The 182,277-nt window shown below is 57.8% G+C and carries 172 protein-coding genes and 1 pseudogene; 100 read left to right on the plus strand and 73 right to left on the minus strand.

The features are described 5' to 3' along the window. Window positions 1-104 precede the first annotated feature (104 nt). Window positions 105-413: a hypothetical protein gene (locus C6Y32_RS12550; RefSeq protein ID WP_105205616.1), complete on the minus strand. Its 309-nt coding sequence runs from the start codon at window positions 411-413 to the stop codon at window positions 105-107. Continuing rightward, on the minus strand, window positions 410-1,162 hold the full coding sequence (locus tag C6Y32_RS12555; protein WP_105205617.1) for a pseudouridine synthase: 753 nt from the start codon (window positions 1,160-1,162) through the stop codon (window positions 410-412). Before C6Y32_RS12555 ends, C6Y32_RS12550 begins: the two co-directional genes overlap by 4 nt. Window positions 1,163-1,648: 486 nt before the next feature. Here C6Y32_RS12555 and mgtE point away from each other — a divergent pair, with 486 nt between their 5' ends. After that, window positions 1,649-2,995: a magnesium transporter gene (gene mgtE / locus C6Y32_RS12560; RefSeq protein WP_105205618.1), complete on the plus strand. Its 1,347-nt coding sequence runs from the start codon at window positions 1,649-1,651 to the stop codon at window positions 2,993-2,995. Between the two features lie 412 nt (window positions 2,996-3,407). After that, window positions 3,408-3,782: a hypothetical protein gene (locus tag C6Y32_RS12565; protein WP_105205619.1), complete on the plus strand. Its 375-nt coding sequence runs from the start codon at window positions 3,408-3,410 to the stop codon at window positions 3,780-3,782. A 54-nt stretch (window positions 3,783-3,836) separates the two neighbouring features. Here the strand turns inward: C6Y32_RS12565 and C6Y32_RS12570 are convergent, their stop codons facing one another. The 5 genes from C6Y32_RS12570 to C6Y32_RS12590 all read right to left on the minus strand — a co-directional run bounded on the left by C6Y32_RS12570 (window position 3,837) and on the right by C6Y32_RS12590 (window position 7,992). Next, window positions 3,837-5,021, minus strand: a complete 1,185-nt coding sequence (locus tag C6Y32_RS12570; protein WP_129589450.1) for a D-alanyl-D-alanine carboxypeptidase family protein — start codon at window positions 5,019-5,021, stop codon at window positions 3,837-3,839. An 84-nt stretch (window positions 5,022-5,105) separates the two neighbouring features. Further along, entirely contained in the window at window positions 5,106-6,287 is a 1,182-nt protein-coding gene (locus tag C6Y32_RS12575; RefSeq protein WP_105205621.1) for a MalY/PatB family protein, read from the minus strand. Window positions 6,288-6,306: 19 nt separating this feature from the next. After that, window positions 6,307-6,675, minus strand: coding sequence for a cyclophilin-like fold protein (locus C6Y32_RS12580; protein WP_129589451.1), 369 nt, complete (start codon window positions 6,673-6,675; stop codon window positions 6,307-6,309). 206 nt (window positions 6,676-6,881) lie between these two features. Next, on the minus strand, window positions 6,882-7,748 hold the full coding sequence (locus C6Y32_RS12585; RefSeq protein ID WP_105205623.1) for a DUF3737 family protein: 867 nt from the start codon (window positions 7,746-7,748) through the stop codon (window positions 6,882-6,884). An 85-nt stretch (window positions 7,749-7,833) separates the two neighbouring features. Next, window positions 7,834-7,992 (minus strand): hypothetical protein, encoded by a 159-nt coding sequence (locus tag C6Y32_RS12590; protein ID WP_243562745.1) that lies wholly within the window; start codon window positions 7,990-7,992, stop codon window positions 7,834-7,836. Window positions 7,993-8,305: 313 nt separating this feature from the next. Here C6Y32_RS12590 and C6Y32_RS12595 point away from each other — a divergent pair, with 313 nt between their 5' ends. After that, entirely contained in the window at window positions 8,306-9,211 is a 906-nt protein-coding gene (locus C6Y32_RS12595) for a LysR family transcriptional regulator (protein WP_105205768.1), read from the plus strand. Window positions 9,212-9,305: 94 nt separating this feature from the next. On the opposite strand, the gene C6Y32_RS12600 is transcribed toward C6Y32_RS12595, so the two are convergent. The 10 genes from C6Y32_RS12600 to C6Y32_RS12645 all read right to left on the minus strand — a co-directional run bounded on the left by C6Y32_RS12600 (window position 9,306) and on the right by C6Y32_RS12645 (window position 18,153). Then, window positions 9,306-10,472 (minus strand): iron-containing alcohol dehydrogenase, encoded by a 1,167-nt coding sequence (locus C6Y32_RS12600; protein WP_105205625.1) that lies wholly within the window; start codon window positions 10,470-10,472, stop codon window positions 9,306-9,308. An 89-nt stretch (window positions 10,473-10,561) separates the two neighbouring features. Then, a complete protein-coding gene (locus C6Y32_RS12605; protein WP_243562747.1) occupies window positions 10,562-11,677 on the minus strand; it encodes an aldo/keto reductase in 1,116 nt (371 codons plus the stop codon). A gap of 530 nt (window positions 11,678-12,207) precedes the next feature. Beyond that, complete coding sequence (locus C6Y32_RS12610) at window positions 12,208-12,927, minus strand: hypothetical protein (protein ID WP_129589452.1); 720 nt, start codon at window positions 12,925-12,927, stop codon at window positions 12,208-12,210. Beyond that, on the minus strand, window positions 12,924-13,337 hold the full coding sequence (locus C6Y32_RS12615; protein WP_105205628.1) for a cupin domain-containing protein: 414 nt from the start codon (window positions 13,335-13,337) through the stop codon (window positions 12,924-12,926). Before C6Y32_RS12615 ends, C6Y32_RS12610 begins: the two co-directional genes overlap by 4 nt. 200 nt (window positions 13,338-13,537) lie before the next feature. Further along, window positions 13,538-14,233 carry a carboxymuconolactone decarboxylase family protein gene (locus C6Y32_RS12620; RefSeq protein ID WP_243562749.1) on the minus strand — a complete coding sequence of 232 codons (696 nt, stop codon included), beginning with the start codon at window positions 14,231-14,233 and terminating at the stop codon, window positions 13,538-13,540. A 16-nt stretch (window positions 14,234-14,249) separates the two neighbouring features. After that, entirely contained in the window at window positions 14,250-15,287 is a 1,038-nt protein-coding gene (locus C6Y32_RS12625) for an aldo/keto reductase (protein ID WP_105205629.1), read from the minus strand. A gap of 16 nt (window positions 15,288-15,303) precedes the next feature. Beyond that, window positions 15,304-15,939 carry a flavodoxin gene (locus tag C6Y32_RS12630; protein ID WP_105205630.1) on the minus strand — a complete coding sequence of 212 codons (636 nt, stop codon included), beginning with the start codon at window positions 15,937-15,939 and terminating at the stop codon, window positions 15,304-15,306. 15 nt (window positions 15,940-15,954) lie between these two features. After that, a complete protein-coding gene (locus tag C6Y32_RS12635) occupies window positions 15,955-16,437 on the minus strand; it encodes a flavodoxin (protein WP_105205631.1) in 483 nt (160 codons plus the stop codon). Window positions 16,438-16,730: 293 nt separating this feature from the next. Next, window positions 16,731-17,102, minus strand: a complete 372-nt coding sequence (locus tag C6Y32_RS12640) for a MerR family transcriptional regulator (RefSeq protein ID WP_370738825.1) — start codon at window positions 17,100-17,102, stop codon at window positions 16,731-16,733. Window positions 17,103-17,265: 163 nt separating this feature from the next. After that, a complete protein-coding gene (locus C6Y32_RS12645) occupies window positions 17,266-18,153 on the minus strand; it encodes a LysR family transcriptional regulator (protein WP_105205633.1) in 888 nt (295 codons plus the stop codon). Between the two features lie 317 nt (window positions 18,154-18,470). Between C6Y32_RS12645 and C6Y32_RS12650 the strand changes: the two genes are divergently transcribed. The 5 genes from C6Y32_RS12650 (at window position 18,471) to C6Y32_RS12685 (ending at window position 26,530) form a co-directional block, all read left to right on the plus strand. Then, entirely contained in the window at window positions 18,471-19,049 is a 579-nt protein-coding gene (locus C6Y32_RS12650) for a helix-turn-helix domain-containing protein (RefSeq protein ID WP_105205634.1), read from the plus strand. Continuing rightward, window positions 19,043-19,756 (plus strand): ABC transporter ATP-binding protein, encoded by a 714-nt coding sequence (locus tag C6Y32_RS12655; protein WP_105205635.1) that lies wholly within the window; start codon window positions 19,043-19,045, stop codon window positions 19,754-19,756. The genes C6Y32_RS12650 and C6Y32_RS12655 overlap by 7 nt, the downstream gene beginning before the upstream one ends. Further along, window positions 19,749-21,359, plus strand: coding sequence for a hypothetical protein (locus C6Y32_RS12660; RefSeq protein WP_105205636.1), 1,611 nt, complete (start codon window positions 19,749-19,751; stop codon window positions 21,357-21,359). The genes C6Y32_RS12655 and C6Y32_RS12660 overlap by 8 nt, the downstream gene beginning before the upstream one ends. Before the next feature lie 244 nt (window positions 21,360-21,603). After that, window positions 21,604-22,863 carry an Ltp family lipoprotein gene (locus C6Y32_RS15680; RefSeq protein ID WP_164998278.1) on the plus strand — a complete coding sequence of 420 codons (1,260 nt, stop codon included), beginning with the start codon at window positions 21,604-21,606 and terminating at the stop codon, window positions 22,861-22,863. A gap of 799 nt (window positions 22,864-23,662) precedes the next feature. Continuing rightward, window positions 23,663-26,530 (plus strand): cadherin repeat domain-containing protein, encoded by a 2,868-nt coding sequence (locus C6Y32_RS12685; RefSeq protein ID WP_105205638.1) that lies wholly within the window; start codon window positions 23,663-23,665, stop codon window positions 26,528-26,530. Between the two features lie 323 nt (window positions 26,531-26,853). On the opposite strand, the gene C6Y32_RS12690 is transcribed toward C6Y32_RS12685, so the two are convergent. Then, window positions 26,854-29,385 (minus strand): excinuclease ABC subunit UvrA, encoded by a 2,532-nt coding sequence (locus tag C6Y32_RS12690; RefSeq protein ID WP_105205639.1) that lies wholly within the window; start codon window positions 29,383-29,385, stop codon window positions 26,854-26,856. 310 nt (window positions 29,386-29,695) lie between these two features. On the opposite strand from C6Y32_RS12690, the gene C6Y32_RS12695 reads away from it, so the two are divergent. Next, window positions 29,696-30,031 carry a transporter gene (locus C6Y32_RS12695; protein WP_105205640.1) on the plus strand — a complete coding sequence of 112 codons (336 nt, stop codon included), beginning with the start codon at window positions 29,696-29,698 and terminating at the stop codon, window positions 30,029-30,031. 372 nt (window positions 30,032-30,403) lie between these two features. Further along, window positions 30,404-30,637 carry a helix-turn-helix domain-containing protein gene (locus C6Y32_RS12700; protein WP_105205641.1) on the plus strand — a complete coding sequence of 78 codons (234 nt, stop codon included), beginning with the start codon at window positions 30,404-30,406 and terminating at the stop codon, window positions 30,635-30,637. 168 nt (window positions 30,638-30,805) lie between these two features. On the opposite strand, the gene C6Y32_RS12705 is transcribed toward C6Y32_RS12700, so the two are convergent. The 7 genes from C6Y32_RS12705 to C6Y32_RS12745 form a co-directional block, all read right to left on the minus strand. After that, window positions 30,806-31,231, minus strand: coding sequence for a hypothetical protein (locus C6Y32_RS12705; protein ID WP_129589453.1), 426 nt, complete (start codon window positions 31,229-31,231; stop codon window positions 30,806-30,808). A gap of 430 nt (window positions 31,232-31,661) precedes the next feature. Beyond that, complete coding sequence (locus tag C6Y32_RS12710) at window positions 31,662-32,828, minus strand: hypothetical protein (protein ID WP_129589454.1); 1,167 nt, start codon at window positions 32,826-32,828, stop codon at window positions 31,662-31,664. Between the two features lie 610 nt (window positions 32,829-33,438). Beyond that, window positions 33,439-34,350 (minus strand): LytR/AlgR family response regulator transcription factor, encoded by a 912-nt coding sequence (locus tag C6Y32_RS12715; RefSeq protein ID WP_105205644.1) that lies wholly within the window; start codon window positions 34,348-34,350, stop codon window positions 33,439-33,441. Between the two features lie 854 nt (window positions 34,351-35,204). Further along, complete coding sequence (locus tag C6Y32_RS12725; protein WP_105205646.1) at window positions 35,205-35,396, minus strand: RpiB/LacA/LacB family sugar-phosphate isomerase; 192 nt, start codon at window positions 35,394-35,396, stop codon at window positions 35,205-35,207. Window positions 35,397-35,497: 101 nt separating this feature from the next. Continuing rightward, window positions 35,498-35,680, minus strand: a complete 183-nt coding sequence (locus C6Y32_RS12730; RefSeq protein ID WP_129589455.1) for an RpiB/LacA/LacB family sugar-phosphate isomerase — start codon at window positions 35,678-35,680, stop codon at window positions 35,498-35,500. A 108-nt stretch (window positions 35,681-35,788) separates the two neighbouring features. Further along, a complete protein-coding gene (locus C6Y32_RS12735) occupies window positions 35,789-35,974 on the minus strand; it encodes an RpiB/LacA/LacB family sugar-phosphate isomerase (protein ID WP_105205648.1) in 186 nt (61 codons plus the stop codon). A gap of 469 nt (window positions 35,975-36,443) precedes the next feature. Further along, window positions 36,444-37,118 carry a DUF2786 domain-containing protein gene (locus C6Y32_RS12745; RefSeq protein WP_105205650.1) on the minus strand — a complete coding sequence of 225 codons (675 nt, stop codon included), beginning with the start codon at window positions 37,116-37,118 and terminating at the stop codon, window positions 36,444-36,446. A gap of 248 nt (window positions 37,119-37,366) precedes the next feature. Here C6Y32_RS12745 and C6Y32_RS12750 point away from each other — a divergent pair, with 248 nt between their 5' ends. Continuing rightward, window positions 37,367-38,092, plus strand: coding sequence for a DUF3592 domain-containing protein (locus C6Y32_RS12750; protein ID WP_105205651.1), 726 nt, complete (start codon window positions 37,367-37,369; stop codon window positions 38,090-38,092). A gap of 644 nt (window positions 38,093-38,736) precedes the next feature. On the opposite strand, the gene ytfJ is transcribed toward C6Y32_RS12750, so the two are convergent. From ytfJ to C6Y32_RS12775, 5 genes are read right to left on the minus strand one after another with little or no spacing between them, the layout of a single operon-like run. Beyond that, window positions 38,737-39,177: a GerW family sporulation protein gene (gene ytfJ / locus C6Y32_RS12755; protein ID WP_105205652.1), complete on the minus strand. Its 441-nt coding sequence runs from the start codon at window positions 39,175-39,177 to the stop codon at window positions 38,737-38,739. Between the two features lie 15 nt (window positions 39,178-39,192). Beyond that, a complete protein-coding gene (locus C6Y32_RS12760; RefSeq protein WP_105205653.1) occupies window positions 39,193-39,849 on the minus strand; it encodes a DUF2953 domain-containing protein in 657 nt (218 codons plus the stop codon). A gap of 54 nt (window positions 39,850-39,903) precedes the next feature. Beyond that, window positions 39,904-40,470, minus strand: a complete 567-nt coding sequence (gene scpB / locus C6Y32_RS12765) for an SMC-Scp complex subunit ScpB (protein ID WP_105205654.1) — start codon at window positions 40,468-40,470, stop codon at window positions 39,904-39,906. Window positions 40,471-40,473: 3 nt separating this feature from the next. Continuing rightward, window positions 40,474-41,202 (minus strand): segregation and condensation protein A, encoded by a 729-nt coding sequence (locus C6Y32_RS12770; RefSeq protein WP_105205655.1) that lies wholly within the window; start codon window positions 41,200-41,202, stop codon window positions 40,474-40,476. After that, window positions 41,199-41,855, minus strand: coding sequence for a site-2 protease family protein (locus C6Y32_RS12775; protein ID WP_105205656.1), 657 nt, complete (start codon window positions 41,853-41,855; stop codon window positions 41,199-41,201). Before C6Y32_RS12775 ends, C6Y32_RS12770 begins: the two co-directional genes overlap by 4 nt. Before the next feature lie 218 nt (window positions 41,856-42,073). On the opposite strand from C6Y32_RS12775, the gene C6Y32_RS12780 reads away from it, so the two are divergent. The 3 genes from C6Y32_RS12780 to C6Y32_RS12790 all read left to right on the plus strand — a co-directional run bounded on the left by C6Y32_RS12780 (window position 42,074) and on the right by C6Y32_RS12790 (window position 44,103). Next, the gene (locus tag C6Y32_RS12780) at window positions 42,074-42,613 is read left to right on the plus strand and encodes a GNAT family N-acetyltransferase (RefSeq protein ID WP_105205657.1); all 540 of its coding nucleotides are present in this window, start codon (window positions 42,074-42,076) and stop codon (window positions 42,611-42,613) included. A gap of 137 nt (window positions 42,614-42,750) precedes the next feature. Further along, window positions 42,751-42,939, plus strand: a complete 189-nt coding sequence (gene rpmB, locus C6Y32_RS12785; RefSeq protein ID WP_105205658.1) for a 50S ribosomal protein L28 — start codon at window positions 42,751-42,753, stop codon at window positions 42,937-42,939. Between the two features lie 264 nt (window positions 42,940-43,203). Further along, window positions 43,204-44,103, plus strand: coding sequence for a diacylglycerol/lipid kinase family protein (locus tag C6Y32_RS12790; RefSeq protein WP_105205659.1), 900 nt, complete (start codon window positions 43,204-43,206; stop codon window positions 44,101-44,103). 136 nt (window positions 44,104-44,239) lie between these two features. Here C6Y32_RS12790 and C6Y32_RS12795 read toward each other — a convergent pair whose 3' ends face one another. The 16 genes from C6Y32_RS12795 to C6Y32_RS12870 all read right to left on the minus strand — a co-directional run bounded on the left by C6Y32_RS12795 (window position 44,240) and on the right by C6Y32_RS12870 (window position 58,661). After that, window positions 44,240-45,187 (minus strand): AraC family transcriptional regulator, encoded by a 948-nt coding sequence (locus C6Y32_RS12795; RefSeq protein ID WP_243562752.1) that lies wholly within the window; start codon window positions 45,185-45,187, stop codon window positions 44,240-44,242. Between the two features lie 818 nt (window positions 45,188-46,005). After that, window positions 46,006-46,404 carry a pyridoxamine 5'-phosphate oxidase family protein gene (locus C6Y32_RS12800; RefSeq protein ID WP_186487488.1) on the minus strand — a complete coding sequence of 133 codons (399 nt, stop codon included), beginning with the start codon at window positions 46,402-46,404 and terminating at the stop codon, window positions 46,006-46,008. Window positions 46,405-46,499: 95 nt separating this feature from the next. Continuing rightward, window positions 46,500-46,880 carry a sulfite exporter TauE/SafE family protein gene (locus C6Y32_RS12805; RefSeq protein WP_105205660.1) on the minus strand — a complete coding sequence of 127 codons (381 nt, stop codon included), beginning with the start codon at window positions 46,878-46,880 and terminating at the stop codon, window positions 46,500-46,502. Beyond that, on the minus strand, window positions 46,877-47,254 hold the full coding sequence (locus C6Y32_RS12810) for a sulfite exporter TauE/SafE family protein (RefSeq protein ID WP_105205661.1): 378 nt from the start codon (window positions 47,252-47,254) through the stop codon (window positions 46,877-46,879). Before C6Y32_RS12810 ends, C6Y32_RS12805 begins: the two co-directional genes overlap by 4 nt. Before the next feature lie 143 nt (window positions 47,255-47,397). Next, complete coding sequence (locus C6Y32_RS12815; RefSeq protein WP_105205773.1) at window positions 47,398-48,045, minus strand: HD domain-containing protein; 648 nt, start codon at window positions 48,043-48,045, stop codon at window positions 47,398-47,400. Window positions 48,046-48,047: 2 nt separating this feature from the next. Then, window positions 48,048-49,055, minus strand: coding sequence for an NAD(P)H-dependent glycerol-3-phosphate dehydrogenase (locus C6Y32_RS12820; RefSeq protein WP_105205662.1), 1,008 nt, complete (start codon window positions 49,053-49,055; stop codon window positions 48,048-48,050). Window positions 49,056-49,064: 9 nt separating this feature from the next. Continuing rightward, complete coding sequence (plsY, locus tag C6Y32_RS12825; protein WP_243562754.1) at window positions 49,065-49,748, minus strand: glycerol-3-phosphate 1-O-acyltransferase PlsY; 684 nt, start codon at window positions 49,746-49,748, stop codon at window positions 49,065-49,067. 21 nt (window positions 49,749-49,769) lie between these two features. Then, a complete protein-coding gene (gene der / locus C6Y32_RS12830; protein WP_105205663.1) occupies window positions 49,770-51,089 on the minus strand; it encodes a ribosome biogenesis GTPase Der in 1,320 nt (439 codons plus the stop codon). Continuing rightward, window positions 51,090-52,394 (minus strand): DUF512 domain-containing protein, encoded by a 1,305-nt coding sequence (locus C6Y32_RS12835; protein WP_105205664.1) that lies wholly within the window; start codon window positions 52,392-52,394, stop codon window positions 51,090-51,092. A gap of 168 nt (window positions 52,395-52,562) precedes the next feature. Beyond that, on the minus strand, window positions 52,563-52,745 hold the full coding sequence (gene rpmF / locus C6Y32_RS12840; RefSeq protein WP_105205665.1) for a 50S ribosomal protein L32: 183 nt from the start codon (window positions 52,743-52,745) through the stop codon (window positions 52,563-52,565). A 36-nt stretch (window positions 52,746-52,781) separates the two neighbouring features. Beyond that, entirely contained in the window at window positions 52,782-53,273 is a 492-nt protein-coding gene (locus C6Y32_RS12845) for a YceD family protein (RefSeq protein WP_105205666.1), read from the minus strand. A 141-nt stretch (window positions 53,274-53,414) separates the two neighbouring features. Further along, window positions 53,415-54,314 carry a diaminopimelate dehydrogenase gene (locus C6Y32_RS12850; RefSeq protein ID WP_306418982.1) on the minus strand — a complete coding sequence of 300 codons (900 nt, stop codon included), beginning with the start codon at window positions 54,312-54,314 and terminating at the stop codon, window positions 53,415-53,417. A 302-nt stretch (window positions 54,315-54,616) separates the two neighbouring features. Further along, on the minus strand, window positions 54,617-55,030 hold the full coding sequence (locus C6Y32_RS12855) for a hypothetical protein (protein WP_105205667.1): 414 nt from the start codon (window positions 55,028-55,030) through the stop codon (window positions 54,617-54,619). 53 nt (window positions 55,031-55,083) lie between these two features. Further along, the gene (locus tag C6Y32_RS12860) at window positions 55,084-56,424 is read right to left on the minus strand and encodes a glucose-6-phosphate isomerase (protein ID WP_105205668.1); all 1,341 of its coding nucleotides are present in this window, start codon (window positions 56,422-56,424) and stop codon (window positions 55,084-55,086) included. 100 nt (window positions 56,425-56,524) lie between these two features. Then, window positions 56,525-57,748 carry a D-alanyl-D-alanine carboxypeptidase family protein gene (locus C6Y32_RS12865; RefSeq protein ID WP_243562757.1) on the minus strand — a complete coding sequence of 408 codons (1,224 nt, stop codon included), beginning with the start codon at window positions 57,746-57,748 and terminating at the stop codon, window positions 56,525-56,527. Window positions 57,749-58,418: 670 nt separating this feature from the next. Then, on the minus strand, window positions 58,419-58,661 hold the full coding sequence (locus C6Y32_RS12870; protein ID WP_105205669.1) for an HPr family phosphocarrier protein: 243 nt from the start codon (window positions 58,659-58,661) through the stop codon (window positions 58,419-58,421). Window positions 58,662-58,989: 328 nt separating this feature from the next. On the opposite strand from C6Y32_RS12870, the gene mtaB reads away from it, so the two are divergent. Beyond that, the gene (gene mtaB / locus C6Y32_RS12875; protein ID WP_105205777.1) at window positions 58,990-60,330 is read left to right on the plus strand and encodes a tRNA (N(6)-L-threonylcarbamoyladenosine(37)-C(2))-methylthiotransferase MtaB; all 1,341 of its coding nucleotides are present in this window, start codon (window positions 58,990-58,992) and stop codon (window positions 60,328-60,330) included. Between the two features lie 84 nt (window positions 60,331-60,414). Here mtaB and C6Y32_RS12880 read toward each other — a convergent pair whose 3' ends face one another. Then, a complete protein-coding gene (locus C6Y32_RS12880) occupies window positions 60,415-61,068 on the minus strand; it encodes a hypothetical protein (RefSeq protein ID WP_105205670.1) in 654 nt (217 codons plus the stop codon). A 237-nt stretch (window positions 61,069-61,305) separates the two neighbouring features. Between C6Y32_RS12880 and C6Y32_RS12885 the strand changes: the two genes are divergently transcribed. Both C6Y32_RS12885 and C6Y32_RS12890 read left to right on the plus strand, forming a co-directional pair. Then, the gene (locus C6Y32_RS12885) at window positions 61,306-62,046 is read left to right on the plus strand and encodes a TVP38/TMEM64 family protein (protein ID WP_105205671.1); all 741 of its coding nucleotides are present in this window, start codon (window positions 61,306-61,308) and stop codon (window positions 62,044-62,046) included. A gap of 212 nt (window positions 62,047-62,258) precedes the next feature. After that, complete coding sequence (locus C6Y32_RS12890) at window positions 62,259-63,749, plus strand: phosphate--AMP phosphotransferase (protein ID WP_243562759.1); 1,491 nt, start codon at window positions 62,259-62,261, stop codon at window positions 63,747-63,749. Between the two features lie 183 nt (window positions 63,750-63,932). Here C6Y32_RS12890 and C6Y32_RS12895 read toward each other — a convergent pair whose 3' ends face one another. The 8 genes from C6Y32_RS12895 to C6Y32_RS12935 all read right to left on the minus strand — a co-directional run bounded on the left by C6Y32_RS12895 (window position 63,933) and on the right by C6Y32_RS12935 (window position 73,324). Beyond that, entirely contained in the window at window positions 63,933-65,297 is a 1,365-nt protein-coding gene (locus C6Y32_RS12895; protein ID WP_129589456.1) for an MATE family efflux transporter, read from the minus strand. A gap of 73 nt (window positions 65,298-65,370) precedes the next feature. Next, a complete protein-coding gene (locus C6Y32_RS12900) occupies window positions 65,371-65,601 on the minus strand; it encodes a DUF3006 domain-containing protein (RefSeq protein WP_105205674.1) in 231 nt (76 codons plus the stop codon). 143 nt (window positions 65,602-65,744) lie between these two features. Continuing rightward, the gene (locus C6Y32_RS12905) at window positions 65,745-65,927 is read right to left on the minus strand and encodes a hypothetical protein (protein WP_105205675.1); all 183 of its coding nucleotides are present in this window, start codon (window positions 65,925-65,927) and stop codon (window positions 65,745-65,747) included. Window positions 65,928-65,975: 48 nt separating this feature from the next. Continuing rightward, entirely contained in the window at window positions 65,976-66,935 is a 960-nt protein-coding gene (locus C6Y32_RS12910; RefSeq protein WP_105205676.1) for a ComEC/Rec2 family competence protein, read from the minus strand. Then, window positions 66,875-68,866 (minus strand): YgiQ family radical SAM protein, encoded by a 1,992-nt coding sequence (locus C6Y32_RS12915; protein WP_105205677.1) that lies wholly within the window; start codon window positions 68,864-68,866, stop codon window positions 66,875-66,877. Before C6Y32_RS12915 ends, C6Y32_RS12910 begins: the two co-directional genes overlap by 61 nt. A gap of 85 nt (window positions 68,867-68,951) precedes the next feature. Further along, a complete protein-coding gene (locus C6Y32_RS12920; RefSeq protein ID WP_164998279.1) occupies window positions 68,952-71,453 on the minus strand; it encodes an FtsK/SpoIIIE family DNA translocase in 2,502 nt (833 codons plus the stop codon). A 138-nt stretch (window positions 71,454-71,591) separates the two neighbouring features. After that, the gene (locus C6Y32_RS12925) at window positions 71,592-71,804 is read right to left on the minus strand and encodes a YlzJ-like family protein (protein ID WP_105205678.1); all 213 of its coding nucleotides are present in this window, start codon (window positions 71,802-71,804) and stop codon (window positions 71,592-71,594) included. A gap of 773 nt (window positions 71,805-72,577) precedes the next feature. Then, complete coding sequence (locus C6Y32_RS12935) at window positions 72,578-73,324, minus strand: ClpP family protease (protein WP_105205680.1); 747 nt, start codon at window positions 73,322-73,324, stop codon at window positions 72,578-72,580. A 319-nt stretch (window positions 73,325-73,643) separates the two neighbouring features. Between C6Y32_RS12935 and C6Y32_RS12940 the strand changes: the two genes are divergently transcribed. The 4 genes from C6Y32_RS12940 (at window position 73,644) to C6Y32_RS12955 (ending at window position 78,288) form a co-directional block, all read left to right on the plus strand. Beyond that, entirely contained in the window at window positions 73,644-75,584 is a 1,941-nt protein-coding gene (locus C6Y32_RS12940; RefSeq protein ID WP_105205681.1) for an aconitate hydratase, read from the plus strand. 5 nt (window positions 75,585-75,589) lie between these two features. After that, window positions 75,590-76,756 carry an isocitrate/isopropylmalate family dehydrogenase gene (locus C6Y32_RS12945; protein WP_105205682.1) on the plus strand — a complete coding sequence of 389 codons (1,167 nt, stop codon included), beginning with the start codon at window positions 75,590-75,592 and terminating at the stop codon, window positions 76,754-76,756. A gap of 321 nt (window positions 76,757-77,077) precedes the next feature. Then, on the plus strand, window positions 77,078-77,728 hold the full coding sequence (locus C6Y32_RS12950) for a redox-sensing transcriptional repressor Rex (RefSeq protein ID WP_370738827.1): 651 nt from the start codon (window positions 77,078-77,080) through the stop codon (window positions 77,726-77,728). A gap of 83 nt (window positions 77,729-77,811) precedes the next feature. Then, the gene (locus C6Y32_RS12955) at window positions 77,812-78,288 is read left to right on the plus strand and encodes a pyridoxamine 5'-phosphate oxidase family protein (RefSeq protein WP_105205684.1); all 477 of its coding nucleotides are present in this window, start codon (window positions 77,812-77,814) and stop codon (window positions 78,286-78,288) included. Window positions 78,289-78,398: 110 nt separating this feature from the next. Here C6Y32_RS12955 and C6Y32_RS12960 read toward each other — a convergent pair whose 3' ends face one another. Further along, window positions 78,399-79,118: a purine-nucleoside phosphorylase gene (locus C6Y32_RS12960; RefSeq protein ID WP_105205685.1), complete on the minus strand. Its 720-nt coding sequence runs from the start codon at window positions 79,116-79,118 to the stop codon at window positions 78,399-78,401. A 368-nt stretch (window positions 79,119-79,486) separates the two neighbouring features. Here C6Y32_RS12960 and C6Y32_RS12965 point away from each other — a divergent pair, with 368 nt between their 5' ends. The 4 genes from C6Y32_RS12965 to C6Y32_RS12980 all read left to right on the plus strand — a co-directional run bounded on the left by C6Y32_RS12965 (window position 79,487) and on the right by C6Y32_RS12980 (window position 82,897). Continuing rightward, on the plus strand, window positions 79,487-80,872 hold the full coding sequence (locus C6Y32_RS12965; protein ID WP_164998280.1) for a lipopolysaccharide biosynthesis protein: 1,386 nt from the start codon (window positions 79,487-79,489) through the stop codon (window positions 80,870-80,872). 164 nt (window positions 80,873-81,036) lie between these two features. Then, complete coding sequence (locus tag C6Y32_RS12970) at window positions 81,037-81,528, plus strand: RNA polymerase sigma factor (protein WP_105205687.1); 492 nt, start codon at window positions 81,037-81,039, stop codon at window positions 81,526-81,528. Then, a complete protein-coding gene (locus C6Y32_RS12975; RefSeq protein WP_105205688.1) occupies window positions 81,525-82,079 on the plus strand; it encodes a zf-HC2 domain-containing protein in 555 nt (184 codons plus the stop codon). Before C6Y32_RS12970 ends, C6Y32_RS12975 begins: the two co-directional genes overlap by 4 nt. Next, window positions 82,076-82,897: a YfjL-like protein gene (locus tag C6Y32_RS12980; RefSeq protein ID WP_105205689.1), complete on the plus strand. Its 822-nt coding sequence runs from the start codon at window positions 82,076-82,078 to the stop codon at window positions 82,895-82,897. Before C6Y32_RS12975 ends, C6Y32_RS12980 begins: the two co-directional genes overlap by 4 nt. Window positions 82,898-83,299: 402 nt before the next feature. On the opposite strand, the gene C6Y32_RS12985 is transcribed toward C6Y32_RS12980, so the two are convergent. Beyond that, window positions 83,300-84,490 carry a CynX/NimT family MFS transporter gene (locus C6Y32_RS12985; protein WP_105205690.1) on the minus strand — a complete coding sequence of 397 codons (1,191 nt, stop codon included), beginning with the start codon at window positions 84,488-84,490 and terminating at the stop codon, window positions 83,300-83,302. A 287-nt stretch (window positions 84,491-84,777) separates the two neighbouring features. On the opposite strand from C6Y32_RS12985, the gene C6Y32_RS12990 reads away from it, so the two are divergent. The 4 genes from C6Y32_RS12990 to C6Y32_RS13005 all read left to right on the plus strand — a co-directional run bounded on the left by C6Y32_RS12990 (window position 84,778) and on the right by C6Y32_RS13005 (window position 90,162). Then, entirely contained in the window at window positions 84,778-86,007 is a 1,230-nt protein-coding gene (locus tag C6Y32_RS12990) for a nucleoside hydrolase (protein WP_105205691.1), read from the plus strand. A 359-nt stretch (window positions 86,008-86,366) separates the two neighbouring features. After that, window positions 86,367-87,491: a nucleoside hydrolase gene (locus C6Y32_RS12995; protein WP_164998281.1), complete on the plus strand. Its 1,125-nt coding sequence runs from the start codon at window positions 86,367-86,369 to the stop codon at window positions 87,489-87,491. A gap of 323 nt (window positions 87,492-87,814) precedes the next feature. Further along, on the plus strand, window positions 87,815-88,966 hold the full coding sequence (locus tag C6Y32_RS13000) for a nucleoside hydrolase (protein WP_105205693.1): 1,152 nt from the start codon (window positions 87,815-87,817) through the stop codon (window positions 88,964-88,966). Window positions 88,967-89,007: 41 nt separating this feature from the next. After that, window positions 89,008-90,162 (plus strand): hypothetical protein, encoded by a 1,155-nt coding sequence (locus C6Y32_RS13005; protein WP_105205694.1) that lies wholly within the window; start codon window positions 89,008-89,010, stop codon window positions 90,160-90,162. Window positions 90,163-90,476: 314 nt separating this feature from the next. On the opposite strand, the gene C6Y32_RS13010 is transcribed toward C6Y32_RS13005, so the two are convergent. The 6 genes from C6Y32_RS13010 to C6Y32_RS13035 form a co-directional block, all read right to left on the minus strand. After that, window positions 90,477-90,947, minus strand: coding sequence for a VOC family protein (locus C6Y32_RS13010; RefSeq protein WP_105205695.1), 471 nt, complete (start codon window positions 90,945-90,947; stop codon window positions 90,477-90,479). Between the two features lie 846 nt (window positions 90,948-91,793). Continuing rightward, complete coding sequence (locus C6Y32_RS13015) at window positions 91,794-93,083, minus strand: hypothetical protein (RefSeq protein ID WP_105205696.1); 1,290 nt, start codon at window positions 93,081-93,083, stop codon at window positions 91,794-91,796. Window positions 93,084-93,096: 13 nt separating this feature from the next. Continuing rightward, window positions 93,097-94,110 carry a nucleoside hydrolase gene (locus tag C6Y32_RS13020; protein WP_105205697.1) on the minus strand — a complete coding sequence of 338 codons (1,014 nt, stop codon included), beginning with the start codon at window positions 94,108-94,110 and terminating at the stop codon, window positions 93,097-93,099. 59 nt (window positions 94,111-94,169) lie between these two features. Beyond that, on the minus strand, window positions 94,170-96,782 hold the full coding sequence (locus C6Y32_RS13025; protein WP_105205698.1) for a transglutaminase-like domain-containing protein: 2,613 nt from the start codon (window positions 96,780-96,782) through the stop codon (window positions 94,170-94,172). Between the two features lie 43 nt (window positions 96,783-96,825). Further along, window positions 96,826-98,013 (minus strand): DUF58 domain-containing protein, encoded by a 1,188-nt coding sequence (locus tag C6Y32_RS13030; protein ID WP_105205699.1) that lies wholly within the window; start codon window positions 98,011-98,013, stop codon window positions 96,826-96,828. A 53-nt stretch (window positions 98,014-98,066) separates the two neighbouring features. Then, the gene (locus C6Y32_RS13035) at window positions 98,067-99,023 is read right to left on the minus strand and encodes an AAA family ATPase (RefSeq protein WP_105205700.1); all 957 of its coding nucleotides are present in this window, start codon (window positions 99,021-99,023) and stop codon (window positions 98,067-98,069) included. Between the two features lie 370 nt (window positions 99,024-99,393). Here C6Y32_RS13035 and C6Y32_RS13040 point away from each other — a divergent pair, with 370 nt between their 5' ends. After that, a complete protein-coding gene (locus C6Y32_RS13040; protein WP_164998282.1) occupies window positions 99,394-100,413 on the plus strand; it encodes a nucleoside hydrolase in 1,020 nt (339 codons plus the stop codon). 101 nt (window positions 100,414-100,514) lie between these two features. On the opposite strand, the gene putP is transcribed toward C6Y32_RS13040, so the two are convergent. The 9 genes from putP to C6Y32_RS13085 form a co-directional block, all read right to left on the minus strand. Beyond that, entirely contained in the window at window positions 100,515-102,014 is a 1,500-nt protein-coding gene (putP, locus tag C6Y32_RS13045; RefSeq protein ID WP_105205702.1) for a sodium/proline symporter PutP, read from the minus strand. A 324-nt stretch (window positions 102,015-102,338) separates the two neighbouring features. Next, on the minus strand, window positions 102,339-103,802 hold the full coding sequence (locus tag C6Y32_RS13050) for a potassium/proton antiporter (RefSeq protein ID WP_105205703.1): 1,464 nt from the start codon (window positions 103,800-103,802) through the stop codon (window positions 102,339-102,341). Between the two features lie 433 nt (window positions 103,803-104,235). Further along, the gene (gene sigG / locus C6Y32_RS13055; protein ID WP_105205704.1) at window positions 104,236-105,009 is read right to left on the minus strand and encodes an RNA polymerase sporulation sigma factor SigG; all 774 of its coding nucleotides are present in this window, start codon (window positions 105,007-105,009) and stop codon (window positions 104,236-104,238) included. 1,765 nt (window positions 105,010-106,774) lie between these two features. Beyond that, a complete protein-coding gene (locus tag C6Y32_RS13060) occupies window positions 106,775-107,029 on the minus strand; it encodes a helix-turn-helix domain-containing protein (protein WP_105205705.1) in 255 nt (84 codons plus the stop codon). A 490-nt stretch (window positions 107,030-107,519) separates the two neighbouring features. Beyond that, window positions 107,520-107,984: a threonine/serine exporter family protein gene (locus C6Y32_RS13065; RefSeq protein ID WP_105205706.1), complete on the minus strand. Its 465-nt coding sequence runs from the start codon at window positions 107,982-107,984 to the stop codon at window positions 107,520-107,522. Further along, on the minus strand, window positions 107,985-108,779 hold the full coding sequence (locus tag C6Y32_RS13070; protein WP_105205707.1) for a threonine/serine exporter family protein: 795 nt from the start codon (window positions 108,777-108,779) through the stop codon (window positions 107,985-107,987). Window positions 108,780-108,807: 28 nt separating this feature from the next. Further along, entirely contained in the window at window positions 108,808-110,601 is a 1,794-nt protein-coding gene (locus tag C6Y32_RS13075; protein ID WP_164998283.1) for a glycerophosphodiester phosphodiesterase family protein, read from the minus strand. A gap of 252 nt (window positions 110,602-110,853) precedes the next feature. Continuing rightward, a complete protein-coding gene (sigE, locus tag C6Y32_RS13080) occupies window positions 110,854-111,546 on the minus strand; it encodes an RNA polymerase sporulation sigma factor SigE (protein WP_105205709.1) in 693 nt (230 codons plus the stop codon). A gap of 160 nt (window positions 111,547-111,706) precedes the next feature. Next, the gene (locus tag C6Y32_RS13085) at window positions 111,707-112,543 is read right to left on the minus strand and encodes a sigma-E processing peptidase SpoIIGA (RefSeq protein ID WP_164998284.1); all 837 of its coding nucleotides are present in this window, start codon (window positions 112,541-112,543) and stop codon (window positions 111,707-111,709) included. A 413-nt stretch (window positions 112,544-112,956) separates the two neighbouring features. Between C6Y32_RS13085 and C6Y32_RS13090 the strand changes: the two genes are divergently transcribed. From C6Y32_RS13090 to C6Y32_RS13330, 50 genes are all read left to right on the plus strand, one after another. Then, the gene (locus tag C6Y32_RS13090) at window positions 112,957-113,823 is read left to right on the plus strand and encodes a nucleoside hydrolase (protein ID WP_105205711.1); all 867 of its coding nucleotides are present in this window, start codon (window positions 112,957-112,959) and stop codon (window positions 113,821-113,823) included. Window positions 113,824-113,900: 77 nt separating this feature from the next. Continuing rightward, window positions 113,901-114,674: a ParA family protein gene (locus C6Y32_RS13095; RefSeq protein ID WP_105205712.1), complete on the plus strand. Its 774-nt coding sequence runs from the start codon at window positions 113,901-113,903 to the stop codon at window positions 114,672-114,674. Next, window positions 114,667-115,695 carry a ParB N-terminal domain-containing protein gene (locus C6Y32_RS13100; RefSeq protein ID WP_105205713.1) on the plus strand — a complete coding sequence of 343 codons (1,029 nt, stop codon included), beginning with the start codon at window positions 114,667-114,669 and terminating at the stop codon, window positions 115,693-115,695. Before C6Y32_RS13095 ends, C6Y32_RS13100 begins: the two co-directional genes overlap by 8 nt. A gap of 825 nt (window positions 115,696-116,520) precedes the next feature. Next, complete coding sequence (locus C6Y32_RS13105; protein ID WP_243562774.1) at window positions 116,521-116,844, plus strand: TnpV protein; 324 nt, start codon at window positions 116,521-116,523, stop codon at window positions 116,842-116,844. After that, window positions 116,841-124,127, plus strand: coding sequence for a GNAT family N-acetyltransferase (locus C6Y32_RS13110; RefSeq protein ID WP_105205780.1), 7,287 nt, complete (start codon window positions 116,841-116,843; stop codon window positions 124,125-124,127). Before C6Y32_RS13105 ends, C6Y32_RS13110 begins: the two co-directional genes overlap by 4 nt. A gap of 20 nt (window positions 124,128-124,147) precedes the next feature. Continuing rightward, window positions 124,148-125,242, plus strand: coding sequence for a hypothetical protein (locus tag C6Y32_RS13115; protein WP_105205714.1), 1,095 nt, complete (start codon window positions 124,148-124,150; stop codon window positions 125,240-125,242). A 155-nt stretch (window positions 125,243-125,397) separates the two neighbouring features. After that, a complete protein-coding gene (locus C6Y32_RS13120) occupies window positions 125,398-126,291 on the plus strand; it encodes a hypothetical protein (RefSeq protein WP_105205715.1) in 894 nt (297 codons plus the stop codon). Further along, window positions 126,278-126,865 carry a hypothetical protein gene (locus C6Y32_RS13125; protein ID WP_243562763.1) on the plus strand — a complete coding sequence of 196 codons (588 nt, stop codon included), beginning with the start codon at window positions 126,278-126,280 and terminating at the stop codon, window positions 126,863-126,865. The genes C6Y32_RS13120 and C6Y32_RS13125 overlap by 14 nt, the downstream gene beginning before the upstream one ends. 26 nt (window positions 126,866-126,891) lie before the next feature. Further along, window positions 126,892-127,962 carry a DUF3991 domain-containing protein gene (locus C6Y32_RS13130; RefSeq protein WP_105205716.1) on the plus strand — a complete coding sequence of 357 codons (1,071 nt, stop codon included), beginning with the start codon at window positions 126,892-126,894 and terminating at the stop codon, window positions 127,960-127,962. Window positions 127,963-127,964: 2 nt separating this feature from the next. Beyond that, entirely contained in the window at window positions 127,965-128,867 is a 903-nt protein-coding gene (locus C6Y32_RS13135) for a hypothetical protein (RefSeq protein WP_105205717.1), read from the plus strand. A gap of 333 nt (window positions 128,868-129,200) precedes the next feature. Beyond that, a complete protein-coding gene (locus tag C6Y32_RS13140; protein WP_105205718.1) occupies window positions 129,201-130,502 on the plus strand; it encodes an RNA-binding domain-containing protein in 1,302 nt (433 codons plus the stop codon). A 57-nt stretch (window positions 130,503-130,559) separates the two neighbouring features. Then, window positions 130,560-131,042 (plus strand): ribbon-helix-helix protein, CopG family, encoded by a 483-nt coding sequence (locus tag C6Y32_RS13145; protein WP_105205719.1) that lies wholly within the window; start codon window positions 130,560-130,562, stop codon window positions 131,040-131,042. Beyond that, window positions 131,023-132,258 carry a MobP3 family relaxase gene (gene mobP3, locus C6Y32_RS13150; RefSeq protein WP_105205720.1) on the plus strand — a complete coding sequence of 412 codons (1,236 nt, stop codon included), beginning with the start codon at window positions 131,023-131,025 and terminating at the stop codon, window positions 132,256-132,258. The genes C6Y32_RS13145 and mobP3 overlap by 20 nt, the downstream gene beginning before the upstream one ends. A 121-nt stretch (window positions 132,259-132,379) precedes the next feature. After that, window positions 132,380-133,591 (plus strand): ATP-binding protein, encoded by a 1,212-nt coding sequence (locus tag C6Y32_RS13155; protein ID WP_105205721.1) that lies wholly within the window; start codon window positions 132,380-132,382, stop codon window positions 133,589-133,591. A 568-nt stretch (window positions 133,592-134,159) separates the two neighbouring features. Further along, complete coding sequence (locus tag C6Y32_RS13160) at window positions 134,160-134,843, plus strand: hypothetical protein (protein ID WP_105205722.1); 684 nt, start codon at window positions 134,160-134,162, stop codon at window positions 134,841-134,843. A 6-nt stretch (window positions 134,844-134,849) separates the two neighbouring features. Beyond that, on the plus strand, window positions 134,850-135,134 hold the full coding sequence (locus C6Y32_RS13165; RefSeq protein WP_164998285.1) for a hypothetical protein: 285 nt from the start codon (window positions 134,850-134,852) through the stop codon (window positions 135,132-135,134). Continuing rightward, a complete protein-coding gene (locus C6Y32_RS13170) occupies window positions 135,127-135,495 on the plus strand; it encodes a hypothetical protein (protein WP_105205724.1) in 369 nt (122 codons plus the stop codon). Before C6Y32_RS13165 ends, C6Y32_RS13170 begins: the two co-directional genes overlap by 8 nt. 9 nt (window positions 135,496-135,504) lie before the next feature. Beyond that, the gene (locus C6Y32_RS13175; RefSeq protein ID WP_105205725.1) at window positions 135,505-136,119 is read left to right on the plus strand and encodes a hypothetical protein; all 615 of its coding nucleotides are present in this window, start codon (window positions 135,505-135,507) and stop codon (window positions 136,117-136,119) included. Beyond that, the gene (locus C6Y32_RS13180; protein ID WP_129589457.1) at window positions 136,085-136,864 is read left to right on the plus strand and encodes a DUF7768 domain-containing protein; all 780 of its coding nucleotides are present in this window, start codon (window positions 136,085-136,087) and stop codon (window positions 136,862-136,864) included. The genes C6Y32_RS13175 and C6Y32_RS13180 overlap by 35 nt, the downstream gene beginning before the upstream one ends. Then, window positions 136,861-137,307, plus strand: coding sequence for a TRAG family protein (locus tag C6Y32_RS13185; protein WP_105205727.1), 447 nt, complete (start codon window positions 136,861-136,863; stop codon window positions 137,305-137,307). The genes C6Y32_RS13180 and C6Y32_RS13185 overlap by 4 nt, the downstream gene beginning before the upstream one ends. Before the next feature lie 9 nt (window positions 137,308-137,316). Then, entirely contained in the window at window positions 137,317-138,873 is a 1,557-nt protein-coding gene (locus C6Y32_RS13190) for a VirD4-like conjugal transfer protein, CD1115 family (RefSeq protein WP_105205728.1), read from the plus strand. A gap of 16 nt (window positions 138,874-138,889) precedes the next feature. Continuing rightward, window positions 138,890-139,252, plus strand: a complete 363-nt coding sequence (locus C6Y32_RS13195; RefSeq protein WP_105205729.1) for an Mbov_0395 family pilin-like conjugal transfer protein — start codon at window positions 138,890-138,892, stop codon at window positions 139,250-139,252. A gap of 77 nt (window positions 139,253-139,329) precedes the next feature. Beyond that, window positions 139,330-139,593: a DUF6133 family protein gene (locus C6Y32_RS13200; RefSeq protein ID WP_105205730.1), complete on the plus strand. Its 264-nt coding sequence runs from the start codon at window positions 139,330-139,332 to the stop codon at window positions 139,591-139,593. A 60-nt stretch (window positions 139,594-139,653) separates the two neighbouring features. Further along, a complete protein-coding gene (locus tag C6Y32_RS13205; protein ID WP_105205731.1) occupies window positions 139,654-139,938 on the plus strand; it encodes a SpoVG family protein in 285 nt (94 codons plus the stop codon). Between the two features lie 70 nt (window positions 139,939-140,008). After that, on the plus strand, window positions 140,009-140,845 hold the full coding sequence (locus C6Y32_RS13210; protein WP_105205732.1) for a conjugal transfer protein TrbL family protein: 837 nt from the start codon (window positions 140,009-140,011) through the stop codon (window positions 140,843-140,845). 20 nt (window positions 140,846-140,865) lie between these two features. Beyond that, a complete protein-coding gene (locus C6Y32_RS13215; RefSeq protein WP_475600682.1) occupies window positions 140,866-141,066 on the plus strand; it encodes a mercury transporter in 201 nt (66 codons plus the stop codon). Window positions 141,067-141,075: 9 nt separating this feature from the next. Further along, window positions 141,076-141,399 carry a hypothetical protein gene (locus C6Y32_RS13220; RefSeq protein WP_087359732.1) on the plus strand — a complete coding sequence of 108 codons (324 nt, stop codon included), beginning with the start codon at window positions 141,076-141,078 and terminating at the stop codon, window positions 141,397-141,399. Next, window positions 141,399-141,881, plus strand: coding sequence for a DUF3849 domain-containing protein (locus C6Y32_RS13225; RefSeq protein ID WP_105205734.1), 483 nt, complete (start codon window positions 141,399-141,401; stop codon window positions 141,879-141,881). The genes C6Y32_RS13220 and C6Y32_RS13225 overlap by 1 nt, the downstream gene beginning before the upstream one ends. Before the next feature lie 409 nt (window positions 141,882-142,290). Beyond that, on the plus strand, window positions 142,291-142,884 hold the full coding sequence (locus tag C6Y32_RS13230; RefSeq protein WP_243238604.1) for a DUF3848 domain-containing protein: 594 nt from the start codon (window positions 142,291-142,293) through the stop codon (window positions 142,882-142,884). Further along, complete coding sequence (locus C6Y32_RS13235) at window positions 142,881-143,327, plus strand: prepilin peptidase (protein ID WP_105205736.1); 447 nt, start codon at window positions 142,881-142,883, stop codon at window positions 143,325-143,327. The genes C6Y32_RS13230 and C6Y32_RS13235 overlap by 4 nt, the downstream gene beginning before the upstream one ends. An 18-nt stretch (window positions 143,328-143,345) precedes the next feature. Further along, on the plus strand, window positions 143,346-144,203 hold the full coding sequence (gene cpaB, locus C6Y32_RS13240; protein WP_105205737.1) for a Flp pilus assembly protein CpaB: 858 nt from the start codon (window positions 143,346-143,348) through the stop codon (window positions 144,201-144,203). Further along, window positions 144,193-144,948 carry an AAA family ATPase gene (locus C6Y32_RS13245; RefSeq protein WP_105205738.1) on the plus strand — a complete coding sequence of 252 codons (756 nt, stop codon included), beginning with the start codon at window positions 144,193-144,195 and terminating at the stop codon, window positions 144,946-144,948. Before cpaB ends, C6Y32_RS13245 begins: the two co-directional genes overlap by 11 nt. After that, on the plus strand, window positions 144,938-146,314 hold the full coding sequence (locus C6Y32_RS13250) for an ATPase, T2SS/T4P/T4SS family (RefSeq protein ID WP_105205739.1): 1,377 nt from the start codon (window positions 144,938-144,940) through the stop codon (window positions 146,312-146,314). Before C6Y32_RS13245 ends, C6Y32_RS13250 begins: the two co-directional genes overlap by 11 nt. Beyond that, a complete protein-coding gene (locus C6Y32_RS13255) occupies window positions 146,311-147,240 on the plus strand; it encodes a type II secretion system F family protein (protein WP_105205740.1) in 930 nt (309 codons plus the stop codon). Before C6Y32_RS13250 ends, C6Y32_RS13255 begins: the two co-directional genes overlap by 4 nt. Before the next feature lie 137 nt (window positions 147,241-147,377). Beyond that, window positions 147,378-147,833 carry an XF1762 family protein gene (locus tag C6Y32_RS15880; RefSeq protein ID WP_205125109.1) on the plus strand — a complete coding sequence of 152 codons (456 nt, stop codon included), beginning with the start codon at window positions 147,378-147,380 and terminating at the stop codon, window positions 147,831-147,833. A 6-nt stretch (window positions 147,834-147,839) separates the two neighbouring features. After that, a complete protein-coding gene (locus tag C6Y32_RS13265; RefSeq protein WP_105205741.1) occupies window positions 147,840-148,712 on the plus strand; it encodes a secretion protein F in 873 nt (290 codons plus the stop codon). Then, complete coding sequence (locus C6Y32_RS13270; RefSeq protein ID WP_105205742.1) at window positions 148,712-149,125, plus strand: DUF4320 family protein; 414 nt, start codon at window positions 148,712-148,714, stop codon at window positions 149,123-149,125. Before C6Y32_RS13265 ends, C6Y32_RS13270 begins: the two co-directional genes overlap by 1 nt. Continuing rightward, window positions 149,122-149,667, plus strand: a complete 546-nt coding sequence (locus tag C6Y32_RS13275) for a hypothetical protein (RefSeq protein WP_105205743.1) — start codon at window positions 149,122-149,124, stop codon at window positions 149,665-149,667. The genes C6Y32_RS13270 and C6Y32_RS13275 overlap by 4 nt, the downstream gene beginning before the upstream one ends. Window positions 149,668-149,820: 153 nt before the next feature. Continuing rightward, complete coding sequence (locus C6Y32_RS13280) at window positions 149,821-150,366, plus strand: DUF6550 family protein (protein WP_154250072.1); 546 nt, start codon at window positions 149,821-149,823, stop codon at window positions 150,364-150,366. Between the two features lie 80 nt (window positions 150,367-150,446). Continuing rightward, window positions 150,447-152,147 (plus strand): DUF8193 domain-containing protein, encoded by a 1,701-nt coding sequence (locus tag C6Y32_RS13285; RefSeq protein ID WP_105205784.1) that lies wholly within the window; start codon window positions 150,447-150,449, stop codon window positions 152,145-152,147. A gap of 17 nt (window positions 152,148-152,164) precedes the next feature. Further along, window positions 152,165-152,575 (plus strand): DUF3846 domain-containing protein, encoded by a 411-nt coding sequence (locus C6Y32_RS13290; RefSeq protein ID WP_243562765.1) that lies wholly within the window; start codon window positions 152,165-152,167, stop codon window positions 152,573-152,575. After that, window positions 152,572-152,946: a hypothetical protein gene (locus C6Y32_RS13295; protein ID WP_105205744.1), complete on the plus strand. Its 375-nt coding sequence runs from the start codon at window positions 152,572-152,574 to the stop codon at window positions 152,944-152,946. The genes C6Y32_RS13290 and C6Y32_RS13295 overlap by 4 nt, the downstream gene beginning before the upstream one ends. A 29-nt stretch (window positions 152,947-152,975) precedes the next feature. Beyond that, the gene (locus tag C6Y32_RS13300) at window positions 152,976-153,674 is read left to right on the plus strand and encodes a hypothetical protein (RefSeq protein ID WP_243562767.1); all 699 of its coding nucleotides are present in this window, start codon (window positions 152,976-152,978) and stop codon (window positions 153,672-153,674) included. 2 nt (window positions 153,675-153,676) lie between these two features. Beyond that, on the plus strand, window positions 153,677-154,621 hold the full coding sequence (locus C6Y32_RS13305) for a phosphoadenosine phosphosulfate reductase family protein (protein WP_105205745.1): 945 nt from the start codon (window positions 153,677-153,679) through the stop codon (window positions 154,619-154,621). Window positions 154,622-154,636: 15 nt separating this feature from the next. Beyond that, a complete protein-coding gene (locus tag C6Y32_RS13310; protein WP_105205746.1) occupies window positions 154,637-156,463 on the plus strand; it encodes a VirB4 family type IV secretion system protein in 1,827 nt (608 codons plus the stop codon). 65 nt (window positions 156,464-156,528) lie between these two features. Beyond that, a complete protein-coding gene (locus C6Y32_RS13315; RefSeq protein ID WP_105205747.1) occupies window positions 156,529-157,008 on the plus strand; it encodes a hypothetical protein in 480 nt (159 codons plus the stop codon). Between the two features lie 14 nt (window positions 157,009-157,022). Then, window positions 157,023-157,850 (plus strand): C39 family peptidase, encoded by an 828-nt coding sequence (locus C6Y32_RS13320; RefSeq protein ID WP_105205748.1) that lies wholly within the window; start codon window positions 157,023-157,025, stop codon window positions 157,848-157,850. 11 nt (window positions 157,851-157,861) lie between these two features. Further along, window positions 157,862-158,011 (plus strand): hypothetical protein, encoded by a 150-nt coding sequence (locus C6Y32_RS15455; RefSeq protein ID WP_164998286.1) that lies wholly within the window; start codon window positions 157,862-157,864, stop codon window positions 158,009-158,011. Next, complete coding sequence (locus C6Y32_RS13325; RefSeq protein ID WP_105205749.1) at window positions 157,989-159,023, plus strand: hypothetical protein; 1,035 nt, start codon at window positions 157,989-157,991, stop codon at window positions 159,021-159,023. Before C6Y32_RS15455 ends, C6Y32_RS13325 begins: the two co-directional genes overlap by 23 nt. A 32-nt stretch (window positions 159,024-159,055) precedes the next feature. After that, window positions 159,056-159,568, plus strand: a complete 513-nt coding sequence (locus C6Y32_RS13330; protein ID WP_105205750.1) for a helix-turn-helix domain-containing protein — start codon at window positions 159,056-159,058, stop codon at window positions 159,566-159,568. Between the two features lie 97 nt (window positions 159,569-159,665). On the opposite strand, the gene C6Y32_RS13335 is transcribed toward C6Y32_RS13330, so the two are convergent. Beyond that, complete coding sequence (locus tag C6Y32_RS13335; protein WP_105205751.1) at window positions 159,666-159,974, minus strand: helix-turn-helix transcriptional regulator; 309 nt, start codon at window positions 159,972-159,974, stop codon at window positions 159,666-159,668. A 164-nt stretch (window positions 159,975-160,138) separates the two neighbouring features. Here C6Y32_RS13335 and C6Y32_RS13340 point away from each other — a divergent pair, with 164 nt between their 5' ends. The 20 genes and pseudogenes from C6Y32_RS13340 to C6Y32_RS13435 all read left to right on the plus strand — a co-directional run. Further along, window positions 160,139-160,675: an SLOG family protein gene (locus C6Y32_RS13340; RefSeq protein ID WP_105205752.1), complete on the plus strand. Its 537-nt coding sequence runs from the start codon at window positions 160,139-160,141 to the stop codon at window positions 160,673-160,675. A gap of 161 nt (window positions 160,676-160,836) precedes the next feature. Next, window positions 160,837-161,805, plus strand: coding sequence for a helix-turn-helix domain-containing protein (locus tag C6Y32_RS13345; protein WP_105205753.1), 969 nt, complete (start codon window positions 160,837-160,839; stop codon window positions 161,803-161,805). A gap of 174 nt (window positions 161,806-161,979) precedes the next feature. Beyond that, window positions 161,980-162,921 (plus strand): ABC transporter permease, encoded by a 942-nt coding sequence (locus C6Y32_RS13350; protein WP_105205787.1) that lies wholly within the window; start codon window positions 161,980-161,982, stop codon window positions 162,919-162,921. After that, window positions 162,918-163,736 carry an ABC transporter permease gene (locus C6Y32_RS13355; RefSeq protein WP_105205754.1) on the plus strand — a complete coding sequence of 273 codons (819 nt, stop codon included), beginning with the start codon at window positions 162,918-162,920 and terminating at the stop codon, window positions 163,734-163,736. The genes C6Y32_RS13350 and C6Y32_RS13355 overlap by 4 nt, the downstream gene beginning before the upstream one ends. Further along, complete coding sequence (locus tag C6Y32_RS13360) at window positions 163,726-164,496, plus strand: ABC transporter ATP-binding protein (RefSeq protein ID WP_105205755.1); 771 nt, start codon at window positions 163,726-163,728, stop codon at window positions 164,494-164,496. The genes C6Y32_RS13355 and C6Y32_RS13360 overlap by 11 nt, the downstream gene beginning before the upstream one ends. A gap of 105 nt (window positions 164,497-164,601) precedes the next feature. After that, window positions 164,602-165,270 (plus strand): annotated as a pseudogene (locus C6Y32_RS13365) (ABC transporter ATP-binding protein); the annotation flags it as partial. A gap of 50 nt (window positions 165,271-165,320) precedes the next feature. Next, window positions 165,321-166,979 (plus strand): nickel ABC transporter substrate-binding protein, encoded by a 1,659-nt coding sequence (locus C6Y32_RS13370; RefSeq protein ID WP_105205757.1) that lies wholly within the window; start codon window positions 165,321-165,323, stop codon window positions 166,977-166,979. A gap of 145 nt (window positions 166,980-167,124) precedes the next feature. Continuing rightward, window positions 167,125-168,900, plus strand: coding sequence for an ABC transporter ATP-binding protein (locus tag C6Y32_RS13375; RefSeq protein ID WP_105205788.1), 1,776 nt, complete (start codon window positions 167,125-167,127; stop codon window positions 168,898-168,900). 10 nt (window positions 168,901-168,910) lie between these two features. Next, window positions 168,911-170,650: an ABC transporter ATP-binding protein gene (locus tag C6Y32_RS13380; protein ID WP_105205758.1), complete on the plus strand. Its 1,740-nt coding sequence runs from the start codon at window positions 168,911-168,913 to the stop codon at window positions 170,648-170,650. An 18-nt stretch (window positions 170,651-170,668) separates the two neighbouring features. Next, the gene (locus C6Y32_RS13385) at window positions 170,669-171,076 is read left to right on the plus strand and encodes a metal-dependent transcriptional regulator (RefSeq protein ID WP_105205759.1); all 408 of its coding nucleotides are present in this window, start codon (window positions 170,669-170,671) and stop codon (window positions 171,074-171,076) included. A 131-nt stretch (window positions 171,077-171,207) separates the two neighbouring features. Next, window positions 171,208-171,504, plus strand: coding sequence for a winged helix-turn-helix domain-containing protein (locus C6Y32_RS15785; protein ID WP_276508720.1), 297 nt, complete (start codon window positions 171,208-171,210; stop codon window positions 171,502-171,504). A gap of 419 nt (window positions 171,505-171,923) precedes the next feature. Beyond that, complete coding sequence (locus C6Y32_RS15690) at window positions 171,924-172,742, plus strand: hypothetical protein (protein WP_243133898.1); 819 nt, start codon at window positions 171,924-171,926, stop codon at window positions 172,740-172,742. Window positions 172,743-173,276: 534 nt separating this feature from the next. After that, window positions 173,277-173,636: a type II toxin-antitoxin system PemK/MazF family toxin gene (locus C6Y32_RS13400; RefSeq protein WP_105205761.1), complete on the plus strand. Its 360-nt coding sequence runs from the start codon at window positions 173,277-173,279 to the stop codon at window positions 173,634-173,636. A 50-nt stretch (window positions 173,637-173,686) separates the two neighbouring features. Further along, window positions 173,687-173,950, plus strand: coding sequence for a DUF6870 family protein (locus tag C6Y32_RS13405; RefSeq protein WP_105205762.1), 264 nt, complete (start codon window positions 173,687-173,689; stop codon window positions 173,948-173,950). A gap of 131 nt (window positions 173,951-174,081) precedes the next feature. Further along, window positions 174,082-175,749: a recombinase family protein gene (locus C6Y32_RS13410; RefSeq protein WP_105205763.1), complete on the plus strand. Its 1,668-nt coding sequence runs from the start codon at window positions 174,082-174,084 to the stop codon at window positions 175,747-175,749. Beyond that, window positions 175,750-177,453 (plus strand): recombinase family protein, encoded by a 1,704-nt coding sequence (locus C6Y32_RS13415; protein ID WP_105205764.1) that lies wholly within the window; start codon window positions 175,750-175,752, stop codon window positions 177,451-177,453. 4 nt (window positions 177,454-177,457) lie between these two features. Then, window positions 177,458-179,095, plus strand: a complete 1,638-nt coding sequence (locus C6Y32_RS13420; protein WP_105205765.1) for a recombinase family protein — start codon at window positions 177,458-177,460, stop codon at window positions 179,093-179,095. After that, window positions 179,082-179,423, plus strand: coding sequence for a recombinase family protein (locus C6Y32_RS13425; RefSeq protein WP_105205766.1), 342 nt, complete (start codon window positions 179,082-179,084; stop codon window positions 179,421-179,423). Before C6Y32_RS13420 ends, C6Y32_RS13425 begins: the two co-directional genes overlap by 14 nt. A 55-nt stretch (window positions 179,424-179,478) precedes the next feature. Further along, a complete protein-coding gene (locus C6Y32_RS15460; RefSeq protein ID WP_164998287.1) occupies window positions 179,479-179,646 on the plus strand; it encodes a hypothetical protein in 168 nt (55 codons plus the stop codon). Window positions 179,647-181,999: 2,353 nt separating this feature from the next. Then, window positions 182,000-182,277, plus strand: a 278-nt coding sequence (locus tag C6Y32_RS13435; RefSeq protein WP_243562770.1) for a transposase, incomplete at its 3' end; no start/stop codon positions are given.

The raw sequence follows: 182,277 nt of genomic DNA on the forward strand, positions 1-182,277 counted from the left end.
AAAAAAATACGCACCTATTGTGGGAAAATTATTAAGATGTGTCGCACTTAAATTATATTATTTTAGCAAAAAATGTCAAGGTACTAAGTGCTATGTTTTATCAACTATTTGATGTGACATAGCCTTACCATAAACAGCCCGGGAACACTGTAGGCTCCCCCTGCTGCCGGCGGGTAGCCCAGCACCGCTATCGTCTGCCGGCAACACTCGTCTCCGGGGCGGTAAAAGCTGATATCCCGGTCCAGGCAGTGGGCCAGGCAGGCCCGCAGGACCCCGTCGATCACGGGCAGATCCTGATATTCTAGTGCATCCAGCACCACGGTGTCGCCCTGTATGGCAAAATGGCAGCTGGCCAGTTGGCCGCTCTGATCGCGGGCCACAAAACAGTCGCCTTGTCGGCTGATGGTGATCACCGCTCCTCGCCCCTCTCCTGGGCCAGGCCCGCCGCGTTTCGCAGAGCAGCGACCTCCTGCTTGGTCAGATCGCGGTACTTGGCCGGGCCCAACATGCCCAGCTTTACCGGGCCGTAGGCGGTGCGCTTTAGGCGGGCCACTTCCAGCTCCAGCGACTCGCACATGCGGCGGATCTGCCGGTTGCGCCCCTCGCGGATAACGAATTCCAGCACACAGCGGCCGGGAGACTTATCCAGCACCCGCACGATGGCCGGCGCCGTCTTGCGGCCATCCAGGTAAATGCCTTCCGCCAGCTTGGCCAGCTGCTCGTCGCTGGGCTCGGGCCGCACCGTTACCCGGTAGGTCTTGCTCACCTTTTTGCTGGGGTGCATCATCAGGTTGGCAAACTCACCGTCGTTGGTACACAAAAGCAGGCCCTCCGAATTTTTGTCGAGTCTGCCGATGGGGAACAGCCGCTGGTCCTCGCCGGCCAGCAGTTGCGCCACACAGCGGCGGTCGAATTCGTCTTTCATGGTGGTGACGAACCCGCGGGGCTTGTGCAGCATGATATAGCGCTGCTCCACCCTGAGCCCCCCCACCCGCTCGCCGTCTAAGGTGACCAGGTCGCGGGCCGTATCGATCTTGTCGCCCAGGCTGGCCGGGTGGCCGTTCACCTTGACCCGGCCCTTGCGGATATACTCCTCCGCGTGGCGGCGGGAACACACGCCCCAAAGGGACATGGCCTTTTGCAGTCGGGTATCTCTTGCCATCGTCTCACTCCTATAAATCTGGCTGTCTCGCGCAGCCGTATCCTCTCCGGTCTCTCCCCTGCCGGCGGTGGCGGGGGGCCGGTCGTTTTCACACTCAAACAAGCGCCGCCATCAAACAGCACACCGGCTGCGGCGGCAGGTATTCTCCACACAGCAGTCGTCTTTTAATCATAACACTAAAAAGAGCAAAGGTCCACACCCGTTTTGCGCCGGTACACAGCCGGGTATTTTCGGTGTAAATTGCCGTTTTAGGGTTGCGCCCGGCAACGGGCAGGTGGTACTATTAAGAAAAAGCCGAGCTGTGCTCAAACGGCGGATATCTGCCGCTCAGGGCGGGCTCCTGCCCACAGAGAGATACGGGGCCATCGCGCCCGGGCAGGGGCTCGTTTTTCTGCGTTTGGCGCCGGGCCGTGGGGCTCCGTGTAGGCCTCTGTGTATGGGGCGCCGGCGCCAGTGCCATACTCAGCTTGTAAAGGGGTTGTTACCATGGGGAAACATTTGGACAGCGGTGAGCTCTTAGATCTGCTCTTACACGCGCCCGATGATCTGCTGCAAGAAAAGCTGGAGTACGTGCACCCGGCCGATATCCTGCAGCTCATCCACGACGAGGAGGCCGACCCCCGAGAACTGCTGAGCCGCCTGAGCGAGGAGCAGATCGCCGATATCATCGACGAAGAGGAGGAGGAGGACAAGTACGAGCTGCTCAAGCTGTTCCCCTCCATCCGACAGGAGCAGATCGTCGACGAGATGTCCTCCGACGAGCTGGCCGACCTCATTGGCTCTATCGAGAATGAGGGGGAGGCCAAAGCCCTGCTGGATAAGATGTCGCAGGAGAACCGGGAAGACGTGGGGCAGCTGCTCTCGTACGACCCCGATACTGCCGGCGGTATCATGGCCACCGAATTTATCACCATCTACGACAACAAGACCGTGCAAAGCACCTTAAAATATTTGCGCGAGATCGCCGATGAGGTGGAAAACGCCTATTCGCTGTACGTGACCGACCGCCAGGACCACCTGCGGGGCACGCTCGATTTAAAAGATATCGTCACCTCCTCGCTGGAGACGCCCATCATGGAGGTGATGAACCCCCACGTGCTGAGCGTGCCGGTAGAGATGGATCAGGAGGAAGTGATCGCTCTATTTGACAAGTACAGTGCCGTCGAGCTGCCCGTCGTCAACGGCGACAACCAGATCGTGGGCATCATCACCGTCGACGACGCCATGGACGTCATGCGCGAAGAGGCCACCGAGGATATCCACTATATGGGCGGTGTGGCCGGCGAAGAAAAGGTGGACGGCAGCTTGGGCGAGTCGCTCAAGAGCCGGCTGCCATGGCTGCTGGTCAATCTGCTCACCGCCTTTTTGGCCTCCAGCGTGGTGGGCCTGTTTCAAGAGACCATCGGCAAAGTGGTACTGCTGGCCACCATCATGCCCATCGTCACCGGCATGGGCGGCAATGCCGGCACCCAGTCGATGACCCTCATCGTGCGGGGCATCGCCCTGGGCGAGCTCGACCGCGACAACGCGCTGCGGGTCTTCGCCAAAGAATGCGGCGTCGGGGTATTCACCGGTCTGGTCATCGGGGTCATCGTGGCGGTAGCCAGCGCGCTGGTGGGTGGCAACCCGGTGCTGGGTCTGGTCACCGGCTGCGCCATGCTCCTCAACATGGCGGTAGCTACCGCCACCGGCTATGCCGTACCGGTAGTGCTCAAAAAATTGCACGTCGATCCGGCGCTGGCCTCGGCGGTGTTCGTCACCACTGCCACCGACGTGATGGGCTTTTTCTTCTTTCTGGGGTTGGCCACCCTGTTTTTGCCGCTGCTTCTATAGGTCCCGTACCGCCTGCAGGTCGGACCCGCTCAAGATCAAAATAGCCCCTACCGGTCATCTTCCCACCGACCGGTAGGGGCTGTTTTTCATTTTATAATGTGAGTTTTTCGATAAACTTTATTCCTGTTCTTCAGGCGCTTGCCCTGTAGTATTTGTACTCTCTGCGGTATGCTCATCCCATAGAACTTGGAGATGATCGATATAAAAAATATGTCCGTCTATTTTCTTGTCTGCTCTTGGCGCTGGCCCGTCTGGCAGGTTGTGGCACCACTTCTGCAGGTAAAGACCGGGGGCCGGCGAAACATCTTCGTCTGGCAGCGGCAGCAAGGTCCAACTGCTCCCCACTACCCGTACCGCGTTTGTCAGCGACCTATGAAAGTTGTTTGCGGATAAAAACCTTGAGTTACAGGCGATGAGCGAGGAACTGCCTCAGGACAACGGCCAGGAACTGACTGACCGCTATGCGGTGCGCGACCCGGCCCACCCCACCAGGTCCTGGGGCGGCCTTAACTGCACGTATCAAAAAAGCGGGCAGCTGCTGTCTGTAACGGTAGACGGCAAACTGGCTGCCCTCACCGACAGCACCGGCTGGTACACCCCTAGACTGCATCGTCTACCCCATCGACAAAAAAACGATTACCAGCAGGTATTCGACGCGCTGGATATCCCCGCGATCACCGCTGGCGGCGACCAGGGCCCCACCCAAAACAGCGGTGTTCACTACCTTTTTATGTGCCTTGACACCGACGACTGGATCTTCTCTATGCCCCCCAGCACCGCCAGCTAAAAAACAGAAGAAGAGCCTGCGACCGCTGTCGGTCGCAGGCTCTTCTTCTGTCTGTCAGTCCTTTACGAACCATCCCTTGATCCAGTCAAAAATGCCGCCCGTCTTTTTCTTGTCGCCGGTTTTTTTGCCCTTTTCGGGCACTTCTTCGGTGGCGGTCACCGGCAGGCGGTACTCGCCGCCGTCAGGGCTGCGGTAAACCACCTCCCCCACCACCTGCCCCGCGGTGATCGGGGCGTAGATAAAGCCGGGCAGCTGTACGGTCTTTTGCAGGCTGCTGCCCTCTTTGAGCAGCAAAAAGTCCAGGTCGCTCTGCACGGTGATCTGCACGCTGTCTTTGCTGCCGCCCACCACCGGCAGACTGCTCTTTTCCTCCGGTGGCAGCTGCTGGGTACTGCCGGTGGCAAAGGCGTAATCGTACAGTGCGGTGTGGGTCTTCCAGTCCTCGCCGCAGTTGAGGGTCACACAGATGAGCGTGCTGCCCTCACGGGTGACCGCCGACACCAGGCAGCGGCCGGCCTTTTTGGTAAAGCCGGTCTTTATGCCGCAGGCGCCGTCCAGCTCCCGCAGCAACCGGTTCGAATTTTTCAGGTGCCAGGTGTCTCCGTTTACGGTGATCGCCGCGGTAGATGAGGCGCAGATAGCGGCAAAATCAGGGTTTTGCAGCGCCGCTTTGGCCAGCAGCGCCATATCGTAGGCGGTGGAGTAGTGGTCGTCATCCGGCAGCCCGGCCGGGTTGGTAAAATGGGTGTTGCGCATGCCCAGCTGGGCGGCCCTCTGGTTCATCATGTCCACAAAGCCGTCTCCGCCCACGATGTGCGCCACGCTGCGGGCAGCATCGTTGCCGCTCTTGAGCATCATCCCGGTGATCAGGTCGCGCAGCGTCAGCTGATCGCCCTCCCGCACGCCCAGGCTGCTCCCCTCTACCGTCACATCCTCTTTGCGCATGGTATACACCGTATCCAGCGAGCCGTTCTCCACCGCCAGCAGCGCCGTCATGATCTTGGTCGTGCTGGCCATGGGCAGCTGCTGGTGCATATTGCCCTCTAAAAACACCTGCCCGGTCTGGGCGCTCATCAGCACAAAGGCCTGGGCCTCCACCGCCGGCGGCGCATCGGGGTCGGCGGTCTGCTCGGCCGCCCACGCTGCTGGCACCCACAGCACCGCGGCCGCCAGCAGCGCTCCCAACCAGCGCCGCAGGGGGTGCCTATGTGCTTTTTTCTCTGTTCGCTGACCTCTCAAAACGCATCACCTCTGCCGCTTTTAGTGTATGCGCGCCGTCCCGGCAACATGCCGGCGCACACAGACGAACCGCGGCTCCGGCACTCAGAACTGTTCGCTCCACCATGTCTCATAGGCCAAAACACCCCGTTTTAGACGCTGCAGCCCCGCGTATAGCTGGGCCCTGGGGCAGGCGATATTCATGCGCAAAAACTGTTCACTGCCGCCGCCGAACTGCGCCCCGCCCGACAGGTAGAGCCCTGTCTTTTGCCGCAGATGATCGGCCAAGTCCGCCCCGCTGCCCCGCACCTGCCGGCAGTCCAGCCACAGCAGGTAGGTCGCCGTCGACGGCACCACCTGTACCTGGGGCAGCTCTTTTTTTAAATAGGCGGCAGCCGCCTGTTTATTCTGGTACAGGTAGCTGCGCAGCGCTTCCAGCCAGGGGCCGCCACTGGTGTAGGCAGCCACCGCGGCGGTGATGGCAAAGGTGTTGGGTTCTGCTATCTCATCGGTGCCCAGCGCCCGCTCTACCCGGTGCCGCAAAGCCCCGCTAGGCACCAGTACGGCCGACGTCTGCAGGCCGGCCAGGTTAAAGGTCTTGGTCGGCGCGACGCAGGTGATGCTGTTTTGCCGGCAGTCATTCGACACGGCGGCAAACGGCGTATAGTTCTGTCCCGGGTCGGTCAGGTCGCAGTGGATCTCGTCCGCGAGTACCAACACATGGTGGCGCCGGCACAGTGCGCCGATCTCCTCCAACTCAGTGCGGTCCCATATCTTGCCGATTGGGTTGTGGGGGTTGCACAACAGCATCATCGTGGTCTGCGGGTCCGCCAGCTTTTGCTGCAGGTCGGCAAAATCGATGTGGTAGCGCCCGCCGTCGTACACCAGCCGGTTCTCCACTACCTGGCGGCCGTTATTGCGGATGCAGTTATAAAAGATGTTAAAGACCGGCGTCTGCACCAGCACCTTCTCTCCCGGGGTCGTCAATTTGCGGATCGCGCTGGATATCGCCGGCACCACACCGGTACAGTAAAGTATCCACTCGCGGGGGATCTGCAGCCCGTGGCGCTGTGCCCACCAGCTGCTTATCGCCCGGTACCAGTCCCCCGGCACCTCTGTGTAACCAAATATCCCGTGGGCGGCCCTCTGTGTGATCGCGCGCTGTATCTCCGGTGCCACCAAAAAGTCCATATCCGCCACCCACATGGGCAGCTCTTCACCGCCCACCGCCCATTTTAAAGAGTTGGTGCCGCGGCGGTCCACCACGGTGTCAAAATCATACTGCACGGCGTTTCACCTCCAGTTTTTATACCCGCTCTATCACTGCGGTAGAGCCCTCTGGCAGTGCTGCCAGCTGCTGCAGCCCGCTCTCCACCCGGCCCATGTAATAAAGCCCCTGGGCATAGGGCTGATCCCCGTAAAAAAACACCAGGTTGCCCCAGGGCCCATAGCAGGCCACATCCCCCACCGCCGGGTCGTAGCCCGCCTCTCCCCGGCCCGCCAGATCTTGGGGCAGGTAGGCGATCTTCTCGGCGCCGGCAAAATCCTCTATGGCCACCTCTGCCGGCAGCTGTGTCAGCAGGCTCTGGGTGGCGGCATTCTCTTCCAGCACAGCTTCGGCCGTGCCGCCGGCAAAAGTCAGCCGGATGCGGGTACCCACAATTGCCGGTGGCACCGTCTCCCCGCTCGCAGTACCGGCCGCCGCCTCTCTGTCCCGGCTCTGCGCCGGGGGAGACGATACCCGTGTAGCGGTCTCTTTTCTACCGGTGCTCGCCCCGCTGCAGCCAAATAGTACGATACAAAAAAGCAGTGGCAGCCACATTTTTCGCCGTGATCCTGGTCGTCTTTTCACTTTTTAGTCCCTCCCCGGTACAGAGTCTCTCAACTGGCTGTGCGTATATTTCCCCGGCAGACGATGCGGATCTTGTCGGGGTCTACCTGGTCTGGCTGCACGATCAATTCGCCGATATAGTCGGCGCAGATGGTGCCACCGGCCGGATTGAGCACGCTGTCGATCCCGCCCTCGATCTGGGCGTCGACTGTGGAGTACTCAAAAGCCAGCGTGGTGTTTAGCAGACGGCAGTCGCGCAGGGTCAGGTGATCGATGTAGCAAAAGCCCTGTAGGCTCTCGATGGTACAGCCGATCAGTGTCAGGTCTTTGGCATTCCACCCCAGGTACTCCCCACTGATAAACGAGTCGTATACCGTGACGTTCTCGCTGTTCCAAAAGGCATCTTTTGACAGGAGCTTGGCGCCGTGGATCTGCACATCCGCCGCGCCGTCAAAGGGGTAATCGCCCACCAGCGTGAGATCGCGGATGTCCATATGTCTGCTGTTCATGGCAAAGTAATCGCCGCGGGCCTGCACCTTACGCATCTGCACGTCCCGGCAGTTCCACAGCGTCTCGGCCGCTGCCAGCATCGAGACATTTTTTAAGGTGATGCCGCGGCTGCGGCGGAACGTTTTGGGAGCCTGGATCACAGTGTCCTCCACCGCGATATCGCTGGTGTACCAGATACCGGCACGGGCTGTCTCCAACAGCGTGCAGTCGTGCATCGCGATATGCCTGCTGTACCAGAGCGGGTACTTCCATTTAAACGAGCTGCCCGTCAGCTCGATGTTGCGGCTCTCTTTCAGGGGCGACTCCCCCGCGGCAAAAGTGGTGTTGGCGATGTGCAGGTCCTGCCCCTGAAAGAGGGCCCGCTCGCCGGTAAGGTACTGCTGTCTGATCTCCTGTGTTTCGCTCATCTCGTCTGCTCCCTTCACACTGTGCCGGGGACCCGGCCCCTGTGGCCAGCCCCCGGCTCATCTTTGCATGTATGCACCCGGTCCTTTACCGCGGGGGACACCCCTCCTTTTTTATCTGGTACACCAGATAATCCAGGCAGTCGATGCGGCGCTGTTCCCGGTGCAGCACATCCATCAGCTCCCGCCGGTGCCGGTCCAAAAGCTGCAGCAGGTACTCGGTCTCGCCCCGCTCCCGGCACTGCAAAAAACACCTGATCAGCGCTGGCTCGCAGCCCGCGTCGCGCAAGTTCTGTATAAGCGTCTGCTGAATATCACCGGTCTTTATCGTCGATCACCTCGCTGTCTATCCTGTTTTATGGCTCTATTATAAGGGAGAGGAGCAGTTCATATCAAATACCTATATTAAATATATAACTATGTTTTTAAGCTATATATTTTTAGCTTTTTTTGCCACTATTTCGCCTTTATAAAACATATGCAAAAAACATAGATATCTCTATAATATACTTGACTGCTATATACAGCTGCTCTATACTGTACAAAAAGGAGTGTTTTTGGTGGAAATCAGAGTGTTACAGTACTTTTTGGCCGTGGCCAGAGAGGAGACCATTTCCGGCGCCGCCGAGTCGCTGCACCTCTCGCAGCCCACGCTCTCCCGGCAGTTAAAAGACCTGGAAGAAGAGCTGGGCAAGCAGCTCATGATCCGCGGCAGCCGCCAGATCACGCTCACCGAGGAGGGCATGCTTTTGCGCAAGCGGGCGCAGGAGATCATCGACTTGGTGCAAAAGACCGAGAGCGAGATCACCTTTTCCAGCGAGTCGGTCACCGGCGACGTGTTTATCGGCGCCGGCGAGACCGACTCGCTGCGCACCGTCGTCGGGGCGGCGCAGGGCCTGCGGCAAGACTATCCGAACATCCGCTTTCACATCGTCAGCGGCGACGCCGCCGACGTGCTCGAGCAGCTGGACAAAGGCCTTATCGACTTTGGCGTTCTGCTCGAGCCGGTAGATATCTCGAAGTACGACTATCTGCAGCTGCCGGCCAGAGACCGGTGGGGCGTGCTGATGCGGCGCGACGCACCGCTGGCCCAAAAAGACTGCATCGCCCCCCAAGACCTGTGGGGCAAGCCGCTCATCATCTCCCGCCAGACCACCGGCGGCAGCCCGCTGGAAAAATGGATGAAGGTGGATATGGGGCGCTGGAACATCGCCGCCACCTACAATCTGCTCTATAACGGCTCGCTCATGGTCGACGAGGGGCTGGGCTACGCGCTCTGTCTGGACAAGTTGGTCAACACCACCGGCAACAGCGATCTCTGCTTTCGGCCGCTCAGCCCCGCGGTGGAGATCGGGCTGGATATCGTGTGGAAAAAGTACCAGATCTTTTCCAAAGCGGCCGAGCGGTTCCTTCACCACCTGCGCCACTGTCTGGGGGCCGATGCCGCGCCGCGGCGGTATAAATAAAGCCCACTTAAAATGAGCTGGGGGAGCGGGATGTGTACACATCCCGCTCCCCCAGCTGCTCTATCTTGCGGCCGTCAGCGGCTGGCGCCGCCCGCTACATGCTCTCTTTTAAAATGGCCACTACCTCGTCGCGGTCCAGCACCTTGTAGCCGCCGTCCATTATAAAGGTGCCGTCGGCGATGCCGTCGAGCATCTCCTCGGTGACGCCCAATTCAGTGATATCCATCACCAGACCCAGCTGGCGCATATAGGCCTCCATCCGCTCCAGCCCCTCGGCCGCCACCTGCTCCTCGCTCTTTGCCTGGGGGTCTACTCCCCATACCTGCACCGCGTAGCGGTAGAACTTGGGCAGGCCATACGGCAGGATGTGGCGGTAGTAAGCCATAGAGACCGCCGACAGCGTCATGCCGTGGGTGGCGTCGGTATAGGCGCCGATAGACTGGCCGATCATGTGCACCATCCAATCGGTGCTTTTTCCCTTCGCGATCAGGGTGTTGAGCGCCCAGGTGGCGATCCACATGATGTTGCTGCGGGCCTCGTAATTTTGCGGGTCCTCGGCGGCGATGCGGGAGCTGTGGATCAGCGACCGCAGCAGCCCCTCGGCGATATAGTCGCTGGTGTTGTCGTCGGTACCCGAGAAGTACTGCTCTAAAATGTGCGACATGATGTCGAAAAAGCCGGCTACCATCTGGTGGCGGGGCAGCGTGTAGGTGAACACCGGGTCGAGGATCGAGAACTTGGGGAACACGTCGTCGCCAAACACATGGCCGATCTTCAGCTTGCTGTCGGGGTTGGTGATGACCGCGCCGCCGTTCATCTCTGAGCCGGTGCCCACCATGGTCAGCACACAGCCCACCGGCACGATCTCGTTGTCCACATCCTCCATGCGCAGGTAGTATTTTTCCCAGGGGTCCTCGCTGCAGTAGGCCGATACCGACACCGCCTTGGCGTAGTCGCAGACCGAGCCGCCGCCGACTGCCAGGATCAAGTCGATGTGATTTTGGCGCACCTTTTCACAGCCCTCATACAGCTTTTGTACCGTGGGGTTGGGCATGACGCCCGCGTCCTCGACTACCCGCTTGCCGCTCGCTTTCAGCGCCGCCAACACCTGATCGTATATGCCGTTTTTCTTGATCGACCCGCCGCCGTACACCAGCAGCACGTTCTCGCCGTACTGCGCCAGCTCCTCCGGCAGGTATTTTAAAGAGCCCTCGCCAAAATACAGTCTCGTGGGGTTTGCGTAGCAAAAATTTCCCAACATATCTATCTGCTCCTTTTTCTATCAAGTGGGCTGTGTGCCCGTTTATCGCTTGCTTGCCGGCCGGCGGCAGACGGTGCGCGGCCGCCGCGTCACTGCGTGGACACCGGGTCAAAATAGGCTGCGATCTCGCGCATGCGGCGCTCCTGCTCAACGTGAAACGGGCAGCGCTTTTCGCAGTGGCCGCACTGCAGGCAGTCTTTGGCCCCGCGCGAGAGTTTTTGGTAGTGGCCGGCAGCCATTTCGTCGCCGGCTTGCGCCAAGTCGTAATATTTATTGATGAGCCCCACGTCCAGCCCCGCCGGGCAGGGCTGACAGTGGTTGCAGTACACACAGATCCCATCGGCATTTTGCGGTGTGAAGGCGCTGATGGCCGCGTAGTCGCGCTCCTGGGGGCCGGTCTGCAAATAGGCGAGCACCTCTTCGAGGTCCCTGCTGCCGCGCACCCCCGGCAGCACCGTGAGCACCGCCGGCCGGTCCAGTGCGTACTGGATGCACTGCGTTTTGGTAAGCGCCGCTTTAAACGGCGAGGTCTTAGCGTCTAAGAGCTGGCCGCCGCCAAACGGCTTCATCACCGAAATGCCCACCCCGGCTCTCTCACATTCGCGGTACAGCTGCCCGCGGTCGGCCATGCTGCCGATACCGTAGGTGCCGGTGGAATAGTCGTAGGCCGGGTTGATGCTGAACATGACCATATCGATGAGCCCCGTATCCAAAAAGCGGCGCAAAATGGCCGGGTCGTGAGAGGACAGCCCCAGGTGGCGCACGACACCGCTCTGCCTGAGCGACTTCATATACGCCCACAGGCCCCCCTGCATCACCTGTTCAAAGTCCTCCATCTCGTCGATGCAGTGCACAAAGCCCATGTCTGCATAGTCGGTGTGCAGCGTGCGCAGCTGCTCGCCAAAGGTGCGCTCGATCTTTTCCAGGTCCCGCGTCCAGCCGTACTTGCCGCCGTCGTACAGCGCGCCAAAATGCATCTGCAGATACACCTTTTCCCGCCGGCCGGCCAGGGCTCTCGCATAGCAGGCGTACGGCTTGCCCGACGAGGCGGCCATATCAAAGTAGTTGATGCCGCTCTCGACGGCCAGCTCGACGGTGCGCTGGATCTCCGCCTCATCGCTCAGGTGGATCGAGCCCATACCCAGGCCGATCACACTGATCTGCTCACCGCCGTGGGGCAGCTTGCGGTACTGCATCGTTGCCATATCATTCTGTCCTTTCAAACATCAAACATTACGCTTCAAACACTACATATTACACACTGAATACGGACCGCTAAACAGTATACAGCACACTGTGCCGCTGCCCGATCGGCCCCAAGCAGGCCCGGCCGGACCCGGCGCCGACCGCTATTGGTCCCCAGATCCCCATCGGGGGTGCCACTTATACGCCTTTTAGGCAAAGCCTGTGGCGCCTCCACACCCCTCTGCCCCACCTTACACCCTGGAGTGCACTCCAAGTCAAGAGCCTTGTTCACAGATATTTTTGGAAACCGTCTATCGGGCAGAGGTAGCGCTGTACGGTGCGGTGGTGGGCCATCACCGCGCGGTCCGCTGTCACCAGGATACCCGCTGACGCGTGTTATAGCAAATACTTATTTTTTATAACATTCCATACACCAAAAGCATAGGTGTATTGGGCGCGGCGGCCGCCGCGACTGCCAAAGAGCCGGTGGGCTTTTGCCCATACCGGCTCCTCTGCCATACCGGCCCCGAGCCGATGTGGCCGGGCCGCGTCATCTTTCTGCTCCAGTTTGCACGGCGCTGTGTTCAGGGCGCGGCGGTCGCAGCGACTTGGCGGCGTAGTGGCCAATAAAGACCCACAGCCCCAACAGCGCCAAATAGTCCAGGTAAAAGAGCGCCGCCGGCTCGCCGTAGTCGTAAAATACAAATTCGGTCTGCAAAAACAGATACGCCAGCAGGTCCCGCTTTATCACCACCCAGATACCGTACCCCGCTGCCAGCAGAGCCAGCACAAACCAGGCGCCCGCGCGGTCGAGCCGGGCGGCCCGGGCCGGGCGGCGCCGGCGCACCGCCGCAAGCACCGTGTGCCACTGCACGCCCAGGTGCAGCCCCATCAGCAGAAAGCCCCAGTAAGCGCCCAGGATGTGCAGCCGCCGCGCCAGGGGCAGACCGCCACCCGCCGGCCAGAGAGCCGCTGCCGGCCAAGTCATTCGTGCCCCGCTGTACCCGAGCGCCAGCACAGCCGCCAGCAGGAGCACCTGAAGCGCCACCTGCACGGTGCGCAGCGGCGTGTGCCGCCGGCCGCGATACCGGCCCCGGCTAAAAAGGTGGTGGGCGGCAGAGAGTGCCGTCAACCCGGCGCCGATCCACGCGTGCACAGGTGCCGCCAAATAGGGGCGGCCCATCAGCGCCAGCAGGCCCAGCACCATCGCCGCATCTACAGCCAGACGCCTGTCGGCGCGGGCCTTTCTACCGGCAGGTGATCTGTTCACAGGCTGTTATACTGGCTGTCGTCGACCTGCTCCAGCCACTCGTTGGCGGTCTCTTTTCCCGGTACCTCGATCGAGAGATGGGCAAACCAGCTGTCTTTGGCGGCGCCGTGCCAGTGTTTTACCCCCGCGGGTATCACCACCACGTCGCCCGGGCGCAGCGCCCGGGCCGGCTGGCCCCACGCCTGGTACCAGCCGCGGCCGTCGGTACACAGCAGGACCTGCCCGCCGCCGCTCTCGGCGCGGTGGATGTGCCAGTTGTTGCGGCAGCCGGGGGCAAACGTCACGTTGGCGATCGGCAGCGCCCCCTCGGTCAGCCGGTTGAGGTAGCTCTGCCCCACAAAGTACGGGGCGTAGGCGGTGTTGGGCTCCCCCAGTAAAAACAGGGGCTCTATGGGTCGTCTGTCACACATCGGTATCTCCTCCTTGTGGCCGGGCGGGCACGGTGGCGCCCGCCCAGCTGTCTTGTTGTCTTGCCGTCTTGCCGTCTGGGGCCGCCCGATCCCTTCGGGCGGCTATTTTTTTGTTTGCCGGCGGCGGTAGCTGGATATTCGCACGCCCGCACGCCGCCGGACCGGCGCCTTATCTTGCCGCGTCCGGCGCGGCGGAGCCTTTACGCCCCCTGTGCCGCCGCGGCGCGATCTACACAGGCCAGCGCATTGAGGCTGCGGGGATAGCCGATATAGGGCAGGCACTGCAGCACCACCCGGCGCAGGAATACCAGGTCGTTGCCCAGCCGTACATTGCCCTCGATGTGTGCGGCCAGCTGGGGCTCACAGCCGCCCTGTGCCGCTAAAAACACAAAGGTGATCATCTCCCGCTGGGCCAGGTCCAACCCCGTGCGGGTGTAGTAGTCGCCAAAACAGTTGGCCGCCAGCCAGCGGTTGACGGTGCTCTTCTGCCAGAGATCCGCCATGTGCGGCCCAAATATCTGCACCTGGGCGGCCGCCCCTCTGGGCAGCCGGTCCTGCAGGGTAGTGGTGGCCTGCCCGGGCAGCGGCAGCGCCACTCCGCGCTGTATCAGCACCTGGTTGGTGGCGGTCAAAAAAGGCCAAACGCGGCCCAGGCCCAGGTAATCTACCGCCTGATATACGATCTCTTTTACCGCCACCGGCGAAAGTCCCGCCTCCAGAGCCCGGGGCAGCATCTCCCGGTAGAGCTCTGTTCCCTGACAGCCCAGCAGGGCGGCCAGGATCGCCATATAGCGGGTGTCGGCGGCCAGTTCTGCGCCCGGCTCCTCCACCACCTCCGCCCCGGCAAAGTGCTCCACACGCTCCATAAATTCAGGGTCTGTATCGTGTAGGTTCACGCTGTGTCTCTCCTCTCTAAATGTGCTGTACCCCGGTCGACCACACCTGTTTTTGACCGGCGGTCTCGGGGGTGTTCTGGGCCATGACCCTCACCAGTGGGTGCGGCTGGTATAGCTCTTCTAAATAGGCAATCTCTGCTTTTGTCAAAGTGATCTCGGTCGCCTGTACGGCCCCCTGCAGGTGCTGGGGCTTTGTCGTGCCCACCACCGGCGCCGCCACTTTTGTGAGCAGCCAGGCCAGCGCTATCTCGGGCATGCCCACCCCGCGCTGCCGGGCCAGTTTTTCTACCCGGTCGATGATCGGCTGGTCCATCTGGCGCGCCGCCCGGTACTTCAGCGCCGCGTAATCGTCCTGCCTGGCGCGGCGTGAACTGCCGTCTCCCCGCCGGGCCAGACGGCCGCCTGCCAGCGGGCTGTAGGGGGTCAGGGCGATGTTTTCGGCCCGACAGCACGGTACCATCTCGCGCTCCTCCTCTCTAAAGATCAGATTGTAGTGCCCCTGCACCGCCACAAACGGCGTAAGGCCCTGATCTGCCGCCAGCGCAACCGCTTTTTCCAGCTGCCAGGCAAAGCAGTTGGAGATGCCGATATAGCGCGCCTTGCCCGACCGCACGGCCCGGTCCAGCCCGCGCATGATCTCCGGCAGCGGGGTCTGATAGTCCCACATGTGGCAGATATACAGGTCCACATAGTCTGTGCCCAGGTTTTGCAGGCTCTTATCGAGCATGCGCGCCACGTGCTGTTCACCGCTGATGCCGGCGGCGATCTCCTCTTTTGTGCGGGGCAAAAATTTGGTGGCTACCACCACCTCGTCGCGCCGGGCAAAGTCTCTCAGGGCCCGGCCCAGATACTGTTCGCTGGTGCCGCTCTGGTAGGCGATCGCGGTGTCGAAAAAGTTGATACCCATCTCCAGCCCGCGGCGGATGATCTGGCGGGCATGCGTCTCGTCTACCGTCCAGCGGTGCTGGCCGCTGGACGCATCGCCAAAGCCCATACAGCCCATACAGATGCGCGATACCTCCAGCTCGGTGGTCCCCAGTTTTGTGTACTGCATATATGTTCCCCGCTCTCTATCTGTAGAGGTCCAGCTCGCTCAGCCAGCTGTTCACGGCGCCGGTGGCGTCGGCGGCTGCCGCACTGCCCACGTGCAGACCCTGTTTTACATCTGCCCCGGCCGCCAACTGCTCGATCGTCTCCACCGTCCCCGAGAGCCCGCTGCCGCCGCTGGTGCAAAACGGCACCACCGTCTTACCGGAAAAGTCGCCGCCCTCAAAAAAGGTGTACAGGATCATCGGCATATCTCCCCACCAGATGGGGTACCCCACATAGATCACGTCGTAACTGCCGAGGTCGGGCAGCGGCGTGGCTATGGCCGGGCGGGCGCCGTTCTGCTGCTCGCTGCTCGCTATCTCCAGCAGCGCGTCGTAGTCGTCGGTGTAGGGCTTTTGCGGCCGCAGGGCCCAGAGCTCGGCCCCCGTCTGTTCCCCGATCGCTCTGGCCACCGCCTCGGTGTTGCCCGACTGCGAAAAGTACACCACCAGCGACTTTTTGCCGGCAGCCGGGTCGACCGGCTGCTTTGCCGGCTGGCTCACCTCTGCCTCCGGGGCGTGCGATGCCGCCCGCTCCCGGCTCTCCTGCTGCCCGCACCCGCTCAGCGCCAGCAGCGCCGCCAGCCCCAACAGAGCTGCAAGTACTCTTTTTACCATCTCTCAGGCCTCCCTCTACTGCTCTTTATCCAGTTGCTGCAGCCAGGCGGCGATATCTGCCGCCGCCTGTTTTCCGCCCCCTTCATAGGCGGTGTACATGTCGAACACGGTAGCTCCTCTGCAGGCCCGGGCTATGTCGCGGTCGGCGCGGCCCTTACCGCCGCCCCCGTGGGTGCTAAAAGGCATCACCGTTTTGCCGTGCAGGTCGGCCTGCTGCAAAAAAGTAGCTACCGGCGGGGCCATAGTCCCCCACCAGATGGGAGTCCCCACAAATATCACCTCATACGCCGCCACTGCGGCGCCGGTCGGCACGATCGGCGGGTGCTCTTTACGGCGTATCTCCTCTTTGGCCTGGGCCACCACCGCACTGTAATCCCGCGGATAGTCCTCCTGCGGGCATATCTCCAGCAGGTCGGCCCCCGTCTGGGCGGCGATCTTCTCCGCCATCTCGCGGGTGCGGCCCGACCAGCTGTAGTAGACGATCAAACTCTTACGCATGTTTGCGCTCCTTTCTCCACTGTGTGCACTGTATACGGCTCCGGCAGCTCCTTATCGGGGTGCAGGTGGCCGCAGCGCGGGTGATCTGCCCGGGGCGGTCGCCCGCGCCACCACCCGCCGCCCAGGGCTCCGGTCTGGTGCACGTATGTGTATAGCCGGGCCCGCCAAAATGCAGCCCTGCCCGGCGGCCCCCGCGCGCCCAACTGGTGGGCGGGCAGCTATCTGCCGCGGTGGGGGTGTGCGGGGCAACGAGCCGGTGCGGCCCCCACCCCGCTATTTGTGTGCGGCTCTCATCACCTGGAAAGATCTTCTTTTTGCATCTTGTAGCGCAGGTGGTCCAGCTGGTCCAGCTGTCTCTCGCGATGGTGAATGGCCTTTAAAATGCAGTCCCTCTTGTGCTTTAGCAGCTGCAGCCGTTTTGCCGTCGTGTCGGTACCTGACAAAATGAGCTGCATGTAGGTCTTTACTTCTTCACCGGTAAAGCCGGCGTCGTGCAGCGTCATGATCATGCTCAGCCGCTCTAAGTCGCGGTCGTCGTACTGCCACGCCCCCATCACCTTTTTCACCGTGTCGCACAGCCCCCACCGCTCGTACTCCCGCAGCAGCTCCAGGGGGATGTGGTATTTCTCGCTCGCCTCTTTTATGGTCATATCAGTCGCTCTCACCTCCCGTGCTCCCGCCCGGCCCGGCATCCGTCGGCGGTCGGGGGCACACAGCGGTGGCCGGTGGCCGGTGGGGCCCGCCGCCAGTGCCAACCGGCACAAAAAAAGCAGGTGCTCCCGCGGGAACACCTACATTGTATGGCCGATATCAAGAAATGTCCAATACTTATAAATTATCATCAGAAATGCCTGATAAGCATAACTTTACATGCCGCAAAAAGGCGTCGAAGGTGGGGGAGAGCGCCTGATTTTTCTTCCACACCAAAACCGTGCCCGACTCCCAGCGCGGCCACAGCGGCACGAACCGCAGCCCCTCATAATGGCAGTCCAGCTCCAGGCACAGCGCCACCCCCATCCCCTGCTGCACCATCATGGCTACATTGTACAGCAGGTTGTAGGTGGTCGTGATCTCCACCTGCTGCTGCAGCTCCCCCAGCCAGCTGGCCAGCGCGTTTTGCACCAGCGCCCGCTGTGAGACCATCAGCCGCTGGTCGGCCAGATCTGCCGGCGCTATCTGCTCTTTTTGCCCCAGGGGGGAGTCGGCCGGGGCCAAAATGCCCCACACCTCTTTTTGGGGCAGGCGAACGAATTCGTACTTGCCGATATCCACCGGGTCCGAGAGCAGCCCGATATCCAGCGTCCCGCGCTCGATGCGGTCTTTGATGTTGTCGGCGTTGCCGCTGTACAGGTCAAAGCGCACCAGCGGGTACTGCCGGCGAAACGAGGCCAGCAGCGTGGCCAGCAGCGAAAAACTGTGAAACTCCCCGCTGCCGATGGAGATCTCACCGCTCAGCTGCTCATCCCGGCGCAGCTCCCGCCGGGTCTTTTCGGCCAGCGACACCAGCTCCTGCGCCCGGCGCCTGAGCAGCATCCCCTCGTCGGTCAACACGATGTGGTGGCTGCTGCGGGTAAAGAGCCGCACCCCCAGCTCCTGCTCCAGCTGCATCAGCTGCCGCGACAAGGTGGGTTGGGTCACGTGCAAAAGCTGCGCCGCCCGGGTGATGTTCTCCTCCCGGGCCACCATCAAAAAGTAACCGAGCACCCGCAGTTCCATCTATCTATCGCCCCTTTCTGCCCTCAGAATAGCACATCACCTGCCCATATTCAACATATCTATAAGCGAGATATGCCTCAAAAACATTTTTCTTTCTGTGCGGTCCCGGCCGGCACCTCTTGCCTATCCCACCCGGCAAAATGGCGGCCGCAGCCGCGTCTGCCCGGCCCGCTGCGGCCACAGCGCCGCCTTCGGCTCTCTTTACAAAACTTTTATATAGATCGGGCCGATTTTCCTATTGACTATTCTCATAATTGAGAATATTATCATAATTGAGAACAATATCTGTCGAGAGCTCACACAAAAGGAGGTGCCGTATGTTCTCTGATCAAATAGAGGTGCTGCTCAACCCGGTGCGCATGCGTATCATCCAGTACCTGGCGCTGCACCCCAGCGCCACCAGCGCCCAGATCGCCACCTACGTAGAAAACGTGTCCAAGGCCAGCCTGTACCGGCACATCAAAAAGCTGGTCGACTCCGGTCTCATCCAGGTGGCATCTACCCGGCGGGTGCGCGGCGTGCAGGAGCGCTTTTACGCATTGGCCCCACCGCAGCAGATAAACGGCGGCATGCCCAGCGGCGACCAGCTGCACCGCGCCTACGAGCAGTTTTTGCTGGCGCTGCTGGGCGACGGCGCCCACTACTTCTCCCGCGCCGATATCGACCCGCTGCACGACGGGATCTCTTTTTCCACCTCCACGCTCATGCTCTCCCCCGAAGAGATGTCTGAGCTGGGGCAAAAAATCAATACCGCCGTGCTCGACTACCTGCAAAACGCACCGGGGCCAAACCGCCGCCCCATCCGCCTGAGTATGATCACCATCCCCACGGCTCAGGGGCCCAGCGAGAGCGACGCCCCAGCCGGCCACGACAGCAAGGAGACACCGACATGCTGAAGATCACCCACCTGAGCAAGACCTACAAAGGCGGCAAAAAGGCCGTCGACGACCTCACGCTCACCGTCGAAAGCGGCGAGATATTCGGTTTTATCGGCCACAACGGCGCCGGCAAGACCACCACCATCAAGTCGGTGGTCGGCATCCTCGATTTCGATCGCGGCAGCATCGAGATCGACGGCCACTCGGTCAAAGACGACCCCATGGCCTGCAAATCGATCACCGCCTACATCCCCGACAACCCCGATCTCTACGACCACCTCACCGGCATCCAGTACCTGGGTTTCGTCGGCGACGTGTTCGGTGTAGAGGGGCAGCTGCGCCGGCAGCGCATCGCCCAGTACGGCGACGCTTTCGAGCTCACCGCCAACCTGGGCGACCCCGTCTCCTCTTACTCCCACGGCATGAAGCAGAAGCTGGCCCTCATCTCGGCGCTGCTGCACGCGCCCAAGCTGCTGGTGCTCGACGAGCCGTTCGTCGGCCTCGACCCCAAGGCCTCCCACACCCTCAAGCAGATCATGGCCGAGCTGTGCGCCCAGGGCAGCGCGATCTTTTTCTCCACCCACGTGCTGGAGGTAGCCGAAAAGCTCTGCGACCGCATCGGCATCATCAAAGAGGGCCGGCTGGTCGTCAGCGGGCCCACACACGAAGTGATCGGCCAGAGCAGTCTTGAAGACGTATTTTTGGAGTTGATCGACCATGAATAAACTGATTTTACTGGGCAGAGTGTACGCGCTGGAATCGCTGGGTCTGGGCAAATTGTTCCACGCCAAAGACCCCAGAGAAAAGAGAAAGTCGCTGCTCATGGCGGTGGGCTTCGTCCTCATCGCCGTCATGCTGGTGGGTATCTCCACCACCTACTCGGTGGCCATGGGCCAGATGGCCGCCATGCTGGGCCGCCCCGAACTGGTGCTCACCGTCATGGCCGTCGCCGCCTCGCTGCTCTCGCTTATCACAGTCATCTATAAGGCCGGCAGCGTGCTGTTCTCCTTTCGAGACTACGACCTGCAAATGGCTCTCCCCATCCCCCAGAGCACCGTCGTCGCCAGCCGGGTGCTCATCCTCTACAGCGGCAGTCTGCTCTTTTCCTGTCTGCTGCTGGTCCCGGCGGCGGTAGTCTACGGCCTGCAGGCCGGCCCCTCTATGTGGTACTGGCTGGCCCTGATCCCCGCACTGCTGGCCCTGCCTCTGTTGCCGCTCATCCTGGGTCTCATCATCGGCGGGGCGGTGGCGCTGCTCTCTGCGCGCCTGGGCCACAGCAAGATCATCTCGGTGCTGCTCTACGGGCTGGTGGTCGTCGGCGTGCTGCTGGGCTCTACCGCTCTCAGCTTCCAGGCCACCGAGATGCAGGTCACCGAGCTGGCCCAAATAGGCGGGCAAGTCGCCTCCCAGCTAGAGGCCGTGTACCCCCCTGCCCGGCTGTTCACGCAGGGGGTAGCCGGCGGCAGCGCGGCCAGCTGGGCGCTGCTCATGGCCCTGTGCGTGTTGCCCTTTTTGCTCTTCTGTGCGCTGGTGGGTCGCTTTTACCGGCAGCTGCACGCGGTGTTCTCCACCACCACAGCCAGGGGCAAGTACCGGCTGGGCCAGCTGCACCAGTCCTCGGCGCTCACGGCGCTCTATCAAAAAGAGTGGCGCCGTTTCACCTCCTCCACCCTCTATATCTTTAACACCGGCATGGGTGCGCTCATGCTGGTGGTGGCTGCCGGCGCGCTGCTCTTTATGCCCCGCGCCCAGCTCGAGGGCTTTCTGGGCATCCCCGGCCTGGGCGGCATGCTCACCGGCCTCTGCCCGCTGGTGATGGCCGCCATCGGCGGGATGGGCAGTGTCAGCTGCTGTTCCATCTCGCTGGAGGGCGACCATCTCTGGATCTTAAAGTCGCTGCCGGTCAGCACCTCGCAGATCTTTATCAGCAAGGTGCTGGTCAACCTCACCGTCCTCGTCCCCGCCTGTCTGCTCGGCTCCACCATGGCCGGTATCGCCCTGCGCCCCTCGCCCGTCGAGTGGATCTTTTTCTACCTGACGCCGCTGGTCTTCGCCGTGTTTACCGCTGTTGCCGGGCTGGTGGTCAATCTCCTGTTTCCCAAGCTGGATTGGCAGAGCGAAGTCACCGTCATCAAACAGTCCGCCGCCTCCTTTACCGGGGTATTTGCCACGCCGCTGTTGGCGGCCGCTTTTATCGGGCTCGGCTTTCTGCTGCACCTGCCCATGGCGCTCGTAGCCATCGCCGCCACCGCTGCCGCCGCGCTCCTGTGCCTGGCGCTGTGGCTGTGGCTCGGCACCAAAGGCGCCCGCATCTTCGCACAGCTGTAAAAAGAGAGGTCTTCTCGGTCGAGAAGGCCTCTCTTTCTTGCTCCGGCCGCCCACCCGCGCCCGAAATGTGCGGCCTGTACACGTCCCGCTATCCCCGGCAGGTCCCCTGTTTTCTCCAGTCGGGTCTGGCTCCGAATTTTGGCACAGTACATAAAATATTTGTCGAAATCTCTTCTTCTCTATCGCATTGTTTTGTGGTATCCTGTCTTTAATCCATGAGTGATTGGATTTTGGAGGGATCTATATGAAAAAAGTGATCGCCGCTGCTCTCGCGCTGGTGCTGTGTCTGCAACTGGCCGGTTGCAGCACGCCCCAAAAAGAGAGCGGTACCAAAAAAGAGACATCGTCTTCCTCTGCGGTCAAGACGACGAGCGTCACCCTGCAGGCACTGACCTACAGGGTGCCGTCCACGTGGAGAAAGGTAAAAGCCGAGAGCGGGTATTACCACTATCCCACCGATGACAACAAAGCGGGATTTCTATTCGTCAGCTACAACGAGATCGACTTCTCCTCGGTAAGCAGCACAGAGGACCTCCACGAGGTCTACAGCACCTTTTTTAAAGGTGTGCAGGGGGACTCGAAAGACTTTAAGCTGGGCAAAAAGGAATTTATAAAGTTGGCGGGAATAGAGGCTTTTAAGGCCAGCTACAGCGACCGGGTCGACACATACGGCATGTATAACATGGAGCTATACGTGCTTGCCGACGTGCCCAATAACGCCCTGTACTACGTGACCTTCACCATGCGCGACAAATTGCAAAAGGAGATCGGCGCCCAAATAGACACCGTCGTCGGCAGCCTCCGCCTCGATAAAAAGGCCACAAAGGCCGGCGGCTCCAGTTCCGGCAGCAGTACCACCGGCAGCGATGGCCAAACCGGCAGCACCTCTTCGTCTGCCGCCGGTTCCGGTTCTGCCGCCGGCAGCGCCGGAGGACAAATCGCAGGCGGACAGAATGCCGGTGGCTCCGGTCAAGCCGGCGCCGGCACCAACACCAGCCCCAATACCAGCTCTAACTCTGGCACCAACACCGGCCCCAGCGGCGGCGAGGCCCAGAGCAACGAGCCGTCCGGCGTCACGGCGGGGCAAGCCAACGCTCTATCCAGGGCTCGCGCGTATCTGGGTGTGTCCGCCTTTTCCCACGATGGGCTCGTCAGGCAGCTGGAGTACGAGCAGTTCTCGCACGAAGAGGCGGTGTACGGGGCTGACAACTGCGGCGCCGACTGGAACGCTCAGGCCCTGAAAAAGGCGGGATCTTATCTGAACACCTCGGCTTTCTCCTATCAGGGGCTCATCAGGCAGCTGGAATATGAGCAGTTCACCAGCGAACAGGCCGCTTACGGGGCCAACAACTGCGGCGCCGATTGGAACGAGCAGGCGGCGAAAAAGGCCCAGACCTATATGAATTTCAGCTCTTTCTCCCGTCAGGGTCTCATCGACCAGCTGAAGTACGAGGGTTTTACCGACGAACAGGCCGCTTACGGCGCCAGTGCCGTGGGGCTGTAAAAACACATCTGTATAAAAAGGACGGGCTCGCAGTTCAGCGGGCCCGTCCCTTTTTCTCGGGTTTGCCAGCCACCAGCAAGCAGTCTCTCGCGCTCTACTGCTGCCCGGCACCTGCCCCGGCCGGGATGCGCATGGCGGTTCCTGCGTGCGATGGCCCCCGATAGCGCGACCTCTGATCATGGCCCTGTTTCTGGCCACCCGCACAGAGCGTTTCGGCCAGGTCTATCCCGCTTACAGTGCTCCTCACCGGGCCGCGTTCTCTCTCTGCCGCTTTTAAAAAAGAGAAGTATACCTGTCCGGCAGAACACCTGCCGCCGCTGCCGGTGTCCAATAGAGGGCCTGCCCGCTCACATCTTTTTCCCGGCAGACCAGGCCAGACCGGGCTATCTTGCCGCCCAGCGCGCTCCTCTCTGCCAGCCGGGCGGAATTCGCCAAAGCCGCTTGCTCTGCAGCCTCCACCGCGATCTTTTCTTTTGCCGCCGCTCCCCGCCCCAACATGCTCCCCACATATAAAATGCCTGCTGTGGCAGCCCTGCTTGCTATAGGCGCCGTCTCAGTTTGCCTTTATCTATATACCCGCTTGCCGGCTCTCCCCCGTATACCTGCGGGCCCCAGCGCCGCCACACAGGGGTACCGCTGTCTCTTCGCTCCCCCCACAATTCATTTTTAAATGATCAAACGATATCTTTTTAAAAAAGCTCCGTTTTTTAAAGACAATTTGCTATAATGGTAAAAGCAGTCTAAAAGTTTTGGATGCTGGGCGGGCGACCGCGCCAGTAAAACAGAGGAGAGTCGTAACATGAACCGTTCTGCCAATCGCAAGCAGGCCAGATGTCTTGTTTTTCTGGTCGTGGGGGCGCTTTTGCTGGGGTGTTTTCCCCCGTCAGTCAAAGCCGCCGACAGCCAGATGACCACGCTCGACATCTCCAGGGGCAATATCGTCATCGCCGCCGACAGCATCAGCGGCTACGCCCCGTCGGGGGAGGCGGTCACCCAGCCCGATGCTGCCGGCTACCACATCGTGCAGAGCTCTTACGGCACTACCGCCCATACCATCCTCATCAAAAAAGGGGCCGACACCCATATTCTGGCCGACAGCCTGCATATACAGATGGATTATAACAATTATGGCGCGCTCTCCCCCCTGTTTATCGAGCCGGGCGCCTCGCTGCAGCTGACTCTCAAGGGGGAAAACGCATTTTACGGACCGGCCTACAACGCGGGGATCGGCGTCCCGCAGGATACCGACGGCACCATGGCCGAGCTGACGATCGACGGTGACGGCTCCGCCACCTGCTACTCTGCCAAGCGCGGGGCCGGCATCGGCGGCGGCCAGCGGTGCGGCTATACCGAGGCGGCGGGCAAGATCGTCATCAACAGCGGCACCATCACGGCGATCGGCGGGCAGGACGGGAACGGCTACGGCGGCGGCATCGGCAACGCCGAGATCCCCGACAACGCCCCCAATGACTGTGTGATCGTGATAAACGGCGGATCGGTGACCGCCAACGCCGTACAGGCCTCCAGCGGCATCGGCGGCGGCAGATCGTCCAGGGCCTGCAAAGCCGACGTGACCATCAACGGTGGCGTAGTCAGCGCGCAGGGCGCCGGCGATCACGGTATCCGCGCCAACTCCATAGAGATAAACGGCGGCAACGTGATCGCCCTGGATGGCGTCTCTGACGATAACTGGCAGTCCTTCTCCACCCCGCCGCGAAACAGCGACGGCGAGCAGGTAAAGATCGCCTCGGTAAAACTCGGCCCGATCGACTACGGCGCCAGCTGCCAGCTGCAGTCCGGCTCTTTTACCAGCACCGTTATAAGCAGCAGCTACGGCCGGGTCAACGCGCTCATTCCGCCATCTGAAAGCACCGTCCACATCACCACCGCCAAACAAAATGTCTACCGCGTAGACTGGTCCGCTCTATCGCCCTCGACCCAGATCTCATATCGCCCCTATGCCTTTCCGGTGCTGACCATCGTACCAGACAGCGGTCAGAGCTTTTTCTACGGCGACCCGGCTGCCCCCACTTACAAGCTGTACAGCGACAGCTCGGTGGTGGCTGACGACCTGGTCACTCTGGACGGCGCGCTCCGTTATGATGCAGAGCACCTCTCTCCCCTGCCCAGCCAGGCGAGCATTTTGCCGGGCTCTATTCGCCGCGTAGCCGGCGACTACTGTATCGAGTTCGACAGCTCGGTCACCTGCCGGATCGAAAAGCGAAAGATCGCTGTATCCGCCGCCGACCTGACCACCCACTACCTGCAGTATAGCCGCTACCAACTGCCGTTTGTGTTTCACCTGGAAGCGGGCAGTCTGTTGGCGGGAGATACGCTGGAAGACGCCTTCTCCTTTTCGGCCAAGGATCTCGACTATTTTCCCCCTGTGGGCAGGTACGAAAACACCCAATTTTCTTTTTACAGCGACTATTATGATGTAGAGCTCGCCGGCCCCGGCCCGGCGCTCACCGTCTTAGAAAACAGCTCGCTGCTGCAGGTCGGCGAAACGCTCCGCTTCGGGACCGACGCCGCCGGGGCCCCCATAGAATGGGTGGTCTCCCGGGTGGACGAAAACGGCGCGTATCTCTACTCCAAATGGGTCTACGACGATCTCCCCTACGACCAGATCTCCGCCCAGAGATACAGTTACCTGCAGACCGCTTTTCCCTCTCTGGATGCCTGTGACTTCGTCTCCGGTGGCGAGTTGGTCGACAGCCGGTATATAGACGCCTATGCCCCCTCTATCAAAGAGGACTACCGGGCCACCGCCAGCGACCAAACGCCAAAAGCCTACTGGCTCTTTTCTCCCCCAGACGATATCCACACCGACGGCCCCTATTACGTAGATACCAACGGCAGCATCCGGCAGGCGACAGACAGCGCCTTTACCGCCGGCGTAAGGCTTTCCCTGAAAATAGATACCAACTCCCACACCGTCCCCGGCATCACCCTATCCGATCTGCTGGCTGCCCCGGCCACCTACGGGGATATCGGCCCGGGCGACGCCGTCGGCCAGGTGACCGATAACGCCGTACTCACCGGGCACCATACCACCTCTTTCTCGCTGACAGACGGCGAAGGCGCGACCTCGCTGTTCTCCCTGGACCAAAACGGCACCATTTACGCCGAGCAGCGGCTGGCGGCTGGCAGCTACCGCCTCACCGTACAGGCAGTGGATGACACCGGGTATGTAAGCCGGCAGGAGACCGCGTTCACCGTCAAGAAAAAAGAGATCGCGATCACCCCGGCAAGTGACCTCACCATCCAGGTCGGCGACAGCGCCCCGGCCCTCCCCTATACCTATAGCGAGGCCGATCTGCTGCCGGGAGACGTTTTCACCGGAGAACTGGCAGTCGGCGGCGATCTCTCGGAGCCGCGTCAGTATCCCATCACCCTGGGCAGCCTGAGCGCCGGTGACAACTATCGCCTGCTCCTAAACGGGCCCGCCTACCTCACCGTCCGCGAAAAGACTTCACCGCCCGACGGCCCCGACACCGATACGCCCGACGATACCCCTGCTCCCCCCGACGAGCACAGCGGCGGGCAGCCTGAAACGGGCGCCCCCACCGGCGATACCAGCACCAACGGCAGTATCCGGGCAGCGCTGGTGCTTGCCGCGGCGGGCGCCGCGCTCCTCCTCAGTCAAAAGCGCCGCCAAAAAAGTTAAGCGCTCAGTTTCATTCCAGTAAAAAAAGAAAAGAGAGCGGGCTCACCGTACAGATCACTGGTGAGCCCGCTCTCTTTTGACTGCCGGCCAGAGGGCCGCCCACATCTGTCTCGTCAGGGGTCCACCAGACAGACCCAGCCCAGTCCCGCTCCCCTCATTTCTCCGCTCCCGCCGCCCCGCTGTATAGAGACCGCACAGTTCCCCGCTCTGCAGTGGCAGCAACCACTGGCGGCCAACAGCAAGAGAGCGCTCCCCGCACAGGGAGCGCTCTCTTGTTTCTTGCGTCTATCTGTCAAAATACCGGCTCAGCAGACAGGTGCGCGTCAGCTGTCCCGGTCGGCCTCCAGCCAGCTCTGACCGGCTTTTTTCAGGTATTCACCGGTGACGCTCTCCCCGTTCTCGGCGATCTCAGACGGGGTGCCCACCGCCACGATGCGGCCGCCTTCCTCGCCGCCACCAGGCCCCATATCGACGATGTAGTCGGCGTTGCGGATCACGTCTAGGTCATGCTCGATCACAATGACCGTGGCGCCGTTATCGATCAGAGTCCGAAATACAGCGAGCAGCGTCTGCACGTCCAGCGGGTGCAGGCCGATGGTCGGCTCGTCAAACACGAAGATGGTGTCCGACTGCCCCCTGCCCATCTCGCTGGCCAATTTTAGCCGCTGTGCCTCCCCGCCCGACAGGCTGGGCGTCGCCTCGCCCAGGGTCAAATAGCCCAGCCCCAGGCTCTGCAGCACCTGCAGCCGCCGCTGCACCACCTTCAGGTCCGCGCAGGCGCCCAGCGCCGTGCTGATATCCATGGCCATCAGGTCGGGCAGCGCATACTGCTCCCCGGCCCCGTTTTGGTAGCGCACCTGCCCGGCGTCTTTGGCATACCGCGAGCCGCGGCAGTCCGGGCAGGGGATGTCCACATCGGGCAAAAACTGCACGTCCAGGCTGATGACGCCGGTCCCGTCGCAGACCGGGCAGCGCAGCTTACCGGTGTTGTAAGAAAAGTCGCCCGCCCTGTAGCCGCGGTCTTTGGCGGCCGGCGTCTTGGCGTATATCTTGCGCAGCTCGTCGTGCACATTGGCATAGGTGGCCACCGTAGAGCGGACGTTGATGCCGATCGGCGTGGCGTCGATCAGCTTGATCCGCCCGATCCCCTCTGCGCCGATCTCCCGCACGTGCTCCGGCAGTGCATCCCCCGCGATCGCCGCCTCCAGCCCCGGTATCAGGCTCTCTAAGATCAGCGTCGTCTTGCCCGAGCCCGACACGCCGGTCACCACCGTCAGTTTTCCTTTCGGTATATCCACAGAAAGCGGCTTGACCGTGTGGATGGCCGATGTCGCCAGGTGTATCCTGCCGCCGGCAAATACGTCTCCCCCGCTGCCCGGCGTCTGCACCTGCGCGCTGCCCGACAAAAACGGCCCGATCAGCGAGCTGCCGTCGCGCGCCAGCTCTGCTACCGTCCCCTGCGCCACAACGCGGCCACCGTCCGCCCCGGCCTGCGGGCCCATCTCAATGAGCCAGTCCACCTCCGACAGGATCTGTGTGTCGTGGTCCACCAGCAAGACCGAGTTGCCGTCGGCGATCAGGTCGCGCATGACCGCGGTCAGCCCCACGATGTTCGAGGGGTGCAGCCCGATGGAGGGCTCGTCCAGCACATACAAAACACCGGTGGTGCGGTTGCGCACCGCACGGGCCAGCTGCATCCGCTGGCGCTCGCCGGTAGACAGCGTGGCCGCCGAGCGGTCGAGGGTCAAATAGCCGAGCCCCAGCTCCATCAGCCTCCTGGCCACCACCGCAAACGACTCGCAGATGCTCTGTGCCATCGGGCGCATCTGCTCCGGCAGAGAGCCCGGCACCTTTTTTACCCACTCCACCAGCTCGGTCAAAGTCATCCGGCAGGCCTCGTCCAGGCCGATCCCGCACAGCTTTGGCGCTCTCGCCGCCGCCGACAGCCGCGTGCCGCCGCAGTCGGGGCACACACCTTCTTTTAAAAACTTCTCCACCCGCTTCATGCCTTTTTCGTCCTTGACTTTGGCCAAGGCGTTCTCCACCGTGTACACTGCATTAAAGTAGGTAAAGTCCAGCTCGCCGCCGGGCCGGTCGTTTTTGGGCTGGTAGTAAATGTGCTTTTTCACCGCCGGGCCGTTATAGACAATGTCCCGCTCCTGCTCTGTCAGCTCGCAAAACGGCACGTCGGTGCGCACGCCCATCTCCCGACAAACGTCGGTCATCAGCGACCACATCAGCGATTTCCAGGGCGCCACCGCCCCTTCGTCGATGGTGAGCGTCTCGTCGGGGACCAGCGTCGCCCGGTCCACGGTGCGAACGATCCCCGTCCCGCTGCAGGTGCGGCAGGCCCCTTGGCTGTTAAAGGCCAGCTCCTCGGCCCCGGGCGGGAAAAAGTGCACCCCGCACACCGGGCAGGTCATCTCTTTGCCCGCGGCTACCGCCAGCGTAGGTGGCTGGTAGTGCCCGTTGGGGCAGCGGTGGCTGGCCAGCCGCGAAAACATCAGCCGCAAACTGTTTAACAGCTCGGTCCCGGTCCCAAACGTGCTGCGGATGCCCGGCACGCCCGGCCGCTGGTGCAGCGCCAGCGAGGCGGGCACGTACAGCACCTCATCCACATCTGCGTGCGCCGCCTGGGTCATGCGCCGGCGGGTGTAGGTCGAGAGCGCATCCAGGTAGCGCCGCGAGCCCTCGGCATAGAGCACCCCCAGCGCCAGCGACGATTTGCCCGAACCCGACACGCCGGTGATGCCGACGATCTTATGCAGCGGAATATCCACATCGATATTTTTCAGGTTGTGTACCCGCGCGCCCCGGATCTGTATTTTTTGCGGTATCTCAGTTCTCTCTCTCATAAAAAGTACCTCGTCTTAGATCTCACGTTCATCCTCTATTATACCACACCGCCAAAAGATGAAAATACCGACCTGCCCGCCGCGGCAAAATAAACCGCTCCCCGCCGCGCGCCCCTGGCGGCAAAAGGCTATCTGCCGCCCCAGGTACACCTCTTTTACCGTCCCGCCACAAGTCTCTTTTCCCTTTACCTTCCGCCAAAGCGTGGTATACTGTATGTTGTATACGATACACGGTACATTGGCCCTGGTCGATATCTTCGCCCCGCTGTTTCACCGGCCCCAGCGGCGCCCATCCAAAGGAGCAAGAGAGATGCAAAGTCTTTTTTACCTGTGCGCCGCACTGTCTGTCGGCGTCATCTGCGGAACAGTGGCCGGCGGTGTCACCCGCGGCACCCGGCAAAAAAAGTATACCGACGAGCAGGTCAAACGGGGGCTGCGCTTCTGGAAGATGGGCTCCCGGATACTGACCTATATCACCTTTGTCTTTCTGGCGCTGGGCTTTATCTGGTGCGTCTATTTTCTGGTCCTCGGCGCGGTCTCCCCCAGCCACACCGAGTACGCCGACAACATGTCCGAGCTGATCGTATCGGTGTTGACCGTAGTCTCTATCGCCTTTGCCTTCTACGAGTTCATTCGCCGCAAATAGCGCGCCCAGTAGCCCATTCCCGCCGCCCCGGCAAGAGGAATATGTACAGCAAAATAAGCACCGCACAGCGCAATACTGCTGTGCGGTGCTTTTTTGTTGCCTGCAGCTGTCTGCTGTCTCCCGATACGCCTGTTTTGCAGTCTTTCACCGGCCCGGTAAAGGTGCTTTTGCCCCCGCTTCTACGCAGTTGAGCACCCCCGCGCACCGCTGTGTGCCCGCTCGTCTCTTTTTTTGCTAAAAACGAAAAGTTTGTCATCAGAACTGAGACCTCTCTCAGATTTGACGGCTTTACCGTAAGTACGTAATGAGCGCTGAGGACCTCATTACTTCTGATCGATCAGAATCAGTAAGCCTCCGAGAGGAGGTGAAAACATGAAAAGTCACGAGAGCTTTGGTAAGCTGGTGCGCGCCTATCGCAAGAGCCATCACCTGAGCCAACAGGATATGGCCGAGCTCTGTAACGTCTCGATATGCTACTACCAGCGCATCGAGCACGGAAAAGCCAATCTCGGTCTTGATCTGGCCATCTATATCGCCGCCGCACTCGACATCAGTCTCGACGAGCTAAAGCAAAACGTACATGTACTGCCGCTCCTCTTCGTCTAGGGCGGTCCCCAAAAACGGCCGTGAACAGAGGGTGTCGCCAGCGGGCGGTGCCCTCTGTTCTCTCTGTGCCTTTAAGCGGCTCTGCGCCGCTTTTAACCCCCGCCCGCCCCTTTGGCCCGCCGGTCCATCATGCCCCTACCGCCTGTGCCCTGCGGGCGCGATATCCCGCTAGTTAGCCGTCCGGTAGCGCTTGTGGGGCACGTTTGCGCGGTCCTCTTTAAAGCCCACCAGCAATTCGTGGCCGCTGCGCCTCTGCATCTCCTCTATCAGCTGTGCCGTGGTCTGTACGGCAGTATCTTCCCCCGGTGCCCCCGCTGCAAAATCGCGCAGGAGAGGTCGGTTGCCAAAACTGACATACTGCTCCACCGTGTAGGCACTGCGGGTACCGGCCAATATCCACCTGGCAAACTCATCCGGCTCAAAAGGTCGGTTTTTACTCTTGTAGTGCGTGCCTTCCTCCAGCGCCTTCAGGGCGTACTGCTGCGCCAGTTCCTGCATCTCCTCCCGCGTGTACGCCAGTTTCAGCGGGTCGGTCTGCAAAACGGCCCAAAAGTGTTTGGGAACGGGGTTTCCCGCCTTTCCCCGGGTCAGCAAAGTCGATGAGCTCACATTCACACAAGGAATAAAAATGCCTTGTTCGAGCCAAAAAAAAACGGCGCGCGTAGTAGATGCGATAAGTCAACGCCAAGTCCCCCTATCATAAAGTCTACCCATATGGTACCAGCCGATCCCGATTTTTACAAAATGTATACCTTTTCGATTTAGTACCCCTTCATTTTAACCGCAAAAGCGGCGAAAAGTGTCTAAATATAGAGCACGATAGATGCGATAAAACGCTTTTTCTGTCAGTTTTTACCGCGCTGCATCGTATCCTGTCGCTCTCGCCTGTGCCGCCGTCAAAACTCGGCATAAAAACAGGGCGGAGCCATCGCCCCGCCCGCTACATGCAGCCGCATATCCGCACCCGCTCACCGCCGGCCATACCCCCATAAAAAAGGGGCCCGCCCACGGCAGGCCCCCTTGATCAGATCTGGTCAAAAATGAGCTCGCAGCCCTCGGGCGCCATCTTAAAAAGATCCTCCGCCCGGTAAGAGGCCAGCACCGTCTCGTGCCGTCCATCAAAAATGACCATCATATCTTTGGCCCCGTCTGTCCACTCGCAAATGTGCAAACTGGCCCCGGTCCTCTCAAGTGTTTGAGCTATCTCGTAAAGCCCGTTCCCATGCCCGGCCCCCCGCGTCGTGTTGCCGGGCCGGCCCAGTTCAAACAGCACCGCCGGCAAAAAGGGTTCGCCGGTGTCGCCGACGGTAATGCTGTAGTCGCCGCCCAGGTATCCCAGTATCAGCGAGATATCTCTCACGGGCCGGTCTTTAACTGCCCGGCAGGCGTTTCTCATCAAATTTCCGATCAGCGAGAGCAGCGCCCGCTCCGGTATGATGTGCTCCCGTACCAAAACATCTATCGGTTCGCGCACATTCACCGTCAACATTCCTTTTACGCTGTCCACCAAATCGAAAAAGTGTTCCACTTGAAAGTCGAGCGCCAGCAGCCCCGTGTCGATAGACTCTCTGTTTTGCTGCATGTCGTTCTTCCTCGTTTCTTCGCCCTGCTCCTCGGTCAGACGGGCGATCTCCTCGATCCAGGCCCGCCGTTCCTCCGGTGCTATCGAGCCCAGCTCGATTCCTCTGGCCATCGTCTTGGCCATACCGCGCAGGGCCGGGATCACCGCCGCGTCGCGGTGCATCTTTCGCGCCAGGTCCTCACTTTTCCTCTGCGCGTCGCGCAGTTCCTCCCTCACCACCTTCGCCCTGTATTTATCTTTGGTCCAGCTAATGATCGTTGCGATCATCAATATGACCAGCAGGAAGAACAGAAAATAGTCTTTTGGACTTATCGAGGTCTCCATCCCGGTGCGCAGCGTTCCCAGCGACAGGTACGACAAAACAGCAATCATCGAGGCCAGCACAGCCACCACATGAAAGTGGTATGAGAGCAGTTCTCTCATGATGCGAAACAGTTTTACGCGCACCGCCAGCCAATATGTAGCAAGCTCGGCCGCCGTCGATAGGAGCACCACCAGGTCCATTTTCAAGTGGAGTGTCGCACCAATAGCTGCAACGAGCAGCGCACAGATAAATCGAATAGCTACGACTGCCACCACCGAGACCACTGCGTGCGTATATGGGGCCATCCTAAATAATTTTCTATACCGCGTGGCCGAAAAATAAGCTCCGCCAAGTACGGATAAAAGCACATAGACGATGACCGATGGAAGAGAGAAGTGATCTTTCCCATATGCCACCACGATAGCGAGCACAGAAAAAGCACCCATCTCAAAAACGTTTTTAAGTCTGAGCCGCATAGCACAGCTGTCTTCACAGAGATTGAGAAGTATCCAGTACAGCCCCGCACCAAACGCTATTAAGTCCAAAACATCAGTAAATGCTTTCACAGTCAAATCCTCTTTGTCGATGATTGACTATATTATAACATATAAAAGAAAAGGAGGGGTAACCCCTCCCTTACGCTCTAACCGTATGTTTAGATGCGGCCAATGATCTCGCACACCATGTGCATCCATCTCTGCAACCAGCTCATCTCTTCGCCCCCTTCCGGTGATCCTCACTTGTCTTCCTGCAAGTTAAAATTACCTTTGGGGGCCGCGTAGCCCTCCGCATTGCCGGTGCGCGGTCAGCCGTTTCTCTGCTCAGCAGTGCTCACTGTGTGCAATTTTTACACAGCCATTAAAAAAAGCCGGCCCTCAAACGAGGGCCGGCTCTCGGCATCTCTCTATCTCAAACTCAAAACAGTCCCAGGTCTCTGCCTAGGCGCTTGGCAAACAAAATAATAAAAGACCGCACCGGGTTCTCCTCCATGCTCAACAGCTCTACCGAAGCATATTTTTCCAGCGCCTCGGTGTGGTCTTTGGCCCCGCCCAAGGCCTGCTCCAACACTCTCTGCATACCGCCCACAAAGCTGGTGTACACCACCTGTTCCCGCCGCCGCACCTGTGTGATAATATCCGATACGTACCGCTCGGGATTGTGCGCGCAGGCGGGTTCGTTTTTCATCTTTACCACCAGTGCCGTTATGGTATCCCGCAGTCTATGCGTCCCCACCTTGGTCACCGGGCAGCCGATCTCGATCAGTCTTTCCTCCACCACGCCGGCTATCTCTGCCGCTGGGTCCGCCGGCTGCTTTTCCAAGTCGGCGCTGGCCGGCACGGTCTCCTCGGCCACCGGTCCTGCGGTGGCGAGCTCGCGCTCGCGCCGGTTGCGCCGCTCGCGGTCCTGCAGCTTGTACGGGGCAAACCGCAACAGCTGTACAGCCACCAGCGGCGGGCCATAATCCGCCCTGCTCTTTTCCAGTACGTAATCGATGCCGATACCCCGCGCGTATTTTACCGCCGCCGAATCGGAACGGTTGTTGGTGGTCACCAAAATAATGGGGCGGTCTGCCGGCGCCAGATGTTGCAGGTGCTCCAAAATATCCATACCGTCGCCTTCTCTCAGCTCCAGGTCCAGTACCAGCGCGTCAATAAAGGTGTGCGCCCGCAAATAGGTGATGGCCTCTGTTGCATTGTCCACCACCGCCACGATCTCAAACTGCTTTTGGGCGGCCAGATACCGGCGCAGCTCATCGGCCTCCAGCGCGTTGTCCTCAACGATCATCACCCGCAGCACCAGGTTTGTCGGCTTTCTCAATACGGCCACAATAACCCACACCTTTCGTACGCCTGTTATCTGTCATATATTATAAAATTTACGCAACTATCTTACAATACTACCGCGCACGATTTGTGGCTTTGTACCCAGGGATCGCCGGTAAACTTGTAAACTATCTCCTCCATATCCCACTTGGTCATAAAGTATATCGTCTGATCGCGTTCTATCCCACGCAGCACCCCGGTTGGCCTCCCGCTCCGGCCCGATACTGCCCCACACAGATACCCGTGACCGGTATTTGCCCCGTCCCCCAAAAAAGCCTGTTGCCCCGCCGGGCTCCGCCCCCTCCCGCTCTCTTTTGGGGGCTACCCTGCCGGTTCTACCCGCTGGCTGCCCCCATTTTCTCCGCCTGTTCATGGCCCCACTTTGACCGATCCCCCATCAAAAAAAGGGCCGCCACTGCAGCAGCGCCCCTTGTCAAAATTCTGATAGCCCCCGGCAAAAAACACTTGCCGCCGGTGCTCTGGCTGGAAGTCTCCCGCTCTGTGCGCCGCTGGCTGTGTCACCTGCTCCCAGTCACAGCCATTTTTCACCGCGCACGCATGCACGTCCTCCCGTGCCAGAGGAGACTGTAAAAGGCTCGGTCCACCCGCACCAGTACCCCTGCCAGCGTCTGCCCAGCCGCGTCGCCAAGGTCTTTTAACTCCTCGGTGCCTGGCTGTTTGCGCGCGGCGTCAAATAGCCCTCAAAACGCGCCCAGCGCGCCCTGAAAGCCGATCCCCGCCGCCCAGCCAAACCTTGGCCCCAGTGGGCACGAGATCGTGTTGCCACCATGGATGCGCCAAAACAAAAAAGTGTCCGCCCGGTCGGCCGCACACCCATACATAACGCCCGGCAAACTGTCACAGGCATCCTATCCTCCCGCCCGACAGGCACCCCGTCACCACAAACTCAGTCACCCGACTGCAAAACAGAACGCTCACGCCGTGCGCCAGCTGCGTCTGCGTATACAAAAAGGCGGCGCTTTCGCCCTCGAAAACGCCCAGCTCGGTGACCGCCCCCTGCCCGGCCACCGCCTTTTTTGCACACTGCAAACTGCAAACTGTATACTGTACACCTCATACCGTACACAGTACCAGCCATGCGCAGCACCTTTTCTCTAGCCCTGAGCACCCCTGTATAACGGCTGTCTTTATTATATCCCCCCGCCCGACAGGCACCCCGTCACCACAAACTCAGTCACCCGACTGCAAAACAGAACGCTCACGCCGTGCGCCAGCTGCGTCTGCGCATACAAAAAGGCGGCGCTTTCGCCCTCGAGAACGCCCAGTTCGGTGACCGACCCCTGCCCGGCCACCGCCTTCTTTGCACACCGCACACTGCAAACTGCAAACTGTATACTGTACACCTCATACCGCACACAGTACCAGCCATGCGCAGCACCTTTTCTCAGGCTGTGAGCACTTCTATACAACGGCTGTTTTTATCATGTCCTCCCGCCCGACAAGCACCCCGTCATCACAAACTCAATCACCCGGCTGCAAAGCAGCACGCTCACGCCGTACGCCAGCTGCATCTGTACATACGAAAAGGCGGCGCTTTCGCCCTCGAGCACGCCCAGACCGGTGACCGCGCCCCCCTGCCCGGCCACCGCCTTCTTTGCACACTGCACACTGCAAACTGTATACTGTACACCTCATACTGTACACAGTACCAGCCATGCGCAGCACCTTTTCTCTGGCCGTGAGCACCCCTGTATAACAGTTGTCTTTATCCTATCCCACCGCCCACCGAGCACCCCGTCATCACAAACTCAATCACCCGGCTGCAAAGCAGCACGCTCACGCCGTACGCCAGCTGCGTCTGCCATACAAAAAGGCGGTGCTTTCTCCCTCGAGCACGCCCAGACCGGTGACCGCCCCCCCCCTGCCCGGCCACCGCCTTCTTTGCACACTGCAAACTGTATACTGTACACTTCACACCGCACACAGTACCAGCCATGCGCAGCACCTTTTCTCTTGCCCTGAGCACCCCTGTATAACGGTTGTCTTTATCATGTCCCCCGCCACGGCCGCGGCGCCCACCGGCACCCCAGCTCCCATCAGCGCCCGCCCAGATACAGGCGTCGCTATGCCCGTCGACTATTCTCCCAGCAGTTTTTTGGTCCGGTACTTCTTTCCCTTACGGTAGCCCTCCTGGTATTTCTCCTGGTCGGCGGTGCGAAATTCAGTCCGTTTCCACTTCAGGTGCAGGCTCAAATACGCCTTGTTCACCTCGTCCGAGGGAACCACCATCAGCTCCCACTTGTTTTCCTGTACCTGGGCGGCCAGCGCCTTGTCGATGCCGTCTAAAAAGCCCAAAACAAAGCTGTCCCGCTCGATCTTGGCCCGCGCCTTCGAGTAGTGGCCGCTCGCCCGCCGCTCCTTATCCCGCTTGCGCATCTCCCCCAAATACTTGTTTAAGATCTTGAGCACGTCGTTGTACACCGCCGCCGAAATCCTGGCGTCTACCCGCTCCCCCAAAAAGGTGATGGCTCTCTTTCCGTCCGATTTTCTGCGGCTCACAAAGCCCTTGGTGCGAAAATTCTCGCTGATGATCTGGCCCAGCTGCTGGTGATAGTAGCAGATATTGCCCGACCAATAGGCGTATTCCCGCACGATGTCGCCGTCGTCCTCCTCGCCCGGCACCATGTCCAGGTGGTACTTGGCCATCAGCTCCTGCGCCTTGAGCAGCGCTCTCTCCGCCTCTTCAGGGGAGGGGTTGTTCCCCGCCAAACGCAAGAGCTTTAGCACTCTCTTTTCAATTTTGCTCTGCATAGTCCGGCTCCTCCCCTCATACCAAAAACAGTATACCACATTCTGTCCCCGCCCCACGCAAAAAAAGGCGGGCTTTCTCCTTTTTCGCTCCTCCGCCGGTCGGGCGCGGCCCTTTTCACCTGCCCGGCTCAGCTCTTTACCGCCGCGCCCCGCTTTTCCCGCGCAATATTTTGGTCTGCGCCCAAATATGGTATAATCCAAATAGGTACGCCGCTCACCGTACCCATCTCCCAAAAAGTGGTGGTAACATGTTCAAAAAAATAAGAATCGGCTTGCCGCTGCGGGCCATCCTCGCCATCGGCCTGATCCTGCTCTCGGTACTGAGCGGAGTCTTTCTCTTTATCCTGGGGATAAAAGAGACCGTCTCCACCCACCGCCAGGCGCAAAATTATCAAACTGTCACCGGCTATCTCTACAGCTACATACCGGAAACCGGCAGCGAGCCCCACTCCGCACACCGGCAGCGCAACGCCACCTCCTATTATCTGGTCTACCGCTACACGGTAAACGGGCAGGACTACACCGTCGCCACCGACTACAGCACCGGCGCTCTGCCCGAGGTCGGCAGCCAAAAGCAGATCCGCTACGACCCCAGCGACCCACAAAACGCCCTGATCGTGGGCCCCGATCGCGGTGGCATCCTGCTGTTTGCCGGCGCCATGTTCGCCGGTATCCCGCTTGCGTTGGCGCTGGCCGTCTTTATCGTCTTAAAGAGCAAAAAAGAAAAGAGCTCCATCGATGTCGTCGGGGCCACCTTTGGCCTGCTCTTTGTCCTGTTCAGTTACGGGATGATGTACATGGCCAGCGGAACATATACCCCGCTGGGCATCTGGCGTTTTTACACCCGTTCCTTTTCCCCCATGCTGCTCATACTGCCGCTGCTCACCGCCGCCGGTCTCTTTGTGCTGGTAAAAAGTCTCTTCTTCGCCGCGCCCCGCCGGGGCCGCTCCAAAAAGCGTGCGGCGCGCCGGTAACGTGGCCGCTGTTTTGCTCTCATCGGCCGCTCTGCAGCAGCGCTTCGCCCCAGGCGGAGCGCTTTCTCTTTATACCGTGCTCCCACATCAGACCACATCGGCGCACCCAGCGGCAACGCACCGCCCAACTGCCTTATCCCCCGCCCGGGCGCACTGCCGGCGGCCAAGACCACACAGCGGTCGTTTTAGCCCCGCACAGCCATCCATAGCCGCCGCGCTCGTCTTTTATCGGCACCGCGGCAGCCACCGACCGCCGACACAGCGCCCGGTCCACGCCGGCGCTCCCCGGCCCCTACGATACCCCTGTCGCCAGCAAATGCCACGTGCTGCCGCCGAATATCCACCGCCTTACTGCCTACTGTCCCACCTCTCCACTGCTCCACTGCACAGAGCGCCCAGTCGTCACTTGTTCGCACCGCCAGCCGATGCCGCTCATTTCCCCCACGCCCCGGTTTTTACACGTTTATACACCGTGCATTGCAGAACAAACACTGCAAACTGTATTCCACATCCCACATTCCACACTCTATATTCTGTACTCTATCTACTGCATATCACAGACCACACACCGCACACCAAAAGCGGGCCTGTACACCTCCCCATCAGGGGGTGCAGGCCCGCTCTCACCGTAACTGTATAGCGCCTCAGCTCTCCTGCTGGGGCTCCTGCTGAGGCTTGTCCGCTGCCGGTCGTGCCGGCGGCGGTGCCTTCTTGTCTTTTTTGCCGTCCACCAGGCTGGTCACCTTGTCCACCACATCCGGCACCATGCTCACCAGCCGATCGGCAGTGGTGTCCGACTTTTTGGTGAACTCCATCAGCCGCACATCGCCCTTGTTGACCACTAAAAAGCCGATGGGCGAGACCGACAGACCGCCGCCGCTGCCGCCGCCGAACATGTCTTTTTGCACCTTGGTGGGCAGGTCGCTGCCGCCCGAGGCAAAGCCGATCGACACCTTCGACACCGGTATGATCACACAGTCCTCCCCCATGCGGATGGGGTCGCCGATGACCGTGTTGCCGTCGATCATCTCGCGTATTTTGTTCATGGCCGAATCGATCAGCCCCTGAATGGGATGTTCACTCATGATTTTTGCCCCTTTCTATCTCTGTGCCGGTCTGCTGTCCGGCTCGCGTTTTATCTCCGGCGCCGCCTGTCGGCGCTGTCTCATATTTTTGAGCAGCCGCACCGCCACAACAGCGGCGGTCACTAGCAGTATAACAGGAAGTGCCCACAGGCGAAAGCCCAGTTTGAAAAAAAAGCCCTCTTCCGCAAAGTCCGGCTCCAGCTCCACCCGGCGGTAACGGGTGTCAAACACCGACGACACGAGCCCCAGCACCGGCCACAAAACAGCGTTTATCTGCCCGTACAGCACCGCCGTCCGGTCCGGCTCCTCAGCCCCTACCCGGGCATACAGCTCCACTCTGCGCAGGTGGATATGCCGGGTCAAAAAGCGCAGCCCGTGCAGCGTCGAGCCCAGCATGTCCAAAATAAAGCCCAGGTCCATCTTTTTTTTGCCGCCGTCCCCGCCGCGGCCGCCCTTCTTCCCGGCAGCGGCCGCCAGCTCGTCCTCCTCGAGCTCCTCGGCCTCTTTGGCCTCCTTGCCCGGGTAGAGGGGAAAGCGCAAAAACAGGTAGTGCAGCTCTACCTGCTGGCTGTCCGGGTCGGCCTGCACCCGCACCTGCAGAGGGATGAGCAGCGCCGCTACCAGCAGTATGAGCAGGCCCAGCAGCACATAACCCAAAATGCGAAAAAACATGCAGCCACTCCCCTCTCTGCTGGCGGTGCACCGCCTGGCGCCGTGCGTTTTTTTCTAGCTCTCGGTCTCCGGCTCTGCCGTCTCTGCCCCGTCGCCGTCCTCCGGCGGCAAAAAGTCGCGCACCGGCGGCAGCTGCTCGATCGACGACAGCCCAAAACAGCGCAAAAAGTTCTCGGTGGTCTTATAGGCGATGGGCCGCCCCGGCAGGTCCAGTCGGCTGTGCTCCTCCACCAGCCCCTTATCGCACAGGTTCGATACGATAGAGGACGAGTCGATGCCCCGCACCTGCTCAATAAACGAGCGGGTCACCGGCTGGTTGTAGGCGATGATGGCCAGCACCTCCATGGCCGCCTGCGACAGCGGCGTGTTGCGCCGCACCTCCAGCGCCTGGCGCACCTGCGGGGCAAACTGGTTTTTGGTGGCCAGCTGGTAACTGTCCTGCAATTTTAAAAGCACCGTGCCCCGGCCCGGCTTTTCGCACTCGTCGGCGATCATGGTCAGCACTCTCTGGATGGTGGGCAGCTCAATATCCAGCACCTCGGCCAGCCGCTTGGCCGCCACCGGTTCCCCGCTGGCAAACAGTATGGCCTCCACCGCGCCTTTTGCAAAATCTATGTCCATCGCCTATCCCCTCTCGGCCCGGCGGCCGGTCTTTTTCAGGGTGATCTCCCCCTCGTCGTCCAGCCTTATACGGCCGCCCTTTATCAGCTCCAGCAGCGCCAAAAAGGTGGCCACGTTCTCGGTCTTTTCGTACTTCTTCGAAAACAGCGCCTCATAGCGCAGCTTGGCCCCCACCTTCAGCCGCCGCAGCACGAACAAAATGCGCGACGAGACCGACACCACCCGCTTGGCCACAATGCCCGAAAAACTCTTTTTGGGCGGGGCCTGCCGCACCAGCAGCTTTCCCTTCAGCGCCGCCAAGGCCAACAGCAGCTGCTCGGTGTCGTGGCGGCGGGTGTAGGGCAGCACCCCCGGCGGGGCCGGCTGCGGCGCGCGCACAAACAGATCGCTTTCCCCGCCGCGGTCCCTCAGGTGGGCCGCTATCCGCCGGCACAGCTGGTACTCGATCAGCTGGCCCTGCAGCTCGGTCTTCAGCTGCTCCTTCTCCTCCTCGCGGCGGGGCAGCAGCATCACCGTCTTCATGTACACCAGCCGCGAAGCCATCTCTAAAAAGTCGCCGGTCAGGTCCATATCGATGCGCTGGGCGTCGTTCATATAGGCCATATACTGGTCTACCAGCTCGATGATATTGATGTCGTACAGGTCCAGTTTGTGTTTCGAGATCAGGTGCAAAAGCAGGTCCAGCGGCCCCTCAAACGCATTTTGCGGCAGTAAAAAGGTCAGCTCGCTCATAGCAGCCGCACCAATATATCCACATAGCCGGTCAAAAAGTCGAGCCCCCCGTAAAGCAGCCGCGACAGAAACGACAGCGGTGTGCTCAAAATGCCGGTGAACAGCAAAAAGAACACGGCCAGCATGATATAGCGCTCGTATTGCATGATGCGGTAATAGGTCTGCTGGGGCAGCACCAGCTGCAGGATCTTCGAGCCGTCCAGCGGCGGGATGGGCAGCAGGTTAAACACCGCCAGCGAGATATTCAGCAGGATCACCATCTGCAAAATGGCAAAAATGCCCCACACCGCCTGGGAGGAGCCGTAGCTCAAAAACAGCCCGGCGCCCAACTTGTAAAAGATCATAAAAATGTAGGCCAGCAAAATGTTCGAGGCCGGTCCGGCCAGGGCCGACAGGGCTGTGCCCACCCGCGGGTTCTTATAGCGGTAGGGGTTTATGGGCACCGGCTTGGCCCAGCCCACCCCGGCCACCAGAATGCACAGGCTGCCCATCAGGTCCAGGTGGGCAAAAGGGTTTAAAGTCAGCCGCCCCATGTTTTTGGCCGTGGGGTCGCCCAATTTGTCCGAGGCCCAGGCGTGGGCCGCCTCGTGCACCGGCAAAGCGGTAAACAGCACGATGACCTTGGTGAATAGACCGATGATAAAACTTGACATAAGCAGGTATTCTCCTATACGATAAGGGCGGCGGCGCCCCCTGTTATAGCGCGCTCTCAGTCGCAGTATGGGTCAAAATCGGCCCGCCAAACCGCGCGGGCCACACTTACTATAGAGTATAGCAATTTGGCGCCAAAAACACAATACCGCCCGCCGCCGGCCAGGTCACCCGCCGCCGGCCGCACGGGCGGTCCAGTATCAGAAAAAGGTGACTGTATATGCAGATACGCCCCCTGCTGCCGGGCGACGACCCGGCGGCGGTAAGCCGTGTGTACGAACAGAGCTGGCAAACAGCCTACCGCGGCATCATCCCCAGCGCCTATCTCGACGCCATCCCCTCCGGCAACTGGTGCCGGGCAGTCACCGCCACCGACCGGCACACGCTGGTGCTCGTCAGCGACGGGCAGATCGTCGGCACCAGCGCCTACTGCGCCGCCCGCAGCGAGCAGATGGCCGGCTGGGGTGAAGTCATCAGCCTCTACCTGCTGCCGGGCTACTGCCGCCGGGGCCTGGGTACCGGCCTGCTCAGGGCGGCGGTGGCGGGCCTGGCGCAGCTGGGCTTTGCCGATGTCTACCTGTGGGTGCTGGCACAAAACCAGCCGGCGCGCCGTTTTTACCAAAAATTTGGTTTTGCCGACAGCGGCGCCTGGCAGCAGCAGTGCATCGGCGGCCGCTCACTGCGCGAGCTGATCTACACCTGTCACCTTCCCCCCAACAGCGCCAAACAGCCAAATGCAGGCCCCGCTGCCGGGCCCTGAGCACCGCCCTCCAGCAGCCGCGATACCGGCCTCAGCGCCAAAAAGTGGGAAAAGATCAAAAAAAGGTTGCTTTTCCCTCCGCAATCTGATAGAATACATACGTTGACTAAAAATTTGTATTAAGGAGGTGCAGATAAATGGCTAAATGTGATATCTGTGGGAAAGGTGTAACGTTCGGCATCAAGGTGTCCCACTCCCACAAACGTGCAAACCGCGCCTGGAAGCCCAACGTGCGCAAAGTAAAGGCGGTCGTTGACGGTACCCCTTGCCGGGTTAACGCCTGCACCCGTTGCCTGCGTTCCGGCAAAGTGACCCGCGCTATCTAAGCTGAAAAACGCTAAAAAAGGCCGAACATTTTGGTTCGGCCTTTTTTTGTTGCCCGCAATTTCCCGCCCCCAAGCCTCTCCCCCCCTCAACACTCTCAGCCCATCTTGCCTCTCTCGGCCCATCGGCCCGCCCCCCGCCGGGGCCGATCTGTCGACAGGGGTATAAAAATAGGGCAAAATGTGCTATAATAGGGCTGTATTTACTGCTGTTTCACCACGTGTCCACCGGCAAATTCTCTCCGGTCTTACAGGTGTCTAATAGATATGAAGAAAAAATTGCTCCTCATGCTCAACCCCCACGCGGGCAAAGCCGAAGTGAAAAATAAACTTCTCGATATCGTAGATCTGTTTGTCAAAGCGGGCTACGACGTCACCGTGCGCCCCACCCAGCGCCGGCTCGAGATCCCCGATATCCTGCGCGACGAGGCGGCGCAGTTCGATCTGGTGGTCTGCTGCGGCGGCGACGGCACCCTCAACGAGACGATCTCCGGCCTCATGCAAAATGGGCAAAAGCGCACCATCGGCTACATCCCCACCGGCACCGTGAACGACTTTGCCACCAGCCTGCACCTCTCTAAAAACATGCTGGTCGCCGCCGAGACCATCATCAAAGGCTTTCCTTTCTCCTGCGATGTGGGCCAGTTCGGCGACCGCTACTTTTCTTATGTGGCCGCCTTTGGCGCCTTTACCGAGGTCTCGTACCAGACCCCGCAGGAATTTAAAAACTTTCTCGGCCGCACCGCCTATATCCTGGAGGGGGTCAAGCGTCTGGCCAACCTTGCCTCCTACCACGTTCGTTTCGACTACGATGACGAGGTCATCGAGGACGACTTTCTGCTGGGCCTCATCACCAACTCCTACTCGGTGGGCGGCTTTCGCTTCATTTCACAAGACCGTATCTCCATGTGCGACGGCAAGATGGAGGTGCTGCTGGTCAAGACTCCGCACACGCTGTCCGAGCGCTTTGCCATCGTCAACGCTCTGCTGCACCAGCGCATCGACCCCGAAGTGATGTATTTCTTTAACGCCAGCAAGGTCAAGGTCCACACCCTGCACGAGATCGCCTGGACCCTCGACGGCGAGTACGGCGGCTCCTGGACCGATGTCGAGGTCGCCAGCGTCAAACAGGCTGTCGACATTCTGGTCGATACCAAAGTCAAATAGCGCCAAATAACGTTACCGCAGCCAAACAGCCGTTTTCGGCCCCCTATCTTGCTAAAATAGGGCCGAAAACGGCTGTTTTTACAATTTATTCACATTTTCCAGTCGCTGGACGCGCCGCTTTTCTCACCGCTGCGCGCTACACTGCCGGCCGGCTGTCCAGCGCCCGTACCGGCAGCGCCTCTATGCAGCCCCGCTCGCCGGTGGGCGACAGCTGGATGCGCGGGCCCGCTGCCGGCGCCCACTGGTAGCCCATCGGCGCCGGGTCAAAGCGCTCGATATAGGCCCACAGCACCTGTACCGCCTCGCAAAACTCGTCGTCTAAAAACGGCTCGCCGCGAAAGACCAGGTAATCGCAGGCTGGCAGATCGATCAGGCTAAAGCCCTCCGGCACTGGCCCGGCATAGTTGGCCGGCAATTCTACCGCCTGCACATAGCGCGAGGTCCCGGGCTCTATCAGGTGGTCGGGCAGCCACATGCCGGCCGGCTCGTACAGCGCCTCTTTCACACTGCACAGCACCGGCCACATGTCGCAGCCCACCTCCTGGCAATAGGTCATGTAATCCTCGGCCTGCTTGCCCCGGTACAGCATCAGCTTGCGCGCCGGGTGGGTGCTGGTGCTCACAAACACAGCACTGGGAAACTGTTTGGTATCCATACTGTTCTCACTCCTTTTTAACATGCGAAAGGCGTGGTACACGCTGTCGGGCATAAACAGCTTGACCGGTGGCGCCGTGCGGCTGTATGTTGCCGGCGGCATGCCAAAGGTGCGGCAAAAGGCGCGGGTAAACCCCTCGTGCGTCTCAAAGTGGCTCTGCAGCGCCACCTCCAACACGCGGTCCTCCCCGTCGCGCAGCTTTAGCGCCGCCCCCGTCAGCCGCAACAGCCGAATATACTGGGCCGGGCTGTTGCCGGTCAGTTCCCGAAACACCTTGGCAGCGTGCCAGTTCGAGTACCCCGCCACATGGGCCAGTTGGGCCAGAGTAATATTTTGGTGCAGGTGCTCGGCAATATACTGCTGCATGCGCGCCACTGCGCGGGCTGTCTGCTCGTCGTGCACGGCCATCACCTTCCTTGCTCTCATCATACCAGTCCCGGCTCTGTGCTGTCTTGACCGTTTTTGTGCAAGTGCCGTCCCCTGCTCAATCGCAGCGCCGATCCCCAAGCCACCGGTGTGTGGCTCCCCTGCCGTGGGCACCTTGTCGCGGGCCCATCATCGGCAGCGCGCCAGGTCCAGCTATATCAGGCAGCTTGTCTTCCTGGTCATCCTCTGCCACCACACGGCAAAATGCACCATCCCCAACGCTCTCTAAATATGCCAGAAGCAGGCCAAAAACATCGCTGCCGTTGTCCCTGCCCGCGTCCCGTATTTTTGTCTACAATGGTCTTTTACCGCCCTACCTTTTGCCTACACGCGCCCGGCGATCGCCAAAAGGTCCTTCTGCAGCAACAGATATCCGCAAAAGTCCCAGACCTGCTGCCCCTGCTCCACCGGCAGCCCCACCACAGCTCCTGTCCGCTTATCTCACTAAAATTTGTCGCACCCGCGCAAACTGCCCCTCTGTCCCACCACTTTGCACCGGGCTATCTGTGCGGCGCTGCATCGCTGTGTGGCGCGGTGTAGCGCTTGCATAACGCTGAATGGCACTGGGCGGCCGTCGCCCCTCTGCCCCTCTGCCCCCTGACGCGAGCTTGAGCAGCGCGGCCGCAGCGCTCCGCCGATGAACAGAGCTTTCGCGCACCCGCCAGCACCTCGCCCAGCTCCGTCTTAACTCCGTTGGGAGCAGTTTTGCGCCTTTTATCCTCACTATCTAAAGCGTTCACATCTGCACTCGGCCGACCCAGCCGGCACGCACCACATAAAAGAGGGGCAGCAGTGCTGCCCCTCTTGATCATCATCCCGTCTTACAGCATGTCTTTGGGTGCGTCCTCTTCGTGGTACAGCTTGGCGGTGAGACCGTCCAGATAAAACACCACAAATTCTTTGCCCTCGGGCGAGCCATAGATCTCCGGCAGGCTCTCGTCCGCCTCAAACATGGCCTTTTTGGCGCCCATGTCGTCAGAGAACACCGCTTTGCCGCACAGGCGCAGCCAGTCGCCGTTTTCCTGCAGCGCGCAGATCTCCACTTTGGGGTAGGCTACCAGCTGGTCGTATACCGGCTTGTTGTTGCCGGTGCAAAACCAGATCTTGTCCTCGTAGGCCATAACCGAGCCAAAGGGCCGTACTCTGGCCTGGTCGCCGTCGCAGGTGGCCAGGTAAAAGGCGCCGCAATCCCTCATGATCTTCACTACATCTTGTAACATAAAAATACCTCCCAGTAAAATCGTTTTGGGTATACGTTTATGTTACCGTTTACCGGCGCGCATTGCAAGCACCGACCTGCACAAAAGCACACGGTCTATTCTGTGTCCTTTTCCTTGGGCGGCGTTTTCGAAAACAGCTCTTTTATTCCCAGTATCAGCACCAGCACGGCAAAGGCTTTTCCCACCCATCTGGGGCTCAGCATACCGGCGATCCACACCCCCAAAAAGGCGCCGGCGATGCCAAAAGGCGCGCATTTTAGGGCAAACTTATAATCGATCATCTTGTTTTTCACGTGGATAAAGATGGATACCGCCGCGATGGGTAAAAAGAAGATGAGGTTTATGCCGCCGGCCTGCTTTTGGCCCATATCCAAAAACAGCGTCAGATAGAGGATCAAGATCCCACCGCCACCCAGGCCCAGCGCGCTCACAAAACCCGCTATCACACTGGCGACTACCGCGATCACCCAGCTCATCGCAGCAGCAGCCTTATGGCCGCATACACCATAAAGCCCCCAAAGATGCGCCGCAGCCACTGGCCGGGTATCTTTTTCATGTACAGCGCCCCGGCAATGGCCCCCGCAAAGCCGCCCGGCAAATAGACGAGCGCCTGAGAAAACTGTACCGTCCCGTTGATCATGTAGAGGATCGCGCTCACCAGCGAGATGGGCAGGATCACCGCCAGCGAGGTGGCGTGGGCCTTTTTCAGCTCGATGCCACTATACTTGAGCAGCGGTACCGCCGCGATACCGCCGCCGGCACCAAACAGGCCGTTGAGCACGCCGCACACCGCGCCGATGAGCGGCGGTATCCATTTTTTCTGGGCCGTCTGTCCGGTCTGTTCGCTCACTGGCGGTCCCTCCCTCACACTTACTCGTTTACAGAGTTAGTGTGGCGGTTTAACCTCTATTTATACGCGCTTGGCCGGCAGCACCCATTTTCGTCTTTAAATAAAAAACGCCCACACCGCCTCATATGCAGCGTGAGCGCCTTTTACCGGCGTGGGTCCTCTTTTTTTGCCGCGTCATAAAACTGCCGGCACATCTGTTTTAAACGGGGTGCATCGTCTAAAAGTTGTCGCAACGCCTCTAGGTCGCGGGTATTTTTACCGGTTCGCAGCCACATCTTCACGTAGCCGCCGGGCCCGTACTTGCCGCGCAAATGCTCCCATGCGCGGGCGTACTGGCCGCCAAAATTCAGTTGCGGGCAGTGGTCCAGCCCGTACAAAACGGTGCGCCGCACCACCGTCTCAGGGTCCAGGGTGCGGTCGGCCTCGCTGACGATCTCCCCGTAGATCGACCGCGGCCGCTCCTTGGCCGAGGCCCGGTGGTCCTCCACCGCCTGGGCCATCGTCTCTATCTGCGGCGGTGAAAACCACTGCCGCAGCCGGCAGTCAGCCCGCAGTGCCGCGGCCGAGGTCAGGTGGTGGTCCGCCCGCCCCTGCGGGATGCCGATATCGTGGTAGGCGGCGATCGCATACACCATATCGATATCGAGCGCATACTGCCCACTCAGCTCCCGGGCGATCTCCAAGCTGTTTTCGATCACCGCCTCAATGTGGCGCAGGTCGTGGGCCGCATCGCAGTCACGGTAGCGGGGCAGCACCCGCTCTTCCAGATAGCGGTGCAGCGACGGTGCCACCGTCAATGGAACCACACCTGCTCGGTCTCGTCTTTTTTGGGGCGGGTCATCAGGTTGGCAATAGCCTTTTTACAGTCCTCCCCCTCGTACAGCACCCGGTACATCTGCTCGGTGATAGGCATCTCCACCCCCATCTTCTGCGACAGGTGGTAGGCCACCAGCGTCGAGCGGTAGCCCTCTACCGTCATGCCGATCTCCTGTACCGCCTGCTCGGCGGGGGTACCGGCCCCGATGAGCAGGCCGCAGCGCCGATTGCGCGAATGCATGCTGGTACAGGTGACGATCAGATCCCCCACCCCGGTCAGCCCGGCAAAAGTATCGATGCGCCCGCCCATCTTTACCCCCAGCCGGGCGATCTCCGACAGCCCGCGGGTCATCAGCGCCGCCTTGGTGTTGTCGCCCAGGCCCATACCGTCGCTGATACCGGCCGCCAACGCGATCACGTTTTTCAGCGCGCCGCCCAGCTCCACGCCCACCAGGTCGTCGTTTAAGTAGATGCGCAGGTTGGGGCCCATCAGCAGCTCCTGTACATACTCCGCCGCCTGGCCGCTTTTCGAGGCCGCCACCAGGCTGGTGGGCACGCCACGGGCCACCTCCTCCGCGTGGGAGGGGCCGGAGAGCACCACCACCGGGTTTTGGGGCAGCTCCTGCTCTATCACCTGCGACAGCCGCAAAAAGCTCTCGTCCTCTACTCCCTTAGCCACGCTGGCGATGGTGCAGTGAGGGGCTATATGCCCGGCCACCCGCTGCGCGGTCTGCCGTATCGCATGGGAGGGGACAGCAAACAGCAAAAGATCCGCCTTCTCTGCTACGGCGATGTCGGTACCCAGCTCTATCTCGGGCTGTATGGCTATGCCCGGCAACAGTTTTTTGTGCTCCCGGTCGGCTCTCAGCGTCTCGATCTCCGGCGCAAAGGGGCTCCACACGCTCACCTGGTGGCCACAGCTGCAGGCGGTAACCGCCAGCGCCACGCCAAAACCGCCAGAACCCAAAATCACGATATGTGCCATCTCAATTCCTCACGATCTCTTCTGCTCGTCGGCAGGTTCTCTTTTCTTTTTCTTGCCAAAGCCCAGCTCCTCACCGCGGATGAGCCGGCCGATGTTGGAGCGGTGCATAAAGATGATGATGGCGGCAAAGATCACCGCGCACACCGTCAGCGGCACCGGGTCGCGGCCAAACGCCAGCGACACGAAATATGTAACCACCGGGTAGCAGATAGCCATCACCACCGACCCCAGCGATACGATCTTCGAGGTAAAGGTCACTGCGGCAAAGATCAGCGCCGTAATGGCCACCGACACCGGGTCGATGAGCACCGCCGCCCCGGCCGAGGTGAGCACTCCTTTGCCCCCTTTAAAGTGAAAATAGATGGGAAAGATATGCCCCAGTATCGCGCAGTAGGCCGCCAGATAGGCGCCGTACATGGGCTCTGCGTGTAATATGTGCGCAAACACCAGCCGACCCACCACCACCGACAGCATGCCTTTGCCCAGGTCACCCACTGCGGTGAACACCGCCGCCTTTTTGCCGGCGGTGCGCAGCACGTTGGTCATGCCGGCATTGTGGCTGCCGTACTTGCGCACATCATCTTTTAAAAACAGTTTGCCCACCAGCACCGCAAAGGAGATGCTGCCCAACAAATACGAAAACAGCATCACCCCGGCAATACCCAGGCAATTTTTCAGCTCAAACACCGCCATACACCCCTTTTCCTGTCAGTCTTACTCGCCCCGCTGGCGGACCGAGAGCCGCACCGGGGTGCCCTCCAGGTCGTAGGCGTCACGTATCTGGTTCTCTAAATACCGCTGGTACGAAAAATGGAACAGCTCCGCGTCGTTGACAAAGCACACGAAGTGGGGCGGGTTCGACGAGGCCTGGGTCATATAGTAGATCTTCAGCCTCTTGCCTTTATCGGTGGGCGGCTGTACCCGGGCGGTGGCACTGGCCAAAATATCGTTGAGCACGCCGGTGCTGATGCGGCGGGAGTTGTTGGCATACACCTTTACGATCGTCTCATACAGCTTATCCACCCGCTGTCCGGTCTTGGCCGAGATAAATAAGATCGGCGCGTAGGACATGAACGAGAAATCCTGTTCCAGCTTTTTGCGGAAACTCTGCATGGTATGGGTGTCCTTTTCGATCAGGTCCCACTTGTTCACCGCGATGAGACAGGCCTTGCCCTGTTCGTGGGCGTAGCCGGCCACCTTTGAGTCCTGTTCGGTAAAGCCCTGGGTGGCGTCGATCATCACCACCGCCACGTCGGCCCGGTCCACCGCCATAAAGGCCCGCAGCACACTGTACTTCTCCACCGACTCATCCACCTTGCTGCGGCGGCGGATACCGGCGGTATCGATAAATACGAACTGGCCGTACTGGTTTTCCACCCGTGAGTCCACAGCGTCGCGGGTGGTGCCGGCAATGTCCGATACGATCATGCGGTCCTCGCCCAAAATGCGGTTGACCAGCGAGGACTTGCCGGCGTTGGGCTTGCCGATGACCGCCACCTTGATGGCCTCGTCCTCCTCGTCCTCCTCGGCGCTGCCGGGCAGCTGATCCACCACTGCGTCCAGCAGATCGCCGGTGCCGTGGCCGTGGACCGAGGAGACGGCGATGGGGTCGCCCAGCCCCAGATTGTAAAACTCGTACAGCTCTGCCGGCACCTCACCCACCGAGTCGCACTTGTTCACACACAGCACCACCGGCCGGCCCGATTTGTGCAGCATGGCCGCCACCTCCTGGTCGGTGGCGGTGACGCCGTCGCGCAGGTCGGTGACCAAAACGATCACGTCGGCGCTGCTGATAGCCAGCTGGGCCTGCCGGCGGATATGCGACAAAATAATATCGTCCGACTGGGGCTCGATACCGCCGGTATCCACCAGCATAAAGGTGCGCCCGCCCCAATTGCAGTCGCTGTAAATGCGGTCGCGGGTCACACCGGGGGTATCCTCCACGATGGACAGCCGCCGCCCGATGAGTTTATTAAACAGGGTAGATTTGCCCACATTGGGGCGTCCCACTACCGCCACTACTGGTTTTGCCATCTAGTTACCTCCCAAAACGGCCTCTATAAAGTCGTATCCGTCGTTTTCCACCAGTCGCAGCGAAACGCCCAGCCGCTGCTCCAGCTCTTCTCTGGTGCAGTCGTCTAAAAACTTGTCCTGCTCGTGGCGCAGCATACAGCTGGGCACCAACATGCGCTGCGAGAGCAGCTTACCCTGCACCTGGTCGATGATATCGGTGGCGGTGACGAGCCCCGTCACGGTGATGTTGCCGCCAAAAAAGTTGTTCTCGATCACGTGTACCCGGCACGCCAGGTCCGGGTAGTGTTTTCTGAGTTCCTCCACCATCCAGTGGATATAGGCGCTGGGCGCCTGCCCGGTGACCAGGTCGCAGGGCACCGGCTGCCGGTCCTTTTGCAGCCGGGCCAGCTCCTCTTTAAACTCGCTCAGCAGCAGCGCCGTCATACCCACGCCGTTTTCCAGCTGCTCAAAGTCTCCGTAGTAGTCGGTCCCCGGCAGTTCGCGGCCCGACAGCACAAAAAATTCATCGGCCGGGTAGATCAGGCGGGTGCCGTGGGCAGCCAAAAAGCCGTCGGTAAACTGGTGGATGGTATCCAGCGCCTGTGCGGCAGTCTCCCGGTCAAACGGCTGCAGCGAAAAGAGGTCCTGCCGGTAGCCGGTCAGCCCCACCGGCACCACCGCCACACTGGACACGCTGGGCCACAGCGCCGACAGGTCGGTCATGGTGCGGGTGAGCTCTTCCCCGTCGTTTAGCCCCGGGCACAAAACGATCTGGCAGTTGATGTGGATGTCCGCCGCCGCCAGCTGGCGGATGTAATCGAGCTTCTGCCCGGCAAAACGATTGCCCATCATGCGGCAGCGCAGCTGGGGGTTGGTGGTGTGCACCGAGATGTTGATGGGGCTGATGTGCATCTTGATGATGCGGTCGATCTCTTTTTGCTTCAGGTTGGTCAGCGTCACGTAGTTGCCAAACAAAAACGAGAGCCGCTCGTCGTCGTCCTTAAAGTACAGGCTCTCCCGCATCCCCTGGGGCATCTGGTCCACAAAGCAGAAAATACAGTTGTTGGTACAGCTGTGCTGCTTGTCCATCAAATAGGTCTCGAATTCCAGTCCCAGGTCCTCGTCTTCGTCCTTTTCCACCAGCGCCTCTAACGGGCCGTCCGCCTGCTCAAAAAGCAGTGTCAGGCTGGTCTCGCGGGCGTAGAACTGGTAGTCCAGCACATCCCCGATCTCGTTGTCGTCTATCTTTAGCAGTCTGTCGCCGGGCACGATACCCAGCTCCTGGGCCAACGAGCCCTCTATCACCTGTTTTACCGTCACTGCCATGTCTACATTTCTCCAGTTGTACCACAAGCGGTCCCACCGCTGTATATTGAAGTTATTATATCATAAAAGCCCGCACAATATAACCATTTGTGGCCGAATGTGCGCCGCCTTTGTCTCACGAAAAAAGAGAGGGCCAAAACCCTCTCCTCTCGTACCCAAAAAAGTTGCTTACGCCTCTTTTTTGATGATCTCTTTGCCTTTGTAGTAGCCGCAGTTTCCACAAACTCTGTGAGGGGTCTTCAGCTCACCACACTGTGGGCATTTGGAAAATGCCGGCATATCCAATTTCCAGACATTGTTGCGCCGTTTGTCGCGTCTGGCTTTGGACGATTTTCTCTTTGGTACCGCCATGGTCAGCACCTCCTTAACCTTGGTGTCATAAAAAACCTATTGCAATAGCTCTTTTAAAGCCTCTAGGCGGGGATCTATGGGATCTTTGTCACAGTTGCAGCTCTCGCGGTTCAAGTTGGCACCACATTGGGGGCACAACCCCTTGCAGTCCTCACAGCACAGAAGTTTGAGTGGGAATTCCAGCTGTATGTCGGTCAGTGCAAGCCTGTCCAGATTCAGTTTATCACCGTCGACAATGATATCTTCCTCAAAGCCGTCTATCACCTCTTGGGTGAGAACATGGGTAAATTGGTAGTCAAATACCCGTGTCAGCGGCTCCAGACACCGGTCGCACACACTGTTTACGGTGAAGTGCGCTCCAAAGCGGATCTCGACGATCTGCGCCCTGTTTTGCGCCACACCTTTCAGGTGTATCTCGACCGGGTCGGGGACAGTACCCGTCAGGTCGCTCAGCGCAGCCGCGAGCGTGTAGTCGATATCTACTACCTCGCCCTCACTGGCAAACAACCTCTTTAAATCGATAAGCATAATGACTCCTTAGTCCGCCACAGATTAATTATATAGACCAGCCCCCGCTTTGTCAACCGGCGTTTGCAAAAATCCACCATTTTTGCCGCCTTACCGCTGTCAAAAAGGCATTTTCCGGGGCCGCCTTCTCATTTTTATCTCTTACACCAGCTTGGGGATCCACTGGCTGCGGTCGCCGGGCAGCAGGTCCACCACCGGGATATCGATCAGTGTGTAGCAGCCGGGCTGGCGCTTAAAGCTGGCCCGGGCGGCGCATACCAGCACCTGGGCGGTGAGCGCGGGGTTGTTGATGTGCATATTGAACTCCAACAGCTGGTTGTGGGTGGTGCCCGAAACACCTTTGCGCACCAAGTTCACCCCGTGGCCGGTGTCGATCAGCGCCTCTACATCGTCCACCTGCTGCACGTGGGTCTCGTCGTGCACAAAGTAGTCGTCCTGCAGCACCGCCTGCTTCACCGTCTCAAAGTCTGCCCCGGGGCAGAGCTGCACATACACCATGCGCCGGTGGATGCCGGTACCGGTGGGGATGGTCATCGACAGCGCGTTCTCCACCCCGTCGATGGCCTTTACCGCCACCGTATGGCCCATGCTCATGCCGGGGCCAAAGTTGGTGTAGGTGATACCCTTAGGCGCAATAGCCTGCATCAGGGTGCGCACCACCGAGTCCGAGCCCGGGTCCCACCCGCAGGAGATCACCGACACAGCGCCGTTTTCTTTGGCTACCGGGTCCAGCTGCTGGCACAGATCCCATATACCGGTGTGGATGTCATAGCTGTCCACCGTGTTGATGCCCATCGCCAAATAGTCGCTGGCGTACTGGGGCACGGCGCGGGTGGGGGTGCACAAAATAGCCACCTGGGGCTTTTGGCTCAGGTCGCAGATATCGGTGACGATCTCCACGCCCTCGAGCTCCGGCGGCAACCCCTCTCTGCTGGCGCTGCGGCGCACCAGGCCCACCAGCTCAAAGTCCTCGGCGGCGCGCACCGCCTCCAGCACTGCTCTGCCAATATTGCCATAGCCTACGATCGCTGCTTTTATCACGGTCAGTTCCTCCTTTGATCTCACGTATTATCAGGCACCTTATTTTACCCGATTTTTCCCTCTCCCGTCAACCAGAATATGCCGTCTCCCGCCGCCGTATGTCCGTCCGCCTACCGCTGCCGCAGCCCGCCGCACCGGATGCTGTCGGCCTGGAGTCCATATCGGCCGCCTGCCTCGGCGGCCCCAGCGGCCCCGCACAAAAAAGAGCCGCCGGCTCATTTTACCGGCAGCTCTCTCTTTACTTTAACAGCGGTGCGGGGCCCCCCAAAGATCGGGAGATACCGCCCCTCAAAATCAGGTCCTCAGAGGTACTTTCTCACGCTCTCGGGCAGTGCCGCCTCTTCGGCCGACACGGTGAACACGAACTCGATGTCCTTGGCGTCTTTGAGTTCGTCGATCTCGCCCAGCATCACGCCCAGACCATCCAGGTCTTTCTCGGCGCCGCCTACTTTTAAGATAGAGTCCACAAAGATGTGTGTGATGTCGTAGTTGCCGGCCATCAGCCCGCACACAAAGCCCAAAAACTCACCAAAGCCCTTGATACCGTACTGGTCGATATCCACCAGTCGCACATTGGTCGCCAGATCGTACTGCAGTTTTAATGTTTTATCCAGACAGATGACGTTGCCCGCCGAGGTTTTTGCCGCTTCGTTGATTTGGTCGATGAGAGTCTTGGTCTTGCCGGAGCCTCTGCTTCCTACGATTATTTTTATCATTGTGGTAACCTCCTATTTTTTAAATGGGGGGCGCGCTGACTGCGCGCTCGCCATCATTCTGCCAGTTCTTTGTCGATCTCTGCCCGCAGCGCCTCGTACCCGGGTTTGCCCAGCAGCGCGAACATATTGTTTTTGTACCCCTCTACACCGGGCTGGTCAAAGGGATTGACCCCCAGCAGGTAGCCGGATATCGCACAGGCTTTTTCGAAGAAGTAGACCAGGTAGCCAAAGGAGTAGTCGTCCATCTTCTCGAGCTCCAGCACCATGTTGGGCACACCGCCCTTTACGTGGGCCAAAATGGTGCCCTGCATGGCCATCTTGTTCACGCTGGACATATTCTGCCCGGCCAGGAAATTCAGTCCGTCAAAGTTGCTGGCGTCTTCCTTAATAAAGAAGTCGCTCTTGGGCTGCTGCAGGTCGATGACCGTCTCGAACAGCTGGCGGCGGCCATCCTGGATATACTGGCCCATCGAGTGCAGGTCGGTCGAGAAGATGACACTGGCCGGGAACAGCCCCTTGTTGTCTTTTCCCTCGCTCTCGCCGTACAGCTGCTTGAACCACTCGCACATCTCGCGGAAGCTGGGCTCGTATGCGGCCAGCACCTCCACGCTGTAGCCCTTGTTGTACAGCAGGTTGCGGATCGCCGCATACCGATAGCAGTCGTTTTTGTCAAGGTCCGGGTCCTCAGCCGCCTTGGCCGAGTCCTGGGCACCGGCCATCACCGCCTCCAGGTCACAGCCGGCCACCGCCATGGGCAAAAGGCCGACCGCCGTCAGCACCGAGAAACGGCCGCCCACATCGTCGGGGATGACGAAGGTCTCGTAACCGTTTTTGTCCGACAGCTCTTTTAAAGTGCCGCGGGCCTTGTCGGTGGTGGCGTAGATGCGCTCCTTGGCCCCCTCTACACCGTAGCGCTGCTCCAGCAGTTCCTTAAACACGCGAAACGCCAGCGCCGGCTCGGTGGTGGTGCCGGATTTGGAGATGACGTTGACCGAGAAGTCCACCCCATCTACCAGCGAGAGGATATCATTGAGATAGGCCGGTGAGATCGTATTGCCCACGAAGTAGATGTTCGGGGTATCTTTTTTCAGGGCGTTATAGCTATTGGATTTGATGTACTCGATGGCCGCCCGAGCGCCCAGATACGAGCCGCCGATACCGATGACGATCAGTGCCTGCGACTGATTTTTGATCTTCTCAGCCGCCGCCTTGATGCGGGCAAATTCCTCTTTGTCATAAGAGAAAGGCAGGTCCACCCAGCCCAAAAAGTCGTTGCCCAGGCCGGATTTCTGGTGTACCTGCTGGTGAGCAGCCGCCACCAGCGGTGCCAAACCGTCGAGTTCGTGGGGTCTAACAAAGGATCTTAAGTACTTGGTATTCAGTTTTACTGACATTGGACATCCCCCCTATTTGATGTATTCATTTTAGTATACGTAAGCAATATTGTCAAGTAACAGCACCGTGATGTTCGGCTTTTTGTATAGTATTTACATTTTATTTCATAATAAATAACTGTTTAGACAAATTTGAAAAGCCTGTTAAAAAATCCATTTTGGGCACTGCTTTTTTAGCTACGATGTCATATCCACCGATGCGCTGCCCCTCCAGCACAATGTCACAGCTGCCCAGCTTCTGTCCCTTTTCAACCGGCGCCGTCAGCGTCTCGGCCAGCTTTATCTCCTGGGTGATCTTGTCGGCGCTGCCTTTTTTCACCAAGAACTTACCGCTGGACTGGTACACCAGCTGTACCGCCTGCTCGGTGCCGTTTTTCACTTTCAGCGCCGCCGGGGCGGTCTCAGGCAGTTTCAGCTCGGCCATCTCGTAGTTGGCAAAGCCGTAATCCAGCAGCGTGCGGGCGCTGGCGAAGCGGTCGTTGGAGGTCTCACAGCCCATCACCACCGCCACCAGCGAAAGCCCGCCCCGGGTGGCGCTGGCCGAGAGACAGCTGCCCGCCCCGTCGGTGGTGCCGGTCTTGAGCCCTGTGGCTCCCTCATAAAAGCGCACCAGCTTGTTGGTGTTCACCAACTGGGTGGCCCCGCCCCGCAGCGAGTCCATCCACACGGTGGAGTACTTGGTAATGTCCGGGTGTTTGAGCAACTCGCAGGACATGATGGCGATGTCCCGGGCGCTGGACACATGCCCCTCCGCATCCAGCCCGTTGGGGTTTACAAAATGGGTGTTCTTCATACCCAACTGGGCCGCCCGCTCGTTCATCATGTTGATAAAGGCATCCGGGCTGCCGGCCACATACTCGCCCAGCGCCGCCGCCGCGTCGTTGGCCGACGAGATGGCCGTGGCCTTGAGCAGCTCATCCACCGTCATGGTCTCCCCCGGCTCCAGCCATATCTGGCTGCCGCCCATAGCGCAGGCGTATTCGCTGACGCTCACCTGGTCGTCATAGCCGAATTTGCCGGCGTCGATGGCCTCCATCACCAGCAGCAGCGTCATCACCTTGGTAATCGAGGCCGGCGGCATCTGCACGTCGGCGTCCATCTCGTAGAGCACCGTCCCGGTAGACTGCTCCAGCAAAATAGCTGATTTGGCCGCAACCGCCAGATCCCCTTCGGGTGCAGCGATACCGGCGGTGGGCTGGGCGGTCTCCTCATCCAGCAGCGGAAAGTCAGTGGTCGTCACCCCTTCATAGCCCAGGGCAGGCAGGGGCAAAAGCAGCGAACAGAACAGTAAAAGCGCCATAGCGGCAGCACACACGCGTCTCATACAAATCACCTCTGGTGCAAGTCTATGTTCGCCGCTTTAAAAAAAGTCGTCCTGTTTTGACTTTTTGTATGCCCCGCCCTCCATCTGGCCGTCCCATCCGCACAAGCTCGGCTCCTCATGCCCCTGCTTTTCAGCGGTCTATATTGCCCATACCGTACTGTCGGCACGTAGGTCGGCACTGCCGCGGCCCTCCACACGCCCGCTCGACCGGCCGCCACCACAACCACCTCTCCCCCATCAGGCAAAACAACTACCCCATCTATCAGTCTTAATTGGCCGGCAGGAGCCGTGTGACCGGTCACCATCAAACATCGGTGTACCACCCCAACATCACCCAAAACCACTCCAACAACACCCCGGCCGCCACCACAGCAGTTCTCTGGCACCAAAAAGATCTCTTCATTTCCCCGTGTTGCGCTCCGCGGCGCCGCCATACTCAAATATGTCCGTCTCTCTATCCGCAGCGCACCCCCGGCGCGAACACCCGCTGCGGCCAGAACACCAGAACATCTCCGCGCAAAAAACAGCCGTCGCTGCGTTCCCGCAGCTGACGGCTGTCCTCTGTCCTGTATTCTTTTCTCAAGTACAGCAAAAACTGCCCCCAAACAGTGGCAGTACGCGCAAAGTTTTGATACAATAGAAAGTGGCCGACAGACCATAGATCACCCAGCTACCGGTCATCCTCTTTTACGATGAACTCGCTGATATCGTCGAGCACCTCCGGGCAGTGGTCACAGTCGATATTGAGCGTCAGCGGCTTTGACAGGTCCTGACTGAATATACCGATGATAGATTTTGCGTTGACCCGGTTCTCGGGGTCACCGATGGTGGCGGCGGCATCGTAGCCAGAGAGTTTGTGGATAAAGAGCTTGATATCATTGGCGCTTTTAAAGAATACCTTGACGTGTGTCATTACGTAGGCCTCCCATCTTTCTATACCATATTATAGCGGATTGTCACAGGTTTGGCAATGGATATTTTGTCCTGAATGGCTAATTTTTATCCAATATTCCCCGTATAAAACTAGATGGTCCGTCAATTCACCGGCGTATATGTCTGCTTTTTACGGTCTGTTTTGCCGCCGTTCGGCGCATCGTCGACCCGGCTGCCCGCCGCCACCTATAAGCGGCTGTCTTTCTGTGACCGGTCAACACCAAAACGCCGGCATCTTACCATTCTATGCCGCCGGCACGCACACCATGTCAAAAAGGAGCGGCCCCGCCCGGGGCCTGATACAGAGTATGGATGTCACATTTTACACCTTGGGCTGCAAAGTCAACCAGTACGAGACCCAGGCCATGATCGCCCAATTTAAAAACGCCGGCTTTACCGTAGTAGAGCCCGGTCAGCCGGCCCAGGTGCTGGTGGTCAACTCCTGCACCGTCACCGCCACCGGCGACAAAAAGAGTCGCAACCGCCTGGCCCGCTTTCGGCGCGAAAATCCACACGGTCTGGTGGTGCTCACCGGCTGCTACCCCCAGGCCTTCCCCGATAAGGCGGCCGGGAGCGGGGCCGACATCATTACCGGCACCGCCAACAAGGGGCAGATCGTCGAGCTGGTCCTGGACGAGCTCGCCCGCCGCGGGGTCGGCGCCGGCAGCAGCGCGCTGCCGGTGCTGCCCACCGACGAGCCCGTGCACAGCACCATCGCCATCACCCCCTACACCGGCCACGACCGCTTCGAGCCCATGCAGGTAAAGCGGTTCGAGGGCAAGACCCGCGCCTTCGTCAAGGTGCAAGACGGCTGCGACCGCTTCTGCTCCTACTGCATCATCCCTGTGGCCCGGGGCCGGGTGCGCTCCAAGGCGCTGTCCGACATCAATTCCGAGCTCGCCGCGCTGGCCCAAAACGGCTACCGCGAAGTGGTGTTGGTGGGGATCAACCTGCCTTGCTACGGCAAAGATACCGGCCGCCGGCTGGTCGATGCGCTGGAGACTGCCTGTGCCGTCGACGGCATCGAGCGGGTGCGCCTGGGCTCGCTGGAGCCCGAGCTGCTCACCGACGAGGACCTGCGCCGCATGGCCGCCCAGCCCAAATTCTGCCCCCAGTTCCACCTCTCTTTGCAGAGCGGCTGCGACAATACCCTGCGCCGCATGAACCGGCACTACACCGCCGCCGAATACGCCGATATCGTGCGTCGCATCCGGGCCCAGTTCCCCGGTGCCGCCATCACTACCGACGTCATCGTCGGTTTCCCCGGCGAGACAGAGGAGGACTTCCTCACCACGCTGGCCTTCGTGCAGAAGATCGCCTTTTCGCGGGTACACGTGTTCACCTACTCCCGCCGCGAAGGCACCCGCGCCGCCGCCATGCCCGACCAGATCCCCAAAAAGGTCAAGGAGGAGCGCGGCGCCCGCCTCACCGCCGCCGTCGGCACGCTGCACCGCCAGTTCTGCGCCCAGCAGGTGGGCAGCACCCAGAGCGTCCTGCTCGAGCGCCAGGTAGACCCCGACACCTTCGAGGGGTACACCAAAAACTACACTCAGGTGCTCGTCACCGGCAGCGGTCTGGCTGCCGGGCAGATCAGGGAGGTGCTCATCACCGGCATAAGCGGCGACTACTGCACCGGTCAGGCTCGGTAAACAGCTGCCCGCACAAAAAAAGGCGGTCTCCGGCGGGCAGAGACCGCACCGGCAGACCGTCTTTTTTACATGTCGCACAATGTGTTAGCGGTATTGGGGTTTCAGTACATCCTGTAGGTCGGTCAGGGCTATGGGCACTTCGTAGGCCCGCAGGTCCTGGCTGTCCTCCTCCCCCTGTTTACACACCAGTACCAGTTCGGTATCGGTGAGATAGAAGGAGCATTCGTCGTCGACGTCTAGGGGCTGGTTGACGAGTGTTTTCATTTCGTTTTTCACTATCTTCAAATAGTCACTCGAATTGTTAAACAGCTCGCTCAAACGCAGCTTTGCGCCGGTCTGGGCGTCAAATACCTGCCCCGACTTATCGCTGTAGATCTTGTGTTCTCCCACCGAAAAGTCGCGGCTGGTCTTGACGCTTATCAGGTCTTTGGTCTGGCGAGTCACGCTCTGGTGGTACTCGCCGGTTGCGCGGGAATCAGAATAAGTCATGACATTGCTCTGTGAGATTGCCAGCAGCATGCTGTCGCGGGCGCTCTCTTCCAGTTGGCGGTTGATGCTCGCCTCGGCGCTTTCGTCGCCTAAGTCCGAGACGCGGACATACTCGACTTTATAGCCGAGGTTTATGTTGTCCATCACATCTTCCGCCGTAACGGTGTGAGAGCTCCCCTGGGCAAATACCGGCACCAGCAGCAGGGCACAAGTGGCCAAACTCATAAAGAGACCGATCAGTTTTTTCATGGTTCCTCCTGCCTGTGCGACAGTACTAGTTTGGCACCGTCGCCGCCAGTTACCCCAGAGAGTTCTTGGGACCGCTGGTTTTTTCGGCCAGCACCTTCACCGTCTTTTCCATTTTTTACTAAAATTTATAACCGCACATTTTCATTCCAGACTCTGGCCGCTCCCCGCCCCGGCGTCTGTCCCGGCGGCATAGCCGCAAAGGTCCTCTCCCCCCATCTGCCGCAGGAGGTGTTTTTCTTGTCCGTCAAAAAAACAGATCCCCACCCGCGCACCGGTGGCAAAAAATTCTGGCGACTGGCCGCGCTGGTGCTCATCGCCCTGCTGCTGGCCGCCGCCGTGTGGGCACTGTGGCCGGCAGTGCGGCTGCTGGGCCAGCGCGGCGCCGCCCAAAAGATCTCGGCCTATCTCGACAGCTTTGGCGCCGGGGCCGCCTTTATGTACCTGGCCCTGCAGATCCTGCAGGTCGTCATCGCCTTCCTCCCCGGCGAGCCGCTGGAGGTGCTGGCCGGCATCCTCTACGGCACGCTGCCCGGCCTGGGGCTGGCCATGCTCGGCTGCCTGGTGGGTTCGGCGCTGGTGTTTTTGCTGGTGCGCTGGCTGGGCGAAGGTTTCGCCCTGCGTTTTTTCAGCGCCGAAAAACTGCAAAAGCTCCACTTCCTCACCGAAAAGGGGCGTTTCGAGCGGCTGGTGTTCCTGCTGTTCTTTATCCCCGGCACCCCCAAAGATATCCTCACCTATGTGGCCGGCCTCACCCCCATCACCCTGCCGCGTTTTCTGCTCATCTCCACCATCGCCCGCATCCCCTCTATCGTCACCTCGACTCTGGCCGGGCACCTGCTCATCCAGGGGCGGGCCGCCCACTCGCTGTATGTGTTTCTGGCCACCGGCCTCCTGTCGCTGGCCGGCATGGCCATCTATCAAAAGATTCTGCGGGCCCACCAAAAGCGCCACGACAGCCGCGACAGCCACGAGAGCTGAGCGGCGCCCCTGAAAACATGACTTCCCCTGCTCCCAGCGGCTTTAAAGCCGCTTTTTTGTGTGCAAAAAGTCCTTTTAGCCGCACTGCCGGTTCTCTTTCTATCTGCCGATCTTCCCCAGCGCAAAATCACTTGTGTCATTCAGTAGGATGTGCTAAAATATTTTTAATATCCGTTTTCTGCTTTAGTCAATTTGCGCCAGGAGGTGTTTTTGTGTTAGACAGTGTAAACCTGCAAAAAGTGCTGGTCAAAGAGGAGTATAAACCCATGGCCGCCAAGCTCAAGCAGCAGCTCAGTGTGCTGCAGCAGTCGGTCAAGCAAAACGCGCTGCCGGTGGTGGTGCTGTTCGAGGGGTGGAGCGCCGCCGGTAAGGGCAGCAAGATCGGCGACATCATCCTCAATCTCGACCCCCGCGGCTTTAAAGTCTACTCCACCGTCTCCCCCACCGAGGAGGAAAAGCGCTACCCCTACCTGTGGCGTTTCTGGTCCAAAACGCCCCGTCAGGGCGACATCTCCATCTTCGACCGCAGCTGGTATCAGGGCGTATCGGTCGAAAAGATCGAGCAGCAGCTCGATAGCGAGACGGTAGCCGCCCGCATCAAGAGCATCCTCACCTTCGAGCGGCAGCTGGTCGACGACGGCTGCCTGGTACTCAAATTCTTTTTGCACATCAGCAAAAAAGAGCAGAAAAAACGGCTGGAAGACCTGCGCGAGCAAAAGAGCACCCGCTGGCGCGCCACCGACCGCGACTGGTACCAAAACAAGCACTACGAGGACTACTACCGCGTCTTCGACGAGATGCTCGAGGCCACCAGCACCAGCTACGCCCCGTGGCACGCCATCGGCTGCAACGACCGAAACGCCGCCCTGGCCGAGATCTACCAGATCCTCATCAAACAGATCACCGCCGCCATCGCCAAAAAACAGGCGCTGCAAAAAGACCCGCCGCCGGTGGGCCCCATCGCCATCGATCCAAAATTCAGGCTGGTGCAGGTCCCCCGGCTAGAGGAGGTCGACCTCGATAAGACCATCGACCCCGACAAGTACAAGGTGGTGCTCAAAGAGGAGCAGCGCAAGCTCAAAAAGCTGCACAACCAGCTCTACGCCAAAAAGCGCCCGGTAGTGGTGGTGTACGAGGGGTGGGACGCCGCCGGCAAAGGCGGCAACATCCGCCGGGTGGCCGCCGCTCTCGACCCCCGCGGGTTCGAGGTGGTCCCCATCGCCGCCCCCGACAAGACCGAGCTCTCCCACCACTATCTGTGGCGGTTCTGGACCCGTCTGCCCAAAGACGGGCACGTGGGCATCTTCGACCGCAGCTGGTACGGCCGGCTGATGGTCGAGCGGGTCGAGGGCTTTTGCACCCCGGCCGACTGGCACCGCGCCTATAACGAGATCAACGAGTTCGAGCGCGAGCTCTACGACTGGGGCGCTGTCGTGGTCAAATTCTGGGTGCACATCGATAAAGACGAGCAGCTGCGCCGCTTTAACGACCGGCAGAACACCCCCGAAAAGCAGTGGAAGATCACCGACGAGGACTGGCGCAACCGCGAGAAGTGGGACCAGCACCAGATCGCCGTCAACGACATGCTGCGCTACACCTCCACCGATTTTGCCCCCTGGAACATCATCGAGTCCAACGACAAGAAGTTCGCCCGCATCAAGGCCATCAAAACGCTCATCGCCGCTATCGAGGCCCGTCTCTGACCTGACCGCCGGAGGCGCTAAAAGATCGCGGCGGCCGGCCCCGCTCTCCAAACGTGCACCGCTCCCCAAAAAGCGCCGGAGGGGGGCACCTGCACTCCTGTGCCGAGCAGCTAAAAAACAGAGCACCCGCCCCGGGGACACGCTGTCCCTGGGGCGGGTGCTCTCTATATGCCCGGTACCGGCTCACACCTCTGCCCGCTGCGGCGCCGGCTGCAGCAGTTTCTTTTTCTCCCGCCGGTACAGCACCGCCAGCACCAGCAAAAAGGCGGTCCAGCCGGTGCCGGTGCCCACGCACACGCTGATGAGCCCCAGCGACCCGGCCAGCAGGTAGGTCAGCGACACCCGGATCGCGATCTGAAAGACGGTGCCGTACAGCGACACGTTGAGTTTGCCGATGCCCCTGAAAAAGCCCTGCATCATGTCGCCCATGGCCGGCATGATGTAAAACAGCGCCATCGCGTGCATGTAGGCCACCCCCTGCTGTATCACCGCCGTCTCGCCGGCATTTACAAACAGGGCGGTAAACGGCGCCGCCAACAGGTACATGCTCACCACCATCAGCGCGCCGTAGCTCCAGGCCATGACACAGCCGCGGCGAAAACCGGCAAAGATGCGGTCAGTGCGCCGGGCCCCCTTGTTCTGGGCAATAAAGGTGGTCACCGCGGTGGCGATACTGTTGCCCGGCGCCAGCACAAAGCCCTCGATGCGGCTGACGGCATTAAAGGCGGCGATAGCGTCGGTGCCCATGGGGTTGATGGCCCCCTGCAACAGCAGCTTGCCGATAAAAAAGCAGGTCTGCTGCAGCGCCGCCGACTGGCTGTACCCCACCGTCTGCCGCAAAAGCCCGGCGTCCAGCACCAGGTCCCGGCGCCGCAGGTGCAGCTGGGGCATCTTTTTGGCGGTGTAAAAATAGCACAGCACCGCCGACAGCCCCTGCGCCAGCACCGTGGCCACCGCCGCCCCCGCGATCCCCAGCTCTAACCCCACCACGAACCACAGATCCAGCAATACATTGATGGCCGAAGACAGCACCAAAAAGTACAGCGGTGAGACCGAGTCCCCGGCCGCCCGCAGCGCCGCCGTGTAGATGTTATACAAAAAGGTACACACCAGCCCGGCAAACACCACCGCCAGGTACTGCTTGGCCCCCGCCATCAGCTCCTGCGGGGTCTGCATCAGCCGCAGTACCGGCCCGGTCAGCAGCACCGCCAGCACCGATACCACCACCGTAAAGCCCAGCCCCGCCAGCACGCAGGTCGAGAACTCCCGCCGGCACTTTTTCATGTCCCCCTCCCCCCAAAAGGTGGCCATCAAGATCGAGGCCCCGGTGCACAGCCCGATGATGGTGAACATGACGATGTTCATCACCGGCGCCGCCGCCCCCAGCGCCGCCAGCGCCCGCTTGCCCACAAACCGCCCCAGTATGATGGAATCGGCCGCATTGTAAAACTGCTGAAAGATGTTGCCCACCAGCAGCGGCAGGGCAAAGCGCAGTATGTGCCCGGTCACCCCGCCGGTGGTCATGTCGCGTGTGTTCGCTCTGGCCAATGGTCTCTCCTCCTCTGTCCCGCCCGCTCACCGCGCGCGGCCGAGCGCTTTTCACATCAAAAAAGAGGGGCGTTCACCGCCGCCCCTCCAAGCGGCGCAGCAGGGCCTCGGCCCGCTGTTGTCGCCTCTTTTTTTCCTCTGGGTCCAGTGCCCAGCCGCTCTCGGTGCGGCGCAGCACGTCGCTCTCCTGCACCGCAAAGTCCAGCTGGTCCAGGGGCAGCAGGTGCAGCGCGCCGCCGTCGTCCTGACACACGGCGGTCTCGCCCTCCAGGCGGTCTACGCTCCAGTACTCCTCCACCGTCATCTCCCCCTCCTTTTTATCCAGTCTTTACACCCCCGCGGGCGGGCGTCTTTTTATCTCCTGGGGCGGTCCCTATGTGCCCCTGCCCCGCTCGCGGCGGGCGGCACATCCTCATCTTCGCGAGACGATCAGTCAAACGCAGAGTTCTACCGCTTTACGTGCGCCCGCACCGCGCTGTACACGGTCACCGCCAGCGCCACCAGCACCCCGGTGCCAAACAGCCGCACCGCCCAGTCGCCCAGCCGGCCGGTCAAAAGGCACACCGCCAGCAGCGCGGCAAAAATGATCAGCGCCGCGGCGCTCACTCCCAGTAACACCCTGTTTTTCATCTGCTCTCGCTCCCTCTAGGCACCGCCGGGCCATACCTCCGGCGCCGGTCACTTCTGCGTCTGTACGGTGATGTGTTGGCCGTCGGTGTTAAACAGCAGGTTTCCCTGCAAGTCGGTGCGGTACAGCGCCACGCCGCGGCTGCCCAACAGGTCCAGCGTCTGCTGGCTGGGGTGTCCGTAGCTGTTGCCGGCCCCCACGCAGGCCACCGCGTAGGCCGGCGACACCGCCTGCAAAAAATCGGTAGAAGTCGAGGTGTCGCTGCCGTGGTGGCCCAGTTTCAGCACGTCGGCGCGCAGGTCTGTCCCCGCGCCGAGCAGCGCCTTCTCGCTCTTTTTCTCGGCGTCGCCGGTAAACAAAAACCGGGTCTGCCCATAGGTAAAGCGCAGCACTACCGAGGTGTTGTTGGCGTCCTCGTACTGCTCGGTGGGCCCCAGCACCTCGATCTTGCCCTCGTCAAAGGAGAACTGCTGCCCCGGCGCGGCATATACCAGCTCTGCGCCGGTCTCGTCGGCCGCCTGCAGCATGTCCAGGTAGGTCTTGGTGGTGGGGGTCTTGCCCGGGGCCGATTTGGGCATCAGCAGCGTCTTGGTGGGGATGGCGCGCATCACCACGTCCAGCCCGCCGATGTGGTCACTGTGGGCGTGGGTGGCCACCACCATATCCAGCTCGGTGATCGACAGGCCCTGCAGGTAGGCCACCACCCGCTGGCCCTGGTTGTTCTCTCCCCCGTCGATGAGGATGTTCTTGCCCCCCGACTGGATGAGCGCGCAGTCTCCCTGCCCCACGTCGATAAAGTGTACCGCCCCCGGCGCCTGTGGCTGCTGCACATCCGAGAGGCCCAGCGTCTCCAGCCAGCCGCCCAGCTGCGGCAGGTAGTCCCGCCCGGCGGATACCAAAACGCAGAGCACCGCCATGAGCGCCGCCAGCAAATAGCCGTATTTTCCCTTTACCGGCCGCCTTTTCGTTGTCCGCCGCCGCTTTTGCGGCTGCCGTTTTGCGCCTGCCATCGGTCTGCCCCCTTTCCGGTAGCGGGCTTTTTACCGCGCCCGGCCGGGCTGCCCTTCTTCCCGCCGGGGCGGCGATCCCGCCCCTTTTGCGGGCGCTGCTGCGCCTTTTCCCTTCTGGCCTGCAAAATGGCCGCCGTCTTCTGGTCCGGGCACACCAGGCAGTTCTTTCCCACGCCGATCAGGTCGGCCCGGCCAGCCCGCAGCAGTGCCTCACACACCAGCGCGCGGTTCTGCGGCAAAAAGTACTGGATCAGCGCCCGCTGCATGGCCTTCTCGTGGGGGTCGGTGGCCACGTAGACCGGCTGCAGGGTAAACGGGTCCAGCCCGGTGTAGTACATGCAGGTCGACACCGTGTTGGGGGTGGGGTAAAAGTCCTGCACCTGCTGCGGGTGCAGCCCCTCCTCCTTTAAAAACAGCGCCAGGTCGATGGCCTCTTTTAAGCCGCTGCCCGGGTGGCTGCTCATCAAATAGGGCACCAAATACTGCTTCTTGCCGATCTTGGCCGTCTTTTTGTAAAACTGCGACTGAAAGCGCTTGTAGGCGGCGATAGCCGGCTTGCCCATGGCCGCCAGCACCCCGGCGCTGCAGTGCTCCGGCGCCACCTTCAGCTGTCCGCTCACGTGGTGGGCCACCAGGTGGTCAAAAAAGCTCTGGTCCTTATCTAGGTTCAGGTAGTCAAAGCGGATGCCCGAGCGCACGAATACCTTTTTGATGCCCGGTATCTTCCGCATGTCGCTCAGCAGCTCATCGTACTCCCGGTGGTCCACCTGCAGCCGCGGGCAGGGGGTCGGCGCCAGGCACTTTTTATTTTTGCACATGCCCCGCTCCAGCTGACCAGAACAGCTGGGCTGCCGAAAGTTGGCGGTGGGGCCGCCCACATCGTGGATGTAGCCCTTAAAGCGCGGGTTTTCAGTCAGCGCCTTTGCCTCTTTTAGCACCGACTGGGTCGAGCGGCAGGTGATGTGCCGCCCCTGGTGCACGGCGATGGCGCAGAAATTGCAGGCGCCAAAACAGCCCCGGTTGTGGATGATGGAGAACTCCACCTCTTTGATGGCCGGCACCCCGCCCAGCTTCTCGTAGCTGGGGTGGTAGGTGCGCTGGTAGGGCAGCGCGTACACGTAATCGAGCATCTCGGTGTCCAGCGGCTTGGCCGGCGGGTTTTGCACCAGCACCCGGTCGCCGTGCTTCTGCACCACGGTGCGCCCGCGGGCATAGTCGAACTCCCCGTACTGGATGGCGGTGGCCTTGGCATAGCTCAGCTTGTTTTCCCGCACCTTCTCAAAGCTGGCGCACTCCACAAAGCCGGGTGCCAGCTGGTCGCGGGTGGTCATATAGCAGGTGCCCCGCACATCGGTGATGGCGCTGATGGGCTCGCCGGCGGCCAGCCGGTCGGCCAACTCGATGGTCTGGTACTCGCCCATCCCGTACGAGATGAGGTCCGCCCCGCTGTCGGCCAAAATGCTGGGCCGCACCTTGTCATCCCAGTAGTCGTAGTGGGCAAACCGCCGCAGCGAGGCCTCCACCCCGCCGATGATGATGGCGCTTTGGGGGTAGAGCCGCCGCACCATGCGCGTGTAAACGGTCACCGCCCGGTCCGGCCGGCGGCCCATCTCGCCGCCGGCGGTGTAAAAGTCGGTGCTCCGGCGCTTTTTGGCCACCGTGTAGTGGTTCACCATCGAGTCCACATTGCCCGAAGATATCATAAAGCCCAGCCGCGGGGTGCCAAATTGGGTAAACACCGCCTCGTCGCCTATGTCCGGCTGGGGCAAGATGGCCACCCTGTAGCCCCGGTCCTCCAGCAGGCGGGTGATGATGGCGGCGCCAAAACTGGGGTGGTCGATGTAGCTGTCGCCGCTGATGTAGACAAAGTCCACCTGCTCCCGCCCCCGGGCCTCCATATCCGCCCGGCAGATCGGTAAAAAATCTCTCATATGTAAAATTCCTTATATCCTGTATCGCGGCAACTGCCGCTCTGTTTAAAGCGGCAGTTGCCGACCTTATCGGGCAGCGCTGCACCTACTGCTCTCTGGCGTTCATCTCCAGCCACTGCTGCCGGGTGATGAGCACCCGCCGCGGCTTAGAGCCCTCAAACCCGCTGATGATGCCTTTCTCCTCCATGGCGTCGATGATGCGGGCAGCGCGGGCATAGCCCAGCTTCAGCTTGCGCTGCAGCATCGAAGTCGATATCTGCCCCAGGTCGATCGCCACCTCGATGGCGTCGGGCAGCATGTCGTCGTCCTCGTCGCCGTCACCGCCGCTGCCGCCTTTGCCCTTCTCGGCCGTGGCCTGTTTCTCGATCTCCTCGATGATCTGCTCGTCGTAGGTCTTGGGCGTCTCGGGCTTTATAAATTCCACCACCCGCTCGATCTCCTCGTCGGTGACAAAACAGCCCTGCAACCGGGTCGGCTTGGAGGCCCCCACCGGGAAGTACAGCATGTCTCCTTTACCCAGCAACTTTTCCGCCCCCGAGCCGTCCAGTATGGTGCGCGAGTCGATCTGCGACGACACCGCAAAGGCGATACGGCTGGGGATGTTGGCCTTGATCACACCGGTGATCACGTCCACCGAGGGCCGCTGGGTGGCGATGATGAGGTGCATACCGGCGGCGCGGGCCATCTGTGCCAAGCGGCAGATGGCGTCCTCCACCTCGCCGGGGGCGGCCATCATCAAGTCGGCCAGCTCGTCGATGATGATGACGATGCGGGGCAGCTTTTCCATGTCCGCGCGGGCCTCGCACAGCTTGTTGTAACCGCCGATATCCCGCACGTTGTTGGCGGCAAACAGCTTGTAGCGGTTTAACATCTCGGTCACCGCCCAGCCCAGGGCGCCGGCGGCCTTGTGGGGGTCGGTCACCACCGGCACCAGCAGGTGGGGGATGCCGTTATAAATGCCCAGCTCCACCACCTTGGGGTCCACCATCAAAAGCCGCACCTCTTCGGGGGAAGACTTGTACAGCAAACTGAGGATGATGGAGTTTATGCACACCGACTTGCCCGAGCCGGTGGCGCCGGCGATCAGCACATGGGGCATCTTGCCGATATCGGCCACCTTCACCGCCCCGGCGATGTCTTTGCCCAGCGCCACCGTCAGCGGGCTGGCCGCGGTGCGAAAGGTATCCGAGCCCAGCAGCTCCCGAATGCCCACCACGCTCACGTTGCGGTTGGGCACCTCGATGCCCACCGCCGCCTTGCCGGGGATGGGCGCCTCGATGCGCACCCCCACCGCCGCCAGGTTCAGGGCGATGTCGTCGGCCAGGTTGGTGATCTTGCTGATCTTCACTCCGGCGTTGGGCTGCAGCTCGTAGCGGGTCACCGCCGGGCCGCGGCTGATGTTGATGATGCGCGTCTGCACGCCAAAGCTCTTGAGGGTATCTACCAGCCGGTCGGCGTTCTGCCGCAGTTCATTAGAGATATCGGCGTTGGCCGGTCCCCGGGTGGCGTCCAATATGCTCACCGGCGGGAACTTGTAGGGCGGCGCCTGCCCCGGCGCCGGGGCGGGCACCAGGTCGATGGGCGGCATCACCTCCACCGCCCCCTCCAGCGGCGAACTGTTTTTCTCTTCTGCGGCGGCAAACGGCAGCTCCGGCCCAGTGGCCGGGGCCGGCTTTTGGGCGCCCGAGGAGCTAAAGATCTCCGCCGGGCTGGGCCCCTGCTGCTCGGCGGCCACCCGGCTCACCAGCTCGTCTATATCGCCTAGCGGCTGGGCCCTCTCCCCCACCGGAAACGGCTCGATGGGGTCCTCGTCAAAAATGTCGTCCACCACCGGTACCGCCGTCTGTCGGTCTCCCTCGGCCGATAGCTCCTCCACCGGCGCGCTCACCGGGATCGACGCGCTCACCGGGGTCGGCGGCTCCTCGTCCAGCGGGATATCGATGGGGTGGGTATTGCCCAGATCGATGTCGATGGCCGCCTTTTTCTGGCGCTGCTGCTCTCTTTTTTCCATCTGCCGCTCGATCATCTGCCCGGCCTGTTTCACCGGCTGCGACACGCTCTTATGCAGGTCTACCAGCGTTTTGCCGCTGTAGATCATCAGCCCCACAAACAGGGTGATACACATGATGAGCACCGCCCCGATGCGGCCGCACAGCGCCGACAGCGGCCAGCCGATCACGCAAAACAGCAGACCACCGCCCTGCTTGGCTGAGCCGGTGGCCCACAGATTCACAAATTTGTCAAAAAAGTTGTTGCCGGCCAGCTCGGGCGAAAACATCAGCTGCAGCAGCCCGCAGCCAAAGGCCAACGCCCCCAGCGCGATCAGAAAGGGCCACAGGATCGAGCGCTTTTTCAGCGCGCAGTCCAGCGACAGGTAGCAGATCAGCGGCCCCACCGCGTAGGTGCACAGCCCAAACAGGCCAAACAGCGCGCTGTGCAAAAAGCGCCACACGTTCTCCCCCGCTATAAAGGTGAGCGCGGTGATGAGCAGCCCCGCGCCAAAGGCGATGACCGCCGCCATCTGCTGGTGGAACACCCGCTTTTTTTCCGCCGCTGTATTTTTGCGTCTCGTCGTTTTGGTGGCCATAGTAGAGATACGCTCCTTATATGTAAATAAAATGACCGGTCCGACCGGTCCGGTCAGCTCGCCGCGCGCCCCGCCGCGGCGGAGTATGTAGGGCCCGGCACCAGCCGGGCGATCAGCTTTGTCTGTGCCCTGTACGCCTTAAAAGTAGTAGATGCGCCGGCACCCCGGCGGCAGCTGCCGGCCCGGGGCCAGCTTGGGGTCTAAAAAGGCGCTGGGGTCGGTGGTGCACAGCCGCTGTATACAGCCGTTTTGCACCTGGCAGGGCACGCCCCCCACACTGCGGTAGTCGGCCGGTCGGCTGACTTCGCTACCCATTATCATACCATAAGGAACGACGGTGTGTAAAATCATAATTTGTCCCCTCCCACCGGGTTTTTAAAAATAGCTGCCGACGGCCGCGGTGCGCGCTCTGCCCCCAGCTGCGGCCGTCATCTGTCACTGTCCCATGCCCGCGGCCGCCCCCAATATCTCCCACGTCACACTACCAGTCCGGCCGGCGGTCTGCTGCCGGCCAAAAATCGCCTGCACAAGTTCTGCACACGCACAAGTTTTACGCGGGGCGCACAGGGTAGCGGTAGGCCTGTACAGTAGAGGGGTGGGGCCAAGTCGGCATGCGGTCCTCACCCACATCAAGAGCGGCGCGCACCGCCGCCCATTTTTCCCGCCGCACGGCTCGACCGTTCCACCGCTCTTCTGCTCCATTGCTCCACTGCTTTACTGTTCCATTTTCCGCCGTGTCAGGCCGCCGCCCTCTATTAAGGAGGAGCCGTCCACTGTCCGAAAGCGCCCAGTCCGCCAAAACGGCCAAAAGGCCCATGTCGCCGCCTCTTTGCGCTGCCGCATGCCGCTCTGTCCACCGCTCTTCACGCGTCGAGCTTCTTGACCGGCGGCCAAAGTTCGCCGTGCGCAGTACACTGTGTACAGTGCGCCGTACACAGTACACAGTACAGCGAGTACGCCGCCTGGCCGAGAGCTGTGTCGGCTCTACATGCCCACGGCGGCGCACCGCCAAGGCAGGCGTCCTGCTCCGCGCGCCAGGCGCCGCCGGTCGTCTCCCCGTCTCACCGTCTCCTCGGCCCGCCGCACCACACGCGCGGGCCATCGGCCAATACCGGTCTGTGGCGCTACTCGGCTACCTGCTTCTCATGCTGGTGCCGGCTCTCTATCTCCTGGTACAGCCAGTCCATGGCGTCCTTCAGGCCGCCCAGCTGGTCGATGAGCCCCTCTTTGGTGGCCCGCTCGCCATCGAGCACGGTGCCCACGTCCATGGCCAGCTCGCCGGTGGTCATCATCAGCTCGCGAAAGCGCTCCTTGGATATCTGCGAGTTCTGGGCCACGAATTTCAAAATGCGGTCCTGCATCTGCTCAAAATACGAAAACGATTGCGGCACCCCCAGCACCAGCCCGTTGAGCCGCACCGGGTGCACCGTCATGGTGGCTGACGGGGCGATGAACGACCGCTTGGCCGCCACCGCCAGCGGCACGCCGATGGAGTGGCCGCCCCCCAGCACCAGCGACACGGTGGGCTTTTGCATGCCGGCGATCAGCTCGGCAATGGCCAGCCCCGCCTCCACGTCGCCGCCCACAGTGTTGAGGATCACGATCAGCCCGTCGATGTCCTCGTGCTCCTCAATGGCCACCAGCTGGGGGATGACATGCTCGTACTTGGTGGTCTTGTTCTGCGGCGGCAGGATGTAGTGCCCCTCGATCTGGCCGATGATGGTCAGGCAGTGGATGGTGCGCTCCCCCTTTTTCACCGTCACCGACCCCATCGAGGTGATCATCTGCTGCTCGGCCTGCTGCTCCTCCCGCTCGGTCTGTTCTTCCTCTCTCTCCTCCTGGTCTGCGGCGCTGTTTTGTATCTCCTGCATGGCTCTTCCCCTCTCTGTGGCGCATCGGCCCCGCTGCAGCCGGCGGCTGCCCGCGTCCCGATGCACTCAAAATCCTGCTGTGCAGCAGCGTCCGCCAAACTGCCGTTTTGCAAGCTGCACACAGCTTTTGGTTTAGTATCTGCCAAAAAATGCGCCTTATTCGGTGCTGCGGCCAGTAATCTTTCTAAATTTTGCAAGTTTTGATTTCTAAAAATTCAAATCCTACCAGAATTTACATTGACAGACGGCCTGTATTGTTTTAAAATGGTGGAGTACTATTTTAAAATTGCAGCAAAAACAGAGAGGACGGGATACCACTATGGGATATACACTGGCCCAAAAGATCATCAAAGCCCACCTGCTCTCGGGCGAGATGATCCCCGGCAGCGAGGTCGGCCTCAAGATCGACCAGACCCTCACCCAGGATGCCACCGGCTCCATGGCCTATCTGGAGTTCGAGGCCATCGGCATTCCCCGGGTCAAGACCGAAAAATCGGTCGCCTATATCGACCACAACACCCTGCAGTCGGGTTTTGAAAACGCCGACGACCACGCCTACATGCAGTCCATCACCAAAAAGATCGGGGTAGATTTCTCCCGTCCCGGCAACGGCATCTGCCACCAGGTGCACCTCGAGCGCTACGGCGTCCCCGGCAAGACCCTCATCGGCTCCGACAGCCACACCCCCACCTGCGGCGGCATCGGCATGCTGGCCATCGGCGCCGGCGGTCTCGACGTGGCCGTGGCCATGGGCGGCGGCGCCTACTATATTCCCATGCCCGGCACCATCAAAGTCGAGCTCACCGGCCGCCTGCAGGGCTATGTCAGCGCCAAAGATGTCATCTTAGAGGTGCTGCGCCAGCTCAGCGTCAAGGGCGGTGTCGGCTACGTGGTCGAGTACGCCGGCGAAGGCGTGTCCACCCTGTCGGTGCCCGAGCGGGCCACCATCACCAACATGGGCGCCGAGCTGGGGGCCACCACCTCCATCTTCCCCGCCGACGAGGTCACCCGCGACTTTCTGCGCGCCCAGGGCCGCGAGAGCGACTTTACCCCCCTGCAGCCCGACAGCGACGCCCAGTACGACAAGGTCATCACCGTCGATCTGTCGGCGCTGCGCCCGCTGGCGGCTTGCCCCCACTCCCCCGACAACGTAAAACCGGTATCCGAGCTCTGCGGCATCAAGGTCGACCAGGTGTGCATCGGCTCCTGCACCAACTCGTCGCTGCGCGACCTGCTGCGGGTGGCCGGCATGTTAAAGGGCCAAACGGTGGCCGAAGGCGTCAGCCTCACCATCTCGCCGGGCTCCAAGCAGGTCTTTGCCATGATGGCCGACTGCGGCGCGCTGGGCGATCTCATCGCCGCCGGCGCCCGGGTGCTGGAGTGCACCTGCGGCCCCTGTATCGGCATGGGCCAGTCGCCCCGCTCGGCAGGCGTGTCGCTGCGCACCTTCAACCGCAACTTTAAGGGCCGCAGCGGCACGGCCGACGCCCAGGTCTACCTGGTCAGCCCCGAGACGGCGGCCGCCTCGGCCCTCACCGGCTATATCACCGACCCCACCACTCTGGGGCAGGCAGCCGAGGTGGTCATGCCCGAGCGCTTTACCATCAGCGACAACCTCATCGTCCACCCCGCCGGCGCCGACGAGGCGCAGGCCCTCGAGATCCGGCGCGGCCCCAACATCAGACCCTACCCCCAGACCGCCCCGCTGGCCGAGGATATCCGCTGCGAAGTCACTTTAAAGGTAGAGGACAACATCACCACCGACCACATCATGCCCGCCGGGGCCAAGGTGCTGCCCTACCGCTCCAATGTGCCCAAGATCTCCGAGTTCTGCTTTGTCGCCGTCGACCCCGATTTCCCCGCCCGCTGCAAAGAGAAGGGGCAAGGCATCATCGTCGGCGGGCACAACTACGGGCAGGGCTCCTCCCGCGAGCACGCGGCGCTGGCCCCCCTGTATCTGGGGGTCAAGGCGGTCATCGCCAAGAGTTTTGCCCGCATCCACAAGGCAAATCTGGTAAACGCCGGTATTTTGCCGCTGGAATTTGTCAGCGAATCTGACTACGACGGCGTCGAGCTGGGCCACGCGCTGTCTATCTGCGGCGTGCCGGCCGGCCTGAAGGCCGGCGGCGACCTCACCGTCACCGACAGCACCACCGGCCGCAGCTTTGCCGTAAAAGCCGAGCTGTCGGGCCGGCAGATCGATATCCTACTCGCGGGCGGCCTGCTGCCCTACACCAAAAAAATAAGCGAAAGGCAGTGAGCAGTATGACCAGAGAAGAGACCATCAAAAGAGCGTGTGAACACTTCGCCAAGGTGCTGGAGGGCCAGCTGGACCGGGTAGAGATGATGAAGGCGCAGGGCGATTTCGTCGACTATCAGAACCTGGATAAACTCATCATCGGCGTCTGCGGCGGCGACGGCATCGGCCCCCGCATCACCCACGAGGCCGAGCGGGTCGTGTCCTGGCTGCTGGCCGATAAGGTGCGGGCCGGCAAGGTGGAGTTTCGCGAGATAGACGGCCTCACCATCGAGAACCGGGTGGCACACAAAAAAGCCATCCCCGACGATGTGCTGGCCGAGCTCAAGGCCTGCCACGTCATCTTAAAGGGCCCCACCACCACTCCCCGCAAAGGCGATAAGTGGCCCAACATCGAGAGCGCCAACGTGGCCATGCGCAAAGAGCTCGACTTGTTTGCCAACGTGCGCCCGGTCAAGGTGCCCGAGCAGGGCATCGACTGGACCTTCTTCCGCGAGAACACCGAGGGCGCCTACACCCTGGGCTCCAGCGGTCTGGCCGCCGACGACGACCTCTCGGTCGACTTCACCGTCACCACCACTCAGGGCACCGAGCGCATCGCCCGCCTGGCCTACGACTTCGCCCGCAAAAACGGCAAAGAGCGGGTGTCCATCATCACCAAAGCCAACGTGGTCAAAGCCACCGACGGCAAGTTTTTAGAGCTGTGCCAAAACATCGGCAAAGAGTACCCCGAGATCATCACCGACGACTGGTACATCGACATCACCACCGCCAAGCTCATCGACGAAAAGCGCCGCCGCGACTTCAAGGTGTTCGTGCTGCCCAACCTGTACGGCGACATCATCACCGACGAGGCGGCCGAGTTCCAGGGCGGCGTCGGCACCGCCGGCAGCGCCAACCTGGGCAAGCGCTACGCCATGTTCGAGGCCATCCACGGCTCGGCCCCCCGCATGGTCGACGAGGGCCGCGACATCTACGCCGACCCCTGCTCCATGCTGCGTGCGGCGGTGCTGATGCTCTCCCACGTGGGCTATCAGCAGGAGGCCGACAAGCTGGAGCGCGCCCTGGACATCTGCATGTACGAGGAGCACAAGATGCAGTGCACCGGCCGCGACACCGGCTGCACCTGCCAGCAGTTCGGCGACTACGTGATGGAGACCATCCAAAAGCTGTAGCGCACAAGCACGCGGCCGCCCACGGCTGCATGCGCACACGTACACAAGCACACACGGGCACATGTGGATACACCGGATTATGCGGGTGTTTTTGCCCAATGGTCTCGTGAATATTTTGTCATATCATCCGATATTATTCTCTTTGACTAAACCGACATTGCGGTTTTCGTAAAAATGCTATAAAATACGAGGAGGGAGGCAGCAATGCCTCCCTCCTATTTCCTGTCTCTACCGTCCGGCGGTGCCGGCAGTTTTTAAACGATACCTGACACACGATAAACGATATATACGATACTTTTTTGATTGGCGAGGTAGATGTCTGTGAAAAAAAACACGGTTTCCTTTTCTGTCATCCGCCGGCTGCCCCGGTACTACCGCTTTCTGGGCGATCTGCTGGCCAGCGGTGTGGGCCGCATTTCCTCTAAAGAGCTGGCCGAGCGCATGCACCTCACCGCCTCCCAGATCCGGCAGGACCTCAACTGCTTCGGCGGCTTTGGCCAGCAGGGGTACGGCTATAACATCCATCAGCTGCACCGCGAGATCGGCAAGATCATCGGCGTCGACCACGACCTGCAGGCCATCCTCATCGGCGCCGGCAATCTGGGGCAGGCGATCGCCACCCACATGCATTTCGAAAAGCGGGGCTTTACCCTCACCGGCATCTTCGACTGCGACGCCCAAAAGGTGGGGCGGCAGGTCGCTGGCCTGCAGGTGCAGCACAGCGACGATCTCTCCGCTTTCTGCGCCCAGCGCCACCCCACCATCGCCATCCTCTGCATTCCCAAAACAGCCGCCGCCCAGGTGGCCGAGTCGCTCGTCGAGCTGGGCATCACCGGCTTTTGGAACTTCAGCCACTACGACTTGCGGGTGGACCACAAAAACGTAGTGGTCGAAAACGTCCATCTGGGCGACAGCCTGCTCACCCTGTGCTACCAGGCGACCCACAACATCCACACCCCCGACTTTTTGTAGTATCGCTCCACCGCGCCCCGCCGCTGTCCCGCCGGGCGCGATCTCTGCCCGCCCGGTACCTGTTTTTGTAAAGGAGGTCCCCCATGCGCCGCCGCGACCGCCAGATCACCGACCCCGCCGCTATCGCCGACCTGCTCTCCCGCTGCAAGGTCTGCCGCATCGCCGTCACCGACAGGCAGGGCCCCTACATCGTGCCGCTCAATTTTGGCTATCAGCTGTCCGAGAGCGGCGCGCTCACGCTGTACTTTCACAGCGCCCAGACCGGCCGCAAGCTGTCTGCCCTGCAGGCCTGTACCGGCCCCGTCGCCTTCGAGATGGATTGTGCCCACCGGCTCACCGCCGGCCCCACCGCCTGCCAGTACGGCTACGATTACCAGAGCCTGCTTGGCACCGGCCAGGTCCGCATCCTAAAAGACCCCGCCGAAAAGGCGGCGGCCCTATCTCTGCTCATGCGCGCCCAGACCGGCCGCGACTTCTCTTTTAGCGAGAGCGAGACCCGCTCGGTCGCCGTCTTTTCCCTCACCTCCACCGACTATACCGCCAAGCAGCGGGGGTACTGATCGCCCCCGTCCATTCATCCAGTGCAAAAAAGGTCCCTATCTTTGCCAAACAGCAAAAATAGGGGCCTTTTTTACAATTTGTTCACATTTTACTTTGCTGCCGGCCGCGCCTACTGCGCTGCGGTATCCAGCGCCAGCTCGATCATGTCAATGAGATTTTTCTCCTTGTCCTCGGCCGAGACCCCGCCCTCGTGGCTGCCGTCGCCGCCAAAATTGGTCACCACGATGCTCATCATGGTCAGCGCCTTGGCGCCGTAGCGGGCCGCGGCCGTGTACAGCGCCGTTCCCTCCATCTCCGAGGCGATCACCCCGTATGCCGCCCACTTGGCCGCATAGGCCGGCTTGTCATCGATATACAGGTGGTCGTTGCACAGCGTGTTGCCGGCAAAAATGCGCAGCCCCCGGTCCCGTCCCAAATGGTAGGCCTTGTCCAGCAGTTCAAAGTCGGCGCAGGCGGCAAAGTGGCCGGGCAAAATGTAGTCGTTGATGGCCGAGGTGGTGCTGGTGGCCTGCGACAGCACGATGTCCATCAGCTTCAAGTCGGGGTCAAAAGCGCCGGCCGTGCCCAGCCGCACCAGCCGCTTACAACCGTAATCGCGGGTGAGCTCGGTGGCGTAGATGAGCATCGACGGTATGCCCATCCCCGTCCCCATCACCGACATGGGCTGCCCCTTATAAAGGCCGGTATAGCCGTACATCCCCCGCACTCTGTTGAAACATACCGGGTCCTGCAGGTAGTTCTCCGCTATGAATTTGGCCCGCTCCGGGTCCCCCGGCAGCAAAATACTGGGGGCGATATCCCCCATCTTGGCCTCGATGTGCATGCTCATCGCGCTCGCTCCTTCCCATCATCAGAAGAGCGGCCCCATTTTGCCGCCGCTCTCCACCCCGTGTTTTCTTTAGTATACCACTCCCGCCGCCGGCAGTACAACACGCCGCCTTGCCGCCCCGCTCGCCCCTAAACTGCCCCCTGCGCCCCTATCTGTGGCTTTTGCACAGGATTGTTCACAGGATATCTGTATAATCGACGGTGCAAATGGGTATATAGTAATAATTATTGCGCATAAGTTTGTCATTTTTTCCTGACATTGGTATAATAGGCTATATGTTCGATGCCGGCCGTTCCGGCCGGCCCTCGCTTGAACACGGCGCCCACGGCTCCCGCGCCCGGCGCTGCACAGTAAAGGGTGGTTTTCGCTTGAATAAATACAAAAAGCTGATGTCCAATACCATCATCTTCTCCATCGGTACTTTCAGCTCCAAACTGCTGGTCTTTTTGCTCATGCCGCTGTATACCCGGGTGCTCTCCCCCAGCGACTACGGCACCGTCGATATCATCACGCAAACGGCCAGCCTGCTCATGCCGGTCGTCTCTCTGAGCATCGCCAGCGGCATCATCCGCTTCGGGCTCGATAAGCGCATCGACAAATCCGACGTGTTCTCTATCGGCCTGGTCACCATCTTGGCCGGCTTCGGGGTGTTCTTCCTGTTCTCGCCGCTGCTCAAAAAGATCACCTTCATCAGTCAGTACACGCTGCTCATCTACCTGTACGTGTTCATGGCCCTCATCAAGCAGCTGTGCGCCGAGTTCGTCCGCTCCAAGCAGTACGTCAAGCTCTACGCCTTCGACGGCATCTTGGCCACGGTGCTCACCATCATCCTCAACGTGCTGTTTTTGGTGGTGTTCAAGTGGGGCATCACTGGTTATGTCCTGGCCACCATCGTGGCCGACACACTGTGTACCCTGTTTTTGTTCACCATCGCCGGGCTGCACCGGTACATCAAGCTGGGCCACTGGCGCCCCGGTCTGTGGGGCTCGATGATGCGCTACTGCATCCCCATGATCCCCTCGGCGGTGTTCTGGTGGATCACCAACGTCTCCGACCGGTACATGGTCACCTACTACCTGGGTGAAGGGGCCAACGGCCTGTACGCCGCCAGCTACAAGGTGCCCACCGCTATCGTGCTGCTCTCCACCATCTTCTCCGACGCCTGGCAGATCTCCGCCGTCGAGTCGGCCGACAGCAAAAAGCGCTCCGCCTTTTTTTCCAATGTCTTTTCCTCCTTCCAGTCGCTCCTGTTTCTGGGCTCTTCCGGCCTCATCATGATGGCCAAGTTCATCACCTCCATCCTGGTCTCCCAAACCTTCTACGACTCCTGGCGCTACATCCCGGTGCTGGTCATCGCCACGCTGTTTAACTGCTTTGCCACCTTCATCGGCAGCGTCTACCTGGTCGAAAAAAAGACTACGCTCATCCTGGGTACCGTCATCTCGGGCGCGCTCATCAACATCGTGCTCAATCTGGCGCTCATCCCGCGGGTGGGGGTCAACGGGGCGGCCATCGCCACGCTGGCCAGCTATTTTGTCATCTACCTCATTCGCGCCGCCAACTCCCGCAAGTATATAAAGATCAACTTCCAGTTCCCCAAAATGCTTTTTAACACCGCGATCCTCATTCTGCAGGCGGTCATCATGATCACCGAGATCCCCTACTGGATCCCCTGCCAGATCGCACTGGTGCTCGTCATGCTGCTGTGCAACTTTAAGCCCATTTTACGGGGCGTATCCCGCATCATCAAGTAACGCCTTTCAGCTGTCCGCAGGTCCACCGCCGCTCCCGGCCCGGTGGGCCTGTTTTACTGTCCAGTCACTTATAAAGCAGTCAAAAAAGAAAAAACGCCTCTTTTTCAGGTTTTTTGTAACAAAATCTGTTTTGCGGCGACAGATAGGTGAGAGGAGATGATGGCATGCACCGGGTCGAGCAGCTGTACCGCGCTTTTCAGCGGGATGTATACCTCTACCTGCTGTCGCTCACCGGCGACCCCACCCAGGCCGAAGACCTCACCTCCGAGACATTTTTGCAGGCCCTGTGCGCCATCGGCCGCTTTCGCGGCGACAGCAGCGTAAAGACTTGGCTGCTGGGCATCGCCCGCCACCTGTGGCTGCGCCAGCTGCGGTCTCCCCCGCCCCTCACCGGCGACAGCGCGCTGCTGGGCGCCTATCTGTGCGGCCCGGGCCCCGAGTCCCAGCTCATCGCCCGGCAGACAGTCGACCGCATCGCCCAGCTGCTCTCAGAAAAAGGTGAAGGCCCGCGGCGCACCATCTATCTGCGGGCGCTGGGCCACAGCTACGACGAGATCGCCGCCGCGCTGCACATCTCTCCCAATTCGGCCCGGGTCATCGAATTTCGCACCAAAAAGTGGCTGCGCGAGCAGCTGCAAAAGGAGGGGTACTTATGAGTGAACGGCAACCGCACATCGGCTGTGGCGCCTGCCAAGACCTGATACCGCTGGTACAAGACGGTGTGGCCAGCACCGAGAGCCGGCAGCTGGTGGCCGGCCACACCGCCCAGTGCCCCCAGTGTCGGGCGCTGCTGGCAGCGGGCAGCTCTTCGGTGCCGCCCGTCGCCCCGGCGCCAGAACTGCTCACCGTGCGCCGTCTGCGGCGGCAGCTGCTCACCGGCGCGCTGCTCATCCTGCTGGTGGGCGTGCTGGGCGGCAGCCTGCTCACCTACTCCATAGACATGTTCTACAACCTGCTCATCATGCCGGCCATCGGCGCCGCCGGTTACCTGGTGTTGCGGCGGCAGTGGTACTGGTCGGTGGCCGGGGCCGGGCTGTGCTCTCTCGTCGGGGTGCTCTGCAAACTGCTCCTTTTCGACCACAGCGGCCCAGTCGCCGCGCTGATCGCCGCAGTGCCCATGGCGATCCTCTATGCCGCTCTCGCCGCAGTGGGCTGCCTCATCGGTTTTCTGCTGCACTTCGCCTTTAAAAAGGAGGATACGCCATGACCGCCAAAAAGCGCCTGCTCAAGCTGGGGGCCCTGCTCGCCGCCCTGCTGCTCATCGCCGCTATCGCCGGTGTCGCCGCCTCCTTTCTGGGCGATCCCGTCTCGGCGGCCATCGCCCAAAAAGGGATAGACTGCTATCTGCGGCAGCAGTACCCCCACAGCCAGCTGCAGGTAAAAAAGCCGGTCTACAATTTCAAGCTCGGCCGCTATACCGTCCAGGTGCAGGACCCCGACCATGTCGACGCGCATTTTTCTGTCGAGTGGAAGCCCCACTTTTTAGGTGGCAGCGTCTGTTACGACAGCTACGACACCAGTGTCACGGCGCTGCACAACACCGCTCTTCGTCTGGAGGAGTCCTTCGGCAGCTATCTACAGCCCCACTTAGCCCAAATAGAGGGGCTAAAGCAGATAGACCCGAGGGTCGAATTCACCGCGACCGCCTACGAGGACCTCTCCCCGTATCTGCAGCTGGATATGCCGTTTGACCCCCGCCAGCAACTGCCGCTGCAGCTGCAACTGTTCGTCGACCTGGGCGACATGTCCTGCCAGCAGCTGGCGGCGCTCTTTACCCAGGTGCACCAGCGCTGTCTGAACGCCGGGGTAGCGGTGCAGTGCTACCACCTCTCCTCCTTCGCTGAAAACGGCCCCACCATCCGTGTCGAGAACCTGCGCCCAGCCGATATCGAGAGCGGCCAGTTGGCCGCCCTGCTGCAAAATGCGCTCCAAAACCCCGACCCCATCGGCCAAAAGCCCAAAGAAGAGATCACCGACGAGGAGTACCGCCAGTACCGCGACCGGCTGCACGTCTCTGTCAGCTAAAAGTCCAGCGCCCAATACCGGGCCAAAGTACCGGGTACAAAAACCAGGTGCCAGCGTCTAAATCGGCTCCAGTCCGATTTTTTAGGCCCTCCGGCGGCAAGCCCACAGCCCCGCTCCACACGTGTGCATACACCGGTATAGCCCAGTATAAGACGAGGAGCTCCGTTCCGTCTTTCTACAGCGGCCCCGCTATCCGCCATTTTGTACACATGCAGTCACGGCTGAACTGCTTGCTTAAACCCGCCCACACCGCCGGCAGTTCTGCGCTGCCCGTGGTCTCACCGATCGGCTCAACGGCAAAAAAAGAGAGGACAGCGAGTGCGCTGTCCTCTCTTTTTTATCCGCTTATATGTGCATGCGCCGCCATCTGGCTGCCCCCCAAACAGACGGCAATACCGGCGCTTACTCCTCGTCTAAGATATAGCGGTCACGGGCGGCGCCCACACCAAACAGTGTCAGCAGCACCAGTACCCCCACCAGCACGCCCAGCGGCACCATCCACGAGCCGATCACATCGTACAGCGCCCCGATGAGGATGGGCCCCACCGCCGCCAGCAGATAACCGATCGACTGGGCCATCCCCGACAAAGTCGCCGTCTGCTGTACGCTCTTACACCGGTACGACATGAAGATCAGTGCCAGCGCCAAGCTGCCGGCAGTGCCCAGCCCGGCACAGATCAGCGACGGGATGAGGATAAACAGGTTGTCACCGGCAAACATCACCCCGGCCACCCCAACGGTAAACAGCGCCGAGTCGACAAAGGTGACCAGCCGCTGGTCGCGCTTTTTAGCCGCCCAGATGGGGAAGATGAACGAGGCCGGGATGCTGGAGAGCTGGAATAGCAGCACCAAAAAACCGGCGTCTGCCGCCGATATGCCCCGGCTCTGCAGGATCGTTGCCAGCCAGGATACCAGCGAGTAGAACAAAAACGACTGACAGCCCATATACAGGGCGATCCGCCAGCTCAAAGGGCTGCTCATCACCCGGCGGGCCGGGGAGTGGCTGCCCTTGATCTCCCGCCCGCGGGGGCCGCCCTCTTCCCCGCGGCCCAGCTGCCGCGACCAGACCAGCGCGGCCAGCGCCAGCGTGGCCAGCCACATCGCCAGCGAGCCCCGCCACCCCAGCCCAGCCTCGGCCGCCGGTACACTGATGCCCGAGCCGATAGCCGAAAAAGTCGACATGGAAGTGGTGAACAGGCTGGTCATAAAACCCACCTTTAAGGGAAAGCGCTCCTTGATGATGCTGGGCAGCAAAATGTTTCCCACTGCAATGCCCACACCCAGCAGCGTGGTGCCGATAAAAATACCCGGCACCCCGCAAAACGAGCGGGTCAGCACACCGGCGATCATGCTCAAAAGCCCCAGCAGCATAGTCCACTCCATGCCCAGCTTGTCCATCATCGTCGAGACGAACGGCGACACCACGGCAAAAGCCAGCAGCGGCAGCGTGGTGATAAAGCCCGCCAGAGCACTCGACATGCCCGTATCGCCCTGTATCATTGATACCAGCGACCCCACCGACGTGATGGGCGCGCGCAGGTTGCAGGCAATGAGCACAATGCCCCAAAACAGCCATACTTTCTTGTTGTTCATAAAACCCTACTCCTCAAAACTGTCCTCAAACTGTCATATAGCGCTATCATACCACAAATTTTGCCACCACGCCACCCAGCATGCCCTGCTTCCTCTGATCCGCTCCTCTTTGCTTTCTGCACTTTTTCAAAGTCGAATATAGCAGAGCCCAACCAGATAACATAACGATTGATCTATATATTTTATCTAAATGAAGATTATTATTGTGCATATAGTAAAGATGCTGTATACTGGTCGTAAGAACAGACCGGCTGTGCGCCGGTGCTCTTTGTTGGGAGGTACTTTTCATGCGGCGTTTTCGATCGGTGCCCGCTCTCTGGCACAAACTCTCTAACTCTAAGCGCGTCCGGTGGCCCATGGCTATCCTCGCTGTCTTTCTGGTCGTTACCTGCGTAAACACCGCGCTCGAGACCCCGCCCGATCCGCTCTCCTCCTCCGGTAACGTCATCCCCGTCATCATCGACTGCACCGGTACGGCTCAAGACGGCTATGCGCTCGTACTGGCCGGCAGCGTCCGCGGTCTCGATGTGCGGGGCGTCACCACTGTATACGGCGATCTGCCGGCCGGGGCCGCCAGCCAAAACACCTTGTCGCTGGTCGACTATATCGGGCTCGGCTGTCCGGTAGCCACCGGGGCTACCTCTCCCCTGCGGCGGGCGCGGATCTCCAGCACCGCCGCCAGCGGCGCTGTCGGCCTGTGTAATGTGGCTCTGCCGGTGCCCCACACCAAACCAGACGAGCGCCCCGCCTGGCAGCTCATCTACGACGAGGCCGTCGCCCAAAACGGCAGGCTGCAGCTCATCTGTCTGGGCCCGCTCACCAACGTGGCCACCGCCCTGCAGCAATATCCCGACCTGGCTCAAAAGCTGGCCGGCATCACCTTTTTGGCCGGCGAGCTGGAGGCCGGTACAGCCGATGCCAACGCGCTCTACGACCCGCATGCCCTCGACGCCGTGCTGCACAGCGGCGTGCCGCTGCTCATCGTCCCCTTTAGCGCTGCGGCCAGCGACACCATCCTTTTAAATCCCTGTCCTGTCGCCAGCGGGCAAGAGCCCGGTACCATCCATCTGCCCACCGCACAGCTGTCAGAAAAAGAAAAGCAGGAGGCGGAAAAAAAGATACAGGAAAAAGCGCAAAAGACCGGCCGCGCGCCCGCAGAGTCCTCCGGCGAACAACTCTACTGGTCCGATCTGCTCACCCCCAAAAGCGACGTGTACGACTTTTTAGCCGGCGTGCAGCAGTACGCCGACTGGCAGTGGAAAATAGAAGGTGACCGAGATACCGCCAACGGTCTTACTTTTGCCAGTATGGTACCGGTACTGGCTACCGCCGGCCGGGGCAGCATCTGCTCAAAGGTCAATCGCTGGGTGTCGGTCTCCACCACCGGCGATGACATCGGTTTCGTCACCTTCTCCGAATATCGCGATAAATCGGGCGTCAAGGCCACCGTCGTCACCAGAACCGACCGCACCCGCTACCTGCAAGCGGTCGAAAATATGTCCCGCGCCTATACCTGAGCCATATCCATCGCGCTGCCTCAGCGCCTTTTTCGCCCCGGAACGGTTGCGCCACGGGCATGGTCCCGCGCCTTTACCGCTGTTTTCACCGGGAGGTGCCGCCACCGCCCTGCAGCTGCCCACAGCGGTCCTCCTCCAAAGGCTAAGACCGGCAAGCACATCAGCATTCGTCTGCCGCGCCCGAACACCAAGTTTTTGTCAGGCCTTTTGCCCAGGAGATCGGCACATCAGCCGTCTGGATGGCTGTCGGCGCAGAATGCACCTAAAATGCGCGCAGTCATATGCGCTGCGTTCTCCCTCTACTGGCATGTCCACCTCCTACACCCATCATGAGACCCCCTTTGGGCAGGAGCACACGGATGAAAAAACAGATCACTAACGGCCCCACAGCCGTTTCGCCCTCCAAAAAACGCGGCCGGCGGCCGGTCTTTCTTCTCGCCACCACTATACTGGTGTGTGGGGTGCTTAGTGGGCTCGGGCAGTTGCTCGATCAGCCCGATTATCTCTCTGGTCCCTCCCCTATCCCGGTCATCATCGACTGCGATCCCGGCGCTGACGATGGCTATGCTCTGGTTCTGGCCGGCTGCGCTGCCGGTCTAGACATCCGCGCCGTCACCGCGGTCTATGGCAGTCTGCCGCTGGGAGCCTGTGCCCAAAACGCGTGTGCATTGGCCGACTATATCGGCCTGCGGTGCCCGGTGGCAGCCGGGGCTGCAGTCCCACTCAAACGCTCCCTACAGCCCAGCGCTGCCGGCAGCGGTGCCGGTGGTCTATGCGGTGTCGCTCTGCCGGTGCCCACCCGCCAGCTGGATGCCCGTCCCGCCTGGCAGCTCATCTACGACGAGGCAGTCGCCCAAAACGGCAAGCTGCAGCTCATCTGCCTGGGCCCGCTCACCAACATCGCCACCGCCCTGCAGCTCTACCCCGACCTGGCCGGCAAGATCGACAAGATCACCCTGCTGTGCGGAAATGCCTCGCTCTCCGCGCGCGAGCCAAACGCAAGTGCCGACCCGCACGCGCTGCAGCTGGTGCTGCAAAGTGGCATCGAGCTGCAGGTCGCCCCCCGCGATACCGCCTACGACTGCACCTATCTCTCTAATCCCAGCCCCACTGCCAACACAGATACCTACTGGGGCGAGATCGTCTCTCCCTCAAGCTGCGTGCACGCGCTGCTTGCCGGTGTACAGCGATACACCGATGAGCAGTGGCGGGTAGAGGCATCCGCCCTCGACCCAAATGGCCGCGGTCTGCCCGATCTGGCAGCGGTCATCGCAGTGATCGCCCCCTCTATCTGCCAAAAGCGCACCGCCTACATGTCAGTCGGCACCCAGTCAGAGCAGTGCGGCACAACCGCCTTTTATCCACTCACCGACCAACCGGCAATAGCCGTCCACCCCGTCGGCTGTCGGGTAACCGTGCTCACCGGCCTGGACAGCGAGATCTATATCCAGCTCCTGCGCGACATGGTCGAGAGCTACCGCTAGCCGGGCAGGCGAGCAGCCGGTATTGCCGGCAGCGGCCGCACCGGCTGCTCGCAGTATGCCGGGTACTTCCGGCCACTACTTGATGTCCTTCTGTATCCCGCTGCCCAGCCCGCACATATACAGGGCCGCCCATCCCCGCCGTTCTATTTGTTACAAAAGTCTCACAACTCGGGGCTGTTTCTTGAATTTCGCCTCTCATCGTGCTATACTGTACAAAACCTCATAAATATTCGGTGCACATTGTATGCACCATTCATATTTTATCGGCATTTTTGTTGTATAGGACGACCAGAGCAGAGCAGCTCTGCGCGGGGAGGCGGCAGATGAGCACGCGGTACAATCCCAACCCTTTTGAAAAGAAAAAGATGAAAAAGAGCACCAAATGGGTGCTCTGTATTTTAGCTGCCGTCTCGGCCGTCGGCTGCATCGTCGCCGCGCTGGTACAGGAGCCGGTCATCCCCGCCTATAAAGAGGCTGTCCCCGTCATCATCGACTGCGATCCCGGCACCGACGACGGCTATGCTCTGGTCATGGCCGGGGGCACCGGTAATCTGGATGTGCGCGGTATCACCACCGTTTACGGTGCGCTCTCCATCGGCGCCACCACTCAAAACGCGCTGTCTCTCACCGACTATATCGGGCTTGGCTGTCCGGTCTCTGTCGGGGCCGCCACACCACTGGTGCGCTCGCTGCTCCCCAGCTCCGAAAACAACGGGGTCGGCGGCCTGTGCAGTGTGGCGCTGCCGGTCCCCGCCCAAAAGCTCGACGAGCGCCCCGCCTGGCAGCTCATCTACGACGAGGCAGTCGCCCAAAACGGCAAGCTGCAGCTCATCTGCCTGGGCCCGCTCACCAATGTCGCCACCGCCCTGCAGCAATATCCCGATCTGGCTCAAAAGCTGGCCGGTATCACTTTTATGGCCGGCAATTTCGATTCTCCCGCCGTCGAATTCAACACCTCCTGCGACCCGCAGGCGCTGGATGTCGTGCTGCGCTGCGGGGTGCCACTGACCGTCGTGCCCCGCGACCGCGCCTATTTGGCCACCCGGCTTATTAACCCCTGCCCCGTGGCCGATAGCGACGGCAATACGGCCCTGTGGGGGACTGGCTCTCCCGACTACTGGTCTGATCTGGTATCCGACAAGAGCCCGGTCCAGAGCTTCCTGGTCGGGGTACAGCAGTACACCAACGACAACTGGAAGACCAACGACCAAACTACCTCCCTCAACTGCCGGGCCATGCCCAGCATGGCGCCGCTGCTCAGCGTGATAAGCGGCGGCAGCGACCTGTGCCGGTACGACAAATGCTGGGTCAACATCATCACCACCGGCGAAAAGACCGGGACGGTCGTTTTCACCTCCGCTCAAGATGCAGAAAAGTCAGATGAAGATCTCGGCGCCGAGGTCTCTCTGCTGGTCGATATCGACCGCACGCTCTACCGGCAGGCCATACGGCAAATGGTCGATTCCTACCGGTAGAGCTCATTCCCTCTATCCTACCAGAAAGGCAGGTCACGCCCATGAAGCTCTATAAAAAGCCGCTCCCCAAGCGGGCGGTACAGGGTATCGCTATCGCGCTGGCTGCAGTCATGGTGGCGCTCACCGCCGTGGCCACCACCCTCACCGTGCAGCACGCCCGCAAGAGCGAGATCCTGCAGGACGACAAGCAGGAGCTGCTGGTAGAAGACCTGATCCTCGACGGCCAGACCGCCTATCTCCTGCTGTCGCAGATCACCTACTCCGACAAGTTAGAGGGCTTCTCCACCCAGGAACAGGGGTATCTCGAGGCCGACGCCAAGCTCAACAGCGCGGCCGTCTCACTGGAAGTAAGCACCGGCGGCAAGCGCTATCAGGCAGACGAAGACCAGATCCAGTGCAGCTATAGCGTCTCCGGCGGCCGGTTTTACTGCTACTATCTGGCCCGCATCGACGGCGTGCGCGAAGCCGGCGACACGGCGGTGGTCACCGTCAACTATAAACGGCGCGACATCGACGTCCAGCAGCTGTCTGCCCTGCAAACGCAGACCGAGCAGATCCAGCTGCTCACCGGTCACACCGTCCAGATCGAGACCCGCTTTCTGCAGAGCGGCAGTGGCAGCGTATTGCAAAAGGTCGTCCTCCCCAAAGACGATCCCAGCCTTACCAGTGTCGTCCCTACCCTTACCATCGGCGCCAGCGACGGGCGCATGTACAGCGCCGCCGCCCAGCAGCTGGGCGACTATACGCTCTACCGCCTGCAGGACGACCGCATCGAGCGCAAAGGTTCCCCCGCGGTCTCCTACCTCTCGTACAGCAATCTGCTCGTCACCTTTAGCGGCCAGCGCAACGCCACCTTTACCGCCCCTATCTTACAGGACGGCGAGAGCCGGGAGATCGCGCAGCCAGTCACCTGCGGCAGCTTTACGCTGCCCGCCGTCACCGCGCTGCAAGACGGCGAAGACACCGCGCTGCGGCTGCCGCCCATGTCCAGTGTCGGGGTCATCACCAAGCTCTCCATGGCCCGGCCCGACGATCAGGATGTCTCCTCCCGCACCTCTTTTGAGCTCATGGATGTGAGCACCGACCCCCACTTTCTCTTCAAGTGGAAAAACTGGTCCGGGAAAGAGATGCCGGTCGCCGTCACCGAGATCCAGCTGCAGCTGGAGCAGTTCGGCTGGATCCAGCGAGATAGCTGATCCTCGGCACATCCGGTCGCCCCGGCAAGACCGTCTCTGTCTGTCTCTCATCAAAAGCAGTAGACCCAACTTCCCGATCTCAAAAGAGCGATCCCCCTGTGTACGCGGTCTGTACACAGGGGGATCGCTCTTTTGAGGACACATCTTTCCACGCAGCAGCACTGCCCCGCCGGTCTATCTCTCGGCAGGCCCGTCCACCACAGTGGCCCCCCTCCTAACGCCCGCGAGCGGCGCCGGCCGAGGTGGTATGCCCGCCAACTGGTACTCCACCGCGAAGCCGCCGCAAAACAGCGGCAGGACCTGCGCGGAGCCGCTCACTCCGCCAACAGCCGAGCGGCGAAGTCCGCCCCGACATCCATGCGCCGGGCGATCTGCTCTACATCCATTCCCTGCCCGGCAAAACGGCGCGCTACCGCCGGCAGCGGCTCCCCTATCTCGATGATATGCCGGTCGGGGTCGTATATGCGCACCGCCCGCTGCCCCCAGCGGTGCTCTATCACCGGATGCACGTAAGAGATATCTTCCATCGCCGCCAGCCGCGCGGCAAAAGCGTCAAAATCAGTCTCTTCAAAATACAGCTCGGCACTCTTGCCGCCAAACCGGATATCTCGCTCGTCACAGCCCAAAAATCCGGCCCAGCTCTCCAGCGTCTGCAGAGAAACGCCGCCCGTGAGCACCTGGTTGGTGCCAAAATCCTGCTCTACCGTCAGGCCCAACACCCGGTGATAAAAGTCCAGGCCCTTTTGCATATCCGCTACCGCGATCAGGGGGTTCTTATAGGTCATCTTCGCTCTCCTTTATCGATTATAAGCTTTATACAGGTACTGCTCGCCGCTGGTCCATGGCGACCGGTACACCGTACCGTCCACCGGCCCGGCACCGGGGTGCCCGCCATCGGGGCCAAGGTGTCACCGCCGTTTTCAGCAGCCGTGCTCCCGCTCTCGCAAACACATAGTCTCGGCACAGGGCAGGCTATCCGCCCACCGCGCTCAAAGGTCCGTCAGCGCCGCGCAGACCTATCCGCCAGCTGGCCTGTGTTGCCAATAAATACCGCCGTCCCAGTGTTTTGCGCTGTCCAACAGCAGTGTGTCCCCGCACGGTCTATATCCATTTCCCGCTCAAGGCGCATACCCCGCATCTTCTTTTCGGGGCGATGAACATCGGCAGCTGTCACAGGGCCATTTTTACCGCACAGACAGGCCTTTCCGCCCAAAGATCCATGGAGCACACATATAGGTCAGCTCTGGCCAGACGCCTTTTAAAGATCTGCCCCCCGGGCCCCGCCAGCCGCGCTGGGGTATCCCCGCCACGCCCACCGCTGCACCATGGCCGGGTCCGACCGCCGACCGCCAGCCGCCAGCCGCGCTGGGTCCCCGCCATCACCGGCACACCGACACACCAGCCCCGCGGGGATAGGTCCGCGCCGGCCGGCGCCCGGCCCCCAGGTTTTCTTCATTCTATCCCCCGCCCCGCGATCTGTCAAACCGGTCACCTGGTCCTATCCCGCCTTTTCACGCCGGAAGATCCTCCAGGCTTCCCGCCCCCACTAAAAAACAGACTGCATAAGACCCATCTCATACAGTCTGTCCTCTCTTTTCCGGTAGCGGATACCGCGTTCTCTTTTTGCCCGCCTACTGCTCTGCCGAACGCGCGGCCGCTATCTCTATCCAGCCCGGGCAGGTCCTCTGCACCAGCGCCGTGTCGATGAGCAGGGTCAGCTGCTCCCCCGGCTCGGCCCGCACGGCGTAGGTCATGGTGTCAAAATCAGAGATGTAGCCCCGGCTCAGCCTCCCGCGCTCACCGGCAGTCAGGGTCTGGCCCTCCTGCAGCTTCTGGTAAAGCGCGTCGTCGGCCGTCTTTTCGGCCGCTATCAAGCCGGTCACCGGCCCCCAGTCGCTCTCGCCCTGCAATTTGATGTACACATACGGCCCCTCGCGGTACACGCTCTGCAAACGCACGCTGGCCGGGCCAACAGCCAGCTCGCGATCATCCAGCTGTATCGTCTGCCCATCTTCCGGGTTGGGCAGGGTGGTCTCCCGCGGTTTTTCGGCCCGGGCCGCCACCGAATAGCCGCCGTAGTCCAGGCGGGTCACCAGCCGGCCGGTCTCAGCGTCCTGCAGGTGATAGGCCCAGCGCATGGCCCCATCCGAAAAGCAGAGACGTCTGGCCGTCGGCTGCGCCGCCGCATAGTCCTCGCTCACGGCAAACAGGTCGGTCAGGTACAGGTCCTCCCACCCCTCCTGTTGGGGCTGCGCATACTCCACCACAAAGTCCTGTCCGTCGTTAGAGAGCGGTGTGATCACCACCTCGGTCTCTTCCCCGCCGGCCAGCTGCACCTGTTTTTTCACCGGCTCCTGCCCGGCGGTGTACTGCAGTGCAATGCGCTTGAGTCCCTCTCCGTTGACCGAAAGGTACACCGCCTCCTGCCGGCGCGTGTCGGCAAAGCGAAAGTCGGTGGTCACCGTGTACTCGTACTCGCCAATGGCCGAGATACCGCTCCCCAGCACTGTGGCCGTGTACACCTTGTCACTCATGTGCATCTCTAAAGTCACCTGCGGGGTGGGCAGCTCATCGGTCCGGTCCTCCAGCAGCTTGCCGGTCTCCCCGTCGTAGCGCAGATAGTCCTCCAGTAAAAAATCCTTGCCGTCCACCACCTTGTAGCTCGACTCCACCGACACCAGCGTCTCGCTCTTATTCTGGTACACCGCCACCACACTGTGGCGGCTGGCCCCCTCGCCAAACGTGGTGCGGGCCGTGCTGTAGGTGTAGTCCGCCCGTATCGTCACAAAGTTATAGGTCAGCAAAAAAATGCCCAGCAGCACGCCCAACGCCGCTGCCGCGATCACCGTCGTAGCCTTGGCCGCTCGGCGCACCTTTTTGTTGCCGGCTGCCCGGCGCAGCCGCTCCGGCAGTTTCAGCATGCCGCCACCTCCCTTACTTCTGGTAATCTGCGCACATCCGGCGCAGCACATCCAGCATCTTTTCCCGGTCAAGCCCTACCGCATAGCGCACCGGGCTGCCGTCATCAGTCAGCACTGTAGTGCCGCGGTCCGCGCGCCCGGTCAGGCAGCGCAGCGAACCCTGTTCTATCATCAGCACCTGGGGATCTGTCAGGGCCATCACCGCCAGCACATCGTTGAGGATCTTGCTGTCGCTCTCCTCCCCCACAAAGGTCCGGCGCATCCCATTTAAGAGCAGCGGTATGCGGCTGTCGCCGATCATGGCCTCCAGCTCATCCCCCTGCACCACCGCCTGCGATGTCACATCATAGCCAATCACCGTAATGTCCACGCCGCTCTCCAGCACCGCCTCCATCGCCCAGGGGTCGTTAAAGGCGTTGAACTCGGCGCTGGGGGTCATGTTGCCCAGCCCGGTGGGCGAGCCCCCCATCACCGTGATCCCGGCCAGCATATCTTTTAAATCGGGGTACAGTTCCAGCGCCTTGGCGATGTTCGTCAGCGGCCCGATGGCGATCACCTGCAGCTGCCCGTCACAGGCCTTGGCCGTGTCGTATAACAGCTTCCAGGCCGGGCGCCGGTCAAAGGTGCGGTCGGGCGTGGGCAGCGCCACCCCGCCCATGCCGTCGCTGCCGTGGGCGTAAGCGGCCCCCATGGGCACCCCCTGCAGGGGGTAGGTGGCGCCCAGCGCCACCGGGCACTCCAGCCCAATATAGCTGGCAATGCTCAGGGCGTTGGCCCCGGTGCGCCCCAGCCCCACGTTCCCCTGTACGGCGCCAATGCCCAGCACCTGCAGCGCGGGGCTCTTTTTTGCCAGGGCCAAGGCAAAGGTATCGTCAATGCCGGGGTCGCAGTCGATAAACACCGGCACCTTGTCCCGCTGCCAAGTCACCGCCGCCGTCCCCTCTTTCTGGGGGGCTGCCACAGCGGCCGCGCACAGGCAAAAAAGCACCGCTGCCACCAGCGCCAATGCGGTCCGTTTTCCCCTCATTTCTTAGCCCCCTTTTTTGCGTGTTCGCGCCGCGTGCGCAGGCCGGCATCAGCGGCTGTTTACCACAGCCATTTGCGCAGCCGCAGCATCCGCCGCCGGCTGGGCTCCAGCCGGCTCACCACTTCGCCGGCCATCTTGTCGGCCAGCGCCAGGCAGCGCTCGTAAGCGGCCTCATCCAAAGGCTCGGCGCTGAATTTGGCCTGCACCGCGTATTCCTGAAATTCCCGCAGCTCCTCGTAATCGATCCCCAGCAGGCGGTTGGGCACACTTTTGGCGTACCAGCTGTACTTCTTTCCCCGCGGGTGCCGCACACCGGCAAAGCCAAACAGGGTGGTCACATACCAGTACAAATAGCGCACACAGTCGCTGTAATCGCCGCTGTGCACCGCCCGCCGTATGGCCTGCAGCCGCGCAAAACGGCGGTACAACACCCACAGCACCAGCGCCACCACAAACAGCGCCGCCGCCACCAGCAGCAGATCGATAGCCATGCGCCGGTCCAGCCGCTGGGCCAGCAGCTGCAGCCGGGTGGGCGGCTCTACCTCGGCAGAGCTGCCGCCGCTCTTATAGCGGGTCACCCGCACCGGCAGGCTCTCAACGTCCAAATTTGCACTGCTCTGGCGGACCTCCGGCAAATTGTCCTGTACGTTTTCGTAGCCGGGGGTCACCTCTACCGGCTGCCAGCCGATCCCATCTACATACACCTCTACCCAGGCGTGCTGGGCCGCATCGGTCACCGGCAGCTCGTATCTCACCGCCGTCAGCGACTGCCCCGAAGCCAGATCGTGCAGGGTCGCGCTGCCCTTTTGGTAGTCCTTAAAAAAGTCGGTGGGCGCTATGACATATCCCTCCGCATAGCGGGCGGGTATGCCGGCCGCGCGGTACATCATCACCGCAGCCGAGGCAAAATGCGCCGAAAAGCCCTTTTTGTTGGTGCCGATAAAGTACTCGATAAAGTCCTCTCCCTCCGGCACCTCGCCCGGCTGCTCATCATAGGTGTAGTGGCTCTGCATATAGGCCTGCACATAGCTGGTAAACCGGTCCAGGCTGCCCAGCTGTGCGTACAGCTCGGGGGTGAACTGGGCCTTTATCTCCTCCAGTCCGCTCTCGGGCAGCTTGGTGTAGAGCTTTTGCGCCTCTTTCTGGTAGAGCGGTTGCCGCTGCATAAAAAAGCGGGTCTGGGCGTCCTCATTGGCCCCCTCTTTTCCCTCTCTGACGTAGGGGATCTCGGTATTTAGCCCCTCCAGCTTGCCGGTGGTGTAAAAATCCTGCTCGTAGGTGTTCATCAGCCCAAACCACGGCAAGATCACCCCCGCGTCGGCGTCCAGGTCCAAAAGCGGGACCATACCGCCGCTGCCGTCGGGGTAAGCGGGGTAATACGGCATATAGTTCAGGCGCCGGGTGGTCTTATTGCGTATCTCTTTGTGCTTCACGATCATCGTCGACTGGTATACCGGCTGCTTGTTCACCTGCTTTTGGGTCTCGTACTTCAAAAACTCGCCGGCCAGGTTCTGCGGGTAATAGCCCTCGTCGTAAAACGACTTCGAGAGCGAGGCGCGCAGCTGGCGCTCCTCCTTGTCGGTGATCGGCCCCCACTGGGTACCGGTATAGGTGCTGCCGGTGTAGCCCTTTAAATACAGCGTGTTGCCCCAGTTAAAGGTGGTCACCTCCATGTCCACCTTGCCCTTTTTCTCAAAGGTGTCCATGTGGGTCAGGTCGCCAGAATTAAAGGTGGGCACCGCATATTCTCTCTTCTCCAGCAGCTTTACCATAAAGTGGTTCAGCGTGGTGCGAAACTCCACAAACGAGTCCTTGTTATACAGCGTGGGCGAGAACACCAAAAAGCTCACCGCCGCGCAGATGCCGGCCACCAACACCAGCAGTGTGCCGGCCGGCAGCGACATGGCCCGCCGGCCCGCCCCGTTTTGGTAGCGCACCTGCCACACATAGCGCTTTTTCACCTGTCTGGCGGCAAAGTCGCTCTTTTTGCTGCCCGGCCGCCAGCCGGCAAACACGTGCATCCCGGCAACGGCCAAATAGGTCACCGCCAGCACAGCCATCCAAAAGCCGCTGGGCGGCAGACCAAAATACATGCCGATAGCCAGCAGCGGAAAAGTGGCGGCAAAATACAGGTAAAAGTTGCGCCGCCACACGCTGCACACCGCCACCAAATACCCCACCGCCAACATGAGCACCACGGCAAACTGAAAGGTGTACTGCGGCAGGGTCATCTGCGGCGATATCGTGGGCCCCAGCACCAGCTGGGCCGATACGGTGTTGATCTTCTCCACGATCTGCGAGATCGTATACAGCATCCCGTAGTAGATGCTCTGCCCCATCACCAGCGCCGCCGCCAGCAGTGCGCCGCCCAGTATCGCCAGCAGCTTGGGCTTTTTATAGGCCGCCAGCGCAAACAGCGCCGTGCCCGCCCCCACGATGGGGTAGAGCAGCAGCGTATCCACGCCCATATCGCCGTACAGCCCGGTCAGCGCAAACCAAAACGCCGCCACGCAGCACAGCGCCCACAGCATATACCACAGCCACCCCAACCGCTTGGGCGGCTGTGGCTGCGGGTAGCGGGGGGGCAGCTTCAGCCGAAAATCGCGGTCCTCAATAAAGAACTGCGGCTCCTCTTTTTTCTTTTTCAGTCGCCGCCACAACTGCCGTATCATCTGCCCACCTCCTCTTTTTTCTCTCGGCTAAGCGCCCACCCGCTCACAGCACCAGGTCCATAAAGTCCGGCTGCGGGTCGGCGGCGTCTATCTCGATAATGCGGTACCGGTCCCAAACGGGCGAGTCCTCCGGCTGCCCCACGTGGCAGTAGAACATCACCGTCTTGCGCTGCAGCGAGTAAGGCAGGTTGTCCAGCTCCTCAAACAGCTTGGGGGTGATGTACAGCACCCGGTTGGCCTGCACGCGCGCCGGGTCCTTTACCATCTCTTTGGCCATGAGCGGGGTCTCCCAGTACAGGCTGCCGGTAAACATCTCCGACATGGCGGCAAACAGGTCCCCCTCATCGGCTATCTCGGCGCTGCAGGGCCCGCCGCCGGCGTGGTCAAACCAGTGCAGCTGGTGCTCGATGCCCGACTGCAGCAAAAACAGCGACATCATGTAGGTGGTCTCCAGCACCCCATCCACGCAGCTCTTGTCGTCGGGGGTGTAGCGCGCTGGACAGTACAGCTCGGTGTAGATGGCCACCGAGTTCTCGATGGGAAAGCTGGCCTGCCGCACCATCACGTCGCTCGTCTTGGCGCTCAGCTTCCAGTGGATGCGGTGCATCTTGTCCCCCGGCCGGTACTCGCGGATGACAAACGTCTCCGAGGCGTCATCGCCCGGCTTATAGGGCGAAAAATGGGTCACGTCGTCGCTGGAGCGCAAAAAGTCGTCGCTCAGGTGCATGCCCAGGCTGTCGGGCACGTAGGGCAGCACCGTCACCGTGTTGATGAGCGTTTTCCGCGCGCGCCCCGCCGTCAGGCGAAAAAAGTCCAGCACCCGTATACGGCCCACCTTCAGCTGCAGGTTGCCCACGTGCATGGGCTGCAGGTCCACCTGCAAAATGCGCTTTTCCTTGGGCTTTAGCGGCACCTCCAGCAGCAGCGTCTTCTCCTCGGCGTAAAAGCCGTACTTGATCTGCAGGGTGATCTCCACAAACGGCATCGCCATCTTCGAGTCGTTAGACACCTGCAGCTTGATGGGGATGTCTCTGCCCCGGTTGCCCAAAACGTCGCGGGTGTCCAGCCAAACCCGCACCTGCTCCCGCAGCGCGTTCACATACAAAAACAGGCCCAGGGGCAGCACCAGGCAAAACCCCAGCCCCAAAAAGGACACGTAGTTTTGGTACATGATAAAAAACCACACCATCACCAGGCACAGCACGCCGTAGGTGATCCTGGAACGCCTCATCCGGCCGCCCCCCTCTCTATTCCCATAAATGCTCTATCGCTGCCGTGGTGCGCTCACGGCGCCTCGCTGGGCTTTACCACCGGCGGCACATCCACCTGCCCCACCGCGTCGGCCAGCACCTGTTCTACCGTCAGGTTATTTACCTTGGCCCGCGACGAGAGCACCACGCGGTGGGCGGCCACATCGGTGAACACGTCCTGCACGTCGTCGGGGGTCACGTAGCTGCGGCCGTACACATACGCCGCCGCCTTGGCCATGCGGATCAGGGCGATCGAGCCGCGGGGCGACAGCCCCAGCTCAATGCGCGGGTGCTCGCGGGTGGCGGCGGCCAGGTCGGCTATGTAGGCGTAGATGGCGTCGTCCACGTGCACCGCCTCCACCTCTTTTTGCATCTGCAAAATGTCGGCGATCTGCACCGCCGGCTCCAGCGTGTCCAGCGGGTTGTGGTCGTGGCGGCGCTTGAGTATCTCGATCTCGCCCGCGCGGTCGGGGTAGCCCATGTTCAAGCGGATGATAAAGCGGTCCAGCTGGCTCTCCGGCAGCATCTGGGTGCCGATAGAGCCCACCGGGTTCTGGGTGGCGATGACCACGTAGGGGCTGGGCATGGGTCTCGTCACCCCCTCCACGGTGATCCTGCCCTCCTCCATCACCTCCAGCAGCGCCGACTGGGTCTTGGAGCTGGTGCGGTTGATCTCGTCGGCCAAAAACAGGTTGCAAAACGCCGCGCCGGGCTGAAAGCGAAACTCCCCGCTCTCCTTGTCGTACATAGAAAAGCCCACTACATCGGTGGGCAGCACATCGGGCGTAAACTGCAGGCGGGAAAATTCCAGCTGCATCGCCTTGGAAAACGCCAGCGCAGTGGTGGTCTTACCCACGCCGGGTATATCGTCGAGCAGGATATGTCCCTTGGCCAAAATGGCCATCAGTATCTTGGCGACCGCATCGTCTTTGCCCACCACCGCATGTCCCACCGCCTGCATGATCTTTTCGGCACGCTGGTTGTATTTCATAAAAGAAGCCCCTTTCTATCCGCTATTTATTGTCTTATTATAGACCTGCCGCACCACAAGGACAAGTTTCCTTACAGGTCTGTCATAATTTTTATACATATTATCCAAACACACTGCACCTCTTTTTAGCCAAAGGTATACAGACCCACCCCTGTAAAAGAACAGCGGCAGCCGCCGCCTTCCGGTACGATATGCCTGTCGGCCCGCCGGTGCAGTACTCTTTTTGCACTGCAACTGTGCACTCTGCGTGATTTTACGCAAAATATTTGGCACTGTTTCAGGACATATGTCCTATCATTTGGCCGGTCGCGCTCTTACAATAAAGGCAGAAACAAAGTCCTACACCAACAGCCAAAAAGGAGATGCGACTATGGATACCAAAAGAAAGATCATCATGGACGTAGATACCGGTTCTGACGACGCTATCGCGCTGGTCATGGCCATGCTCTGCGAAGACTTCGACTGCCTGGGCATCTGCTCCGTCAACGGCAACGTAGAGGTCAAGCTCACCACCGACAACTCGCTGCGCGTGGTCGAGTGCTGTGACAAGCAGGGTCAGGTCAAGGTGTATAAGGGCTGCGATCTGCCCATCGCCTCTACCCTCATGCCCTGGACTGCCCAGTCCCTGCGCCCCTTCCCCACCCGTGAGGGCACCCGCGAAGGCCAAACAGTGGTCCACGGCGACCATCTGCCCCTGCCCGCCCCCACCATCAAAGAAGAGCGCGACAGCGCCGTCGTCTGGCTCATCAACACCCTGCTCGACTCCGAAGACGGCGAGATCACGCTGGTCCCGGTCGGCCCGCTGACCAACGTCGCAGTCGCCATGCGCGCCGATCCCCGCATCATCCCCAAGATCAAAGAGATCTTCATCATGGGCGGCGGCCACCTGGTCAACAACTCCTCTCCCGCGGCCGAGTTTAACATCTGGGCCGACCCCGAGGCGATGGAGATCGTGCTGCAGTCCGGCTGCAAGATCACTATGGTCCCGCTCGACGCCACCCACCAGGCCTACATCACCGTCGACGAGGCCCAGAAGATCCGCGCTATCGGTACCAAACCCGCACAGCTGGTGGCCGACCTGGTCGAGTCCCGCACCGCCGGCTACGGCGTCAACGACGCCGAGATGAAGGCCCTCAACGCCGCCCCCATCCACGATGCGCTGGCGCTGTGCGCCGTCTTGCACCCCGAGTGCTTAAAAGATGTGCTGCACGTCAACTGCCACACCGATATCTCCCGCGGTTTCGCCTACGGCCAGACCATCATCGACCGCCGCGTACGCGTCAACCCCGAGCCGAAGAACTGCTACTTTGCCCTGGGCGCCGACAAAGACGTGTTCTACAACTGGGTGATGGATGTTTTAGAGAAAGACAAAGCCAAAAGAGGTCTGTAATCGCCCGGCCCCAAACGCCACATAATAAACGCCACATAATAAAGGAGTGGGTACCAGCTCGGTACCCACTCCTTTTATCTGTATTCTCGTTGATCCCTGATCTATTTTGCCTGCAGCGAGCGCTCAAACTGGTCGAGCACCTCTTTGTCGGGCGCCTTATCCAAAAGCGACGCCACGATCACCGCCACCAGCGCCAAGGCAAAGCCCGGCACCAGCGAGTACAGGCCGGTCCCCGCCAGCAGGGGCACGTTCTCCCATATCAAAATGGTCGCACCGCCCACTACCATGCCGGCGATCGCGCCTTTCAGCGTCATCCGCCGCCAGAACAGCGACAGCAGGATCACCGGGCCAAAAGCGGCGCCAAAGCCCGCCCAGGCGTACGACACCAGCCCCATCACCGAGCTGTTGGGGTCCAGCGCCATGATGAAGGCCAGCACCGAGATGGCGATGACCGAGCCGCGGCTCACCCACATCAGTTCCCTGTCGCTGGCGCCGGGGCGGAACAGCGGCTTGTAAAAGTCGTTGGATACCGCCGACGCCGTCACCAGCAGCTGGCTGTCGGCAGTGCTCATCACCGCCGCCAAAATGGCCGACAGCAGCACCCCGGCGATCAGACCCGGGGCCAGCCGGCCCACCATCTGCATAAACACCACCTCGGCGCTGGCGGTGTCGGTGTACTGGATTCCCTGACCCGACAGGTAGGTCCGCCCCACCATGCCGATGATGACCGAAGCCCCCAGGCTGATGACCACCCAGATCATGGCGATCAGCCGCGATTTTTTGATCAGCCGCTTCTCGCGGATAGCCATGAAACGGGTCAGGATGTGGGGCATGCCGAAGTAGCCCAGGCCCCAGGCTAAACTCGAGATGATCGCCACCCAGCCCAGCGGGCCGGAGGCATTTTTAAACAGGTTGGTGAAGGTGCCGCCCTCCAGCGCCGACAGCGTGGCCAGCGAGAAGTCGGGGGTGCGCAGCACCGCCAGCACCGGCACGATGACGATGGCGCAGAACATCAGGATACCCTGGATCAGATCGGTCCAGCACACCGCCAAAAAGCCGCCCAAAAAGGTGTAGGCCACGATGACGATGGCGCCGATGGCCAGCGCCAGCACATAGTCGTCCATGCCCAGCACATACATCACCAGCTTGGCGCCGGCGTTAAAGGCCGAGGCGGTGTACACCAAAAAGAACACGAAGATGATGATCGCACAGATGCAGCGCACCAGCTTCGACTTGCTCATGAACCGGTTTTGCAGGTACTGGGGGATGGTGATAGAATCACCCGAGATCTCGGTAAAGCTGCGCAGCCGCCCCGCCACGATCTTCCAGTTTAGATAGGTGCCCAGCCCCAGCCCGATGGCGATCCACGAGGCGCTCAGCCCCGATATGTAGGCCGCCGCCGGCAGGCCCATCAGCAGCCAGCCACTCATGTCCGAGGCCTGGGCGCTGATGGCCGTCACCCAGCTGCCAAGGCCCCTGCCGCCCAAAAAGTAGTCCGACAAGTTGCTCGACTTGCTGAAAAAGAAAATGCCGATACCCAGCATCAGCGCCAGGTACAGGATGAATGTGATGAGTACAGATAAGTTGGTCTGCACGCGCATCTCCTCCTCTTTTGCTCATATTTTTCACGCCGCTGCTCACCGCAGTGGGGCCGCACAGCGCCGCGCTCCTCTGCCCGCAGCCGGCAGTGCCCCGCGCCCCGTCTTTACCGGGGCGGCCGCCGGGCACTGCCAGCACACGGTATTTTATTATACTGTATTTGCCAGAAAACTGCAAATACCGCTCTCTCATTATGCAAAATATTTTGCTCACAGCTCTTCACAGCTCTGCCTCTCAGCCCGTCCACGGCCATTTTGCATCCGCTAAAAAAAGCGGCCGCCGCCCGTTTTTGACGGATGGCAGCCGCCCTGTTGCAGGCGCGGGCGTCATTTCTTTTGGGGGTCGCTGCAGCACTGGGCCAGCAGCGCCTGCATCTGGGCCCGCCCCAGCCCGCCCAGCACCAGCAGGTCGCCGCCGGCGATCACCGTTCCCCCCTTGGGGATCACCGTCTCCTCCCCCCGCACGATCATGGTGATGAGCAGCTCCGGCGGCAGCCCCAGGTCCCGCACCGCTTTGCCGCACCAAAAATCTCCCTGCACCACCGGCAGCTCGATGAGCTGCACCTTCTCCTGGTCCTGGTAGTCGGTAAAGGTCTTCCACACGCCGCCGCCCTCTTGGTCGCCCACCAGGCCGAGCTTGCGGGCCAGCACCGGCAGCAGCGTCCCCTGCACCGCCACCGAAAACAGCGCCACACAGAAAACGATGTGAAAGATGTCCAGCCGCATGGGCACGCCGGCGTTCATGGCCATCACCGCAAACACGATGGAGGCCGCCCCCCGGATACCCGCCATCGACACGAAAAACTGCTGCCGCAGCGGCACCTTGAACCAGCTCAAAATGGCCAGCGTGGCCGCCGGCCGCGCCACCAGCGACAAAAAGGCGGTGATCGCCACCGCGGTACCCAGCAGCGCCGGTATCTGCGACGGAAAGGCAAGCAGCCCCAGCACAAAAAAGATCAGCACCTGCGCCAGCCAGGTGATACCGTCAAAAAAGTGGACCAGCTCCACCTTGTGTAAAATGCGGCTGTTGCCCAGCACGATGCCGGCCACATACACCGCCAGGTAGCCGTTGCCGCCCAGCAGCTGAGCCAGCGCATAACAGCCCAGCGCCACCGCCACCAAAAAGGTGGTGTGCAGCCCCTTTTGCTCAAAGCTCACCCGCGAGAGTACCGCCGTGGCCAGCACCGCTACCAGCGCCCCCACCGCCAGCCCAAACAGCACCTGCGAGAGCAGCTGCAGCGGCACATTTTTCTGCCCCCGGCCGCCCATGGCCGCCAGCACGATCGCCGTGAGCATGTACGAGGTGGGGTCGTTGCTGCCGCTCTCCAGCTCCAGCAGCGAGGCCAGCCCGTGCTTGAGCGACAACTTCTTCGAGCGCAGGATCGAAAACACCGAGGCGGCGTCGGTAGAGCTGATCACCGAGCCGATGAGCAGGCTCTCGTATACCGAGAGCCCCAACACGCCAAAGCAAAACAGCGCCGTGATGCCCGCCGTCAGCACCACGCCCAGGCTGGCCAGCAGGATCGCCTGGGCGGCCACCGGCCGGGCCTCTTTCCAGCTGGTGCCAAATCCGCCGTAAAACATGATGAACACCAGCGCCACCGAGCACACCTGTTCGGTGAGCTGGTAGTTGTCAAACGGCAGCCCAAACACCCCGTCCGAGCCGAAGATCATCCCCAGCACGATAAATAAAAACAGCACCGGCACCCCCAGCCGGTAGGATAACCGGCTGGAGCCGATGCAGATGAGCAGCACCACGGCCACCAGTAATAAAGCTGTATAGATCCCCATCAAACAGTGCTCCTTCCCTGTCTGCCCCCACTATGGAGGTGTGTGTGTTCGGCAAAGAGGTGTGCACACAGGCGGCGGCCGCCGCCCATTTCCTACCCAGTTACTATCATATTAACAAAAAAGCCAGAAAATGTCAAAATCGCGCCCCTGCACCTCTTTCGCCATCCGCCGGCGCGCCGACCTCAGCCCACCGTCTGCGCTCTATCTCCCGCCATCCCGCCTCCCTTTTTCCCCGGCAATATCCCGCCGGTACCGGCGGCAGCAGCCGGGCGCCCCAACACCCCACCCCCGCTGCCGGTGCACCGCAGCGCCCCCACACAGCGGGATGCCCGGCCCTCTATCCAGCGCCGCAGTGGCAAAACAAAAAAGGCACGCCGGCCAACGGCCGCGTGCCCCCATCTCCACTTTGCATCCAGCCGGGCTCTACGCCCCGCTACAGCTCCCGCTTGATCTTTTCCAGCGCCCCTTTTTCCAGCCGCGATATCTGCGCCTGCGAGATGCCGATCTCCCGCGCCACCTCCATCTGGGTCTTGCCGCCCAAAAACCGCAGCGAGATGATGCGTTTCTCCCGCTCGTCCAGGTTGCTGATGGCCGTCTTCATCGACAGCTCGCTCTGCCAGTCCCGGTCATCCGAGCTGTCCCCCACCTGGTCGATGACATACAGCACGTCACCGCCGTCGGCATACATGGGCTCGTAGAGCGAGACCGGGTCCACAATGGCCTCCAGGGCAATGACCACGTCGCTCACCGGCAGGTCCAGCTCACCGGCCAGCTCGGTGGTGGTGGGTTCCCGGCGGTGGGCGGCGGTAAAGGCCTCCTTGGCCTTCATGGCTTTATAGGCGGTGTCCCGCAGCGAGCGCGATACCCGTATGGGGTTGTTGTCGCGCAGGTAGCGCCGTATCTCGCCGATGATCATCGGCACCGCGTAGGTCGAAAAGCGCACCTTGTGGATGGGGTCGAAATTGTCGATGGCCTTGATCAGGCCGATACACCCCACCTGGAACAGATCGTCCAGGTTCTCGCCCCGGCTGGCAAAGCGCTTGATCACGCTGAGCACCAGCCGCAGGTTCCCCGCGATCAGCTGCTCGCGGGCGACCATGTCCCGCTTTTCCCGCAGCCGCAGAATGAGCGCCTGGTTCTGGGCCTCGGTGAGCACCTTTAACTCTGCGGTATTCACCCCACAGATCTCCACCTTGTTTTGGTACAACTGCCGCAACCCCTTTTCACTGTTTTACAGTGAGAAGTATGGCCGCGGCCCGGTGCGAACATGCACTGCCGGCCTCTGGCAAAGATTGTTATACTGCCCGCTCCATCAACGGCGGCGCACCTGGTAAGCGCGCCGCTGCCGCCTGTACGAGATGGCTGTTTTTTTAAATGATGATCGCCCGCAGATCTCTTTACACCAGTCCAATACCAGCCCAACACCCGCCCAACATCCGCCGAGCACCGGCCAGACACCAGTCTAGCACCCGCCTGTTTTGCCCACCGCCTTACCAGTCAGCGGCTCATCAGTCCGCCCGGCAGTCCGTCTGCTCCGCACAGCACGGATCTTATCCCCACCCCAGATACTTTTTGCGCCTGTGCGCTCTGCATGAATTTTCGATCTCAAAAGAAAAGGCAAAACACTGCCAGTACCCACCAGCACACAAATCAGCACACCCCAAAACAAGCCAGCACCCACCCGTGCCCGCCGGCGCCCCGTGTCGCTCCCCCACTGCCAGCCGTCTCTGCCCCGGCAGCGCGCTCACCGCGCGGCAAACGCCCCTACAGATCTCCATAAAGGCCCACCTCCCGGCCGCTTACGGCAGTGCCGGCCCTCATCCGCACAACTTGCCGCCTATCCCCCCTAGCGGTGCCCATGTCTTATACAGATAGAATGCCCAGACCACCGCCCCCATGACCAGCCGTAACTGGCTGCAACCGGCCACATCCAGCCCAACCGGCTCAGCCATTTTTTCACTACATGAATTTTCGATCTCTAAAGAAAAAGCAAAATACCTCCAGCACCCACCGGCACAAGTCAGTATTCGTCAGCGCACCACCAGCACACCCCAGCACAACCCAAAACAAGCCAGCACCCGTCCGTGCCCGCCGGCGCCCCGTGTCGCTCCCCCCACTGCCAGCCGTCTCTGCCCCGGCAGCGCGCTCACCACACGGCAAACGCCCCTACAGATCTCCATAAACTTCCACCGCCCGGCCGCTTACGGCAGTGCCGTCCCTCATCCACACAACTTGCCGCCTATCCCCCCTAGCGACGCCCATGTCTTATACAGATAGAATGCCCAGATCACTGCCCCCATGACCAGCCGTAACTGGCTGCAACCGGCCACAGACAACTCAACCAGCCCGACCACTGTTTCACAACATGAATTTTCGATCTCTAAAGAAAAAGCAAAATACCTCCAGCACCCACCGGCACAAGTCAGTATTCGTCAGCACACCACCAGCACAAGTCAGCACACCCCAAAACAAGTCAGCACCCACCCGTGCCCGCCGGCTCCCCGTGTCGCTCCCCCACTGCCAGCCGTCTCTGCCCCGGCGGCGCGCTCACCGCGCGGCAGACATCTTACAGATCTCCATAAACTTCCACCGGCCAGCCGCTTACGGCAGTGCCGTCCCTCATCCACACAACTTGCCGCCTGTCCCCCTTAGCGGCGCCCATGTCTTATACAGATAGAATGCCCAGACCACTGCCCCCATGACCAGCCATAACCGGCCGTAACCGGCCACAACCAGCCCGACCAGTCCAACCAACCCGACCACTTTTTCACTGCGCCGCCGGCCAGCAGACCCGTCCGCCCCCCTCTATTTATAGAGGGGCGTCTCTCCCCACCTGAACACACCTCAACACATCTCTGCCCGTCTCTACCGGCCCGCCCACGGCAAACAGGGCGAAAAGCCAAGCTGCCGTCCCGGCAGCTGCCTCTCACCTCGCCCGCAAATATAGCCGGTCCCCCCGGCCCATCGGTCTGCTACCGGTCCCGTTCTCTCACCCGGCGGCAGGTCTGGTCCACAAAGGTATCCTTACTTTTCAGCGCATCTAAGTCAATGTTCAAAACTTTGGCAATATGAACAACGATACTCAATCCGGGATTGACCTGACCCATCTCCAGCCGCTGATAGTACTTGATCGAAATGCCACACAGCTCAGCCATCTGTTCTTGGGTCAGACCGCTGGCGTCTCGATAGCGGAACACCTGTCGAGAAAATTCAACATTTACAGACATAAAATACCTCCTATCACTAGGATTTTATGTCTACTATTGCATAAATCAACCGATGATTGGGGGTTGACAATACCAATTGTCACTGCATGTCACTATGCTAGTGGTTATTCTACGATACTCCACTCATTAACCTATGATTTTATGCAACATTTTCAGTTGTTCACCGCTCCACTACCTTTTTACCACTCTGCTGCACCCCGCCCCTTTTTGTGTCCATACCCCGTTTTTAACGCTCTAAAAGCAGAATATAACGCCTTTTTATAGAGGCATAACATCAACTTATGCTTATAAGGCTTTTTTCACACCTCTAAAGTCGCTATCCATACTTGCCGACGCCTTTCGGCCCGTCAAAAAAAGCGCCGCAGCCATCCGCTGCAGCGCTCACGCTCCGTTTATAATCCGTTTCTTTTTCTGTCCTGCCTCCATCGCCCCGCTGCCGCGGCCACTGCGGACGCCCGCCGGGCCCCTGAAAACGCGCCGGGCCCCTGGGCTACCGGCTGCCCGCCCATGCGCGCTGCACCCGCTCCTTTACCCGGTAGTACACCCGCACAAAGCTGCCCGCCACCACAATGCCCACCACAATGGCTCCGGCCACCTGCACCGTGTGCAGGCCGGTGGCCAAAAAGGCGGCGGTGTCTCCGGCCATCCCGTACTCCATGGTATAGTAGATGCCGCTGCCCGGCACCAGCGGCAAAAACGATACCACCAGGTATACCGACGCCGGCGTCTTGTGTCGGCGGGCCATCAGCTCACTGTATAAAGTCACTGCGGCTGCCGCCACAAAGTTGGCCAAAATATCTCCCTGGGGCAAAAGCCCCACTACCGCCAGGTACACCGCCCAGCTCAGGCTGCCCCCCAGCGCGGCAAACAGGATCTTTTTGCCCCGCAGCGAAAAAGCCACCCCAAAGCTCAGGCAGGCGGCAAACACAAATACGCAGGCCCACACATCCGCCATCTACACCACCCCCAGTACCGGCTGCAGCACCGCCAGCATCACCGAAACGCCCACCGCGATACCGGCGCCGATGAGCAGCGCCTCGGTCACCTTAATGGTGCCCGCCAGCGCATCGCCGGCCATAAAGTCGCGCAGTGCATTGGTGAAAACGATGCCCGGCACCAGCGTCATCAGCATGCCGATGGTGATCTTGTCCGCCGCCGCCCCCGGCAGCCAGGCAGCCGTCAGCTGGGCGATGGCCGAGCCCGCCGCCGCGCACAGCAGGTTTACAAAAAAGGCGTTTTGGCGTATGCCCCGCAGCGCCATCCCCATACCCCGCAGCAGCGCGCCGATCAGCCCGGCCACCACCGCGTCCTGCCAGCTGCCGCCAAAAAACAGTGCAAACGAGGCGGCGCCGGTGCCGTACACCAGTATCTGCAGCCAGCGCGGGTAACCGGGCCGGGCCGCGATCGCCGCCAGCCGCCGGTCTATCTGCCGCGTATCGCCGGGCGCGGCGCACAGGTCGCGCACCAGCTGGTTATACTGGTCCACCAGGTCCAGGTTGGTGTCGCCCACTCTGGTCTGGCGCATCTTGCTCACCGATGGCGCCCCCGGCAGCGACAGCGTCAAAATGATCGCCGACGGGATCACAAAAGCCGAGAACTCGCTGGCGCCGTACGCCCGCCCCAGCCGGCGCAGCGCCTCCTCCACCCGGTACACCTCGGCCCCGTGTTCCAGCAGTCCCGCGCCGATACACAGCATCCGGTCAACAAGCGGCTGCGCGTCGGCAGCCGGTGTCTCTCTATCTGGGCTCATCTCTCTTTTTCCCCTCTCTCCGGCGGCGCTATTTGCCAAATAGCCACTGGGTCAGCTCGTCCAGCAGCAGGTCTCTGCCCTGCAGGTCCTGGGTGTAGTGGGCCATGGGCACGTTGTCGGTGATGATGCCGTCCGCCCCGCAGGAAAAAGCCTTTTGTATCGTCCCCTCCGAGTTGGTGGTCCAGGCAAACACCCGCTTGTGTTCCAGGTGGGCGGCAGCTACCATCTCGCCGGTCAGCATGCTGGTCTCCACGCTGAAGGCGTCGATCCACTGCATGTCATAGCGGTCGGCCACCAGCAAAGCCGAGATGTACACCGTGGGCAAGCCCGGCTGCAGCTCCTTTACCTGCCTGAGCAGGTCCAGGTCCATCGAGGCCAAAACGCATTGCCGCATCATGTCGGCGTCTTTGATGGCCGCTATGGTCCTGGCCACCAGCTCCCGGTCGTGGCCGGTGCTCTTGAGCTCGATCATCAAGTCTATGCGCCCCTTGGCCGCCTTTAGCATCTGCGGCAAGCTGGGCACCGGCTCGCCGGCGTATTCGGCGCCAAAATAGCTGCCGGCGTCGTAGCGCTGCACCTGCTCCCAGGTCACCGCCCACACCGGCCGGTCCACCCCCGCCGTGCGGGCAAAGCTGGTGTCGTGCAGGATCACCAGCGCCCCGTCGGCGGTCTGCTGCACGTCGATCTCGGCCATGTCCGCCCCGTCGGCCACCGCCCGGTCCAGGGCGGCCACCGTGTTCTCGGGGGCAAACAGGCTGCCGGCCCGGTGGGCCACGATATAGGGGTCGTACCCGGCCGGGGCGGGCAGGTAACCGGCCATCTCGCTCTCGCCAAACAGCCCCACCGCCAGCAAGCTGCACAGCACCGCCACCGCCTGGCGGCCCAGCACGTACCAGCGGCGGCGGGGGCGGCGGTAGGGCGGCCGCTCGGCGCCCATACAGCGGTAGTAAAAAGCCACTACCGCCGCCACCAGCACCACCGTGGCAAACACCGGCAGAGCCACCCGCACAAAGCTGGCCCCGCTGCCGTAGAGGCTGCGAAACGCATAGCGCGCGGCGCTGCCGCTGTAGCGCAGCTTGGTGTAAGCCGCCAACCCGCCTACCGCCGCGGCCAACAGCGCGCCGGCCGCCAGCCAAAACAGCGCCGTCGTCAGCAGTATGCGCCCCAGTGCCCGGCGCATGTTGCTCCGCAGCAGGCGCCAGCTGGTCTTGATCGAGGAAAAAAAGTGCTCCTCTCCCAGCACCATGGCCGGCATCCCCAGCAGGTAAAAAAACAGCAGCGCGCAGCTCAGCGCCACCAGCGCGATATACGCCGCCGTGAGCGCCTTGCTCTGCCAGATAAAATCGGTGATGAACTCCGGCAGCTGCACCTGGGGCAGTATCCCGCCGGCCAGTGGCCAGGCAGTCAGGGCAAACAGCGGCAGCACCAGCAAAATGCCGATGTTGCGGGGCAAAAACAGCCGCATGGTGCGCACCGCCGCCCGGCCGCACAGGCTCCACACGGCGGTGCGCTGCCGCTGCCAGCCGGCCTGGCAGTAGCACAGCTGCCATACCATCTCAAACAGCAGGTACAGCCCCAGCAGCAGCCCCGCCGCCAGCAGCAGGGCCACCGCCGCCGGGCTGTGCAGCAGCTGCCCCAGCGTCTGCTGCCCCAAAAAGGTGAGCCCCGATACCCGTATAGCCCGCCGCAGCAGCGCGTTCAGGGCCGGCAGCACCACTGCAAACCCCAGCAGCTTATAGAGCACCTCAAACAGCAGCAGCGTGCTCCCGCCGCGCAGCGCGATCGAAAGCACCTGCCGCGCCTCAGCCCACGATCTCTTCACAGCGCGCTCATCTCCCCCAACTTCTGTGTGCCCATTGTAGCGCATCGGGCCGCCGGCCGTCAAACGGCACCTCCGCCGCCCGTCCCCGCCGGTCTCCCCCTCACAATATGCCCCATCCGGCGCCCCGCTAAAGCCCGCCGCGCCACCCGGCCCCCCTCTTTGCAGCGGGCCGGTCGGTTTTGCTGCCGGCTCGGCACGCCAAAACAGGGCCGGCGCGGCCCCGTGTGCCGCCCAGCCCTGTACCGCCCGCGATCAGATCACCTTCTCCAGCTCTCCCCGCAACCGCTTGATGATGCGCTTTTCCAGCCGCGAGATGTACGACTGCGAGATGCCGATCATCGCCGCCACCTCTTTTTGGGTGTGCTCCTTGTAGCCGCCCAGCCCAAAGCGCATCTGCATGATGATGCGCTCCCGCTCCGGCAGCCGCTGTACCGCCTCCACCAGCACGCCCCGCTCGGTGGCCTGCTCGATGCCGCGGCCCACACAGTCGGGCTCGGTGCCCAGTATGTCCGAGAGCAGCAGCTCGTTGCCGTCCCAGTCCACATTCAGCGGCTCGTCGATCGAGAGATCCTGGTGCTTGTTCGACGCCTTGCGCAAAAACATCAGGATCTCGTTCTCGATACAGCGGGAGGCATAGGTGGCCAGCTTGATATTTTTGTCCGGCTTAAAGGTGCCCACCGCCTTGATCAGGCCGATGGTCCCGATCGATATCAGGTCCTCCACCCCCACCCCGGTCGACTCGAACTTCTTGGCGATGTACACCACCAGCCGCAGGTTGTGGACGATCAGCTTCTCGCGGGCCCACTCCTCCCCCCGCTCCAGGGCGGCAAATACCGGCCCTTCCTCGCTCTTTTGCAGCGGGGCCGGCAGCACCTCCGGCCCGTTTATGTAGTGTACATGTCTGCCCAAAAATATCTTTTGCAGCAGTCGTATCAGTGCATGCATCTTTTTCCTCCCTCGCTCTCATCTCACACGGCCGGTCTCTGTTTTTTACCGTGTGCGCTCCCATCGCTCCCGCAGCCCCCGCCGCCGGTATCCGCCGCCGGGGCCGCTCTTTTCTCTGTGCGGGCGCCCGCCGGTCCGGCCGCTCTCTATCGTCTCTCTGTCACGGCGCCACGATCTGTGGGCTCAGCAAAAAGCTGCACCCCTCCTGCCCTATAGCGTGCCCCACAATGCCCACCGCCACCCGGTCGGTCTGTTTTACACACTGATCGCCCTCAAATATCTGCAGGCTGTCCGGGTAAAAAATGGGCAGCAGCCCCCCGCCCGACACCGTGTGGTAAGGAATGAGCAGCAGCCCGGCCGGGCTCTCTTCGCGGGGGTGCTGCAGGTACCGGCGCTGCTCGGGGGTCAGCAGGTCCTCCACGCTGGCGCGATCGGCCAGCACCACCGGCACCATGCGAAACGGGTCCTGCAGGCTGTTGCCGGTATCCACAAAGCCGGTCCCCTGGGCGCTGGCTGATCCTTTTTGTACCCGCACCCGCACCTTACGGTTTTGAAAGCGCCCCAGCAAAAAGCTCACGCACTCCACCAGCAGATAGGCGATGCCGGCCAGCGCCACCAGCACCGTAATGGGCAGGTCAAAGTACAAAACGCCGTTTATGTAGGCCAGCTTGCCCGGCGAAAAAGCCATCTCCAGCCCCACCATCAGCCCGGCAAACAAAAAGTTTACCGCCAAAAAGTACAGCGTATTTTTAAGCAGGCCCCGCCAGCCGGCAAACGGCAGCCCCAACACCACCGTCGCCAAGCACAGCGCCACCTTCAGCCACAGGCTATTGAGCCCCGGCACCAGAATAAATACCGACAATACCCCCGACAGCGCGCTGGCCCCCAGCAGCCGCAGCCGGCTGGTGGGCTGGTGGGTAAAGTAGGTGGTGGCCGACAACAGCAGGTAATTGAGCACCAGGTTTATCACCACCAACACGTCCACGTACACCGTCACCGCATCTCCCCCTCTCCTGCTCAAAGTATTTAAAAGCTGCTCAAAGCAGCTCTCGGTACTTCTGATGATAGACCGCCCGAGGCTAGACATTTGTCAAATAGTGGCAATCAGTTCCGGCGGCGGCTGCCGATCATTGGCGGTGTGATTTATATAGCCTGCACATTTTCTCCATGCAGAATGTACACAAAACACGAAAATACGCCGGTGGGACAATTGTCCTTTTTTCTCTCCCCACCACTTTGCTATACTCTATAAGTAAGAGATACCCCTCACTGCAGGGGCCCCTCCCTGGGGTCTGTGTAGTGGGGGTATTGCGCTCATTTGGGGGCGATTTTTGCCCCGGCAGCGCCTTTTACACCCATCGCGCCCGGCGGTCTCTGCCGCGGCCACAACAAAAACAGGAGGTACTAGACATGCCCAGAAAGATCATCTTAGACGTAGACACCGGTACAGACGACGCCGTGGCCATCGCCGCAGCCATCAACTCGCCCGATATCGATCTCATCGCCCTCACTACCGTCAACGGCAACCGCAATGTGGAATACACCACCTATAACACCCTGCAGGTGGTGGAGTATCTGGGCGCCGACGTACCGGTATACCGCGGCTGCGCACACCCCATCGCCGCCACGCTGGACCCCCGCCGCAAGCCCGGTATGCCCTACTATGTGAGCTCCCGCCCCAAAGACGGCGACGTGCACGGCGATCACCTCGACATCCCCGCCCCCACCATCAAAGAGCAGGATCTCAACGCCGTCTCCTTTATCGTCGACTGCCTCATGCATTCCGACGGCGACATTACCCTGGTGCCGGTGGGCCCGCTCACCAACATCGCCACGGCCCTGCGCATCGAGCCGCGCATCAAAGATAAGATCCAGGAGATCGTGCTCATGGGCGGCGGCTACAAGTTCGGCAACCGCTCGCCGGTGGCCGAGATGAACATCTGGGCCGACCCCGAGGCGGCCAAGATCGTCTTTTCCAGCGGTGTAAAGGTCACCGCCTGTACCCTCGACAGCACCCATCAGGGGGCCAACATCACCAATGAAGAGTGCGAGCAGATGGCCAAGCTGGGCACCAGAGCCGGTGAGATGTGCGCCAAGTTCATCGCCAAGCGCATCTGGGCCTACCACAACTGGGACCCCACCCAGCACAACGGCCAGGCCCCCATCCACGACCCGCTGGCCGTGCTGGCGGTCATCGACCCCACCATCCTCACCGAGGTACACCACACCTATGTGGATGATACAGCTATACTTGGACTAAAGTCAGAACTCCAATAACGGAGTGCGAGTTTAGTCCAAGTTTTTTTATGCGCTGAAACAGCGTAAATCCACTGAAAACAGGAGGTTGAGAACCCGTGTGTAAGATTATCGTGATGGCAAACCAGAAAGGGGGCGTGGCAAAGACCAGCAGCACCCGGAATCTGGCCTACTCCCTGGCGGAGCTGGGCAAAAAGGTATTGGCGGTGGACTTCGACCCCCAAACCAACCTGACGATCAGTTTTGGCGTGGCGCCAACCGCTTTGCAGGAAACGGCGGCCAGCCTGATGATGAAATTAGTCATGGATGAAGCTCTGCCGGAAAAGGGCAGCTACATCCTAAACATAGGCAAGGTGGATCTGCTCCCATCCAAAAAGACGCTGACCGTGGCAGAGGTGAACCTGTTGATTGAGCGAAAGGACGATTGCCTTTCCAAGCTGCTGGCGCCTCTCCGGGCGGATTATGACTACATCCTGGTGGACACCGGCCCGTCCCTCGGCTCGCTCACCATCAACGCCTTTACTGCGGCGGACGAGATCATCATTCCCATTGACCCAGAGCTGTTCGCTCTGGTAGGCTTGAAGGAGTTGACGGAAACGATCTCCAAAATCAAGCAAAATTTGAATCCAAAGGTGGAGATCATTGGCATCCTGTTCACGAAATGCAGTAAACGGACAACCCTATACCGCCAGACCAGCGAACAGGTGCGTTCCGTGTTCGGCCACCTCCCCATTTTTGAGAGTCAGATTCCAGCCACCGTTCAGGTGGGGACCGCAAACAGCAAGGGACTCAGTGTGATGGAGCTGGACGCCAAAAGCCCCGCGGCCGCAGCCTATATGAATTTGGCAAAGGAGGTGCTTGCGTATGCCTAACATCAATCCCCGTATCCGTTCTCTGGACGACCTTCTGGGGGTTGCGCGGAAGGTGGAGAACACGGCGGCAGCGGAGGACAAGCCTGCCCAGCCCGCAAATAATGGTTTCCAAATACTCTCACCGGAGGCCATCCGTGGTTTTCGTGGGCACCCCTTCCGGCTGTATGAGGGCGACCGGCTCAACGATCTGGTAGAGAGTATTTCGGAGAATGGCGTTTTGGTCCCTGCCATTGTCCGAAAGATTGAACCGGATGAGAATGGATTTGAGTACGAAATGCTGGCAGGGCATAATCGGCAAAACGCCGCCGTTATCGCACACCGGGAACTCCCCTGTATCGTAAAGGAAAATCTTTCGGATCACGACGCCTGGATCTATGTTATTGAAACCAATGTCCTGCAACGATCCTTCTCCGAAATGCTGCCCTCTGAAAAGGCGGCTGTGCTGGCCCTGCGCTACTCCAAGATGATTTGTCAGGGTCGCCGGAACGATATTATTGAGGAACTGAAAAGACTGGGAAACCCTGATGAAATCAGGGAAAACAAGACTTGTGGCATTGACTGCCACAAGTCCAAAAGCCGGGATGTTGTGGGGGCTGAGTACAACCTGAAAGGCCGTGCCGTGGCGAATTATCTCCGCATCAATGAATTGTCTGTTGCCTTGAAAATCAGGATCGACGATGGAGAATTTACGATTGCGGCAGCGGTTCAGCTCTCCTATCTGGAACAAGAGGAACAGCAGATGGTGGAGGCCGTTTTGTCGGAAAGCGAGTATAAGGTCAACGAGGGCAAAGCTGTCCTGCTGCGGGAATACACCGGCAAGCTGACCCCGGAACGGGCGGAACAAATCCTCTCCGGCGAGTTTAATCGGAAGCCCAAGAAATCCACGGCTGCGGCGTTCAAAGTCAAACCGGCGATTTACAAGAAATACTTTACTGCCAGCATCAGCCAGAAGGAGTTTGACAGCATTGTAGACGAGGCCCTTGCCCTCTACTTTGCCCGGAAAGAGACCGCAGCCGTCTAAACTGGAAAACCACCACAGGAAGGAGGAGCCTATTGAGAAACGATGAACGCCTGCGGACAATTTATGAGGTCATGGCCCCCTATATCGTCCGCAGCGAGAGGAACTGGCGGGATTACCTTGCCTTTGCGTCCCGGTTCCACAAGCAGAGCTTTGACAATGTTCTGCTGGTCTACGCGCAGGACGAGGATGTAACCATCCTTGCCACCAAAAAACAGTGGGCTGGCGTGGGCCGGAATCTAATTTCCCGGCCAAAAGGGATTGCCGTCTGCGTTTACAGCAACGCCCGTCTTACGCTTGACTATCTCTTTGATATAAGTCAAACTGTGGGCAGGGAGATTCATCCCACCAACTGGCAGCTTTCCGATGAGATGCAAAAGGCTCTGGGGGAACGGCTTACCTTCTCACATGGGTTTCAGACACAGCCGTTCCCAGACCTCTTGTACGCCCTGGCGCGTGAGGCCGTCAATGACAACTACGAGCATTATTTGCAGGGGCTTCGGCAGGAAACCAAAAACCATCTGTTTGAGGAAATACCGGCTGGCGGCTTTGAAGCGCAGTATATCCAACTTTTGAGCGACAGCGTTTCCTATTTCATCGGCAAAAAGTGTCACTTGCCAGATGAGGCGATCCGCATGGGCGATGGGATGGCGACAGTCAGCCATTTTAATACGGTTCCACTGGTTGCCCATCTGGGTATGGCAGTCACCTCCATTTCAAAAGCGGTGCTTTTGGAGATGGAACGGAACATCAGGATCATCAATCGGGAAAGGAAGGTGCAACATGAGCAAGCCGAACATCAATCTGAATTACAAAGAACAGGACGGGATGTTTCTCCCCGACCTGCAAATCTCCAACAGCAGCGAGGCAGACAGGACCCTGGGCCGGTACGGGCGGATGGCGCTGGAATATCTCAAGGACAACCAGCCGGAGCGATATACGATTTTGAAAATGGATGGCAGTCTGATGGAGGTCATGCACCGGGTACAGAACGAGGCCACGGAGAAGATCGAGGCCCTGACCCAGCAGATGCTTCAGCAGGAGCCGATGCCGCAGACCGAGGATATTCTGGAGCGAACACGCCACCTGAACAATCTGAAACTGATGGCGGAGGAAACGGTACTCCAGACTATCGTGCTGATCCCCCGCTGACCGAAGAACAACCGCATACCGAGGCGCCGCAAGGCGCGGAGCATGAAGGAGAGCCGCCCGCACAGGACGGCTCTCTTTCTGCTTCCCCGAAGGTTGAACATCACTTTTCTGATGAAGAAGTCCGCCGCCACTATGAGCATATCCTGACCAGCACCGACCTCTATCCCCCTGAACTCCATCAAGCGGTGCGGGAGGTGTTGGCGGATGGCGTTACAGACTACAACTGGACGGAAAAAGGCCGGGAGGTCTGCGGCCTGTTCTCGGCCTATGGGGACCGGGAGTTTCAGGGCGAGGTGCTGTACCGCACAAAGCTCCGTGGAGAGGACGGCATTTCCTTTTATTTTGATGATGGCTACACCTACTTCCCCTGGCCCAGCCTTGCCAATCTGCTGGACGCCCTGATCGAAGCGGGCGCTTACCCAGATATAACTGCGGAGGAAGAACCTGACCCTATTGGGGACTACAATATCCCGGCTGAAGTAGAAGAAATGGGCGGCGCCCCACAAAGGGAGATCAGGCAGGCCGATTATGACTATGTTCTGGGCGCCGTCGCCTATGAAGCTGGAGAATCCGATCAAGAGCCAGTTCCGCCACAAGCACCGCCTACCGGGACAAGTGAAACTTCCCATGAAGATCATCCCCCAACCCAGCAGCTTCCTTCCGGTGAGGCACCCGATGCTGCGGCCACAGACAATACACAGCCCCCTGTTCAAATGCCACAGCCGGTTCCAACACCGCCCCAAGGCAGCACGACCGCCCACAAGAACTTCCGGCGTTTTCAAAAGCTGTTCCCGGAGATCGTATCCGGCCAGTATGAATCTCTGCGCCTGGAGGCTGGGGACGCCTATGATCCCCTGGTAATCCACCACAAATACGGCGATCACTACTGCATGGAACATTACTATATGCAGAATGGCGACCGAATGTATGACCCCTATATGGACTTCCTGATTGACACGGAGGCCGGGACCCTGCGGGCGTTCAGCTATGAAAACAGCGGCATCGGCGTGTATCAGGAGGCTGACCCCGCAGACCCAGCGCAGGAAAAGAAGATCGCCGGGTTCGGCCAGTTCTTCGCTACCTGGCTGAACAACATCGCCAGTCAGGACTATGAGCCGGTACGCGCTACTATGCTGGTCAATGATGAGGAAGTGGATGTGGAGCTGCGGCCAGCCCCCGAAGCAGCTCCGGCCGCAGAAGCCGAAGAACCGGAGCAGCTTTCCCTCCTGGCCTCGCCTCCTGAAAGAAGCTCGGAAGATCTGCTGATTGAGCGCGTCTTGCAGAAAGGTCCGCTCACCGAAGGTAAAAAAGAGCAGATTTATCACTTTGCCCTGACTCACCCCACAGGTTCGGCCTTTGTTACTTTCCTAAAACAGTTATATGGATATGAGGGCTTTTCCAGTGAGGAACTGGGTGTGAAATACTCTCTATTCAATGGTGACGGTATCACAATCGAATGGGAAGATACACAAGGCGGACCACATGAAACCAAGCTGTCCTGGCCGCAGGCTGCCGGTATTGTTCAACGCCTGGTGGATGAGGGGCGCTATCTGGAGGCCCCTGCCGTCAGCGAGCCGGAGCAGAAGGATGAGACGCAGCCGTTCAGCGCCGAATACCGTCTGTTAGACCGTCTGTGTGCTGACTGCGAGTATTTTCTGGGTGAAGGGCAGCGGGCGGAAAAGCACCTGTGGGCGGGCAGTGTGGAGGCGCAGATCGCCAAAATGCGGGAGCTGTACGCTCAACTGCCGGAAAAACCGGATTGGCTCTCCCCAGAAACCATCGACGCTTACGCCCGCCGCATGGCAGCCCCGGAGCAGCCAGAGGAAACCCGGATACTGGATGAGGCGCTGGGCGCCCACAGCGGTCAGATTGATATGCTCATGCAGGCCGTCCGTGGGGAACTGACAGTGGGCACCCTGCGGTACAGCATTTTCGAGGAACGGCCCCATATCAGCATGATCGAGGTGCTGGAGGATTACCGCCGTCAGGGGATCGCCACTCAAATGCTCCGTTATCTGCAAGGACAGTATCCCGATGAAGAAATCGAGTGGGGCTATCTGACGGAGGACGGTTCCGCCCTCTACCGGGCGGTGGTGGACGAACAACCCAACCCGGAATATCAAAAGGTCAAGACTGATCTGGAGGACATTACCCGCTTGTACGATGGCTATGTGCAGCGGATGGAGGGCGGCGGCATCCTCTCCCCAGCGGAAGCCGCTGATATGGATGATTTAGAGGACATTCAATACCGGCTGGAAAAGGAACTGGACGAGCTTCGGCCTGTGCGGGCCTTTGTCCGCATGGAGGGTGTGCCGCCCACACAACCGGAGGAAAAGGCGGACCCTGAACCGCCAGCCAATCCCCGGCCGGAACCGTTCATCCCCCGCAACTTCCGCTTTTCCACGGACTATGACCTCTATCCCGGAGGCGCCAAGACCAAATATAAAAACAACATCCTGGCGATCAAGACCTTGAAGCAGATTGAGGCGGAGCAGAGGACGGCCACCTCGGAGGAACAGATCACCCTTGCCCGATATGTGGGCTGGGGCGGTCTTGCCAACGCTTTTTCCGATAAAGCGGCCGGGTGGGAAAATGAATATCAGGAGTTAAAGGCCCTGTTGACCGAGGAAGAATATAAGGCAGCCATGCGCTCCACCATCACCGCCTACTACACCGAGCCGGAGCTGATCCGCTATATGTACCGCGCTTTGGAACGGTTCGGGTTTGAGGGCGGCCCAGACCGCAGGATTCTTGACCCCGGCATGGGAACCGGCAATTTCTATTCTGTGCTGCCGGAGCAGTATCAGGGAACCAAACTGTACGGCGTGGAACTGGACTCCATCACCGGGCGTATTGCAAAGCAGCTCTATCCAGAGGCGGATATTTCCGTTATGGGCTATGAGGCGGTCAAGTTTGAGGACAACAGCTTTGATGTGATCCTGGGCAACATCCCCTTCAACAGTGTCAAAATCTACGACCGCCGCTACAATGAGCTGAATCCCTATATCCACGACTACTTTTTCATCAAATCCCTAGACCTTGCCAAGCCGGGCGGCATCATCGCCTTTATCACCAGCAAGGGCATCCTGGACCGGAAGGACGAGAGTCTGCGGGAATATATCGCACGGCGGACAGAGTTCATCGGCGCCATCCGCCTGCCCAATACGGCGTTCAAAATGCTGGCGGGAACCGAAGTGACCGCGGATATTGTCTTTTTGAAAAAGAGGGCGGCCCCCATGCAGCTTGACCGGGCAAACACCCCATCGTGGATACAGACAGACATGGAACGGGGAAAATGGATTCCCTACAACCGCTACTTCATGGATCACCCGGAAATGCTCATGGGCAAGATGGAGAGCAGCCGGAATATGTACGGCAGCGAGGATGGCACGGCCTGTATTGCGCCGGAGGGTTTCGACCTGTATGAACATCTCTCCGGCGCGGTGGAAAGCCTGTACGCCCGTTTCAGCGCGGAACCGGATGTGGAGCCACTGGAGAAAGCGGAGGAAGAACAGCCGACCGATTATGAGGACGCTCCCGAAGGGACCCGGAATTTTACCTTTTTGGTGAAGGACGGCGAAATCTACTACTGCGAGAAGAACAAGCTGATCCCCCAGCCCTACACCGGCATGAAGGCGGCCCGTATCAAGGGCCTATGCGAAATCCGTACCGCGCTGCTGGAGGTCATCAGCATCCAGTCCCATGAGTATGACCCTCTGGACCTCCGCAAAGCGCAGGATAAACTCAATCAGGTCTATGACCGCTTTACCGCCCAATATGGAGCCATCAACAGCAAGGGCAATATCCTCGCCTTTTCCGATGACGATCAATTCCCCCTGCTGCGCTCCATTGAGGACGAGCGCAAGGACAAAAGCGGCTGGGACAAGTCGGCCATCTTCCATAAGGCGACCATCCGGCCATTCCGTGAGGTCAATCACGCCGACACCGCCGAGGACGCCCTGCATATCTGCCTGAACCGCAAGCTGCGGGTAGACCTCTCCTATATGTCCTTCCTGACCGGGAAAGAACAGGGCGAGTTGGTGGCAGAGCTGGGCGACCGCATTTATCTCAATCCGCAGAAATACTATGGGAACCCGGATGAGGGCTGGGAGCTGGCAGAGGAATATCTGAGCGGCCATGTGCGGGACAAGCTACTTTACGCAAGGCAGAAGGCGGCGGAAGAACCGGAACTGTTCGCCCGGAATGTGGAGGCGCTGGAGGCGGTTCAGCCGGAGCCTCTGACCCCTGCCGATATTGAGGTGAATCTGGGCGCCATCTGGGTGCCGGTTGAGTATTACCGCCAATTCATGTATGAAACCTTCCAGACCAGCGGCTATGCCAAAGTGATTGACGGCGGGGATAACCGGCACCGAATTGATATTGAGTATTTTCCCTATACCACCACTTGGCGAATCAGCAATAAAAACTCCGAATCCGATTCCGTGACGGTCAATCAGACGCTCGGCACAAGCCGTAAAAATGCTTATGAGATACTGGAGGACTGCCTGAATATGCAGTCCACGACCGTCCGTGACCGGCAGGAATATACCAATGACAGGGGCGATAAGGCAGTCCGTTATGTTATCAACCCAAAGGAAACCATGATCGCCCGCGCCAAACAGCAGCAGATTCAGGAAGCCTTCGCCTCCTGGATATGGAGGGAACCGGAGCGGCGGGACGCTCTGCTCAAACTGTATAACGATACCTTCAACACCGTCCGGCCCCGTGAATACGATGGGAGCCATCTGGTGATCCCCGGCATGAACTCCGAGATGAAGCTGCGGAAGCACCAGCTTGACTTTGTTGCCCGTGTCATTTACACCGGCACAGGGCTTGCGGCCCATGAGGTGGGCGCCGGGAAAACCGCCGCGCTGATTGCCGCAGGGATGTACCTGAAGAACCTGGGGGCAATCCACAAGGCGGTGTTTGTGGTCCCCAATCCTCTTGTGGGGCAGTGGGCGATGGAATTTTACCGCTTTTTCCCCAATGCCAATCTGCTGGTGTCCACGGTGGAGGACTTCACCCCCAAGAACCGGAACCGCTATGTTTCCAAAATCGCCACCGGAGAATATGACGCGGTGATTCTGGCGCACAGTCAGTTTGAAAAAATCCCTATTTCAAGAGAGCGGCAGATCATGCAGTTGGAACAGCAAATCAATGAGATTGAGGCCGCAATCAGCGAAATGAAGTATGAAAAGGGTGAAAACTGGAGCATCAAGCAGATGGCGATTTTCCGTGAGAATCTGGAAACCAAATTGGAAAAGCTGTCTGCCGAGGAAAAGAAGGACGACCTTTTAACCTTTGAACAGCTCGGCGTGGATATGATGTTTGTGGATGAGGCGCATTTTTATAAAAACTGCTTTGTGTTCACAAAGCTGCGGAATGTGGCGGGTATCACCACCTCCTCCAGCCAGCGGGCTTTTGATATGCTTCTGAAATGCCAGTATTTGCAGGAGGTCAACAACGGGCGCGGCGTGGTGTTTGCAACGGGGACGATGATAAGCAATTCCATCTCCGAACTGTTTGTCATGCAGCGGTATTTACAGCCGCAGGAGTTGGAGCGGTTCGGCTGGTCCTATTTCGATACCTGGATCGCCCACTTCGCCAAGCGGACTTCCGTGCTTGAGCTGCGACCGGAGGGTGGCGGCTACCGGATGCGGGACCGCTTTGTGCGGTTCTACAACCTGCCGGAACTGATGTCGGTTCTCAGAGAGGTTGCGGACATCAAAACGGCGGATATGCTTGATATTCCCGGTCTGCCAGCCATTCAGGGCGGAAAGGCGCAGATCATTCCCACAGAGGCCACACCCGCGCAAAGGGCGATCATGGCGGAGTTTATCCTGCGGGCGGACGCAATCCGCGCTGGCCGTGTAAGGCCGGAAGAAGATAATATGCTGAAGCTGACCAGCGAGGCCCGCATGATGGCGATTGACCCCCGCATGATCGTCCCCACGGCGGACGGTACAGGAAGCAAGCTGAACATCTGCATTGACGAGGTGTATCAGGTTTGGGCGGACACCGCCGAGGCATCCTCCACCCAGCTCATTTTCTGTGATGTGGGTACGCCCAAGGCGGGGCGTTTCAATGTATATGATGAATTTAAGCGGGTGCTGATCGAAAAGGGCGTACCGGAATCCCAGATCGCCTTTATCCACGACGCCGCGACCGAGGTCCAGAGGCAGGCGTTGTTTGAGCGCACCTGTAAGGGTGAAGTCCGCATCTTGCTGGGCAGCACCAATAAGCTGGGAACCGGCGTGAATGTGCAGGACAAGGTAATTGCGATCAATCATCTGGATTGTCCCTGGCGGCCCTCCGATATTACCCAGCGGGATGGACGCGGGGTCCGGCAGGGCAACGAGAACCCGGAGGTCATGATAAAGCAGTTTGTGACAAAGGGCACCTTTGACGCCTACCTCTGGCAGATTCAGGAACAAAAATTGCGGTATATCAAGCAAATTCTCACCGGCAGGAGCATCGCCCGGTCCTGTGAGGATGTGGATGAAACGGTGCTTTCCGCCGCGCAGTTTAAGGCGGCCGCCACGGATAATCCCATGCTGGCACAAAAGATGGAACTGGAAAACCGGGTGACAGAGCTGAAAATCCTGCGGGGTGCGTGGAGCAACGAGCAGCTTTCTTTGGAACGGAAGGTGAACACGACCTATCCCAATCATATTAAACAGTATCAGCGCCAAATTGAGCAGATCGGTCAGGACATAGCTCTGCTGGAGCAATCCAAGGGCGGGGACTTCTCTATCATGCTGGATGGGAAGCAGTACACAGAGCGCCCAGCGGCGGGCGATGCGTTTGCCCTGCTTTACCGCACGATCAGTGAAAACCGCGCAAAGGATGACTTTGAGTTTGAAATTGGTTCTTACCGTGGATTCAAGCTCTGCCTCAACCTTCACCCGCTTTCTCAGGGGATCGTCCTGCGAGGGGCTTCCCGGTACAGTACAGATATTAGTTATTCCAGTCAGGGAACGATCACCCGCATAGAGAACCTTGCAGAGCGTATCCCCTCTTATCTGACAGAGGCACAGCAGGATTTGGAAGAAGTGCAAAAGCAGTTGGAGGCTGCCCGTCAGCAGATGGGCCAGCCTTTTATTTATGAGGAAGAACTGTCCGAAAAGGCTGCTACCCTGACGGAGATCAACACAAAGCTGGAGTTCGAGTCTTTGCAGGGACAGGAAAGCGAGGTGGTTTTAGATGAGGACAATCCGCAGACAGACGGCGGGAAAGCTGCGGCCGGTATCTCCGTTCATGCGGCTACCGGCATCGAACAGTAAAATGGCGGGAGGGCGTTTGAATGAGTGAAAAACATTCCACTGTCTGCTACATCTTCCGGGAGGGCGCCTTCTCCCCTGTGCGAGAGGCCAAGCCGTTCCACAACGATTTCGGCCTGGACCTGTTTCAGTACAAGGGCGCCGTCTATGAGGGCAGGACGGGCCTGCAATTCTGTCCCTTGAAGCAGGCAACGGATATAGCTTCTGTTATTGGAAAACATGGCGGACTGGAAAAGGTGCAAAAGCTGATTGCAGACAGTTTGGAGCGTACCGGCCTGTCTCCCCGCTACACCCGGCCAGATGAAAAGAAAAAGGACATCTTCTCGCCAAAGGAAAAGGATGAAAACCGGGTGTTTGCCAAAGACCTGATGGGCAGCAAGCATTACTATTACCGCTTCTACAATGAGAATGGTATTGAACTCTACACGATGGAAAAGAAACGGGAGTTCTTCCAGACTGTTTATGTTCCCTGCGATGGCTTCATGGTGGGTATCGACCAGCGGCACCGATTGGAAGAAATTCTGAAATGGCTGTCCACGCTGGAGCATGGCATCCGGGGTGAGATTGAACGGGTTTTCAATGAGAGTATGGGCGATCCGAAACGGTGGGCAGACCTGGGCTTTGCCAATCTGCTGGGACGGTACTATGAGGCAAAACGGCACAATATTCCATTAGAAGCAGAGCGCAGGCAGCGGGAAGAACGATGGGCGACAGAGCGTGAAGCAGAGAGGCGCCAGCGTGAACAGGAACAGCAGGCCCGCTATGATGCCGCTATCCGGGAGGCGGAGAAGGATATTCTGGCGGGAAAGGAGGTGGTGAACCGGGAGGTCAACGGCAAGGCCCTGATTATGCAGCTTTTCCGGGAGCATGAGATTCCAGTCCCCCTGAAAACACAGGGCTGGATCATCAATGCGCTGCACAGCATCCGCTATTCCCCGGAAAGCGGACAGTGGGACTACCGTTATTATAGAAAAAGCCGTGACAGTACGAAAATGTTTGAACTGCTCCCGAAGCTGTCAGCGGCAATTCAGACCAAGCAGCAGTTTGAAGAACAGGGTGAGGCCAGCCCAGAGGCCCCCGCCGCTGCGGACGAGGACGAGCAGGATATGGAACTGTAAACCTATTTTTGGAAAGGAGTTCGCATGAAAAAAGTAATTGTAGGTATTTCCGCCGCTGCCGCCGTGGTTGGCGGCTTTTTCTATTTTGCCTGGTACCGGCATTACCGAGACGCGATCCGGTGAGGCGGTTCCTGCGACCAAGGAGGTGAGGCATCATGCCGCTTGCGGCAACAAGGGCACCCTACACCCTATTTATCGTGGATGACGATATGCCCCCGAATCCCCGTGAGGACTACGACTGCCTGGGGAAAATGGTCTGCTGGCATGGGCGCTACTCTCTGGGTGAAAAGCACGATTTTGAGGAACCCCGTGATTTCTTGAAGGATTTGCTGTTTTCTGAATATTCCAGCAGCCATGACCGGGACAATCCGGTTTTTGCGTTTCTCAAATCTGGTAAGGCCAAGGATGCCAAGTTGGAGTATAACCGCTCCACAAGGGAGTGGGAGCTGCTGGAGAACCAGCACTGGACTGCCGAGAGTGACTGGTATGTATCGTCCAGCTATGTCGCCTCGCTGAAAGATGATGTGCCGGATTGGTTTCTGGATGACTGCCTCTCCGCTCTCTCCACCGGCGAACTGTTTTCGTTGGTGGAGCAGATGGAGGGCATGGTGATCCTGCCCCTCTATCTCTACGACCATTCGGGCATCACCATGAACACCACCGGCTTTTCCTGCCCGTGGGATTCCGGTCAGGTAGGATGGATTTATGCAGACAAGCGAAGGATTGAAGCGGAGTACGGCAAGGTAACGCCTGAAACTATGGAGAAGGCCCGCCAAGTGCTGGAAGGTGAAGTGAAGTCCTACGACTATTTCCTGACCGGCCAGTGCTACGGGTTCCAGCTATTCCGGGAAGATGTGGAGGTGGATAGCTGCTGGGGCTTCCTGGGCGAGATACGGGATGTGCAGGACGATGTAAAAAGCTATCTGCCGGAGGACTGCGATCCGGCTATCGTGGAACTGCTCCAGTTCCGCTATGAGGAGCTGGACATTGACGAGTATCTGGAAGAATTACGGGAAGAAACGGAGGGATTGGATTGTGAAGCCGGATGATTCCTTGACCGTGTATGTGCTGTATGGCTGCACCTTGAGTAAGGAGCGAAGCTCCATGCGAATCGTGGCCGCCACTACGGATGAAGAAATGCTGCATACCATCATCGGCGCCCAAATCCTCGGCGGTACAATGGACTACCGGGGCTTCAGCAACATGAAGGGCTTTGAACAGTTCCGGGCCGCCTGCCGTGCCGGTGATATTCGGTACAGCGATCTGGACTATGGCTTTGTGGAGCAGACGAAGAATCTGATGCTCACAGACTGTGCAAAGGAGCCGCGGCTTGAGAAAGCCTACCGGCTGCTGAACCTGTCTGAGCGTGAGTTCAATGCCATCCGCAGCGGTTCTCTGGAGAACCTGGGCGCTGACCGCACCCGTTTGATTCTGGATAAGGCGCTGTCTTGGGCAGCCCGGAACTATGCCGGATGGGATTTGTACCAGTATTTGAGAGAAGAACTCGGCATGAGCAACGAGGAGATTTCCCACGCTGGGTTTGAACTGGATGAGTTCTACGAGGACGAAACGGACTATGAGGCGGAGGATGATTATGAGGAAGATTGTGATGAAGAACTATAATACACAGTCAGGAAGGCGGTGATTTTATGCGAAGAAGCGCCGCCGCGTATCATAAATTCACCGAGGACGAGATACAGCAGGCAAACAGTGTGGACATTCTCTCTCTTGCCCGTGGATATGGCTATGAGCCGGAAAAGGCAGGCCGCAAGGCCGTCCACATGAAGCACAGCGGCGGTCTGTATATCTTCCCGGAGAACAACCGCTTTTTCCAGTGGACGGGGCCGGATGACGGTATCAAGGGCGGAGCCATTGATTTTGTCATGCGGGAGGAAAACCTGTCCTTCCCGGAGGCGGTGGGCAAGCTGATCGGCAAGGAATATGCGGCGGAAGCCCGACAGGTAACGCCCTATGAGAAGAAGGAGCGCGGGCCGCTGGTGCTGCCTGAAAAGGCGGACAATATGAAGCGGGCCTATTGGTATCTGATGTCCATCCGAGGGATCAGTCCACAAATCGTCAGCCATTTTATGAATCGGAAGATGATCTATCAGGAGAAAAAGTACGGCAACTGCGTGTTTGTGGGTTATGACGCCGAGGGAACGCCCCGGTACTGCTCCATGCGGGCGGCCAGAGAAAACAGCTCATTCAAGATGGACGCGACCGGCTCTGATAAAAGTTACCCCTTTTTCCATGAGGGAACAAGCGACCTGCTGATCGTCACCGAAGCCCCTATCGACCTGATGAGCCATGCGTCCATCGCCGCTGACTTTTATGGGCGGGACTGGACGGAGGATCACCGTATCTCCACCGGCTGCCTGTGGAACGGGGCTATTGACCGCTATCTGGAGGGTCATCCCCAGATCAGGCGGCTGGTATTTGCGGTGGACAACGACTATCTGGCCCGTGACAAGGACGGGCAGTTTCGGAATTGGGGGCAGCTTACGGCGGCCAAGTGGGTGCGGGAATATACCGGGAGGGGATTTCAGTGCGCCGTCCATCTTCCCCATCTGAATGATTTTAACACCGATCTAGTGGAGCGGCGGAAAGGCCGCTCCGTGGAGGATTTAGACCGCCTGCGTATGGCGGAGCTGGAGGCGGAGTTTAACAGGGACGCCGCTGAAGAACCTGAAAGCGAAGATGAACAGGAAATGGAGGCTTGATTATGGCAAAGATACAGACCTTTGAACTGGACCGATGGAGTGAACCGGATGAGAACCACCGGGTTAAACACATCGGTATGGCTGACGCCAAGGAAACCTTTGATAAGCTGAAAACGCATTTGGAGGCTCACGGACTTCTCCCAGATGAATACTTTTCATTTTCCGGCAAGTATGAGGGATTGACCGGCGAACTTCCTGAATTTGAGGAAGCCCTTTGCATCCCGAATTTCGGCTCCAGTGAGGGAATCTACCTGGATATTTCCCTGGCCTGTCGAGACGGCGATGGCAAACGGTATTTTCAATCATTCGCCACAGGCAAGACACTGGGCGAAACGGCGGACGATTATTTCCGAATGTTCCGCATCGCTGCCGAGTGTTCCCTAATGCTGAATGGACGAGGCTTTTCCTATGAAAGAAATAATGTGGACATCGTGCTGACCGAGAAAGAGGCCGCAGCCGTTGCAAATTCGGTGGAATTGGATCTGTGCGGCTATTTTGAGCCGGAAACCGAGGCGCTGTTGTCCTCCGCTCTGGAGAAGTTCGCTGGCGCCCCCTGCACAGCCATCCAGACCATCACCTGCCACGGACGCGATGATTACTCTGTCTGGAATGTGGAGATACCGTCCGATATGTTCCGCTCCATTGTCCGTGAAGCGGCGGAAAAGATAGGGACGCTGGAAGAACTGATGAGCGGTATGGACCCTACATCTGGCTGTGAAATGCGGCTTTTGACACGAATGAAGGATGGGCGCTTTGCGTTCTTCACCATCCCGGAGCGGATGAACGCTCTGCGGGATTATGAGACGCAGGGCAGCTCCACCCGTGGGGACAAGGAGCAGATCATGGCGGAGATCTTCACGGATTGGGAACCCGCCGAGGAACCAGAGGACGAACTGGACCGCTGACTCTCTCACTTCTCTTTTCATCCGTACTGACCGCCCCGCCGGGGCGCCCCGCAGCCGGGAAACCGCAGGCCCCGCCTGCGATTTCCCGGTTAAGGCAGGAATAGCCGTCATACCTGACGGCGGGCCGACTGCTTGAAAGCCGTGCTTTCAACGGGTTTTTGAGAATTTTACAAGGTATGATTTTTTGATTTTGGTGTGATTTTTGTCACACCGCAAAATAAAAGTCATATTCTCCCCGTTCTTTTCGGTTCTTGTCACTTCTAATCATTCGTGTTGACAAGAATGGTTAGAATCGTTAGAATATGAGTAGAATAATTTCAGGGAGATGAAGATATGACTTTTCAGGAAAGTGAAACCATTGAATTAAAAGAGATTGTTGTGGAAGATATAAAGAAGGAAATCATAGCTTTTGCGAACAGCGCGGGCGGGACGCTGTATGTAGGGGTTGCTGATGATGGCAGTATTGTGGGTGTTGATAGTCCTGATACAGTGACACAGCAGATTTCCAACATGGTGCGTGACAGTATCAAGCCGGATGTCACGATGTTCGTCCGCTATGACACAAAGGTTGTGGATAGGAAACAAATCGTCGCCGTTGAGATTCAGCGCGGCACAGAGCGGCCGTACTATCTGGCAAAAAAGGGACTGCGGCCGGAGGGTGTATATGTGCGGCAAGGGACTTCGTCTGTCCCCGCAACGACCACAGCAATCCGCAGGATGATAAAAGATACGGATGGTGACAGTTTTGAAGCCATGCGATCTCTGGAGCAGAATTTGACCTTTCAGGCAGCAGCAAAGGAGTTTGAAGCGCGGAATATTGCATTTGGGGTGCCCCAGATGCAAACGCTTGGACTTCTCAGCACAGATGGTATCTATACCAATTTAGGGTTGCTCTTATCAGAGCAATGTACCCATACCGTGAAAGCGGCTGTGTTTGAGGGAACCGACCAAAATATCTTCCGGGACCGGCAGGAGTTTACTGGCTCTCTCCTTCAGCAGATGAGCGAGGTCTACGAATATATCGACCGTCGAAATCAGGTGCGCTCCACCTTTGATAAGCTGCGGAGGATTGACACACGGGATTATCCAGAAGTTGCAATTCGTGAAGCTCTGCTCAATTCTCTGGTACACCGGGACTACTCTTTCAGTGCAAGTACACTTATCAGTGTGTATGATGATCGGATTGAGTTTACTTCGATTGGAGGTCTGCCTGCGGGCGTTTCGCTGAACGACATTATGATTGGGCTGTCCGTTTGCCGGAATCCTAAATTGGCAAATGTATTCTACCGTCTGGAATTGATTGAAGCGTATGGAACCGGCATGAAAAAAATCATGGGCGCCTATGAAAACAGCGATAAAAAGCCACTCATTGAAGCAACAGACAATGCGTTCAAAATCGTGTTGCCAAATTTGAATGAGGGTGCTGGTTCTTTTCCCCTGGTAAGTGCGGACAACGAAGCGGAACGGTTGGTGCTGGAGTTCATTAAGAAGAACGGTTCTATTACCCGCAAAGAAGCAGAGGCCACCGTGGATATGAATCAAACTGCCGCTGGTCGTCTGTTAAGCAAGATGATCCAAAAGAATCTGATTGTGCAGACAGGCCAAGGAAAAAACACCAAGTACAAATTGCCGTAATCAACGAGAAGGGCGCCGGATGAACCGGCGCCTTTTCTGTATGGAAGGAGGCTTGACTTGAAAGAATCCCCGATCCGAACCGAGCGCAAAACCATCCATCTGCCCCCGGACACCATTCAGGCGCTCAATAAGCTGGCGGCCAGAAATGGGACAGACTTCTCCAAAGAGGTGCGGCGGGCGATTGACGAATACCTGGATTTGGAAAGTACCGCTGAGAACATCGACATGATAAGCGGCGTGATCCGGCAGGAACTCAGAGGCCAGATCAAGGGGCTGGGAAACCGGCTGGCCGGACTGATCAACCGCCTGACGATCATATCCGCCGCAGGCTACTATGCCAATATCGCCATTATCGCAGACCTGATCGACCGGGACCGCTATTCCTCTTTTGAGAAGATCGAGGCGGCGGCCAGAAAAGAGGCGTTGGCGTTTGCAAACCAAAAGAACGCCGACGCTCTGCGTATTTTTCTGGATGACGAGGAAATGAAAAAAGCGATTCAGGCTGTTCAGGGGGGCCGCCGTGTCAATCCTGATCTATAAGCAGCGCCACCGGCACCCTAATCAGAAAAAGACGCCCAAGTGCAACTATGCCCACATCGGCTATATTGCCACCCGTCCCGGCGCGGTAAAGAATGAGGGGATGCGCCACGGCCTGTTCGGGAAACTGGAACCTGGCGAGGTGCGGGAGTTCTCCACCTGGCAGGAGGCGGCCCGTCTGGTGCGGGAGCTGTCCTACCGCCGTGTGAATATGTATCGGGGAATTATCTCCTTTTCCCCGGAAACAGCGGCCGAGCTGGGGCTGACCGATCATAAAGCCTGGGAGGACTACATGGAGCGTCATATTTTAACGCTGGCAAAGTATAATGGAATCCGGGTTCAGAACCTACAATGGGTGGCCGCCCACCACAATGAGCGGGGTCATCCGCACATCCATGTGGTGTTCTGGGATAAGAACCAGCGCACAATGGTTCCGTTTGTGCATCCCAGCATCCCGGATAAAATACGCAGGCAGTTGATCCGTGATACCTTCGCGGAGAAAATACAGGCGTATTGTGAAGCGAAGCAGCGGGCCAGAGAGCAGCTTACCGCAGCCGCCGTTGATCTGGTTGATGAGTTTGAGCAATATATGGAGCGGCTTCATCCCAGCGAGTACAAACGCCTGCGGGAAACCTTCGGCCATATCACGGATGATGAGCTGGGAGCCGCCTCACTGGACGGTGTTTTGAGTGCGGATGGGCTGGCCCGATTTATCCCCGGTCTGTTTGCCCTGAAAGAAAAGATGCCGAAAAAAGGCCGTCTGGCCTACAAGCTGCTGCCGGAGGAAGTAAAGGCCGAACTGGACGCTTTTATCCGCAGCTTGAAAACAGACTGTAAATACATTGGTGATCTGGTAAACGAGTATGCGGACGCCAAGTGCCAGCTTTCCATGCTCTATGACGCCGACCCTGCCCATGTGGAGGAACAGCGGCAGAAAGGAATCGCGGAGGCGGACAAGCTGATTGCCAACAAGGTATTGGAGGCCATACGCACCATGCTCCGCAAGGATCGGGAAACCGGCTCTTTTGAGTATGCGGAGGCCCGAAAAGCCTACTATACAGAGCGGTTGATCTGTGAAATCCTGATGGCGTTGGAACAGAACGCCGTCAACATGGGTATGGAGTACGACGATTGCCAGAAGGCTATGGGAGGTGATCTTTCCAGGGCCGCCAAAAAAGAATGGTATTTGCGGCACAAGGACAGGGGTATGGAGCCGTAGTACTTTTTTGAGGTAATCCGCAGTCAAATAAATTGTCGAAATGTTTTGCGGTTTATAATCGCAAAACTAATTGACCACAAACAGGTTTTGCGATATACTATTTACAATGGAGGTGGTCACGATGATTTACAGGCCGTTATATGTGGATAAGATCATGGCTTATGCCGATACCCCGTTTGTAAAGATACTCACAGGGGTACGCCGCTGCGGGAAATCCACAATATTGAAGATGATTATGGAACGGTTAAAGACCGAGCGGAATATTCCGGCTGAACGCATGATAAGCTGCCGTTATGATTCTATGGAATTTGAGGATATGACGGCAAAGCAGATGTACGCACAGTTGAAGGAGCGTCTTTGCCCGGACGGAAAGACCTACCTGTTTCTGGACGAGGTACAGGAGGTCAAGGGATGGGAAAAGGTTGTAAACTCCCTGGCGTCCGACTTTGATGTTGACCTGTATATCACAGGCTCCAACTCTCGGATGATGTCCTCGGAAATCTCCACCTACCTTACTGGCCGGTATGTGTCTTTCCGCATTTTTACGCTGTCCTTCAGCGAATATCTGATGTTTAGAAGCAAGTTCACGACTGTCGGTGAACCCAAAGCTGAGCTTGCCAATTATGTCCGTCTGGGCGGATTTCCGGCGACCCATTTACAGGCATTTTCTCAGGATGAGATCTACACGGTTGTCCGGGATATATATAATTCCACAATCTTTTCAGACATTGTAAAGCGAAATCAGGTCAGGAAAATCGACCAACTGGAGCGCGTTGTCAAATATACCTTTAATAATGTCGGCAACACCTTTTCGGCAAAGTCGATTGCAGATTATCTGAAAGCAGAGCGGCGCGCCCTTGATAACGAAACAGTTTACAGCTATTTGGAAAAGCTGGAAAAGGCATATTTGCTTCACCGCTGTTCCAGATATGATTTGCAGGGGAAGGAAATCCTGAAAACGCAGGAAAAGTTCTATCTGGCCGATACCGCCCTGCGGTACAGTGTTCTCGGTTATAACGCGGACAGCGTGGCTTCCAGCCTTGAAAACATTGTGTATCTGGAACTTTGCCGCCGGGGATATACCGTCAATGTGGGAAAGACCAGCGACGGAGAGATTGATTTTGTAGCGGTGCGGCAGAACGAGAAAATTTATGTTCAGGTCACACAGGAGATCAATTCGGAAAAGACAGAAAAGCGGGAATATGAGCGGCTGCTTGAAATACACGACAATTATCCCAAATATGTTCTCACAACAGACGAATTTGCCGGGGGGAATTACGAGGGGATCAAGACCATGCACATAGCCGATTTTCTGCTCAGTTCTGAATATTAAAGATACAGCTCAATGAAATGCTCGCCTGTTTATCAGGCGGGCATTTTCTTTTCAACCTCGATATTTTTTGAAAAGTTGATACTTGCCGATAAAAGTCGCTTGAAAAAGTTTATGGTTTGCAGAAAAAGTCCCTTGAAAAAGTTGACGACTCTCTCTGCTTTTACTCCCGCTTCTATGTCCGACAAATCAAACAACCGGCCGCCCGGTTCGAGAAAGGAGTTTGGATGAACACAGTAACAACGAGTTATAAGCACAATGGGGTGCCGGTGTCTATCCCCAGAGGGTCCTATGGCGTGACCCGCCTGACGGCCCGGCTGTATGAGTACCCCAAAGGGCATCCCTGCCGGGGGTGCCCTTTTACTTTACGGACTTCCGTTCCATCCTGTATGTTCCCCAGCCGAAAGGACGGAGGGTGCCTCTGGTACGATCTGAAGCGGAAGAAGCGCCCTCCCCTGCCGCACACCTATCCCCGGAATCAGGCGGCGGCGGAACGGATTTTTGATTTCATTGAAGTTCTCAAAAAGGTGATGAAACAAAAAGGTTACTCGTAAGGAAGGAGGATTGCCGGTTGCGGAGCAAAACAGATTTTTACCGTCTGTTCTTTGAACAGCTCGCCCGAAAGGGCTTTGATGTAAAGCGGTCCCAATCTTCGGATTATATTGCGGACATCTACTATAAAAATCAGCTTGTGGCCTACTTCTCCAAGGCGGATACGGTGATCCAGAACCCGTTTGTCACTGTGAAGGATAAGGTCATGCGGCTTATCAACGATACCGCCCAGAACACAGCGGTCAAGGTGGGCATCTGTCGTGACTGCCCCTACACGGACGCCAACGAAAAGCTGCCCAACGGTTCCTACAAGCTGGCGGAATACAACGGCGTGACTTTGGCCTGCAAGGAACATCACCTGTTCGGCTATGTGTTCTCCACCTACCGCACAGCCCCGGATTCCGGGGAAATACTGGCGCGTCAGGTCTTTTACAACAAAGAGTTTGCCGGTCAGGATTTTGCCAAGCGCAGCGGCCTGGTGGACGAAAAGGCCCTGTTCAGCGAGGAAGAGCTGCGGGTCCTTCACGCCGGACTGGTCAAAATGAGCATACTCGATCAGGATGTTTCCAATGACGCCCGTGAATCTGTGGAGCGGATTCTTGACAAAATCGAGGAAATCATGCCGGAGCTGCGGGAGGCCGACATGGACTTTGATTTTGATATGGAATTTGGGCTGAATGATGAAATGGAGATGGGAGGATAGCCTATGATGAACAGCAAGCGGAATCAGACCATCGCTATCGCCCGGTTTCTCATGTATAAGCACAGCCTGAACCAGCAGCTTGACGGCATGACAGACGAGGAATATCTGGCCGACCCTATCGGGCTGGATGTGGGCAGCTATGTAAAGGATTTGATGTGGTACTGCCCGGAAAATGTGGTGGATCAGGTCATGGAGCATCAGGACGCGCTTTTGAGGCGGCTGGGGACGGACTATCTCTCTGTGATTGCGTTTATGCCCTATGAGGAAGATGGAGGTGTGAGGTATGCGTGACGGGCGCCCCAATCCCGATATATGGGGGAACATCATCACCTGCGGCGAGATCGCCGTGGGTATCTATGAAATTGTCGGAAGCAAAAAGCGGGGGCTTGAGATACCCAAGGCCGTTGCGGAGGAAATCCTGCCGGAGTCCGTCATGGAGCAAGCCACGCAGGACGGCGAGGCCCTGTGCTTTACCGACCCGGTTTCCAATGCCATTGTTGCCGACGCCCTGCTGGAGCAGGAGCTTGTGACCGACCCGAAGGCCGCAGCACGATTGGAGGCCATCCGGCAGCTTGATGATGTGTCCTATGACACCGGCTTTGAGCCGCCCATCAGCGATGTAGAGCTGGATGGGCTGGACCTGGAAAGGTAGGAGGATTCCATGAAAATCCTGGATTTTGATTTGGAGGGCAACCACTTCATCATTGAAGCGGATGTATCGCCACACCAAAAGGCGGATGATGAGATGGAGTGCCAGTGGCTCCAGTATGACTTTGAGAACGCGCAGGTTTATAAAGAAACAGACGGCATTGTTTCTCCGTTCCAAATTACAGCCGTCGCCTGGGCGGGTTATCAAGTGACTGCCGATCACGCGCTAAACGATGTGATCGGCAGGATTTCCCGCAACGAGACGGGCACGCTGACCGTACACTATGTCTGCCCGGAACTCCAAGCGTTTTTTGACGAACTCAAAAAATATCCGGCAATCAATGGGGAACGGACGGTTCCATATTTCATTTTTCACAGTGGTGATATGGCAAGACTGGCGTATGCAACCAATGAGTTTCTGTATTACGAGGACAGTAACGGTATGCCGCTGATGTTCCGCACGGATGACGGCACACTTGTTTCTGATAATGAATTTGCCGATATGGGCCTTTATGAATCCGAGGAAAATGTTGAGAACGGCACAGAACAGATTTTGCCGTTCACAGATTACTGCTCCGATGAGGAAAGCGCCTGTGATCTGGAGGACGAGGAGGATATGGAACTTTGATTGGACTGAATTGGGAAAGGCAGGTGATAAATTGCGGCTGGTTTATATCTCATCCCCCCTGCGCGGGGATGTGGAGCGGAATATCCAAAGAGCAAGGGACTACTGCGCGTATGCGGCATCCTGCGGGGTGATCCCTCTGGCGCCCCACACGATCTTCACGCAATATCTGGATGATGAACAACCGGAGCAGCGGGAACAGGGGTTGGCAATGGGCCGCGACCTTATGTGGCGCTGCGATGACCTCTGGGTAGTGGGCAACACCATTTCTTCCGGGATGCGGGAAGAAATTGAACTTGCAAAGAAGCTCTATATGCCCATTTTCTATGTGCCGGAAGAACAGGTGCAGGAAAAGGTCAAAATCCGTCAGCAGGACCGACTCCTGGGAGTGGATGACTGCATAGCGGGCAGCGACCAGAGCAGCTATGAGGGGCAGATTCTTGTCCTAAAACCGGAGGCTTACGGGAACAGCATGGATTTGACCGCAGACGATTCCCTGTGGTATGCCCGTGACGGGTTTGGCTGCACTTATGGGGCCAGAGGGCAGGCAGTCTATGCGGAAAACCTGCTGGATAGGCGGTACATTCACTGGGAGCGAAAGGACTTCTACGGAATTGTAAAGCCGGAAAGTCTGGCAGCATGGATCGCGGACAAGCCGATCCGCAGTGAGGCGGCGGAAGCTGTGCTGGAGGCCGCCGTACAGAGCCTTGCCCTTGAGTTGGAGGATGGGGAGGGATTGGAGCCATGAGGACCAAAGGAAAGCTGCTAATCTGCGGGCTGATTTTTGTGTCCGGCGCGGTCTTGAATCTCTTTTTCTCCACCGCTGTTCATGGGCTGCTGACAAGGAAGATCACCCGGCTGTCCCTCCTTCCCATCGGGGACTGCCTTGCCAGCCTGTTCTCCAACCGTCAGCACATGACGCTGTACCTCTGCCTGCAAGGGTTTGTGTGCGTGCTGGCCGTGATGTTCTTTCTCACCAATATGCGGCCCTATGAATCCGACCTGAACACCATCACGCCGGAGATCAAGACCCCCAAGGCGGTGGGCCAGTATCAGCACGGCTCGGCCCGCTGGATGAGCGACGCGGAAAAGGAAAAAGCCTTTGACAGCTTTATCCTGGACCCGAATGACTCGGCCATGCGGGAACTGTTGAAAACCGGCTATGATGGGCTGGATTTTATGAAAAAGTGAGGTGTTTGTTTGAAATTGAATCTGTATCCCAAGGTGATTCCCAAGGATACACCGCCTCCCCCGCTGACGAAAGGCGGCGTGGTGGTGGGCATGAAAAAGGAGGGCGGCAAAGAAAAAATCTATTTTGTGGGGGATGACTGTCACCTGCTCTGCGTGGGCGCCACCCGTTCCGGCAAGTCCCGCTGCCTGGTGCTGGAGAGCATCTGCCTTCTGGGGCTTGCCGGGGAGTCCATCTTCTGTTCGGACCCAAAGGCCGAGCTATTCCACTACACCTCTGAATTTCTAAAAAAACTGGGATATGAGGTGCTGGTGCTGGACTTCAAGAACCCGGCCAAGAGTATGCGTTACAATCTGCTTCAGCCGGTTATCGACGCCATCAACGAGGGCGACACAGACCGGGCGGAAATGCTGGCCTGGGATCTGACCAACAATCTGGTGGGCAAGCCGGAGGGCGAGAAAATCTGGACCAACGGCGAGTGTTCCATCATCGCCGCCGCCATCCTCTGCGTGGTGTGCGATAACCAGAAGCGGCCGGAGTTTCAGAATATGACGAATGTGTATTGGTTCATTTCCGAGATGTGCCGCACCATTGGGAACAAAATGCCCCTGCTGGAGTATCTGAAAAAGCAATCGCCAACGCACCCGGCGCGGGCGCTGCTCTCCATCTCCGATGTGGCTCCGTCCCGCACCAGAGGCAGCTTTTACACCTCCGCCCTCACCACCCTGCGGCTGTTTACCTCGAAATCCATTTATTCGATTACCCATGCCAGTGATTTTACCCTTACGGATTTGGGGCGCAAAAAGCAGGCGCTCTTTGTGATCCTGCCGGATGAGAAAACCACCTTTTACCCGATTGCCTCTCTCATTGTGTCCCAGCAATATGAGCTTTTGGCGGAGGCGGCGGACAAGCGGGGCGGGCGGCTGGAACGGCGGGTGAATTTCCTGCTGGATGAGTTCGGGAATTTCACCCCCATCAGCGATATGACGAACAAGCTCACCGTTGCGGCCGGACGCGGGATGCGCTATGCCCTCTATGTGCAGGGGTTCGACCAGCTCAAGGAAAAGTACAGCGACAATATCGCCAACACCATCAAGGGTAACTGCCAAATCTGGGCCTACCTGCAAAGCGACGACCCGGAAACCCTGCGGGAAATGTCGGACAAGCTGGGCAGCTACACCACATCCAGCTACCAGCTCTCGGCCAGCAACGGGCGGTTCACAACGCCGTCCAGCTCCCAGAGCGTCAGCCTGACGGAGCGCAAGCTGCTCAATACGGATGAGGTCCGGCGCGTTAAGCGGCCCTATCAGATCATCACCAGCCGGGACCATCCGGCCATGATGTACGCCCCAGACCTTTCCAAATGGCTATTCAATCAAATGCTGGGCATGGGCGACATGGAGCATAACCGGAAGCTGCGGGAGGAGCGGGAAAACAAACGGCCCATTATCACCGATACAAAACAGGAGATCGCATTGTGGAATATCTGGGTCTACTATCAAAAGGACATCATGCGCCGCCTCGCCCAGCAGAAAAACTCAGGGGGCGGCGCTTCTGATGATGATTAAATTTCAGGAGGTTTCGATGAAAGAAAAAGTGAAACAGACGATGGGCAGGCTGCGTAAGTCTGTCCGGGCGGCAGGTGTCGGTCTTTCCACACTTGCCGCCTCTTTTTTCATGTCCGCACCGGCTTATGCGGCCGGTGTGGAGGACAGCCAGATCGTGACGGGCACCGAGCAGTTGATTGGCGACCTGACCACCTGGCTCATGGTCCTGGCCCCGGTAGTGTCCGGCCTGCTTATCATCTACTTCTGCATCCGGCGCGGCATGGCCGACGAAATGGATCAAAAGAAGTGGAACAACCGCATTGTGGTGGCGGTGGTGTCCTGCATCGGCGCCGTTCTGGGTTCCGCCACTCTGAACCTGATCCTCGGCTACTATCAGTAAGCCGGGGCTTTTTTCGTAGTACAGGCGATTCCCACGCCTTACTAAATAAATCACTTCATCAATAGGAGGAAAAAATTATGGCTAACTTTATCCGCAACACTCAGGTTAAGGCTATGACTTCCATCTGGGCGGCCAAGCAGAAGGCCCGTGAACTGACTGACCGCACGAAGGAGGCACTGGTAAACCGTGAGGGGCAGGGCACCCTTGATGTGGCGATCACGGTGCTGATCTCCATTGTCCTGGGCGCCCTGATCCTGGCGGGCCTCTACCTCATTGTGGACAGCACCGTGCTGCCGACCATTACCCAGCGCATCAAGGATATGTTCGATTACGCGGGCTGATGTTTGGCGGAACCGGCGGGGCGTTATGCCCCGCCGCACTTTTTATCAAGGAGGTTTTCTATGGAGTTCAGAGCGGAGATCAAACGGACGCTGACCGGCCCAGACAAGCTGCGGGCGGTGTGCAGCGTCATCCTGGACGATTGCTTTCTGGTGAAGAATGTCCGGGTGGTGGAGGGTGAAAAAGGGATGTTCGTGTCCCTGCCCAGCCGTAGGAATGTAAGAGGCGAATGGACGGAACAGTGCTTCCCCATGACGAAGGAGCTGCGGGAGAAGCTGTCCGCCGTGGTGCTGGCTGAATATGAGCGGACGCTGGCGGAGGACGGCGGCGGGACGCCTGCCGCCTGATCCGCCCCGTTTTCCATTCATACGACAAGGGGGCGGCCCCGGCCGCCCCCGGAAAGGAGGTGGCCGCTGGTTGGAATATATTCTGGTTCTGCTGATCGTCGCCCTGCTTAACGGAGCCATCGCCTACATTGACGGGCTGATGGAGGGCATTGTGCCGCTGACCCTGTACGCGGAGCAGTATATGTCCACATTGGCCGGTGTTGATCTGTTTGAAGCCCTGTTTGATATTGTGTTTGGCTTTGGCGTGTCGCTTATCATTCTGAAATTTCTCAAAAAGGGCTTTGAAACCTATGTGCTGTGGTCCGATGGCGACGCGGATGAAGAACCGATTGCCCTGCTGACGAACTTTTTCAAGGCGATGGCCGTGGCGGTCTGTTTTCCCACCATGTACGGCTGGCTTGCGGGAATTGTGGAGGAAATGAGCGACAAGATGCTGGAGGCTATCGGCCTTGCCACCGCTTACGATTGGGCGGGCTGGGTGTCTGGTATCTCCACGCTCGGCCTCGTGACCGCCATCTTTGGGCTGGTGTTCGTCATCGTGTACTTTATCCTCTACTTCCAGTTCCTTATGCGGGGACTGGAGATTTTGATTTTGCGGGTGGGGATGCCCCTGGCCTGTGTGGGCCTGATCGACAACGACAAGGGCGTATTCAAGCCCTACATGAGCAAGTTCTTTCAATCGGCCCTCTCGGTGATTATCCAGATCGCCCTCGCCAAGCTGGGCGTAGGGCTGATGATGAATATGCACATCTTCTGGGGCGTGGCCTGCATGATTCTGGCCGTGCGGACACCGAAGTTCCTTCAGGAGTTCATCGTTACGACTGGCGGCGGCGGTGGCGGGGCCATCGTCAACAACGCATACCATTCCGTGCGTCTGGTGCAGATGGTCAAGGGCATGGGAAAGTGAGGTGACGGCGGATGGTAACAATGGACGATCTTTCAAAGGCCATCATCCTGCTGGTGCGCGTGGGTGCCGTGGCAAGGTTTATCTACTGCATGGTGTGGCTGGCGGCCGCCGAGGAACAGGCGGCGCAGTACAAAAAACGCGCCCGCAACACCGTGATTTTCTATGTGATCGCGGAATCCATCTGGCAGATCAAAGACCTGATTTTATATTACTACTCGTAGGAGGTGCGAATGGACGAGGATTTGAAGCTGTATATCCCTCTGGGCGTGAAGCCGGAGGCGGAGCTGTTCACAGGCTTTGGGAAAAAGCAGCTCTTTCAGGCGTTGATTGGTTCCCTGGTGATGGGCGGTGTGGCCGCCCTGGTCTGGCTATTCACCGCCAATGTGACTACCACCGTAGTCCTGGCGCTGGCCGGTATCTTTGGCTCGGTGATGATGACCACCAAGGACCAGAGCAATTTGTCCGTGGTGGACCAGGTGCAGAATTTGGCCCGGTTCCTGCGCGGACAGAAAATCTACCCGTACCGCTACGGGGACGAATGGGGGCTTGAATAATGTACGCAACCATTCCCGTTTACTATCCGTCGCTGGAAGAAGCCAGCCGCAGGAATGAGGCGGCTCTTTGGTGCGACAGCTACAATATCAACATGGACTGCCGGAATTTCATTCAGGATAAGGCCATGACCGCCATGAACAGCCGGGAATTGGATTCCTTCATTGGAGAGCTGGTGCGCTTTTACGGTGTGGAGCGGGCAATCTATGTCCTCTCCCGCACCATCCAGTTTTCCGATTGGGATTCCCGTTTCGATCAGACGGTGCTTGACCGGGCCGGACAGACCGATTTCCCAGACGCCCGGACGCCGAGGGATGAAAACCATGTTGACCCAACCACCCGGTATGTCACGGAGATTGATCCGTGTGCTGTAAACGCCATCTTTATGAAGCTGATGGAATTGGAGGAAGAACAGGAAGCGACCACTCAAATGGAGAACGACGGACAGAAAGATCTTGATGAGGATATGGCGTTGGAACTGTGAGGCTACCGATGGCGCAGATGACATTCCTTGACTTCTTTTCCGGCATCGGCGGTTTCCGCAAGGGCTTTGAGCTGTAAGGGATGCGCTGTGTGGGGCATTGTGAGATCGACAAGTATGCCGACCGCGATTACTGAATCATTTGTAATGCGCAGGAGGCATTGGAACAGGGGGAATCAAAATGATGTTTCAAAAGGGATGGAACCCGTGGCCCCTGATAATCGGGATGGCGGTTGGACTGACCTGCATCCTTCTTTATTTCGGGCTGTATGCCTGACCGCAGGAGGTGGTTTAACTGGAACAAGCAAAACTGAAAGAGAAACTGGACGAAGAAATCCGTCGGGCGGCCAGACCACTGGAGGAACTGGCGCCCAACGATCCCTATTTTACGCGGATTCAGGGGATGCTTGCCATGAAAAGAGAATTGGAGAACATTCCCCTGAGTGATACGCAGCGGGATATGCTTCTGACGATGGAGAATGTGCTGGAACAGGCGTGGGTTTTCCGAAATACGCCCGTCCCGGACCGCTGTATGAACCCGGAGAACATCAGCGAGGTGGTCTATTACTTTCTTCAGGACAAGGGCGCCGAGTATCGGGCTGGTCTACTCTACGACCGGGCCAAGGCGGAATTTGACGCCCGCATGGAGGAAATCGCCGCTCTGCCGCCGAAAGAAATATTGGATCACGCTTATGAAAAGGTCATCAAGGAAGAATTTCTCGGAGAGTTGGAGCAAGGGCTGGATGAATGGGAAACCGACACCCTGCTGACCTATCCTCAGCCTCTTGCGGCCCTATATACGGAATGGATGGACAATGATTTTTCTTTTTGGGACAGCATCCGGGGAACGGTGGAGAAAACAGTGGAGAAACAGGCGGCGGATCTCCGCCGCTGCGCGTTCCATGTCAATGGGGAGCCGCCTGTGGAAATGAAGGACTTTTACGATCTTCATGGGGACGAACTAAACGACACTGGACTGGAGCCTGCCGGGGAGGTTGAGCGGTGACGCCGCTCATGGTCAGGGGGACGCTGTTCGGCCTTCTGCTCCTGTCCGCCGCCGTGTGGGATATGCGAACCCGGGAGATTCCAACCCTGATCCCGGCCCTGCTCCTTCTGTGCGGGCTGATCGGGTTCCGCCCCGCCGCTTCTGCGGCGGGGCTGCTTCTGGTCGGCGGCCCCTTCCTGCTGGCGGCGGGCCTGGTAAAACGGGGCGGGGTTGCCATCGGCGGCGGTGATGTGAAGCTGATGGGGGCCTGCGGATTTGTCCTGGGCGTGTGGCCGGGGCTGATACAGACAGTCCTTTCCCTCTCGCTGGCGGTGCTGACTGGGCTGGTGGAATGTCGTTTACAAAAACAACCGCTGTCTGCGGTGCGCCTGCCCTTGGCCCCCTTTTTCTGCTTCGGAGGCGTGTCCGCCTACTGGCTGACTGCTTTTGCACTTCAAATCTGAACAAGTGGAGGTATCAAATTGAACAAGAACATTTTTCGGAGCCGGACGGTCATCGGCGCGGTGTGCATCCTGCTGGCGGTTCTGGTCTGCTTTGGGATCACACCGCTTTTCAACGAGGGCCTAAAAGCCCAGACGGAGGCGGTCCGGGTAAAGGCCGAGGTGATCCCACGGGGGACATACATCACGGCAGACATGGTGGAGGTCTACACCAGAGGGGCCTCCGGCATGGAGGACAGCGTTGCCACCTCTCTGGATGAGGTGGTGGGGAGATACACCGATGTGGAACTGCGGAAAAATACAGATGTGAACACGGCGTGGCTGTCCTCGGAGCCACTGACGCAGTATGAGTATCTGACCCAACTGAACGGTTCCAAGGTAGCGATCTCCGTCACCATCCCCACCTTTGCCAAGGGCGGTTCCGGCAAGGTGGAGGCGGGCGATATTATCATGCTCTTTGCCACCGACAAGGACACCGGCGAAACCACCCAGCCCCCGGAGCTGAAATATGTGGAAGTCCTGGCCGCCACCCAGAGTTCCGGCGCGGACAAGGAATATCAGGCGCCGGTGGAAAATGAGGAAGAAGAAAACCCGGAGGAAACCCTGCCCGCCACCATCACCCTGCTGGTAAACAGCGAACAGGCCCAGCTTTTAGCTCATCTGGAGGAATCCAACAGTCTCCACCTGGCCTTTGTCTACCGGGGCGCCCGCGCCAATGCCGAAAAGTTCCTGGCGGCGCAGGACGCCTTCTTTGCCGAACCGGAGGTGGAGGCCGGTGGGGAGAGCAGTCAGCCGGAAGCCCCTGTTGACGCTGCTGACGGCGGGCAGTCCACAGAGGGCACGGAGGAACAGGAGGTGGAATCAGCGGATGGCGAATAAGCAGAAACAGATGCTTGCTGTATGGGGCAGCCCCGGCGCTGGAAAGACGGTCACGGCGGTCAAACTGGCGGCGGAGCTTGCCAAGCGGAAGAAAAATGTGGTGTTGGTGTTTACCGACCTTACCGCGCCCCCGCTTCCCGCTGTGGCGGCAGAGGGGAAGCTGCCGGAGGTGTCCGTGGGCGAACTGCTGTCCGCTCCCGGCATGACGCAGGAACAGGTGTTGAAAACCTGCGTCCCCTGTGAAAAACATCCCTATATCAGCTTTCTGGGCTACAAGGCTGGGGAAAATGTGTTTACCTACGCAGAGTACAGCAAGGAAAAGGCGGTGGATATGCTGGTTCTCCTGCGGCATATCGCAGACTATGTGATCGTGGACTGCACCAGCGTCCTGACCGGGAATGTGCTGGCGACGGCGGCGCTGGAGGTGGCGGACGATGTGCTGCGGGTATGCGGATGCGACCTGAAAGCGATTTCCTACTTTGCGTCTTATCTTCCGCTGATTGAGGACCGGAAATTCAAGCCGGAGCAGCACATCCGGGTGCTGTCCAATACCCGGCCCTATCAGGGCGGAATGGAATACGAAAACTCATTTGGCGGGGTGAAGTACCGGCTGCCCTATCTTCCCATCGTGGAGGAACAGGCGGCCACGCTGAAGCTGCTGGAACCGCTTGCCGGAAAAGAGGCAAAGAGCTATGAGCCGGTCATCGCTGCCATCGCCGCGGAGGTGTTCGGGGATGGCAAATAACATCGGCCTTTTTTTCAACACCAGCAAAAACACGCGCTCATTCGCGGAGGTGCTGGCACAGGTGCAGGAGTATCTTGCCAGCAAGTATTCTACCCTGATAACCGACAACCCGGAGGAACAGCGCCAGCAGATCACCGCCTACATCGCCAAGTATCTCAATGATTACAGCCTGGGTGTGGAAGGCATGGATCACGAGGCCCTGATTGACAAGCTCTATACGGAAATGGCCGAGTTCTCCTTCCTGACGCCTTACCTGTTTGCCTGCGATGTGGAGGAAATCAACATCAACTCCTGGAAGGACACCAAGATCACCTATGCGGATGGGCGTGTGGTCCCCTCCAAGGAGCGCTTCCAAAGCCCCCAGCACGCCGTGGATGTGGTCCGCAGGCTGCTTCATAAATCCGGGATGATCCTGGACAACAGCCAGCCGGGAGTGGTGGGCCATCTCTCCAATAAAATCCGTATTACGGTTCTGGGCAATCCGCTGACCGACAAGGACAAGGGCGTGGCGGCCTCCATCCGAATCGTAAACCCCAAAAAGCTGGGGCGGGATGATTTTGTCCGCTATGGAACGGCTACCGCCGAAATGCTGGATTTTCTGGCGGCGGTGCTGCGGTTCGGCCTGTCTATTTGCGTCACCGGCTCCACCGGCAGCGGCAAGACCACGCTGATGAGTTGGATTCTCTCCACCATTCCCAATGAAAAGAGAATTTTTACTATTGAAAATGGATGCCGGGAGTTTGATCTGGTGAAGGAGGACGCCGAAGGGAATGTCCTCAACAATGTAGTCCACACCGTCACCCGCTTTTCCGATGACCCCAAGCAGAACTACGATCAGGAGCGGCTTTTGGAGTTTGCCCTGACCTGTGACCCGGATGTGGTGTGCGTGGGCGAGATGAAGTCGGCGGAAGCGTTTGCGGCGCAGGAGGCGGCCCGCACCGGCCACGCGGTTATTACCACTACCCACGCCAATAGCTGCAAGGCCACCTACTACCGCATGGTGACGCTGTGTACTCAGAAATACGACATGGGCGACAAGACTTTGTATAACCTGGTGACGGAGGCGTTTCCCATTGTCCTCTTTGTGAAGAAGCTGGAGGACAACAGCCGCAGGGTGATGGAAATTACTGAATGTGAGATTTTGGAGGACGGTACACGGCAGCTTCACACCCTCTACCGCTACCATGTATCGGAAACCGCTGTCGAGGATGGCAAGGTCAAGGTGCATGGCGAGTTTCAAAAGGTGTCCCCGATCTCGGCAAGCCTGCAAAAGCGGCTGCTGGAGAATGGGATGCCGCCCCGCCTGCTGGAACAGATCGCCGGTGGGCGGATGAATATAGACGATGGGAAGGAGGAAACTGCTTGATTGTACTGATTCTGCTGGCCTTTGCCGGTATGCTGGCTGGTATTTTCCTGCTGCTGAATATGACGCCCTTTGAGTTTGCAGAGGACCTGACGAAATCCTTTGCCAGCCGGGAGGCGCCGATCTCCAAGAAGATCGGGCAGCTCAACCACCCCAGAGAGGCCAAGGGCATCAAAAAGACGGTGCGGGAGGCCAAGGAAATGATGCTCCTGACCGGCAGGGGCGGCAAGTTTGCCGCCCTCTGCGCCCTCTCCCTGTTCCTGGCGGCTATGGGAGCGGTGATCTGCATTGTGATTCAAAACTATCTCATGCTTCCGGTGCTGGCGGCTGGCATGGGGCTGATCCCGTTCTGGTATGTCCTGTTCACCTCCCACAGCTACAAAAAGCTGATGAACAATGAGATTGAAACCGGGCTGTCCATCATCACCAGCTCCTATCTGCGCAGCGAGAGTATCATCACCGCCGTAGAGGAAAACATCCACTACCTGAACCCGCCCGTGGCCGATGTGTTCCGGGGCTTTTTGGCCGAAACCGGCATGATAAGCGCCGATGTGAAGCAGGCCCTCTCCAACATGAAACCCAAGCTGGACAACTACATTTTTCGGGAATGGGTGGACGCCGCTATCGCCTGTCAGGATGATAAGAGCCTGAAAAGCACGCTTACCCCCATTATCGGCAAGCTGTCCGATATGCGGATCGTGGCGGCGGAACTGGACTACCTGATGTATGAGCCGTTCAAGGAGTTCATCACAATGGCCTTCCTGCTGGTGGGCAACATCCCTTTGCTCTACTTCCTGAACAAAGACTGGTACGATGTGCTGGTGAACACCGGCTTCGGCAAGGGCATCCTGGCGGTCTGCCTGCTGGTGCTGCTCATTTCCTTCGCGGCGGTTATCCGGCTGACAAAGCCGGTGGAGTACAAAAGGTAAATGGAACTATCTACTCTAAAATCAGGTGAGATATTTCCACTATTTTGAGTTTGTGGAAATGAAGGAGCCTGATATTTCCAATTCAAAGCAGATGAAACCATTTTGCGCACCTTCCCGGTGGGCGTTTTTCGTTGGAGGTGAGAATCGCGGAGATCATTCCAATCAGCTTGCGGGAGGCAAACCGCTTTATTGAAAAGCACCACCGCCACAGCGGGCGGGCGCAGGGTTGTAAATTCTGCGTGGCGCTCTCCGATGGGCAGGGGGTGATTCATGGCGTTGCTGTCGTGGGGCGGCCGATCTCCCGGTATCTGGACGATGGACGGACCGCCGAGGTGACACGGCTCTGCACGGACGGCACTTTCAATGGGTGCAGCTTCCTCTATGGCTGCTGCGCCCGAATCGCCAGAGAGATGGGATTTCGGAAGATCATCACCTACACGCTGGCGGAGGAAGGTGGGGCCAGCCTACGGGCCTCCGGTTGGTCATGTGCGCCGGGATTCCGGGGCGGCGGGAGCTGGAATGTTCCGGGCCGTCCCCGGACAGAGAGCCGGAATACCGGCCCAAAACGAATGTATTACAAGGAATTGAGGTGAAACAGGTTGTATTTGATCTTACTATGCTTCGGAACGCTCTTTGGCCTGGGAGCGTTCTTTTTACTGGCCGGACTTCTCCGGCTGCCCACTTCCGCCAGCACAAAGGCCGTACTAACCGTCACGAACCGGGGAAAGGCGAAAAAGAACAGCATGAACGCTATCCTGTTCGACATGGCGGCAAAGGCGGCGCCTCTGGTTCGGCTGGACGCCTATAAACGGCGCAAGCTGGAAGCCCAGCTTAAATCCGCCGAAATTCAAATGTCCCCGGAAACCTATGTGGCGGCGGCCTGGGTCAAGGGCGGGCTGATCGGGCTGCTGGTGATCCCTACCCTGCTGATTTTTCCTATCCTGGCGCCGGTGATCCTTTTTCTGGCGGTGGCTGTTTTTTTCAAAGAACAGAAACGGGCGGATGAGATTGTCCAGCAGCGGCGGGAAGAAATTGAAACGGAACTGCCCCGTTTTGTCAATACCGTGGAGCAGGAGCTTCGTTCCTCCCGTGATGTGCTGAATATCCTGAAAGCCTATCAGCACAACGCCGGTCACGCCATGAAGCGGGAGCTGGAGATCACGATTGCGGATATGGCCTCCGGCAACGAGGAAAACGCCCTGACACGCTGGGAGAGCCGGATTGGAAGCACCATGCTCTCCGATGTGGTGCGCGGGCTGATCTCCGTCAAGCGAGGCGATAACGGCATTATGTACTTTCAAATGCTCTCCATGACCTTCAAACAGCTTGAACTCCAAAAGCTGAAACTGGAGGCCATGAAGCAGCCGGGGAAAATGAGGAAGTATTCCTTCATGCTTCTGGGCTGTTTCCTGCTGATGTATCTGGGTGTTCTGGGCTATGTGGTCTTGGAAGCCTTTGGAGATTTGTTCTGATGAAGGGAGGTGGCTGTTTGAGGCGGCTGCTGAAAGAAAAACGCGGGGAAGGCTTTGTGGATGTATGCGTCCTTGTCCTGTCCGTTGCTCTCGTTCTGGCGCTGGTGGTCCGCATCGCCCCGGTGTTTGTGGCGAAACAAAACCTGGATGTGTTTGCGGATGAGCTGGTGCGGACAGCGGAGATCAATGGGTGGGTCGGTTCCGTCACCAGCTCAAAAGCGGCGGCTCTCCGGGAGGAAACCGGACTTGACCCGGATATTTCATGGAGCGACACCGGGAAAATCCAACTCGGTAACGAGGTGACGGTGACGCTCACCACCACCGTCAATCTCGGCCTGTTCGGAGAATTTGCGTCCTTTCCTGTCACACTCACCGCAAGGGCCACAGGAGTCTCGGAGGTGTACTGGAAATGAACAGGCTGAAAACAGTTTTGAAAGACAGGTCCGGGCAGGGCACGCCCATGATTCTGGCGGTGGTGGTCTGCTGCATGATCTTAGCCTGCGTGGTGTTTGAATATATGCGGCTGATGATCGTGGCGCAGGGCGTCCGGGATTCCGTTCAATCCGCTATCGTAGCGGTGGCAACGGAGAATTGGGATGAAGCCTACCCCGGCCTGCGGGAAGGGTATTCGGGCGGCTACCAGCTTTCCGGTTCGTCCTGGACGCAGAATGTGACCACCGGGAATGTATATGACCGGCTGCAACAGGTGTTGGGCCTGGTGTACGAGGATGGGCGGTATCTGAAATACGCGGGGCCGGATTTGGAATACCGCTTTTATGATCTGCACATGGAACTGGAAAATGCCCCGCTTGCCCCCTCCGCGCCGGAGGGGATTACGCAGCTCAATGTGACGGGAACGGTCACGGTGGAGGTGCCCCTTTCCTTTGGGTTCGGCCATCTGCCGCCCATGCAGATCACCATGAAGCTGAACGCCAAATATGTTCCCCGGTTTTAGATTTTGTCTATTTCTGCCTGACGGTTTTCCATAGCGCAAAAAAATGTTTGTGTGTTCTTCCACCTGGACGCCATTGTTGTGCAAATGGTATAATGAGGGTGGAGGAACACATTGATCTTTTGATATAATTTCACCTTAAAAGGAGGATTCCAGATGAACGCAAAAAATAAAAAGCTGCTTGCTATCGTCGGTGTGGCGGCGGTGCTGCTGATCGTGATCGGTGTTTCTGTGTCCATGCTCGGCAAAAGCAGTCAGCCGTCCGGGACGGACCCGGCCGCTGCCCCCACGGATGTTACAACGGAGGATGTGAGCCAGCCCCCGGAGGAAGAAACTACGACGCCCACAGTGGAGGTCCCCGATGTTTCCGCACCGGAAAACACCCCCACGCAGGAACAGGCTGATCCCGTCCTGGATGTAGAGCAGGAGGATCAGGTGGATGTTGATTTGACCGACAGTGAGAAAAAGCCGGAAAGCACTCCGCCGCCTGCCCCGTCCCCGGAGGAACAGCAGGCGGCCAGCGAGAACAATGAGCCGATTGTTTCCGATCCCGCCGCCAATCAGCCCCAAAACGGCGATACGCAGAACGGCTCCATCTACATTGAGGGCTTTGGCTGGATTCCCGATGAAGGAGGTGGAACCATTCAGGAGGAAATTCATTCAGATGGAGATATAAATAAACAAGTCGGCATCATGGGATGACCTTTGGCACAGGAGTACGGCATTTCTGCCGTACTCTTTTTATGCTCTTTTTCAAAAATCAGCAGACTGGAGGTGCGCTTTTGAAACGGATTTTTGCCTTCTTTTTAAGCCTTTTGCTTATCCTGGGCATTTGCCCTATGAGCGCCCTGGCCGATACCGGAGGCAGCGGGAATGTGGACGGCGGTGGCGGCAGTATGGGACAGGGGACCTCGCAGAACTCATGGAATCCGGGCATGGATGGTGTCAGGATTACCGTTGTGGACGCAGAATCCGGCCAGCCGGTTTCTACTCCCTTTGACCTGACGAACAAAAATCCTACAATTAAAATCCATTTTGGAAAGGTCAGTAAAATACAATACACCAACGGTTCAGGCATTTCTCCAAATACTACCCCTTATACCTGTAAAAAGCCAGATGTAGCTATGCCCCGCATTATCAGCACCGGAAGTACCAAGGCGAGTATTGAGGCCATCAAGAAATATTTTTGTTCTGAGTATGCGGTTGAACTGGTGGCGCAGCAGACCGGCATCAACTATGATGAACTGATTGGCGGCGAGTACAAGTTGCTTTTGGAACCAATCGCCTACTTCAAGCACAACGGGATCATGTACGCCATGACCGCCCATGAAGCGGCCCTCTACGACAACCAGACGGGCGGCGCCCTGCGCAGGACCATGACGAGCCTGACCCATAAAAATCTCCCGTTGGCGATGTATCTTGAATATTCGGATTTGGGCTTTGCGGCCTATTCCGGCCCCACGAACAAGACCTGTTCCAATGATACCATCATCGCCTACCTGGGCATAGGCATTGTCCGGTTTGAGGAACAGCCCCCGGAGCAGCCGGAACCCACCGATTACGACTACGAATACCGGGTAGACACCGATGTGATAACGCCGGTGACGCTCTATGCCGGTTCTGAGATCAACCCGGATGGCCCCGCCACTGTGACCTTTACCATCAAGGGCAGCACCTACCGCATGAGCAATATCGTCATCCCGGAGGGGGACAGTCAGCTTGCGTGGGTGAAGTGGCATACCCCGTCCGAACCGCAGGATATTACTATTACGGTACGCACAAACCGGGGGACTCTGAGCCAGACTACCATCAAGGCAAAAGTGGTTGATCTTTCCGGCAACGACCCGCCGGACCCGAAGGCCACCGACACCGCAGGAAGCTGGCGGCCCAGCAGCGTCCCCAGCCGGGAGGAAAAGTCCTACGCCGCATGGAGCGTGTGGTGGGCACAGTGGCACCCGTATTGGGTGTGGCACAGCACCGGCGATGATGATGGATATTGGGTGGATGAGGGCTGGTATGATTTCTTCCGGGACAACTATTCCGCCTCCATGACCGCCACCGCGAGGATTGAACCGGATGAGAAGGTGCCCACGGCGGCCGGGAACACCATGAAATCCGGCTACGGTGTGAGCAACACCGTCACCGCCACGGTCAGCACATCGGCGCCCATGTCCCACTACACCTACGGCCAGACGGCGGTTTCCTATTTTCCCGAATTTCACTATACGACCTACTGGCGCCTGCTGGACCGGCTCTCCAGCGGAAAAACAGCCCGGTTCCAGTTTGCCGAAAATATTTACAGCACCTACAAGCAGCGGGTCCATTTTTCGCCGGTGTGGTTCCCCGATGGGAGCTATACGGTCAATACCCATGTGATGGATATTTGGACCCCGGCAGGGATGCTCTGCGCCAATCTCACCGATTCCGTGACGATTAGCGGTTCCCTTTACGATGACTGGCATATCGCGCCGGGGAACCCATGATGAGAAAGGAAAATACAATGAACAGCAATAGAGAAATCAGGGTAATGATATTTGAGCCGGGAAAGGAACCCTATACCGCTGTGCTGGAGGATTCCCTGGAACACCGGCAGGCCCTTGTCGGCGGCGAGATCGAATGTATCTCCCTGCCCCATGAAACCGTCCTGTGCTGTAACGCCGCTGGCAAATGGATGGGCCTGCCCGCCAACCGCCAGTTCGGGAATGACACGATCCACGGGACATTCTTTCTCTATGGCGACACCCCGGAGGGGGACGGCGTATCGCTGACCGAGAACCAGATCGCCTATTTCCGGCATTACTTTACGGGGCCGCAGCCCTCCGCCGTGACCTTTGAGGTACAATCAGCGAAAGATATGGAGGAATTTCTGCGGCTGATGTTCGGGGATCGGAAAGGTGGTGGTTCAAAATGAGCAAGATGTTTTCTGTTGTGACCCTGGCCTCGGACTCCGGCCTGCTGGAAGAATACTACGCTCCCGGAAGCCCGGACTGTGCGGAGGATCTTTTGGAGGACGAAATCATCCGGGATGATTTGAGGAGCCTGCCGAAAAGCGACCGGGTTTATGCGGAGGTTGGCACCTACCTCTACGGGGAGGGTGAAACAGAACGGGCCAGCGAAGAAGAACTGGCCTATTTCAGCAAGAACTTTGAAGAACTGTATGCCTCTGTGCAAGTGGACTGGATCGGCGGACACAGCTTTGGATTTTCGGTTGAGGATGTGTTGCCAGACTATACCGATGAGCTGGAACCAGAACTGGAGGACGAGGATGATTTGGAACTATAAGCTGCGGCAAAGAAAGCGAGGTTGATAGGTTGCTGCTGCCGATCATTATGATTTTGGTATGCGTACTGCTGGGAGGCGGTACGCTTCTTTTTTTGAAATTTTCAGAAAGGCGCAAGAAAACCAAGAGCAGGGATAAGGAAGAACTGGCACAGATGACCGCCAATGAGTTTGTCAATGTCAAGGACATTCGCGGGAGCTTCCTCTACACCCGTGACGGCATGGCGCTGGCGTATCTGAAAATATTTCCCATCAGCACGGAGCTGTTCAGCAAGAATGAAAAACGCCTGATCGCCAAGCAGCTCACGGCCAGCCTGTCCAGCGGCCAATATCCGTTTCAGCTTTTGGCTGTTTCCCGCCCGGTGGATATTTCTCCCCTGATGGCGGAGTTGTCCTCCACCCTCACAGCTTCCTCCAATATCAAGCAAAAGGAGCTGCTAAAACATGAGATCGTGGAGATGGGCGGTTTTGCCCTCTCCGGCGAGGTGGTGGAACGGCAGTTTTACATCAAAATCTGGGACAGGGCGGTTGACGGAGTGGAGCGTGATCTGCTCCAAAAACTGAAATATCTGTCGGGCTACTTTGCCGACTGCGGCATCCAAACTGAGATTTTGGAGCAGCAGGACATTGTACGGCTGTGCAATCTGGTGAATAACCCGGCCTATGTGCATTTGGAGGACGCTGGGTTTGAAGCGGCGATCCCGATTTTAGAAAGTGTAGGTGTTGTGTAAGAATGAAGCACACCCGGCAGGATTTGAACATCATGCAGGGTTGGAGCCTCGAAAAAAAGATCAAAGTATCGCAGATGAAAATATTGGAATGGTACAAGGAATACAACGGGCAGGTCTTTACCAGCTTTTCGGGCGGTAAGGATTCCACGGTACTCCTTGATTTGGCACGGCAGGTCTGCCCGGATATTCCCGCCGTGTATGTTGACACAGGGTTGGAATACCCTGAACTGCGCGATTTTGTAAAAACGAAAGACAATGTGGTTTGGCTTCGCCCACGCTATCCGTTTACGCAGATCATTGAGAAATACGGCTATCCGGTCATTTCCAAGGAAGTGTCCGATGCCATCAGCGGCGCACGGAAGGGCCAGTCTTACCGTCTGGCCCGCCTAAACGGTGAATTGCTGGATAAGAACGGAAAGAAGTCGATTTACAACTGTGAGAAGTACAGGTATCTTCTGGACGCCCCCTTTGCGGTTTCAGCCCGGTGCTGTTACCACATGAAAAAGGCCCCGCTGAACAAGTTTGAACGGCAGTCCGGGCGGCATCCCATTACGGGAGTGTTGGCCTGTGAGAGCAAGCTGCGGGATCAGTCTTACCTCAAATTTGGTTGCAACGGCTATGAGCGCAGGCGCCCCCTCAGCCAGCCCCTTGCGTTCTGGCGGGAGGAAGATATTTTGCGCTATCTGAAAATGACCGGCATCCCCTATGCCCCCATCTATGGGGATATTGTGGAGGTCAAAAAGAGGAACGGCACCCTGACTCTGAAAACCACCGGCGTTTCCAGATCAGGGTGTATGTATTGTATGTACGGCGTTCATCTGGAGCATGAGCCGAACCGTTTTCAGCTCATGGAGAAAACCCATCCCCAGCAGTACCACTACTGCATCCATGAGCTGGGGCTGGGCGCCGTGCTGGATTATATCGGTGTGCCGTATTCGTGTCACTGATTTGGAGGTGTATCATTGTTAAGAACCAAGAAAAAGGAAGAAACGCTCCCCGTCAATGAAGCGTTGTTGAATGTCATTACCCCGATGGGACTGGAAATCAAGCGGAACAGCCTTGTGATCGGTGAGAATATGGGAAAGGTCTACGGTGCAGTCCGTTATCCGCAAAAGGTGGAGATGGGCTGGCTCTCCAAAATCACGAACATCCCCAGCACCATTGTGTCAGTGGGTATCACCCCGATTGATAACAGCACCCTGATCTCCGCCCTCTCCAAGAGCATTGTCCAGCAGCGGGGCGCCGCCGACAGCGCCAAAGACCCGCTGACCCGTCAGCGGGCGGAAAAAGCCGCCGAAGACGGGGAGCATATCATGCAGAAAATCGACCAGGAGGGCGAAACCGTCGCCATGATGTCGCTCACGGTGATGCCGGTGGCGCAGGACGAGGCGGCCTTCTCCAAAATCTGCCGCCGTGTGGAGAGTGCGTTCAGCGTTCAGAAATGCAAGGTCCGCACCCTTGCCAATCTGCAAAAGGAGGGGTTTCAGAGCATTTCGCCCACTTATCCCGCCAACGGGACGGTGGACAGCATTGTTTCCCGCATCATCCCCATGAGTACCTTTGTGGGCGGATTCCCCTTTGCAAGCTCCGGTTACAGCGACGGCCGGGGCTATTATTTTGCCAAGGACAGCAGCGGCGGGCTGGTGATCCTGGACCCCTGGACACGCGGGAACGACCGCACCAACAGCAGCTTCGTTGTCATGGGCGTGGCCGGTATCGGCAAAAGCACCGTGGTCAAGCACATCATGCTCTCGGAGTACATGAAGGGAACCAAAATCCTGTGTATCGACCCGGAATCCGAGTACAAGGATATGTGCCGGAACCTGGGCGGGAACTGGCTGAACGCTGGCGGTGGGCGCAACGGCCGCTCCAACCTTTTGCAGATCAGACCGGCGCCCCGTGACGATGAGGACGAAACCGACAAGCTCTATACGGATGAAGGAAATGGAATGTCCGATATGGCGCTCCATATCAAAACGCTGGAGATTATCTTCTCCCTATATCTGCCGAGCCTGACCGATATGCAGAAAGCCGTCCTGAAGCAGACGGTCATTGAGCTTTATCATCAGTTCGGCATCTTCTGGGACACAGACATTCGCCAGCTCAAAGCAGCGGATTTCCCCATCATGGAAGATCTGCACGGCCTGATTGAAAAGAAAGCCGAGGCCAACCCGGACAATCCGGTGTTCCGTGACCTCGCCATGCTGCTGTATGACGCCGCCAAGGGCAGCGACAGCTTCCTTTGGAACGGGCACAGCACGCTGGAGGCCGACTCCCATTTTGTCTGCCTGGATACCCACAGCCTGCAAAACGCAGCAGATAACATCAAGCGGACGCAGTATTTCAATCTGCTGACCTGGTGCTGGGAGCAGATGAGCAACAATCGCGGGGAGCGTGTGCTTCTGGTATGCGACGAGGCGTATCTGATGATCGACCCGCAGGTGCCGCAATCCCTGGCCTTCCTGCGGAATGTGGAGAAGCGGTCCAGAAAATATGAGTCCGCCCTGGCGATTATCTCCCATTCGGTGGTGGACTTCCTGGCGCCGGAGATCAAGATGTACGGGCAGGCCCTTTTGGATATTCCCTGCTACAAAATCCTGATGGGCTGCGACGGCAAAAACCTTCAGGAAACCACAGACCTCTACAACCTGACGGACGCCGAGCAGGAATTGTTGGAGAGCAAGCGACGGGGACACGCCCTGTTCCTGGTCGGCTCCAAGCGGCTTCATGTCAATTTTGAAATTCCGGCCTACAAGTTTGCCTACATGGGCAAGGCGGGCGGCCGGTAGCACACCACGGCGGCCGGGATGTTCCCCGGCCGCCTTACTTATTCATGAACAGGAGGCGTTTTCTGATGAACCATGCGGAACGGTATGAATCTTTGATAACCAAGCTGTCCTCGATGCGCTGGCGGGGCGGAGAGCTGGACTGCTCTTATCAGGCAGCACTCTATCTGATGTCCTCCCACCCGGTTCTTGCCGAAAAGGTAGAGCGGTATTTTTCCCCGGACGGGATTGACTTTGGCGCCCTGATGAAGAAAGAAGAATTTGACTATGACTGGATGAAACTGACGGCGGACGCAGCCTACAACCTCTTTTCCTGGAACAGCAAGTGCGCCGCCACGCCCTTTGAGATTTCCCGGATGCCCGTTCCGGCCATCCAAGCCCTTTATACTTCCTTCTTTATTGCAAACGGGGATTACGCGGTTTCCGTGCGTGAGAATGAGGATGGGAAAAAGGTGTTTGTGATGGATGACAGCGCCGGGCGGGAACGGGAAAAAATCCGCCAGCAGTTTGACCGGATGCTGGCGGACATAGGCGCGGAAATGGGCTGATTGGAGGTGTTGTTTTGGCGATTGATCCGTTGACGGCAAAGCTGCTGGCACAAGTGGCGGCGCGGGCGGCGACTGATGAGGAAAGCCGTAGAAGGACGCTCATTCTCATTCTGGCCCCCATTCTGGGCCTGCTGCTCTTGATTGCCTTTATCCTGTATCTGATTACCAGCCCTTTCTCCATGCTGTCTCAATGGCTGGTGGGCGATGAGGTGAGTGTGGTGGAGAATTTTCAGAAAGAGTATGGCTACAACCAGCAGCTCGGTATTTATGAAAAGGACTATATCGAGGGCAGCGGCCAGAGCTACGAGGGCGTGGTCTTTACTGATGGGGGCCGGGAGGTCATCTATTACAACCAACTGGATGAGCGGTGGGCAGATACCATGTACGGCACATCCGGCACGATTGGCGAGGCCGGGTGCGGCCCCACGGCGATGGCGATTGTCACATCGACCCTGACCGGGACGCCCCATAACCCAGTAGAACTCAGCGAATGGTCCGTAGCGAATGGACACCGCTGCGAAGGGAACGGCTCTTACCACAGCCTGATCCCGGCAGCAGCCGAAGCCTACGGCCTGTCCTGGGAGAGCGTTCCCCCGGATGACCCGCAGGCGATGATAGACGCGCTGGCGGATGGGAAGCTGGTTGTGGCGATCATGGCAAAAGGGCACTTTACCAACTCCGGGCATTTCATTGTCCTGCGCGGTGTAACTGCGGAGGGGAAAATCCTGGTGGCCGACCCTGCCAGCCGCAAGCGGAGCGAGCAGGAATGGGACCTCTCCATTATTCTGGATGAAGCCAGAAAAGGTGCCGCTGCTGGCGGCCCTTTCTGGGCGATCTACTAAAGGAGCATGGTATGAACAACCGAAATAAACTGATTGAATTATTGATCTACATCGCCATTGTAGTGGTTGGCGTTGTCCTTCTGCTGACAGGAGAGCCGGAAAGGGCGGTAGAAAACATGGATATGGGAGGTACATCGTATGCTGCTGTACTTGACAAGTAACCAGAAAAGCGGGCTGATCGACGGCGCGGCCCGTGAAATGCTCCTGCCGTCCAAAAAGCTGGTTGGGAAGTTCAGCCTGAAAAGTTTCGTCACCAAGGATATGCGAAACTATGCCACGGCCAAGTTCTTCCTGATTGACGCGGCCTGTATTGAGGAAAGCGGCGAGGACTTCACCCTGGCTTTGAGGTCCTTCCAGATGATGTTTTCTGCCCGTATCATCGTGATTCTGTCCGGCTGTGAGGATATGAGTGGTTGTATCCAGCAGCTTTTATCCATTGGAGTGGTGAATCTGATTACAGCGGAAACGCTGGAGGAAGCCGCCGACGAGCTGAAAGAGGCCCTTTCCGATGAAGGGATGCAGCGGTATGTGACGCCTATGCCTGTGTCAAGCCAGCCAGAATCCCAACGGGAACCGGCTCCTGAACCGGAGGCCGAGATCATCCCCTACCGTTGGAACGCTAAAAATATCCGTATTGCCGTTGCAGGGACGCAGCGCAGAAGCGGCGTAACGGTGACGGCGTTCAATCTGGCGGCGTGGTTGACTGCCAGAGGTGCGGAGGTCGCCTACATTGAGGTCAACACCAACCGGCACCTTCAGCTCCTGCTCAATGTCTATGAGGCGGCCCCTACTGGCGAACATTACACGATTGATGGGATCGACTGCTACCTGACCAATGAGCCGGACCGGGAGTATCAGTTTATCATCTACGACTGCGGTGTGATGCAGGCGCCCACCTCTGTGTTCCGGGAGGCGGATCACCGGCTGTTGTGCGGGAGCGTCCTGCCCTATGAGATTCCGGCCTTTCACAAGGCGCTGGAGATCTGCGGCGGGCTGGAAGTACGCCCGGTGGCCATCAGTGTGCCGGGAGAGTTCCGGGAATACTGCCGGGAGCTGTTTGGCGGTGAGATGGAAATGGCGGAGGCATCCCATAACCTATTTGCAGAACGGACCAACGGGAGGTTGTATAAGCGCCTGGTGGAGCCGTATATCATGGGAGAACGGCGGCTGTAACAAAGAGAGGATCAGAATGGGAGGATCACAGAATGGCAAAGTTTGAATACATGGAGAGGGCGTTTTCCTCTGAATTGCGGCCGAGAGCGCGGCTGGTGCTTCAAGTCCTTGTTCTGCATTGCAACAAGGAGGGTGAGTGTTTTCCGTCCATCAAGACCATAGCCGCCAAGTGCGGCTATGGTATCTCTACGGTCAAGCGGGCGCTAGACGAGCTGGTGGAAGCTGGCTACATCATCAAGCAGGCACGGTTTGACGAGCGCAAAAACGGCGGCCAGACCAGCAACCTCTATACCCTTTGTTCCGAGGCACCGCAGCCGTCCACGCCGGAGCAGCCCACCGAATCGGAACCGCCTATGCCGGACGAAGAAGTAGAGAAAGCCGTCCATTCTTCAGCGCCTGACTCCACGCCTGGGGAGCAGTCCGCCCTCTTTCTGTTCCCAGCCTATTCTTTTTCACATGGACTTGATAAAATAAAGACCGGGCGGCAAAAATGCCGCCCGGATGCTGCGTGGACTGGGGGGCAGTCCATTTTTGTACCCCCTTGAACCGTACAGGTGAACAGATACTTACCGGATGAAAAGAAAAGTAATAGGCGCCGTTCAAACAAGCAAAATAAAAGCAGGGGCCTCAGCCCCCGCCTTGTCAGGATTGCAGCCGGTTGATAAAGCCGATCAGCATGATTAGGTCCTCGTCCTTCAGCGTTCTCATGCCGTCCAATGCCTTTTTCATAAGCTGCGGGTTGATTTCCTCGGAATCGAAGAATTGGAGCGGCGTGATCTCGAAATATTCGCAGATATTGAGAAACTGCTTCATGGATGGGAGCGCCCGGCCGGAAGAAATCGCCTGGATGTAGCTGCGGTTTTGCCCTAAATCCAAGCTCATTTGGTATTCTGACACGCCCTTTTTCAGCCGCAGTTCTGTGATCCGGCTGCGGATAAATGCCTCATCCATACTCTCACCTCACTACCCATTAGCATAGCAGAAAGGTTTTCTGGATAAGGAACATTGATTGTGTTATAATTCTCCATATACCGCTACTTACAACGCATTATTTACGTTATTTTAGCTTTGTATGCGTGTAAAAGGAGAAAATGTATGGACAAGAGGGTGATTTTATGAGGCAAGCTGCCTGTGCGGTAACAGGCCACCGGCCGAACCGGTTCAAGTTCAAATACAGCGAGGACTATTCGCTGTGCAAAAAAATAAAGCGGGCCATGTTGGAGCAGTTCAAGAGGCTGTACGATGAACATGGAGTACGCCGGTATTATGTGGGCGGCGCCCTGGGTGTGGATATGTGGGCTGGTGAATTGATTCTGCGGCTAAAAGAACAGCCGGGATATGGAGATATAGAACTGGTGGTGGTGCTGCCCTTTGAGGGGCACGATTCAAAATGGGATGAGCGGAGCAAGCGCCGGATGGACTTCCTCCTGCGGATGTGTTCCGACTGTGTAGTGATAGGAAAAGAGGACTGCCGGGAGAACTATATTAAGCGGAACTGCTACATGGTGGATCACGCGGATTATCTGGTAGCGGTCTACGATAATGAGCGGAATTTGCGGTCTGGGACTATGCAGACGGTGAGATATGCCCAAAATAAAGGAATCACAATATCTTTTGTTAATCCTGATACTGCTACAGTTACAACTAATTAAATTTACTCAAACTAACTCAAGATGTGGAATAACTATATAGAGATAAAAGTAAAAGCGGTTCATGAAGCAACCGCCTCACTTTTAATTCCTATTGAAATTAGGATACACTTGCGTTATCATTTTCTTTAGTCAATCACGATTTCCAGGAAGGGCGAATAAGTATGGCTGATGTTGTTGATATTCCGGAATTCAGAGCATTCTATTATACAGATGATACGCCCCGCCAGTTTTATACCCTCCGGCGATACGAGGATGAGAGTGGTGCTGGAGAGATGCACTGCTATAATATTGCGCCAGGCATTCAACTGTCCTTTAATGAATTAAACCTAAGTTCTTGCTTTCAACCACTGAATGTCCAAAAGGACTTTTTGGAAATAAATTATTGCCTTGAGGGTGGACACGAAGTAGAAATGGTCGGAGGTGGAATCACCTTTTTGGGTGAAAAGGATTTAAGTATATCTGGCCTATACCATGATAGACAGATTATTGTCAATTCAAGAATCCCTTTCAATAAGTATAAGGGTATAACCATTCTCTTGGAGTTAGAAACAGCGCAGACGACCCTCAACGATGAATTCTCTAGGTGGCGTATAGACTTGCAAAAAATCCGCACAACCCTATGCCCGGAAGGTCGTGTTCTTTTAATAAAATCCAAACAAAAAATTGACCATATTTTTACAGAGATATTGAGCGTTGAGAACCAGATAAGATTGCCATATTACTGGCTGAAAATCCTGGAAATCTTACTTTTATTAAGCAAACTGGATAACAGTTATGTGGAGCCGCCTCAACAGTTTACGGAGAAAGTATCCCGGCGGACTCAACAGGTCTATCAGTATATTATTGAAAATCCTTTTACACAAAAAAACATTTCTGAGATAGCAGAGATTTATGGGGTTTCGGAATCAAGCATGAAACGCTGCTTTAAGTCAATTTCCGGTGCTTCTCTAGGCACGTTTATGAAAAGGAAACGAATGGAGGCTGCTGCGGAATTACTTAGATCTGAGCCAGCATTGAGTGTGGGCGAAATTGCTAGTCTTGCAGGGTATGAAAATCAAGGGAAGTTTTCTGGGGCATTCAAATCAGTATATGAAATGACTCCAATCGCATATCGCATGAAATATTCGTGACCTAAATGGATTAAGGCTTGACCTAAACGGTTATAGACGAACATGCAATCTTGTGCTACCATAATTGATATGAATTAGAGATTGACGAGAAGAACCGCATTCAGCGGTTCTTTTTAGGGGCATAAGTTAGCGGAGCCTAACCGTGGGCGAATGGAGGCAAATTAGTTGTACAGTATGGGGATCTGCGCACGCATTGCAAAACGCATTATAACCTTGCTAATTGTGATTTTAGGAGTCGTTACTCTCAGTTTTTGTTTGCAGATATTTACCGGTACAGATCCGGCAGAAATGCTTGTAAGAAAGACTACATTGTTCGCAACAGAAGATCAAATCCAAGCAATGAGAGTTGAACTTGGCCTGGATGGTACACTCTCTGAGCAATATGCAGATTATATAAAAGGACTACTTACCGGGGACTTGGGTATTTCAATTACCAATCGAAAACCTGTCATTGATAATATTAGAGATGCACTTCCTGTTACATGTATGTTAGTGATTATGTCTATGCTCTGGGTTGCTATTTTAACTGTTTTATTATCGGCGTTTTCTGTCATATGGAAAGACAAAGTATTTGACCACGCAACAAGAGTTATCTGCATAATTGGGATATGTGTTCCGAGTTTTTGGCTGGCACTCATTTTGTTGATTGCTTTTGCAGTTGAGATTCCGATATTTAGTGTAATTTCAGACGGGAGTATTAAATCCCTTATATTGCCATCTGTTTCCATTGCCATTCCAATTGCTTGTATTTCAATCAGGGTTTTGCGAGCTGCTGTAATAAACGAATTAAAAAGTGACTATGTTACTTACTCTAAAGCGAGGGGGTTTTCCACATCTAAAATTATATACGGCGAGGTCCTGAGGAACGCATTTCCAGCGGCCATAACACTTTTCGCACAATATTGCGCATCAGTTTTTGGAACCTCTGCACTGATAGAAACTGTCTTTTCCATTCGGGGTCTTGGATACTATTTAACTGAAGCATGCGAAAGTATGGATGTATATGGAATATCGGGTGTGGTACTTATTTGCGCAATCTCATTTGTCCTTTTTAATACTGTAGCGGACATCTTCTCGGGTATCATTTGCCCTGCGTATAGGAGGAAACGTGTATGAGGAAACATCCACAAATTGTCATTGGTGTTTTACTTATTGCGTTATTTGTTTGTATTGCAATAACTGCCCCTCTCCTTGCCCCAAATGATCCAAATGCAACAAACCTTGCACTAAAAAATGCCCCGCCATCATCCGAGTATCCTCTTGGATGCGATCAGATGGGGCGCTGTGAGCTTTCGCGCTTAATTTATGGAGCGCGATATTCACTTAGCCTTACTGTGCCTGTGCTAATAGTACTAGCAGCGATTGCATTGTTTATTGGATGCTACTCTTCTTATAAAGGCGGCCTAATAGATGAGGTCATCCGCTTGTTGTGCGATATATTTATGGCATTTCCGCTTTTAGTAATAGCAATGTCATTAGTGTCAGTTATTAACAATTCTGTTGCGAGCATTATCACTGCAATTGGTATTTCTATGTCTGCGTGGTTCTTACGCATGGCGCGTTCTTATGCAAAGGTCGAGTGTGGAAAGGGGTATGTAGAATCTGCAAGAGTATCTGGTGCATCTGCAATGCGGATCGTACTTCACCACATTATCCCGAATGTGTTGCCACAGTTTGTTGTCTATTTTACCACGGGAATAGCATCAGCAATTTTATCGGTATCAAGTTTTGCGTTTTTGGGTGTGGGCCTCATTGCTGGTACTCCGGAGTGGGGAGCCATGCTTAATGACGCTCGAAACAGCATTTATACAAATCCCGCCCTAATTGTTTATCCCGGCATATGCCTCATTATCTGTTGTGCGGGCTTCAATTTATTAGGTGAAGGTATTCGGGATTTTATTGGCAAGGAGGACCAGATCAGTGTTTCTTGACGTCAGAGATCTCACTATTACTCTCAAAACGGGTGAAGAAATTGCAGAGGACATTTCTTTTTCAATAGATGGAGGAGAAATGTTGTCCATTGTGGGCAGCTCTGGGGCAGGAAAAACGACGGTATGCAAGGCCGTTATGGGCTTACTTAGTTCTAATTATTCCATTTCAGGCGAGGTGCTTTATAAGGGGGAAAACTTGCTGCGCGCTTCAAAGAAACGATTGCAGGCAATCTACGGTAAAGAAATATGCTATATTATGCAAAACCCCATGACAGCATTTAATCCATCGCTGCGTATTGGAAGGCAATTAGAAAAAACATGTTACTTACATAACCCCCAAATATCACGGCAGGAATTACATCTATTAGTGAGCAACACACTACAACAGTTGGGCCTTGATGATTTGAAACGGATACTAAAGAGTTATCCTGATGCCCTTTCGGGTGGGATGTTGCAGCGGATTATGATTGCAGCAGCACTAATCAATCAGCCTACTATATTGGTTGCTGATGAAGCGACTACAGCAATAGATGCCTGTAACCGAATTGAATTGATGCAATTACTTAGGCAGTTATGCAGTGGCGGCATGGCGATCTTATTTGTTACACATGATTTAAGAGCGGCGTCAATGGCAGATCGAATTTTAATAATGAATAATGGCCAGTTGGTCGAGGCAGGGACAACGGAGCAGATATTCAATGAACCTAAAGAAGAATATACAAAATATCTGCTTAGTGCTTGTACGTTGGAAAGACGGTGATTACCTATGATTGAAGCGAAAGATGTAAGTTGCACTTTTGCCCGCAATCCGTTTTCCAAAGAGGGATTCGTGGCGGTTTCCCCGGTTTCCATCCAATTTATTGATGGTGAACGGTATGCCATCGTTGGTGAGTCGGGGTCAGGTAAGACAACACTCGCCAGAATGATTGCGGGCCTCCAGCGTCCTACGGCGGGGAATATCTATGCCAATGGGATACCTGTTTACGGTAAACACAAGGTTCGTACAAATTACTTCAGGGAAGTACAAATTATTCAACAGGATTCTTCATCTGCATTAGACCCTAAAATGTCCATTGGCAAATCAATCGAAGAACCTCTTTTGTGTTTTTTTCATTTAGACAAAGAAGAACGTAAAAAAAGGTGCCATGATCTGATGAATTTATGTAATTTGCCTGTTGAATACTACTCGCGCCTTCCCGCCGAATTATCTGGTGGTGAGCAAAAACGTGTCGCTATTGCAAGGGCATTGGCGGCAGAACCAAAGTGCCTAATTTTTGATGAGGCAACAAATGGATTTGACCTTCCTTTGCGCAAGAAGATCATCGAAGAAATTGTTGACTTGCAGAGGAAACTCGCATTTACCCTTGTATTTATTACGCATGATATGGAGTTAGCCGTCGTTATTGCTGACGTAATTTTGGTTATGAAAAATTCCGCCTTGATTGAACAGGTTGAATTTTCTGGAGATATATCAGTATTTTCAAGCGAATACAGCAAGACGCTTTTATATGCGAGTGGAATTACTGATATATAATCATTGTGGGAATTGATCATAGCAGAAATAAAATGAAAGGATAGTTTGCGATGAAATTCAAAAGACTTGCAACGATGCTTATGGCTGCGGCCATGATGGTTTCGTTAGTTGCCTGTGCAGGCGACAATGGCGAAAACTCAGAAACGCCTGTTTCTTCGGGCAATGATGTTGTGGAGGAAACGGAAGCCAACCACATCACTTTGGCCGAAAGTTGGGGGTTTGAAAATTTCTATACAATTATGACGCCTGATGTATCGGCAAGCAACTTCGGTATCACATATTATCTTAGCAATTTCTACGATGTACTTGTAGAGTATCAAGATGGAGAATACGTTGGTGGTCTGGCCGAGGATTGGAAAATTAGCGAAGATGGAACAGTCTACACGTTCAATCTACGGCATGATGTGAAATTTTCTGATGGTAGTGATCTGACTGCTGAAGATGTTGCCAAATCGCTTTTGGCCGTTCCCATCAATTTGGGGCAATACAATGGAACCTATGGCCGCCTGTCTACAATTATTGAAGATGCAGTGGTCGTTGATGACTATACTGTTGAAATGCATCTGACGCAACCTTATTATAATGCGCTACGGGAGCTGTGTTTGGCGAATCCATTCGGAATTGTATCAAGTGAACAACTTAATGATGATTTAACGAAAAAGGATACTTTTGAAACTGCAACCTATGGCACAGGTCCCTACATGTATGTTGGAGATAATGACGGGCAGACTTGGAATTTCGAGAGCAATCCCTACTATTGGGGCGAAAAACCTGATGTTGAGAGTTTTTCTATCGAGAGCATTCCTGACAATGATGCTAAAATCCTCGCATTGAAAAACGGAGAGATTGATTTTGTCGCAGGAATCACGAACGTCTCCAATGAAAGTTTTGTGGAAATGCAAAACACTGAGGGATTTGGTGCCAAGGTTGATGACAAATCTTTCCGCACCGGATATATTGGTTATAATTTAAGTAGTTCCATGTTTGGTGATGAAGTTGTTCGCCAAGCCATTACATTGGCCTTAGATAAAGATGCAATTTCTGAGAGCATTTATGGCGGCCTGTATGAAAAAGCAGATACTTTCTTCCCGAAGACCCTACCCTATTGTGATGTAGAGCAGACCGTATACTCTTATGATATAGACAGGGCAAACCAATTGCTTGATGAAGCAGGATACATTGATACAGATGGCGATGGCATCCGTGAAAAGGACGGCGAGAAACTATCCTCTCCGTTTCAGTACCAAGCAGGCTCCGCTTCTGATGATAACTTGGTTGTTTATATCTGCGACCAGTTAGGGAAAATCGGAATCGAACTTATACCGCAGTCTGCACAAATGATGGACTGGTATGCAATGATTACAACCGGAGAGTACGGCCTTACCTTATTTAAAACGCAGGGCGGTTTTTATGATCCGGGCAATACAATCGGTAATATCGATCCCAGTATGGCCATGGACCCAATTATCTCCCAGGTCGCTGCATACTTGCCGGGCGGTGCCGAACTGATTACAGAATTGGAATCTACTACTGACGAGGAGCGAATCCAGGAGATTTATGGCATTATTTTGACTACGATGGCGGATCAGTGCCTGACTACGCCTTTGGTGTATCCTCACCAACTTGCAGTGTATAGTGATAAGATTGCAAACTACGATTTTCCGCCTGATGCAAACTTTACTGCTGTACAAAATATCACATTAAAGTGAGTATTTCCTTATTCCGCAAACGGCGTGCTATGTTTTGCATAGCACGCCGTTTGCAGAAAGAGAAATAACATATTCCAAATAGATTACAGAGAAGTTATGTTAAACCATATATTTGCTCTGCCGGTTGAAAGGAGTCCAGATATTGGTGGGCAGTCAATCAAAAGGGATTAAGCGGATTCTCAGTTTTGCCGGTAGATACAGGGGCCTCTTGACTTTTGCACGTTGCCTTTCCGGCATCAGTGCGTTGTTTATCATTGGCCCTTTTATCTGTGTATATTTTGCGGCAAGAGAACTTATCGCTGTATTTTTAGGCGATCAATTGAATGGCCAAGCATTATTGAATTGGGGCCTTTTTGCATTAGGATTAGAACTCGTGGGAGTAGCACTCTACTTTTTGGCTTTGCTATCTTCTCATATCGTTGCGTTCCATATTCAAAAAAACCTGCAGATGGCAGCATTAAAGCACCTTGCTCATATGCCAATTGGTTATTTTAATGCCCATCCAAGCGGAAAATTGCGTAAAATAATTGATGAAAACAGTTTTCAAACGGAGACTTTTATTGCACATCAGTTGCCAGATTTAACAGGTGCCCAAGTAACCCTGATTGCTGGTATTTGCTTTATGATCATTTTTGACTGGCGTATTGGGGTTCCACTTATTATCTTATATGGAATGGCCTTTTATCTGCAAAGTTCTCTCATGGGAAAGAATAGTGCTGAGTTTATGAGAATTTATCAAGACGCTCAAGAAACAATGAACCATGAGGCTGTTGAATATATTAGAGGAATCGCCGTTGTCAAGGTGTTCGGACAAACTGTAAAGTCGTTCGCCAAATTTCATAGTGCGATAGAGACCTATAAAAAGTACGCACTTGCTTATACTATGTCTTGCAAGAAAGGCATGGTTGCATTTAATGCTATCGTAAACTCATCCTTTTTAGTGCTGGTTCCGATTGGCTTTCTAGTTGGATTTACGACCCCGACACTCAGAGATTTTATTCAAAGTTTTCTGTTTTACGTGATTTTCTCTCCGGCATGCGCAGTGATGCTTAATAAAATTATGTATATGACTAGTTATAAAATGCAGGCAGAGGAGTCTATGCGTAGAATCGATATGATTTTAACTTCTGAACAGCAACCAGAACCAGCGATCCCCCAATATCCTGATACATATGAGGTCGCTTTTGAAGATGTGACATTTGCATATGATAATACCGATCACCCCGCAGTTTCACATCTCACTTTTATGGCAAAAGCAGGAGCAATAACCGCCCTTGTGGGACACTCCGGGTCAGGTAAAAGCACAGCGGCCAGTCTGATTCCTCGGTTCTATGACGTGCAGGATGGCGCAGTAAAAATTGGCGGCGTTGACATCAGGGAAATCCCACAGGGCGATTTAATGAAAATGGTGGCGTTTGTGTTCCAGGACCCCAAGTTGTTTAAGGATAGCCTATTAGAAAACATAAGAGCCGGAAGACCATTGGCAACCCGTGAGGAAGTTCTAAAGGCAGCTCATCTGGCGCAGTGCGATGACATACTGAAAAAACTTCCAAACGGAATAGACACAATTATTGGAAGTCAAGGTGTATACCTGTCCGGGGGCGAAACACAGCGCATTTCCATTGCCCGTGCTATTTTAAAAGATGCTCCTATTGTAGTTTTAGATGAGGCGACAGCATATGCTGATCCCGAAAATGAGCATCAAATCCAGAAAGCCTTTGATGGACTTATAAAGAATAAGACGGTTATTATGATCGCACATCGGCTTTCGACTGTCCAGGATGCAGACCAAATATTGGTGATGAAAAACGGTGCAATAGTGGAAAGCGGAACACATTCAGATTTGATAAAGTTGCAAGGAGAGTATGCTAAAATGTGGGACAATTATAACAAGACGGTACAGTGGCATATAGAAAGTTGAGGTGCTGTCTATGCTAAAATGTGCGTTTGCATTAAGCGATCAAGGCGCAAAAGATTTAGCAAAAGGGATTATAGCAACTGCCTGCGCCAATTTGATACAGATCATTCCAGCAAGTTTGTTGTTGATGGTAGTAATGATGCTTTTAGAAAAAGCGGCAGGGACTCATGTTAATGTAGGTCGGAATATTCCGGTCTTTGTTGGAATTACCCTGGTGCTTTTTGGTATGATCGCGATTACCCAATTAGTACAATACAATTTGACATACACTGCCGCATATAAGGAAAGTGCAAATCGAAGAATTGTGCTGGCTGAAAAACTCAGAAAACTTCCACTGTCGTTCTTTGAAAAGAAAAATTTAGCAGATCTGACAACTACTATTATGGGGGATTGTACGGCACTAGAACGGACATTTTCTAATGCGATTCCACAGTTGTTAGGTACGATTCTTATGTTTGTTATTACATCCGTGGGGCTGGCAGTTTTAGAGTGGAGGCTGGCTCTTTGTATTATTGTCCCGGTACCAGTTGCCTCAATTGTTGTTGTTCTTGCTCGTAAGGCACAGAGTAAGGCGGAACTTGAAAACCTGGAGGCAAAAAGGTGCGCCTACGACGCAGTACAAGAATATGTTGATACTATAAAAGAATTAAAAGCATACTCAAAGACAAATGTATACTTGGATGAACTTGATAAAAAGTTGGAGAATGTTATTCGTTGTTCCTTCCGAAATGAGTTAGCCCCCGGAGCATCCACAACAGCAGCTCAGTTTATCTTGCGTTTTGGCTTAGTTGCTGTTTTGCTTATAGGGGGAAAATTGGTGATTGAAGGTACGCTTTCTATTCCTATGCTCATACTGTTCCTTCTTTTCGCTGGCCGAATCTATGATCCATTCACCAACTGTTTCATGCTATTAGCGGAGGTTTTTGCCGCACTTGTAAGCATTGGTCGGATGAAACAGATAGACAATACACAGGAACAAACCGGCTCAGACTGCTACAATAACATTGGCTACGATATTGAGTTTAAGGATGTTCACTTTTCTTATAACGAGGAGCCAGTTCTGGCAGGAGTATCTTTTGTAGCAAAGCAAGGCGAAATAACTGCTTTAGTCGGGCCATCTGGCAGTGGAAAATCCACTGTTTCAAAATTAGCGGCACGTTTTTGGGATGCAGATTCCGGACTCATAACACTTGGAGGCATAGACGTCAAAACCGTTGAACCGGAAGTATTGCTAAAAAACTATGCAATCGTATTCCAGAATGTCACCCTTTTTGACGAATCGGTAATGGAAAATATACGACTTGGCCGTAGCGGAGCATCTGACGAAGATGTCAGAGCCGCAGCAAAGGCCGCCCAATGTGATGAGTTTATTGATCGTTTACCGCAAGGCTATGACACGAATATCGGGGAAAATGGAAGTAAATTATCCGGTGGCGAGCGCCAGCGCATTTCTATTGCTCGTGCCTTATTAAAAAATGCTCCTGTTATTCTTCTCGATGAAGCAACTGCATCTATGGATGCAGAAAGCGAAACAATGGTACAAACTGCCTTGTCAGCGTTATTAAAAGGTAGGACAGTGATAGTTATTGCGCATCGCATGAGGACCATAGCGAATGCAGACAAGATAGTTGTTTTGGACAAAGGGAAAGTGACTGAAATGGGGACTCCCAGCGAGTTGGCTAAAAAAGGCGGGCTGTATGAGCATTTGGTTGCTCTTCAGCAGAAACAACAAATGTCTTCTTTACCGACATGAAAGTCCTAAGAGGAAAATATGAAAAGAAAACAGCAAGCCACCGCATCCGGTGAGGATTATTTAGAGGCCATCTTAGTAATCCAAATGCATAAAGGAGCAGTACGCTCCGTGGATATAGCCCGGCACATGGAAGTATCAAAACCAAGCGTGTGCCATGCAGTCAATACTCTAAAAAACGGTGGATTTCTCATAATGGATGATGACCACTTTCTCCATCTAACAGATGTGGGCCGGGAGGTAGCAGAACAGACCTATGAGAAGCACTGTTTCTTCACTCGCCTGCTGGTAAGTGCTGGTGTTGATCCAAAGGAAGCGGAATGCGACGCCTGCCGGATGGAGCACGCAATCAGCGAGAGCAGTTTCCAGCAACTTAAAGCTGTATCCGCAGCGTTTGAAGAATCTAAAGAACAGACAAAAATGCCTTGAAAAGATGAGGTGATGACAACACGGAGGAGATCATCATTATACGGGCAATCGACCCGGATGAAACCGTTTTTAAGACTATCATGGATGCTTTGCGGGATAAGTCTGTTCAAGTTGTTGAAGCCACATCCTCCATGCTGTCTTTTGGAGATGTTGAAATCTACCCGGCTTCTCGGCGAGTACTGAAGGCCGGAAGGGAAATTCGCCTAAATCACAGCGAATACTCCATTCTTTACTGCATGGCGAAATCCCCTGGTAGGATTTACACAAGGGAGCAACTTTATGCGGCAGTCTGGGGTGAGGAATATCAGTACGGTATGACTACCGTAGATAATACGATCTGGCGTCTGCGGAAGAAGTTGGAGTCTGATCCCAGGCATCCTATTTTTATCAAAACTGTTTTTCGGTTTGGCTACAAACTTGATGCCTAATAAGAGAGGGTTGCCCATCGCAAAAGAGCAACCCTCTCTTTGTTTACCTGTTAGTCAGAAAAATTATCTCAAACAACAGAAAACTTCGCACATAACTGGTGAAATTTGTCATGTAAACTCTTAGTGTGGCAGTTTATCCCCCAATCCCTTTGAACACGCAAAGCGAGGTGAGGCGCATGGACAGAGCAGAAAAGGAAATCAGGAAAAGCGGTCTTTATCCCATGGGCGGATAAGGGCCGCTTTTCTTTTACCCATCGACATAATCCGGGGAATATCTCCATGATTTCTCCCGGTTCGACCTTACAACAACATATATCAGCAAGGGCGGCAGCTTTGAGCTGCCACGCTTAAAAGAAAGGGGATGACGCCAGCCGCCTGTGTGCCGTCCGCATAAGCGGGCAAGGAGTAGCGTGCTATGGATGAGAAAATCCACAGCATTGAGAAACTGCTTTTTGTCCTTCTCAAACGACACACGGCTTTTAATGGACAATTTTCAATCGGCGTTCACCGGCGCTTTTGCGGGAGAGAGTTTGCCCCATCCGGGGACAAGCCTCCGCCTGCGGATGCTCCATACGCCATTGGGCTTCTCAATGCGCTTATCCTTCGAGCGGCTGATTTTGTACCAGATTACAAAGTCAGCCGCTTATTTTATAGGCAACCTGGTTATAAGAGCAGGGCGCCGCCACCTCCGGTCTGTTTTCGCAAAAAACAGATCGGAGGTACAAAAATTGCGGGATTATCGCAAAAGCGATTATGCGATAAACAAATACAGCCCCAATATTGTTTATCGCTTCCATGATGAAATTATTGAGGTTGCTCTGGAGGATTACCTGAAGGAGAACCCGGATAAAACAGAACAGGACTTTGCGGAGCTGAAAGCCCTGTCCGATGAGATTTACTATGAGCAGGATCGGGCTGAAAGCACACAGACCCGCAAGGATGTGTCCATCCACGGTTTAGAGGAAATGGACTGCTGCTCTACCCGGCCATTGGAAGAAGAATTGGAGGAACTGGCGGCAGAAGTACAAAACCGCCGCTATGCCCGGATTGCACTGGAGCGACTGTTTGCTGCGGGCGTACTTACAGAAGTCCAGAAACGGCGTTTTCGACTCCATGTGTTCCGTGGTCTGTCCACCCGGCAGATCGGCAGGTTGGAAGGGACAAGCCATCAGGCTGTTGCCAAATCCCTGAACCTTGCCATCGAAAAATTGAAAAAATTTTTTGCGGAGCAGGGTTGACACCCCCACGGTTTCAGGACGATGGGTGAAAGGAGTTCTTTCTGACCCCCCTTTCGCCTGTACCTTGACAACCGCATACTCATTCATCGGTAACTTCCCCTTTGCCAGTGCGATGAGCAAAAGCCGATTCAGAAGCCGCGCCATGAGGTACGGCACGGATGAGCAGATCCCACCTACTTTCTTTCATTGGTCTTGCTGTCATCCTGCCTGTATGAGCGAGAAACGGCGGTCTGTAAAAACCGGGCAGCTCCCGGCGCGGCCATGACCGGCAAAGGGTACAATGGTACTCCTGTCCAGCCACAGCCCTGCCTGACCGCAGGATCACGCAATGGGGGCAGCTCGGAGAGATCCTCGGAGGGGTGAGATTCCCGTGGGCCGGTTCGCTGCTGGCCGCTGATGACTTCCCATGTGCGGGGTGTCGAGGACAAATAGCACAATGAAAGAAAACAGATTGGAAAAAATTCGCCGGACGCAGGGCGGGCCTTTCGGGGCTTGCCCTGTTTCCGGCTTACTTATATTCAGGAGGTCATTCTTATGCGGCGAAAGGCGATCCGGCGCGGCGCTTTGTTCTATGCCGACCTAGACCCGGTGGTTGGCTCGGAACAGGGCGGAACGCGCCCTATCCTCATTCTCCAAAATGATGTGGGAAACTATTTCAGCCCTACCGTGGTAGCGGCGGCCATCACCAGCCGAAGGGATAAGACCCACCTTCCTACCCATGTTTTGTTGGAGGATGTGCCGGGCCTTGCCCCTACCTCCCTGCTGCTGTTGGAGCAGATACGGACGGTTGACCGTAGGCGGCTGCGAGGCTATATCGGGCAGATCAACAAGAAAAAGATGAAGGAGATCGACACAGCCCTGGCAATCAGCGTGGGCCTGCGTTCTCTGGCATAGGACAGGCGCCCTTCTGAATAGATTGGTAGAGGCAGAAAGGAGGAACCTGTTTGAAATCACTCACGCTTGCAGAGCTTGATACGCTCTCCGCCGTTGATATTAAGACGGTCGATCCAGAACAGCTTGTCGATATTCGGGATATATCCATCCACACAGAACTTCCAAGAGAGGAACGGATACTGGACTTCATCCGTCAGATCCGCAACCCCTACTGCTTCCGCCACGGAAAGATCGTCGTGAAAATTGGCTTTTCCGAGGCGGCCAAGGAAACCACAATGGAGGAACAATTTGAAAGCTATCTCCGTACCCTGTAAATCCCTGACACGAATGGAACCGAAAAAAATACCTGGACACTGACTGTGCCCTGCTGTATAATAGAAATCGGACAAAACTCGCACTCCAATCGTTGTTGGGACTGACGAACAAAACGATTGGAGGCATTGTTATGAAAAATTTGACCGCGCAGGCTGTTTATAACGCCGACATCTATCTCCGGCTGTCTGATGATGATGGAGATAAGCCGGAAAGCAACAGCATCAAGAATCAGCGGGAATTTATCACGGAATTTTTGAAATCAATGCCAGAAATCCGCATCCATGCCGAGAGGAAGGATGACGGGTTTAGTGGCGTTGATTTTTTTCGTCCTGGGATTCAGGAAGTCTTACAGGATGTGCGTTCCGGCGCAGTCAACTGCGTCGTGGTAAAAGACCTGTCCCGTTTGGGGCGCAACTATATTGAAACCGGAAAGGTCTTACAGGAGTTTGCAGACCACGGGATACGGTTCATCGCCATTAACGACGGCTATGATACCGCCAATTTACAGGGGCAGGCCAGCACCATCCTGCTGCCCATCAAAAACCTGATGAACGATTCTTACAGCCGGGATATTTCAGTGAAAATCCGCAGCCATTTGGAGGTTAAAAAAAGAAAGGGGCAGTTTGTGGGGGCGTTTGCCGCCTACGGCTATCTGAAATCACCGGACGACAAGAATCAGCTTGTTGTGGACGATTACGCCGCCGAGGTGGTGCGGGATATTTTCCGCTGGAAGCTGGAAGGAATGAGCCAGCAGGGGATCGCTGACCGGCTGAACGCCGATGGGGTCCTCTCTCCATCAGAATACAAGCGTTCCCTGGGGATGAAGTATATCTCCGGCTTCAAAAGCAATCCGCAGGCCAAGTGGTCGGCGGTAGCGGTTGGGCGCATCCTGAAGAATCCCCTCTATATCGGTGTGATGGTTCAGGGAAAGACCGGGCGACCAAACTATAAAATCAAGAAGCTGATGGAGAAGCCAGAGGACGAGTGGATCAGGGTTCCCGGCGCCCATGAGCCGATTATCAGCGAGGTGGATTTTCGGACAGTCAGCGGCCTGCTGTGCCGGGACACCAGAATCGCCGTACAGAAAAAGACGGTCTATCCCTTTTCGGGACTTTTGTTCTGCGCTGATTGCAAGCAGAACATGATCCGCAAGACCGTTCCGGCTGGCGGGAAAAAATATTTTTATTACTCCTGCTCCACCAATCGGGCGGACAAAACCGCCTGCACTACCCACAATATCAGCGAGGCGCTGCTGACAGACGCAGTTCGTGACTGTATCCACGCTCACATGGAAACGGTGCTGAACATTGAGAAAACCCTGCAATTCATCGCCGCTCTCCCCGCAGAGGACACAGAGGCCAGAAAGATTGACCGGCAGCTTGAAAAGCTGAAAGCCGATTATGAACAGGCCATGCGGTTCAAAATGTCCGCTTATGAGAAGTTCGTGGACCATCTGCTGAATGAAGATGAGTTCAAGCAGTATCAGCGGATTTACACGGAAAAGTGCGAGGCGATTGCGGCGGCCATCAGTAAGCGGCAGGAGGAATTGGACGCCATTGTGCGGGCGGGTTCCCCGCAGGGAGAATGGATCGCCCATTTCAAGTCCTTCCGCCATGTGGATGTGATGGAGCGCAAAATCCTGGTGAAGATCATCGACCGTATCTATGTCTATGAAGGGAACCGAATTGAGATCATTTTCAAGTACCAGAATGAGTACAGGGCGGCGGTAGCCTACATCGAACAGTATATGGATCGTCAGGCGGCGCAGGCAGCCCCCACGGTAAAGGAGGCGGTGTAAATGGCGCGTGTGAGCAGAAGAAAACAGATAGCGGCCGCACAGGGCGTTCCGGTTGATGTACTGCCCAAGGCCGCCGCTCTGCGGATTTTCCGCACAGCTCTTTATGTGCGCCTCTCCATCATGGACACCCGTGACCGCAAGGACAGCGAGAGCCTGCAAACGCAGATCGACTATCTGTGTGGGTATATCGCCAAGCACCCTGATTTGGAGCTGTACGACTGCTATCGTGACAACGGAGAAACCGGGACAAATTTTGAGCGCCCTGGATTCCAGCGGATGATGGAGGATGTGAAAGCAGGCCGGGTGGACTGCATCATCGTGAAAGACCTGTCCCGGTTTGGGCGCGACTTCCTGGAAACCGGAAACTTTCTGGAAAAGGTACTGCCCTTCATGGGAGTGCGGTTTATCTCCGTCAATGATAACTACGACAGTATCCGGGCGGACAGCGGAGAGGCCATGACCATCGCGCTGAAAAACCTGATGAACGACATTTACGCCAAGGACATTTCTCAAAAGGTGTATTCTGCGCTGGACACCAAGAAACGCAGCGGCGAGTTTATCGGCAATTTTGCCGCCTATGGCTATGTGAAATCCCCGGAGGATCGGCATAAGCTGGCCGTTGACCTAGACGCGGCGAAGGTGGTGCAGCGCATTTTTCGGATGAAAAAAGATGGAATGAGCAACGCTGCGATAGCAAGAACATTGACTGCCGAACAGATTCCCAATCCCAATTACCACCGCTATTTGCAGGGCGTTGTGTTTACCAAGAGGTTTTCTGAAAACAGCCCGTGGCAGACACAGACAGTGAAGCATATTTTGGAGAATCCGGTGTATCTGGGGCACATGGTTCAGGGCAAGAAAATCACAAAACTGCACGCTGGGCAGAAGCAAAAAATTATGCCCCCATCAGAATGGATCATTGTCCCCAACACTCATGAGGCGATCATTGAGCAGGAACTGTTTGATGCGGTTCAAGCCATTTTGAAAGTCAAACACGAGGAATACCACAGCCGTCTGGGGAAATACGCCCATTTTGACAGCGAAAACATTTTTGAGGGGCTTGTGGTATGCGCGTGCTGCCAGCACAATATGACACGCTATAAGAGTGTTTATAACAAAGGCAGGACGGTGGCGTACCACTTTATCTGCCCCCGCCACGCTATGCTTCTGGATGCCGGATGCCCCAATACGGGTGGCCTGCGAGAAAACGATTTGAAAGCGGCCGTTTATGAGGTCCTTCGATTGCAGATGGCGATGCTCACGGATGCGGAGGCAGTCATCCAAAGGGTCAGCCGGTCCTCGGCGGCCAGAAGCCGCAGGACGGCTCTTGACAATGAGATCATATCGGTGCAGGGACGCTTAAAGAAGCTGGACACACTCCGCCAGACGCTCTTTGAAAGCTATGTGGACGGTATTGTAACGCAGGCGGATTATCTATTCGGGAAAAGCCGGTATGAGGATGAAGCCCGCCAGCTTGAGGGACGCCTTCAGGATTTGCAGGTCGAAAAGGACGCCTTGCCGGAGGCAAGTCCCAAACAAAATAAGTGGTTTTCCGCTTTTGCCAAGTTCCGGGATGAAAAAGAGCTGACCCGTGAGATGCTGCTGGCGCTGGTGGAGAAGATCTATGTGAATGAGGACAAGCAGGTACATATCGTGTTGAACTATCAGGACGAGATGAAGAAGTTGTTTCAGGAGGAGGTGTAGCACGATGCCGGAGGTCTTACAGCAAATGTTGAACTATGTGATCGCCATTTACATCCGGCTTTCCGCCGAGGACGGCGATCTGTCCGATGAAAAAAGCGAAAGCAACAGCGTTGTCAATCAGCGGGCCTACATCCGCCGTTTCATTGAGCTGCGGCCTGAATTTGCCGGGGCGCAGATTCTCGAATTTTGTGATGACGGTTATTCTGGGACGAACATGGAGCGGCCAGCCGTCCGGCGGCTTTTGGAACAGGTGCGTCAAAGGAAAATCAACTGCATCATCGTCAAGGATATGTCCCGGTTTGGGCGCGACTATATCGTGGTTGGGGACTATCTGGAACAGATTTTCCCTTTCCTGGATGTGCGATTTATCGCCATCAATGATTCCTACGACAGCAAGGATCACAAGTACGGTTCTGCGGGCCTGATTGATGTGTCCTTCCGAAATGTGATCTACGACCTTTACAGCAAGGACTTGTCGGAAAAAGTGAGATCGACCAAAAAGCAGCTTGCCGAAAAAGGCTACTGTGTTGCCCCCTATGCGTTCTTTGGCTATCAGAAAGCGCCTGGGAATAAGCACACTCTTTTGGTGGACGAGGATGCCGCCGCCGTGGTCCGGCGTGTGTTTGACCTCTTTACCAGCGGCCTGTCTACTACGGACATAGCCAGAAAGTTCAATACAGAAGGAGTGCTGACCCCGCTGCAAAGGAAGCGGCTACAAGCGGTGAGCCGGAAGTGGAACTGCGTAGACCAGAATAAAAACTACTGGACTTCTTCTATGGTTCGCAAGATACTGGATGATGAGCGGTACACCGGCAAAGCGATCTATGGCAAGACTACCCGAAAAAAGGTGGGTTCCAGCCGGGTCAAGGCTGTTACAGAAAATCAATGGACTGTTGTGGATGGGGCGTTTCCGGCAATCATTACGCAGGAGGTTTTCGATACGGCCAAGAGTCTGAATCGGAGTTCCCATCCCGGTTCTGCCGGGGAAAGCACACGAGTTTTCTATCGGAAGATCCGGTGCGGACACTGTGGACTTGCGATGGAGCGGCTGCAATCTGCCCACCCCTGCTATGTGTGCCGAACCGACAGGTATAAACCGGATATTGGGTGCCCACAGGACAAGATAGGTGAAAAGGAACTGGAACAGGCGGTTTTAGCTTCTATCCGCACGATGGCCCAGCTTGTCCGAGGGGCGGTTCAGGCGAAGCAGCGCCAGTCTGCAAAAGATGCCCGGCACAACCAACGACTTGACCGGCAGATCAAAGCGCACCAGAACTCGATCCAGATGCGCCAGCAGGAAAAGATGGCGGCTTTTGAGGATATGGTGTCCGGCAAAGTCAGCTCAGAGGACTACCAGCATAAGCGAGGACGGTGTGAAAAACATATCCAGCGGCTTGAAATTAAAATCAAAGAGCTGGAGGACGCCAAACGGCAGGCAAAGGGAGAAGAACTCTCCGCTGGCAGCATACTCCCCTATACTAATGTCAGGACATTGACACGGGAACTGGTGGATTTACTGATTCAGAACATCTACATTTATAGTTCAACTTCCATTGAGATCGTTTGGAAATGCGGGGACGAATATCAACGGCTGCTTGCCGATACCACAAAAAAGGAGGCTGCGGAGCATGAACAGGGATAAAAAACGGTATTGGCTCTATGGGCGTGTTGCTTCACCTGATAAATGGGCTTTGGAGAACCAAATGATTTATCTTCGCAGCTTTGCAGAAAAGTATCAGCTCAATGTTGTGGGAGAATCCCAGGACGAGGCCAGCGGCCTGACCTTTGACCGGCCTGGGCTGAATGATTTTCTGGAAGCTGTCCGGCAAGGACAGGCCGACGCTCTTTTGACAAAAGATTTGACACGCCTGGGGCGAGATGTCATGCAGACTGCCTCATGGATCGCAGACTTGAATACTTCGGGTGTAGGCGTGTTTTCCGTCACAGACTTGACTCTCCGAGGGCTTTAATTACTGAATCAGCGTAAAATCCGGCAAAAAATCTCATAAATTCTTTGGTTTTCTCTTGACATTAGGAGATGTCGACTTCTCGGGCGGCAACGCCGACGGCCAGACCATCTGCGAAATAAACTTTACCACCCAGGAGGCCCACGAGCCCAACGCCTACATGGCCCTCAACGCCGACCGCGACAAATTTGCCAAAATGCTCTTAGAGATCCTGGCCATCAAATAGCCGCTCTGTCCGCCCCGTGATCTTAAAAAGGCAGCTGACGCACCGCCGTCAGCTGCCTTTTTTGTGCCCCATCGGCGCTCTCCGCATCCTACACGCCCCGCCCAACGCCCAATTTATGCCGCCAACCGCCAAACTGCGCCCCGCCGGCGCCGAATGCCCCACCGGCGCTGCCACCCAGGCATTTTGTCCCCAAAAGGCCCCGTAATTACCCGGCAGCTCTCTACCGGCAGTATCGCCGCCCAGCTTTTGGCCCAGCCGGGTAGCAGCCCTCTGCCATCCGTGGCACCCCAACGCATCGCACCACCACTCTACCACTGCACCACTGCTCTGCCGCCACTGCTTTTAAGCCGCAGTGCCCCGCCGGCGCTGCCGTCCAGGCATTTTGCCCCAAAAGGCTCCGTAATTACCCGGCAGCTCCCTACCGGCAGTACCGCCGCCCAGCTTTTGGCACAGCCGGGTAGCAGCCCTCTGCCATCCGTGGCACCTCAACGCATCGCACCACCACTCCACTGCGCCACTGCTCTGCCGCCACTCCTTTTTAGCCGCAGTGCCCCGCCGGCGCTGCCGTCCAGGCATTTTGCCCCCAAAAGGCCCCGTAATTACCCGGCAGCTCCCTACCGACAGTATCGCCGCCCAGCTTTTAGCACAGCCGGGTAGCAGCCCTCTGCCATCCGTGGCACCCCAACGCATCGCACCACCACTCTACCACTCCACCACTCCACTGCGCCACTGCTCTGCCGCCACTCCTTTTAAGCCGCAGTGCCCCACCGGCACTGCCGCCCAAGCATTTTGTCCCCAAAAGGCCCCGTAATTACCCGGCAGCTCTCTACCGGCAGTATCGCCGCCCAGCTTTTGGCCCAGCCAGGTAGCAGCCCTCTGCCATCCGTGGCACCCCAACGCATCGCACCACCACTCTACCACTCCACTGCGCCACTGCTCTGCCGCCACTCCTTTTAAGCCGCAGTGCCCCACCGGCGCTGCCGTCCACAGCCTTTTTTAAAAAAAGATCCGCTTTCGCACCACACCAGCGCCACCGGTCGCTCTCGCGCCTGCCCTAAAAATATCTGTTTCCCATCTCCCGCTCGGGACCGCCGGCCGGCCGCGGCCGGCCCCCCAAGCACCCACCGGCATCTCACTTAAAAGATCTGGCGTTCCCCCGTCTCCCCACGCCAAATAACACCGCCCCCAGCGCCTGTTGCCCGCTCTGTAAAAACGCGCCCCTGCTGCTCTGCTGTTCTGCTCCCCTACGGTTCTGCTCCTCCACCCCAGTCACACGCCTGTTATGTCTGTGCAAACAAGCCGTTTTACCGCCTAGCTGCCATGTTTCCGCCCCTCAACTCGCAGCGATACCCCCACATCCCCTCCCAACACCCCCCAACACCTCCCCAACACTTCACCAGTATCTCATCGGCGTCACCGCGCATTTTCTCTCACGGCAAAAAAAGCCGTCCCTAATATTGCACCCAGAATATGCGCTGCCACCCCGTTTTTCCCCGCCAAAAGATATCTGCTTTTATTTCCCCGCCAATATGGTCCGGCACCTCTCTGCCTGCGCTTACGCGCCGGGCGGGGCAGGTCCTCCGCACCGGGCGGGACAGGCATCGTTATCGTGTAGCTTTTGTCCTCTCTCCGCGCGTCTTTATCATCTGGGAGGCCGGGCGCAAAGCTGCTCTCTGGCCGGTGGCCCGGCAGCGCATTTTTTAGCGGCAACATCGCGTGCGCCGGGCGGGCCCGTTCTAAAGTGTTCCTTGGCAGATATACGGTCGGCGGGCGCCGGCGCTTTTTGCTCCAACAGCCGCCTTTTCGGTCGATCTTGTCCCCGATCGCCCCAAAAAGGCCCGTTTTTACAATTTGGTAACAATTTAAAACACGTCAAAAATGTATAGCTTTTCTCTGCGACTTCACCGCCGTACAAGCAAAAAATCAGCCTGTGACCGCCCCCGCTCTGCGTTTAAGTGCACAAATATCATCTTGTATAAGCAGATAGCTGATGTTAAAATCAGTAATAATTTTGAGAGCCCAAGACAGCCCAAGATAGCCCAAAGAACCCACCCCCCGCTATATCCGGCGCCTTTTTGCGCTGATCCGCGGCAGGTGCACACCGCCCCAGAACCACTTCGTGTGCTTTTCCGTTCAAAATGGAGATGCAGTTTTCTACTGCTTTTTTAGTTTTTAAGACGAGCCTGCTCAATGTGGGCTTGTCTTTTTCTGTTTTAAAAAATACTTTTTGGTGTGAACGAAAAGGTACAGAAATCCGCGCCCAACGGCTCTCAAACCTCTTTTTACACGTCCTAAACAGCCAAAACCAACGCGCAAACAGGCCCTGTTTGCACCTTTTGAGAGGAGGATACTTATGAGAGCAGCCAAGCGGATCGGCGCTGCTTTTGTCGTTATGGCCCTGCTTTTGCACACCGGCTCTGCCTTAGCGCTGGATGCAGATACCAGTGTTTGCTGTCCCCATCACCCCACCCACACCGAGAGCTGCGGCTACCGATCAGAATACCCCGACCAGCCCTGCACCTTTGTTTGCCCCACCTGCCAGCCGCTGCCAGCCGGTGAAGACGAGCCTGCGCCCCCAGCCGGCGAAAGCGTGCCGCCCGAGACCGGTGCGGGCGCGGCGGCACCGCTGCC

The organism is Neobittarella massiliensis (ex Bilen et al. 2018), assembly GCF_900289145.1.
GTDB lineage: Bacteria > Bacillota > Clostridia > Oscillospirales > Ruminococcaceae > Neobittarella > Neobittarella massiliensis.

Bases quoted from the DNA above. Each gene is read 5' to 3' on its own strand.
- C6Y32_RS12555 (WP_105205617.1), bottom strand. From the start codon at position 1,162: ATGGCAAGAGATACCCGACTGCAAAAGGCCATGTCCCTTTGGGGCGTG.
- mgtE (WP_105205618.1), top strand. From the start codon at position 1,649: ATGGGGAAACATTTGGACAGCGGTGAGCTCTTAGATCTGCTCTTACAC.
- C6Y32_RS12565 (WP_105205619.1), top strand. From the start codon at position 3,408: ATGAGCGAGGAACTGCCTCAGGACAACGGCCAGGAACTGACTGACCGC.
- C6Y32_RS12585 (WP_105205623.1), bottom strand. From the start codon at position 7,748: ATGAGCGAAACACAGGAGATCAGACAGCAGTACCTTACCGGCGAGCGG.
- C6Y32_RS12600 (WP_105205625.1), bottom strand. From the start codon at position 10,472: ATGTTGGGAAATTTTTGCTACGCAAACCCCACGAGACTGTATTTTGGC.
- C6Y32_RS12605 (WP_243562747.1), bottom strand. From the start codon at position 11,677: ATGGCAACGATGCAGTACCGCAAGCTGCCCCACGGCGGTGAGCAGATC.
- C6Y32_RS12615 (WP_105205628.1), bottom strand. From the start codon at position 13,337: ATGTGTGACAGACGACCCATAGAGCCCCTGTTTTTACTGGGGGAGCCC.
- C6Y32_RS12625 (WP_105205629.1), bottom strand. From the start codon at position 15,287: ATGCAGTACACAAAACTGGGGACCACCGAGCTGGAGGTATCGCGCATC.
- C6Y32_RS12630 (WP_105205630.1), bottom strand. From the start codon at position 15,939: ATGGTAAAAAGAGTACTTGCAGCTCTGTTGGGGCTGGCGGCGCTGCTG.
- C6Y32_RS12635 (WP_105205631.1), bottom strand. From the start codon at position 16,437: ATGCGTAAGAGTTTGATCGTCTACTACAGCTGGTCGGGCCGCACCCGC.
- C6Y32_RS12645 (WP_105205633.1), bottom strand. From the start codon at position 18,153: ATGGAACTGCGGGTGCTCGGTTACTTTTTGATGGTGGCCCGGGAGGAG.
- C6Y32_RS12650 (WP_105205634.1), top strand. From the start codon at position 18,471: ATGTTCTCTGATCAAATAGAGGTGCTGCTCAACCCGGTGCGCATGCGT.
- C6Y32_RS12655 (WP_105205635.1), top strand. From the start codon at position 19,043: ATGCTGAAGATCACCCACCTGAGCAAGACCTACAAAGGCGGCAAAAAG.
- C6Y32_RS12660 (WP_105205636.1), top strand. From the start codon at position 19,749: ATGAATAAACTGATTTTACTGGGCAGAGTGTACGCGCTGGAATCGCTG.
- C6Y32_RS15680 (WP_164998278.1), top strand. From the start codon at position 21,604: ATGAAAAAAGTGATCGCCGCTGCTCTCGCGCTGGTGCTGTGTCTGCAA.
- C6Y32_RS12685 (WP_105205638.1), top strand. From the start codon at position 23,663: ATGAACCGTTCTGCCAATCGCAAGCAGGCCAGATGTCTTGTTTTTCTG.
- C6Y32_RS12690 (WP_105205639.1), bottom strand. From the start codon at position 29,385: ATGAGAGAGAGAACTGAGATACCGCAAAAAATACAGATCCGGGGCGCG.
- C6Y32_RS12695 (WP_105205640.1), top strand. From the start codon at position 29,696: ATGCAAAGTCTTTTTTACCTGTGCGCCGCACTGTCTGTCGGCGTCATC.
- C6Y32_RS12700 (WP_105205641.1), top strand. From the start codon at position 30,404: ATGAAAAGTCACGAGAGCTTTGGTAAGCTGGTGCGCGCCTATCGCAAG.
- C6Y32_RS12710 (WP_129589454.1), bottom strand. From the start codon at position 32,828: ATGGCCCCATATACGCACGCAGTGGTCTCGGTGGTGGCAGTCGTAGCT.
- C6Y32_RS12745 (WP_105205650.1), bottom strand. From the start codon at position 37,118: ATGCAGAGCAAAATTGAAAAGAGAGTGCTAAAGCTCTTGCGTTTGGCG.
- C6Y32_RS12750 (WP_105205651.1), top strand. From the start codon at position 37,367: ATGTTCAAAAAAATAAGAATCGGCTTGCCGCTGCGGGCCATCCTCGCC.
- ytfJ (WP_105205652.1), bottom strand. From the start codon at position 39,177: ATGAGTGAACATCCCATTCAGGGGCTGATCGATTCGGCCATGAACAAA.
- C6Y32_RS12760 (WP_105205653.1), bottom strand. From the start codon at position 39,849: ATGTTTTTTCGCATTTTGGGTTATGTGCTGCTGGGCCTGCTCATACTG.
- scpB (WP_105205654.1), bottom strand. From the start codon at position 40,470: ATGGACATAGATTTTGCAAAAGGCGCGGTGGAGGCCATACTGTTTGCC.
- C6Y32_RS12770 (WP_105205655.1), bottom strand. From the start codon at position 41,202: ATGAGCGAGCTGACCTTTTTACTGCCGCAAAATGCGTTTGAGGGGCCG.
- C6Y32_RS12775 (WP_105205656.1), bottom strand. From the start codon at position 41,855: ATGTCAAGTTTTATCATCGGTCTATTCACCAAGGTCATCGTGCTGTTT.
- C6Y32_RS12780 (WP_105205657.1), top strand. From the start codon at position 42,074: ATGCAGATACGCCCCCTGCTGCCGGGCGACGACCCGGCGGCGGTAAGC.
- rpmB (WP_105205658.1), top strand. From the start codon at position 42,751: ATGGCTAAATGTGATATCTGTGGGAAAGGTGTAACGTTCGGCATCAAG.
- C6Y32_RS12790 (WP_105205659.1), top strand. From the start codon at position 43,204: ATGAAGAAAAAATTGCTCCTCATGCTCAACCCCCACGCGGGCAAAGCC.
- C6Y32_RS12795 (WP_243562752.1), bottom strand. From the start codon at position 45,187: ATGATGAGAGCAAGGAAGGTGATGGCCGTGCACGACGAGCAGACAGCC.
- C6Y32_RS12800 (WP_186487488.1), bottom strand. From the start codon at position 46,404: ATGTTACAAGATGTAGTGAAGATCATGAGGGATTGCGGCGCCTTTTAC.
- C6Y32_RS12805 (WP_105205660.1), bottom strand. From the start codon at position 46,880: ATGAGCTGGGTGATCGCGGTAGTCGCCAGTGTGATAGCGGGTTTTGTG.
- C6Y32_RS12820 (WP_105205662.1), bottom strand. From the start codon at position 49,055: ATGGCACATATCGTGATTTTGGGTTCTGGCGGTTTTGGCGTGGCGCTG.
- plsY (WP_243562754.1), bottom strand. From the start codon at position 49,748: ATGGCGGTGTTTGAGCTGAAAAATTGCCTGGGTATTGCCGGGGTGATG.
- der (WP_105205663.1), bottom strand. From the start codon at position 51,089: ATGGCAAAACCAGTAGTGGCGGTAGTGGGACGCCCCAATGTGGGCAAA.
- C6Y32_RS12835 (WP_105205664.1), bottom strand. From the start codon at position 52,394: ATGGCAGTGACGGTAAAACAGGTGATAGAGGGCTCGTTGGCCCAGGAG.
- rpmF (WP_105205665.1), bottom strand. From the start codon at position 52,745: ATGGCGGTACCAAAGAGAAAATCGTCCAAAGCCAGACGCGACAAACGG.
- C6Y32_RS12845 (WP_105205666.1), bottom strand. From the start codon at position 53,273: ATGCTTATCGATTTAAAGAGGTTGTTTGCCAGTGAGGGCGAGGTAGTA.
- C6Y32_RS12855 (WP_105205667.1), bottom strand. From the start codon at position 55,030: ATGATAAAAATAATCGTAGGAAGCAGAGGCTCCGGCAAGACCAAGACT.
- C6Y32_RS12860 (WP_105205668.1), bottom strand. From the start codon at position 56,424: ATGTCAGTAAAACTGAATACCAAGTACTTAAGATCCTTTGTTAGACCC.
- C6Y32_RS12865 (WP_243562757.1), bottom strand. From the start codon at position 57,748: ATGAGACGCGTGTGTGCTGCCGCTATGGCGCTTTTACTGTTCTGTTCG.
- C6Y32_RS12870 (WP_105205669.1), bottom strand. From the start codon at position 58,661: ATGACACACGTCAAGGTATTCTTTAAAAGCGCCAATGATATCAAGCTC.
- mtaB (WP_105205777.1), top strand. From the start codon at position 58,990: ATGGATGTCACATTTTACACCTTGGGCTGCAAAGTCAACCAGTACGAG.
- C6Y32_RS12880 (WP_105205670.1), bottom strand. From the start codon at position 61,068: ATGAAAAAACTGATCGGTCTCTTTATGAGTTTGGCCACTTGTGCCCTG.
- C6Y32_RS12900 (WP_105205674.1), bottom strand. From the start codon at position 65,601: ATGACGGTGGAGGAGTACTGGAGCGTAGACCGCCTGGAGGGCGAGACC.
- C6Y32_RS12905 (WP_105205675.1), bottom strand. From the start codon at position 65,927: ATGAAAAACAGGGTGTTACTGGGAGTGAGCGCCGCGGCGCTGATCATT.
- C6Y32_RS12910 (WP_105205676.1), bottom strand. From the start codon at position 66,935: ATGGCAGGCGCAAAACGGCAGCCGCAAAAGCGGCGGCGGACAACGAAA.
- C6Y32_RS12915 (WP_105205677.1), bottom strand. From the start codon at position 68,866: ATGAGAGATTTTTTACCGATCTGCCGGGCGGATATGGAGGCCCGGGGG.
- C6Y32_RS12920 (WP_164998279.1), bottom strand. From the start codon at position 71,453: ATGGCCACCAAAACGACGAGACGCAAAAATACAGCGGCGGAAAAAAAG.
- C6Y32_RS12925 (WP_105205678.1), bottom strand. From the start codon at position 71,804: ATGATTTTACACACCGTCGTTCCTTATGGTATGATAATGGGTAGCGAA.
- C6Y32_RS12935 (WP_105205680.1), bottom strand. From the start codon at position 73,324: ATGCAGGAGATACAAAACAGCGCCGCAGACCAGGAGGAGAGAGAGGAA.
- C6Y32_RS12940 (WP_105205681.1), top strand. From the start codon at position 73,644: ATGGGATATACACTGGCCCAAAAGATCATCAAAGCCCACCTGCTCTCG.
- C6Y32_RS12945 (WP_105205682.1), top strand. From the start codon at position 75,590: ATGACCAGAGAAGAGACCATCAAAAGAGCGTGTGAACACTTCGCCAAG.
- C6Y32_RS12955 (WP_105205684.1), top strand. From the start codon at position 77,812: ATGCGCCGCCGCGACCGCCAGATCACCGACCCCGCCGCTATCGCCGAC.
- C6Y32_RS12960 (WP_105205685.1), bottom strand. From the start codon at position 79,118: ATGAGCATGCACATCGAGGCCAAGATGGGGGATATCGCCCCCAGTATT.
- C6Y32_RS12970 (WP_105205687.1), top strand. From the start codon at position 81,037: ATGCACCGGGTCGAGCAGCTGTACCGCGCTTTTCAGCGGGATGTATAC.
- C6Y32_RS12975 (WP_105205688.1), top strand. From the start codon at position 81,525: ATGAGTGAACGGCAACCGCACATCGGCTGTGGCGCCTGCCAAGACCTG.
- C6Y32_RS12980 (WP_105205689.1), top strand. From the start codon at position 82,076: ATGACCGCCAAAAAGCGCCTGCTCAAGCTGGGGGCCCTGCTCGCCGCC.
- C6Y32_RS12985 (WP_105205690.1), bottom strand. From the start codon at position 84,490: ATGAACAACAAGAAAGTATGGCTGTTTTGGGGCATTGTGCTCATTGCC.
- C6Y32_RS12990 (WP_105205691.1), top strand. From the start codon at position 84,778: ATGCGGCGTTTTCGATCGGTGCCCGCTCTCTGGCACAAACTCTCTAAC.
- C6Y32_RS12995 (WP_164998281.1), top strand. From the start codon at position 86,367: ATGAAAAAACAGATCACTAACGGCCCCACAGCCGTTTCGCCCTCCAAA.
- C6Y32_RS13000 (WP_105205693.1), top strand. From the start codon at position 87,815: ATGAGCACGCGGTACAATCCCAACCCTTTTGAAAAGAAAAAGATGAAA.
- C6Y32_RS13005 (WP_105205694.1), top strand. From the start codon at position 89,008: ATGAAGCTCTATAAAAAGCCGCTCCCCAAGCGGGCGGTACAGGGTATC.
- C6Y32_RS13010 (WP_105205695.1), bottom strand. From the start codon at position 90,947: ATGACCTATAAGAACCCCCTGATCGCGGTAGCGGATATGCAAAAGGGC.
- C6Y32_RS13015 (WP_105205696.1), bottom strand. From the start codon at position 93,083: ATGCTGAAACTGCCGGAGCGGCTGCGCCGGGCAGCCGGCAACAAAAAG.
- C6Y32_RS13020 (WP_105205697.1), bottom strand. From the start codon at position 94,110: ATGAGGGGAAAACGGACCGCATTGGCGCTGGTGGCAGCGGTGCTTTTT.
- C6Y32_RS13025 (WP_105205698.1), bottom strand. From the start codon at position 96,782: ATGATACGGCAGTTGTGGCGGCGACTGAAAAAGAAAAAAGAGGAGCCG.
- C6Y32_RS13030 (WP_105205699.1), bottom strand. From the start codon at position 98,013: ATGAGGCGTTCCAGGATCACCTACGGCGTGCTGTGCCTGGTGATGGTG.
- C6Y32_RS13035 (WP_105205700.1), bottom strand. From the start codon at position 99,023: ATGAAATACAACCAGCGTGCCGAAAAGATCATGCAGGCGGTGGGACAT.
- C6Y32_RS13040 (WP_164998282.1), top strand. From the start codon at position 99,394: ATGGATACCAAAAGAAAGATCATCATGGACGTAGATACCGGTTCTGAC.
- putP (WP_105205702.1), bottom strand. From the start codon at position 102,014: ATGCGCGTGCAGACCAACTTATCTGTACTCATCACATTCATCCTGTAC.
- C6Y32_RS13050 (WP_105205703.1), bottom strand. From the start codon at position 103,802: ATGGGGATCTATACAGCTTTATTACTGGTGGCCGTGGTGCTGCTCATC.
- C6Y32_RS13060 (WP_105205705.1), bottom strand. From the start codon at position 107,029: ATGTCTGTAAATGTTGAATTTTCTCGACAGGTGTTCCGCTATCGAGAC.
- C6Y32_RS13065 (WP_105205706.1), bottom strand. From the start codon at position 107,984: ATGGCGGATGTGTGGGCCTGCGTATTTGTGTTTGCCGCCTGCCTGAGC.
- C6Y32_RS13070 (WP_105205707.1), bottom strand. From the start codon at position 108,779: ATGAGCCCAGATAGAGAGACACCGGCTGCCGACGCGCAGCCGCTTGTT.
- sigE (WP_105205709.1), bottom strand. From the start codon at position 111,546: ATGCATGCACTGATACGACTGCTGCAAAAGATATTTTTGGGCAGACAT.
- C6Y32_RS13090 (WP_105205711.1), top strand. From the start codon at position 112,957: ATGCCCAGAAAGATCATCTTAGACGTAGACACCGGTACAGACGACGCC.
- C6Y32_RS13100 (WP_105205713.1), top strand. From the start codon at position 114,667: ATGCCTAACATCAATCCCCGTATCCGTTCTCTGGACGACCTTCTGGGG.
- C6Y32_RS13105 (WP_243562774.1), top strand. From the start codon at position 116,521: ATGTTTCTCCCCGACCTGCAAATCTCCAACAGCAGCGAGGCAGACAGG.
- C6Y32_RS13115 (WP_105205714.1), top strand. From the start codon at position 124,148: ATGAGTGAAAAACATTCCACTGTCTGCTACATCTTCCGGGAGGGCGCC.
- C6Y32_RS13120 (WP_105205715.1), top strand. From the start codon at position 125,398: ATGCCGCTTGCGGCAACAAGGGCACCCTACACCCTATTTATCGTGGAT.
- C6Y32_RS13130 (WP_105205716.1), top strand. From the start codon at position 126,892: ATGCGAAGAAGCGCCGCCGCGTATCATAAATTCACCGAGGACGAGATA.
- C6Y32_RS13135 (WP_105205717.1), top strand. From the start codon at position 127,965: ATGGCAAAGATACAGACCTTTGAACTGGACCGATGGAGTGAACCGGAT.
- C6Y32_RS13140 (WP_105205718.1), top strand. From the start codon at position 129,201: ATGACTTTTCAGGAAAGTGAAACCATTGAATTAAAAGAGATTGTTGTG.
- C6Y32_RS13155 (WP_105205721.1), top strand. From the start codon at position 132,380: ATGATTTACAGGCCGTTATATGTGGATAAGATCATGGCTTATGCCGAT.
- C6Y32_RS13165 (WP_164998285.1), top strand. From the start codon at position 134,850: ATGAACAGCAAGCGGAATCAGACCATCGCTATCGCCCGGTTTCTCATG.
- C6Y32_RS13170 (WP_105205724.1), top strand. From the start codon at position 135,127: ATGCGTGACGGGCGCCCCAATCCCGATATATGGGGGAACATCATCACC.
- C6Y32_RS13175 (WP_105205725.1), top strand. From the start codon at position 135,505: ATGAAAATCCTGGATTTTGATTTGGAGGGCAACCACTTCATCATTGAA.
- C6Y32_RS13185 (WP_105205727.1), top strand. From the start codon at position 136,861: ATGAGGACCAAAGGAAAGCTGCTAATCTGCGGGCTGATTTTTGTGTCC.
- C6Y32_RS13195 (WP_105205729.1), top strand. From the start codon at position 138,890: ATGAAAGAAAAAGTGAAACAGACGATGGGCAGGCTGCGTAAGTCTGTC.
- C6Y32_RS13200 (WP_105205730.1), top strand. From the start codon at position 139,330: ATGGCTAACTTTATCCGCAACACTCAGGTTAAGGCTATGACTTCCATC.
- C6Y32_RS13205 (WP_105205731.1), top strand. From the start codon at position 139,654: ATGGAGTTCAGAGCGGAGATCAAACGGACGCTGACCGGCCCAGACAAG.
- C6Y32_RS13215 (WP_475600682.1), top strand. From the start codon at position 140,866: ATGGACGATCTTTCAAAGGCCATCATCCTGCTGGTGCGCGTGGGTGCC.
- C6Y32_RS13220 (WP_087359732.1), top strand. From the start codon at position 141,076: ATGGACGAGGATTTGAAGCTGTATATCCCTCTGGGCGTGAAGCCGGAG.
- C6Y32_RS13225 (WP_105205734.1), top strand. From the start codon at position 141,399: ATGTACGCAACCATTCCCGTTTACTATCCGTCGCTGGAAGAAGCCAGC.
- C6Y32_RS13230 (WP_243238604.1), top strand. From the start codon at position 142,291: ATGAAAAGAGAATTGGAGAACATTCCCCTGAGTGATACGCAGCGGGAT.
- C6Y32_RS13245 (WP_105205738.1), top strand. From the start codon at position 144,193: ATGGCGAATAAGCAGAAACAGATGCTTGCTGTATGGGGCAGCCCCGGC.
- C6Y32_RS13250 (WP_105205739.1), top strand. From the start codon at position 144,938: ATGGCAAATAACATCGGCCTTTTTTTCAACACCAGCAAAAACACGCGC.
- C6Y32_RS13270 (WP_105205742.1), top strand. From the start codon at position 148,712: ATGAAGGGAGGTGGCTGTTTGAGGCGGCTGCTGAAAGAAAAACGCGGG.
- C6Y32_RS13275 (WP_105205743.1), top strand. From the start codon at position 149,122: ATGAACAGGCTGAAAACAGTTTTGAAAGACAGGTCCGGGCAGGGCACG.
- C6Y32_RS13280 (WP_154250072.1), top strand. From the start codon at position 149,821: ATGAACGCAAAAAATAAAAAGCTGCTTGCTATCGTCGGTGTGGCGGCG.
- C6Y32_RS13290 (WP_243562765.1), top strand. From the start codon at position 152,165: ATGAACAGCAATAGAGAAATCAGGGTAATGATATTTGAGCCGGGAAAG.
- C6Y32_RS13295 (WP_105205744.1), top strand. From the start codon at position 152,572: ATGAGCAAGATGTTTTCTGTTGTGACCCTGGCCTCGGACTCCGGCCTG.
- C6Y32_RS13305 (WP_105205745.1), top strand. From the start codon at position 153,677: ATGAAGCACACCCGGCAGGATTTGAACATCATGCAGGGTTGGAGCCTC.
- C6Y32_RS13315 (WP_105205747.1), top strand. From the start codon at position 156,529: ATGAACCATGCGGAACGGTATGAATCTTTGATAACCAAGCTGTCCTCG.
- C6Y32_RS15455 (WP_164998286.1), top strand. From the start codon at position 157,862: ATGAACAACCGAAATAAACTGATTGAATTATTGATCTACATCGCCATT.
- C6Y32_RS13325 (WP_105205749.1), top strand. From the start codon at position 157,989: ATGCTGCTGTACTTGACAAGTAACCAGAAAAGCGGGCTGATCGACGGC.
- C6Y32_RS13330 (WP_105205750.1), top strand. From the start codon at position 159,056: ATGGCAAAGTTTGAATACATGGAGAGGGCGTTTTCCTCTGAATTGCGG.
- C6Y32_RS13335 (WP_105205751.1), bottom strand. From the start codon at position 159,974: ATGGATGAGGCATTTATCCGCAGCCGGATCACAGAACTGCGGCTGAAA.
- C6Y32_RS13340 (WP_105205752.1), top strand. From the start codon at position 160,139: ATGAGGCAAGCTGCCTGTGCGGTAACAGGCCACCGGCCGAACCGGTTC.
- C6Y32_RS13345 (WP_105205753.1), top strand. From the start codon at position 160,837: ATGGCTGATGTTGTTGATATTCCGGAATTCAGAGCATTCTATTATACA.
- C6Y32_RS13350 (WP_105205787.1), top strand. From the start codon at position 161,980: ATGGGGATCTGCGCACGCATTGCAAAACGCATTATAACCTTGCTAATT.
- C6Y32_RS13355 (WP_105205754.1), top strand. From the start codon at position 162,918: ATGAGGAAACATCCACAAATTGTCATTGGTGTTTTACTTATTGCGTTA.
- C6Y32_RS13370 (WP_105205757.1), top strand. From the start codon at position 165,321: ATGAAATTCAAAAGACTTGCAACGATGCTTATGGCTGCGGCCATGATG.
- C6Y32_RS13380 (WP_105205758.1), top strand. From the start codon at position 168,911: ATGCTAAAATGTGCGTTTGCATTAAGCGATCAAGGCGCAAAAGATTTA.
- C6Y32_RS13385 (WP_105205759.1), top strand. From the start codon at position 170,669: ATGAAAAGAAAACAGCAAGCCACCGCATCCGGTGAGGATTATTTAGAG.
- C6Y32_RS15785 (WP_276508720.1), top strand. From the start codon at position 171,208: ATGCTGTCTTTTGGAGATGTTGAAATCTACCCGGCTTCTCGGCGAGTA.
- C6Y32_RS15690 (WP_243133898.1), top strand. From the start codon at position 171,924: ATGAGAAAATCCACAGCATTGAGAAACTGCTTTTTGTCCTTCTCAAAC.
- C6Y32_RS13400 (WP_105205761.1), top strand. From the start codon at position 173,277: ATGCGGCGAAAGGCGATCCGGCGCGGCGCTTTGTTCTATGCCGACCTA.
- C6Y32_RS13410 (WP_105205763.1), top strand. From the start codon at position 174,082: ATGAAAAATTTGACCGCGCAGGCTGTTTATAACGCCGACATCTATCTC.
- C6Y32_RS13415 (WP_105205764.1), top strand. From the start codon at position 175,750: ATGGCGCGTGTGAGCAGAAGAAAACAGATAGCGGCCGCACAGGGCGTT.
- C6Y32_RS13420 (WP_105205765.1), top strand. From the start codon at position 177,458: ATGCCGGAGGTCTTACAGCAAATGTTGAACTATGTGATCGCCATTTAC.
- C6Y32_RS13425 (WP_105205766.1), top strand. From the start codon at position 179,082: ATGAACAGGGATAAAAAACGGTATTGGCTCTATGGGCGTGTTGCTTCA.